Genomic DNA, 226545 nt, shown 5'->3' on the forward strand with positions numbered 1-226545 from the left:
CGACCTCGTCGCGCACCTCGTGCGCCACGAGCAGCGGCTGCTCGGCGCACCGCCCGACGTTCCGCCGGAGGAGCGCACGGCGGCCGCGGAGGCCATCGCGGCGACCGTGATCCTCGACGAGGAGCCCCACGACGGCTCGGCCCGGCCCGGCCGGCTCGGCCGCGGGCGGCGGGCCGACATCACCGCGAGCGCGATCGAACTGTTCGCCCGCGAGGGATTTCTCGGCACGAGCCTCCGCGAACTCGCCGAGCACGCGGGCATGTCGAAGGCGAACCTCATCCACCACATCGGCTCGAAGGACGAACTCCTCATCGCGGTGCTGCGACTGCGCGACGAGCGCACGCTCATCCCTGAACCGCCGAACGCCGGGACGGCGGTCGATCGCCTGTTCTCCCTCGCTGACACCGCCGATCGGACCGCCCGTGAGACACCCGGACTCATTGAGCTCTACGCGGTGCTCGCGAGCGAGGGGGCGACCCCGGGGCATCCCGCGCACGAGTACTTCGCACGCAGGTTCCGGGAGAGTCGCCGGTACTTCCTCAGCCTCATGCGCCGTCTCCGCGACGAAGGCGCCCTCCGGGCCGATCGCGACCCTCGTCACGAGTCGGCCTGGCTGCCCGCGCTCTGGGACGGGCTGCAGATCCAGTGGCTCTACGACCCGGCGATCGACGTCGGCGCCCACCTGCGCGCGTACTTCTCCGCGCTCGTCGGCGCCGGGTCGGTTCAGCCCGCTGCGACCGCAGCGCCCGTCGCGAGGGCTCAGCCCGCTGCGACCACCGAGAGCAGTGCCTCGCCGTAGGCCTCGAGCTTCTTCGCACCGATGCCGGTGATGCCGTCCAGCTCGCCGAGGCTCGCGGGCTTCGCCACCGCGACCGCCCGCAGGGTGGCGTCGCCGAACACGATGTACGCCGGGACCCCCTGCTCGCGCGCCTCCCCCGCGCGCCACGCGCGGAGCTGCTCGAAGAGCTCGACCTGGGCCGGCTCGAGGTCGGCTGCGGCTGCGGCCGCCTTGGCGCCGCCGCGCGAGCGCGCGGGGCGTTCGGCCTCGGTGCGGAGCATCACCTTGCGGTTGCCCTGCAACACCTCGCCCGCGGCGTCGGTGATCGTGAGGGTGCCGTACTCGCCGTGCGTGGCGAGCAGCCCCTGGGCGAGCAACTGGCGGACCACGCCGCGCCACTGCTGGTCGCTGAGGTCGGCGCCGAGCCCCCAGGTCGAGAGGCTGTCGTGGCCGTACTGCCGCACGCGAGCCGTCTCTTTGCCGCGGAGGATGTCGACGAGGTGCCCCGCTCCGAACTTCTGCCGACGCTCGCGCTGCAGCCGGACGATCGTCGACATGAGCTTCTGCGCGGGCACCGTGCCGTCCCATGAGGCGGGCGGCTCGAGGCAGGTGTCGCAGTTGCCGCACGGCTCGCTCGCCTGACCGAAGTAGGCGAGCAGGTTCTGCCGTCGGCACTGCACCGTCTCGCAGAGCGCGAGCATGGCGTCGAGATGCGCCGACAGGCGCCGACGGTGCGCGAGATCGCCGGGGCTGTCGTCGATCATGCGTCGCTGCTGCACCACGTCTTGCAGGCCGTATGCGAGCCAGGCCGTCGCGGGCGCACCGTCGCGGCCGGCGCGGCCGGTCTCCTGGTAGTAGCCCTCGACCGACTTCGGCAGATCGACGTGGGCGACGAAGCGCACGTCGGGCTTGTCGATGCCCATGCCGAACGCGATCGTCGCGACCACGACGATCCCGTCTTCGCGGAGGAAGCGGTCCTGCGTCGAGCGGCGCAGCTCGGGGTCGAGACCGGCGTGGTACGGCAGCGCGTTGACGCCGTTCGCGGCGAGGTAGGCGGCGATCTTCTCGGTGCTCGCCCGCGACAGCGCGTACACGATGCCCGGCACGGCCTTGCCGTCGGCGTCGACGCCCTCGCTGCGCACGAAGTCGAGGAGCTGCTTGCGCACCTCGAGCTTCGGCGCGATGCGGTACTGGATGTTTGGTCGGTCGAAGCTCGACACGAAGTGCTTCGCCCGCCCGAGCGAGAGCCGCTCGGTGATCTCACGGTGCGTGGCCTCGGTCGCCGTCGCGGTCAGCGCGATGCGCGGCACCTCTGGCCAGCGTTCGGCGAGCTCGGCCAGGGCGAGGTAGTCGGGCCGGAAGTCGTGGCCCCACTGCGCCACGCAGTGGGCCTCGTCGATCGCGAAGAGCGACACGGTGCCCCGGGCGAGCAGCTGCTTGGCCCCCTCGGTGTTGAGCCGCTCGGGCGCGATGTAGAGCAGATCGAGCTCGCCGTCGAGGTAGGCGCGCTCGACGGCCGCACGCTCACCGGCCTGCTGGCTCGAGTTGAGGTACGCGGCGCGCACGCCGTTGCGCACGAGCGCGTCGACCTGGTCGTGCATGAGCGCGATGAGCGGTGAGACGACGACTCCGGTGCCCTCGCGGAGGAGCGCCGGGATCTGATAGCAGAGGCTCTTGCCGCCGCCGGTCGGCATGAGCACGACCGCGTCGCCGCCGGAGGCCACCTGCTCGATGATCGCGGCCTGCTCGCCGCGGAAGGCGTCGTACCCGAAGACCGTGTGCAGCGCCTCCTGCGCGCTCGCGAAGCGAGCGGGTGCGGCCACGGCCGGCCGCTGCAGACCGGATGCCGCGGAGCGCGCCTGCTGCGGCGCGCCGACGTGCGCTCGTGGGGCCGCTGGAGCGGTCGCAGTGCCCGCGCCGGCCGGCGCCCACTCGACCGCGCCGCCGCGGTACTCGTCGGGCGGGGGCGGCGGCGCCCACTCGTCGTCGGGCGGCGGAGCGAGCTCGTCGGGGTTCCACGAGGCCTCATCGGCCCAATCGGGTTCGGTGCTCCAGCTCACCCGACGAGTCTACTGAGCACCTCGGACGCCGAGCCCGGACGCCGATGGGGCGGGCGGAGAATCTCCGCCCGCCCCACTGTCAGGGAGAACTGCTCGCCCGACGGGCGGTGATCACCAGATGAGGATCGGCACCGGGATCGCCGACGAGTCGGCGAACGGCGTCGCCCCGTCGAAGCTCGCGTTCAGCACGTGCACGCCGCGCGAGAGCTTCGGCAGCTTGACGCTGAAGCGGCCCTTGTCCTGCTCGGTCACCTCGACCGTGGCGATCACGGTCGATCCGTCCGAGACGGTCAGCGTGCCGACCGGCTTCGAACCGTCGAGCGCGAAGACCTGGCCCTTGTACTGCACCGCCGAGTTCGCCTTCGCGATCAGCTTGTTCGGCAGGCCGATCACGAAGGTGCCGGTCTCCTCGACCACCGGGGGCTCCTCGATCGTGATCGGAACCTCGACCGAGGTACCGGTCGAGGCCACCGAGATCGCGAGCGACTGCGCGCCGCCGACGCCCTCGGGGATCGTGATCGTGAGGTTCGCGCGACCGCCCTCGTCGGTGGTGGCGACGACGGTGCGGTCGACCGCTGCGGTGCCCACGGCGATGCCGCCGACCGACACCGCGACCTCGCCGGCGGCGACCTCGTTGGTGCTGAAGTCGAGCGAGCTCAGCGCGAGCTCGACCGTCTCGCCGGGCACGTAGGCGGTGCCGTTGGCCGGAGCCGGCAGCACGAGACCCACCGAACGCTGCGCCTGGTCGGGCGTCGCGGTCTTGTTCGCCGTGAACCAGTCGACCATCGCCTGGAGGTCGACCTTGCCGGTGTCGGCGCGCGCGGTGCCCTTGCCGAGGGTGAAGAAGTTGTCTCCGCCCGCAGCGAGGAACGAGTTCGCCACGACCTTGTACTCCGCCGCGGGATCGAGCGCTTCGCCGTTCAGCGACACGCTGGTCACGTGCGACCCCGCCGCCGCGGTCGGGTCGTAGACGACCTCGAGTCCGGCGCTGACGCCGAGCTTCAGGAACGGTCGCGCTGCCCCGGCGGGCTGCCACTGCTCCTCGAGCACCTGCCTGATCTGGGCACCCGTGAGCGTCTGCACGAACAGCGTGTTCGCGAAGGGCTGCACGTTGGCCGCTTCGCGGTACGTGACGTTGCCGTCGGGGTCGGTCGCGTTCGAGCTCGCGAACTTCAGGTCGGTGCGCATGCCGCCCGGGTTCATGAACGCGATGTCGGCCGCGCCGTCCTGCTGTGCGGCCCAGAGCTGCACGTCGGCGACGAAGTTGCCGAGCGTCGACTCGGCACCGCGTGCCTCGACGGTGCTGTTCGCGGTGTTGCCGGGCATCTGGCCGCGGTTGAAGTCGGCGGTGATGTCGCCGACCTTGACCTTGCCGAGCTCGTTGGCGGCGTTCGCGGCCGCAGTGACGATCGCGGTGACCTCGGGGTCGGCCGGGTAGAGCGGCTTGGCGGGGACCGGCGGGGGCCCGACCACGGGCGCCGACATGAGCGGCTTCAGCTCGTTGCTGATCGAGAGGAGCTCCTTCGTCTTGCCGTCGACCTCGATCTTCATGAGGCCGAAGCGCTCGCCGTACTGGCCGGCCGAGACGACCGGGCGGCCGTCGACGACGTGGTTGTACGGCAGGTGGGTGTGCGCCGAGACGATGGCGTTGACCGAGGGGTCGACACCGGCGACGAGCTTGCCGAAGACGGAGGCGTCGGTCGAGCTCGCGAGGTCGGCCGTCGCCGCACCCTCGTGCACGAGCAGGATCAGCACGTCGGCCTCGCCGTTGGCGGGGTCGCCGTCGGTGAGGTTCGCCGCCTGGGCGTTGACCGAGGCGACGATCGGACGGACGTCGAGCTCGGCGATGCCCGCCGGGCTGACGAGCGAGGTCAGCTCCTCGGTGACGGCTCCGATGAAGCCCACCGTGACGCCCTCGAAGGACTTCGTGTAGTACGGCGCGAGCGCCGTCTCGTCGGTGCCCTTGAGGAAGACGTTCGAGCTGATGTACTCGAAGGCCGCCTCGTTCTGCACGCGGTCGCGCAGATCGGCCCACCCCTGGTCGAACTCGTGGTTGCCGGCGGCGCTCACGTCGAGTCCGGCCGCGTTGAGCGCGGCGATCGTCGGCGAGTCCTTCTGGATGAAGGAGGTGAACGTCGAGGCGCCGATGAGGTCGCCCGCGGCGGCGAAGACCGTGTTCGGGTTCTCGGCGCGAACGGCGTCGGCGGCACCCGCGAGCACCGCGGCGCCGGCGGCCGGGGCCGCCTGCTCGAGGCGACCGTGGAAGTCGTTGATCGTCATCACGCTGATGTCGACGACGTCGGTGAGCTTCGAGCTGTCGAGGCCGATGACCTGCGGGTCGTGGTCGCTCGAGCGGAACACCGAGCCGTCGTCGGGCGAGCCGTTCTCGTACTGGCGGTCGCTCCACTCGGGCGAGTTGATCGCCCAGCGGCCGATGCCCGTGACGCCCTGCACGGCTGCGGCGTTGCCGAGCGCGTGATCGAGCGAGCCGAGTTCACCGTCGAAGGTGTAGGTGTACTGGTCGTCGGTGCGGTCGGGCAGCAGGTCGCTGTACCCGGCGTCGGTGAGCACCTGGATCGGGTCTTCCTCGGAGTACGAGTTGAAGTCGCCGAGGAGGAAGACCTCGCCCGCTTCGGCCGCGAGCGAGTCCGCGAGCGTCAGCAGCGAGTTCGCCTGCGCGACGCGGTCGGCGTTGAAGAAGCCCTGGCCGTCGGCCGGCTGCGTGCCCGTGCCGCTCTTCGACTTGAAGTGGTTCGCGACCACCGAGAAGTCGTTGCCGTTCGGCAGCTCGAAGACCTGCGCGATCGGCTCGCGCGCGTTGCCCCACACGTTCTCGTCGACCACGGTCTGCGCGTCGCCCTTCGGGGTGACGGCGGCCTTCTGGTAGATGATCGCGCTCTGGATGACATCGGTCGTCGCCGCCGTCAGTGCGGCGGGCGTCGGGATGTACGCCCAGACGTCGGAGCCCTCGGCCTCGTTGAGCGCCGCGACGAGCGACGCGGTCGCCTCGTCGCGGGCCTCGCCGAGCTTGAAGGAGTTCTCGATCTCCTGGAGGGCGACGACCTCGGCGTCGAGCGAGGTGATCGCGTTGACGATCTTCTTCTCCTGGAGGGCGAACTCCGCGGGCGTGGCAGCGCCGCGCGCGGCGGCGTTCTCGCTCTGGAGCGTCGTGAAGTAGTTCAGCACGTTGAAGACGCCGACCTGGAGGTCGCCGCCGACGACCGGCGCCGTCTCGGGGCGCGGGTTGAGCGTCTCGAAGGTCGGCTTGACCGAGGCCGGGCTCGCGCTGTCGATCGGAGTCGAGGGCTGCAGGCGCCAGGCGTTGAACCCGTAGCTCAGCACGTACGGCGTCTTGGGCAGGATGACCCGATCGCCGTTGCGGACGATCACGTCCTTCGTGAGGTACGGCTGCTCGGCAGGGTGACCGGCGGAGGTGACCGCACTGCCCCAGCCGTCGTCGAGGATCAGCAGGCGGTCGCGGTTGGCGGCGGCCTGCGCGTTCGCGCTGTCGCCGGCGTCGAGCTGCTCGGTGCTCTTGACCGGAAGGGCGTCGCCCGCGGCCATCCACAGCGAACCGAAGTTGTACGCCTCGTGCGTGCTCGAGAGCAGGTACGAGCCGGTCGGTGCGACGAGCATGCTCTCGAGCGGTTCGCGGGCCGAGCCGACGGTCGAGGCGGGGAGCTCGGCCGCGTCGGGGACCCCGACCGCTGCCGTCACGACCTCGGCGCCGCCGGCGCTCGTCGTGATCTGCGTGAGGCCGAAGTACTCGCTCACGGTGCCGGTGACGCGCACGAGGTCGCCGATCGCACCGACCGCGGGCATCTGGAAGACGAAGAGCCCGTCGGAGACGCCGGGCGTGGTGTCGGCGCCGGGGGTCTGGATCGTCACGCCGTTGTAGCCGCCCGTGCGGTGATCGGCGGTGATGACGCCCTCGACCGTGACGGTCTTGCCGACGAGCGGGCTCGCCGCGCCGTCGCCCTGGACCTCGGCGATCGTCGCAGTGTCGGGGTCGGGCTCGGGGTCGACCGGCCCGGCGCCCGAGTTCGTCGGGGTCGGGGTCGAGCTGAAGCTGAAGTCCTTCGAGTTGTCGTCGGTGTCGGCGCCGTTGCTCCGAGCGATGGCTCCGGGGACCTCGTTGCCGGGAGTTGTGACCCCGTCGCCGTACAGTGCGGCCTTCGTCTCGAAGTTCAGCGAGGTGCCGAACCCGACGTAGTCGGCGACCTGCGGATTGTTCACGACCGAGCCGTTGCCGGGGTTGATCGCCGACGCCGTCTTCGCGAGGAAGAGCGACCCATTCGTGCCGCTCGGGTTGAGGGAGACTGACGCGTCGACCGTCGGAAGCGCGGCACCGACGTTGCCGTTGTTGTTGCCGGGCATCCCGATGAGGAAGTACCCGCCGGCCTTGATCGTGCCGCTCAGCGCACCGACCCCGCTGGCTGCACCGGTGCTCGTCGCCGAACGGTACTGGAGCGACCAGCCCGACAGCGAGACGTCGGCGCCGGTCGGGTTGAACAGTTCGACGAACTTGCCCGAGTACGGCTGGAAGTTGCTGCCCCCGCGGGTGTACACCTCGTTGATCACGACCCCGGTGCCGTCGACCGCGGCGAACGCGGGCGCGGCGCCGAGCGTGCCGGCGACGAGCGCGCCCGCGGCGGCGGCGGCCACCCCGAGCAGGCTGCTTCTTGTGCGACGTTGCATGACTCTCCTCATCGAACGACCACTTGCCGCCTCGCGATCGCGCCGAGCGCGCGCCCGTGCGGCAGGACGAATGTTCCGTAGCCTATGGCCGCGCTGTGACACTGCCAAGGGGTTTCCATCGCCCGCTCGCCCTGATTTCACGCGGAATTCACGCGTCCCGCTCAGATGAGCACGCACCCCCTTCTGGCCCGCGCGAATGAGCGTGATCCGCCCTCCGCCCGCACCCGATACGCTGTTCCGACCATGCTGACCGCCGTGCTCTCGCTCACCGGGGCGTTCGTGTTCGGTGCGGCCGACTTCCTCGGCGGGCTCGCGGCCAAACGCATCGGCGCCGTCCTCTCGACCGCCGTCGCCGCACTCGCGGGCGTCGCCGCCCTCGCCGTGCTCACCCCGCTCGTCGGCGGCGTCTGGAGCCCGGCCGATCTTTGGTGGGGCGCCGCCGCCGGTGCGGTCGGCGCGGTCGCCATCGGACTGCTCTACGCGTGCCTCGCGATCGGCCCGATGTCGATCCTCTCGCCGCTCACCGCCGTCGTCTCGGCGATCGTGCCGATGGTGTGGGGCCTCGCGACGGGCGAGGTGCTCGGCCCGCTCGCGCCGTGGGCGCTCGGACTCGCCCTCGTCGCCGTCGTGCTCGTCGGGTTCGTGCCCGAGAAGGGCGCGGTCCGCCCGAGCCTCGCGGGCATCGTGATGGGCGTCGGCTCGGGCACCGCGATCGGCGCGTTCTTCATCATCATCGACCAGACCTCCGACGAGAGCGGGCTCGCGCCGCTGCTCGTGAACAGCATCGTCACCGCGGTGGTCATGTTCGCGGTCGCCGGCGGGCTCGCGCTGCGTGCCCGTTCGCTGCGCGAGCGGATGCCGCGTGCCGACGCCGAACCGGTCGACGCCGCCGCACGGGGCCGCGCCCGTGGCATCCGACTCGCCCTCGCCGGCGGCGTCGTGAACGCGGCGGCGAACACGCTGCTCCTCCTCGGCATCCGCGCCGGCGACCTCGCCGTCGCGGCCGTGCTCGGGGCGATGTACCCGGCCGGCACGATCCTGCTCGCGGCGATCGTGCTGAAGGAGCGGATCGCGCCCGTGCAGTGGGCCGGGCTGGTGCTCGCCCTCGCTGCGGCGGCGATGCTCGCACTCTCCTGACCTCGAGCCGCACCCGACACCACGACGGCCCCGGGCTCGCGCCCGGGGCCGTCGTGGTCGGGGTCAGCCGATGTTCAGCGTGAACGAGCTCGTCGTGCCCGTGCTCGGAACGACGACGGCGAACCGCTGCACGCCCGAGAGCCCCGCGGGAACCTGGAACTCGACCGTCGCCTTGCCGATCTCGTCGACCGTCGGCGTGTAAGCCCGGTCGACCGGCGAGGTGTCGAGCACGGTGGCGCCGTGCCGGACCTCGACGGTGCCCGCGGCCGGCTCGGTGCGGCTGAAGTCGAGCGACGACAGGTTCACCGTCACCGTCTCGCCGGGCGCGTAGGTGCCGTCGCCGACGACCGCCACGCCGACCGCACGCTGCGCCGGGTCGGGCGTGATCGTCTTGGCCGGGGCCGCGGCGAAGTAGTCGACCATCGCGGCGAGGTCGACCTTGCCGCTGTCGGCCTTCTCCGTGCCCAGCGTGAGGGCGGTGAAGTTGTCGCCGCCCGCCGCCAGGAACGCGTTCGCCCCGATCGTGTAGGTCGCGCCCAGGTCGATCGGCTGCCCGCCGAGGAACATCTCGGTGATGCGGTTGCCCGGCGTTCCCAGCGGGTTGTAGGTGTAGGTGAACTCCTTGTTGACGCCGAGTTTCAGGAACGGACGCGAGGCGCCCGCGGGCTGCCACTGCTGCTCGAGCACCTGCTTCACCTCGGAGCCCTTGAGCTTGAGGGTCACCAGGGTGTTCGCGAAGGGCTGCACGTCGGCGGCCTCGCGGTAGGTCACCGATCCGCTCGCCAGGTCGGCCCGCAGGCCGCCCGGGTTCATGAACGCGATCTGCACCCCGCGCGGCTGGTCGGAGTTGAGCGACCAGAGCTGCACGTCGGCCACGAGGTTGCCGAGCGTCGACTCGCCGCCACGGTTCTCGGGGAACGACGGCGCACCGACGGGGTTCGCCGCCACAGCACGACCGAAGTCGGCGGTCGCGGTGCCGAGCTCGACGCTGCCGAGCACGTTGGCCACGGCCACGGCCTCGTCGACGATCGGCTTGACGGCCGGGTCGTCGGCGTAGAGCGCCGTGGTGCCGTCCATGAGGGTGCGGATCTCGTTCTTCATCGTGAACGACTTCGACTTCTTGTCGTACGTGATGTCCATGACCGAGAAGCGCTCGCCGTACTGCCCGCTCGAGATCACCGGTCGCCCGTCGATCACGTGGTTGTAGGCGAGGTGGGTGTGACCCGAGACGATCGCGTCGACGTTGTCGTTCGCGCCGAGCACGATCTTGCCGAAGCGCGAGGCGGGGTCGGTCGCGGACGCGAGCGACGTGGTCGCGGCGCCCTCGTGCACGAGCAGCACCACGATGTCGGCCTCGCCGTTCTCCTGCTTGCCGTCGCTGAGCTGGTCGGCGACGCGATTGACCGCGATGGTCGGCTCCTCGATGACGAGGCCCTCGATGCCCGCGGGGCTCACGAGCGACGGGAGCTCGTCCGTCACCGCGCCGATGAAGCCGATCGTCACACCCTGGTAGGTCTGGGTGTAGTACTCGGGCAGCGCGGCGGAGCCGTCGGCGTTGCGCACGTTGGCGCCCAGGTACTCCCAGAGCGCGAGCGGCATCACCCGGTCGGTGAGGTCGGCGAAGCCCTGGTCGAACTCGTGGTTGCCGACGGCGCTCACGTCGAGGCCGGCGGCGTTCAGCGCCTCGATCGTCGGCGTGTCCTGCTGGATGAAGGACGTGAACGTCGACGCGCCGATCATGTCGCCTGCGGCGGCGAAGATCGTGTTCGGGTTGCCCGCTCGGATCTGCTTGACCGCGGTCGAGAGTGCGGCGATGCCGCCGGACGGCGTGGCCTGCTCGATGCGCCCGTGGAAGTCGTTCACCGTGACGAGGTCGATGTCGACCGTGCCGGGCAGCTGCTGGGTTCCGACGCCCACGACGATCGGGTCGTGGTCGCTCGATCGGTAGGGCGTGCCCGCCTCGGCGGCCGTGCCCCAGTACTCGCGCTGCGACCACTCGGGCGAGTTGATCGTCCAGACGCCGGCGCCGGTGACCCGGTCGGCGGCCGCGGGCGACGCGATCACGTGGTCGAGCGAGCCGAGCTCGCCGTCGAACGTGTACGTGTACTGCCCGCGCGCGGAGGTGAAGAGCAGGTCGCTCCAGCCGGCGTCGGTGAAGACCTTGATCGGGGCCTCCTTGGCGTACGAGTTGAAGTCGCCGACGAGGTACACCGCGTTCTTGCGGCCCTCTGAGAGCGTGTTCGCGAACGCCAGGAGCGACTGCGCCTGCTCGACGCGCTCGCCGTTGTACGGGTCCTGTCCGGTCTCGGGCGTCGGGTCGGCCGGGTTGTTCGACTTCGACTTGAAGTGGTTCGCGACGACCGTCACGAACGACTTGCCGTACTTGAACGTCTGCGCGATCGGCTCGCGCGCGATGTCCCACACGGTCTCGTCGATGACCGTCTTGGCCTCGCCCGACGGCTTCACGACGTCGCGCTTGTAGATGATCGCGTTCGTGATCACGTCGGTGATCGCCGCGTCCTTCAGCGCGTCGGGGGTGCGCACGTAGTCCCACACCCGCGAGCCCGCGGCGGTGTTCAGGCCGGCCACCAGGTCGGCGAGCGCCTCGTCGGCCTTCTCGCCGAGCTTGACCGAGTTCTCGATCTCCTGGAGGGCGACGACGTCGGCGTCGAGGCCGTTGATGGCCGTGACGATCTTCGACTTCTGGATCGCGAACTCCGCAGCCGTCGTGGCGCCGCGCGCCTCTGGGTTCTGCGTCGTGAGGGTCGTGAAGTAGTTGAGCACGTTGAACGCCGCGACCGTGATGTCGCCGCCGACGGCGGGCGCCGTGGCGGGGCGCGGGTTGCCCGCGGTGAATGTCGGCTTGGACGCCGCAGGGCTCGCGTCGTTCAGCGGTGTGGGCGGTTGCACGCGCCACTGGTTGAACTCGAAGCTCAGCACGCCGCCGCCGGCGGGGAAGTTCACGGTGTCGCCGTTGCGCACGACCGTGTTCTTCGTGAGGTACGGCTGGTCCCCGGGGTGCGCCGCGTTGTCGACGCGGATGCTGTAGCCGTCGTCGAGGAGGAGCCGCGCGTTGTTGTTCGCCGTGGTGACGCCGTTCGCGGTCGTCGAGCCCGGCGCGCCGGTCTCGAACGCCTCGACGGGCATGGCGCTGCCGGCGCTCGTCCAGATCTCGCCGAAGTTCTGCGCGTTGTGCGTGGAGACGAGCCGGTACGTGCCCGTCGGTCGCACGAGCATGCCCTCGAACGCCTCGCGCGCACTGCCGAGCACGGTCGCGGCGAGTGCGGTCGGGGCCGGCGAGCCGACTCCGAGCTGCACGACCTCGACAGACGCCCCCGCGCCCGAGGCGTTGATCCGAGTGACCGTGCCCTGTTCCTGCACCAGCCCGCTCACGCGCACCAGGTCGCCGATCGCGAAGGCGGGCGTGGACGCGGCGCCGACCGACACGAAGATGCCGTCGGATGCGCCCGGCGTGGTGTCGGGACCGGGGGTCTGGAGGTAGAAGCCCGCGTAGCCGCCGACGCGGTGGTCCGCGGTCACGACGCCCTCGACGGTCACGGGCGTGTTGACGACCGGCGAGGCCGAGCCGGTGCCCTGCACCTGGGCGATGGTGTGGGTCACGGGTACGGCGTGCGCCGGCGCGGCGCCCAGGAGCGACAGGCCGACGGCCGACGCCGTGGCGAGTGCGGCGACCGCGACGACGCGACGGGGCGCCCTCCGGACGGCATCGGCGCGAGCGGGTTCTGCGCCGGGGGAACGTTGCTTCATTGCATGATCTCCTCTGCATGACGATGCCGGAGTTCGCGATGCTCGCTTCGGCGTTCGCGTTCGCCGCCGTCGGGTATCGGGCAGACGATGAGAGCAGCATAGGCTCGCGTCACCGGGAGCGGAAGGGGCTGGCGCCGACTCCGCGCCCGCCTGAGGGTCTCGATACGCTTCGCTCCTCGACCGCCGGAGAGGACTACAGCCGCACGACCTCCGTCACGCGCACGACCGCCGCGCCCTCCTCGGCCGAGGCCTCGAGGTCGACCTCGGCGCGGATGCGCCAGTCGTGATCCCCGGCGGGGTCGTCGATCGTCTGCTCGACCCGCCAGATCCCGCTCGCGGCATCCGACTCGTCGATGGCGACGAGCCGCGGCGAGCGCGCCGCCGGCCCCGTGCCGATCTCGTCGTGCTCGTCGTAGTAGCGGTCGAGCACGCCGGGCCAGCCGACCTCGGGGTCGAGCTCGGCGAGCTCCTCGTCGCGTTCGAGCGCGGCGAGCTGGACCCGTCGGAACAGCTCGTTGCGCACGAGCACCGTGAACGCGCGGCGGTTCGTGACGACCGAGGGCGGCGCGGGCGGCACGACCGGCTGCCCGTCCTCGGGGAGGTGCTTCGACGGGTCGATGAGTTCAGCCCACTCGTCGACGAGGCTCGAGTCGACCTGCCGCACGAGCTCGCCGAGCCACTCGATCACATCGAGCAGCTCCTCGTCCTTCGCATCGTCGGGCACCGTCTGCCGGATCGCGCGGAACGCGTCGGAGAGGTAGCGCAGCACGAGCCCTTCGCTGCGGGCGAGCTGGTACTGCGAGACGTATTCTCCGAACGACATGCTGCGCTCGAACATGTCGCGCACGACCGACTTCGGCGAGAGCGCGAAGTCGCGCACCCACGGCTGGCTCGACGCGAAGGTCTCGAACGCCTGGTGCAGCAGTTCGTCGAGCGGCTTCGGCCAGGTGACCTCCTCGAGCAGTTCCATGCGCTGCTCGTACTCGATCCCCTCCTGCTTCATCGCGGCGACCGCCTCGCCGCGGGCCTTGAACTGCTGCTGCGAGAGGATCGGACGCGGGTCGTCGAGGGTCGACTCGATGATCGAGACGACGTCGAGGGCGTAGTGCCCCGTCGCGATCCCGGTGCCGGGGGCGGCGTCGGGGTCGAGCAGGTCGATCGCGGCGAGCGCGAACGGCGAGAGCGGCTGGTTGAGGGCGAAGTTCGGCTGCAGGTCCACGGTGAGGTGCAGTTCGACGCCGAGGGGATGCCCCGTGGCATCCGCCGAGGGGGCGATGACGACGACCTCCGCGTCGCGCAAGGTGCGCAGGATCTCGAGCGCGCGCCGTGCGAGCTCGAACCGCCGCGACCGGCTCTCGTGGTTGTCGAAGACGAGGGCGCGGATGTCGCCGACGACGTCGCCGCCCCGCGCGATCACGTTGATGAGCATGGCCGCGGTGAGCTTCAGGTGCGGGGTGAGCGCCTCGGGCACCGCCACGATGAGCCGTTCGAAGCTCGTCTCGCTCCACGTCACGAAGCCGGCCGGCGCCTTCTTGCGCACCACCTTCTTGAGCTTCTTCGGGTCGTCGCCCGCCTTGCGCAGGGCCGTCTCGTTCTCGATCTCGTGCTCGGGCGCGAGCACGACGACGGTGCCGGCGGTGTCGTAGCCCGCGCGCCCCGCGCGCCCCGCGATCTGGTGGAACTCGCGGGCGCTGAGCTGGCGCATCCGCTGTCCGTCGAACTTCGAGAGCGCGGTGATCAGCACCGAGCGGATGGGCACGTTGATGCCGACGCCGAGGGTGTCGGTGCCGCAGATGACCCGGAGCAGACCCCGCTGGGCGAGGGTCTCGACGAGTCGGCGGTAGCGCGGGAGCATCCCGGCGTGGTGCACGCCGATCCCGGCACGCACGAGCCGCGACAGCGTCTTGCCGAACGCCGTCGTGAAGCGGAACCCGCCGATCGCCTCGGCGATCTCGTCGCGCTGCTCGCGCGTGACGACCCGGATCGAGGAGAGCGCCTGCGCCCGCTCCATCGCGGCCGCCTGCGAGAAGTGCACGATGTAGATCGGCGCCTGCCGGGTCTCGAGGAGCTCCTCGACCGTCTCCTGGACGGCGGTCTTCGCGTACGAGAAGTGCAGCGGGACCGGCCGCTCGACGCCCGTGACCTGCGCGGTCTGCCTGCCGGTGCGGCGCGAGAGGTCGGCGGCGATGTCGTCGACGTCGCCGAGCGTCGCCGACATGAGGATGAACTGCACCTTCGGCAGGGTGATGAGCGGCACCTGCCAGGCCCAGCCGCGGTCGGCGTCGCCGTAGAAGTGGAACTCGTCCATGACGACCTGGTCGACGTCGGAGTCGGCGCCGTGCCGCAGCGCGAGGTTCGCGAGGATCTCGGCAGTGCAGCAGATGATCGGCGCATCGGAGTTCACCGAGCTGTCGCCCGTCACCATGCCGACGTTCGACGCCCCGAAGATCTCGACGAGCTGGAAGAACTTCTCGCTCACGAGCGCCTTGATCGGCGCCGTGTAGTAGGTGCGCCCGCCGCGGGCGACGCACGTCGCGTGCGCGGCGACCGCGACGAGCGACTTGCCCGTGCCCGTCGGCGTCGACAGGATCACGTTCGCACCCGACACGATCTCGATGACCGCCTCGTCCTGCGCGGGGTAGAGCGAGAGGCCGCGGTCGCCCGCCCAGTCGACGAAGGCGTCGTACATCGCATCGGCGTCGTACGGACGGGGCACGCGGTCGAGCAGGGGCTGGGTCACCCGTCGAGTCTGTCACGGGCGCGCCGCCGAGCCGTCGCCGCCGCGGTCAGTCGTTCGGGGCGAACGCCGGCGTCAGCCGCCCGAGGCGTCGCTCGGTCGCGGGGTCGAGCGCGCCCGTCGCGGCTGCGGCGACGCCCGCCGCGTCGGATGCCCCATCGGATGCCTCGGCGCCGATGATCTCGACGCCCGCGCCGCCCGCCGACGACCAGACGATCCGGCCGTGCTCGAAGCGCGCCGACTGCACGCCGTCGTCGTCGATCGTCGTGTCGTCGACCGGCATGCCGAGCGCCCCGCGTTCCCAGCCGAGCAGAGCCCAGATGTCGCGCACCATGCCGCGCACGACGATCGAGCCGAGCTCAGGGGTCCAGTAGAGCGAACCGCCCTCGAAGTGCGCGTGACCGCCCGGGCGTTCTGTTCCGTCGGGCCGGCGGACGGGACCGGAGTCGGTCGTCGGAAACCCGAGCACCGAGGCTTCGGCGCCGAGCGACGCCCAACGCGCTGCGACGGGGCCGTGCACCTCGTGCGCGCCGGTGCGGCTCGACCAGCACACGTCCCCGGCGGTGAAGCGACGACGGTACTGCTGGCCGTCGCCGAGCCGGTCATGGCGGCCCAGTGCGTCGCCGAGCCAGTCGTGCTCGATCCGCTTCGCCCCGATCGCCGCGACGGCGACGAGGAAGAGATCGGCTGGTGGCGGCGCATCGCTCGGCGCACGTTCGGCCCGCAGCGGCGCGCTCATCCATTCGGCCATGGCCGATCCTCTCGTTCGCTCGGGCTTCGTGCGCGAACCGGGATCGTGCCCGGTGGAACAGGGAAGCCGGCCGCGCCTCGTATTCGGGTACGAGACGCTGGCCGGCCTGGGATCACCGGGAGTCCGCGCTGACAGTTCCCCCTGCGGTGCGCGGCGGTGATCGTTGACCACGATACGGAGAGCCGGGTGCCTGGTAGGGATCAGGGTTAACCCTGAACTTCGCCGCCGCTCTCCCGCCGCGGCCGAACCGTCGGCCGCCACACCTCCCCCGGTCGACCGCCGGTGACGAGCTCGACGGCCGCCTCGGCGAGCCGGAACGGCACGAGCGCCGCGAGCTGCAGCAGCACGAGCGGACCGAACAGGGCGAGCGAGAAGGTGAGCGTCGCGACGAGTCCGGCGAGCCGCCCGTGCACGAGCGAGAGCACGGCGACCGCCGGCCAGACGAGCAGCCACAACGGGTTCGCGAACGCGGCGACCACGGCCGCGAGCAGCACGAGCGCACCGAGCACCGACTGCACGACGAGGGCCCACCCCCGCGCTCCCCCGAACTCGCGCTCGCGGTCGGCCGACACCCAGGCCCACATCAACTGCGCACGCAGCAGCGGCACCCCCTGCTCGCGGAGCGCGGTGCGGAACACCCGGTCGTCGTCGCGCCGCTGCGCGAGCGCCGCCCGTCGGTCGCCGAGCGCCGCCGCCGCCCGCGATCGGGCGTCGTGCAGCACGGCCGGCGCCGACTGGCGCCCGTAGCTCGCGATCATGCCCCAGAGCGGCGTCGGCACCGAGGCGAGATCGGTCGCGGCCCCGGCGAACGGGTCGGATGCCTCGCCGCGGGCCGGGACCCGGAAGCGTCGGCCCGTCTCGGGGTCGAGGTACACGAGCGCCGCGGTCAGCTCGAAGCTCGCGGCATCCGTCGGGCGCTGCGCGAGGCCGAGCTCGGCGAGCGGTTCGCCCTCGTCGGTGAGGAAGGGCACATCGACCTCCTTGGCTCGCGACCATCATGCCGCGAGCCGGCGACGTCAGCCGAGCAGCAACGCCAGGCCGAGCAGGACCGGCAGGCAGCCGACGGTCGTGATGAACACGGTGTCGCGCGCGACGATCTCCGCCGTCTCGTAGCGCTGGGCGTAGTTGAAGACGTTCTGCGCCGTCGGCAGGGCGGCGAGCACCGTGACGGCGTAGAGGGCGGTCTCGTCGAGCCCGAACACGAAGCGGCCGAGCAGGTACGCCGTCGCCGGCATCACGACGAGCTTCAGCAGCGAGGCGAGCAGCACGTCGCGGCGGCCGGTGCCCGCGGCGAGCAGCCGCTGCCCTGTCAGCGAGAGCCCGAACGAGATGAGCATGAGCGGGACGGCCGCGTGCCCGAGCAGTTCGATCGGCTCGAGCACGACGGGCGGCAGCTCGACGCCCGACACCGCGACCGCGACGCCCAGGAGCGAGCCGACGATGATCGGGTTCGTGAGGGTGCCCCGCACGATCTGCCAGACGGAGGTGCGCCCCTCCACCCGGGCGCCGAGGATCGCGAGGGCGACCGGGGCGAACAGCAGCAGTTGCAGGAGCACGATCGGCGCCGAGTAGGCGGCGTCGCCGAGCATGTACACGGCGATCGGGATGCCGAAGTTGTTGCCGTTGACGTAGCCCGAGGCGAGCGAGCCGACGACGGTGCGGGCGAGGTCGCGGCGCCAGACGAGCATCGAGACGAGCGCGAACACGAGCATCATCGCGACCGCGGCGAGCGCGGAGACCGGCAGCAGGGCCGAGAACAGCGCACCGACGTCGGCAGTCGCGAGCACGGAGAAGAGGAGGAACGGGGCGAGCACGCTGAAGTTCAGCCGGGCGAGGATGGGGCGCGCCTCAGGCCCCACGACACCGGTGCGGCCGGCGAGCCAGCCGACGAACACGGCGAGCGCGATCACCGCGAATCCCGTGAGCACCGATTCCATCGCCCCGAGCCTAGCCGCGACGCGACGGCGGGCCCGGCGCGCCGAGGCGGCCGAGGCTGGCCACGCGCCGTGCGCCCGACCTAGGCTCGGGGTGGCGGGACGATCGAACGGGGTGGGGACGATGGCCGGAGCTGACGGACGAGCGGTGCGAGGATCGGGCGACGACCAGGAGCCGTCCGCCCACGGGGCTCGGGGCTCGGTGCCGCTCGAACTCGTGGACCGCTGGTGGCGGGCCGCGAACTACCTGAGCGTCGGGCAGATCTACCTGAAGCGCAACCCGCTGCTCGACGAGCCGCTCGACCGCGACGACATCAAGCCGCGACTGCTCGGGCACTGGGGCACCTCCCCCGGGCTCAACCTCGTCTACGCGCACCTCAACCGGGCGATCGTCGAGCGGGGCACCCCGACGCTCTACGTGTGCGGCCCCGGCCACGGCGGCCCCGCGATGGTCGCGAACACCTGGCTCGACGGCACCTACTCCGAGCTGTTCCCGCAGGTCACGACCGACCGCGAGGGCATGGCCGGGCTCTTCCGGCAGTTCTCGTTCCCGGGCGGCATCCCCTCGCACGCGGCGCCCGAGACGCCCGGCTCGATCAACGAGGGCGGTGAGCTCGGGTACTCGCTCATGCACGCCTACGGCGCGGCGCTCGACAACCCCGGCCTCGTCGTCGCCTGCGTCATCGGCGACGGCGAAGCCGAGACGGGGCCGCTCGCCGCGAGCTGGCGCGGCCATGCGTTCCTCGATCCCGAGACCGACGGCGCGGTGCTGCCGATCCTGCACCTGAACGGCTACAAGATCGCGAACCCGACCCTGCTCGCCCGCATCCCCGAGTCCGAGCTCGTCGAGTTCCTGCGCGGCCACGGCTACGAGCCGCTGCTCGTCACGGGCGGCTTCGACGGCGAGGACCCGATGGCGGTGCACGCGCGCATGGCCGACGCGATCGACGTCGCATACGACCGCATCGCCGCGATCAGGGCGGATGCCTCGGCCGGCGCCTTCGCCGATCGTGCGGCCCGGTGGCCCGCGATCGTGCTGCGCACCCCGAAGGGCTGGACGGGGCCGCGCGTCGTCGACGGCGTGCAGGTGGAGGGCACGTTCCACGCCCACCAGGTTCCGCTCGCGGGTGTGCGCGAGAACCCCGAGCACCTCGCGATGCTCGACGACTGGCTGCGCTCCTACCGGCCCGAGGAGCTCTTCGACGATGGCGGGCGCCCCGTGGCCGAGCTCGACGCGCTGCGACCGTCCGGCGAGCTGCGGATGAGCGCGAGCCCGCACGCGAACGGCGGCATCGTGCGCCCGATCGGGCTGCCGCCGACCCGGCCCCACGCGCTCGACGTGCCGGCGGGCGGGCGCGGCTCGACCGGCGAGGCGACGCGCGTGTTCGGCGCGTGGCTCGCCGACGTCATGCGCGAGAACCCCGACTCGTTCCGGCTGTTCGGCCCCGACGAGGTGCTGTCGAACCGGCTCGGCGCGGTGTTCGAAATGACCGATCGTGTGTGGGCCGAGGCGCTGCATCCGCTCGACGAGCACCTCGCCCGGCGCGGCCGGGTCATCGAGGCGCTCAGTGAGCATCTCATGCAGGGCATGCTCGAGGGGTACCTGCTCACGGGCCGGCACGGACTGATCACGAGCTACGAGGCCTTCGTCCACATCGTCGACTCGATGTTCAACCAGCACGCCAAGTGGCTCGAATCGGCCCGCGAGGTGCCGTGGCGCGAAGACGTCGCGAGCCTCACGTACCTGCTCTCGTCGCACGTGTGGCGGCAGGACCACAACGGCTTCTCGCACCAGGACCCGGGCTTCCTGAACGTCGTCGTCAACAAGCAGGCCGAGATCGTGCGGGTGTCGCTGCCGCCCGACGCGAACACCCTCCTCGCGACGATGCGGCACGCGTTCGGCACGCGCAACCGCGTCAACGTCGTCGTCGCGGGCAAGCAGCCGCAGCAGCAGTGGCTCTCCCCCGACGAGGCCGACGCCCACGTCGCCGCAGGGCTCGGGGTGTGGTCCTGGGCGGGCAACGAGCCCGGGTTCGACCCGGCCGACCCCGAGGCATCCGAACCCGATGTGGTGCTCGCGTGCGCGGGCGACGTGCCGACCGTCGAGGCGATCGCCGCGGCGCAGCTGCTGCGCGAGCGGCTGCCCGATCTGCGCGTGCGCCTCGTCAACGTCGTCGACCTGATGCGGCTGCAGGACCGCTCGCGGCACCCGCACGGGCTGACCGACGAGCAGTTCGACCGGGTGTTCACCCGATCGAGGCCGGTGATCTTCGCGTTCCACGGCTACCCGTCGCTCATCCACCAGCTCACCTACCGTCGCACCAACCACGCGAACCTGCACGTGCGCGGCTTCGCCGAGCGCGGCACGACGACGACGCCGTTCGACATGTTGCACCTCAACGAGCTCGACCGGTACCGCCTCGCACTCGACGTCGTGCGCCGGGTGCCCGGCCTCGCGGAGCGCCCGGGATCGGAATCGCTCGCAGAGGAGTGGCAGGCCGCCCGCGACTCGGCGCGCGCGTACGCCTACGAGCACGGCGAGGACCCCGCGTGGATCACCGACTGGCGGTTCGAGGCGCGGCGCGACGCCTGAGGGTCGCCCGGCGCGGGACGGCACATCGGCAGGATGTCCTGCCTCGATGACCGGATTCCGCCATGGGTAAGGATTCCTTACTGCTACTTTCGACAGATGCCGACCGTCTCCTCCGCCCGCTGGGCGCTCATGGCCCAGTTCGCCCTGTTCGGCCTCATCCAGGTCTCGTGGATGAGTCGGATGCCGTCGATCCGCGACGCCCTCGAGCTCACCTCGCTGCAGCTCGGCTCACTGCTCATCATCGGCGGTCTCGGCTCGCTCATCGGCGCGCTCACGGTCGGTGCGATCATCGCTCGATTCGGCAGCCGCAACGTGCTCATCGCGGGCATCGTGGGCAACGTCGTCGGCTTCGGCCTGGATGCCACGGGGCTGCTCGGCTTCGGACTCGGATTCTTCATCGCCGGCATGGCGGTCAACGGCGTGTGCGGCGCGCTCGTGAACGTGCCGATCAACATCAACGCGGCCGCCGTCGAGCAGCGCCTCGGCAAGGCCGTGCTGCCGCAGTTCCACGCGGCCTTCTCGATCGGCGCCGCGCTCGGAGCGCTCGTCGCGGCGGGCTTCGCGTTCGCCGGGGCCCACGTCGCGATGCAGATCCTCGTCGTCACCGCGGTCGTGACCCTGCTGCGCGCACTGCTCGTCGCGCCGGCGACGACGCTCACCTCGCAGGCACCGGTCACCACGGCCACGGGATCGGTCGACGCGCTCTCGACGCGCGAGCGCAACCGGAGCGCCGTGCGCTCGGCGCTGGGCGCGTGGCTCGAACCCCGTACGCTGCTGCTCGGCGTGGTGCTGCTCGCCGCCTCGCTCGCGGAAGGAGCGGCAACCACGTGGATCTCGCTCGCGGTCGTCGACGGCTTCGCCGCCGCGGAGGCGACGGGAGCGATGGCGTACGGCACCTTCGTCGGAGCGATGACGGTGTTCCGATTCATCGGCACCGGGCTCATCGACCGATTCGGGCGCGTCACGGTGCTGCGCGCCTCCGGCCTCTCCTCGCTCGCCGGCCTCCTGCTCTTCGTCTTCGGCCCCGACCTCGCTGTGGCCTGGATCGGCCTCGTGCTCTGGGGCTGCGGCACCGCGCTCGGCAACCCGATCGCGATCTCCGCGGCCTCCGACGACCCCGCACGCGCCGGCCAGCGCGTCTCGGTCGTGACCTCGTTCTCGACGATCTCCTCCCTCGCCGCGCCGCCGCTGTTCGGGCTGCTCGCCGACGAGGTCGGGGCCCGCTCGGCGCTGCTCGTGGTGGGCGCCGTCATCATCCTGAGCCTCGCCGTCGCCGGGCAGGCGCGGCGGCGGCCGACCCCCGGCGAGACGACGCCGGCGACGCCGACCGCGCCGACCGCCGTCGTCGACGCCTGACGCGCAGGCCGCCGACCCTGGCGCCCGGCGGGTGCGCACTGGATCGACACCCGACCCGGTCCCGATGTCGGTGTCGGTGGTGCCCGGGAGGATGGCCGGATGGCGACGACGAAGTTCGATCCGAAACGTGAGATCCCGAGCTACACCGCCGCGCACGGCCGCTTCGACCTCGTCGAGGTGCCGCCGTTGCGCTACGCGATGGTCGACGGCGAGGGCGATCCCAACACGGTGCCCGAGTACGCCGCTGCGGTCGAGGCGCTCTACGCGGTCTCGTATGCGGCGAAGTTCCAGAGCAAGCGGGAGCTCGAGCTCGACTACGTCGTCGGCCCGCTCGAGGGGCTGTGGAGCGCGGACGACCCGTCGACCTTCGTGACCCGCGAGAAGTCGGCCTGGAGCTGGACGATGATGATCTGGCAACCCGACTGGCTGACTCCCGAGGTGCAGGAGGCCGCGATCGCCAAGGCGCTCGCGAAGGCCCCGGCCGTCGCGCGGCTGCGATTCGAGACGCTCGACGAGGGGCTCTGCGTGCAGACCCTGCACCGCGGCGCCTACGACGACGAGGGCCCGACGCTCGCGCGCCTGCACGACGAGTTCATGCCCGCCGAAGGCCTGCGCTTCGACGGACGGCACCACGAGGTCTACTTCGGCGACCCGCGGCGCTCTGCGCCTGAGAAGCTCCGGACGATCCTGCGGCAGCCGGTCGCGCGGGTCTGAACGCGACTTCACGCCCGCAGCTCGCTCGCTCAGTACTCCTGTTCGGCGCCGAATCGCTGTCGCGCCTCGACCGGGATGAGCGGCCGCTCGGCGCGGGCCTTGATCTGCTGCACCGACCAGGTGTTGCCGTCTGGGTCGGCGAAGCCGAAGAAGGTGCCGCCGTCGCGCGGGTCGATCACCTGGATCGGGCTCGCGTCGACGCCGCGCTCGACGAGCTCGGCACGAGCAGCCTCGGCGTCGGCGACGACGAGCTGCACGCCCTTCAGCGAGCCGGGCGCCATCTCCTGCTGCGAGGGCAGCGAGCCGATCACGATCGAGCAGCCCGAACCGCGCGGGGTCAGCTGCGCGATCTCCAGGTGCTCGGTCACGGTGTGATGGTCGAGGTCGAACCCGACGCGATCGCGGTAGAACTCGATCGACCGCTCGATGTCGCTGACGGGCAGGATGACCACTTCCAGGGTCCAGTCCATGATGCGCTCCGTTTCTTGTCGGTGCTTCGGTCGGTCCGGGTCGCCCACGAGCGGACGCAGGCGGCCCGGAGGTGGTGAAGTCAGCCGACGAGGCCGTCGAGCCGGGCGTAGCCCTCGGTCAGGCCGGTCTCCATGCCGCTCGCGACCATGCCGTCGCGGGCTTCGACCGTCGGGTAGACCGAGTGGATGCGCAACTTCGAGCGGCCGTCGCCGAGGTCTTCGAAGGTCATCGACTCGATGGCCACCACGTCGGGGTAGCCCTCGAACTCGAAGGTCTGGATCGCGAGCTCGTTCTCGCGCACCGAGTGGAACGTGCCGTTGAACGCCCAGGCGTCGCCCTTCTCGTCGGTGTGCACGTAGCGGTAGCCGCCCTGCGAGACGAAGTCCCAGCGCTCGATGTCCATCTCGTAGCCGTTCGGCCCGAGCCACTGCTTGACGAGCGCGGGGTCGCGATGCGCGTTGAACAGCGCCTCGACGGGGGCTGCGAACTCGCGCTCGATCTCGATGAAGGGAAGCCCCTCGGGGGCGGTGATGGTGACGGGGTTCGTCATTGTCCTGTCTCTTTCCTGTGCGGCGCGGCCAGCCGGCCGCGCTCGGAGAGGTCGCCGACCTGGTCGGCAGTGGATGCCGCGGCGTTGGCGCCGCGGTCATCGGCGAGCAGCGCGTCGAGTGAACGGAACTGCTGCTCGTGGATCAGCCGGTAGCGGTCGATCCACGCGGTGAGTGCTTCGAGTGCGGCCGGGTCGAGGTGCACGGGTCGGCGCTGCGCGTCGCGCGTTCGCGTGACGAGCCCCGCCTGCTCGAGCACCTGGATGTGCTTCGAGACGGCCTGCTTGCTGATCTCGAACGGTTCGGCGAGTTCGTTGACCGTGGCCGACCCACGGCTGAGCCGGGCGATGATGCGACGGCGAACGGGGTCGGCGAGTGCCATGAAGGCGCGATCGAGCCGGTCGTCCGCATCGGGGTTCACGATCATCACGCCTCCTCAACCAACTCATTGATCAACTGAATGATTGATTAAAGATACCGCCGCGAACCGACCTCGTCAAGGGGTCTTGCGGCGCGGGCCGCGAGCGAGAATCATCGGCCATGACCGCACCAGGCGAAAGGAACGCATCATGGCTCGGCTGAACCCGTACATCAACTTCCTCGACAACGCCCGCGCGGCGCTGGAGTTCTACCAATCGGTGTTCGGCGGCGAGCTGACCGTCAGCACCTTCGCCGAGTACGGGCAGGCCGACGATCCCGCCGACGCCGACAAGGTCATGCACGGGCAGCTCGAGGGCGACGGCGGCATCCTGCTGATGGCGGCCGACACCCCGAGCCACATGCAGCCCGCCGCGGAGACGAGCAACATCTCGATCTCGCTCTCCGGGCCGTTCGCCGATGACGCGACCCTCCGCGGCTACTGGGAGAAGCTCTCGACGAGCGGCGCGGTGACGGTGCCGCTCGAGGTCGCGCCGTGGGGCGACGCATTCGGCATGTGCGTCGACGGATTCGGCGTCAACTGGCTCGTGAACATCGGCGGCCCCGCGCAGGGCTGATCACTCCCGCACGACGGTCGCGGAGCGGGTTCAGCCGGCGACGGGCGCCGCGATGTGCAGCGCGTCGACGACCGGCGCGAGCTCGGGCTGCGCGGCCGCCTCGGCAAGCACGCGCTCGAGCGTCTCGTCATGGATCGGGCGGGCCTGCTCGTAGAGCGCCAGGCCTGCCGGAGTGAGCTCGGTGTAGATGCCACGCCGGTCGTCGGCGCAGAGGATGCGCGTGAGCAGCGCCCGGTCCTCGAGGCGATTGACGAGCCGGGTCGTCGCGCTCGGACTGAGTGCCGCCGCGCGGGCGAGCTGCTGCATGCGCATGTGCCAGCCGTCCTGCCGGTTCAGCGCGTCGAGCACGGTGTACTCGACGACCGAGAGATCGACGGATGCCCCGAGCGCGCGCTCGAGCTCGGACTCGATCAGGCCGTGCAATGCGGCGAGCGTGCGCCACCCCTGTGCGCGCACTTCGACGGCGTCGTCGGCGATCCCCATGCTGCCTCCTCGAATTTAGTTGCTTGCGCTTTGTATTTGCGTATGCAAGTATTAACGTCGCTTGCGCAATAGAGCGCGCTTGCAACTAATTCCCTCCACTCTAGCAGGAGCTTCGCCATGCCACTCGGACTCATCGCACTCGCCATCGGCGGATTCGGCATCGGACTCACCGAGTTCGTCATCATGGGACTGCTGCCCGAGGTCGCGACCGACTTCGGCGTGAGCGAGGCGACCGCCGGCTGGCTGATCTCGGGCTACGCCCTCGCGGTGGTCGTCGGCGCGCTCGGGCTCACGGCCGCCACCATCCGTCTCCCCCGCAAGCCCGTGCTCATGGGCCTGCTCGTGCTGTTCATCGCCGGCAACGCCGTCTCGGCGCTCGCGCCGAGCTACGAACTCATGATGACCGGCCGCGTCATCGCCGCACTCTGCCACGGCGCCTTCTTCGGCATCGGCTCGGTGGTCGCGGCGAACCTCGTCGCCCCCGAGAAGGCCGCGGCCGCCATCGCGATCATGTTCACCGGGCTGACGGCCGCGAACGTGCTCGGCGTGCCGTTCGGCACCTTCATCGGCCAGCAGTTCGGCTGGCGTGCGACCTTCTGGGCGATCACCGCGATCGGCGTCGTCGCCCTGGCGGGCATCGCCGGACTCGTGCCGAGCCTGAGGTCCGCCGGACCCGCGCCGAGCCTGCGCCGCGAACTCGGAGCGTTCCGCTCAGGGCAGGTGTGGCTCTCCCTCGCCGTCACCGTGCTCGGCTTCGGCGGCATGTTCGGCGCCTTCACCTACATCGCCTTCACCCTCACCGAGGTCAGCGGCTTCGCCGCCGGCGCCGTGCCCTGGCTGCTCGTGCTGTTCGGCGCCGGGCTCGTGGTCGGCAACTGGGCCGGCGGTCGCCTCGCCGATCGCTCCATCGACGGCACCCTGCTCGCCTTCATCGCCGCCCTCGTCGTCGTGCTCGCCCTCTTCGGCTGGCTCGCCGCCGGCCCGGTCGCGACGGTCGTGCTGCTCGTGCTCATGGGTGCGTTCGGCTTCGGCACGGTGCCGGGCCTGCAGAGCCGGGTGATGCGCTTCGCCGCCGGGGCGCCGACGCTCGCCTCGGGCGCGAACATCGCGGCGTTCAACCTCGGCAATGCGCTCGGCGCGTGGGCCGGCGGCCTCACGATCGCCGCCGGCCTCGGCTTCACCTCGCCCATCTGGGTGGGCGCCGGGATCACACTCGCAGCGCTCGTCGTCATGACGATCGCCGCCGCGACCGCCCGACGAGCAACGCGAGCGGATGCCTCCGCGCCGAGCTTCCCCGCGACCTCCCCGACCCCCGTGCCCACCGCATGACCTCGGCGCACCGCGCCGCCTCCCTCCCCCGCTCGATCGACCAGGAAAGCGAATCCATGACCACCACCACCCTGCCCACCGTCACCCTCAACAACGGCGTGCAGATGCCGCAGCTCGGCTTCGGCGTCTTCCAGGTGCCCGACGCCGAGACGACCGAAGCGGTCGCCGCCGCCCTCGACGCGGGCTACCGGAGCATCGACACCGCCGCGATCTACGGCAACGAGGCGGGCGTCGGCCGCGCCCTCGCCGAGTCGGGGATCGCGCGCGACGAGCTGTTCGTCACGACGAAGGTGTGGAACTCCGAGCAGGGCTTCGACACGACCCTCCGGGCGTTCGACGCGAGCCTCGGTGAGCTCGGGCTCGACCGCCTCGACCTCTACCTGATCCACTGGCCGACGCCCGAGCGCGACCGCTTCGTCGACACCTGGCGGGCGCTCGAGCGCCTGCTCGACGAGGGGAGGGTGCGGGCCGTCGGCGTCTCGAACTTCGAGCCGGCCCACCTCGAGCGGCTCATCTCCGAGACCGGCACCGTGCCGGCCGTGAACCAGATCGAACTGCACCCCGCCCTGCAGAATCGCGCGACGGTCGCGGCGAACGCCCGCCACGGGATCGTCACCGAGGCGTGGAGCCCGCTCGCGCAGGGCGCCGTGCTCGGCGAGGCATCCGTCACCGCGATCGCCGCGCGACTCGGCGTGACGCCCGCGCAGGTCGTGCTCCGCTGGCACCTGCAGCAGGGCCGGGTCGTGATCCCGAAGTCGGTGACGCCGGCGCGGATCGCCGCGAACTTCGACGTGTTCGGCTTCGAGCTCACCGATGACGACCTCGCCGCGATCGACGCCCTCGAGCGCGACGGCCGCACGGGCCCCCACCCGGCGGAGTTCAACGCGGCCTGATCCGCCGCACGAACGACGAATGCCGCGCCGACCGCCCGAGTGGCGGCCGACGCGGCATCCGCGTGTTCGGTGGTTCAGTCGAAGAGATCGGAGAGCCAGCTCTCCTTCTTCTTCTTGCGGGCGTAGCCCTGGTCGCCGTAGCCGCGGTTGTCGTACCCACGGTTGTCGTACCCGCGGTTGTCGTACGGCTGCTGGTACTGCTGCTGCCCGTACGCGGCCTGCTGCGGCTGCGCCGGAGCCGCCGGAGCCACGGGAGCCGCCTGCGCGCCACCGAACTCGCGGCCGGCGCGCTCGACGATCTTGTCGAGTTCGCCGCGGTCGAGCCACACACCGCGACAGGTCGGGCAGTAGTCGATCTCGATGCCGCTGCGCTCGCTCATCACGAGCACGGTTCCGTCACTGGGGCACTGCATGGGGGCTCCTCCTTCGGGGCCGACCGGGGCCGGGCGGTCGATATGGTCCGATCGTAGGGAGCGAACCTTTGAAGACCCTCAGGGCAGGGAGCGCGAAAACGACGGATGCCCCGGCGCAGCCCCCGTGGAACGGGAGTGCGCCGAGGCATCCGGAGCGAAACTCTGGAGAGAACTCAGCCGATGACGGTGATGTTCTCCGCCTGCAGGCCCTTGGGGCCGCGGGCGGTCTCGAACTCGACCTTCTGGTTCTCCTCGAGCGAGCGGTAGCCGCCCGATGCGATCGCGCTGAAGTGCGCGAAGACATCGGCGCTGCCGTCGTCGGGAGCGATGAAGCCGAAGCCCTTGTCGGCGTTGAACCACTTGACGGTTCCGGTTGCCATATTCATTTCCTTCTGTAGAGCCGCACCGCCTGGGCGATGCGACGTGCACGACCGTGAGGACGTGCGAGTTCCCGTCGACGACGTCCGCCGCCGGGAGCGCAGGCCGTTCGTGCAGAGCACGAGGGCCGGCACGCCCGACGTTACCCGGTGAAACTGTGACCTCGCCCGGATACGACGAACGCCGCCGCAGCACGAGGCTGCGACGGCGTTCAAACGCCGACGACCTTAGAGGCCGCGGATGTTCTCCGCCTGGAGACCCTTCGGGCCCTGAGCGACGTCGAATTCGACCTTCTGGCCCTCTTCGAGCGAGCGGTAGCCGTTGCCCGAGATCGCGCTGAAGTGCGCGAAGACGTCGGCCGAGCCGTCGTCGGGAGCGATGAAGCCGAAGCCCTTTTCGGCGTTGAACCACTTGACGGTTCCGGTTGCCATACTGCTGTCCTTCTGTCCTGATGGGCCGCTGGTGCAAGCCCGATGCGATCGACGGTCGATCGCTGCCCCGCGCGGCGGGTTGCCGACGGAGCGGGGGCGAGGGGCGGTGTGCACTCAGGCATCCGCCGTCTCGTATCGGGTCATGCCACGCGGATCGGTCCGCCTCCGGGCAATCAGATGGAGGCGCGGGCAAGCGCCCGCTTGATGGAGGAATCAGTGAGGATACTGTATCGGCTTCCGCGCCCAAAAACACGGGTCGCGACCGGATTGTGACGTTCGGATCGGACACCCTGTGGATAACCAGCCCGTTCGAAGGTTCGCTGGTGGAGAATCGGGGCATGGATCGCCGCCCCCTCGGTCTCGTCGCTGTCGCGTATGCGGCGCTCGTGCTGTGGGCGACCGTCGGCCCTGCGCCGTGGAGCACCACCGGCAATCAGGTCGACGGCGGCATCCTCAACGTCGACGCCTGGACGGCGCAGGTGACCTGGGGCACCGGCTACCTCAGCGAGATCGCGTTCAACGTGGCCCTCTTCATCCCGGTCGGCGCGCTCGCAGCCCTGCTCCTCCCCCGCCGGGCGTGGCCGTTCGCGTTCCTCGTCGGTCTCGCATTCACGACGGTCATCGAGCTCATCCAGCTGCCCGAGCCCGACCGCATCTCCGACCCGCGCGACCTCGTCATGAACACGGCGGGTGCGGTGCTCGGCGTGCTGATCGTGCAGGCGGCGCGCATGGTGCGCCGGGCGGGCGCGGTCGCCGCGTCCGCGGTGGTCGCGCCGTCGGCGACGCTCGGCCTCGAACCCACTGGCGAGCCCGTGCCCGCCGACTCGGCGCACGACCACGAACCGGTGCTCGCCACCATGGGGAGTTCTGCCGATCGCATCGCGTGACGGGTGGCGATACTCTCGTCGAATGACCCTTCCCGACGCCGCGGCCGCGAATGGCTGAGCGCTCGGCCGGCTGGTACGACGACGAGGCGGACGCCACCTGGTTGCGGTACTGGGACGGCCGCAGCTGGACCCCGCACACGGCCCCCCGGTCCGACTCCCCCGAACCGTCGCCGACGCCGTCGATGACCGAGTCCGCACCGTCGCTCGCGCCCGACGAGACCTCCACGCCCCTCCTCGCCACCGACGAAGACCTCGCCCGACTCGTCACGCAGACGCTCCGACTGGTGCCCGAGCACACGACGGTGCCGATGCCGCACGGTCAGCCCGTGGCATCCGCATCGCTGCTCTCGACGCGGGCGATGGGTTCGGCCGCCGGTCTCTCCCGCGCCCACGTGACGCTGCTCACCGTCGTGGCGCTCGTCGCCGGCTCGCTCGTGATCACGCTCACCTCGAGCGCCGCGCTGCTGCTGCTCGCCTGACGCCGTCGGGCGGCGCTCGGCCCTTGACGCGCACGCCTCCGGTGAGGAGAGTGAGCATCGGGCAGGAGCCGAGATGACCACCTTCGGCATCGAGGAGGAGTTCGTCTTCCTCGATCGGGACACGATGCGGCCGGCGGACGTCGCCGAAGACGCCTTCGCGCACCTCGCCGCCGATCCGCGATGGCGGCCGCTGGCGCATCGCGAGTTCCTCGCCGCGCAGGTCGAGCACGCCTCGGCCGTCTTCACCAGAACGTCCGAGGCGCAGGAGGCCCTCGTCGGGTTCCGCCGCGAGGTCGCCGCGGAGGCCGCACTCGCGGGCGTCGTGGCGGCGAGCGTCGGCTGCCCGCCCGATGCGCTGCCGTTCCCGACGATCACGGCGACGCCGCGCTACCTGCGCATCGTGCACGACATGGCCGGCGTGATCGCCGACCACCAGATCCAGGGGCTGCACGTGCACGTCGGCATCGACGACCGCGAGCAGGGGGTGCGTGCGCTCAACGCGATCCGCACGTGGTTGCCCCTCATCTCTGCGCTCACGGGCAACTCGCCCGTGTGGCGCGGGCACGACACCGGATTCGAGAGCTGGCGCAACGTCGGCCAGCGGCGGTGGACGACGACGGGCTGCCCGCCCGAGTTCCGCGACGCGGCCGACTACGAGCGGCGGCTCGAACGGCTCGTCGGAATCGGCGGAATGAAGGACCACGCGATCATCATGTGGAGCGCGCGGCTCTCAGAGCACGTGCCGACGGTCGAGGTCAGGGTCGCCGACGCGCAGCTCGAGGCGTGGTCGGCCGTGCTCGTCGCCGTGCTCTGCCGGGCGCTCGTCGACAGCGTCGTCGACGCGTCGCTCGGCGCCGCCGCGTCCGTCGTTCCGGCCGGGGCGGCGGCTCCCGGCCCCGAACTGCTGGATGCCGCGTTGCTGCACTCGGCCCGCACGGGCGTCACCGCGCTCGTGCTCGACCCGGTGCTCGGCGAGCTGCGCCAGGCCGACGAGGTGCTCGACCGGGCGCAGTCGCTGCTTGCGCCCGCCCTGGAGGCGAACGGGGATGCCGAGCTCGTGGCGCAGGGCTTCGCACGTGTTCAGCGTGAGGGGACGGGCGCGACGCGGCAGCGCGCGGCGTTCGGTGCGGGCGGGCTGCCCGCGTTGCGGGAGCTCTACGCGGAGACGTTCGCGGCCGAGCGCTGAACCGCGTGCACGCGGGCGCGCACCGCGCACCGCGCACTGCCCACCGCCGACGCGCTCAGCTCGTACGGCGGCGCGGCGCGACCCGATGGCGCGCGGTGACCTCGAAGGTCCGCTGCAGCGGGGTCGAGACCGAGTCGCCGAGCCGCTGCGCGACGCGCACGAACAGGAAGTCGACGACGGCGAGCTGCGCGATCCTGCTCGACATCGCCCCGACCCGGTAGTTCGACTCGCGCGCGTGCGTCATCAGCACGAACTCGGCGAGCTCGGCGAGCGGCGAGTCGGGCGAGTTCGTCACGGCGACCGTCGTCGTCCCGCCCTCGCGGGCGACCTCGAGCGCGTGGTTCGTCTCGGCGGTGAGTCCCGAGTGCGAGATGCCGATCGCGACATCCCCTGGCTTGCGAAGCGCCGCCGAGACGAGCGCGAGGTGCACGTCGACCGAGCAGAACGCGGAGATCCCGATGCGCGAGAGCTTCTGCTGGAGATCCTGCGCGGTGAGTCCGCTCGATCCGAAGCCGTAGATGTCGACGTGGGCGCCGGCGACGATCGCGTCGACGACCCCGTCCAGTGCGGTGGTGTCGAGCGCCTCGACCGTCTGCTCGATGGCGAGCACCTCGTGGAATGCGATCTTCGCGATCACGTCGGCGGCGGTGTCGGCGGGGTCGATGTCGGCGTTCGCCAACCCGAAACGGTCGCGCTCGGCGGCCTCGCGGCTGACGGCGCTCGCGACCTCCATGCGGAACTCGCGGTACCCCGAGTACCCGAGCGTCTGGCAGAACCGGGCCACCGTCGACAGCGAAGTGCCGCAGACGCGGGCGAGGTCGGTGATCGTGAGGTCGACGACGAGCGTGGGGTCGGCGATGATCGTCTCGGCGACGCGCGCCTCCGAGGAGCTGAGGCGCGGCAGCGCGTCCCGCACATTCGACAGCACGTTCGCCGACATCTCCTGCCTCCCGTTCCTTCTCCTGGTGATCGCGGCCGCCCTACTCGACGGTCAGCTCGTGCGCACTGGAGAGAGCATCGCGCAGCACTCCATCTTCGGCGGCGAGGCGCGCCAGCGCGAGTTGGGGATCCACCCCAGTCATGGTGACGAGGATCGCGGCCTTCACGTGCCCGTCGACGGAGGCGAGTGCGGCGGACGCCGCGGCGGCGTCCACTCCGGTCGCCTGCATGACGATGCGCTCGGCGCGCGCACGGAGCTTCGCGTTGGTGGCCTGCACGTCGACCATGAGGTTGCCGTGCACCTTCCCGAGGCGAACCATCGCGATCGTCGAGATCGTGTTGAGCACGAGCTTCTGCGCGGTGCCGCCCTTGAGCCGGGTCGAGCCCGCCACGATCTCGGGGCCGACGACGGTCTCGATCGCGAGGTCGGCGGCCGCACCGATCGCCGAGCCCGCGTTGCAGGCGAAGCCGATGCTGAGCGCGCCGACGCCCTTCGCGTACTCGATGGCACCGAGCACGTAGGGCGTGCGACCCGACGCCGAGATGCCGATGAACGCGTCGGCGGGGCCGAGTCCGATCGCCTCGAGGTCGGCGGCGCCGCGCGCCGCGTCATCCTCGGCGTTCTCGACGGCCGAGCGCAGCGCGCCGTCACCGCCTGCGATGAGGCCGACCACGAGCGAGGGGTCGGTGCCGAAGGTCGGCGGGATCTCGCTCGCGTCGAGCACGCCCATGCGCCCGGCGGTGCCCGCGCCCGAGTACACGAGGCGTCCGCCGCCGCGCAGGCGCGCGACGATGGCGTCGACGGCGGCGGCGATCTGCGGAGTCGCCCGCGACACGGCCGCGACGGCCTGGGCGCTCTCGGCCTGCATGGCCTCGATCTGCGCCTCGGTCGAGAGCAGGTCGAACCCGGCGTGGGCGTCGTTGACCTGCTCGGTCGAGAGTTCGCCGAGCAGCTCTCGCAGTGCGCGATGCTCGGCCGACTGCGGTGCGTGACCGCTCATGGTGTTGCTCCCCCGTTGGTGCGGTGTGCGTTGGTGCGGTGTTCGATGGTGACGGATGCCACGGCGCCGTCGTGCGGCGTCGGGAGTTCGAGCGGGCCGCGGCCCGGCGAGAACCGGCCGAGCACGCGCCCGCCTGCAGGCAATGGGCCGAGTTCGATCGGCGCGCCGTGCAGGCTGCAGTAGCCGAGGAGCGCGAACATGAGCGACTCCTTGAACGCGGGGTCGAGGCCGCGCGCAGCGCTCGACTCGACCTCGATGCCGCGAGCGGCCGCGTGGTGGACGATTCGGGCGAGCAGCACCGGGTTCTGCGCACCGCCGCCCGAGCAGATGAGCGTCGCGGGTGCCGACTCGGCCGACGCACCGGTGAGCGCGTCGACGACGGTGCGCGCGGTGAGCTCGGTGAGCGTCGCGGCGAGGTCCTCGACGGTCGGGACCGGGTCGCCCGCGCCTGCGCCCGCAGCGATCGCCGCGTCGACGACCGCGAGGTCGAAGGTCTCGCGCCCGGTCGACTTCGGCGCGGGCGCCGCGAGGTAGGGGTGCGCGAGGAGGGCCGTGAGGAGCTCTTCGTGCACGTGCCCCGCGGCGGCGAGCCGTCCGCCGTCGTCGTAGCGCTGCGCACCGCCCGTCGCCCGGTCGACGACCGCGTCGATGAGGCAGTTGCCGGGGCCCGTGTCGAAGGCCGCGACCGAGCCGTCGGCGGCGACGAGCTGCACGTTCGCGATGCCGCCGAGGTTGACGGTCGCGATCGGCCGGGCCGTCGCCCGCGCCTCCTCGCCGAGCCAGAGCCGGTCGAAGAACGCCATGAGGGGCGCCCCTTCGCCGCCGGCGGCGATGTCGGCCATGCGCAGGTCCGAGAGGACGGGCGCGCCCGTGCGCTCGGCGATCCAGGCGGGCTCGCCGAGCTGCAGGGTGCCGCGGGCGTGCCCGCCCTCGACCCAGTGGTAGACGGTCTGGCCGTGCGAGACGACGAGGTCGGGCTGCACGCCGACGGCGCGGATGCCGCGTGCCGCCGCCTCGGCGAAGGCCTGTCCGAGCTCCGTGGTGAGGCGCGTCCACGCCCCGGCGTCGAGCGCCTCCCCGGCCGCGACCGCGAGGATCTGCGCGCGGAGCGCGGGATCCCAGTCGACGGTCTCGGTATGCAGCGGCGTCAGCCGAAGCATCTCAGCCCCAGCCCCAGCCCCAGCCCCAGCCCCAGATCGAGTGGGCAGAGATGTACCCATGGAGCGCTGGGAAGGTTCATTTCTGCCCACTCGATCTGCTGGCGGCGCAGAATCGAGCGCGAACTCGACCACGGCGACGTCGATGCCGTCGGCCGAGGTGCCCGATTGCAGGGAGAGCACGATCACGCGCCGGCTCCCCGTTCGAGCAGTTCGGCGGCGGCCTCGGCCGCGAGGCGGCTCGCCGCACGCGTGTGCAGCGTCGGCAACGGCAGCGGCTCGCCGGGCAGGCCCGTGTCGACGACGACCGCATCGGGCCGCGTCTCGGCAACCGCTGCGACGCGATCGCGCTGCACCCCGGGGGCGCCGACGGCGTCGACGATCACGACGAGCGGTCCGTCGGCCGGCACCGCGGCGTCGCCCCGCAGCACCGAGCCGCCGTTCGCGAGCGCCTGCTCGACGTAGTCCGCGTCGCTGTCGACGGCGAGCGTCGAGCGGCCCCGCACGTCGAGCACGGTGCGCGGCCCCGGTGCCGGGGCGAACGCGCCGTCCACGGTGATCGCCTCGCGTGCGAGACGGGGTGCGTCCAGCGGCATCCGCTCGCCCGACGCGGCCGCCCGCGACGCCTGCAGCGACTCGGCCAGGCGGCGCACCCGCTCGGCCGCGCGCTCGACCGTCTCGACGGCGAGCGAGCCGTCGTCGATCGCGGCGAAGATCGCGTGCTGCACCTCGAAGAAGTCGCGCACGTCCTGGTCGGCGGTGGCCGCCGCGCCCAGGTTGGTCGGGTTCGAGATGCAGAGCAGGTCGGCCCCGGCGCGGAGCGCCTGCACGGCCCCCGGCCCCGCCCCGACCGACTCGCGCACCGCGGCCATGTCGAGCGCATCGGTGATGATGACGCCCTCGAAGCCGAGCTCGCGCAGACGCCCGAGCGCGATCGGGTTGAGCGTCGCGGGAGCGGTGCCCCACTCGGGCACGATGATGTGCGCGGTCATGACGGCCGCGACGCCCGCCGCGATCGCCGCGCGGAACGGCGGCAGATGCCACCGTTCGAGCTCGTCGAGCGAGATCGAGAGCTCGGGCATCGCATGGTGCGAATCGAGGTGGGTGTCGCCGTGCCCCGGGAAGTGCTTCACGCACGCGGCGGCACCGGCGCGCTGGATGCCACGGAGCTGCGCCACGGCGTGCCGCGAGACCAGCTCGGGGTCGTCGCCGAAGGAGCGCACGCCGATGACCGGGTTGCGCGGGTCGGTGTTCACGTCGGCGACGGGGCCGAGCACCACGTTCGCGCCGACGGCGCGCGAACGGTCGGCGAGGTGATCGCCCACCGCCTCGCTCGCCGCGAGGTCGTCGACGAAGCCGAGCTGCGCGGCACCCGGCAGGGTCGAGCCGAGCAGGGCGTCGACGCGGGTGACGTTGCCGCCCTCCTCGTCGATGCCGACGAGGAGCGGGCGCGTCTGCGCGGAGTACGAGTCGAGCTCCTCGGCGAGGGGTCTCGAGACGCGTCCTCCTGCGTCGGGCGCTCCTCGACCACCGGCGTCGTTCAGGTTGTGCGCGAAGAGCACCGCGCCCGCGAGGCCCGCGTCGAGCTCGCGACGAAGCCAGTCCGGGATGCTCCGGCCGAGGAATCCCGGCCAGAGCACCCCGCCCACCAGCCCCCTGACGGTGGGATCGCCCGCGGCGGTCACCCCTTCACCGCGCCGGCCACGAGGCCGCTCGACAAGCGACGCTGGACGATGACGAAGAAGATCATGACCGGGATCGTGATGATCGTGGACGCGGCCATGATGTAGCCCCACTCGTTCGAGTGCTCGCCGAAGAACTGCTTGAGGCCGATCGCGACCGTGTAGTTCTCGCTCGCCCCGCCGAGCAGGGTCATGGCGAAGATGAACTCGTTCCACGCGGTGATGAACGAGAAGACGCTCGTCGCGACGAGTCCGGGCATGACGAGGGGCAGCAGCACCGAACGGAACATCCGCCCCCAGCTCGCGCCGTCGATGTACGCGGCCTCTTCGAGCTCGACGGGCACCGCGGCGACGAAGCCGCGCAGCATCCAGATGCCGAACGGCAGCGACAGCGCGACGTAGACGACCATGATGCCGAGCAGCGTGTTCAGCAGCTGCAGGTCGCGCACCTGCACGAACAGCGGGATCACGAGCGCCTCGAGCGGCACCATCTGCACGATGAGGATCATGAGGAGCATCGCAGTGCGGAACTTGAAGCGGAATCGCGCCACCGCGACCGAGGCGAGGAGCGCGAGCAGCGCGCTCGCGAGCACCGTCACGACCGCGACGATCGCCGAGTTGCGGAGGAACACGTCGAACCCGCCCTCGGTGAGCACGTACTCGAAGTTCGAGAGGCTCCACTCGCGGGGCAGCAGCTGCTGCCCGCCGGCGCCGGCCTGCGCGTCGAACGCGCTCGACAGCATCCAGAACGCGGGGAACAGGGTGAAGCCGAGCAGCAGCACGACGAGCACGGCCTTGCCGCCCGCGATGCGCGCCTTGCGCGCCGACTTGCGGCTCTTGCGCAGCTTCGCGACCTCGGTGGATGCCTCGGAGCGGGTGCCGCGCGAGGCATCCGACCGTTCGTTCGTGATGACGGTGCTCACAGCTCCTCCTCCTTCAGCATGGTGCGCACGTACACGACGGTGATGCCGAGCAGTACGAGGGTGAGCAGCACGGCGATCGCCGAGCCGAAGCCGTAGCGGTTCTGACCGAACGACTCGACGTACGACCAGACGCCGAGGTTCAACGCCTCGCGGTTCGACCCCGAACCGCCCGGCATGAGGTAGACCTGCGCGAAGACCTTGAAGTCCCAGATCGTCGACAGGATGATGACGACCGCGAAGACCTGCTTGAGGTTCGGCACGATGATGCGCCAGAAGCGGCGCCAGGGGCCGGCGCCGTCCATCTCGGCGGCTTCGAGCATCTCCTTCGGCACGCCGAGGAGGCCCGCGAGGATCGTGATCGCGACGAACGGGAAGCCGTGGTGGATGACGTTGAGGAGGACGATGCCGTAGAAGGTGTACCGGTTCGTGAACCAGTTGACGGGCTCGTCCTGGAGCCCGAGGGCCTGGAGGGTCTCGTTGACGATGCCGCGGTCGGCGTCGAAGATCCAGATCCAGACGTAGGTGCCGGTGACCGCGGGCATCGCCCAGGCGATCATGATGGCGCTGCCGACGACGGTGCGCCAGAAGCCGCCGAGGCTCGCCATGAGCACCGCGACCGCGGTGCCGAGGGCGACGGTGCCGACGACGGCGAGCACCGCGAAACCGACCGTGTTCGGCAGCACGACGGTGTAGAGCTCTGGGCTCGTGAAGATCTCGCCGTAGTTGGCGAGGCCGATCCAGTTCGGCTCGCCCGAGACGATCTCGCGGAGGCCGTAGTCCTGGAGGGAGAAGAGGACCACGCGTACGAGCGGCCACAGCAGCAGCACGGCGAGCACCGCGAGCGCGGGGGCGAGGAGGAGCCAGGGGCGGCTCCGGGTGATGAAGCTCTTGCGGGCGGGCCCGCCGGCCGCGCGGGGAGCCGAAGCTCCCGGCGCGGCCGTCGGAACCTGAAGGGTGTTCGACACGAGGTCAGCCGTTCATGATCTCGTTCATCTCCGCGGCCGCGTCGCTGAGCGCCTGCTCGACCGACTTCTGCCCGGAGAGGATCGCCTGGATGGCGGTGTTGGTGGTCTTCTTCGCCTGCACGGCACCGAACTTCGGGGTGACCGGCGGGGTGGCGCCACCCTCGACCATCTGCTGCGCGAAGGGCTGCACCAGCGGGTCGTCCGAGGCGATCGCCTCGTCGAGGAGCGAGGTCTGGCCGGGGAAGTAGCCCGACTGCTCGCCCCACTTCGCGGCGAACTCGCCCGTGGTCATGAGCTCGATGAACTCCCACGCGAGGTCCTTGTTCTTCGCCGTCTCGAACATCGAGAGGTGCGAGCCGCCGAGGACCGACGGCGAGATGCCGCCGTCCTTGCCGGGGATCGGGGTGGCGGCGAACTTGCCCTCGAGCTCGGCGTTCTTCTCGACGATCGCGGACGGCGTCCACGAGCCCATGAGGGCCATGGCGATGTTGCCCTGCGAGAAGTTGTCGAGCACGTCGGTCTCGCGCCAGGTGGTGGCGCCGGCCGACGAGAAGCCGTGCTCGGTGGCGAGGCCGGTGTAGAAGCCGATGCCCTCCTGCGACTCGGCGCTGTCGAGGCCCGAGACCCACTCGTCGCCCTCGAGCGTCGAGACCTCGCCGCCCGCGCCCCAGACCCACGGGTACACGGCGAACTCGGCGTCGCCCGGCACGGCGAACGGCATCATCTCGGGGTGCGCGGCCTTGATGGCCTCGCCTGCGGTGACGATCTCGTCCCACGTGGTCGGGGCTTCGAGCCCGAGCTCCTCGAAGATGTCGGCGCGGTAGACGAGCGAGCGGACGCCGGCGTACCAGGGCATGCCGTAGAGCTCGTCGTCGTAGGTGCCGGCTGCGACGAGGCCCTCGACGAGGTCGCCCTCGAGGCCGGCATCGGCGACGAAGTCGCCGATCGGCGCGAGCGCGCCGGCGTCGGCGAACTCGGCCGTCCAGGTGGTGCCCGTCTCGGCGACGTCGGGCGTGGTGCCGCCCGCGATCGACGTGACGAAGCGGTCGTGGGCGTCGGCCCACTGCACGAATTCGACGTCGAGCTCGGCGCCGGTCTTCTCGGTGAAGGCCTCGGACACCTCGTCGAAGTACGCCTCGGAGTCGGGGTTCGTGCCTTCCATGATCCAGACGGTGAGCGTCTGGCCTTCGGCGTTCGAGCCGCCGTCGGCGCTGTCGCCGGAGGCGCCCGAGCAGGCGGTCAGGCCGAGCGCGGCGGCGACGCCGAGCGCGGCGATCGGGAGGAAGCGCTTGTTCATCAGGATGGTCTCCTCATTGAAACTGGTCGTGGGCGCATGGCCCTGGCTGTGGTTCTCTGGACAGACGTGATCCGCGGACAGATCTCACTCTCTGGAAGTAGTATTCGGGAATGTCGTCAGAATTGCAAGAAACTTCCGAACGCTCGGAAGTCGTGCTCGGCATCGACGTCGGCGGAACCGGCGCCCGCGCCGCGATCGAACCGCTCGCCGGCGCGTTCGGCACCTCTCGCGACGTCGTCAGCGGCCCCGCCGTGAAGATCACCGCGGGCGGCAGCACGGCCCCCGCCGTGATGGCCGCGCTCATCGCACAGGCGCGCGACGAGCTCGAGGAGCACCGCCCCGGCGCACGCATCGCCGCCGTCGCGATCGGCGCGACCGGCATCGCCTCGCTCGTCACGAATCCCGCAGCCTCGCTCGCCGCGCTCTCCGCGGCGGCCGGCGGCGCCCCCGTCGCGCTCGCGATCGACGCCGTCACCGCGCACCTCGGGGCCCTCGGCGGCGAGGCGGGCGCCGTCGTCGCCGTCGGCACCGGCACGATCGCGCTCGGCACCGACCTGCACGGGGTGTGGCGCCGGGTCGGCGGGTGGGGTCACCTCTACGACGACCGCGGTTCGGGCGCATGGATCGGGATCGAGGGGCTCAAGGCCGCGATCCAGCACCACGACGGCATCAGGGCGGATGCCTCGGCGCTGCTCTCGGCGGCCGAATCGCGCTTCGGCGCGGCGCCCACCTGGCCCGCGCAGCTCTACACGCGCGACGATCGCGGGTCGGTGCTCGCGGGTTTCGCGGCGGATGTCGCGGGGCTCGCCGCCCTCGACGACCCCGCCGCCGCACGCATCATGACGGACGCCGGCGCACTCGTCGCGCAGACCCTCGCCGCAGCCCTCGACCCCGCATTGCCGCGGCGCGCAGCCGGCGTCGGCGGGGTGTTCGCCGCGGGCGGGGCGTTCACCGCGGCCTTCACCTCGGAGTTCGCGCGACTCGCCCCCGACGCCTCGCTCACCGTCGGCGCGGCGACGCCGCTCGACGGGGCGGTGCGGCTGGCGCGGCTCCTCGCGGCAGGGCAGGTGCCCACCGGGCACCCGCCGTTCCTCTGGCGCTGACGACCCGCCGGCTGAGGAGGGCCGACCCTCCGCTGGTTGAGGAGCGCCGGCGCGAAGCGGCGACGCGTCTCGAAACCACGCACCCCGTCTCGAGACCGCCCCACCGGGTTTCGAGACGCGTGCTCCTTCGTCGCTCGCTCCTCAACCACCGAGCCCACCCGCGCGTCTCGAGACCCGCGCGAGCAGCCCCAGATGAACCCCGATTTCGCCCTCGGTGAACGCCGCGTGACGGATGCCCCCGGGCGCTTGCAACGCGAATCGTAAAGTGTTTTGCTGTAACGCTGCAATGTCGGACGGGGGTGCGACGATGCAGCCAGGGTGGAGGGGTCACGAGCCCCGTCATGGTCGCGCGCGTACGAATTCGCCGAGCCCGTGGCATCCGCCTTCTCGCCGCTACCTGGAGATCACATGCTCGGAAGACTCCTGCTCAAATATCTCAAGCCCTACTGGTTGCTGCTCGTCGGGGTGCTGGTGTTCCAGTTCGCCTCGGCCATCGCGACCTTCAACCTGCCCAGCCTGAACGCCGACATCATCGACAACGGCGTCTCGAAGGGCGACACCGAGTACATCTGGTCGACCGGCCTGTTGATGCTCGCCATCTCGCTCGGGCAGATCACCGCCTCGATCATCGCCACCTACTTCGCGGCCAAGGCCGCGATGCAGGCCGGCCGCGACATCCGCGACGACGTGTTCGAGCGCGTCTCGAGCTTCTCCGAGCGCGAGGTGTCGAAGTTCGGGCCCGGTTCGCTGATCACCCGCAACACCAACGACGTGCAGCAGGTGCAGATGCTCGCGATGATGGGCGCGACGTTCCTCGTGACGGCGCCGATCCTCGCGGTCGGCGGCATCATCATGGCGCTCCGCCAGAACGTCGAGCTGTCGTGGCTCATCGCGGTCGCGGTGCCGGTGCTCCTCATCATCGCCATCGTCATCATCAGCCGCATGGTGCCGCTGTTCCGCAGCTACCAGCACAAGCTCGACAACGTGAACCGCATCATGCGCGAGCAGCTCACCGGCATCCGGGTCGTGCGCGCGTTCGTGCGCGAACCCATCGAGGAGGAGCGGTTCAGCGAGGCGAACGCCGACATCATGGTGATCGGCCGCAAGGTCGGATCGCTGTTCGTGCTGCTGTTCCCGCTGTTCATGCTCGTGCTCAACGTCACCGTCGTCGGCGTCGTCTGGTTCGGCGCGATCGAGGTCGACGCGGGCACCGTGCAGATCGGCACCCTGTTCGCCTTCATGCAGTACGTGATGCTCATCCTCACGGGTGTGCTCATGGCGAGCTTCATGACGATCATGATCCCCCGCGCCGCGGTCTCGGCCGAGCGCATCAGCGAGGTGCTCGACGCCGACACGTCCCTCGCCCGGCCCGAGAACCCGATCACCGAGTTCCCGACGCCCGGCACGGTCGAGTTCACCGACGCGGAGTTCACCTACCCGGGCGCCGAGCACCCGGTGCTCTCGGGCATCACCTTCGGCGCCGCCCAAGGTGAGACGGTCGCGATCGTCGGGTCGACGGGTGCGGGCAAGACGACCCTCGTCTCGCTCATCCCGCGCCTGTTCGACGTCACCGGCGGCAGCGTGAAGGTCGGCGGCGTCGATGTGCGCGAGGTCGACCTCGAGCACCTCTGGTCGACGATCGGGCTCGTGCCGCAGCGGCCGTTCCTGTTCACCGGCACCGTGGCATCCAACCTGCGCTTCGGTCGCGAGGAGGCCACCGACGACGAACTCTGGCACGCGCTCGAGATCGCCCAGGGTCGCGACTTCGTCGAGGAGATGGAGGGCGGGCTCAACGCGAAGATCTCGCAGGGCGGCACCAACGTGTCGGGCGGTCAGCGCCAGCGTCTGGCGATCGCCCGCGCGATCGTGCACAACCCCGGCATCCTCGTCTTCGACGACTCGTTCTCGGCGCTCGACCTCACGACCGACGCCCGACTCAGACAAGCACTCTGGAGGGAGCTGCCCCACGTGACGAAGATCGTCGTCGCGCAGCGCGTCTCGACCATCACCGACGCCGACCGCATCGTCGTGCTCGACGACGGCGGCATCGTCGGCCTCGGCACGCACGACGAACTGCTCGCCTCGAGCGAGACGTACCGCGAGATCGTGCAGTCCCAGCTCGGAGTGGAGGCCGGCGCATGAGCCGCGACACCGCAGAAGCCAAGGCCTCGAAGAAGGCCAGGCCCGAGCCCGAGCTGACCGAGGAGGAGCGCCTCGAGATCGAGCTCGGCGAGCAGGCGCGCATCAACGCCGACGACTGGTCGGGCGCCGTCGCGCCGGGCAAGGCGAAGAACTTCGGCCAGAGCTTCGGCCGACTGGTGGGCCTCCTGAAGCCGCACGCCTTCGCGTTCGTCTTCGTGTCCATCCTCGGCGCGCTCGGCGTCGTGCTCACCGTCGCAGCGCCCAAGGTGCTCGGCGAGGCGACGAACATCCTCTTCGAGGGCGTCGCGTCGACGGCGCTCGGCCAGCAGTTCCCGGCCGGCACCTCGCAGGAGCAGGTCGTCGAGGCGCTGCGCGCCGCCGGCCAGACCGACTTCGCGAACATGGTCGCGGCGATGGACAACTTCCAGGTCGGCGCGGGCGTCGACTTCGTCGCGCTCAGCCAGGTCGTCGTCATCGTGCTCGGCCTGTACTTCCTGGCCTCGGTGCTCACCTGGCTGCAGGGCTACGTCATCAACATCATCATGGTGAAGACGATGTACCGCCTCCGCGAATCGGTCGAGGCGAAGATCAACCGTCTGCCGCTCAGCTACTTCGACAAGGTGCAGCGCGGCGAACTGATCTCGCGCGTCACGAACGACATCGACAACATCACCCAGACGATGCAGCAGTCGCTCTCGACCGTGATCACCTCGGTGCTCACCGTCGTCGGCGTGCTCGTCATGATGTTCTCGATCTCGTGGCAGCTCTCGCTCGTCGCGCTCGTGTCGCTGCCGCTCATGGGCGTCATCTTCGGCGTCATCGGGCCCAAGTCGCAGAAGGCCTTCGGCATCCAGTGGCGCAAGGTCGGCCGCCTCAACGCCCGCGTCGAAGAGTCGTTCTCGGGCCACGCGCTCGTCAAGGTGTTCGGCCGCGAGCAGACCTCGCGCGAGGCCTTCAAGGCCGAGAACCAGGAGCTCTACGAGGCGAGCTTCAAGGCGCAGTTCCTCTCGGGCATCATCATGCCCGGCATGATGTTCATCGGAAACCTGACCTACGTGGGCATCGCCGTGCTCGGCGGGCTCATGGTCGCGAGCGGCCAGCTGCGACTCGGTGACGTGCAGGCGTTCATCCAGTACTCGCAGCAGTTCACGCAGCCCCTCTCCGAGCTCGGCGGCATGGCTGCGGTCGTGCAGTCGGGTACCGCCTCGGCCGAGCGCGTCTTCGAACTGCTCGACGAGGACGAGCAGGAGCCCGACGCGAAGGACGCCCCGACCCCGGTCGACGGTGACGGCACGATCGTGTTCGAGAACGTCGCGTTCTCCTACGCGCCCGAGCACCCGCTCATCACCGACCTGTCGTTCCGGGTCGAGCCCGGGCAGACGGTCGCGATCGTGGGCCCGACGGGCGCCGGCAAGACGACGCTCGTGAACCTCATCATGCGGTTCTACGAGCTCGACGGCGGGCGCATCCTGCTGAACGGCCAGAACATCGCCGACCTCACCCGTCACGACGTGCGGGCGAAGACCGGCATGGTGCTGCAGGACCCGTGGCTGTTCGCCGGCACGATCCGCGAGAACATCCGCTACGGCCGCCAGTCGGCGACCGACGACGAGGTGCTCGCCGCGGCGAAGGCGACGTACGTCGACCGCTTCGTGCACTCGCTGCCCGACGGCTACGACACGAAGCTCGACGAGGAGGCCTCGAACGTCTCCGCGGGCGAGAAGCAGCTCATCACGATCGCGCGCGCGTTCGTGGCGCAGCCGAGCGTGCTCATCCTCGATGAGGCGACGAGCTCGGTCGACACCCGCACCGAGCTGCTCCTGCAGCACGCGATGGCGGCGCTCCGCGAGGGGCGCACGTCCTTCGTGATCGCGCACCGCCTCTCGACGATCCGCGACGCCGACCTCATCCTCGTGATGGAGCACGGCGACATCGTCGAGCAGGGCACGCACGACGAGCTCATCACTGCGAAGGGCGCGTACTACCGCCTCTACAACTCGCAGTTCGAGCAGGCCGCGACCGACCTCGACGCCGAGCAGGTGCTCGGTGACGCGACGGTCGTCACGGCGTCCGACGCGGAGCCGCAGGCGGGTCTCCTGAAGGGCATCGAAGCGGAGATGGCCGAAGAGATCGAGTAGCCGACCACACGGCACGCAGAGCTGAGGCCCGGACGACATCCGTCGTCCGGGCCTCAGTTCGTCTCACGACGCCTCAGTGGCGTCCGGCCTCAGCGACCGCCCTTCTTCACCGGAGCGACCTCGAACGCCCGCTTGATCTCCTGGCTGAAGCTGCCGCCGGCCTCGTCGGTCGACGTCACCCGCAGGTCGACCCAGCCTCCGGCGTCGGGAACCGTGATGTCGGCGTCGTAGCTCACGAGGTACGAGCGCCCGGCCGGGAACCCGTTGTCAGGAACCTCACCCGGACCCGAGTCATCCGTCGAGACGACCTCGAGGTCGACCGGCTGCCACTCACCGCCGGCGATGCGCACCTCGAGGGTCGTGCCCGACACCGCAGCCGAGCCGACGGCCCCGCTGATGTGGCCGATCTCGAGCCCGAGCTCGACGGGCTTGCCCTTCTTGCGATCGGCACCCACGCGCCCGCGCTCGTCGAGGTCGACGTCGTAGTACGCCTGCATCATCGGCAGGATCTGGCGGCTGTAGTCGCTCGAGTCCCAGGTCGACGAGAACGCCCACTCGGTGCGCGTCATCGTCGACGACGGCATGGCACCGCCGTCCTGGGTCGTCGTGTTCACCACGCGGACGTCGTGCTCGCCGTCGGTGATGCCGAAGCCGTTGAGGCTCTGATACTCCGACGTCTTCACGAGCTCACCGTCGAGGTGCAGCTCGATCGACTGGCTGATGCCGGGGGTGCCGGCGTACATGTCGATCCCGCCGGTGCGCTGCGCCGAGTCGCCGTCGGCCCACGAGGGCAGGTTGAGCTGGATCCAGTCACCCGTCCGCAGCGGCGCCCAGTAGCCCGGCCCCACGTAGGGGCGCACGACCGAACCGAAGTAGCCCGCCTCGGTGCGCTCACCCGGCTTGTACGCCCGGACCACGTCGCGGATGTCCCAGCCCCAGTCGACCGAGTTGACGTTCTGGTACCACTCGACCTGATCGGTGTTCACCCACTCGGTGCGCTCGATGCCGCGCGTGGTCCGCATCGCGTACCCGGTGCCGTACTCAGTGCTCGGCACGAAGTCGTAGCGGTACTCGCCGACCGTCGACCCCTTCTCGCCGTAGTAGGTGGTGTCGATGCGCGCGAGCTTCTTCGGGCGGTAGGCGAGCTTCTCGGGAACCGAGCCGTCGCTGTAGCGGACGATGTCGAAGACCTCGTCGGCGATCGGGATGCCCTCGCCGGTGACCGTCACCGGCTTCTTCGCGATGTCGTCGAGCACCTTCCGACCCTGCACGCCGCTGATCGCGGCGACCGGGATGGCGACGTCGGTCGTGTAGTCCTCGGAGCCGACCCATTCGCTGAGCTCGCCGTCGCCGTCGTTGACGACGATGAGCAGCTTCGCACCGGCCGCCGCCGCGTTCGCGGCACGGGCCGAGGCCGACACCGTGTCGGAGCGCGTCACGACCGCGACCTTGCCCTTCACGTCGACGGCCGCGAACTCCTCGGCGCTCCCGAGGCCTGCCGCGACCGCGCGGGCGCGGAGCTCGCCGTCGAGCAACGTCGAACCGGCCTGCGCGATGAGGTCGAGCTCCTCCTTGCCCGCCTTCAGTTCGAGCAGGGGGTTCTGCAGGCGCCACCGGGTGGTGAAGTCGAAGCTCTCCGCCTCGGGGGCGTCCATCGGCTGGGCGTAGAGCTCATCGATCCAGACGGGCGCGAGCGCGCTGCCGCTGAAGCCGTCGACCTTGAAGTCCATCCGGCGCACGACCGCCTCGACGTCGTCCTCGCCCACGTCGACCGTGACCGGCTTCGCGGCGCGGGCGTCGAACACGACGCTCTTCGCCCCGTCGAGCACGACGTCGGGGTCGCCGACGAGTGCGATCGCCGCGGTGTCGGCGTCGCGGTCGACGTTCATGAACGACATGACCGAGTAGAGACCGGCCGGCAGGCGCAGGGTGGTCTCGCCGGCGACGCCGAACGAGGCGTACCAGCCGGTCGCCGCGTTCCAGATCCATCCGGTGGTGTCGAGCGGCTCGCCGTCGAAACCGGTCGCCGTGACCGTGAGGTCGTACCGTTCGGCCTCGGCGATCACGCCGAGGGCGGTGCGGGTGACGGCCTCGCCGTCGAGCGAGGCGGTGAGCGCCCCCGACAGCTGCGCGCCCGCGGGCACCTTCGCCGGGTCGGCGGTCATGGTCACCGACCGGCTCTCGCCGGCGGGGATGGTCAGCTCGTCGGCGTCGAGCGCGAGCACGTCGGATGCCTCGCGCGCCGACATCGGCTCGATGCCGCCGCCCGAGCCGGGGGTGGTGTCGACGAGGGAGGCCTCGATCGCGAGCACGACCTCGGCGTCGCCGCGGTTGGTGTACTCGACGGTGCGCGCCACGGACTCCGCGGCCTCGCCCCACGACAGCATGCCGAAGTCGCCCGATCCCGAGGCGACGATCGTCGACTCGACCGCGTTCGCGACGTCGACCACGCCGGCGCCCACCTGGTAGGGCGTCAGCCCGACGTCGGTCGCGGTGCTCACGAGCGCCGCGCGCAGCTGCGCCGCGGTGTACTCGGGATGCTGCTGCTTGACGATCGCCGCGGCACCGGCCACGTGCGGAGTCGCCATCGAGGTGCCGCTCATGCCGATGTACGCGCCGGAGCCGGCGCTGTCGGCCGATCGGGCGGCGGTCACGTCGTTGCCCGGCCCGGCGAGGTCAGGCTTCAGCGCGCCGGAGCGGACGAGCGGCCCCTGGCTCGAGAACCACGAAAGCTCGCCGCTCGGGTCGTCGACCGAGCCGATCGTGAGCGCGCTCGCGGCAGCGCCGGGCGAGCCGATCGTCTCCGGCGACGTCGAGTTGCCGGCGGCGACGACGAAGAGGGCATCGGTCTCGGCCGAGATGGCGTTGAGCGCCTCGGACATCACGTCGAGGCCGTCGGAGCCCTGGCGCGTGCCGAGACTCATCGACACGATGTCGGCGCGCTCGGCGGCCCACTCCATCGCGGAGATGATCCACGAGTCCTGACCGAAGCCCCCGGCGTCGAGCACCTTGCCCACGAGCAGGTCGGCGCCGTCGGCGACGCCGCGGTGCGTGCCGTCGCTCGCGGCCCCGGTGCCGGCGATCGTCGAGGCGACGTGGGTGCCGTGGCCGTTCGGGTCCCACGCCACCTCTTCGCCGGGCACGAAGCTCGTCGACTCGGCCAGCACGCGGCCCGCGAGGTCGGGGTGGGTGTCGTCGTAGCCGCTGTCGAGCACGGCGACGGTGACACCGTCGCCGGTGTAGCCGGCGGCCCAGGCCTCGGGGGCACCGATGTAGGGCACGCTCGAGTCGAGGGTCGCCTCGACCTTGCCGTCGAGGTGGATCGCCTCGATGCCGCCGCCGAGCGTCGCCTCCGCCGGGTCGGTGCTGAAGGTGCGAGCGCCCGCGGCGGGCGCCCCCGTCAACGCGGCCCAGGTGTCGGCGGCGCTCGCGTGGTCGGCGGTCGCCGCGGCGCCGCCGATGCTCGCGAGCGGTGCGCCGAGCTCGACGCCGGGAACCGGCGCGGGTGCCGAACGGCGGTCGGCCGCGGCATCCTCGAGCTCGACGATGATCGGCGTCGCGTCGACCGAGGCGTCGTCGTAGCCGAACTCGATGAGCTGGGTCACGTTGAAGAGGTCGCGATCGAGCACGCCCGCCGTGAGGTAGGGCATGGCGGCGGCAGGCAGCACGTGCAGGTCTCCGTCGACCTCGATGGTCTGCACCCCGGCGCCCGGCTGGGCGGTCTCGACCTCGACGGCGTGCGTGCCGTCGGACAGGTCAGTGACCCGCACGCGGTCGCCGGTGATGAGGGTGACCGCGTGCTCGCCGGTGGGGGCGGCGGCGGACGCGTTCGGGGCGCCGCCGCCGCCGCCCGGGTCGCCGGGATCGGCCGCCGCCGGCAGGGCGGCGGCGCCGATGCCCGCGACGCCGATCGCGAGGCCGCCGATGGCGGCCGCGATCGATCGCGCGCGACGCGATGCTGGTGTTCTGTTGCTTCGTGGCATGTAAGGGATACCTCTCGCATGTCGGATCTGACTTGCTCAGCACGCTTCCACACGGCGCCGGTTAGTGTGGTGGCGGAGAGATGCCATGGCCTCGATCCGCCACGACGGGGTCGCAGTCGCCCCTGGTCGACACGAGGTCGGTCGCGTGCGGAACCTGGCCGCGGAGAACGGAAGGGATCGGGTGCTCGAGGCGATCGGACTGGACGACGAGCACACGTCGCTCTACCGGCTGATCCTGCAGCTGCCCTCCGCGAGCCTCGACGAGCTCGCCGTCGCCGCGGGGTCGAGCACGGGTCGGGTGCGGCGCATCCTCGCCGAACTCGAACGGCTGGGCCTCCTCGCCCGTCAGGCCTCCGCACCCGACCGCGTCGTGGCATCCCCGCCCTCGATCGCCCTTCGGCCCATGCTGCTCGAACGCGAGCGCGGCCTCGCCCAGGCGCACGAGACCCTGCTGCAGCTCAGCGAGATCTACCGCGAGGGCGCCGCGCAGCGCGTCGCGCCCGACGTCGTCGACGTCATCGTCGGCGCCGACGCGGTCCGGCAGCGCTTCGCGCAGCTGCAGGCCTCGGCGACCGAGCAGGTGAGCGTGTTCATGCTGAGCGAGATCGCGTTCCTCGGCGCGGAGGAGAACGAGGAGGAGGATCGGGCGCTCAACCGCGGGGTGCGTTATCGCGTGATCGTCGAGAAGGGCGTGCTCGAACGGCCCGGCTTCATCGAGTCGGCCCGTGAGGCCGCCCCGTACGGCGAGGAGGTGCGGGTGCTGCCGACGCTCCCGACCCGGCTCGCCATCGCCGACGACCAGATGGCGTTGCTGCCGATGCGCTCGCACGGCGATGCCCGCGCCTCCGGGGCGCTGCTCATCCACCCGAGCGGGCTGCTCGACCTCGTCCTCGCGATCTTCGAGGAGTTCTGGGCGACGTCGACCGAGTTCCTCACCGCCGGTGAGATTCCCGGCGCGCACGACGCGATCGACCGCGATCTGCTGAAGCTCCTGCTCCTGGGGCTGACCGACGCCGCCGCGGGTGCGCAGCTCGGCATCTCGGTGCGCACCGTGCAGCGCCGGATCGCCGAGCTCATGGAGACCGCGAAGGTGTCGACGCGCATCCAGCTCGGCGCGGAGGCGGTCCGACGCAGCTGGGTCTGAGGCATCCGGTCGCGATGACGCGACTACGCTGGAGAGCAATGGGCCATCCGCCCCGAACCCTCGAGGAGATTCCGCACTCGTGACCGGCACGCCGCAGCTCGCACCGACCTGGCGGCTGTGGCTGGTCTGGGGTGTGAGCGTCGCCGCGTACATCGTCTCGGTGACGAACCGCACCTCGCTCGCGGCGGTCGGCTCCGACGCGGCCGTCAGGTTCGACGCCGATGCCTCGACGCTGTCGATGTTCGCGGTGATCCAGCTGTTCGTCTACGGCGGCATGCAGATCCCGGTGGGGCTGCTGCTCGACCGGTTCGGCGCCCGACCGATCATGACGGCCGGCATGGTGCTCATGGCGTCGGGCCAACTCGTGATGGCGCTGTCGACGGACGTCGGCACGGCGATCATCGCGCGCGTGCTGCTCGGCGCGGGTGACGCCGCGATCTTCCCGAGCGCGCTGCGCGTCGTCGCGACGTGGTTCCCGCAGCAGAGGGCGCCGCTCATGGTGCAGATGACGGGCATCATCGGGCAGACGGGCCAGCTGCTCGCGCTGCTGCCGATGGCCGCGCTCCTGCACGCGACGAGCTGGACGGTCGCGTTCGGCAGCCTCGCCGGGCTCGGCGTCCTGTTCACGATCCTGACGTTCGCGATCGTGCGCAATCACCCGCCGTCGAGCGATGCGGATGTCTCGGTGAACACCGCGACCGGCGCGATCGCCGTGGTCCGCTCCTCGGCCGACCTGCGGCAGGGGTTCCGCGAGTCGTGGGGTCACCCGGGCACGCGACTCGCGTTCTGGTCGCACTTCACGACCCCGTTCGCGGGCACCGCGTTCGTGATGCTGTGGGGCTTCCCGTTCCTGACGGCGGGCGAGGGGCTGACGCCCGCGGTGGCGTCGCTCGTGATGAGCGCGTTCGTCGTGTTCAGCATGCTCGTCGGGCCCGTCATGGGGGCGCTCTCGAGCCGGCACCCGCTGCGCCGTTCGCGCATGCTCGTGCTGCCGACGATCGCGTTCCAGGCGCTCGTGTGGCTCGCGGTGATCGCATGGCCCGGGCCGGCGCCGCTGTGGCTGCTCTTCCTGCTCGCGTTCGCGCTCGCGACGGGCGGCCCCGCGTCGATGATCGCGTTCGACCACGCCCGCACCCACAATCCGAGCCACCGGCTCAGCACGGCGACCGGCATCGTCAACGGCGGCGGGTTCATCGCGGGCCTCATCGCGATCTTCCTCATCGGTCTCGCGATGGACCTGCAGGGCGCCGGCACGCCCGACACGTACACGCTCGAGGCGTTCCGCATCGCGTTCCTCACGCAGGTGCCGCTGTGGGTGCTCGGCGCGGCGTTCATCGTCGTCGAGCGCCACCGCACGCGGGTGCGCATGGGCATCGACCCGCCGCGGAAGCGTCGGAAGACCGGGTCGGCGGAGCCGACCGAGCCGTCGGACGGGTAGTCCGACGGCCCGGTCGAGTGCCTCAGCCCTCCTGCGGGTAGCGGTAGAAGCCCTCGCCGGTGGCGACGCCGAGCTTGCCCTGGTCGATGTAGCGCTCCTTGATGAGCGCGGCGAACTCCTGCTGCTTCGGGCCGCCCATCATCGAGATGTTGTACGCGGTCGTCAGCCCGACGATGTCGTAGATCTGGAACGGACCCATCGGCGCACCGGTGCCGATGCGCCAGGTCGCGTCGATCGCCTCGGGCTCGGCGACGCCGTCGACGAGCAACTGGCCGGCCGCCGACAGGAACGGCACGAGCAACGAGTTGAGCACGTAACCCGGCTGCTCCTTCTTGATCTCGATCGGCACCATGCCGATGGCCTCCGCGAACTCGACGACCGTGCGGTACACGGCGGGGTCGGTCGCGGGCGTGCCCATGATCTCGGCGGTGTTGTGCGCCCAGATGCGGTTCGCGAAGTGCAGGGCGAGGAACCGGTCGGGGCGGCCGGTGGCGTCGGCGATCGCGCTCGGCAGCAGCGTCGACGAGTTGGTGGCGAAGATCGTTCGCTCGGGTGCGACGGCGGCGAGCTTCTCGTACGTGGCGCGCTTGATGTCGACGCTCTCGGGCACGGCCTCGATGACGAGGTCGGCGTTCGCGACGGCGGCCGCGAGGTCGTGCGAGGTGGTGAGGCGTGCGAGGGCGGCGTGCGCGCCGCCGTCCGCAGCACCCGCGACGCCTTCGGCGACGTAGGTGTCGGCGAGCCCGGCGAAGCGGGCTTCGGCGGCAGCGGTCGCCTCGGCGCTGATGTCGTAGGCGACGACCTCGAACCCGCTGAACGCGGTCTGGAACGCGATCTGCGAGCCGAGCACTCCGGTGCCGAGCACGGTCACGTGCTGCACTGCGGTCATGGTGATTCCTTCTCTCCTGTGGGTGCCCTCGTGGGGCGTTCGTCGCCCGGGGTCAGGCGTCGTGGGTCTGGTGCGGATGCTTCGACGGGTCGTCGTTCGCTGCGGCGCCGTTGAAGCGGGTGAGGTCGTGGGCGAATCGGGCGACCTCGTCGTCGCCCCAGCCGTCGAGGTGGGCGTCGACGACTCGCTGCAGGATCTCGATCGCCTCCCGGTACGCCGCCCAGCCGGTCTCGGTGAGCTCGAGCGGACGACCGCGGCCCGTGGCATCCGTCACCTCGCGCACCACTCCGAGCCGGGTGAGGCCGCCGAGCTGGCGGGAGACGGTCGAGCGGTTGAGGCGGAACGCCTCGGCGATGTCAACGGAGCGGCAGCCGGGGTGGTCGACGATGAAGCCGAGAATCGACTGCTCGGTCATGTTGAGCGGCACCGGAGCGGTGCGCGCGTCGGCGACGCCTCGCCGCGAGACGACGATGAGCTCGCGCAGGATCGCGGCGGCGTGATCGTCACGAGCGGTGTGCTCCACCATGTCCGACTCCTTCTGTTGTTAGATGCAACGCTACGCTTCGGCGTTGCATTCCACAACAGAAAGGGTCGGACGTGGGCGAGGGTGCTCCTACTGCTCGGACCAGACGCCGAGCTCGTTGCCGCTCGGGTCGGCGAAGTGGAACCGCCGACCGCCGGGGAACTCGTACGGCCCGTTCGTCACCGTTCCGCCCGCCGAGACGATGGCGTCGAGGGTGCCGTCGAGGTCGTCGCTGTAGAGCAGCACGAACGGACCGCCGGGCGTGACCTCCTCGACGAGCGTGAGGCCGCCCGCCTCCTCGCCGTCGGCCTCGGCAGAGGTGCGGATGCCGGCGTACTCGTCGCCGTACGAGGTGAAGGACCAGCCGAACGCGGTGCCGTAGAAGGCCTGCGCGGCCGCGAGATCGGTGACGGAGATCTCGACGTAGTCGATGCTGAGCGGGATGCGGTGGTCATGAGTCGCCATGACGTCACGCTGCCACCACCCGCCGACATGCCGCAGGCGTCTAGAACAGGCGCGCCTGCGCGACGACCGCGGCCCCCTCGAGCTCGAGCAAGAACCGCTTGCGTTCGAGGCCGCCCGCGTAGCCGGTGAGCGAGCCGTCTGCGCCGACGACCCGGTGGCAGGGCACGACGATGCTGAGCGGGTTGCGGCCCACGGCGCCGCCGACTCGCCGGGCGAGGTTGCGGTCGCCGAGGCGGGCCGCGAGTTCGCCGTACGTGACGGTCTCACCGAGCGGGATGTCCCACAGCATGGCCCAGACCGCGTGCTGGAACTCGTCTCCGTCGGGGGCGGTCGGCAGGTCGAACGCGGTGCGCGTACCGGCGAGGTACTCGTCGAGCTCGACGCCGAGCCGGACGATGAGGGCGTCGTCGCGGGCGGCGACCTCGACGCCGATCGTGCCCGCGGCCGGCGGGTGCCAGTGCCCGGGGAAGTAGATGCCGGCGAGCGCATCGCCCTCCGCGACCACGAGCAGTCCGCCGAGCGGCGTCGAAAGGGTGGCGTGGCGGCGGGACATGACTCCATACTCTCCCCGTCGCCCCGGCAGATGGCCGGATTCGACAGCGGGAATCGGACCTCATGACAGCGGCCCGACCTAGGATGGCCGCATGCGTGATCCTCGCCAGGCCGACGGCATGCGGGTCGACTTCACCGCCGTGATCTACGAGTGGTCGTCCCGCCGCAACTGGTTCTTCGTCGACGTGCCGACCGAGCCGAGTGCCGACATCTCCGATCGCCCGCGTATGCCACGGGGCTTCGACTCGGTGCGCGTCACGGCGACGGTCGGCGGCACGACCTGGGACACCTCGATCTTCCCCGGCGGGGGCACGTACGCCCTCCCGTTGAAACGCGCCGTGTTGCAGGCCGAACAGATCGGCGAGGGCGACGAGATCGAGGTCTCGCTCGTCGTGCACGACGGCTGAATCGACTGGCTCCCGCGTCAGAGCGGGTAACACGGGCGAAGCGCACAGCCGGGTCGATCTAGCATTGCGGGATGCCCGAACTCCCCCGCGTCTCCGGTGCCCACCTCGTCGGATCGATCAACCAGCCGAGCGCCGAGGCGACCTTCCGCGTCGTCGCCGCAGAACTCGGCGCCGACCTCTCCCGCATCCCCGACGGCGAGGTCGGCGAGCGCTTCCACTGGATCCTCTTCCAGGGCGCGGCGTTCGACGCGGTCGACGGGCTCGCCCGGGTGCCGATCGACCCGATCGTGGTCGCCGGGTTCGACCTGCGTCCGACCGTGCTCGACGGCAAGGTCGAGCCCGGAGCCCTCGCGTTCGGCCCGCTCGGCTACGCCGACGCCGCGGCCGCGAGCTACGCCGACTTCCTGCGTCTGCGCGAAACGGGCGTCATCGCCGACGGCACTCGCTTCCAGGTGTGTCTGCCCTCGCCGCTCGCCCCGGTCACGACCTATGTCGCCCCCACCGATCGTGCCGCGGTGTACCCGGCATACGCCGCGGCCCTCGCCACCGAGCTCGACCGCATCGCCGAGCTCGTGCCCGCCGACGACCTCGCCGTGCAGATCGACCTCGCGACCGAGTTCGCCTACCTCGAGGGTGTGAGCCTCGGCGGCGGACCGCTCGAGGCGTTCTTCGCCGACGGCGGCGCGGATGCCCCGGCGCTCGTCGGAGCGATCGCCTCGCTGGCCGCCGAGCTCGCCGAGCGGGTGCCCGCCGGCGCGCAGCTCGGATTCCACCTCTGCTACGGGGACGTCGCCGAGAAGCACTTCGTCGAACCCGGTGATGCCGGTCGGCTCGTCGCCGTGGCGAACGCACTCGCCGCGCACATCGAACGGCCCATCGACTGGGTGCACCTGCCCGTTCCGATCGAACGCTCCGACGCCGACTACTTCGCGCCGCTCACCGAGTGGGCACTGCCGGCCTCGACGACGCCGTACCTCGGGCTCGTGCACCACGAAGACGGGGTCGACGGTGCACTCGCCCGCCTCGCACCCGCCCGCGCGGCGTTCGCGCAGGCCGGGGTCGCCTCGTTCGGCGTCGGCACCGAGTGCGGGTTCGGCCGCGGCCCCGCCGAGCGCACCGCCGGCCTCCTCGCCCTGCACCACGAGGTGATCGAGGCCGCCGCGCGCGCCTGAGCGGGCGCGATCATCGTGCCTGAGCACTACGTCACTGATATGCCTCAGGTATCAGCGAGCCACCCGCCGCGCAGGGCACTACGTCTCTGATACCACTGGCGTATCAGTGACGTAGGTGCGTGAAGCAGGTCGACTCTCGAGCCGTCTCGAGATCGATGGCCGAGGCCGCATCGACGTCCGAAGGCAGTCGGTCGCAGGCTCAGGCTGCCCCACCGAGGGCCCGGGCGTTCACTTCGTCGCGCCACGCCACGAGGTCGCGGATCGGCCCGAGATCCCATCCGGTCTCGGCCTCGAGCCCGACCGTGAAGAGGCGGGTACCCACGGCGTGCAGCGCGTCGGCGTGGCCCGGGTAGTCGTCGAGGTCCTCGGCGTAGCGACCGGGCTTCGGCGAGACGCCCGCGCTGCGCTCGATGTCGGCCGGGTCCCGGCCGATGCGCCGGCACCAGTCGTCGAGCACCGCATGCTTGTGCGCGATCGTGTCGGCGTCGCCGAACCCGTGCCAGATGTCGGCGTGCTCGGCGACGATGCGCAGGGTGACCTGCTCGCCGGCGCCGCCGATGAGCACGGGGATGTCCCGCGTCGGCGGCGGATTCAGCGCCGCCCACCGCTCGCGGATCAGCGGCAGGTCGCCGCGGAGCTTGCGCAAACGCTCGGGCGCGGTGCCGAACTCGTACCCGTACTCCGCGTAGTCCCGCTCGAACCAACCCGCGCCGATGCCGAGGACCACCCGGCCGACCCCGCCGTCGCGCGCGCTGATGTGGTCGACCGTGCGAGCCATGTCGGCGAGCAACTGGGGGTTGCGATAGCCGGTGGATGACACGAGCACGCCGAGCTCGACACGTCGGGTGACCTCGGCGAACGCCGCGAGCAGCGTCCACGCCTCGAAGTGCGCGCCGTCGGCGTCGCCGCTGAGCGGGAAGAAGTGATCCCACCCGAGCACGAGGTCGGCCCCTGCCTCCTCGGCCGCCACGGCGGCGGCCCGGAGCTCGGCGTAGCTCGCGTGCTGCGGCTTCACCTGCACCGCGATACGGGCGCGGCGGTCGGCTCGGGGAAGGTGAGGCGCGATGGGCACGTCGCGCGTGCCCGTCGCCGCGCTTCCGGCTTCGGTCATGGTTGCGAGCCTACGCCGGGGCGCGCGACGGTCGGACCGCCGCTGCCGCTCACCGCACCGCCGCGATTGCCCGAGCATCCCCGTCGTGCTACGGTCCCGTTGATCGTGTATCGACGGCAGGAGGTGAGTCCCATGAACGCAGTATCAGTGGGCGCTCCCCTGCAGTCCACGATCCGCGACTGAGTCAGTCGCCGCCGGGAGCGCCGAACAGGCAAGTTCGCGAAAGGCGATTCCCATGCACGACAACACTCCTTCTTCTCCCCTGCCCGCCACGTCGACGTCGGCCCCCGGCCGGGCGATGCCGGTCGACGCCACGAACAGGATCCCCGCTTCCGGTGAACGAGCACTCGTCCTCGGCGGCGGCGGCTCGACCGGGAACGCCTGGCTGATCGGCGTCGTCGCCGGACTGTCCGAGGCCGGCGTCGACGTGACCGCAGCCGACCTGACGATCGGCACCTCGGCCGGATCGACGGCCGCGGCCCAGCTCGCGGGCGCGACCCCCGCCGAGCTGTACGCGGCGATCGCCGACGCGGCACCCCTGCACCCGACGCGGCCGACCGGACAGGCCTGGGCTGGGGCGACCGCACCCGCCGCCGCTCGTCCGCCGGCCGGCCGGCCGATCGACCACCTCGCGCGGACCGGCGCGATCATCGCAGCGTCGAGCGGCCTCGACGACCTGCGCCGCAGGATGGGCGTCTCCGCCCGCGAGCTGGATGCCTCGTCGGACGACGGGCAGCAGGCGCGCTGGCGCGCGACCGTCGCCTCACGATTCGCGGGCTCCGCCTGGCCGGCGCGGTCGTTGCTCCTCACGGCGGTCGACGCCGAGACCGGCGATTCCGTCGTGTTCGATCGCGACAGCGGAGTCGACCTCGTCGACGCCGTCGCCGCGAGCTGTGCGGGTGGCTTCGCCTTCCGGATCGACGGTCATCCGTACATCGACGGCGGCTATCGCACCAACCCCGAGAACGCCGACCTCGCTGCCGGGTACGAGCGCGTGCTCGTGCTCTCACCGTTCGGCGGCCGCACCCGGCTGCCGCTCGCGTGGGGGCTCGACCTCGCGACGCAGGTCGAGGCGCTGCGCGCCGGCGGCAGCCGTGTCGAGACGATCGGCCCGCGGAGCGAGGACCGGCACCTGTTCGACGACGCGATGAACCTCGCACTACGCCCTGCCGCAGCCCGAGCCGGATACGAGCGCGGACGTGAGCTGGCCGAGCGCATCGGCGAGCTCTGGGGCTGAGCCGGGAGCGGTCGGCCCTCGCGCGGAGGGCCGACCGCCGTGGTCTCGAAACGGGCCTCCTCGCCCTGCACCGCGAGAGCATCGCGGCGGCGGGCTAGACGACGGTCGCGGCGGCCCGCCGCGGGCGACGCTCGAGGAACCGGGCGTGGTGCGCCTCGAGCGCACCGACCCGGTGCCGGATCGCGAGCAGCAGCGCCGCCACCCGGCGCCGATGGTGCGGTTCGAGCGCCTCGCCCTGCTCGAAGGCGCGGGCGCGCAGCGCGATCGAACGCATGCGGCCGAGCGTGTCGACGCGGAACGACTGGAACGCCTCGTCGGGCCGCGAGGCGAGCCGGTCGAAACGGTCGTCGATGATCGCGAGCCGCAGTTCGAGATCGTTGACGTCGGCGAAGAAGCGCGCCCGCTCGGGCGCGAGCGGCGCCGCAGGGAGGGCCGGAACGGCGGTGCGGCCGGGGTCGTCGGGGTGGGGCGCCATATCGGTGCTCCTCGGGTGACTCCGGTCGATGCCGAAGATCATGACGCTACGGGGTGCCGCCGACATCGCCGGGTCAGGGGGCCTCGATACGGCGCCGGCGCGCCTCCTCGACCGCCGGAGACCGGCACGACTAGGCGCCCGGCCGAACACGGCGCAACCTCAACGTCACGATCTGGAAGGGGCGCAGCGCGAACTCCCACGCGCGCGGCCCTGCGTCGTCGAGCACGACGCCCACCCCGCCCCCGGTCGGGTCGTCCCCGTCGCCCCCGCCGAACGCCCGCTCGAGCAGGTCGGTCGACTCCGCGGACGCGTCGAACGAGACCGACAGCCGCCCCCGCCCGCGGGCACCGTGCGGCTCGTACAACCGCACCACCACATCGCCGGAGCCGTCCTCGGCGAGCTTCACCGCCTCGACCACGGCGCCGGTGACGTTCACGAGCGGCTCGATCAACGTGGCATCCACCCCCTCGAAGCTGCGCAGCGGCAGGTTGAGCCGGTAGCCCTCGGCGATCGCCTCGGGGATGCCCGCGCCGGGCGCGATCGACACGCGCATGCGGTGCCGCCCCTGGTCGGCCTCGGGGTCGGGGTAGCGCGGAGCGCGGAGCAGCGAGAGCCGCGCGGTGGTCACGGTCGCGCCCGGGCGCGTGGCATCCGCGGCCCGTCTGATGTCGTGCCCGTACGTCGAGTCGTTCGCGATCGCGACGCCGTAGCCGGGCTCGCCGACGTGCACCCAGCGGTGGGCGACGGTCTCGAAACGGGCCGCGTCCCACGAGGTGTTCGCGTGCGTCGGCCGGTGCAGGTGCCCGAACTGGATCTCGCTCGTCGCCCGTTCGGCGTGCACGTCGAGCGGGAACGCGAGCTTCAGCAGCTTCTGGCGCTCGTGCCAGTCGATGTCGAAGTCGAACTCGAGCGCCGGGGCATCGGCGGCGAGCGACACGGTCTCGACGATCACGGATGCCCCGAACCGGCGCGTGATGCGCACGGCGACCCGCTCGTCCTCCGCTGGAGCATCGACCAGCTCGACCGACTCGGCCTCGCGCAGCTCGACGACGTTGCGGGCGTAGTGGGCGTCGATGTCCCACGCGTCCCACTGGTTGGGGGTGTCACGGAAGAGCTGCAGCAGGTTGCCCGCCTGCCCCGGCGCGATCGCCTCGCGGCCGAGCCGGCCGTCGGCGTCGCGGTGCCGGAGGGAGACGAGGAGCCCGTCGGCGTCGAGGACGGCCGCGAGATGGGCGTTCTCGAGGGTGATGCCTTCCGCTGGTCGAGGAGCGCCGGCGCGCAGCGACGACGCGTCTCGAGACCCGGTGAGCGGGCGCGACTCGGCTTGGTCTCGAGACGCGTCGCCTTCGGCGGCGCTCCTCGACCACCGGGTATCGCCTTCGGCGGCGCTCCTCGACCACCGGGCCCCGCCCAACCCCGGCACACCCGAGACCGCGTACGGCCCTGCGTTCACGCGGAGCATCCGATCGCCCTGCCCTGCGAGCGCGCGCACCGAGCGCTCGATGATCTGCTCGAGCACCTCGGCGACCTCGGCGTAGCGCCGCTCGGCCTCTCGATGCACCCACGCGATCGACGACCCGGGCAGGATGTCGTGGAACTGCTGCAGCAGCACCGTCTCCCAGGCCGCGGCGAGCTCTTCGACCGGGTACGCGGCGACCCCGCGCACGGCCGCCGTCGTCGCCCACAGCTCGGCCTCGCGCAGCAGGTGCTCGCTGCGCCGGTTGCCGCGCTTCGTGCGCGCCTGCGAGGTGTACGTGCCGCGGTGGAACTCGAGGTACAGCTCGCCCGACCACACCGGCGGCGCGGGGTACTCGGCCTCGGCGGCCTCGAAGAACCCGCGCGGCGACGACAGCTTCACCTGCGGCGACCCCTCGAGCGAGGCGGTGCGGTACGCGGACGCGAGCATCTCGCGCGTCGGCCCGCCGCCGCCGTCGCCGTAGCCGAACGGCACGAGCGAGGTGTTCGCCGCCCCCTTCTCGGCGTACTGGCGCTCGGCGCGGGCGAGCTCCTCCCCGGTGAGCTCGGCGTTGTACGTGTCGACGGGCGGGAAGTGCGTGAACACCTCGCTGCCGTCGAGCCCCTGCCAGCGGAAGGTGTGGTGCGGGAACCGGTTCGTCTCGTTCCACGAGATCTTCTGCGTGAGGAACCACTTCGACCCCGCCGCCCGCACGAGTTGCGGCAGCGCCGCCGAGTAGCCGAACGAGTCGGGCAGCCACACCTCGAGCGGTTCGACGCCGAGCTCCTCGATGAAGAAGCGCTTGCCCGCGACGAACTGGCGCGCGAGCGCCTCGCCGCCCGGCAGGTTCGTGTCGGACTCCACCCACATGCCGCCGACCGGCACGAACGAGCCCTCGCGCACCCGCGCGCGCACGCGCTCGAACAGTTCGGGGTAGTCGCGTTTCAGCCACGCGTACTGCTGCGCCGACGAGGCGGCGAACACGAAGTCGGGATGCTCCGCGATGAGCGCGTCGACGTTCGAGAAGGTGCGGGCGACCTTGCGCACGGTCTCGCGCACCGGCCACAGCCACGCGCTGTCGATGTGGGCGTGGCCGACGGCGTGCACGCGGTGCGAGCTCGCCCAGGCGGGTGCGGCGAGCACGGGCGCGAGGATGCTCCGGCCCTCCGCCGCGGTGCCGGCGACGTCGTCGGGGTCCATGAGGTCGACCATGCGTTCGAGCGCCCGCACGATCTGCGCCCGCCTCGTCGAGTCGGCGCGCAGCTGCGCGGCGAGCTCGCGGAGCACCCGCACGTCGTGCAGGAGCTCGTCGACGGTCACGTCGCGGAGCGCGAGCCCGATCTCGCCGAGCACGTAGAGGGGGTCGTCGCCCGCGGTCTCCCACTCGCCGCGGAGCGTCGGCGCGAAGGTCCAGTCCTGCATGACATCGGGGTTCGACGCCGCCTCGAGATACACGACCGCCGCCTCGCCCGCTGGTTGAGGAGCGCCCGACGAAGTCGGACGCGTCTCGAAACCACCCGCCGCCAGCAGCTCGATCGGCACCGCCCGGTTCCGCGGCTCGACCGCCTTCACGATCGTGCCGTCGGGCCGCCACACGAGCGCCTCGGCCTGGAACCCGGGCGTGACCGGCGAGAACCCGAGATCGACGACGAGTTCCCAGCGGCCCTCCGTTGGTCGAGGAGCGCGCGAAGCACGCGTCTCGAGACCTGGTGCGCCGGTCTCGAGACGCGTCGCCATCGGCGGCGCTCCTCGACCACCGGATGCCGGCACCGTCACTCTGAACCACGTCGTGCCCCACGCCCGCCCCCACGGCGTGCCGGGCACCACCGGCTCGAACACCTGACCGACGGCGTCGGCGAACGGCACGGGCTCCCCCGGGGCATCCCATCGTTCGATCGTCGCCGGCACCTGCTCGCGGTACCGCGCGGGCTCGAGCCGTTCGCGCACGAACCGCGCGATGCGCGTCTCGACCAGGGCGGAATCGTCGTGCATTTCAGGCTCCTATCCCTTGACCGCGCCCTGCAGCGCGAACGAACCGCCGATGCCGCGCGACACGAGCACGTACAGCGCGATGACCGGCAACGAGTACAGCAGCGAGAAGGCGGCGAGCTCGCCGTAGGCGACGGTGCCGTACTGCCCGAAGAAGCTGTAGATGCTCACCGCGGCGGGTTGCTTCGCGGGGCTCAGCAGCAGGATGAACGGCACGAAGAAGTTTCCCCAGGCCTGGATGAACACGAAGATGAACACCACTGCGATGCCGGGCCGCATGAGCGGCACGACGATGCGACGCAGCGTCCCCATCGCCGAGGCGCCGTCGACCCAGGCGGCCTCCTCGAGCGAGACGGGCACCGAGTCCATGAAGTTCTTCATCATCCAGATCGCCATCGGCAGGCTCGTCGCGGCCATGAAGAACGTCACCGCAGCGAGGTTGTCGAGGTAGCCGAGCCGCACGAACAGGCTGTACACCGGCACCATGATCGCGGTGATGGGCAGGCACGTGCCGAACAGGATGGCGTAGAGGTACGGCGTGTTGAACCGCGACTGGTACCGCGACAGCGGATACGCCGCGAGCACCGCGACGATCACGGTGATGACGGCCGAGCCGGTCGAGAGCAGCGTCGAGTTCCAGAGCGGCAACAGGGTGCCCTCGGGGGTGAGCACGGCCGCGTAGTGCTCGAGCGTGAAGCCCTCGGGCACTTCGGTGCGCTGGCTCGGGTCGGTGTCGATCGAGGCGAGCACGAGCCACGCGAGCGGCACGAGGAAGCAGACGCCGATGAGGGCGAGCGCGAGATTGCGGGCGGTGGATGCCACGGCACGGCGCGGCGACGCGAGGCTCATGTGCGGCGCTCCGGGCGAAGCATCCTGATGTACGCGATCGAGAAGATCGCACCGACGACGATCATCACGACCGCGATCGCCGAGCCGTAGCCGATCTGCTGGAACTTGAACGCCTCCTGGTACGCGAACACCGGCAGGGTCGAGCTCGCCATGCCGGGGCCGCCCTTCGTCATCACCCAGATGAGTGTGAACACGGCGAGCGTCTGAAGGGTGATGAGCATGAGGTTCGTCGCGATCGACGGGCGGATCATCGGCAGCGTCACCCACCAGAGGCGCTTCGCGCCGCCCGCCCCGTCGACGATCGCGGCCTCGGAGATCTCGGGCGGCACGTCGTTCAGCGCGGCCTCGTAGACGAGCATCGAGAACGCGGTGCCGCGCCACACGTTCGCGAGGATCACGGCGAGCATCGGGAAGTCGTAGAGCCAGTTCGCACCGTCGATGCCGACGGCGCCGAGCAGCTGGTTGAGGGTGCCGTCGTCGGCGAAGTACGCGTAGGCGGCGAAGGCGGCGACGATCTCGGGCAGCACCCATGCGGTGACGACCGTCGTGCCGACGACAGCGCGCACCCCGCGGTTGGCCTTCGCCATGAGGAGGGCGAGCCCCAGCCCGACGAGGTTCTGCCCGATCACGGCCGAGCCGAGCACGAACACGACCGTGAGCAGCAGCGACAGCGGGAAGTCGCGGTCAGTGATGAGATCGAGGTAGTTGTCGAGGCCGACCCACTGCGGCTCGCGCGCCGAGCGGCCGGTGAGCGCGGTGTCGGTGAACGAGACGACGACCGCCCAGACGACCGGCCCGACCATGAACAGCGCGAGCAGCACGATCGACGGCGCGATCGGCAGCAGGCGCACGAGCGAGCGTCGCCCCGCCCGAGGGGGTTGCCGGCCGGCGCGGGAGTTCGGGTTTTCCCGCGTCGGCCGGCCGCCTTCGATCGTGGGCGACGAGACCGCGACCATTCCCCTAGCCGGTCACGTTCTCTTCGCCGACGATCCCGACCACCGCCTCGTCATAGGCGGCGGCGGCCTCCTCCGGCGTCATCTGCCCCGTCATGACGGCCTCGGTGGCCGCCTGGATCTCGGCCGAGATCTCGGGGTAGTCGGCCGTGGCCGGCCGGAAGTGCGTGACGGTCACGAGGTCGGTGAAGAAGCCGATGAACGGGTTCGCCTCGAGGTACGAGGGGTCCTCCGCGACATCCGTGCGCACCGCGATCTGCGAGTTCGCGATGTTGTACTGCAGCGAGTTCTCCTGATTCAGCGCCATCGCGAGGAAGTCGAACGCGGCGTCGGGGTTGTCGCTGTTCGCGCCGACGGCGAGGGTCCACCCGCCCGAGAGGCTGACCGCGCCGTCGCCCTGCCCGTTCTGCGTCGGGAAGGCCGCGACCCCGATGTCGTCGACGTACTCGGGCCACTCGTACTGGCCGCCCGGCATCCAGAACGACGGCGACCACGAGCCCTCGATGGTTCCGGCGATCTGACCGCCGGGGAACCATTCGCCGAAGAGCTTCTGCCACATCGAGCCGTCGAGCGCGACGTCGGGTGCGGGGGCGAGCCCCTCGCCGTAGAGCGTCTCAATGAACGCGAGCGAGTCGATGAAGCCCTGCGAACCCGTCACCCACTTCTTCTCGTCGGCGTCGTACAGCACGTCGTCGGTGCCGTAGATCAGCATGCCGAACCCCTGCATGACCGAGCCCTCGCCCGCGGGCTTGCCCGAGTAGACGTTGAACGCGACCTTGTCGGGCTCGGCGGCGTGCACCTGGCGGGCGGTCTCGAGGATCTCGTCCCAGCTCTTCGGCTCCCACGGCAGCGCGACGCCGGCCGATTCGAGCACCGACTTCGAGTACCAGATGCCGCGGGTGTCGGTGCCGAGCGGCACGGCGTAGACGCTGCCGTCGTCGGCGCGCCCCGCCTCCTTCGCGCCCTCGTTGAACTTCGACCAGTCGTCCCAGTCGGCGAGGTACTCGTCGAGGTTCAGCAGGTAGCCGGCGTCGACGTCGCTGCGCACCTTGAAGGTGTCTTCGTAGAAGACGTCGGGCGCGGTGTCGGGGCTCTGCTGCATGAGCGCGAGCTTCGTGGCGTAGTCGCCCTCGTCGGCGACGATGGGTTCGAGTTCGACGGTGATGCCCGGGTTCGCCTCTTCGAAGGCCGGCTTGACCTGCTTGAAGAGGTCGTCGAGCGCGACGAACGCGTCGGTCTTCTGGTAGACGATGCGGATCGTGTTCTCATCAGCGCCGGAGTCGGCACTGCAGCCGATGAGCGAGACGGATGCTGCGGCGATCACCGCGAGAGACAGGGTGGCGCGGGTTCGTTGCATGGTGCTCGTGCTCCTTCGCTCGAGTACTGCAGTGCGGGATGCTCCGGTTCGGGCGGAAGACGCGATACGCCCCGGGAGCAAGCCGGCTCCCCCGAACCGTGCTCCACGGGGCGATCGCAATCCCCACGATCCACATAGTAAATCGAATGGAGTTACTCTGCAAGACCCAGTTTCCTACGCTGGTCGAGGAGCGCGCGACGAAGGAGCACGCGTCTCGAGACCCCGCAACCGACTCTCGAGACCGGCCCACCGGGTTTCGAGACGCGTCGCCGCTGCGCGTCGGCGCTCCTCAACCACCGAGTACCCCTGCTGGTCGAGATCTACCCCAGCAGCAGCCGGTTCGCGGTCGGCGCGAAGGTGCGCTCGAGCACGAGGCTCGCGGCGCCGATCGCCGCGACATCCTCACCGACCCCGGTGCCGACGACCTCGAGCTCGCGCAGCGCCGCGGTCGCACTGTACTCGGCGAGCCGCGGGGTCACGCGGGCGAGGTACCGCGCCTCGAGGCGCGCCCAGAACGGGCCGCCGAAGACGACGCGGTCGACATCGAGGAGGTTCGTGATGACGGCGACGGCGTGCGCGGTGCGGTCGGCCGCGAGGTCGAGGATGCCGCCGGCGACCGCGTCACCGGCGTCCGCCGCCGCACACAGCCGGTCGAACTGCGCGTCGATCTCGGGGGCGCTCTCGTGGGCGGCATCGGCTCGCAGCACGCCGAGCCGCTCGGCCTCCTCGACCATCGCCTGCGGGGTGATGGTCACCGCGATGCAGCCGCGCAGGCCGCATGAGCAAGGCGGTCCGTCGGGGTCGGCGACGATGTGGCCGATCTCACCGGCATTGCCCGACACCCCGCGCACGAGTTCGTCACCGAGCACGAGCCCTGCGCCGATGCCGGTGCCGAGGTAGAGGAACACGAAGGAACCCGCACCGCTCGCCCCGCCCGCCCAGGTCTCGGCGACGGCGGCCGCGGTGACGTCTTTATCGACGAGCACGGGGAGGCCCGTGGCATCCTCGAGGGCTTCGCGCAGCGGAACGCGATGCCAGCCGTGCAGGTTCGGCGGGTCGACGATGGTGCCGCGCTCCTGGTCGATGGGGCCGGGGGCGGCGAGCCCGAGGCCGACGATCTTGTCGCGGGCGATGCCCGAGTCGGCGACGAGCCGTTCGACGAGGTCGCGGATCCGCTCCATGACGTGCGCCGGGTCGCTCGCGTCAGGGGTGCGGTGCCGCGCGTGCGCGACGACCTGCCCGGTGAGGTCGAGCAGCACGAAGGTCATGACGGCCGGGTCGACGTGCACGCCGGCGGCGTAGAGCCCGACCGGGTTCAGCCGCAGCATGGTGCGGGGCTTGCCGAGGCCGGCCGCGCTCGTCTTGCCGGCCTCGACGATGAGCTCGTCGTCGAGCAGGCGCCGCGCGATGTTCGACACCGTCTGCGTCGAGAGCCCGGTCATCTCGACGAGCTCGACCCGGCTGCGCCCCTCTGGGGCGCGCCGGATCGCGTCGAAGATGACCGAGCGGTTGAAGTCGCCCATGCGGGGCAGGTTGGTGCCGCGCCGCGCGGTGGTGATCGAACCGTTCATCCGCCGACCCCTCCCGTCGCGACACTGTGATCGCGCTCTCCCACGAGTTTGTCACATCGATGGAGAAAAGGGGAAGCCTCGATGCCGACTGGTCGTCGGGCCTGGCGGTCGGGCCTCGGCTACGCCTGCTCGCCGATGAGGATGCCGCGCTCGCTCGTCTGCGCCCGCACAGCTGCGACGAACTCCTCGAACGCCGACTTGCTCTTCGCGTAGCCGATCGCGCCGCCCTTGACCGCGCCGAGCCCGCCCTTCTCGTCGAAGCGCAGCCAGGTGTTGCCGTACTGGTCGACGCCGATCGCGAAGGTGAACGAGATGTGGAACCCGCTGCCCGCCATCGCCCCGAGCCACAGCGTCTTCTGCAGGCTGCCGCGCTCGAGCTTGATGCTGCCTTCGGCGGGGGTCGTCGCGGTGTAACCGAGCCCTTCGGCGATGGAGATGACGACGGGCACGGTCAGCTGGTCGTCGCCGGAGAGGATGAGCTGGGTCATTGCAGGGGTCCTGTTCGGGTCGTGGTCGCGCCGGAGTCGGCAAGACCACGACCCTACCGCGCCCCTGCGACGCGCCGATGGACTCAGGCGGGAGTCTCCCCGCTGGAGCGCTCTGCCTTCCCGAGGTTGGCGACGAGTTCTGCGCTGGTCTGCGCCCCGGCCGAGTACGCGGGCTGGTCGCGCTCGACGCGCCAGCTGTCGTCGAGCGGGCCGACGTTCACGGTGTCGAAGCCGAACTCGTCGTAGAGCGAGGTGACGAAGGCCGCGGCGTCATCGTGGTCGCTCGCCGTCGCGAGGGCACGGCGGGCCGGGTCGCCGGCCGGGCGGCCGTCGGTCGTGATGTCGGAGGCGACGATGTGGTTGAAGCCCTTCGCGACGTGGCTCATGGGCAGGTGCTTCTGCAGCATGCCCGTGACGGTGTCGCGGCCCTCGTCGAGGGCGGGCACGTGGCCGTCGCGCTCCCAGTAGTAGTTGTCGGTGTCGATCACGATCTTGCCGGCGAGCGGCTCGACCGGAACCGAGGCGTACGCCTTGAACGGCACGGTCACGACGGCGATGTCGGCGGCCGCCGCCGCCTCGGCCGCGGTCGCCGCGCGGGCCGACGGGCCGAGCTCGGCGATGAGGCCCTCAAGCGTCTCGGGGCCGCGCGAGTTCGCGATCACCACCTCGTATCCGCTCTTAACGGCCGCGCGAGCGACCTGGCTGCCGATATGTCCTGCACCGATGATTCCGAGAGTGGTCATGGTGATTCCAACGCGGTCGCCCGCGAGTTGTTCCCGCCTCCCGCCGGTTGAGGAGCGAGCGACGAAGGAGCACGCGTCTCGAAACCTGGCGAGACGCTCTCGAGAGTCGGTCACCGGGTTTCGAGACGCGTCGCCGCTTCGCGTCGGCGCTCCTCAACCTGCGGAGGCTCGACGCTGCTCAACCCGCGGCAGCGGTCGTCGGCCGACGGCGGCGCCCCGCACGCTCGGTACGAGCCGTGCGTGCGGCGCGCTCCGCGCGCTCGGCTTCGACAGCGCGACGCTCGTGCACTCGACGGCGCCGCTCGTTCGCGATGGCCGCTTCGCGCTCGTCGGCGGTCTGGAGGGTCTGTGCGATGTAGCCGACTGCGAGGTTCATGATCCGGTGTCCCTTCGGTGCGGCGGCGCGGTGGCCGCCTGACCTCAGACTCCTCGCTGAGGTGGGCCCGGCAGATCGGGCGAGTGCCCTATTTCCGTCGCCCGACCACCTCAGATCGCGTGCGGCGGGAGTTCCCCGCGGCGGTTCCGCATGTCCGACCTCGCCGCGGAGGAGACGCAGAATGCCCCGGGCTCGCGCCCGAGGCATCCTGCGGTGCAGTGCTCGATCTGTGCTCAGTCGCCCTGCGGCGGAGCAGCCGGCGGAACGGCCGGAGCAGCCGGAGCCGCGGAAGCGGCCGGCGCGTAAGCAGCGGGCACCTGCGGCGCCGGCGCGTATCCGTACGGGTACGCCGGCACCTCCCACGCCGCCGCACCGTGCCACGGCTCGGTGCGGCCGTAGCCGAGGTACGCCCCCCAGACGAGCGGCAGGAAGACGTAGAGCACCGTCCACCCGGCCGACTTGCCGAAGCCCGTGTTGATGCGGTGCACGGCCATGATCAAGTACACCGCGGCCACGATGTTCGCGAACGGCACGAACGCGAGGACCGCGACCCATCCCGGGTACCCGGCGATCTCGATGACGCGCCACGAGCTGTAGATCGGCACCCACGCCGGCCAGCCCTCGTTGCCCGTCTTCACGAACACCTTGGAGAGGAAGATCGCGAGCACCACGTACTGCACGATGAGCACGAGGAAGATGACCCCGTAGAAGGCGATGATCGGCAGCACGAGGTCGAGGGGGCTCGTTTCGGTGTGCAGCATGGCGGTCACTCCGCGAATTCGGTCGACACGAGGCCGACGGTCAGGTGGGCGGCGGCGTCGACGACGGCGCCGGGCAGCTGTTCGGGGGCGTCGCAGCCCACGAGCACGACGACGCCCTCGCCGAGGTCGGTGATGCTGCGCGAGATCACCGTGTAGTACCGGTCGATCTGCACGTCGATGGCGACCGCGTCGGCGGTGCCGGCCGAGACCCCGTCGCCCGAGATGAGCGCGACGTCGTAGGCGCTGGTGCGGTCGATGGTCGAGCCGAGGTCCTGCTCGATGCGCGAGAGGCTCGCGGTGCGGTCGTCTTCGCCGAGCGCGTCGGAGCCGTCGCTGCCGTTCGTGTACCAGACGGTGCAGCCCGTGACGGTGCTCGTGTACTCGCCCGAGTTGCCGCCGGTGGTCGTGGGCGTCCACGCGGGGTCGCCCGGGAACGTCGAGGAGAGGGAGATGTAGGCGTCACCGTCGATGTCGAGGTCCCACGGCAGGTCGATCGGCAGGTCGACGGCGGATGCCTCGTCGAGCGGGTCCTCCGCGTACGGGTCGTCGCCGAACTGCTCGACCGCCTCGAAGTACCCGTCGTTCGTGCTCGACGCGGCCGACGCGAACGCGAAGACCATCCACACCGTCATCGTCGGGATCAGGATGAGCGGCAGCGCCGAGACGATGATCGCCGCGGTCAGGGCGCCGGCGAACCCCTTCGGCTGCGCGGGCCGCGGCGCCGCCGCGGGCACCTGCGGCATCGGCGCCTGCGGCACCGATGGTTGGGGCGCGGGCGGCTGCGGCACCGGCGCGGACGGGTCGAACGTCACGGATCCTCCAAGGGTCGCGTGCCGGAGACGGCACGAGTCGAGATCGTATCGGTCGCGCGGCGTCCGCTTGTTCCCATCTCCCGCCGGTTGAGGAGCGAGCGACGAAGGAGCACGCGTCTCGAAACCCGGCGAGACGCTCTCGAGACTCGGTCACCGGGTTTCGAGACGCGTCGCCGCTTCGCGTCGGCGCTCCTCAACCTGCGGAGGCTCGGCACTACTCAACGGGCGGCGGCGGTCGTAGGCTGACCCCATGGCTGGGGCTCTGGGAGATCCGGTTCGTCATGCGCTCGAGTCGGTGCTCGACGCCGTTCGAGATCGCACCGACGGGGCGGTCGCGTCGTACATCCCCGAGCTCGCGAAGGTCGAGCCCGAGCAGCTCGGCGCGGCGCTCGCGAGCACGCACGGGGTCGTGCACGAGGCCGGCGACGTCGAGGCGGAGTTCACCATCCAATCGGTGTCGAAGCCGTTCGTGTTCGCGCTCGCGGTCGACGCGCTCGGACTCCACGAGGTGCGCAAGCACGTCGACCTCGAGCCGAGCGGCGAACCGTTCAACGCCATCAGTCTCGACGAGGCATCCGGCCGCCCTCGCAACCCCATGATCAACGCCGGCGCCATCGTGATGACGTCGCTCATGCACGGCGACACCGCCGAGGAGAAGTTCGCCGCCGTGCGCGCGGGCCTCGAGCGGTTCGCGGGCCGTGAACTGGAGGTCGACGAGGACGTCTACGTCTCGGAGTCGACCACCGGCGATCGCAACCGCGCGCTCGCCTACCTGACCCGCTCGGCGGGGGTGCTCGGGGCGAGCGCCCAGGTCGCGACGACGGCGTACTTCCGCCAGTGCTCGCTGACCGTGAACGCGCGCGACCTCGCGATCATGGCGGCGACGTTCGCGACCGGCGGCGTGAACCCCGTGACCGACGAACGCGTCATCAGCGAGGATGCCGCGCGCTGGACGACCGCGGTCATGACGAGCTGCGGCATGTACGACGAGTCGGGCGACTGGATGGTGCGGGTCGGCCTGCCCGCCAAGAGCGGCGTCGGCGGCGGCATCGCAGCCGTGCAGCCGGGGCAGTTCGGCATCGGCACGTTCAGCCCGCGCCTCGACGAGCGCGGCAACAGCGTGCGCGGCGTCGCGACGCTCGAGCTGCTGTCGCAACGGCACGGCCTGCACATGCTGCAGCACCACGGCTCGCCGCTCTCGCCGATCGCGTCGCTCACGCGCGAGGATGCCGGCGACACGATCGCCATGCTGCGCGGCGAGATCCTGTTCTCGGAGGCCGAGGAGGTGCTCACCCGCCTCTCGGCACTGGTGGGCGATCACGGATGCCTCGTACTCGACTTCACCGCGGTGACGCGGGTCGCGGCCGGGTCGAGGAAGATCTTCAGCGCGCTGCCCGAGACGTTGGGACGCCTCGACGACGGGCGGCCGCGGGTCGAGGTGCGCGACCCCGACGGGGTGCTCGCGGGTTGACGGCGGCGGACGACCGGTCGACGCTCGAGAGGCGGAGCAAGGCGATGGGGTGGTTCAAGCGCGGCTGGCTGACGTTCATCAAGCACACGCTCAACCCACTGACGCTCGCGATGGCCCGCCGCGGCCTCGGACCGTTCGCACTCATCCGCCACACCGGGCGCAAGAGCGGGCGCACCTTCGAGACGCCGCTCATCCTCGCGCGGGTGCCCGAGGGGTTCGTGGCCGAGCTCACCTACGGCCCCGAGGTGAACTGGTACCGCAACGTCGTCGCGGCGGATCGGGCGACCGTGGTGTGGCGGGGTCGCGAGTTCACGGTCGTCGGCATCGAGCCGATCGCGACGGCGATGGGCCTGAGAGCTTTCGGCCCGCCGGCGTCGTGGGTGCTGCAGCTGTTGCGGCGGCACGAGTTCCGGCTGCTGCGCGAGGCACCGCCGGCTGCCGTGGCATCCGGCCCATGATGGTGAGCCGGATGCCTCGGTGGTCAGTGCGCCGCGTGCAGGTGCAGGCGGTCGGCGAGGCGGTGCGCGCGGCCGACGCGCGCCGTGCGGTCGGCGCGCTCGACGGTGCGGCGCTCGCCCTCGGTGCGGCGGCGCTCGTTCGCCGCGGCGGCGAACTCGGCCTCGTTGCGGTGGAGGGTGGTGGCGATGAAGCCGGCTGCGAGGTCCATGGTTCCGATCCCTTTCGGATGCTTCGCGGCCGATGTTCCGGCCGCCTGAGAACAGACTCGTCGCTGAGGTACCGGGTGCGTATCGGGCGGGTGCCCTATCTTCGCGAGGCGGGGCGTAGGTACCCGGTCTGAGGTACCTCAGGGCTTGAGATGGCGTCCCCGAAACCTCGCCGCGCGAGCGGTGGGTCGGTACCCTGAAAGGTGGAACCGGACCGGAAGGTGGTGAGTTCCATGGATGCGACGAAGCAGTGGAGCGTCACCGTCGAAATCGACGAAGAAGAGAACTCCACGAGGGCTGAGGCCACCGTTCGCACGCCCGCGGGGCGTGAAGTGACCGGCGTCGGCAAGGCCGCGCGCAACCCGCTCGATCCGAACGTGCCCGCGATCGGCGACGAGCTCGCGGTCGCTCGGGCACTGCACGATCTCTCGGAGCGGCTGCGGCACACGACCGAGAAGGACATCTCGAGCATCACCGGGCAGCCGTCGCACGTGCACCGCTAGGGACACCGGCCGCGCGCGACGGCGCCGCTGCCCTCGGCAGCATCCACTGGCCGCGCTCCCCTGCACGCGCTAGCCTCGCGCCCATGACCTGGACGCACGGAACCACCACCGCGGGCGTGCCCTACTCGGCCCGCGCCGCGACTCGCCCCGAGGCGCCGATCGTCGTCGGCTGGCACCTGCTCGACCCGCCGTCGACGCCCGCCGCGATGGCCGCGGCGCTGCCGCTCGACGGCCTCGACGCGCACGTGATCTACCTCGGCCTGCCGCTCAGCGGCGAGCGCGCGCCCCACCCCGACTTCGAGGCGCTGCTCACGAGCGGCATCGACATGGTCACCGACTTCTTCGGCCCGATGCACGAGGAGGCGCTCGCCGAGTTCCCGGCGGCGCTCGCCGAAGTGCGGGCGCTCTTGGGGGCGTCGGATGCCTCGGCGCTCGCCGTGCTCGGCGGTTCGGCCGGGGCATCCGCGGCCACCGAGGTGTTCGCGACGCATGCCGGTTCGCACCGCATCGTCGCGTGCGTGCTCCTGAACCCGATGCTGCAACTGCGCCCGATGATCGACGCGATGGCCGAGTTCCTGCCGTCGCCGTATCAATGGACGTCGGCCGCCGATGCCGTGGCCGAGCGCATGGACTTCGTCGCGCGCGCACCCGAGCTCGCGGCGGCGGGTGGCCGCCTGCTCATCGTCGAGGGTTCCGACGACGAACCGCATTTCATCGCGGCAGTACGCGAGCTCGAGCGCCTCGGCGTCGGCGAGGTGCGCTACGTCGACGGCGTCGCTCACCCGCTCGCGGCGTTGCCCGAAGACCCGGCCGCCGAGCGCACCGAGGGCGCGAAGACCTACGACCGCATCGCCGCCGAATGGATCGCGGAGGCGACCGGGGCGTGATCGCCGGCGCCGCTCAGATCCACCCCTGCTGCCAGGCCTTCTCGGCGGCCTCGTGGCGCGAGGCGGCGTCGAGTTTCGTCATCGCCGCGGAGAGGTAGTTGCGCACGGTGCCCTGCGCGAGGTGCAGGCGGTCGGCGATCTGCTGCACGCTCATGGTTCCGCGGCTGTGGCGCAGCGCGTCGAGCTCGCGGTCGGTGAGGGGGCAGCGTTCGGCGGTGAGGGCGGCGGCGGCGATCTCGGGGTCGATGTAGCGGCGCCCCGCGGCGACATCGCGGATGACGTGCGCGAGCTCCTCGGCCGGCGTCGACTTCGGCACGAACCCCGACACCTTCGACGCGAGCGCCCGCCGCAGCACGCCCGGGCGCGCATGCCGGGTCACGATGATCACCCGCGTCGACACCGCCGCGAGGATGCGGGCGGCTGCCTCGATGCCGTCGGCCTCGGGCATCTCGAGGTCGAGCAGGCACACGTCGGGTCGCGCGGCGATCGCCTGCTCGACGGCCGCGACCCCGTTGTCGGCGTGCGCGACGACCTCGACGTCGGGTTCGAGGTTCAGCAGGGCGATGAGAGCGCCGCGAATGAGGTGTTCGTCGTCGGCGATCAACAGGCGGATGCCACGGGCCTCCCCCGCGGCATCGACACCCCCGCTCACGCGGTCACCTCGGCGTGCACGGGCACGGTGGCGGTGAGCTCGAAGGTGGCGGCCGTGGCATCCTCGTGGTGTTCGAGCGTGCCGCCGACCGCGGCGAGTCGTTCGCGGAGCCCTGCCAGCCCCGACCCCGGGGCGCGCGTGCTGCGCGCAGGCGTCGAGCCCGTGGCATCCGCCGGTGCGATGCCGTCGTTGACGATGCGCAGCTCGCAGCGACCGCCCGTCGTGGTGAGGGTGATCGCGACCGTCGTCGCCTCGCTGTGGCGCAGGATGTTCGTCGTCGCCTCGCGCACGACCGAGGCGAGCGCGCTCTGCGCGGCGGCATCCGCCGGGAGCGCACCGACCCGCAACTCGCATGCGGCGCCCGAGGCGGTGAGCACCTCGCGGGCGTTCTCGAGCTCGTCGTCGAAGGCGACCGTGCGGTAGCCGGCGACGAGCGAGCGGGTCTCCTCGAGGGCCTCCTTCGCGATCATGCGGGTCTCGTGCACGAGCTCGCGCGCGGCCGCGGGGTCGATCTCGAGGAGGCGCTCGGCGAGCTCGGACTTCAGCGAGATGACCTGCAGGTGGTGCCCCTGGATGTCGTGCAGGTCGCTGGCGAAGCGCAGCCGCTCCTGCGTGACGGCGAGCTCGGCGGCCGTGCGCCGGTTGCGGTCGAGCTGCACGACGACCTCCCACCACCAGAGGCTCGTGAGCAGCATGATCGGCAGCATCACGGCGAAGAGGCCGATCATGAAGGTGTTCGAGCTCTGCGGCCATTCTTGTTCTCCGTGCAGCGAAGCGAAGATCGCGACGTGCGCGATGGTCAGGATGAGGGCTGCGAGCAGCACGAGTCGCCGCGGCGTCTTCGGCAGCAGGGCGGCGACGAGGGATGCCGCGGCCCACAGCGGCACGGCCGCGGTGAGCGCCTCGCCGGGGGCTGCGAGGCCGAGGAGCCAGACGAGTGCGGCGGGGGCGATGAGTGCTGCCGTCCAGCCGGGGTGGGGCAGTCCGCCGCCGCGTCCGACCCGGAGGAACCAGCAGTAGCGCAGCTGGGTCGCCGTGGCGACGATCGTGGCCACGAGCACCGCAATGGCCAGCCCCGCTGGTCGAGGAGCGCCCGACGCAGTCGGACGCGTCTCGAGACCCATGACCGCCTCCCCCATCGCGAGCATCACGATCAAATCGAAGAACCCGAAGAAGAACACGATCGACGCGAGCGTGTACAGCCACGTCGTGTGCACGCTGCGGGCGGCGGGTTCGGCAGGCATGCGTTCGAGCCTATGCCCGTGACATTTGTCACGCCGGCGGCGTGGGTTTCTGCACCTCAATGCGTGACGCGACGGCACTGCCGCGTCCCTTTGTATTCGCCGAGGCTTGAAGCATCAGCTCGCCGCACCGCTTGCGGCTCAGGCTTCTCGCTTCGCCCTCTGAAAGGACTCGTCATGATCGACGCACTCCAGGACTTCGCCAGCTCCCTCCCCGACTTCATGCAGTGGTTCGGGGTGATGCTCATCTCGGCGATCCCGTTCGTCGACTCGTACTTCGGCTCGGTCGTCGGCGTGCTGATCGGGCTGCCGCCGGCAGTCGCGATCGGGGTCGCCGTGATCGGCAACGTGATCTCGATGCTCGGCTTCGTGTTCGCCGCGCACGGGGTGCGGTCGAAGGTCGTGGCGGGGAGGGCCGCTGCGGCTGGTGCCGGGGCTGGCGGTGCGGCTGGTTCGCTCGACGATTCGTCTTCGCCCCGCCGCGAGAAGGTGCGCCGCGCCTTCGACAAGTACGGCGTTGCCGGCGTGAGCCTGCTCGGCCCGTTCATCCTGCCCAGCCAGTTCACCTCGGCGGCAATGGTCTCGTTCGGCGCGAACCGGAATGCGGTGATCGCGTGGCAGATCGTGTCGATCGTGATCTGGGGCGTGGTGTTCGGGGTGGCGGCGTCACTCGGGGTGGCGTGGGTGCGGTGACGAGTAAGGCGGCCTGTCATCGCCGCCTCGGACGCGGGAGAGCCGCCATGCGAGTATTTCTCATGCTTTGCGCTCGCCAACTTACGACAGATATTGGGCCCGATGCACCTTCGCCCGGGCCGCAGTCGCTCGAACGATGCAGGGCTCCGCTGAAGCCAGCAGGGAAAGCCTCAATCCGGGTGCTCTACGCCGTCGCCGCTCGTCGACGGCGACGTACCCGCCCGGTGGGCATCATGGTTTAGGCGATGAGTAGCTAGCAACGTATGCGGCCAGCTTCGTCGTGACGAGATACTCCCAGTGTTCTGCGATCATCTCGTCGTAATGGTCCTCGATCCTCACCTTCGACTTGGCAATATCGAGCGGCGTTGGGAAGGCCGGCCGGACGAATGGCTCGATACTGTCTTCGCCGGAGACCTCCCGCCCGCGGTTGAGATGCGAGATCATCGGATTGAAAATGCCCTCAATCAAATAGTTGTGCAACTCAGGTGTGAGCCGCTGTTCGTTGCCCGGGAGGACTGAGGCTTCGGACTTCCCATTCGTGAGGAACGCCGGTATGGAGCCGTAGTCAACGTTGAGCTTCAAGTACTCGCTCACTGAGCGGGTTGCCCAGCCGGCACCTCCCTCGAAGAGACAGTACTGGCTACCCATGAAGTTCTTGCTCGTCAGATAGAAGATCAGAGTGTTTGCGTCGGTGATGCTCTCCTTGATGAGGTCCGACAACGCCCTATCGTCAAGCACCACGGTGGTGGAACCCGTGCGCGAGGTGTAGAAGATCTCCTCGTCGAATGCACCACGTGCTTTGAGTACCTCGTCGATGAAGGATGCGAAGAGTTCGTCCTTGCTCGAATGGGAGATGAACACCAGGAAGCGGTCCTTCAATTCGATGTCGCCCTGGACCTTGTTCGCGATGACCTGCTGGAGTGCATTGCTCGTGGCTTCAGGAACATCCGGGTGCTGTGCGAAATCGTTACGGACCTGCTCGACAAAGTTCCGCTTGCTTACCTCGCCCCGACGCACCTTCTCGGCCTTTTCCAGGCGCGCGATCTCAGTTGCGAGTGCCCTTCGCCGTTGGACTAGCGACCTCACGATCGGACGCACCAGACCACGCAACAGGGTGATTCGCCCATCTGTCTCATCGAAGTCCTGACGGTTCGACGTTGCAATATCTGGCAGATCATCATCATCGAGGAGATCGAACGTCAATTCCCCTTCGATGTAGTTCGCATAAGTATCGGCCAGGCCGAGTTGTGCCAAGAGGCGGTCGCTCGCCAACTTTCCGCGTACATAGACACGGATCTGTGCCGGGTTGTAGAACTTGTTTCGAACGAAGCGAGCGTCGTTCTCCTTCGCTGCGGACATCTCGATTGTGGCGTGGACGCCGATCCAACCGGTCAGCGAGTAAGGGGTGCCGTCATACGTCTGGTTCTCGAAGTTGACTCTGGCCTTGATCTCGTCCCAAGCCTCGTCATCAGGCTCGTCCTGAGGGAAGTCGTAGAGAGCAGGCTGATGCCTGTAGACGTCGTCAACCAGACCTTTCGCAGGGATCCCGACCATCGGAAGCGGGGCAACTAGCTCAGCGGGCACGACAGTTCTATCACCGAAACGTCGAGCAACGTCCGCGAAGTTGCGGAAGGCGATCGCTTTCTCGACCGGTAGATAACGGAGTCCGCCGTCTTTGGTGGAGTTTCGAACGTAGAGAAGAACCTCCGGGCCGGAATCGGTTGCGAGCAGGAACTGATTGGCAAGACGCGAGCCGAGTGCACTCATCGACTGCGCGCCGTACCCCGTCAGATCGACGTCCAACATCGTGATCCGCGTCCCGGAGCTCAACGACTCCCACAGCTCATCATTAGGAGTACTAGGCGACTCGGTGACGGCTCGGAGTTTCGGATGGTCCTCGTCGTTCACGGCACCCTCGCGAGCGTCGAGCTCCCAACTCGTCACGCCCTCGACGTGAGATGTGCGCAGGAAGAAGTGTTGTGACAAGAACAGGGCGGCCAGCTTACCGATGCCCTTGCGGCCCTTTGGATTCGGATCCTGGGACGCAACGGCATCCTTGCGCTTGTTATGACCGACCTTAACGTACGTTTCGATATCCGCCCGGCTCATCCCTGATCCGTCGTCGATGACCTCAACCGTCGCACTCGACTTGTCTTCCGCATCGATGAAGACATATACATGCTTCGCACCTGCATCGAGACCGTTAGCGACGAGTTCGGAAAGTGCGCTCCATGGGTTCGAGTAGAGCCCTCGCCCCAGGAGCTTCAACGCAAGCCAGCTGAAGGTGAACTCTGCGTCGTCGTGCTCGTCTACCACGTTCATCCGTTCAGCTCGAAGTTCAACTGTCAGGCGCTACCGTAGCGTGCGGACGGTCCCGATCGCCGCCTGCTCGTGTGGACGTGTCGCCCGATCACCGATGGAGTCGGGCAATCCGTGCCACGAGCCGGCCAATGCCAGACCACCAACAAGAAGTGCCCAGGACTTGGCGCCGATCATGTGCGGTTCCATGGCCATTGGGTAGATTCGAACGCGTGGATTCGCCAACAACAGACAACGTCTACCCGCTTCGCGAATCGACACGCCCAGCGTTCGATGTTGGCAACCGCAGGCTTCGGATCGTGGATCTCTTCGCTGGATGCGGCGGCATCACGCTCGGAATTGCGCAAGCAGCTCATTCTCTCGGACATGGCCTCGATATCGCCCTCGCGGTCGATTTCGCGGAGGAAGCGACATCCGCGTATCGACGCAACTTCCCGGAAGCACGAGCTGTTGTCACCGCGCCGGTTGAGAGCCACTTCGATGGAGATGTCGGGGCCCAGTTAACGCTGACCGAACATCGAACGGCTCGCGACGTCGGCAAGATCCATGTGCTGGTTGGCGGCCCACCGTGTCAAGGGCACAGCAATTTGAACAACCACACACGGCGGGTCGATTCGAAGAACGCCCTCTACCTCCGAATGATCCGTGCCGCGGAAGTACTGAACCCTGAAGTGGTGCTCATCGAGAATGTGCCGGCCGTCCTCCGGGATCGTCATGACGGGCGCGGGGTTGTCGAACGTGCACGCGACTCGTTGACCGCACTGGACTACCAAGTCGCGGACCAGGTAGTTCCTCTGGAGCGACTGGGCGTGGCCCAGACTCGTCGCCGTCACATTCTTCTGGCCACTCGAAAGGACGTCGTCTCCCCGGAGACAATCTTCGACACACTCGAGAACGCCTCGAGTCATCACGACCTGCGGTGGGCGATCGGCGACCTAGTGGGCATCGTCAGTGACGATCCCCGTGACCGTGCTCCCCAGCCGAGAGCCGACAATATTGCACGAATGCAATGGCTTCTCGACAATGACGAATACGACTTGCCGAACGAGCAACGTCCGGTCTGCCACCAGGGAACGCACAGCTACAAGTCGATGTACGGCCGACTGCGCTGGGATCGACCCGCGCAGACCATTACGAGCGGGTTCGGCAGCATCGGCCAGGGTCGCTTCATGCACCCCGACCTGCCTCGCGCGCTTACCGCGCACGAGGCGGCTCGCATCCAGGGCTTCCCCGACTATTTCGATTTCTCAAGCTGCACGACGCGCAGCGCGCTCGCGACGATGATCGGAAACGCCGTGCCCCCGCAATTGGGCACAGCGGTCCTTTCGGCCCTCTTCCATGCCGGTGCATTCGGCAGTATGGAGAGCGTTCAACCAACGTCGGCACTCGCATAGCCCCGTCGGTATCGAGCACCGCCACTCCACCGGCTGAGGAGCATCGCATGGAAGCGACCGTCGACACAACCTCGACCGCTTGCTTGAAGATCCCCGAAATCAAGAGCGACCCAGAGTTTGCATTCGGGCTCGGACAGCGATTCTGGGCGTCTTGCACAGAGGTAGACGTGTTCGCGCTCGATCCGCCGGCGACCTCGAATGGCTGAGGTCCGAGCATCCTGGGCGAGCTCAGATGGGACTCGGAAGTCGATGCTTGCCAACAGACGACGCGACACAAAGACCGAGCTCGCTGTGCGGCGATTGCTGCACGCTCGAGGTTTGCGATACCGGGTGGACCTCGCCCCCTTGCCGAGCCTGCGACGCCGTCGCGCGGACATTGTCTTCACCCGCGCGAAGGTCGCCGTGTTCATCGACGGATGTTTCTGGCACGGGTGCCCCGAACATGCGACCAATCCAAAGCAGAATGCGGACTACTGGGGTCCGAAACTCGCGGCGAACATAGCGCGCGACCGCAACACCGACACCCAATTGAGAGCCGCCGACTGGACAGTGCTGCGGTTCTGGGAGCATGAAGACGCTGAACGAGTTGCGGCGACTATCGAGGCAGCCGTCCGCCCCAAGTCGGAGCGGGCCGAGCAAGGGGGCGATCGGTGAGATCGAATGAAGAGCAGCGAGCCATCCGCGAGGATGTGTTTCGGTGGCTCGACGAACTCATGTTCGCGGGCACCTACGAGTTCAGCCGGGCCGAACTTGTCAACTATCGTTTCCAGGGTGAGCGGATCCCGCTGCTCGATCAAGCACGAGGCATCCGGAACCCCGCCGACTTCGACTCGACGCTGTCGATCATGACGAGCGCGAAGAACCACAGGTACGACGACGAAATCCGGCCTGATGGTCTGGTCCGCTACTCGTACCAGTCGAAGGACGGCGGCGACAATGTCAAGCTCCGCAACGCCTACGCCCAAGATGAGCCGCTCGTCTACTTCCACGGTGTACGGGACGGCTATTACGTGGCCTACTACCCCGTTTACATCGTGCACGACGACCCGGACGCGCGTCAGGTTCACATCGCCCTCGACGAAACGCTCCGTTTTTTTGGAGACCCGCTCGCTCCGACCGCCGACGAGCGCCGCTACGCGGAACGGGTCGTGCGTCAACGGCTGCATCAGCCGATGTTCCGTGCGCGCGTGCTCCGCGCATACGAGTCGACCTGTGCGGTCTGCTTACTGAAGCACGCGGAGCTGCTCGACGCCGCTCACATCGTCGCCGATGGCGAACTCTCAGGCCTGGCCCAGATCACCAACGGACTCGCCCTCTGCAAGATCCACCATGCCGCGTACGATCGCAACCTGCTCGGCATCACACCCGACTTCGAGATCCGCATCAATAGAGACCTTCTCGACGAGATCGACGGCCCGATGCTGCGACACGGGCTGCAGGACATGCACGGGCGTACCCTCGAATTGCCGAAGCGGAAGGCCGACTGGCCGTCGCGGGAACGCCTTGCAGGGCGATTCGAAGGGTTTGCGGCGTAGCGAACAATGGACGTCGGAGATCCCATCGACGGGTGATCGACGGCATCGTTGTGTGATCGTTGGTTGCATCTGCGCCCTCTCCCAGCTCTGGTACAAGGCACGACAGGGCCATCCCGTTCGAGTGTCCTACTCGCAGCGCGGGAGCCTGCAGGTGCCCTGGTTTGGGGTGAGAGCCGAGTACGGGAGTGGTTGGTTCCGCGATGTCCCATCGCAGCCCCTAACCCGCCGGGTCCGAGGGCACGACGTTCTGGTCACACGGAACGCGTTCGTGGGGTCGTAGCGATCCTTCACCGCAGTCGGTCACGCAAAGTGCTCGAGTCTGCAGCCTGAGGTACGTCATCGGAACGATCACCCGCTCGAACTGGGCGTGAACCTCGCCGAGACTCGTGGCAACCTCGGCGGCGGCGACCCTACTATCTACCGGGTCGCCGACCCAGACGAAGCCGAGCGACCGCGTTCCGTCGCCCGACAACACATCTCCGGCTCGGGGTGCAGCACCAGCCCGAATTCCGTCACGACGCCGAAGTTGCAGCCGCCATCGCGCAGCGCCCAAACAGGTCGAGGGATGGTCGAGGTAGACCCCAAGTACTCGGACGAACGCGGGACCTACCCTCGCCGCACCACCCCGCCGACGTGCTCCCTAAGCGCGGGATCACACACGTATAGGTAGGTCCCCTTCATCCCCCGAGTGAGCAGCACCGCGTAGATGTTGACGATGAACTGCAGAACGTCGTCGGCATCATACTTGAGCCCGAGCTTGGGGTTCGCCTCTTTGCCCTTCTTGTCGAAGTAGGAATCGAGGTCGGCGACGATGCGGCCGGTCGCCGGATCGAGACGAAGGTCGGGGCCGATGATCACACCTGCGTAGTTCAGGTCGTACCCCTGCAAGGTATGGATCGAGCCGACCTCTTCGAGAGCGCCCGGCGAGTTGACCCAATCAACCTGAGTGCCGTTCCACCGCAGCGAGACGCCGTCGAGTTCGATGTCGAAGGCTGTGTCATCCTTCTTGCTCTTCCACTCCCAGGCGAATCCGGCCGCCATCCGCGCGAGACCATGCTCTTCGTCGCGTGCGCGAATCGCCGCGTGCATCTCGCCGAGGTCGTCGAACATCCGCAAGTCGTAGCCGGTGAACTCGCGTGGTTCGCTGACTTCGGCACGAAGCATCCGCCTGATGAAGTCGATGTAGTCGGCGCCGCCGGCTACGCGCATCTGGGAGGCGAGCGGGTAGAAGCGGCCCTGTTCCTTCGCCTGCGTCACGAGCGGGCCGACGACCCGGCTGGGCAGGTCGGCCGGGCGTACGCTTTGCGCCTGATCGAGCAGCAACACCTGGTGGCGGCTCTTCGCGCGGATCCAGTCGAGTTGCGTCTTCGTGAGGTCGTCGGCGCCGAACAACTTCTCATTGATCTCGCGGAACTTCTTGTTGAGCCCGCCCGATGGTTGGTTCGCGCGATGGTTGAGCCGGTGCGCCTCGTCGACGACGAGCAGATCGAACTGCTCATCGCTCTCACCGACCTGAAACGGCGTCAGCACCATGGCCTTCTCGAGCTGCGGCGTCTTCGCGAAGACCTTCTGCACTGACTTGCGTAGTGACTGCTGCGGAATGACGATGCCGATCTTGAAGTCCTTCAGCATCTCGACGTAGCCGGCGGTGAAGAAGTCGGAGAAGAGCGAGTCGTTCTCGGTGCGGTCGTCGAGATCGGCGTGCTCGATGTCGCGGAGCAACTTCATGAGGAAGATGCCCACGATCGTCTTGCCCGTGCCGGGGTCGCCCTGCACGACGATCGTGCCGCGCCTGCCGTTGTCAAGGTCGTCGAACAGGCCCTCGAGGATCCCCTCCATCACGACAGCTTGCTCGGGGTTCAGTGCCTTGAACGGCGACAACTTGAACAGGTCGTTGTTCTCGATATCGGGGATGTCGCGAGTGAACATACCCGCGGCGCGGAGCTGCTCGAAGATCTCGTCGAAAGTCGCCCGGTATCGCACTCGATCGAAGTAGTCGGCGTTCGTGATGCCCTCGTTGCGGTTCACGACCGTGTACTTGCCGTCGCCCGCGAACAGCCGGATCAGATACGACTCGAGGTCGAGGCACACCGACTTGTTGAACGTCTCGTCGATGACGATGCGTGCCGCCTCGAGATGCTGCTTCGCGTCGGAGTCGATGTGCTGGCGAAGCCGGCCGATCGCATTCAGAGTCTCACCGACGTAGATTTCGCGGTTGCTGCTGAGCGTGTACACGACCGGCCAGTTCGCGTGCCTGCCGTCGGGCTCGGCCCACGACTTGATCGCGGGCCGAGTGAATGGGAAGTGCTCGATCCTAAAGCTGGTCATACTTCGTGCTCCGCCCGCGGGACCGGTCGGTCGGGTACTTGCGCCGCGTCTGCTCGAGCTTGTCGAGCACGATCTGGTCGGCATCGACGCCGAGCTTGTCGGCGAGCAACAAGCAGTACGTCAGCACGTCGGCGAGTTCTTCGGTAACACGCTCGGCCGAGGGGTCCGACCCCCATTGGAAGCACTCAAGGAGTTCGGCCGCCTCGATGCTGATGCTCTTCGCGAGGTTCTCTGGCGAGTGGAACTGCGCCCAGTCTCGTTCTTCGACGAACGCCTTCAGCCCGCGCATCACCCGTTGATCAGCCACTGTCGGAGCGTACACCGAGACATAGTCAGCAGCTTGGAGCGGCCCTCTGCTGTTTCGGAGCCCGCAAACGGCACCCCTCAAACCGAGGGCGCGATGTTTTGGTTCAGGTGGAACACGTTCTCAGGGTCGTACGAATCCTTCACCGCGGTCAGCTGCGCGAGATGCGCGGGCGCGTACGCCCGCCGAACTCCCGCTGAGCCCTCGTCGCTCAGCGCGTTGACATACGCGCCACTCGCGAACGGCTCGAGCGCCGTGGCGTACCGGCGTGCGCCCGCGACGCGCGCCTCATCGTCGGCCGAGTCAACCCACTTCGACGCACACACGAACTCGAACGCCGTGTCCCGACGCGAGAAGGCGGTCTCACCCGGCGCGACATCGGCGATCGCTCCCCGATACGCCTGCACGCTCACATTCGACAGGTCGTCGCCATCACGGGCGAGCACCGCGTCGATGACGTCGTCGCGCAGCTCGCTGAAGTAGTGACCCTTCCAGTACCGGCGCCACTCGTGCGCCTCGACGTCGTCTTCGCGGGTCTGCAGCTCGAGGTACGTCATCGGCACGATCACCCGCTCGAAGCCGGCGTCGACCTCGGCGAGGCTGGTCACGAGGGCGGCGGCCGCGGCCTCGCCGTCGACCGGGTCGCCGACCCAGACGAATCCGAGCGACAGCGTCCCGTCGGAGATGGTCGCGTTGTAGGTCGCGCGCCGGTCGGCACCCGCGCTCTCGTCGCGCCAGCGACGCATCGCCGCAGCGCCGGATGCCACGGGGTAGAGAAACTCGACCGAGAGCACGTCGCCGGGCTCGGGGTGCAGCACCAACTCGAACTCGGTCACGACGCCGAAGTTGCCGCCGCCACCGCGCAGCGCCCAGAACAGGTCGGGGTGATGGTCGCGGTCGACGCGCAGGATCTCGCCCTCGGCGGTCACGACCTCGAAGGAGACGACGTTGTCGCAGGTGAGTCCGTGCTGCCGGGCGAGCCAGCCCATGCCGCCGCCGAGTGCGAGCCCGCCGATGCCGGTGTGCGACACGTTTCCCGCAGTGGTCGCGAGGCCGTGCGCTTGGGCGGCCCGGTCGAGTGCACCGAGCAGTGCACCGCCCTGCACGCGGGCTCGTCGAGTCGTGGCATCCACCTCGACAGAGCCCATCGGACGCAGGTCGATCATCAACCCGCCGTCGGGCACGGCATGCCCGACGATGCTGTGCCCGCCGCAGCGCACGCCGATCTCGAGGTCGTTCGCCCGCGCGAAGCGGATCGCCTCGGCGACCTCCTCGGCGCTCGAGCAGGCGACGATGTACCTCGGCCTGCGGTCGATCATCGCGTTCCAGACGCGCCGCGCGTCGTCGTAGCCGTCGTCACCTGGTTCGAGCGTCTGCATGCGATCTCCCCCGCCTGTCTCGCGCCCGAGGATGCACCGGTCCGGCGCCGGCGTCAAGGGCTGCGGGCGACGGGCGGCGGTCTCGATACGGCGCTTCGCGCCTACTCGACCGGCTCAAGGGGGTGCGATGTCGGTCGTCTCCGCCATGATGGCGATGAGCCATCCGCTCCTCCTTGATACCGAGCCGCGTCCCGCGGCCGGTCAGCGACGCCGAAAGGCGAGAAGGAGTGAGAGATGACCGACAAGCAGGTGGCCGTGGCCCGCGTGGAAGAGTTCCTGAACCTCAACTACCCGTGCAAGTGCACCGATCCCGAGTGCCCGGGCAACGAGGATGAGGCGTTCGTGCTCGTCGATATCGTCGTCGAGACGCTGCTGCCCGACGTGCACGCGCACATCCGATCGCTGCAGCGACGGCTCGCTGAGGCGCTCGGGCTCTGAGCGATGACCAGCCGCCGCGCGACGCGCGCGCGACGCGCGGCGGCCGGTCGTGGCATCCGCTCAGCTCTCGGTGACCGGATCTTCGCCGAACTGGAAGATTCCGCCGCGCGGCCAGGAACGCATGTCGCCGTCGACGAGGAGGTCGAGGGCGCGCTTCGGCGTCACCCCGGCTCGACGGAGCGTCAACCAGTCGGCCCAGTCCTCGGCGATGAGCGTGATCGTTCGATACTCGAACCTGGTGGTGTCGATGACGAAGCGGCCATCCTCGCGGGAGAGCAGGTCGTCGAGGCGGCGATCGACGCAGAGCCGAAGCAGGTACCAGTCATCGGCGGTGAATCCGACGCGGTGGAAGTCGTCGGCCTGCCACGCCCACTGGAAGACGGCGTCGGAGACCTTGTCTGCCCGGATGGTTCGCGCAGAGATGCTCATCCACATCGCACCGGGGAAGAAGGTCGGGAAATCCAGCAGCGCGCGGCACCAGTCGAGCCGGAGGTGCTGCGGAACCTCGCCCCACGGACGGCGCTCACGCTTGCGCGAGTAGCCGGGCGAACGTTCGAGCGCCTCCCGGGCGGTCTCGAACCGGGGCTGGTCAGGTACGGCCTCGAAAGACTCGTCTACGGGCATGGCGAAACCCCTCTCGTTCGGAGGCGCGTCACCTCCGTCGACTTGCCCGAGACGGATGCCACGGGCCAGTTCTTCCCCTGGGGCACCCCGCTCGACGGAGGGGGTTGCCGGGCAGCCGGCCAGGTACCGGAAGCTGCCACTCGTGAACCTGAGATGAGACTAGGGGATGCCGGTGACATCCGGCCATGTTCGGACCTGCACAGCCGGCCCGCGCGTGGAGCGACTCGCGAGGCGGAATCACCCCCATTCTGGGGTCAACCAGCCACGCGATTGACGAGTCTCGACAGGCCAGACTGACGGTGGTCGTGCGCCACGGCCGTCAATCAGCGTCATTGGTGAGGGAGAACATGAGCAGCTTTCCGGGGTACGAGACCACGGTGACTCATCAGTCGGCACCGGTGAGCGGGTCCAGGGAGGCTGCCCAGCCTCAGCGCATCCCCACTCCTCCGGCGCTGGTGGCGCTGTATATCCTCAGCGCCGTCCCCGGTCTCGTCGGCGCCGCGCTCGCCATCGTCGGATTGATCAACGGCAGCGATGTCACGCTGCTCCTGACCGGTGTGTACCTCGTGCTCGCGACGTTTGGGCTGTACTTCTTCCTGGTGCTTCCGCTCGTCGCGATCATCCAGGCCATCCACCAGACGATTCGGCTTCGCCGAAACTAGTCCAGTCAGGACTACGAGCGGCGCCCTGCAGCGGCATCCGACGACGCCTCTGACCCATTGATCACCGTGGGTGGCGCCGCTACCCCACGTACCTTCTTCGTCACGAGATACGACCCGGCCAGCACGAGCACGAATCCGACGACCGTCCACACTGTGACCCGCTCCCCCAGCACGACGACGCCGGCGATGATCGCGACGGCCGGGTTGACGTAGGTGATCGTGGTCGCCTTGACCGGGCCGATCTCGGCGATGAGCCCGACCATGAGCAGGAACGCGAGCGCGCTGCAGATCACGGCGAGCACGATCACCGAGACGATGACGGGCGTGGACGGCCAGGCCGTCGGCACGCCTTCGGTCACCAGCACGAACGGCAGGTACGCGATGGCGGCGCCCGCGAGCGAGACGGCGACGATGCCGATGCCGGGCAGGTCGGGCATCCAGCGGGCGAGGATCGCCGGGCCGAGCGCGTATCCGACGACGACCACGCTCATCTGGGCGACGGCGAAGAGGTCCGACCCCGCGACATCCAGGCCGACGAGCGCGGCGACACCGAGCATGCCGACCGCGATGCCGAGCCAGTTCGTGCCCGAGAGACGCTCGGGGCGCCCCATGAGGAAGGCAATGCCGACACCGGCGAGCGGCACCGCGGCGAGCAGCAGGCCGGCGGTCGAGCTCGGCAGAGTCTGCTCGGCCGAGCTCAAGAAGTACCAGGGAAGCACGATCTCGACGAGGGTGTACGCGAGCATCGGCTTCCAGCGGCGCAGCACCGGGCCGACCTCATGGCGGAACAGCGCGAGCGGCAGCAGCAGGATCGCCGCGAGGCCGGAGCGGGCGAGCACTACCATGCCCGGGTCGAGCTCCGACACGGCGACCTTGATGAAGAGATATGGGATGCCCCACGCGATTCCAAGCGCGATGAAGAGGAACAGTCCGCGGCGAGTCACTTGATCATTCTGGCGCTCTGCGAGCGGCACCGACCCCGGCGAGACCGACGATGTGGCGCGAATTCCCGCCAAACGAACGACATCGCTGGTGCGGCACGCGCGGGTGGTCTCGATACGCTCCTTCGTCGCTACTCGACCGACGGGATGCTCCTGCGTCGCTACTCGACCGACGGAGTCCTTCGTCGCTACTCGACCGACGGAGTCAGGAGGCGGACGCCGTGGTGTCGGGAGGCGTCGATGTCGCGCCGCGCCAGGAAGAGGGCCTCGCTCGCGAGGAACGCGGCACGCCGGGCCATCGCCACCACCTGCGCCTGGTGATCCTGGTCGGTCACCGATACCGCCACTGCGGGGCTGCCGAGGTAGTGGCCGAGGTCGATGCGGATGCGCTCGGACTCGGCCAGCGCCTTCATGGCCTCGGCGCCGATTCGGCCCGGATTGCGGGCGATGGCGTCTCGGGCGACCTCGAGCTTTCGGTCGGCGGCCTCGATCGCCGGGCTCACGCGGTCGACGGGCGAGATGGGGATCATCGCTCGCTCGAGCGCCGCCGCCATCGCCGATTCCAAAGCCGCATGAGCCGTGCTGACTCGACGCAGGTGGGCGAAGGGGTCGGTGTTGACCTCAGGCGGGAGGCCCGCGAGGGCTGCCTGCAATTCGTCGATCGCGGTTGAGATCCCACGCGAAGGGGGCGTCTCGAGCGCCACGGCGATGTGCCGACGAGACTCCTCGACGATCGCAGCCAAGGCGGATTCGGCGCGCAGCGCCTCGACCTCGAAGGTCTCCACCGCGTCGAGCATCGCGGCTGCGCGGTGCACCGATTCGGCGGATGCCTCGAGCGCGAGCTGCGCCTGATCACGCACCCCCGCATCGCGACGTCGCTCGGCGACACGCAGACTGTGCTCCGCGAAGGCGAGAAGTCGCTCGGCCTCTGCAGCGTCGGCCTCGACCGTGACGAGCGCCTCCCGTGCATAGCGGGCCGCGAGGCATCCGATCGTCTCGTGAACGAGCGGCACGCGAGCGCGCAGCCGCTCGATCTCCGCGCGGAGACCGGCGACGAACTCGGGTTCGCGTCGCGCCCGCGCGATCCGCTCGGTGATCGCGGCGATCTGCTCATCGAGCACGCCTGCGGCCGATTCGCACAGCTGCACGATGCGCTCGTATCGAGCGCGCACCTCGTCGACCGTGCCGGGCATCGCCTCGTGGTTGAGCCGGTTCAGGAGGAAGGCGGTGTTCAGGTCGCCGCGCACGGCGACGAGTGCTTCGCTCGACCGTTGGATCGCGCCGGCGCCCAGCTCGGCCTCGGCGAAGGCGAGCTCGTCGGCGGCGACGCGGATGCGCTCGTCGGCCGCGAACAGCGCCGCTCCGGCCCGCTTCGCCAGATCGGCGTCGTGTGCCTCGAGTCTGTGTGCGCCAAGTCGGCGCCTGACCCGGAACCCGGTCATGCTGCGATTTTACGATCGGCACGCAGAACCCGCTACGGCCCGCCGAGCTTCACTCTTCGGGCACGAACTCTTCCGCGTGTTCGCGGAACCACTCGAGCGATGCGGCAAGGAACGCCTCGCCGTCGGGTGCGAGCAACGAGATCTGGTCGGGGTCGTGCACGTAGGCGATCACCTGGCCGATCTCGCCCCCGGGTGCCGGGTCGCAATCGGCGAACAGCACGATCGTGCTCCCGCCGAAGGCCCCGAATGGAACCCACGAGTCGGGGAACCATCCCGGGCGGATCCGGCCGTCGCGAGGGGTCGGCTCCTGCCATCCCGTGAAGTTTCCGGCGAGGTCACGAAGGCGGTTGCGCAGCGCGACGGCCTGCGACAGCGACAGGAAGTCGACACCGGTGAAGAAGCCCGGCCGCGCGAACGCCGGGCTGTAGCTCGGCCCGCCGTCGGCGACCTGCCACAGCTCGACGAGCCAGCGCGGTACCCGGCCGCCTAGCGGCGCGAGCAGTTCGTCTCGCTCCTCGTCGGCCAGCGGGGCTCGCAACTCCAGCGACGCGTCGAGCTCGCGGTAGGTGTCCGCGACCGCGGTGAGGTAGGCGCGGGCGGTGGTCATGCATTCGTTCGCTTCGCTCAAGGGGTCTCGATACGCTTCGCTACTCGACCGGCTGGGGCCGGCAGCGGTCAGTCGAAGAACCCGTCGAGCACGCTGCCGATGACGAGGCCGCCGAGGATTCCGCCGAGCACGTCGGAGCTGCCGCTGCGACGGCCGCCACCCCAGTCGCCCGGGCCGCCCCACTGGCCGGGGCCGCCCTGCGGGCGCGACGAGTCGATGTCGCGCTGCGCGAGCTGCAGGGCCTCGGCGGCGAGGGTCGCGGCGCGGCGCGCCATGAGCATGGCCTGCTCGCGGTGCTCCTCGTCGATGCCGGCGACCGTCGCGGCGGCGGTGCCGAGGAACTGGTCGAGGTCGAAGCGCACGCGCTCGGCCTCGGCGAGGCGGGTACGAGCGTCGGCGCCGATCCAGCCGCGGTGGCCGGTGATCACGTTGCGGGCGACGGCGAGCTGACGGTCGGCGTCGTCGATGGCGTGGTGCACGTGCTCGAGCAGCGGGATGGGGCGCCCGGCGCGGGCGCGGGCCGTCGCGATCGCCGCGTCGAGGGCGGTGTTCGCCGTGCGCAGCGAGGTGAGGTGCGTGAAGGGGTCGGTGTTGACTCCGGCGGCGGGCAGGGCGGCGAGCGCCGCCTTCAGTTCGGATGCTGCGGCGACGACCTCACGGGTCTGCGGCGCATCGCTCGCGGCCACGAGGTCGCCGCGCGAGTCTTCGATGATCGCGGCGAGGGTCGATTCGGCCTTCAACGCCTCGACCTCGAAGCTCTCGACCGCGTCGAGGAGCGCGGTGGCGCGGCGCACCGACTCGGTCGCGGCCTCGAGCGCGAGATTCGCCTGCTCGCGCTGCCCCGCATCGCGGCGACGCTCGGCCACGCCGACGCCGTGTTCGGCGAAGCCGAGCAGCTGTTCGGCCTCCCCCGCGTTCGCCGCGACCTGGGCGAGCGCGTCGGACGAGTAGCGGGCGGCGAGACGCCCGACGGTGTCGCGCGCCTGCGGCACGCGTGCGCGGAGGCGCGTGACATCCGCTTGCACGCCGGCGATGATCTCGGGGGCGCGACGCGCCCGCGCGATCTGGTCGGCGAGCGCGGCCGTGCGCTCGTCGAGCACGTCCTCGGCCCACTCGCACAGCTGCACGATGCGGGCGTTGCGGGTGCGCAGCTCCTCGGCGGTGTCGGGCACGTGATCGAAGTTCAGCTGGTTCAGCCGGAACGCCTCACCGAGGTGCTCGCGCACCGAACCGAGGGCGACGCGCAGCTCGGCCGTCGCTCCCTGCCCGAGCTCGGCCTCGGCGAAGGCGAGCTCGTCGGCGGTGACGCGCACCCGCTCATCGGCGGCGACCAGGGCGCTGCCGGCCCGCTTCGCGAGATCGGCGTCCTGCGCCGCGAGTTCCTGCTCTTCGCGTTTGCGCTTGCCCCAGAATCCGGCCATGGGAATGATCCTACGAGCACCCGCTGCGGGCGAGGCTCAGTGCTGCAGCACCGCCCACGCGAGCAGGCTGTCGATGCGGCGGATGTCGGCGCCCTTCGTGAGCTTGACCTTGATGTGGCCGGCGCGGGTCCAGAGCTCGACCTCGGCGTCGCGGTCGAGCAGGCCGCCGGCGTTCTCGGTCGACCACATGTTGATCGAGCTGTACGGCAGCGAGGTGATCTCGACCTTCTTGCCGGTGATGCCCTGCGAGTCGCGCACGATGAGACGCTTCGTCGTGAACGTCGCCGAGTCGCGGAACGTCTGGAACGACGCGACCGCCTGCTCGCCCTCGACCAGCAGCGGAGTGATGTCGGCAGGGATCGGGATCTCGTTACGCAGGGTCCACGCGAGCATCGGGGCAGTCTCCACCGTCAAAGGCCTCTCTTCAGCTGAATCGTGATCGCGCCGACGCGGCGCGCACGGTTCGCAGCCTACTGGCCGAGACCAGCAACAACTGTCGTGGCGGCTCCCCCGACCCGGGAGGAGAATGGGACGAGTCGGTCGCGCCCGCGCGCCTCGCCGCGGCCTGCGACCTCGCCCCGATCACGGAGGCCGAGATGTCGACCACACCACCCGAGCACGGCGCGCCCGTGCCGAACCGAGAACCCGCCGAGCAGGCCGCGCCGACGATGCCACCGCCGCTGGCCCGGCCGAACATCCACGTCTCGGCGCTCATCGTGTGGCTCACGATCTTTCCGCTCGTCGCCATCGTCGGCATGGTGTCGGAACCGCTCGTGACGGGCTGGCATCCCGTGCTGCGGGCCCTCGTACTCACGCTCATCGTCGTCCCGATCGCCGCGTACTGGGTCATGCCGCTGATGTTCAAGGGGTACGCGGCGCTCGAACGGCGCCGGGCGACGCGACGGGCGGAGAAGCGCGGGGCGTAGGGGGGTTTCGAGACGCGTCGCCGCTTCGCGGCGGCGCTCCTCAACCAGCGGTGACGAGTTGCGCGAACGCCGGCTCCTCTGCGACATCCAGCGGGTGCTCGAGCTCGTCGCGGCGCATGCGGGCCGCGACGATCGCGACGACGCCGATGATCAGCGGTGCGATGCCGGCGATGAGGAAGACGACGGGCAGTCCGACGAGCGCGCCCGCGGGCCCGGCGATCGCCATCGACACGGGCATGAACGCGAGCGAGACGAAGAAGTCGAGGCTCGAGACGCGTCCGAGCATCTCCGGCGGAACCCGGCGCTGCAGCAGCGTTCCCCAGATCACGACGCCGCCGTTGAACGCGGCGCCGACGGCGAACGCGGCGAGCGCCATCACCCACAGCTGGTCGGTCAGTCCGAAGACGGCGAGCGGGAGGCATCCGAGGCCCCACAGCAGCACGATCGCGGTCAGGTACCGGCGCGGCAGCTGCAGGGATGCGACGACCATCGACCCGACCGCACCGCCGACGCCGAACGCGGCGAGCACGAGCGCGTGACCCTCGGGGCCGGCGCCCGCGACGTCCTTGATGACGAACGGCACCAGCACCTCGAACGGCCCCATGATGAGCAGGATGAGCAGCGACGCGAACGACAGCGTGCCGAGCAGCCACGGCGTGCGCATCATGTAGGCGAATCCGTCGCGCACGTCGACGAGCAGGGCCACGGCCGGATGCCCCGTTCCGCTCGCCGGTTCGCGGCGCAGGGGCTGTTCGGGCACCCGTCGCAGGCACACCGCCGCGACCACTCCGGTGAGCGCGGCGACGGCGAGCGCCGCTCCGGGCGACGAGATCGCGATGAGCGCGCTCGCGAGTGCCGGACCGCCGGCCTGCATGAGCACCGGGCGGGCCATGCCCTCGAAGCCGTTGGCGGCGAGCAGCTCGTCCTCGGGCACGACGCTCGGCAGCAGCGCCGAGTACGCCGGGTAGTAGAGGCCGGCCATCACACCGCCGACGAAGGCGACGACGGCGAGGTGCCAGGCGTCGAGGGATCCGGCGAGCGCGAGCAGGGCGACCGCCCCGACGCTCGCGGCCCGCACGACCTCGACCGTGATGAGGATGCGCCGTTGCGGAATGCGATCGGCGAGTGCGCCGCCGAGCAGCGTCGTGAGGAGCATCCCGACCGCGCTCGCGCCGGCGACGAGCGACAGCTCGGCCGCTCCCCCGCCGATCGCGACGATCTGCCAGACGAGGGCGACCATCCAGATGCCCGCGCCGACCATCGACGCGACGAGCGCGGCGGCGAGCCAGCGGTAGGCGGGGTGGCGCAGGGGGCGGAGGGCCCGAGGTGCGGTCATGATCGTGCTCCTTGCCGAGTTCGGATGCTTCGTGAAGCAGGTGCTTCTACTCATGCGTCGAACGGGGTCGGGCGAGATCGACACGTCCGTCGGTCGCGTCGGCGCGCAGCGCCGTATCGAGACCACGCCGACGGGCGCACGCGAAGAACGGATGCCACGTGGCATCCGTTCTTCGCGTGAATCGGCGTTCAGTTGGTTCGCCCGTGGAGCCGCTGCCGCTGGTACCAGCCGAAGCTGAGCTCGTCGTCGACCGGGTCGACGGTCGGTGTGCCGCAGAGCCCCTCGGGCAGGTTCTTGCGCACGTACGGCGGAACGTTGCACCCTTCGGTCGAGATCTCCGGAACGGTGAGCTTCGCCGTACCGGCATCTCGTGGGGCGGTCAGTCCGCACCCCGAGAGGAGGAGTGCCACGGCCACGACGGGAACCGCGTACCGCATCGCTCGCGTGTTCATGATGACTCCCTTTCCAGTCCGGTGCGCCGTTGCGACCGGCTGAGGCCGACGCTACGGACGCGGCATCCGCCCCGCATGACGCGGATCGGTCATCTTCACGCGGCGCCGGCATAGGCAATTCGGACCATCGACCCCGCCCGTGCTCGGGGCTATCGTGAGGGGCATGCGGTACTGGACCGCACCGGCGCTGCCGACGAGTTGGACGAACACCGGCGCCCCGCCATTCGTGGCACGGCGCGAGGAACTCCGCGCGCTGCATTCCGCGTACACGGCGGCCGAGGCGGGTGCGGGCCGCACGGTCTTCCTGCGGGGCGAACCCGGCACCGGCAAGTCACGGCTGCTCACCACGATCGGCAGCGCACTCCACACCCTGGGCGCGGCGGTGCTCTACGGCGACTGCATCCAGGAGCTCGGGCGCCCGCTCGAGCCGTTCGGCCAGGCGCTCGGGCCGCTCCTGGCGGCGCTCGAGGCCGGCCAGGCCGGTCGGGCCGCCGGCCGGATCGGCGAGGCCGCGCAGAACGAACTCGCGGCCGACGCGGACCCCGTGCTCTCGGCCGTCCGCGACACCTTCGGCGCCCTCGACCGTGCGGCGGCGCCGGCCATCGGCCAGGACCGCCTGTTCGACTCCGTCGTCGAACTGCTCGTCGCAGCATCCGAGACGAGGCCCATCGTGCTGGCGCTCGACGACCTGCACTGGGCGGGCGACGACGCCGTCAGGCTGCTCAATCGCCTCATCGTCGGCACGGCCGACGCGCGCATCCTCGTGATCGCGGCGCTGCGGCCCGACCCGCCCGATCGGTCCGAGCCGCTGGCCGAGGTGATCCAGCGTGTGGCCCATCTGCCCTCGGTCGAGGTCGTGCACGTCCGCCCGTTCAGCGTCGCCGACCTCACCGAGTACCTGGAGGTCGGCGGTGTGCCGGCCGACGAGGCGAGCGCGGGAGCGGCGACCGTGGCCGAGGTGACGGGCGGCAACGCCTATCTCGTGCGGACCACCTGGCGGCACGTGCTCGACGCCCTCGCGACGCGCGAGCGACGCGTCGAGCTGCCGGAGTCGGCGTTCGAGCTGCTGCTCCCGCACATCGCGCTGCTCACCGACGACGAGCTCGACGTCCTTCGCATCGGGGCGCTGCTCGGTCACGAGTTCGACCTGGTCGAGCTCCTCGCCACGAGCGGCGCCCCGCAGGCCGACACGCTCGCGGCGATCGACGCGAGCGTTCGGGCCGGCCTGCTCGAGCCGCCTCCCCGCCCCGGCGACCCGTACGCCTTTCCGCACTCGATCGCTCGGCAGGCGGTGCTCGAAGGGCTGACCTCCTCCGACGCCATGCGAATCCACGCCCGCATCGCCCAGACACTCGAGGCGGAGTTCCCCGCGGCCCCTCGCCGGGTGCAGCGGCTCGCGCACCACTACCTCTCGGCGCGGGCGCTCGGCTTCGGCGAGCGCGCCGTCGAGTACCTCGAACGCGCCGCGGAGACGGCCGCACTCGGACTCGCGCACGAGGAGTCGGGCCGCCTGCTCGAGCGGGCGGCGGAGATCGCCCCGCGGCCCGACGAACGCTTCGACCTGCTGTTCCGGTCAGCGCAGAGCTGGTCGGATGCCTCGGACTTCGCGCATGCCCGCAGGCAGTACGAGCGCGCGATGGAGACCTCGGACCCGCGCATCCGGTTGCGTGCGGCCATCGGCTACGAAGACGCCTCGTGGCGGCCGGGCCTCAACGGGCGGCGAAGCCGCGAGCTGCTGACCTCGGCGATGGCGGCGATACCCGACGACCGTCGCGACCCGCTCGTCATCGAGGGCATCGCGAGGCTCGGCCGGGCGATCGCCTTCACCGGCGACATCTCGACCGGCGCAGAGAAGGGAGACCTCGCGATCGCCCTCGCGCGTTCCCTCGGCGACGACCTGACCCTCGCCGCCGCGCTGCGCGCGCGGATCTGGCACTCGCAGCGGCCCGAGGGCGTTCGAGACCGACTCGCCGAATCCGACGAGCTCGCCGTCCTCTGCGCGGGCACGTACGACAACGACTGGGAGGGCCTCGCGGGCGTCGTCACGCACTGGGGTTCGTATGTGATCGGCGACCCGGTCGGGATGGATCGCGGCGAACGGATGCTCGACTCGATCGTGGGCCGGTGGGGGTCGTACTGGCGCTACTGGGCGGAATGCGCACGGTTCGGGCGGGCCTTCGCCGACGGACGCCTGACCGATGCGAAGGCGGGCCTGCAACGGATCGGCGTGATCGAGGACGGCTTCCTGTCCGACACGAAGACGAGCGCGAGCGCGATCCAGGGCTTCATGATCCGCCGCGAGACCGGCAGGCTCGGCATCGCGTCCGCGACCATCCGTGGCGACGAGCAACCGACGCATGCCTGGGCACCGGCGTTGCTGGCCCTGTACACCGAGCTCGGCATGCGCGAGCCGTGCCGACGGCTCCTGCACTGGATGCTCGAGCACGACGACGCGTCGGCGCACGTCTCGAGCGACTGGCCGGCACGGTTGACGTTCATGTGCGAGGCCGCCCTCGCGCTCGGCGACACGGATGCCGCGGCGACGCTTCGGCCGTTGCTCGCGGACTACTCGGGCCTCAACCTCGTCTCGGAGTTCTTCCTCGCCCAGTTCGGCCCGGCGGACCGGTACCTGGGCGAGATCGACGCCCTATGCGGAACCGGCGATCCGATCGAGCACCTCACGCGCGCGATGCACCTGGCCGAGCAGCTCGAAGCGCCGCTGCACATCGCCTACACGGCGGCGGCCACCGCCGCGTACCTCCGGCGTTCGGGCGAGAGCGCCGCCTCGGATGCCTCGGCCGGTCGCGCCCGCGCCATCGCCGAGCCGCTCGGGCTCGTCCGAGTGCTCCGCATGCTGCCCGAGGCATCCACGATGCCCGGGATCTGGCTCACCGCCCGGGAGACCGAAGTGCTCCGCCTGATCGCCGACGGGCTCAGCAACCGCGAGATCGCGAACGAGCTCGTGATCAGCGAGCACACCGCGGCGAACCATGTGCGCAGCATCCTGATGAAGATCGACGTGCCGAACCGCACCCGCGCCGCGCGCTTCGCGCGCGAGCAGGGGATCGTCTGACGGGCGCCTCGGTGCAGGCCGTCACTCGACCGCGGGTCGTCACTCGACCGCAGCGAACAGGCCGCTCGGCAGCACCCGACCGTCGACCTCGGTGATGACGTCGGCGGGCAGCCCCGCACGCATCGCCGCGGAGAGGATCGCCTCGGCCGATTCCGCCTCGTACACGCAGTAGCTCTTGCGGCGATCGATCGAGAGGAAGGAGTAGAGCCAGCGGACCTCCTCCTCATCGTTGATGAGGTTGAGTTCGTCGAAGACCCCCTCGCCGAAGACGGCGCGCTCGGCGTAATTGCGTTCGATGATGAAGTAGGGCATCGCACCCCCTGCTGAACTCGTGTGGTGACGAGGGTACTCCTCCGATCGTCGGGCCGCACCGCCCGGCGCGGCGGCCGTAGACTCGCCCGGGTGAGCACCCGTCACGAGCGCAAGAAGAAGCTGCGACCGCGGTATCGCCGCGAGAGCACGCATCCCGTCGTGGTCATCCTGTGCACGCTCATCATGCTCGTCTGCCTCGCGACCGCGGTCGGCTGCGCCTGGATGCTGACCTCGTCGGTCGTCGAGCAGATCGGCCCCTTCGAGACCGTGGGTCGCGCCCGGCCGATGCCCGCCTGGCTTGCGTGGATCGGACTCGCGCTCGGAGCCGCGGTCGCCGGGCAGATCGCCTTCGAGAACGCGGCATACCTCGTGCGGGTCATCCGCAAGAAGCCGAAGCGCATGCTGGTGCCGCGCGACTGGTAGCGCTGCAGCGACGCGAGCGGGTCTCGATACGCTCCTTCGTCGCGACTCGACCGGCCGAACCCGGCCGGCGCCACGGCCCGCGCAAGTTCCCCCTGTGCGCGGGCCGCAGCCCCGAGGCATCCCTCAGACGCCCTTGACGTTCACGATCTGCCGCAGCGTGTGCCGCACCTTCACGAGCGGGGCCGCGTCGGCGATCACCCGGTCGATCGGCTTGTACGCCTGCGGGATCTCGTCGATGAACGCGTCGGTGTCGCGGAACTCGATGCCGACCATCGCCTCACGCAGCTGCTCGTGCGTGAAGGTCTTCCGGGCCTTCGACCGTGAGTACTCCCGGCCGGCGCCGTGCGGCGACGAGTTCAGCGACATCGCGTCGCCGAGCCCCTCGACCACGTACGACGCGGTGCCCATCGAACCCGGGATCAGCCCGAGCCGACCGACGTCGGCCTGGATCGCGCCCTTCCGCGACACCCACACCCGCTTGCCGAAGTGCTCCTCGCTCTCGGTGAAGTTGTGGTGGCAGTTGATGCGCTGCCGCTCCTCCACCGGTGTGCCCACCCACTCGGAGACCTGCCGGATGACCCGATCCATCATCTCCTCGCGGTTGAGCAGTGCGAAGTGCTGCGCCCACCTGAGCTCGGCGATGTACCGCGTGAACTCGGGCGAGCCCTCGACGAGGTAGGCCAGGTCGGGGTTCGGCAGCTCGATCCACCACTGCTTCGCGAGCCGCTGGGCGACCTTGATGTGATGCTGCGCGATCTTGTTGCCCACGCCCCGGCTGCCCGAGTGAAGGAACAGCCACACCCGGTCGGCCTCGTCGAGCGACACCTCGATGAAGTGGTTGCCGCTGCCGAGCGTGCCGAGCTGCTCGCGCCAGTTGCCCGCGTACCGTGCCGGGTCGAAGCCCTTCGCCTCGGCGAGGGCCTCGAGCTCGGCGACGCGCGGCACGGCGGTGGCGACGATCTTGCGGTTGTACTTGCCCGCCGAGAGCGGGATGGCGCGCTCGATCTGCTCCCTGACCGCCCGCCGGTCGGCGGGCAGCTCGGATGCCTCGAACTGCGTCTGCACCGCGATCATGCCGCAGCCGATGTCGACGCCGACGGCCGCCGGGATGATCGCGCCGAGCGTCGGGATGACCGAGCCCACCGTGGCCCCGAGGCCGAGGTGCGCGTCGGGCATGAGCGCGAGGTGCGGGTAGATGAACGGCATCGTCGATGAGACGCGGGCCTGCTCGATCGTCTGCTCGTCGAGCAGGCTCGCCCACGAGACGAGCCGAGTGGAGATCTTCTCCATGATCCTTTCCTGTCTGGTTGCTGTTGCGGAGTTCCTCGGGCCCGAGGGTCTCGTCGCGCGCAGACAGAGAAACACCCCGGGCCTCGAGCGGCACGGGGTGACGGATTCGCGAGTGGTCGCGGGCGTCAGGGTGCCTGATCGAGAAGCTGGTCGAGTTCACGATTGAACCCGCGCTGATCGCGCAGGTTCATGGGCTCGACGAAGGTCGGCTTGTTCGTGCGCTGCAGATGCACGTTCACGGCCGCCTCCATTCCAGATTCCGGGGATGCTGCGCGGTCGGCGCAGCCTTCGAACACTAGCGGCGTTTCGGGGCGGGGGTCAAGAGTGATGTCGGCGGCGTGGTCTCGATACGGCGCTTCGCGCCTACTCGACCGACGAGAGCCCCGAAGGTCACAACTGGGTCACTTGTCCCACTCTCCTCTTGACGTGCCCGTACCCAGTACGGATGCTTGGCTGACCCGACCCCCGAAGTCACGATGGAGTGCAATGCGCCAGGTTCGCCGTCCGATCGTCGCCGTCTCAGCGACCGCCGCCCTCCTGCTGATCCAGTCGGTGATCGACCCGACCGGCCTGCTCGCCCTCGTCGGCTGGCCCGGCGGCACGCCGCGGTTCGACCTGTGGTGGCCCGTCGCGCGCTACGTCGTGTTCGTGCCGGTGATGCTCGCCGTCGTGTGGTGGGCCGCGGTGCGCGCGGGCGAACGATACTGGACGCTGACCGCCGGAGTCGTGCTCGCCGCCCTGCTCGCACAGTTCGCGGCCTGCCTCGCGATGACCGGGGATGTCCCGCTGTCGGCGTGGGCCGCCGGGTACATCGCGGCGAAGGCGGTGCCGTCGGCGCTGATCGTGGCGGGGGTCGTTCGGGTGGTCGAGCGGGTCGTGGCGCGACGCGCGGCGCGCGCGGGTCTCGATACGGCGCTGCGCGCCTACTCGACCGACGGAACCTGGGCGGGGGCGGTCGCGTTCGGCGCGGCGGCGCCGCTGCTCGCAGGTTCGTGGTGGACGGGCGCCACCTACGCCCCCGGCATCCCGACCCCGCGGCCCGGGAGCGACGTGCTCGGCTTCGTCGGCATGCTCGTCGCGATCGCGTTGCTCATCGGCGCCGGCTGGCTCGGCATCCGGTGGATGCGCCGGCGCGTGACCGGGTTCCTCGGCACCTGGCTCGGCGCACTCGTCGCGGGCGGCCTCTTCGGCCTCGCGCAGGGCGTCATCGGCCTCATCGTCGACGACGGGTTCCGCGGCGACCTCTGGCCGCTCATGGCCACCTACGTCCACGTCGCCGACGGCCTGGCCTTCGGCGCCTGCACGGGCTGGATCGCAGCCGTCGTCGTGCTCGTCGCCGACCGCGTGGTCGCGCGGCGGGCGGCGGGCAAGGGTTTCGAGACGCGTCCTCCTGCGTCGGGCGCTCTTCAACCGACGGAGGGTTCACGCGTCGCGGCGGGCATCGGCGTCGGCGTGGCCGTCGTCGCGGTGACCGCGATCGCCGCCTCGCTCATCGCACCGGCGGCACGCGCGGTCGCGACCGACCGGAACGAGGCATCCGTGCCCGCGGGCTTCCTGCGGGTCGAAGACGGACGGTTCGCCGACGGCGAGGGCCACCAGGTGCTCCTGCGCGGTGTCAACGTGAACCAGCTCGTCGACTTCTACCAGGCGACCCCCGACCTGCCGGTGACCCGCGAGCTCACCGAGCAGGACTTCGCCGACATGGCCACGTACGGCTTCAACGTCGTGCGGCTCGGCATGTCGTGGTCGGCGCTCGAGCCGACGCAGGGCGAGCTCGACCCCGAGTACCTCGCGCAGGTGAAGCAGGCCGTCGCGTGGGGCGAGGAGCACGGCATCCGCACCGTGCTCGACATGCACCAGGACGGCTGGTCGAACCTGCCGACCGCCGAGGGCACCGCCTGCCGGCCCGGCACCGACCCGATGTGGGGCTACGACGGCGCCCCCGAGTGGGCGACGCACTGGGACGGCGCCCCGCGCTGCTCGTTCACGGGCCGCGACATCTCGCCCGCCGGAGACCGCGCGTTCGAGCACTTCTGGTTCGACACCGACGGAATCCAGACCGCGCTCGCCCGGACCTGGGGCGAACTGGCCGGCGAGTTCGCCGACGAGAAGGCGGTCGCGGGCTTCGACCTGCTCAACGAGCCCGGCTTCGGCGAGACCGCCCCGCTCACGACCTCGAAGAAGAACGGCGAGTTCTCGGCGAAGGCGATCGCCGCGATCCGCGAGGCCGGCGCTCCGCAGATCGTGTTCGTCGAGCCGAGCATCCTCTGGTCGGGCCTCGGCTTCGACAGCGGCCCGTCGATCGGCTTCACCGACGACCTCAACGTCGCGTTCTCCCCGCACCTCTACGCCGAGTCGATCACGATGGATGCCTCGCTGGGACTTCCGACGATCGTCAGCACCGAGCGTCAGTTCGAACTCGGTCAGCGGGTCGCCGACGAGCTCGGCATGCCGATGTGGTCGGGCGAGTACGGGTACTGGGGCGACGAGGCGTCGACCGCGGCGCACCTCTCCCGGTACGCCACGGAGGAGGATGCACGCATCCTGGGCAGCGCCTACTGGGTGTGGAAGCAGGCGTGCGGCGACCCGCAGAACGGCATCCAGGAGCTCGGCAACGCGCTCCTCTCCGAGGACTGCGCGACCGGTGACGACGCGCCGCGCAAGGAGCACCTGCTGAGCATCCTGTCGCGGGCGTACCCGCAGGAGGCGCCGGGCGTGATCACGAGCCTGAAGGCCGGGGTCGCGGGCGACGACGGCGCCGAGCTCGCCCTCACGGGCGTCGTCGGCGAACCGCTCTGCGGGCTCCAGGTGTGGATCCCCGGTGAGGCGGAGCCGCAGTTCTTGGAGGAGCGCGGTCTGAGCAAGCTCGAACTCGAGCAGGTCGACGGAGGATGGATCGTCACCGCCTGCGCCGACGGCGAGTACGCGCTCTCGACCAAGTAGTGAATGGGATGCCCCCGCGCCGGGCGGCGCGAATAGGGTTGGGCGGGTGCCCCTGATCACCCGACTCGACCCTGCCGACCCGGCCGCGGTGGCGATCCTCCGTCGCTACCTCGACGACATCATCACCCGCTACTACGGGCGGGCCGCCGCCGACGCCGAGATCGACGAGGAGCTCGCGCAGGGCGGCGACGATGGGCTGCGCGGCGATCGGGGCGACTTCTTCGTCGCATCCGAGGCCGGTGTGGCGGTCGGGTGCGCCGGCGCCCGATACCTCGATGACGATGCGGCAGAGCTCACCCGGGTGTTCGTCGCACCCGAGGCCCGCGGTCAGGGCCTGGGCGCCTCGCTCGTCGGAGCGGTCGAGGATGCGGTGAGGGGCAGCGGACGCACGACTCTCCGCCTCGACACCCGCAACGACCTGGTGGAGGCCCGCGCGCTCTACGCGAAGCTCGGCTACGCCGAGGTCGCGCCGTTCAATGACAGTCCGTACGCCGAGCACTGGTTCGCCAAGGACCTGACGACGCGCTGACCGCCGGGGGCGATCGCGCGGGGAGTGCAGGGCCGAGGGCGCCCGGTCCGTTCGGAGAGTGTTCCCCTCACCCGAAGGCGGTACTTCGGTACTTCGGTACTTCGGTACCGTCACAGCGGGAGCAGCCCTCGCCGCGCAGCAATAGGGCCTCCGCGGCGGGCGGTGCGCTCTCCGGCAGAAGGTGCGCCGGGCCGACTACCCGAGCGCCTCGCGGGCGTTGCGGTACTTCGCCGCGAGACGCTGCTGGGCGTCGTAGTCGAGCTTGCGCACGCGCCACGCCGCGGAGTTGTCGGCGACGTCGGCGAGCTTCACGCGACGCGCGAGCGGGCTGCGGCGGATACGCGCGAAGTACTCGTCGTCGCTCATCTCGGGCGTGCGGGTGAGCAGCACCACGACCTCGACGATGTCGGGGCGCACGCCCGCTTCGAAGAGATCCTGCTCGGTGACCGCGCTGCGCTCGATCACGTCGTGCAGCCACGCCGCCGCCGTCGCGACCGGCTCGGTCGCCGCGTCGAAGTGCTCGGCCACACGGCCCGGGTGATCGATGTAGTCGGCGCCGACCTGGTCGACCTGGCCGCGGTGCGCCACGAAGGCGATGCCCTTCGCGAGCGCGACCTGCGCGGCCGCGTCGGCATCGACGGCGGGCGCGGTCTGCGGGGCCGAGTGCAGGCCAGCAGGGGCCGCGATGGGGGTCACGGATGCCGCGGGCGCCAGTGCGCCCGTCGGGTTGGTCATCATCGCCACAGGGTTCGTCTCCTTGTTCGAGTCGGGGTCGAGGGTCGGCGTCGCGTGCGCGACCGGCGCGACCTCGGGGAGGTCGGTCGCGACCGGCACGGGCGCCGGCGCGATGGCAGAGGGTTCGGGGGTCACCGGAGGCACGAGCGACAGTCGCGGGGTCGGTTCGGGCACGAGCGTCAGCTTCGGCGGAGTGAGCGGCGCCACCGACGGCTCGGGCTCGGGCTCGGGCTCGGGCTCGGGCTCGGGCTCGGGCTCGGGCTCGGGCTCACGGTCGATCGTCTCGGCCCATTGCATGAGCACGGGCTCCGACATGAGCGTCTCGGGGTGCGCCGCGGCATGATCGGTCGCCGGCGCGGGCTCGGGGGCCACGAGCGGGTCGACGTCGGAGGTCACACGGTCCTCGTCGAAGAGCTCGACGGGCTGCACGGGCTGCACGGGCTCGGCCGCGGTCGCAGGCTCGTCGAGGCTCAGTTCGGGTGCCTCGAACCCGGCGCGCCGCAGGAGGTCGGCCCACGCTTCGGCGTCGGTCTCGGGGGACTCGATCTCGGCGGCCTCCGCGACCGGCTCGGGCTGGGGCTCTTCGACCGCAACGGGCTCGGCCGTCACCTCGAGCGGCATCGTGTCCCCGGCATCCGTCGGCGGAACCCACGCGGGAACCGACGCCTCGGCCGCGAGCTCGGCGAGCGGATCGCGGCCGCGCAGCGGGCGCACGAAGTTCAGCTCGGCCTCGAGCTCGGCCATCTCGCGGGCGTCGAGCTCGAGCATCGAGCGGGCGTCGCCGAGGCTGCGGCGCACGAAGTAGTACTCGTCGACCTCGGCGAGGCGGTCGCCGTCGCTCGTCGTGAAGTAGCGGCGGCGCGAACCGTCGGTGACCGCGAGGATGACCTCGACGAAGTCGCCGCTCGGCACCTCGCAGCAGAGGTAGTAGCGCTCGATCTCGCCCGACGTCGGCTGCGCGGCGGAGGCCGTCGGCACCGGCGACGACGGCCCGGAATCACCGCCGACCTCGGGCGCGGGCGGCGCCCACACGCTCGCACGCTCGGGCATGCGGCGGGGACGCAAGGTGCCGCCGGCTTCGGCGCTGCGACGCGCTGCACGCGACTCGGGCTCGGCCGCCGGCGCAGGGAACCCGGGCGTGGACTGATCGTCTGCGGGGATCATCGGGTCAGGCTCCTGGGGGTGAGCGCCGGGGCGGGCGGGCAATCAGCGCACGCCGGGGGTGCGCACGCCTCTCCGATGCTAAGCGCTCCACCCGTCGGATTCGAGGAAGAAGTCGAGGGATCTGCGAATCGGGCGTGCGCCGCTCACTCGTCGCCCGGCTCCTGGAACACCGTCAGCTGCAACCCGGCGGGCCCAGCGAGCCTCGAGTTGATCGAGCGCCACGGCGTCTCGCGCGGGGTCGCGAGCAGCTCGGCACCCGCCTCGACGAGCTCGTCGGTCACGGCCGGCGTGTCGTCGACCTCGAACGCGACCCGCAGGTGCGGGCTCCGCACCCCGTCGGTCTCGACGCGATCGATCAGCCGCACCTGCGCGGGGTTCGACAGCTCGAGCGTCGCCCTGCCCGCATCGAGGATCATCACGCGGGCATCGTCCTCGCCCTCGTACGACTCCTCCTCCACGAGGCCGAGCACGTCGCGGTAGAACGCGACCGCCGCCTCCCAGTCCTCGGCCTCCACGACGAGACGAAGCTGGCGGACTCGGCGCGGGGCGCCACCCGGTGCACTGCTCATGACCGCACCCTACGCCGCCCCGGTCGGCTTGGCGGCGTTCGACAACGCATTCGCGCGTGGCATCCTGATTCGCACAGAATCGGGGCATGCGCATCACCCCTCGACGACTCGCCATCGGCATGAGCCTGTGGGCTCCGAACCTGTGGAGCGGCATCCGCGTGCGGCGCTTCGCCGACGACTGGACGAGCGCCACCGTCGAACTGCACGTGAACGTGATCACGCGCAACTACGTGAAGACCGCGTTCGGCGGCTCGCTCTCGGCGATGACCGACCCCTACTACTTCATGCTGATCATGCACCAGCTCGGGCGCGACTACGTCGTCTGGGACACCCGCGGCGAGATCGAGCTGCTGAAGCCCGGTCGCGGCGTGCTCACCGCCCATTTCGAGGTGCCGAAGCTCCAGGCGGACGAGCTCCGCGAGCGCGCCCGCGGCGGCGCAAAGGTGCTCGAGTGGTTCGAGACCGAGATCACCGATCGCGACGGCGACGTCGTCGCCCGCGTTCGCCGCGAGGTCTACGTGCGCGAGAAGCGGCGGGTCACCGAGTCGACGCCCACCTGATTAGATGGGTGGCACGTGCCCTTCGATGAAGATGAGGTCTATGGATGTCGGTGATGCCACGGTGTCTCGGAGCCGGAACGCTGCTCGTGCTCGCACTCGGACTGACCGCCTGCACAGGCACCCCCGACTCCCCCGAGCCCACGAGCCCCGTCGTGCAGCTCGGCGCCCCCGGTGAACCGAACCGCACCCTCTCCCCCGACGAGGCCGACGCGATCGAGGCGCCCGGGCACACCGAACTCGACGTCGCGTTCATGCGCGACATGATCCACCACCACGACCAGGCGATCGAGATGACCGCCCTCGTCGAGGAGCGCACCGACAGCCGTGACATCCGGCTGCTCGCCGAGCGCATGTCGGTGAGCCAGCAGGACGAGCGCGTCCAGATGGTCACCTGGATGCAAGACCGTGGCGTGCCCGTGAACGATGCCGGCCACGACGGGCACCGCACCGACGGCTCCGCCATGCCGGGCATGCTGAGCGACGAGCAGATGGCCGAGCTCGAGGCCGCGACGGGCGCCGACTTCGACCGGCTCTTCCTCGTGAGCATGATCCAGCACCACGAGGGCGCGAAACAGATGGTCGAAGAGCTCTACGCCGCAGGCGGCGGGCAGGAGTCGGCGACCGACACCTTCGCACGGCACGTCGAATCCGACCAGGGCGTCGAGATCGCCCGCATGCAGCAGATGCTCGCCGAACGGGGCTGAGCGCGGCTTCGCCGAATCCAGAGACGACCGAGGGCCCGGCGGTCGAACCGCCGGGCCCTCGGTGTCGGTGGGGAGGCCGAGGCCTCCCCACCGGTGGATCAACCGAACGTCGCAGAGAGGGCCGTGAGCCCCTGCACGACGTTCGAGTCGACGGCCGCCCCCGACTTGCGGACGGCGTTGTCGAGCTGGGCGACGACCGCACGGCCCGCGGCCGCACCATCTGCCAGCTGCTCGGCCTTGTCGACGTGCTTGCGCACCTCGGTGAGCGCCTTGCCGCTCAGGCTGCCGTCGCGCTCGGCCTGGTCGATGTACGACCTGGCCACCGCGAAGCTCGGCTCGTGCACGATGGCCGTCTGCATCTGCGCGTTGAACTGGCCGAGCTGCACCTCACCGGCCGCCTCGATCTCGTTCGCCGACATCTGCTCGCTCACGGCGAGACCCATCGTGTCGAATCCGCGCGCGATCTCGTTGCCGACCACGCTCCCGTTGTACCAGTAGGTCGACCAGTAGCCGCCGAGCGACAGCGACGCAGCGCTGATCGGGCCGCGGTCGAGATAGGCGATCTCGGTCGGGTTTGCGGTGTCGGTGAAGTCGATGATCGACACACCGCCCTGGTACCAGGCCTGCACCATGATGTCGCGGCCAGGAACCGGCACGATCGAGCCGTTGTGCGCCACGCAGTTCTCCTGGACGGTCTGCGGCACCGGCAGCTTGTAGTAGCTGGCGAACTGCAGCTTGCCGTCGACGATGTCGAACAACGCGTTCGCACCCCACTCGGGCGCGTCGGTCGAGCGGCAGCGCGGCGAGGACCCGCCGCCCCACTCGTCGGTGAAGATGACCTTCGTGCCGTCGTTGTTGAACGTCGCCGAGTGCCAGTACGAGAAGTTCGGGTCGGCGACCGCGTCGACGCGCACCGGGTTGACCGGGTCGCTGATGTCGAGCAGGATGCCGTTGCCCTGGCACGCGCCCGCCGCGAGCCCGATCTCGGGGTACGCGGTGATGTCGTGGCACGTGTTCGTGTTCGGCGTCGGGCTGTAGACCGTGCCGCTCGGGTGGATCTGCCCGCCCAAGGTGTTCTGCAGACCGTTGTACGCGCCCGTGTCGGGGTTGGTGAAGATCCTCGGCTGGCTGACGACCGCGGCCGTCTCGGGGGCGTCGAGCGGCACCTTGATGACGTCGATGCGCCACTGCGTCGGGTCACCCGTGGTCACCGGCGCGGTGGTCAGTGCGGCGTTCTGGCAGCCCGGGAGCTCCAACGGCGAGCGGACGCTCGACGTGCCCGAGTTGTAGATGTACACGTTCTCGGTGTCATCGGGATCGGTGACGAGCGTGTGCGTGTGCGAACCGCGACAGGTCTGCACGCCGGGCAGCTGCACCGGGTTGGCGATGTCGCTGATGTCGAAGATGCGCACCCCGCGGAACCGCTCGGGGTTCACCGAGCCTGAAGCGCCCTGCGTGCCGCAGTCGATGCGGCCGCTGGTCTGCTCCACCGACATGAACAGGAGGTCGCCGTACACCGAGACGTCGCCCTGCCCGCCCGGGCAGACGAACGACTTCGCGAGCACGGGGGCCACCGGATCGGAGACGTCGAACACCTGGAACCCCTGGTAGCTGCCGGCGATCGCGTAGTCGCCGGTGAAGGCCAGGTCGGAGTTGATGGATCCTGCGGCGAACACCCCGGTGCCGGGCGAGCTCGACAGCAGGTCGATGCCGCTCGCCGCCATTCCGGCGTCGAAGAGACCTGCGGGCAGGTCGACGCGGGGGTCGTCGTCGGCGACGGCCGCGGTGGCCGTCATCAGGGAGGCGCCGAGCAGCAGCGCTCCGGCGGCGGCGAGTGCGCGTCTGCGCCCTCGCGGGGGTCGGTGGTCGAGTCTCATCGGCGTGGCCCTCATCTCTCGTTGCGACAGCACTGTCTCGTTGCGATGAACGATCGAGCCCTCCGATGGACGAGCGCCCACGCCCCCGTGCGCGCCCGCGGCCCCGGAAGGCCGACCAATTCCTCCAACGTATCGAGAAGGGGCGGTCGGCGCACCAGAAATCTCGAGAAGCGACGGGGTGGTGGTCTCGATACGCTCGCTTCGCTCGCTACTCGACCGACCGAGGGCTCAGCGGACCACGTCGTAGACGGCCTTCACGATGCCGTTCGAGTAGGCCTCGTGCTCGACGAGGTCGAGCTTCGTCGTGGGGCCGGGGTCGCCCGGGCCGTCGCCGAAGAGCCGCTTGCCCGCGCCGAGCAGCACGGGGAACACGAGCAGGTGGTACCGGTCGACGAGCCCCGCCGCGGCGAGCCCCCGCGCGAGGGTCGCGCTGCCGTGCACGATGATCGGCCCGCCCTCGCCCTCCTTGAGTGCCGCCACCTCGTCGAGGCCGCCGAGCACGTGGCAGTTCTCCCACTCGGGCAGGAGCGCCTCGTCGGTGAGCGTCGTCGAGACGACGTACTTCGGCATCGCGTTGTACTCGGCGAAGTCGTCGACCATGCTCGGCCAGACGGGCGCGAACTCGTCGTAGCTGACACGCCCGAGCAGCATCGCCGTGGCCTCGAGCTGCTCGGAGCCCTTGATCGCGTAGGCCTCCTCGACGAACGGGACCTCCTTGAAGGTCCAGCCGGCGCGGGGGTGCGAGCCGCCCCCGGGCGAGTCGACGACGCCGTCGAGGCTGATGAATTCGCTGACGATGAGGGTGCGCATGACGTGTCCTTTCGTGGCGACCGGAGATCGGTCTCATTCTGACGTCGAACGGGCGGGCGCGCGATCGACATCGCAGGCGGAATCGCGTGACATCGCGAGCAACCTCCGCCACGTGGCATCCGGACTCTGCACTAGGCTCGCTCGCAGTGACACGGGGTGCCGCACTCGCGCGGCTGAGATCACACCCGTCGAACCTGATCTAGTTCGGACTAGCGAAGGGATGTCGCCATGAGCGCGCGCCTGCACGACCCTGCCCACACTGCCCGTTCGAGCACCGCCCGCACGAGCGCGCTGCTGCTCGACCGCCTGCGCGAACGCCCGCCGCTCGTGCAGTGCATCACCAACACGGTGGTGACGAACTTCACCGCGAACGCGCTCCTCGCCACAGGCGCGGCGCCCGCGATGGTCGACATCGTCGGCGAGGCGGGCGCGTTCGCGCGCGTCGCGAACGCCCTGCTCGTGAATCTCGGCACCCCGAACCCCGAGCAGCGGGATGCCACCCGCGAAGCGGTCTCCGCCGCACGCGACGCGGGCACGCCGTGGGTGCTCGACCCGGTGGCGATCGGCGCCCTGCCGCTGCGCACCGCCCTCGCGCACGAGCTCGTCGCGTTCGGGCCCGCGGTGATCCGCGGCAACGCGAGCGAGATCATGGCGCTCGCGGGCGTGGGTGCGGGCGGGCGCGGCGTCGACGCGGCCGACGGGGTGGAGGCCGCCGCGGGCGCCGCAGCCCTCCTCGCCGAACGGTTCGGTTCGGTCGTCGCGGTCTCGGGGCCGGTCGACCTCGTCACCGACGGGGTCCGCACGGCGCGCCTCGCGAACGGCGACGCCCTGCTCACCCGCGTGACCGGCGGCGGTTGCGCGCTCGGCGCGGTGATCGCGGCGTTCGTCGCCGCCGGCGACGACGTGTTCGACTCGACCGTCGCGGCGAACCTCGTGTACACGGTCGCGGCCGAGCTCGCCGCAGAGGACGCGAGCGGGCCGGGAAGCTTCGCACCTCGGTTCCTCGACGCGCTCGCCGCGGTCGACGCGGTCGCGCTCGTCGAACGGGCCCGCGTCACCGGTTCGGTCGACGACCTCGTGGATGCCACGGCCGGAGCCCGCGCATGAGCGCCCGCGCCGCCCTCGACCTCTCCGTCTACCTCGTCACCGACCCGGCACTCTGCGGTGCGCGCGGGGTGGTCGACGTCGTCGCCCGCGCCGTCGACGGCGGCGTGCGGGTCGTGCAGCTGCGCGACAAGCACGCCGAGGCATCCGCCCTGCTCGACCAGCTCGACGCCGTCGCCCGCGTCATCGACGGGCGCGCGACCCTGCTCGTGAACGACCGGCTCGACGTCGCCCTCGCGGCGCGCGCGGAGGGGCTTCGGGTCGACGGGGTGCACCTCGGGCAGGGCGACGCCGCGGTCGTGGTCGCCCGCGACCGGCTCGGCGCCGACGCCGTCGTCGGACTCACCGCGAACAGCGAGGCCCACCTCGCGACCGTCGCGCGGATGCCGCGCGGCACCGTCGACTACCTCGGGGTGGGGGTGATCCGGCCGACGGCGACGAAACCCGACCATCCGCCGGCCCTCGGCGTCGACGGCTTCGCCCGTTTCGCCGCGCAGGCTGAGCTCCCGTGCGTCGCGATCGGCGGCATCGGGCTCGCCGACCTCGCTCCGCTCCGCGAGGCGGGCGCGGCGGGCGTCGCCGTGGTCTCGGCGATCTGCGCCGCCGACGACCCGCGGGAAGCGGCCGAGACGTTCGCCGTCGAATGGGCGGCCCGCGAGACGGAGGCCGCCCGATGACCGCGCGCGTCCTCAGCATCGCCGGCAGCGACCCCTCGGGCGGCGCCGGGATCCAGGCCGACCTCAAGTCGATCGCCGCGGTCGGCGGCTACGGCATGGCCGCGATCACCGCCCTCACCGCGCAGAACACGCGCGGGGTGCGGTCGGTGCACGTGCCGCCCGCATCGTTCCTCGCGTCGCAGCTGGGGGCGATCTCCGACGACATCGCGGTCGACGCCGTGAAGCTCGGCATGCTCGCGAACGCCGAGGTGATCGGCGTCGTCGCCGAGTGGCTCGGCCGGGTGCGCCCGCCCGTCGTCGTGCTCGACCCCGTCATGGTCGCGACGAGCGGCGACCGGCTGCTCGACGCCTCCGCCGAACAGGCGATCCGCGCACTGCTCCCCCTCGCCGACCTCGTCACCCCGAACCTCGCCGAACTCGCCGTGCTCGCGCGCGCCGAGGTCGCGACGAGCTGGGCCGAGGCGATCGCGCAGGCCGAGACCGTCTCGGCCGAGTACGGCGTGCGGGTGCTCGCGAAGGGCGGGCACCTCGCCGGCTCCACCGCGCCGGACGCCCTCGTCGACGCGGCGAGCGCGAGCGTCGTCGAGTTCGCCGGTGACCGCATCGAGACCACGGCGACGCACGGCACCGGATGCTCGCTGTCGTCCGCGATCGCGACGCTCGCGGCGAGCGCGGGCCCGGGCGCCGACGCCGGTTCCGGTTCCGGTTCCGGTTCCGATTCCATCGACGGCGCCGACCCCTGGCCCGCCGCCGTCGCCGAGGCGCGACGCTGGCTGCGCGAGTCGCTGCGGCACGGCGAAGCCCTCGAGGTCGGCTCGGGCCACGGCCCGATCAGCCACTTCGCCGGGCTCTGGTCGCGCGGCGGCACCCGCACCGCGCCGACCCCGGCCGAGGTGGAGTCCGAATGGTGGGCGTCGATCCGCGGCATCCGCGACGACATCGACGCGCTGCCCTTCATCCGAGGTCTCGCCGACGGATCGCTCGCCCGCGAACCGTTCCTCGGGTACCTCACCCAGGACGCCCACTACCTGCGCGACTACGCTCGCGTGCTCGCCGAGGCGTCACGTCTCGCACCGGATGCCGCGGGGCAGGCCTTCTGGGCGAACTCCGCCCACGGCTCGATCATGGGCGAGCTCGAACTGCACACGGGCTGGCTCGGCCGCGAGGCCGGCACCGAGGCATCCGCACCGCCGGATGCGACGACGACCGCCTACCTCGACCACCTGCTCGCGACAGCGCAACGCGGCGACCACGCCGTGCTCATCGCGGCGCTGCTGCCGTGCTTCTGGATCTACACCGACCTCGGCGAACGCCTCGCAGCGGGTTCCTTCGGGCCGGAGGCGCTCGACCCGGCGCACCCGTACGCCTCGTGGCTCGCGACGTACGGCGACCCCGGCTTCGCGGTCGCGACGCGCGAGGCGATCGGGTTCGTGACCCGGGCTGCGGCGAGCGCGACGCCCGAGCTGCGCGAGCGGATGCACCGGGCGTTCGTCGCCTCGTCGCGGCACGAGCTGGCGTTCTTCGCGGCGCCGCTCGCGGCGTGGAAGGCCGGCGCGACCGTCCACGGCGTCGCCGCGGGTGCGACGCAGGCGGTCGACGCGTGAGCGGCGGCGCCTCGACGATCGCCGAGCCCGCGTTCGGCCCGGTCGCCCCCGGCCCGACCGACGACCCCGTGCGCTCGCGGCGCGCCGTCACCGCTGCCGTGTTCGGCACGGTGCTCGAGTGGTACGACTTCTTCCTCTACGGCACGGCGGCGGCGCTCGTGTTCCCGGCCCTGTTCTTCCCGGCTGACGACCCGATGACGAGCCTGCTCCTCTCCTTCGCGGTGTTCGCCACGGGATTCATCGCCCGCCCCCTCGGCGGCATCGTGTCGGGGGCGCTCGGCGACCGCTTCGGCCGGCGCCGGGTGCTCCTCGCGACGCTGCTCGTGATGGGCGTCGCGACCGCCCTCATCGGGCTGCTGCCGACGCACGCGCAGATCGGGGCGGCGGCGCCCGTGCTGCTCGTCGCGCTGCGGCTCGTGCAGGGCCTCGCGACCGGCGGCGAATGGAGCGGCGCCGTGCTGCTCGCGCTCGAGCAGTCGCCCGTCCGGCGGGGGTTCCGCGGGGCGTTCATCTCGAGCGCCGTGTACCTCGGGCTCATCCTCGGCAACCTCGCGTTCGTGGTGCTCGTCGCCGTGCTCGACGAGCAGGCGCTCCTCGACTGGGGCTGGCGGGTGCCGTTCCTCGCGAGCCTCCTGCTCGTCGCGATCGGGTGGCGGCTGCGCCGCCGCGTCGACGAGTCGCCCGAGTTCACCGCACTGCTCGACGCCCGACGGGCCGCGAGGCGGCCGCTCGTGGAGGTGCTGCGGCGACCCCGTGGCATCCTCGCCGTGTTCCTCGTGCGCGTCGGCGTGAACACGACGTTCTACGTCGTCTCGGTGTTCTGCCTGAGCTATGCGGCGCAGGTCGTCGGGCTGCCGCGCGAGGTCACCCTCACGGCGCTCCTCGTCGGGGCCGCGGTCGCGGCCGTGCTGTGCCCGCTGTGGGGTGCGCTCGGCGACCGCGTCGGGCCGCGTCGCCTCGTCGTCGGCAGCCTCGTGGCGTTCGCCGCGCTCGCGGCGCCCCTCTTCCTCGTGCTCGACACGGGGTCGGCGGCGCTCATCGTCGGCGTGGTCGTCGTCGCGATCGGGGTCGTGAACTCGGCCTCCGACGGGGTGCAGCCCGCCTACTTCACCGCGATGTTCGACACGCGCGTGCGGTACTCGGGCATCTCGATCGGCCGGGAGGCGGGCGCCGTCGTCGGCGGCGGGCTCGCACCCCTCGCGGCGACCGCGCTGCTCGCCGAGGCCGGGCACTGGTGGCCGATCGCGGTGATGATGGTCGTCGCTGCGGCGCTCGGAGTGGTGGGCACCCTCATCGCGCCGCGCGAGTAGATCGACGGCGCGGCCCGCGCGGGCAATGACGAAGCCCCCGGCCATTGCGACCGGGGGCTTCGTCGTCTCACCGCGAGGCGGGTGCGATCACGACGCGGGGCACGCCCAATACCCCTCGCCCTGGTAGACGTACCAGACGAGCGTCGCGCCCGGGCAGGGCCCGCAGCCGTCGTCGTCGCGGGGACCCTCGGTCGGCTGCGGCACGGGCGCCTCGGCCACGGGTTCCGCGGCAGGCGCCGACTCCGCGACGGGCTCGTCCTCGACCCACGCCTCGGCGTCGGCCTCGGTCTCGGCCAGGGCGACCGCCGCAGCGGCGGCGGCGTCGGCCGCGGCCTGCTCGGCAGCCAGACGCGCCGCCTCGGCCTCGGCGGCGAGGCGCGCGGCTTCCGCGGCGGCCGCGGCTTCGCGCGCGTCGCGGTCGGCGGCGGCCGCGGCCAGGAAGGCCGCGGTGTCGTGCTCGGGGTTCGCGCTCGGCGAGGCCGCGTACTCCGCCCCGGCCGTCGCCGGGCTCGGTGCGTCGACGGCGGCTGAGGCGGCGGTCGGCACGAGCGCCGCGCCCAGTGCGATCGCGGCGATGATGGCGAGTGATCTCATATGACGGTCCAATCGTGAGAGGGATGATCGTGCTGTCGTGCGGTGTTGCCTGCGGGCGCGCTGCGGTTCTGCACCCGAGGAGCCGGCGATGAGATCGGGTTGCGCGGCTCTCGTGCGCTGCGGCGGGCCCGCGTGGGTCGGCGATCGGGGTCGCCGGTCGGGGCTCTCGGGGTCAGGTCGGATCGCGACCCGAGTGCGCGGACGTGCGCCTGACGGCCCGGTCGGCCTGCGGGGTTCCCGAGACCCCGTTCCTCGCAGAGGAGAACACATCCACCTCACCCGCTCAGGCGATCAGTCCCCCTGATCGCGCTGCCCCCGAAGACCTCGTCGGTCTTGCGTGCTTGCGACCATCGTGGCGTGAAGGGGCCCCGACTCGTGCGCGAATCGCTGGGAGCCGGGTATTCGGCCTCCGGCGTAATACGGTCGTGCCGGGCGAGCGGACGATCGCGGCCGCGCGCGGACGGACGTGCCGCGCGGGTCAGCCTGCGCTGCGGGTGACGATCGCGTCGGCCTCGCGGGCGACCCACCCGACGAGGGGCAGCATGTGCTCCATGAGGTCGCGGCCGAGGGCCGTCAGCGCGTAGTCGACGCGCGGCGGCACCTCGGGGTGGGCGGTGCGCACGACGAGCCCGTCGGCCTCGAGGGTGCGCAGCGTCGACGCGAGCATCTTCTCGCTGATGCCCTCGACCTCGCGGCGCAGCTCGCCCCAGCGGTGGGTGCCGTCGGTGAGCGCGAGCAGCACGAGCACGCCCCACTTGCTCATGATGTGGTCGAGCACGACCCGGGTCGGGCAACCGTCGGTGAAGACTTCGCCGGAACTCTCCCTGATCTCCGCAAGACTTACCGTCATGTGGGTACCTTACTCGAAAGTGGGTACCGATTGGAGGGAAGGTATCCCCGTGGCATCCGGTTCTCTCTCGGTGAATCCCACCGGAACACCTCAGTAAGGAACCGCACATGACCATCCTCGTCACCGCCGCCTCAGGACAGCTCGGCCGCCTCGTCGTCGACGCCCTCCTCGCCCGCGGCGTCGCTCCCGCCGAGCTCGTCGCGACCGCCCGCGACACCGCCAAGCTCGCGGATGCCTCGTCGCGAGGCGTGCGCACCGCCGAACTCGACTACGACCGCCCCGAGACCATCGCCGCGGCGCTCGACGGCGTCGACGCCGTGCTGCTCATCTCGGGCGACGCCCCCGGGTCGCGTGCGCAGGGCCACCGCAACGTCATCGACGCGGCCAAGGCGGCCGGCGTCGCGAAGCTCGTCTACACGAGCGTGCCGCAGGCGACCACCGCCGAGTTCGTGCTCGCCCCCGACCACAAGGCCACCGAGGAGGCGATCGCCGCGTCCGGTGTGCCCGCGGTCATCGCCCGCCACAACTGGTACACCGAGAACTACGGCACCGCTGTCGCGCGCGCCGCCGAGACGGGCGTCATCGCCGGGAGCGCCGGCGACGGGCTCGTCGCGAGCGCCACCCGTGCCGACCTCGCCGCCGGCCTCGCCGCACTGCTCACTGAGGACGGCCACCTCGGCGAGGTCTACGACTTCACCGGCGATCAGGCCTGGTCGTTCGAGGAGCTCGCGGCCGCGGCATCCGAGATCACCGGCCGCGAGGTCGTGTACACGCCGCTCACCGCCGACGAGCACGTCGCCGCGCTCGAGTCGGCCGGCCTCGACGCCGGCACGGCGGGCTTCGTCGCGGGCATCGACGACGGCATCCGCCGCGGGGTGCTGGCCGGGGCATCCGACACCCTCGCGCGCCTCATCGGCCGCCCGACGACCTCGCTCGTCGACGGGCTCCGCGCGGCGGTCTGAACTCGACTCGTTCGCTGCGCGAACCGGGCGCCGTCACCTGCTCAGCCGGGTGACGGCGCCCGTTCTGCTCGGGGCGGCCGCGTCGGTGCCGGGGATCGAGTCGGCGCGGTCCTACGCTCTCCCTGACCGACGCGAAGGAGGCGCAGATGGCCCAGCCCGTGTACCCGCCGCCACCGAACGACGTGCTCAACACGATCGAGCACATGCGCGATGCGGTGTTCTTCGACGAGCCGGGTCGCGTACAGCGCATGCGACGGTTCTGGATCCTGCTCGTGCTCTCGTCGGCCATCGCCGCGAGCGGCGTCATCGGCGACTCGACCGCCACGGTGATCGGCGCGATGATCGTCGCGCCGATGATGCTGCCGATCCAGGGCACGATGCTCGCGACGGTGCTCGGCGAACGCGTCAACTTCGGGCGCTCGCTCTTCACGATGGTCGCGGGTGCGGTAGCGGCGATCGCGATCGGCTACCTCGTGGGTCTCCTCGTCGTCGTTCCCCAGACCGCGGCGACGAATCCGCAGATCGGGGAGCGGGCGACGCCCGACCTCATGAGCCTGTTCGGCGCGCTCGCGACCGGCGCCGTCGCCTCGATCGCGCTCGTCCGCAAGGACATCTCGGACACCCTGCCGGGCGTCGCGATCGCGATCTCGCTCGTGCCGCCGCTCGTCGTCGTCGGCGTCGCCGCGGAGTCGGGCGACTACGCCGCATCGATCGGCTCGCTGCTGCTCTTCGTCGCGAACGTCGCGGCGATCCTCGGCACCGGGGTCGTCGTGATGGCCTTCTACCGGGTGCAGCGATGGGGGTCGTTCCCCGTCGGCGGCATGGCCTCGGGGACGACGGCCACCGGAACGCCCCAACCGCTCGCGACGGTCGACCGACGCCGCTCGCACATCACGATCGCCGTACTGCTCGTGCTCATCGCGATTCCGCTGACCATCTCGACGTACCGCACGGTCACGATGAGCATGGCGTCGTCCGACGTCGACGCCGCCGCGAGGTCGTGGGCCGACGACGAGGACCTCGAGGTCCTCGAGGTCGCGAACGAGACGCCCGGCTACGTCGTGCGTGTGACGGGCGGCGACGCGATGCCCGATGTCGCCCCGCTGCGGAAGGCCCTCGAGGCGGAGGACGTCGACCCCTCGACGGTCGACGTCGAGTGGGTGCCGACGACGCGCGTCAGCGTCGCGGGCTGACCCGACCTGCGACTCCGACACTGAGTCGCCTGGCGGGTCAGTGTCAGAGTGCCGCGCGTAGGGCGGCCCGGGCGACGGCATCCCGGCTCGAGCGACCCCTGACGCGCGCCCGGAACGCGAACGGGCCCGGGCGGCCTCGTCGAAGGACGAGACGGCCCGGGCCCGATTCGGACGGTGCGCGGTGCTTACTTGCCGAGCAGCGTCAGCGAGTCGATGACGCGGTTCGAGAAGCCCCACTCGTTGTCGTACCAGGCGACGACCTTGATGTGCTTGCCGTCGACGCGGGTGAGCTCCGAGTCGAAGATCGACGAGTGCGGGTTGCCGACGATGTCGCTCGAGACGAGCGCCTCGTCGGAGTACTCGAGCACGCCCGCGAGGGGGCCCTCGGCCGCTGCCTGGTAGGCGGCGAGCACCTCGTCGCGCGTGACGTCCTTCGAGACGGTCGCGTTGAGCTCGACGATCGAGCCGACGGGGATCGGCACGCGCATGGCGTCGCCGTTGAGCTTGCCGTCGAGGTTCGGGAGCACGAGGCCGATGGCCTTCGCGGCGCCGGTCGACGACGGGACGATGTTCTCGGCGGCGGCGCGGGCGCGGCGCGGGTCGGAGTGGGGGGCGTCCTGCAGGTTCTGGTCCTGCGTGTACGCGTGGATCGTGGTCATGAAGCCGTGCTCGATGCCGGCGAGGTCGTCGAGGACCTTCGCGAGCGGGGCGAGCGCGTTCGTGGTGCACGAGGCGTTCGAGACGATGACGTCGGTCTCGGCGTTGTAGGCCTCGGTGTTCACGCCGTAGACGAGGGTCGCGTCGGCGCCCTTGGCGGGAGCCGAGACGAGGACCTTCTTGGCGCCGGCGGCGATGTGCGCCTTCGCGGCCTCGGCGTCGGTGAAGCGGCCGGTCGACTCGAGCACGACGTCGACGCCGAGCTCGCCCCAGGGCAGCTTCGCGGGCTCGCGCTCGGCGAGGACCTTGACGCGACGGCCGTCGATGACGAGGACGTCGCCGTCGACCTCGACGGTGCCGCGGAAGCGGCCACCCGCGGTGTCGTACTTGAGCAGACGGGCGAGCTCGGCCGGGGACGTCAGGTCGTTGACGGCGACCAGTTCGAGGTCGGCGCCGCGCTCGACGAGTGCGCGCACGACGTTGCGTCCGATGCGTCCGAAACCGTTGATGGCGATGCGGGTGGTCATGGCGGGGGTGAGTCCTTTCAGTCCGCGATGCTTCCACTCTCGACCTCGGATGCCTCGCGCGCGAGTGGCACGCAAGCCAATGCTCGAAAGGATCTCGCCAAGCGCGGCCGCACGCGCCGATAGCGTGATCCCATGCCCTACCTCCCGCTGCCGTTCGAGCTCGAGACCGAGCGCCTCTCCCTCCGACTCTGGGAGGAGGCGGACGCCGAGGGCTACCGGCGGCTCGTCACCGAGCGCGAGGGCGACCACGCCTCACGCCAGAGCGGCCGCCCCGAGCCCGACGGCGAGCCGATGAGCCTCGACGACGCGCTCACCGACATCCGGGGCGCGCGGGAGAGCGCGCCTGCGCGTGGCATCCATCTGCTCGCCCTGCACCCGCGCGGCAGCGAGGAGTTCCTCGGCTACTGCGGACTCGTCGTCGGCCGCTCGACCATCGACGAACCCGAGCTCGCCTACGAGCTCCTGCGCAGCGCGCACGGGCACGGCTACGCGACCGAGGCCGCTGCAGCCGTCGTCGAGGCCGCGCGGGCGACCGGCCGCGAACGGCTGTGGGCGACGGTCGGCAGCTGGAACGCCCCGTCGTTCCGGGTGCTCGACAAGCTCGGGTTCCGGCGCGAGCGCACCGCGATCGACGAACGCGCCGGCGAGATCGTCTGGACGACGCTCGAGCTGTAGCGCGCGCCTACTCGCCGCGCGCGAAGGTGTGCCGGTACTCGCTCGGCGAGACCCCCAGGATCCGCTGGAAGTGCAACCGCAGGTTCGCCCCCGTGCCGAGCCCCGCCCGTGCCGCGATCTGGTCGATCCCGAGCTCCGAGCGTTCGAGGAGCTCCCGCGCCATGTCGACCCGGGCGCGCAGCACCCACTGCATGGGCGTGTACCCGGTGTCGTCGACGAAGCGTCGCGAGAACGTGCGTGCCGAGACGTTCGCGTTGCGCGCGAGGTCGACGAGCGTCAGCGGCTCGTCGAGCCTGCGCAGCGCCCACTCGCGGGTGTCGGCGAACACGGCGCCGAGCTCGGGCGGCAGGCTGCGAGGCACGTACTGCGCCTGACCGCCCGAACGGTACGGCGCCGCGACGAGCCGGCGGGCCGCATGGTTCGCGACGGCGACGCCGTGGTCGCGGCGCACGAGGTGCAGGCACAGGTCGATGCCCGAGGCGGCGCCCGCGCTCGTGAGCACGGTCCCCTCGTCGACGAACAGCACGTTCGCGTCGATGTTCACGAGCGGATGCCGCGTGGCGAGCGCCCGCGTGTAGTGCCAGTGCGTCGTGGCGCGGCGCCCGTCGAGCAGGCCCGTCGCGGCGAGCGCGAACGCCCCCGTCGAGATCGCGGCGAGCCGGGCGCCACGATCGTGCGCGAGGCGCAGCGCGTCGACGACGGCGGCGGGCGGGTCGTCTCGGTCGGGGGTCCGGTACCCGGGGATGAAGATCGTCTCGGCCCACTCGAGCGCGTCGAGCCCGTCGGCCACGTGGTACGAGAGGCCGTCGCCGCCGGTCACGAGGCCCGGCGCCGCACCGCACACGCGCACCTCGTACGGCATGCTCGCGCGCGTCGAGAACACCTGGGCGGGAATGCCGACGTCGAGGGGCTTCGCCCCGGGCAGCACGAGCACGGCGACGTGATGATGGCGACGAGTCATCCGGCCAGAATGCCATGCGACGTAAGGATTCAGCCACTCCATGAGCCGTCCCCCAATGCGGGGGACATTGCCTGTTTCGCCGGGCGCGTCGCGCATCGCCACACCTAGACTCGCTCGAAACCCGCTCCGGCCCGTCGCCGCGAACCCGAATTCCGCCGCGCCGCCCGCCTCTCCGCCGACCCGATCGGCCCGTCGAAGGACCCTGCCATGAAACGACCGTTGTCCGTGCTCGCCATCGCCGTGCTCGGCGCCGGACTCGCCGTCGCCGGCGTCGCCGCGCCCGCCTCAGCGACCCCGACCGCGACGCCCTCCATCATCGCGAACTGCGTCTCGCTCGACGTCGACCTCAGCGGCTACGCGACCGACCCCGGTGCGCCCGCCGTCACCGAGGAGCGCATCGTGACGCCCGCCATCGAAGAGGTGAGCCACACCGACTACGAGTACAAGACCACCCGCATGAGACTCGACGGTTGGAAGCCGGTGTTCTACGACGTGTACCGCTGGGCGCACAAGGACGGCGGCCACCACCAGATCTACGACTGGGAGACCTGGTGGTCGACCGGCAACACCCAGAAGCACATCGACGTCGCGGCGCAGGACGCCGTGACCGAGACGGTCGAGATCACCCCCGCGGTGCCCGCGAACCCGACCCCGAACACGGTCACGGTCGAGATCGACGGCGAGACCGTCGTCGACGGCGCCGCGTTCGGTGAGACCTTCACCCAGGGCTTCAGCCTCGACAAGTACACCGAGCAGTCGTACACCGTCACCGTCGAGTCCTTCGACGGCGCCGGTGAGGGCGTCTTCACCGGCACCTCGCCGGCGTGCGCACTCGGCGCGGCCAACCCCGCCGCCGTGATCGAGACCTCCTGCGGCGTCGCCGACGTCGACATCGCCAACGCGGCGCTCGCCGCCGACGCGATCAACGCGACCGTGTCGGTCGTCGTGTACGTCGACGGCAAGGCCGTCGACTTCTTCGCCCCCGCGGAGAACGCCACCCCGTCGAAGCAGTACACCTTCGCCGAGGACTCGGGCGACCACACGATCGTGGTGCGCACCGGCCCGGCACACGGCGACCTCGTGCTCGACTCCGCGACCGTGTCGACCGACTGCATCGAGAACCCGGTCGGGCCGGCCGACGGCACTCTCGCGATCACCGGCGACTTCGTCGCCGGCGGCGACATCACCGTCACGGGCGACGGATTCGCACCGAACACCGAGTACGACGTCGAACTGCACTCCGACCCGCAGTCGCTCGGCACCGTGACCACCGACGCCGAGGGCGACTTCCGCCTCGACGCGACCATCGCCCCGTCGACCCCGGCCGGCGAGCACGACGTCGTCCTCCTGGAGGACGGCGAGGAGGTCGCGAGCACCGGCATCACGATCGCGGCCGCGTCGGGCGAGACCCCGGGCGCCGAAACTCCGGCGACTGCGACTCCGACCCCGTCCGCGGCTCCCGCCGGCGCTGCCTCGAAGTCGACCGGCCTCGCCGCGACCGGCGTCGACGCGAACGGCGCACTGCTCGCCGCCTTCGCGCTGCTCGCCTTCGGCGCGGTGGCGTACGGCGCGACGCGACGGGCGGCCCGCTCGCGCGGCTGACGCGAACGCTCGGAGAACGGGCCCGTGGCATCGCCACGGGCCCGTTCTGTTTCTCCTACTGCGAGCGTCCGTCATCGGACGGATTCGACCGGCGCGTAGGGTGGGCCGGGTCGGCCACCGCAGGTCGGCCCGATCGAACGACGAGGTGCCGATGCAACCGTCCACGAATTCGACTCCGACGCTCCCGACTGCCGGTGACACCACGAGCAACGACCGGCCCGACGTTCAGCGGGCCCCGCTCCCCCGCTGGCCGTTCATCCTCATCGGCGTCGCCGCAGCCGTCGTCGGCCTGCTGCCCTGGCTCCTCACCGGCATGCGGCTGCCGCTGCAGAATCTCTGGGCCGCCGACACGATGCCCGACGACATGCCGCTCGTGCTCCTGCCGCTCAGCCAGTACGAGCTGTCCACGATCGCCTCGCTGCTCGTCATCGGGGGCGCCGTCGCCGGCATCGCCGCTCGCGCGCTGCGCCCGCGCACTCCGCGCGGCGGCTTCGCCCTGCTCGGCTTCGGTCTGCTGCTCGTCCAGGTGGTCGCCGTCGCGCAGCCGGCGATCGTCGTCGGCGCCGGGCTTCGCGACGACCTCTGGTCGGGCGTCTATCTCGCGGCGGTGCTCGCCGTCGCGGTCCTCGCCCTCCTCGTCGCGACGCTGGTCTTCTGGCTCGTCGCACGAGCGCCGCGCGCCGGAGCGGTGATCGGGCTCTCGATCGCCGCAGTGCTCGCCGCCGGCTGGCTGCACCTGCTGCTCGCCCCCGATCCCGTCTTCACCGGCGAGCCGACGTGGCTCTGGGCCGCCGTGCGCTGGGTGCCCGCCGTCCTCGTCGGCACCGCGATCGCGTGGGGCGGGGTCGGTACCGCGGGTCGGGTGGTCGCCGCGGTCGCGAGCCTCGCGATCCTCTGGGTCGGTCCGGCGCTCATCACCGCCGTCTCCGCCGCCGCGGGCTCGCGGGTGCTCGCGCGCGAGCCGGTCGAGATGCTCGACTACGCCGCGCGGGTCTTCGGGATGGCCCTGACCGACCCCGCGCTCGTCGTGCCACCGCTCGTGGTCGCGGTCTGCGTCGCGGGCGTCGGCCTGGTCGTCAGGGCACTCGTCGGGCGCTCGGAGCAACGAGCCACCCCTACGATCGGAGCATGAGCGACCCGACGCAGCCGTGGTGGAACAACGACGACGACCTCGGCGGCCTCGGCTTCGCGCGCATGTTCGCGTACACCGGGCTCCTGCTCGGCGCAGGGGCGCTCCTCATCGCCCTCCTCGCACCGCTCGAGGGCGACGCGTTGCGCACCGTCTGGATCGCGGGCTTCGGCTGCGCCGCGATCTGGGTCGCGGCGATGGCGATCCCGCGCTACCGCAGTGCGGGCATGAAGCCCTCGTGGGCCGTACGCACCGCGTGGGTGCTCGGCGGGCTCGCCGTGCTCGTCGCCGCGTACGCCTTCGTCGTCATCTGGCTCGCCTCGAGCGGGGTCGAGCTGCCCGCCCCGTCGTACTGGTTCGCGCCCGAGCGGGCGCCCGTCGGCGTCACGGCGACCGCCCTCCCGCCGGTCGAGTAGCGCAGCGTATCGAGACCTCGTGAGCGGGTCCGAGGCCGACTCGCGGGGTCTCGATACGCTCCTTCGTCGCTACTCGACCGACCGGGGGGCCGCGTCGAGCGCCGCGAGCACGCGGGCGACCGAGCCGCCGAGGTTCCACTCCTCGACGAGGCCCTCGAGGGCGTCGCGTCGCGCCCCCGTCACGGGCCGCAGCGTCGCGTCGAACTCGGGGAGATCGAGGTCCCGCACCACCTCGACGACGCGCGGCGCGACCGCGAGGTAGTCGGCGGCGGCCGCGAGCTTGGCGCGCACTCCGGCCGACATCGGCGCAGAGGCATCCGTCGAGGCCGCGATGATGCCGTCGAGGTCGACGAAGCTCTGGATCAACCCGGCCGCCGTCTTCTCGCCGACGCCGGCGACGCCCGGCAGCCCGTCGGAGGAGTCGCCGCGCAGCGCGGCGAAGTCGGCGTACTGCGCGGGCAGCACCCCGTACTTGCCGACGACGACCGCGTCGGTGACGAGTTCGAGCTTCGACATGCCGCGGGCGGTGTAGATCACGCGAACGGATGCCTCGTCGTCGACGAGCTGGAAGAGGTCGCGGTCGCCCGTGACGACGTCGACGGGCCGCCCCGTGCCAGTCGCGAGGGTGCCGATGACGTCGTCGGCCTCGTGCTCGGCTGCACCCACGATCGGGATGCCGAGGAGGCCGAGCGCCTCGCGGATGAGCGGGATCTGCGCGACGAGCCCTGGCGGCGTCTCCTCGACGTCGACCCCGCCGGGAACGGCCCGTTCGACCCGGTGGCCCTTGTAGCTCGGGATGAGCTCGACCCGCCAGCCGGGCCGCCAGTCGTCGTCCCAGCAGGCGACGAGCTCGGTGGGCTCGAAGTCGGTGACGAGCTTGGCGATCATGTCGAGGAGCCCCCGCACCGCGTTGACCGGGGTGCCGTCGGCCCGCTTCAACGAGTCGGGCACACCGTAGAAGGCGCGGAAGTAGAGGGAGGCGGTGTCGAGGAGCATCAGTCGGTCGGCCACACCGCGATCTTGGCACGGCGCCGCGGCATCCTCGATAGCGTGGACGGATGAACGGCGAATCGAACGACCGTCCGAGCAGCAATTCTGCACCACCCCCCGAACCCTCGCCCGCCTCCCGGAGGTCGCTCCCGGCCGTCCAGCGCTGGGTGTTCTGGCCGGCGGCGATCGTCATCCTCGCCTTCGTCGCCTTCGCGCTCATCGCGCCGAAGGCCGCCGAGACGATGTTCGGGGCCATCCAGGCGGGCATCGTCAACGCCTTCAACTGGTACTACGTGCTGATCGCCGCCTTCTTCGTCGCGTTCAGCCTGTTCGTCGGCTTCAGCCGTTTCGGCGACATCCGTCTCGGTCGCGACGACGACGAACCCGAGTTCTCCCTGCTCTCGTGGTTCTCGCTGCTCTTCGCCGCCGGCATGGGCATCGGTCTCGTCTTCTACGGCGTCAGCGAACCGCTCAGCCATTTCACGTCGCCGCGGCCCGGGGTCGAGGGCACTCCCCCGCAGCTCGCGCAGGCGGCGCTCAGCCAGACCTACCTGCACTGGGGCGTGCACGCCTGGTCGATCTACGTCGTCATCGGCCTCGCACTCGCGTACGCGATCCACCGCAGGCGCCGCCCGATCTCCATCCGCTGGACCCTCGAGCCCATCCTCGGCAAGCGCGTCGAGGGCGGCTGGGGCCACGCGATCGACGTGATCGCGCTCGTCGGCACCCTCTTCGGCGTCGCGACCTCGCTCGGCCTCGGCGTGCTGCAGATCAGCGCGGGCCTCGACGCGGCGGGCATCGTCGAGCCGAACGAGACCACCGAGGTCATTCTCATCCTCGTCATCTCGGTGTTCGTGCTGATGTCGGTGCTCTCGGGCGTGACGAAGGGCATGAAGTGGCTCTCCACGGCGAACCTCGTGCTCGCCGGCCTGCTCGTGCTCTACCTGCTCGTCTTCGGCTCGACCGAGTTCCTGCTGCGCGAGTTCGTGCAGTCGATCGGCAACTACATGCAGGGCTTCATCGGGATGTCCTTCAACGTGAGCGCGTTCCAGGGCGAGGCCGGCGAGGAGTGGCAGGCGAGCTGGACGTCCTTCTACTGGGGCTGGTGGATCTCGTGGGCCCCCTTCGTCGGCATCTTCATCGCGCGCGTCTCGAAGGGGCGCACCGTGCGCCAGTTCGTGACGGGCGTGATCCTCGTGCCGACCCTGCTCGGAATCCTGTGGTTCTCGGTGCTCGGCGGCTCGGCGCTCGCGATCGAGATGGCCGACCCGGGCGCCCTCACACAGCCCGACGGCTCGGTCGACGTCGAGGGCGCGCTGTTCGAGCTGGTGCAGCACTTCCCCGGCGCCCAGGCGCTCACCGTCGGCGTCATCATCCTCATCGGCATCTTCTTCGTCACCTCGGCCGATTCGGGCGCGCTCGTCATGGGCATGATCGCGACCGGCGGCCAGCTCAACCCGAAGCGCTGGATCCGCACCTTCTTCACCGCGATCACCGCCGCCCTCGCGATCGCCCTGCTGCTCTCGGGCGGGCTGAAGGCGCTGCAGACCGCGGCGATCATCATCGCGCTGCCGTTCAGCGTCGTCATGCTGCTCATCTGCTGGTCGACGATCATCGCGTTCACCCGTGAACGGCGGGCGTACGCGAAGGCCGAGCGGGCCCAGTTCATCGACCACATCGGCGAGTACTACGGACTCGAGGTCGAGGAACCCCTCGAACGCGGCCTCGTCGCGTCGACACCGGCCTGGGTGCGCGGTCTCCGCCGCAGGCTCGGGTTGCATTCGGATGCCACGGGGCTGACGAGGCCCGCCTCGCCGCGCGCCCTCGCGGCCGAGAACGCCCGCCCCGACAACGTGCCGACCGCCGACGTCGACGAGATCGTCGCCCACGACCCGCTCTCGGGCGGCGACGACCCCGACGTGCCCGAGCACGGGGAGGACGACCCGCGGTCGCTGCCGCGGTAGCCCACCCGCTGGTCGAGGAGCGCCGGCGCGAAGCGACGACGCGTCTCGAGACCTCGTCACCTGGTCTCGAGACGCGTCCGACTGCGTCGGGCGCTCCTCGACCGGCGGAAGACCGACTGCGTCGGGCGCTCCTCGACCACCGGGGGCGACGGTCGAGGAGAATGGGCGCATGGGGATCACCTCGACCTTCCGCAGCTCGAAGCGCGTCGCGCTGCTGCAGGTCGCGAAGGCGGCGGTCGCGACGATCGCCGCCTGGCTCATCGCCGGCTGGCTGATCCCGGCGCAGCTGCCCGTGTTCGCGGCGATCGCCGCGCTCCTCGTCGTGCAGCCGAGCGTGAACCAGTCGTTCGGCAAGGCCATCGAGCGGTCGATCGGCGTGATCCTCGGGGTGCTCATCGCCTCGGGCATCTCCCTCGTGTTCGGGCAGAACACGTGGATCATCCTCGTCGCGATCGTCGTCGCCATGCTCGTCGCGTGGTCGTTGAAGATGACCCCCGGCACCTCGAACCAGGTCGCGATCAGCGCGATGCTCGTCCTCGCGCTCGGCTCCTCGTCGCCCGCCTACGCGTTCGACCGCATCATCGAGACGCTCATCGGTGCGGCGATCGGCATCGTCGTCAACACCCTCATCGTTCCGCCCGTCGCCGTGGCTCCCGCCCGCAGGGATCTCACCCTGCTCGCGGGTGAGCTCGCGGCATCCCTCGACCGTCTCGCGAGCGCCCTCGAGAAGCCGCAGTCGCCCGCGCAGCTGCAGCAGCTCATGCTCGAGGCGCGTCTCATGCGGCCGATGCGGGATGCCGCGGACGCGGCCATCTCGACCGGCGAGGAGTCGCTCACGCTGAACCCGCGCCGCTCGGCGCACCGCACCGACCTCGGCGAGATGCGCGCCCTCCTCGACCGGCTGAGCCCGATCGTGACGCAGGTCATCGGGATGACGCGCGCCTTCTTCGACCACTACGACGACGCCCTCGCCGCGGAGCCGACCGTGCGGGCCATCGCCGAGCAACTGCGACGGGCCGCGCACGACGTGCGCCTCGCGGTGCATCTCGCCGACTACGAGCCCGAACCCGAACCGCTGACGTCCGCGGTGCCCGCGCTCACCGCGCCGCTCGTCATCGCGCCGCCGCAGTCGGGGCACTGGATCCTCGTGGGCTCGCTCATGGAGGACCTCCGACGCATCCGCGGCGAGCTGATCGACGAGGAGTGAACCGCCACGATCGCGCCCGGGCCCGCGCCCCCCGGACTGGGGCTCACCGCCCGGGGCGGTGAGGTGAAGAATGACCCCCGAGCACCGTGACCGGCCGGCTCCCCGTACCCCGTCGCCCCGACGGTCGTGCCTGGCCACGGAACGCCGCGTCCGATGAGGAGGCCAAATTGCGGCTGCTTCTCCCACCCCGGCCCGTGGACGACGATTTCGACTGGATCGACGCCCGGGTTCCCGATCTCGCCGCACTCAGCGCCGGCGAGACGACCGTGCTCCGCGCCCTCGCAACCGGCGCATCGAACACGGCGATCGCGACGATGCTGTGCGTCTCAGAACGCACCGTCGAATCGCACGTCCGTTCGATCTTCGTGAAGCTCGGTCTCCTGCAATGCGCCGATGAGAATCGTCGCGTCATCGCCGCCGTGATCTGGACCAGGTCGGCGGCATAACACTGTCTCGCCCAGCTGACGGCGACTGTGAGCGCCGTCGGCCGGGCGAGACGCGTACGCTTCCGAGCATGAGTGCCCACGCGCCCGGATTCGACTTCTTCGCGGTCGGCGAACTGCCCGCCCCCGCCCTGCCCGCGGCCGAGGTCGCCGCGATCGTCGCCGCCGAATGGGGGCTCGACGTCGAGCTCGAGTCGCTCGGCAGTCAGCAGGATCAGAACTTCCTCGCGCGGGGCGCGCGCGTCTCACCGCCGGATGCCCCGGGCGCCGCCTCCGACGGCGCCGCCTCGCCGCTCGGGGTCGTGAAGATCACGAACCCGGCGTTCACCGCGAGCGAGCTCGCGGCGCAGGACGCAGCCGCCGCCCGGATCGCCGAGGCGTGGCCCGAGGTGCGCGTCGCGACGACGACGCTCGGGGCCGCAGGTCCTCGCTCGGTCGTCGCCGAGACCAGTGCGGGGCCGCTCGCGGTGCGCCTGCTCGAGTTCCTCGGCGGCGGCACGCTGAGCGGAGGCAGCCACCTCGCGCCGGCGGTCGTCGCCCGCCTCGGCGAGCTCGCGGCGAAGTCGAGCCTCGCCCTCGCGGAGCTCGAGCACCCGGGCCTCGACCGGGTGCTGCAGTGGGATCCGCGCTTCGCCGACCGCGTCGTCGCGCTGCTCGCCCCGCACCACCCCGACCCAGCGCGGCGCGAACTCGTCGTCGCGGCCGCCGCCGAGGCGTGGCGCACCGTGGCGACGCTCGACCCCGAGCTGCCGCGCCAGGCCGTGCACCTCGACCTCACCGACGACAACGTCGTCTGCCGCGTCGAGGCGGGTCGGCGCCTGCCCGACGGCATGATCGACTTCGGCGACGTCACCCGCAGCTGGGCCGTCGCCGAGCTCGCGATCACGATCTCCTCGGTGCTGCACCACGCGGGCGCCGAACCGGCGTCGGTGCTGCCCGCAGTGCGGGCGTTCCACGCGCTGCGCCCCCTCGCGCCCGCCGAGATCGCCGCGCTGTGGCCGCTCGTCGTGCTGCGCGGCGCCGTGCTCGTCGTGAGCGGCGAGCACCAGGTGCAGCTCGACGGCGGCGACAACGCCTACGCCGAATCGGCGCTCGACCGTGAGTGGCGCATCTTCGAGCAGGCCGTCTCGGTGCCCGCCGACGTCATGACCGCGCTCATCGCCGACGCGCTCGCACCTCCCGGGGCCCACCCGCCGGTCGAGGAGCGAGCGACGAAGGAGCACGCGTCTCGAGACCAGTCCACGAGGTCTCGAGACGCGTCCGGCTCCGTCGGGCGCTCTTCGACCGGCGAACCCCCCGCCGGTCGAGGAGCGCCGGCGCGAAGCGACGACGCGTCTCGAGACCATCGCACCGTGCAGCTCGACGTCTCCGTGTTCGGCGACGACGTCGACGGCGGGGCATGGCTCGCCGGCGAGGCTCTCGAAGAACGGCTCGCCCTCGCCGCGATCGACGGCGGCGCGCCCGCCGCCTGGCTGCCGCGTGGCATCCCCCGCCTGACGGCGAGCCGCACGCTCGCGCCCGAGTCGCCCGCGACCGTGCCCCTCGGCATCGACGTCTGGTACGCCGAGCCGCAGCGGCTCGAGGCATCCGAGCACCTCAGCATCGACGGCGCCGCGCAGGACCCCGACGGCGACTGGGTCGTGCCGGCGCGCTCGCGCATCCGAGTGCGGTTGGGCCGGGCCGACGCGCCGCACCTCGTACGGCCCGAATACGCGAACGGATGGCTCGCGGTGACCCTCGACCCCGCGCCGATGCTGGGATTCGAGACGCGCCCGACTGCGCCGGGCGCTCCTCGGCCCGCGAGCACGCTCATCGAGCGCCGCAACGCCGCCTACGCCGAGGTGCAGGAGCACTACTACGACGCTCCCCCGCAGATCGAACGCGGTTGGCGCGAGCACCTCGCCGACACCGGTGCCCGCGTGTACCTCGACATGGTGAACAACGTGACGCCCCTCGGTCACGGCCACCTCGGCGTCGCCGACGCGGTCGACCGGCAGTTGCGACGCCTCAACACGAACTCGCGCTTCAACTACGAGGCGGTCGTCGAGTTCTCCGAGCGGCTCGCCGCCCTCCTCCCCGACCCGCTCGACACGGTGTTCCTCGTGAACTCGGGTTCGGAGGCCACCGACCTCGCGCTCCGCGTCGCGCTCGCCGCGACCGGCCGGCGCGACGTGGTCAGCGTGCTCGAGGCGTACCACGGGTGGACGTACGCCTCCGACGCCGTCTCGACCTCGACGGCCGACAACCCCAATGCGCTCGAGACCCGCCCCGACTGGGTGCACGCGGTCGAGGCGCCGAACCCGTTCCGCGGCCGGTATCGAGGGGCGGATGCCACGCGCTACGCGCCCGAAGCCGCGGCGCGGATCCGCGATCTCGCAGGTTCGGGGCGACCGCCCGCCGCATTCATCGCCGAGACGTTCACCGGGAACGCCGGAGGCATCCCGCTGCCCGACGGCTACCTCGCCGAGCTGTACGCCGCCGTGCGCGGGACCGGCGGACTCGCGATCGCCGACGAGGTGCAGGCCGGATACGGGCGCCTCGGCGACTGGTTCTGGGGCTTCGAGCAGCAGGGCGTCGTGCCCGACGTCGTCGCCGTCGCGAAGGCCATGGGCAACGGATACCCGCTCGGGGCGGTCATCACGACGCGCGAGATCGCGGCGCGGTTCCGCACGCAGGGGTACTTCTTCTCGTCAACGGGCGGCAGCCCGGCGTCGTCGGTCGCGGGAATGGCGGTGCTCGACGCGTACGCCGCCGACGGCCTGCAGGCGCACGCCGCGGCACTCGGACGGCAGCTCAAGCAGGACCTCGAGGAGCTCGCGACCCGTCACCCGCTCATCGGCACGGTGCACGGGCTCGGCCTCTACCTCGGCGTCGAGTTCGTGCGCGACCACGACACCCTCGAACCCGCGACGGAAGAGACGCGCGCGATCTGCGACCGGCTGCTCGAGCTCGGCGTCATCATGCAGCCGACGGGCGACCACCAGAACGTGCTGAAGACGAAGCCGCCGCTGTGCATCGAGCCCGGCTCGGCCGACTACTTCGTGGAGATGCTCGACCGGGTGCTCACCGAGGGGTGGTGAGCCGCCTTCCGGTGGTCTCGAGACGCGTCGTCGCTGCGCGCCGGCGCTCCTCGACCGGCGGTGTGTGCGTACTCGGTGGTCGAGGAGCGCCCGACGCAGTCGGACGCGTCTCGAGACCTCGTGCGGTGGTCTCGAGACGCGTGCTCCTTCGTCGCTCGCTCCTCGACCGGCGGAACCGCCTCTCGACCGCCGGGAGGAGCTCAGGCGAGCAGGTCGCGGACGGCGAGCCCCCACTCGAAGCCGCAGTCGCGGCAGTCGAAGATCGGCGCCTCGTCGAGGAGGAGCGTCTCGATCGCGTCGGCCTCGACCGCGAGGTCGAGCGGGCCGTAGACGATCGCGCGCACGGCGCCCGAACCGCACCGGGGGCACGGCTCGTCGAGCGCCTCGACCGGGGCTTCTCGCTGCAGCTGCTTCGTCATGCGGGCCAAGCTACGCCGCCCCTCCGACATCGGAGGTCACGGCCGCGGCGAGTCCGGCACGGCACCCCGCGGCATCCCTAGACTGGGCGCGTGCTCACCGCCGTGATCCTGCTCGCGATCGTGCCCGCCGTCATCGTCCTGGTGCTCGGCGTCGTCGCGCGCGCCGCCGCGACGCAGCGGGTGACGGCACCCGTCGTGCAGTACCTGCCCGAGCGCTCGTCGACGGTGCTCCGCGACGCCCTGCTCGTCGATGCCGACCGGCGCGCACCCTCGGCGGCGCTCATCGACCTCGCGGTGAAGCGCAAGATCCGCATCATCGCGGGCGCGAACGCGGGCACGGGCGCGGGCACCGGCACCTCGCGCACGCGCGAACCGATCGGGGTCGAGCTCGCGCCGGGCGTCGCGCTCACCTCCGAGGAGACGGCCCTCCTCGAAGCCCTCTTCGGACCCGAGCACACGAGCACCCGCCTTCGGCGGTTCTCCGCCGACCGGCGTGCGCTCGCGGGGCGCCTCAAGACGCTCCTGCTGAACGTCGAGCACGGGCTCGCCCGCGACGGACTCATCGCCGAACGGCACGTCACCGGCCCCGGCGCCGCCGTCACGGTGCTCGCGTACCTCGGACTGCTCGTCGAGGGCCTGCTCGTGCTCATCGCGTTCGTCGGCGGCGAGTGGACCGCACTCCTCGCGGCACTCGTCGCCCTCGCGGCGACGATCGTGACGCTCGTCGTCACGCCCGCCCGCTGGCGCCGGTTCCTGCCCGCGGCGAAGCCGCACCGCGAACACCTCGCAGGCCTCCGCCAGTACCTCGAACTCGCCGAGGCCGAGCGGCTGCGCGTGCTGCAGTCGCCGAGCGGCGCCGAGCTGCGGGCGGATGCCACGGGGGCGCCGTCGGCCGGCGGCGACGCCGAGGCATCCGAACCGCTCGCCCGCTTCGTGCTCAACGAGTGCCTGCTGCCGTACGCGGTGCTCTTCGGCGTCGAGAAGGAGTGGATGAAGAAGTTGAAGCTCGACGCCGACGAGCTCGCGGCGGCGGACATCGGAGCGCTCGAGCTGCTCTCGACGACGGCCGATCTCGCGTACGTGCTCGACGCGGTGGGCGGCGTCGTCGAACTCACCGCCGCGGTCGGCGACCTCGTCGACAGCACGGGGTCGGTCGTCGACGGCATCGGCGGCGTCTTCGAGATGTTCGGATCATGAGCGGACTCACCGCGCTCGAAGCGCTCATCACCGTCGAACTCGAGAGCGGGCCGGTCTCGGCGATCGCCGGGCGAGCGGCGGGCGAACAGCCCGCCGAAGCCACGATCGTCGTCGCGCACGGGGCGGGGGCGGGCATGGAGCATCCGTTCATGGCCGGCTACACGCGTGCGCTCAACGACGCCGGATTCGCGACCCTGCGCTTCAACTTCGCCTACCGGGAGGCCGGTCGGAAGTTCCCCGACCGCCCGCCCGCGGCGATCGCCGCGTGGCGCGAGGTCGTCGCGGTCGCCGCCGCGCGCGCCGCGTCGGAAGGCCACGCGGGCACCCCCGTCTGGGCTGCCGGAAAGTCGTTCGGCGGGCGCATGGCCTCGATGGCCGTCGCCGAGGGCATGGAGGTCGCGGGCCTCGTGTTCCTCGGGTATCCGCTGCACGCACCGGGCAAGCCCGAGAAGCCCCGCGACGAGCACCTGCCCGCGGTCACCGTGCCGATGCTGTTCCTGCAGGGGCGCAACGACCCCTTCGCGATCCCGAACGAGCAGCTCGACGAGGTCGCGCAGCGCGTCGGGCCGAACGCGGTCGTCGAGTGGATCGAGGGCGGCAACCACTCCTTCGAGGTGAAGGGCGCGAAGCGCCCCGCGGCCGAGATCGGTGCGGGGCTCGCGGCGCCGACCGCGGCGTTCGTGCGCGCGCACTGAACCCTCCGGTGGTCGAGGAGCGACGCCGCACGCCGGTGGTCGAGGAGCGACGCCGCACGCCGGTGGTCGAGGAGCGCCGCCGCAGGCGACGCGTCTCGAGACCCCGCCCGTCGGTCGAGGAGTGAGCGCCGGCGAACGTATCGAGACCCGCACGCGCGACGTACGCTGAGGGCATGGCCGGGTCGAAGGGATCTGCCGCAGTCGCGGGCGCCGCGGCGGCGGTGTTCGGCGTGGGGCTCGGCGAGCTCACCGCGGCGATCGTCGCTCCCGAGTCGGGGCCGTTCGTCGTGGTCGGCGCCGCGCTCATCGACCTGGCGCCACCGTGGGCGAAGGACACCGCGATCGCCCTGTTCGGCACGGGCGACAAGCCGGCGCTGCTCATCGGCATCGGCATCGTGCTCCTCGTCGCCGCCGGCGCTGCCGGGGTGCTCGAGTCGCGGCGCCCGCCCTGGGGGCAGGTGCTGCTCGGGGCGTTCGGGGTCGTCGGGGCGGTCGCCGCGGCGACCCGGGCGAACGCCCCCATGCTCGCCGTGGTGCCGTCGCTCGTCGCGGGCGCCGCCGCAGTGCTCGCGCTGCGGGTGCTCCTCGGGCGGGTGCGGGCGGAGCACGCCACCGAGGACGAGACCGCTGGTCCGACCCGCCGCGGCTTCCTCGTGTGGGCGGGCGGCGCCGCCGCGATCGGCGTGCTCGCCACGCTCGGGGCGAACGCGATGCGCGCGGGTTCGCGCGCGATCTCCGCCGTGCGCGACGCGATCAGGCTCCCGGCGCCGACGACCACGGCCTCGATCCCCGCTGGGGCCGAGCTCGACCTCGACGGGCTCACGCCCCTGATCACCCCGAACGCCGAGTTCTACCGCATCGACACGGCACTCATCGTGCCGACCGTCGACCCGGCCGAGTGGCGACTGCGCATCCACGGCATGGTCGAGCGCGAGGTCGAACTCTCCTGGGAGGAGCTGCTCGCCCTGCCCCTCGCCGAGAGCGTGACGACGCTCGCGTGCGTGTCGAACGAGGTCGGCGGCGACCTCATCGGCAACGCGGTGTGGCTGGGACATCCGATTCGCGAACTGCTCGCCCGAGCCCGCCCCCTGGCCGACGCCGACATGGTGCTCTCGCGCAGCATCGACGGGTTCACCGCGTCGACCCCGCTCGAGGTGCTGCAGGACGAGCGCGACGCGATCCTCGCGGTCGGCATGAACGGCGAACCGCTGCCGGTCGAGCACGGGTTCCCGGTGCGGATGGTCGTGCCGGGCCTCTACGGCTACGTGTCGGCGACGAAATGGGTGGTCGAGCTCGAGGTGACGCGGTTCGACGCGGTGAACGCGTACTGGACCGACCGCGGCTGGAGCGCCCGCGGCCCGATCAAGCTGTCGTCGCGCATCGACGTGCCGCGCGCGGGGCAGCAGGTGTCGGCCGGGCCCGTCGTGATCGCGGGCGTCGCCTGGCACCAGCACGTCGGCGTCGCCGGGGTCGAGGTGCAGCTCGACGACGGCCCCTGGCGGGAGGCGACGCTCGCGACGGCGATCTCGCGCGACACGTGGGTGCAATGGTTCATCGACTGGCCGGATGCCACGCCCGGAAGTCACACCGCACGCGTGCGCGCGATCGGGGCCGACGGTGAGGTGCAGACCGCCGACGAGCAGGGCGTCGTCCCCGACGGCGCGACGGGCCTGCACGAGCTCACCTTCGACGTCGCCTGAGCACTCCGTCGGCCGAGGAGCGTCCGACTCCGTCGGCGCTCCTCGACCACCGGGGTGCGGCTGCTCAGAGGCGCGGGGTGCGGCCGGGCTCGGTGCGGCGCGAGCCGGTCGCCTCGAAGGCGGCGGCGAGCGTCAGCAGTGCGGTGTCGTCGTAGGCGCGACCGGCGAAGGTGAGGCCGACGGGCATGCCGATGTCGGCCATCGTGCCCATCGGCACGGTCACCGTCGGGATCCCGAGGTGGCGCGGCACGAGGTTGCCGTTCGACACCCACACGCCGTTGCGCCAACCGAGGTCGGCCGAGGCCTCGTTCACATCCATGTCGGCGGGGCCGACGTCGGCCGCCGCGGGGAACACGACGGCGTCGAGGCCGAGCCCGTCCATCCACTGCTCGAGGTCGACGCGGCGGGTCTCCTCGAGTCCGCGCAGTCCCTCCTCGAGCTCGGGGATCTCGGCGACGGAGGCGTACGGGTGCTCGCGCACCTGCGCCGGGTACTTCACGATGTCGTCGTCGAAGCCGGTGTAGCGGTCAGGCAGGGCGCCCTCGGGGTGCGGGAAGATCGAGGCCCCGTCGACGCCGGCGAGCGTCGAGAGCGCGGGGTCGCCGTTCGCCGCGAGGAAGTCGTCCCACGCCCACGCCGAGAGGTCGATGATCTCGCGGTGCAGGTACTCGGGCGAGACGAGCCCGCGGGTGTCGATGGTGGGGGCGCCGGGGCGGTCGCCCTCGTAGTTCGACACCACCGGGAAGTCGACCACGACGACCTCGGCGCCGGCCGCTTCGAGGTCGCGGCGCGCGGCCTCCCACAGCTCGATGACCGAGGCGCGCGTCTCGATGCGCTGCCCGGTCGGGCCGCCGATGCCGACGGTGCCGCCGGGCTCGGTCGTGCCCGCGAGCGGGTCGGCGTTGATGTACATCGCGGGCACTCCGACGCGCTTGCCGGCGAGCGCCGCACGCGCGACCGTGGCATCCGCCGCCCGGAGCGCCGGGTACGACGCGGGTCGCACCTCGGACGCCGCCGGAAGCGTCACCCAGGGCTGCGCACGCCAGAAGTCGCCGCGGGTCTCGGCATCGTCGGCGACGATGACGTCGAGCACCTCGAGCAGGTCGGCCATGCTGCGGGTGTGCGGCACGACGACGTCCATCGTGGGCACGAGGGGCCAGTTGCCGCGCGTCGAGATGACGCCGCGCGAGGGGGTGTACGCGCAGAGCGCGTTGTTCGATGCGGGGGCGCGCCCGCTCGACCAGGTCTCCTCGCCGAGGCCGAACGCGCCGAACGACGCGGCGGTCGCGGTGCCCGAGCCGTTCGACGAGCCCGATCCGAACGCGGCCGTCAGGAACTCGGCGTTGTACGGGCTCTCGGCCCGGCCGTAGACGCCGCGCTGCATGCCGCCGTTCGCCATCGGGGGCATGTTCGTGAGGCCGATGAGCACGGCGCCGCCGGCGCGCAGGCGTTCGATCGTGAACGCGTCGCGCTGCGCGACGAGGTCCTTGAACGCGGGCGACCCCGACGCGGCGGTGAGGCCGCGCGCGAGATAGCTGTCCTTGGCGGTGTACGGGATGCCGTCGAGCGGCCCGAGCACCTCGCCGCGAGCGCGGCGCTCGTCGGAGGCACGCGCGTCGTCGAGCGCCGACGGGTTCATGACGACGAGCGCGTTGAGCGCCGTCGCCGTGCCCGGCGCGTCGTACGCCGCGATGCGGTCGAGGTAGGCGTCGAGCAACTGCACGGAGGTCGTCTCGCCGCGCTCGAGCGCGGCGCGCAGCGACGCGATCGAGGCCTCGACGACGTCGAAGGGGGCCCCGCTCATCGGGCGACCGCCGGCTGCTGCTGCGTGATGCAGTGGATGCCGCCGCCGCCGGCGAAGATCTGGCGGGCATCCACCGTCACGGCACGCCGGCCCGGGTAGACCGCCTCGAGGATCTCGCGCGCCGTGGCATCCGCCTCGTCGTCGCCGAAACCGCACGCGATGACGCCGCCGTTCACGACCAGGTGGTTGACGTAGCTGTAGTCGACGAACTCGTCGTCGGCGCGGATCACCGACGGCGCGGGGATCTCGGTGACCTCGAGGGTGCGACCCGCTGCGTCCGTCGCCGACGAGAGCAGCGCGATGATCTCGCGGCTGACCTCGAAGTCGGGGTGCTCGGGGTTCCGCTGCGAGTGCACGAGCACCTTGCCGGGCGCCGTCAGCGTCGCGACGATGTCGACGTGCCCGTTCGTGCCGAAGTCGTCGTAGTCGCGTGTGAGCCCGCGGGGCAGCCAGATCGCCTTCGTCGCACCGATCGTGCGGGCCATCTCGGCCTCGACGCGGCGCCGGTCGGCGTATGGGTTGCGGCGCGGGTCGAGCTGCACCGTCTCGGTGAGGAGCACCGTGCCCTCGCCGTCGACGTGGATGCCGCCGCCCTCGTTCACGAGCGCGCTCGAGACGAGCTCGGCGCCGACGCGTTCGGCGACGAAGCGGGCGTGCTCGGCCGACTTCTCGAAGTTCGCCCAGCCGCGGTCGCCCCAGCCGTTGAAGGTCCAGTCGACGGCGCCGAGCACACCGGGCCGCTCGTCGTCGACGACGAAGGTGGGGCCCTGGTCGCGCATCCAGAACTCGTCGACGGGGCACTCGACGACCTCGACCCGCGGGTCGAGCAGGTCGCGTGCCGCGTCGAGTGCGCTCGGGTCGACGAGGATCGTCACCGGCTCGAACTCGACCACCGCGTTCGCCACCGCGGCCCACGCCGCGAAGGTCGCCGCGGTCTCCTCGGGCGAGTCGTCGACGACGTTGTCGGCCACCGGGAACGCCATCCAGGTGCGCTCGTGGGGTGCGGTCTCGCTCGGCATGCGCCAGCTCATGCTGATACCTCCAGGTTGTTGCGTGCGGTGTGCTCCGAGGCGGATGCCACGGGGTCGGGGTCGTGGGTGCGGGCCGTCGTCGTGGCATCCACGAACTGGATATCACGCACCGCGCCCGGCCGCAGTGCCGGATCGCGGAACGGCCGCGTCGTGAGCCAGAGCAGCGCGTACACGCCGCCGCCGATCACGGGCGCGAGGAGCGCGGAGAGGTCGGCGCCGCCGAGCGCCTCGGCGATGGGGCCGACGTAGAGGGTCGTGTTCGCCATCAGGACGGCGACCGTGGTGCCGACCGACTGGGCGATCACGCCCGGCCAGAAGAAGCCGTTCGAGTACCAGAACGGGCTGCCGCGGCGTTCGTCGTTCAGGGCGACGCCGTCGTACTCGTTGCGGCGCAGCATGATGTCGACCGCGTAGATCGCGACGAGCGGGCCGAGCACGGTGACGCTGAGCTCGAGGGCGTACTCCATCGTCTCGAGGAACCCGGGCGAGAAGAACACGAGCCACGCCGCCGCGATCGTCGCGAGGAGTCCGGTGATGACGACCGTCGTGGCGCGGTGGATCGCGAAGCCGAGGCCCTGGGCGTAGAGGCCGGTCGAGTAGGCGACGAGCACGTTGTTGGAGATCGAGCCGAGGATGACGATGCCGAGGAAGACCGGGGTGAACCAGCTGGACACGATCTCGCCGATCGTGAGCTGCGGGTCGGTCATGTCGATCGCGGTGCCGGCGATGACGCCGAGCGAGCCGATGAGCACCGCCGGGATGAACCCGCCGAGCGCTGTGAACCAGATGATGCCCTGCTTCGACGCGGTCTTCGGCAGGTAGCGGGCGTAGTCGGCGCCGGTGCCCCACGACAGCGGGCCCGAGGAGACGATCGCGTAGCCGAGCAGTGCCATCGCCCAGTGCTCCCCGACGGGCAGTTCGGCGGGCGTGTACGAGAAGTCGGCGGCCTGCAGCACGAACACGGCGAGCACGACGAAGGCGACGGCGAGCGCGGCCGAGAAGTACGGGGCGAGCTTCATGATCGTCGCGTGGCCGTAGACGCCGAAGATGAAGCTCGCGACGGCGACGACGCCGAGCACGATCCATTCGGTGCCGGCGGGTGCGGGGATGCCGAGCACGTCGAGCAGCGCGAGCGAGGCGAAGGTCGCGACGGCGATGTTGATGATCTCGTAGAAGAGGCCGATGAGCACGCCGAGGCCGCCGCCGAAGATGCGGTTGCCGCGGATCCCGAACATGGCGCGCATGATCGTGACGCTCGGGGTGCCCGAGGCGGGGCCGCTGATCGCGAGCCAGCCGACGGCGATCCACCAGAGGTTGCCGATGACGGTGATCGCGAGCGCCTCCCAGAGGGGCAGGCCGAGCAGCACGAGGATGCCGCCGAACGCGAAGTAGAGGTAGTTGACGTTGGCGCTCGCCCACACCCAGAAGAGGGAGGAGGGGCGGCCGTGGCGTTCGGCGATCGGCACCACGTCGATGCCGCGGGTCTCGATATGACCGGCGCGGTCGGATGCCACGGGGTGGGTCAGCGGGCCGGCCGGTTGCGGCGGCGGGGTGGGGATGGCGTCGTTGCTCATCGTCGAGGCTCGTCTCTGGGGGCTTGGGGGAAGCTCTGGGGGACTTTGGGGGGACTCGTTATTGATCAGTAGATCAATAATGCAGCGAGACTACATAGGATGGGGGATCATGTCAACGCCGACCCGAGCCCGAGCCGCCCGCAAGTCGCCGGCCGAGCGCGCCGACGACATCGCCCGCGCCGCCAGGGACCTCGCGCTCGAGCAGGGCCTCGCCGCCGTCACCCTGCGCGCCGTCGCCGCCACCGCAGGCGTCGCCCCCGCGCTCGTCGCCCACTACGTGCCGAGCATGGAGACCCTGATCGCCCGCACCTTCTCGACCGTCGTCGCGGCCGAGATCGTCGAGATCGAGGCGCTCCTCGCGACGATCGACGGGCCGCGCGCGCAGCTCGGCGCCCTCATCCGCACCGTGCTCGACGGCACCCGCGACGACGTCACCGCGATCTGGGTCGAGGGCTGGGCCATGGGCCGCCGCAACGAGACCCTCGCACAGGCCGTGCGCGAGCAGATGGACGCGTGGCAGCGCGTCATCGAGGAGGTCGTCGAGGCGGGCGTGCGCTCGGGCGACTTCGAGACCTCGGATGCCGCGGGGGTGGCCTGGCAGCTGCTCGGCATGGTCGACGGGCTCAACGCCCAGGCCCTCGTGCGCTGGGGCGACGCGGCCCACCGCGGCTCGCTGACGCTGCACGCCGTCGAGGGCATGCTCGGGCTCCCGCGGGGGGCGCTCGCGTAGCTCGCCGCCGGTCCCCTCCGCTGGTCGAGGAGCGCGCGAAGCCCGCGTCTCGCGACCCTCGTTGGTCGAGGAGCGCGCGAAGCACGCGTCTCGCGACCCATCGTTGGTCGAGGAGCGCGCGAAGCACGCGTCTCGAGACCCCTCCGCTGGTCTCGAGACCCGGCATCCCCCGATGTCGGCGGCCCCCGCTACCGTGGAGGCATCCGAACGAAGGAGCCCGATGTACCTCTCCAACGGCTCCGTCGTGACCAGCGCGAGCGACCTCAAGAAGGCGAGCGACTGCGAGTTCGCGTTCCTGCGCGAGCTCGACGTGAAGCTCGGGCGCGACACCCTCTTCGCCCCGCTCGACGACCCGATGCTCCGCCGCGCGGGCGAGCTCGGCGACGCGCACGAGCTGCGCCTCCTCGACGAGTACCGCGAGCTGTTCGGCGAGGGCGTCGTCGAGGTCGAACGACCCGATGTCCGCGACCCCGAGGCGGTCGCCGCGGCCGTCGAGGCGACGATCGCCGCGTTCCGCTCGGGCGCAGAGGTGGTGTTCCAGGCCACGTTCGCCGACGAACCGGTGCCCGGGCAGGGCTTCATCGGCTTCGCCGACTTCATCGTGCGGCAGCCCGACGGCCGCTATCGCGTGCAAGACGCGAAGCTCGCGCGGCGCGCGCGGGTGACCGCGCTCCTGCAGCTCGCGGCCTACGCCGAGCAGTTGCGCCGGCTCGAGGTGCCGCTCGACGACACGGTCGAGCTCCTCCTCGGCGACGGCTCGGTGAGCCCGCACCGGCTCGACGACATCCTGCCCGTCTACCGCGAGCGCGTGGCCCGGTTGCAGCGGCTCGTCGCCGACCGCGTCGCCGACGACGGCCCGGTCGCCTGGGGCGACCCCCGCTACCACCACGACGGCCGCTGCCCGACGTGCGAGCTCGAGGTGCAGGCGACGCGCGACGTGCTCATGGTCGGCGGCATGCGCGTCACCCAGCGCGAGCCCCTCGCGGCCGCCGGCATCACGACGATCGACGGGCTCGCCGGCTCGAACGGCCCGGTGCCCCATGTGATGGAGGCGAGCCTCGACAACCTCCGCGCGCAGGCGCGCCTGCAGCTGCGCGCCGAGGCCGCGGCGAGCGCCGCCGTGGCCTCGGGCGTCTGGCGCGAGGGCGACCCGCCGCTGCCCCCGCCCGTCGAGGTGCGCGACGCCCGCGCCATCGCAGCGATCCCCGAGCCGAACCCGGGCGACCTGTTCTTCGACTTCGAGGGCGACCCGCTCTACACCGAGGGCAGCGGCACCTCGTGGAACCTCGACTACCTCTGGGGCATGGTCGACGACCGTGAGACGTACACGGCGTTCTGGGCGCACTCCTTCGCCGAGGAGCGCGAAGCCCTGCTCCGGTTCCTCGAGCTGGTGCGCCTGCGCCGGCAGACCCACCCCGGGCTGCACATCTTCCACTACGCGAGCTACGAGCGCACCCACCTCACCTCGATCGCCGCGCGCCACGGCGTCGGCGAGGCCGAGGTCGACCAACTGCTCGCCGACGGCGTGCTCGTCGACCTCTACCCCATCGTCAAGCGCGCGGTACGGGTCGGCAGCCGCTCGTACTCGATCAAGAAGCTCGAACCCCTCTACATGGGTGCCGAACTTCGCGAGGCCGAGGTGAAGTCGGGCGCCGACTCGATCACCGAGTACGTGCGCGCGGGCGAGCTGCAGGCGCTGGGCCGTGCGACGGGCGACCAGGCCGCGACGGCCGAGTCGGCGCGCATCCTCGCCGACCTCGCCGACTACAACCGCTACGACTGCGTCTCGACGCTGCGTCTGCGCGACTGGCTGCTCGCGCTCGGCGCGGGCGAGGGCATCCGCCCGGTCGCCGCGTCGATGCTGGCCGACCGCGCCGAAGGCAAGGTCTACGAGGCGTCTCCGCTCGCGCAGCAGCTCAGGGCGCTCGTGCTCGAGCGCGAAGAGCGCACCGCGGGCGCGGGCGCCTCGTCGACCGCGACGGGGGCCGGGCACCTCCTCGGCAGCCCGCGACGCGACGCCGACACCGAGGCGCTCGCCCTCGCCTCCGCGGCGATCGATTACCACGCCCGCGAGGCGAAGAGCTTCTGGTGGTCCCACTACCTGCGCTGCGACCAGCCGCTCGAGAGCTGGGAGGAGCACCGCGACGTGCTCGTCATCGACCCGGCGCGCTCGCGCGCGAAGGGCAACTGGTACGAGGAGCCCCGGTGGCAGAGCGCCCGCCGAGAGCTCGAGCTCGACGGCCGCATCGCCCCGGGTTCGCGGTTCGGCATCGGCGGCGACGTCTTCCTGCTGTACGACTGGCCGGCGCCGTTCCCCTCGCAGTCGACCCGACCCGGTCAGCGGGCGTGGTCGACCGCGACCGTCGTCGAGGTCACCGACGAGTACGTGCGCGTCGAGGAGCGCGGCCAGCCCGGCATCACCTGGGGCGAGCTGCCCCTCGCGATCGTGCCCGGCCCGCCGCCTCGCGCCGACGCCCTGCGCGACGCGATCACCGAATGGGCGGCGCCGATCCCCGGGCGTGCGCCCGAGCTGCCCCTGAACCCCGCGATGGACGTGCTGCGGCGCCGGCCCCCGCGCGCCGTCGGCGGGCTCGCCCCGCTCGGCGCCGACCACGACTACGTGCCGGCCGTCGTCGACTCGGTGCGCCGGCTCGAGCACTCCTACCTCGCGGTGCAGGGCCCGCCCGGCACCGGCAAGACCTACCTCGCGGCCCACGTCATCGCCGCACTCGTGCGTGACCACGGGTGGCGCATCGGCGTCGTCGCGCAGTCGCACTCGGTCGTCGAGAACGTGCTCGACGCCGTCGTCGACGCCGGCCTCGACCGCGGGCTCGTCGGCAAGCACCTGAAAGACGCGGCCACCGCCGCAGGGCACGGGTTCACCGCCCTCCCCCGCAAAGACGACATCGCCGCATTCGCGGCCGACCGCCCGGCCGGTTACGTCGTCGGCGGCACCGCGTGGGACTTCTGCAACGTGCGCCGCATCCCGCGCGCCTCGCTCGACCTGCTCGTGATCGACGAGGCGGGCCAGTTCTCCCTCGCCTCGACGATCGCCGTCTCGGTCTCGGCCAAGCGGCTGCTCCTGCTCGGCGACCCGCAGCAGCTGCCGCAGGTGAGTCAGGCGCTGCACCCCGAACCGGTCGACGCCTCGGCGCTCGGCTGGGTCGCCGACGGGCACGATGTGCTCCCCGCCGAGTACGGCTACTTCCTCGCCGAGAGCCGGCGCATGCATCCCGCCGTGGCCGCGCCGGTGTCCCGACTCTCGTACGAAGGCGAGCTGCGCTCGCACCTCGTGGCCGAGCGCCGCTCGCTCGCGGGCGTCGCGCCGGGCGTCACGCCGCTCCCCGTCGTGCACGAGGGCAACTCGACCTTCTCGCCCGAGGAGGGCGAGGCGGTCGTGCACCTCGTGCGCTCGCTCATCGGCCGCGAGTGGACGGACGCGAACGACTCGGCCGCCGGGCCGGTCGCCGCCGCGCCGCGGCCCCTCGAACAGCGCGACCTCATCGTCGTGACGCCCTACAACGCGCAACTCGGCACGGTGCGCGATGCACTCGACGGCGCAGGCTTCACCGAGGTTCCCGTCGGCACGGTCGACAAGTTCCAGGGTCAAGAGGCCGTCGTCGCGATCGTCTCGCTCGCGGCGTCGTCTGCGGCGTCGGCGCCGCGCGGGCTCGAGTTCCTCCTGCTGAAGAACCGTCTGAACGTCGCGATCTCACGGGCGAAATGGGCGGCGTACCTCGTGTACTCCCCCGGCCTGCTCGACGGGCTGCCGCACCGGGCCGAGGGCGTCGCGCAACTCAGCGCGTTCATGCGGCTCGTCGGAGCCGAGGCACCGCGCCCCGGCCACTCGCGCGAGTCGGCCGTCACCGAGACCGGCGAGGCGCGCCTCGCCGCATCGAGCCCGACGAGCTGAGCCCCGCGAACCCGGGCGACACCGCCGGCTCGGTCAGTCGCCGAAGTCGAGACGGGTTCCGCCGAGCCGCTCCGGACGCAGCCGGATCACCACACGGCCCTCCGCCACCGCTTCGGCGAAGAATGCGCTGGGGTCAGCGGGTCGAGCCGCCTCCGGAACCATCGACAGCAGCTCGATCCCGACCGCGTCGCCCGGCTCGACGGTCGGCGCAGAGACCTCCGCGAGGCCCTCGACCGCGGCGAACGACCAGTGGTCGTCGGCCGAGACATGCAGGGTCGCCCGCGGGTCGCGCTTCAGGTGCGTCGCCTTCAGCCGCGTGCTCGTCGTCGAGAATCGGGCGATGCGCTCCGACGGGTCCCAGCCGTAGAGCATGGTGGTCAGGTGGGGCTGCCCGTCGCGCTTCAGCGTGGCGAGCACCCCGAAGGTCTGGCCGGCGAGGAGGTCGGAGGCCTCGGCCTCGGTGAGCGGGACGGGCCCGGCGTTCTTCGTCATGTCAGGGCGAACCGGCGTCGACGCCGTCGCATTCCACGGGGTCGCAGGATGTCGGAAAGCCGCGACCCGCGCCGCCGGGCACAGCGTTCGGGAATACCCCAGACCGGTAGTGCGTACAGTATCGGTGTGACTTCCTCCTCTGCAGCGACCCCCGACCGCATCACCATGTACGGCGCCGCCTGGTGCGGCGACTGCCGTCGTTCGAAGCGACTGCTCGACACCCGCGGCGTCGACTACGAGTACGTCGACCTCGAGGTGAACATCGAGGCCGCCGACATCGCCAAGTCGATCTCGGGCCGCACGAACATCCCCGTCGTGGTGTTCCCCGACGGCACCCACTTCACCGAGCCCACCGACGCCGAACTCGGCGCGAAGCTCGACGAGTCGCTCGCCGCATAACCCGACCCCGCTTCGAGGGCCGCCCCGTGGCATCCCTCGACTTGGGGGTACAGCCGCACCCTGCACCACTCGACGCTCATCGCGCCGCATGGAACACTGGCGGCATGCCCCGCGATGCACTTCGCCTGCACGGGCGGGAGCACGAACTCTCCTCGATCTCGCACGAGCTCGAGGCCGCCGTCGAGGGCTCGACGCGGCTCGTCGTACTCCACGGCGAAGCCGGCATCGGCAAGACGGCCCTCATGGAGGCGGCGGCCCGGACGGCGGAGCGTCGCGCACACGTCCTCGCGGTGCGGAACCTGCCGCTGAGCACGCGCATGCCGAACCTCGCGGTGCGCACCCTGCTCGCGCGGGCCGAGGAGGCGCTCGCGGACACGAGCGGCGGGTCGGGCACCGACTCGGGCGACACCGCGGCGCCGAGCACCGTCGCCCGACCGCCGCTCCCCCTCCGCCTCGACGCCTCGATCGGGCGGCTCACCCGGTCGGGTCCGGTGGTCATCACCGTCGATGATCTGCAGTGGGCCGATGCCGACACCCTCGACGCGCTGATGTTCCTCGCCGGCGGCGCCGAGGAGCGCCCGCTCGCGATCGTCGTCACCGTCCGCTCGGGCACCGGGCGACCGGTCGACCGCTGGCGGGCCGACCTGCTCCGCCTTCCGGGGGTGCGCTCGATCGAGATCGGGCCGCTCGACCGCCTCGGCCTGCACGACCTCATCGCGGCGCGACTCGGGGCGCCGCCGCACGATGCACTCGTCCGGGACGTGCTCGCCCGCACCGGCGGCAACCCGTACCACGCCGCGCTCCTCATCGACGGCCTCGACCCCGACGCGCTCGCGGCACCGCCCGCAGGCACCGCGGCGGCCGTCTCGGGTGATCTCGGCACGGCCCTCCTGCAGACGTGGGCGACCCTGCCGGCCCGCACGCGCGAACTCACCGTGCTCCTCGCGATCCACGGCAAGCCGATCCGCGCGAGCATCCTCGCGGGGCTCGACCCCGCGTGGCGCGAAGCGGTCGACGAGCTCCGCCCGGCGCTCGCGACCCACGTGCTCGACCACGATGACACCGGCCGGGTGTGGTTCCACCACCCGTTGATCGCCGAACTCCTCGTCGCGTCGGTGCCCGACGACGAACGACGTCGACAGCACGCGACGCTCGCGCGCGGCGTGGAACGGCTCATCGAGGTCGACGGTGAGACCCCCGAGCGGCTCGTCGATCTCGCCGATCACCTCGCCGCAGCGGGTGATGCGGTCGGATCCTTCGCGTCGAGCCGCCGGGCGGTGCGGGCCCTTCGGGGGATGGAGCGGCCCGCAGAGGTCCTGCGTCTCCTTCGCCGCAGCGTCGAGCAGGAGCACGACGAGCCCGCGATCGTCGACGACCGCCGCGCGCTGCTCGCCGCGTGGGCCGATGCCGCCGCCGCGGCCGACGCCGACGAGGACGAGTTCGCGGCGGTGCGGGCACTGCTCGACGAGGTCGGCCCCGACGAACCGCTCGATCGTGCCGAGCTGCTGCTGCGCGAGCGTCGTCTCGAGTTCCGCCTCGGTGGCGAGCTCAGCACTTCGGCCGCGCTGCGCGAAGCGGTCGAACTGACCGCGGATGCACCGCACAGCCCGGTGTACGCGCGCACGTTGTGCGAGCTCGCGTATGCCGAGGTCATCGCGCGCGACCCGCGGAGCGTCGACCACGCCGTCGAAGCCCTCGACCTCGCGACCCGTCTCGGCGACCCGGAGGCGATGGCCTACGCGTTGGCGGTCACGGCGCAGCTCGCCGCGGCGAAGCGCGATGTCGCGGCCGCCTCCCGGCTCGCCGAGGAGACCTTCACGGTCGCATTGCCCGTGCGCCTCTTCGAACCCGTGACGCGCGCGATCCTCTGGGAGGCGTACTCGATGCCCGGCCACCGGCGGGCGGCAGGCCGCCTGCGGGACTGGCGCGAACGGCTCGCGTCGGCCGGGGCGCCGCGGCTCACCATCGCGGCGCTCGCCTGCATCGAGGCGGCCGCGTGGGTGGCGATCGGCGCGAGCCCGCAGGCGCGGGAGTCGTTGCGGATCGTGCGCGCCGACGGCGCCCCCGAGTACATCGAGCTCGGGGTGCGCTCGGTCGCGGCCCGCTTCGCCGCGCAGCACGGACGGGTCGACGAGGCCGAAGCGCACCTGCAACGGGCACGCGAGCGCTTTCCGAACCCGCCGGCGTACGCAGCCCTCGAACTGGTCGTCGCCCAGGGGCTCGCGAGCCTCGCCGACGGCGACCCCGAGGGTGCGCTCGACGCGCTGTGGCCGATGATCGAGGGCGGCCCCGGCGGGCGGAGCTCGGAGTGGCTCGTGCCGCTCGCCGCCCGTGCCCTCGCCGACCGGGCGACCGCGGCGCGCGATGACGGCGCCGACCACGGGCCGGCCCTCGCCGAGCTCGCCGGGCTCGAGGAGGCCCACCCGCATGTGCCGCCCCAGACGATGGGCATCTCCTACGCCACCGACCTCGCCGCGCTCGACGCGCTCTACGCCGCCGAACGTGCGCGGGCGCGCGAGCTGCCCGAGGCGTTCGACCGCTGGGTCGAGGCCGCCGACCTCGCCGCGGCCGGCGATCTCGCGTGGGAGGAGGGCTACGCCTGCCGTCGCGGCGCCGAGCAGGGGCTCGTCGACGGCGGCGAGCGACGGCGGGTCGCGATCGCGCTCCTGCGCCGCGGGGCGGCGATCGCACGCCGTACCGAGGCGGAGGGCCTGACCGCCGAGCTCGAGACCCTCGCACGATGGGCGCGCATCAGACTGCATCCCGAGCCGACGTCGTCGAACGGCTCCGGCAACGGCGCGCACCACGTCGCCGGGGCCTCGCTCACCGGTCGCGAACGCGAACTGCTGCCGTACCTCGTCGACGGCCGCACCTACGCCGAGATCGCCGAGCTGCTGACCATCAGCGAGAAGACCGTCAGCTCGCACGTCTCTAACCTGCTGCGCAAGACCGGCGCCGCGAACCGGGTCGACCTCGCCCGCATGGCGCGCGAGACGCACTCGGGCTGACACGCGAGTCGCGCGCGAACCGCACGCGATCTGAGGAATCCGCGCGCGCATCTGAGGGGTCGCACCGGATGCCGCGGGGCCGACCGATCCCTAGCGTGAGCACCGTTCACAGCAACGGGATGCCCACGACGGATGCCGTCGGCATCACCCGGAAGGGAGCACCACCATGATGTCCGTCACGAGAGGCGCAACCGTCGCCGCGAGCGCGATGCTCCTCGTCGCACTCGCCGGCTGCGCCGGCAACGCCGGTACGACCCAGGCCGAGGCCGAGCTGCACCAGGAGCGCACCTCCCGCGATTCGGCGCACGATGTCGCCGCCGCCGACGTGCAGGGCAAGCGTCTCGCCGAGCAGGCGCAGGCGAATGCCGCGGCCGCCGTCGGCACGACCGTCGGCACCGACGCGGCCGACGCGCAGGGCGCCCGGCTCGCCGGTTACGCCGCGAGCCTCGCCGAGTCGGGTCGCGCGTTCGTCGCCCCCGACCGGGCGACCTGGGCCGAGCACCGCGGCGTCGACGACTGACCCCACAGTTCCGACGAGCCGACCGTGTCCGACACCTCCGCCGCGTCCACCGTCCGCGCGGACGCCGACCTCCTGCTCGACGCGAGCGCCGCGGTCGCACTGCTCGTCCCCACGCATGCAGCGCATGCCGCGATCGCGGCGCGCGTCGGGCGGTCGCAGCTCGGCCTGGCCGGGCACGCCGCGATCGAGACGTACTCGTCGCTCACCCGGCTCCCCGCCGACCAGCGGTTCACCGCGGCCGATGCGGCCGAACGCATCGCGGGCGGCTTCCCGTCGGGGCATCCGATCGACGCCGCCGTGATGGCGACCGTGCTCGCGCGGCTCGCCGCCGCGGGGGTCACGGGCGGCGCGGTCCACGACGGGCTCGTCGCGCTCGCGGCCGTCGATCTGGGGGTGCCGCTCGTCACGTGCGAGCGTCGGGCGCTGTCGACGTACGCGGCGCTGGGCGCGGTCGTCGAGTTCGTGTGAGGATCGGCCCCGTCGCCGTTCGGATCGCGTAACAATCGGGCGGCCGCCCGCGATGCGGCGTAGAACGGAGTCATGCCCTCGACCGCTCGAAGCCTCGCATGACGCTCACCCGTCTGCTGCCGACGCTCCGGCGTTCGATCCCCGACCCGATCGTGCCGGGGAAGTGGCCGACGGGCACGCGGGTCACGACGACCGACGTCATCGTGGGCGGGTTCTCGATGTCCCGGCTCGCCGAGCGCGACGGCACGCCGCTCGTGCACCTCGATCCGACGCCGTCGGGTCGCACGGGCGATCCGTTGCGGCATCGCGGGGTCGCCCTCGCGACGGTGCGCACGATCGCCTCCGGAGACGGCGAACGCCGCCTCGAGCTCGATGCCGAGCTCGGCCCCCATCACCCCGACTGGGCGGAGGCACGACTCATCGGCCGCGTCTCGGTCGCGAAGGTCGCGCCGGTCGCGGTGCGTTTCAGGGCGGGCGGATGCCACGCGCGCGCGACGCTCGAACTGCCCGGCGATCTCGTGGTCGGCGACCTCATCGCCGTGCCGATCGAAGCGCCGCGCGTGACGATCAGCGTCGCCGGAGCCGTCTGGGCGGCTCAGCGCAGCGCCGGCGCGACCTCCGCGGCGAACAGCTCGAGCCCCGAGCGGTCGTACGCCGCCTCCGGCGTGTACAGGATGGCGTAGTCCATTCCGGCTGCGCGGCGCTCCTCGAGCTTCGCGACGACCTGCTCGGGCGTGCCGACGAGCGCGCCCGGCGCGGCGATGAAGTAGTTCTCGACGTACTTCGCCGCGCCCTCGGCGCCGAGGTGGGGCACGACGCGCGCCTCGATCCGCTCGAGTCGGGCGGCGACGTCGGCCGCCGAGGTGCCGATGACGGTGTTGAAGTTCGACGAACGGGTGATCTCCGAGGCATCCCGGCCGATCGTTTCGCAGTGACCGCGCAGGACCGCGCTCTTGTGCGCGAACTCCTCGAGGGTGCCGGTGAAATTCGTGTACGACGCGTAGTTCGCCGCGATCCTGAGGGTGACCTGCTCGCCGCCGCCCGCGATCCAGAAGGGGATGCCGCCGGGCTGCAGGGGCTGCGGCTGCACGATGGCGCCGTCGACCCGGTAGAAGCGGCCGTCGAGCGTCGCGCTGCCGGTCGTCCACGCCTGCCGCATGATCTCGACGCCCTCGCGGAGCATCCCGAGCCGTTCGGGGATGGACGGGAAGCCGTAGCCGTACGCCTCCCACTCGTGCTCGTACCAGCCGCCGCCGATGCCCATCTCGACGCGCCCGCCCGAGATGAGGTCGGCGGTCGCGGCGACCTTCGCGAGGTACGCGGGATTGCGGTAGCCCATGCACGTGCACATCTGGCCGAGGCGCACCCGCGAGGTCGACGCGGCGAACGCCGAGATGAGCGTCCATGCCTCGTGCGTGGCCTCGGTGGGCGACGGCACCGGGGTGGTGTGGAAGTGGTCGTACACCCAGATCGACTCGAACGGCGAGGCCTCCGAGTCGGCGAACTCGGCGAGGCCGCGCATCGCGGCCCACTGCTCGGCGGGATCGATGCCGACGAGGTCGTAACGCCAGCCCTGGGGAACGAACATTCCGAAACGCATGGGCTCAAGCCTACGAGCCGCGCGCGACCCCTCCGTGCGGCGCACCCCGGTTCAGCGTCAGCACTGAGGACGGCTCAACTGTGCGGGCGTAGCTTCAGCCCAATGAACGGTCAGCTCCACTGCGATTTCGCAGTCGCCGATTTCGACGCCACGGTCGTCGAGACGTGCGACACCCGCCTCATCCGCGTCACCGGTCACGGGCTGGCCCCGACGACCGGCTGGCGACTCGAGCTCGTCGCCGCCAACCCCGGCGTCGTGCCGCACCCCGAGAGCCTCTGGCTCGAGATCCGCGAGACCCCGCCCGCCGAGGCACGCCCGCGCGTGCTCGCCGAGGTGCCCGTCGAAGCCATCATCGAGGACTCGCACGCCCGCGAGATCGTCGTCCGGTTCCGCTGGCGCGAAGGCTTCCGCGTCCCGCTGCGCGAACGCGTCCCCTCTTTCCGCTGAGCACCACCGCTGCTTCTGCAGGAGATGTGCACTGGCAAGCCCGCTCAGGGCCTCCCAGTGCAATTCTCCTGCACAAGCAGCAGAAGCAGACGGGCGCACGCACAACGGCGGATGCCACGGGGTCGCCCCCGTGGCATCCGCCGTTGTGCGCCGTCGGCGCCGTGCTCGCTACGCGAGCGCGAAGCGCAACTCGGCCATCGCCGGGCCCGACCACACGGTGCCGTCGAGGTCGTCGCTGCGCACCGTGACGACCTTGCCGCCCTTCGAGATGACGAGCAGCGCCAGCTGCGGCAGCAGGTCGCCGGCGTGCGTGCCGTCGGCGAGGGTCTCGTCCGATCCGTCGCCGCGCGCGTACTCGATCGCACCAGACTCGCGGTCGAGGGTGCCGAACACCGAGGTCGTGAAGTCGAACCACAGCGTCTCGACGGCGCCGTCGGCGGCCTCCCGGCCGATCGCGGCGAGGTCGCGCTCGACCCGGCCGGCGGTGCCCTCGCCGAGCTGACGCAGCGCCTGCTCGGCCTCGTCGACGTTGAGCTTCGCGAGCTGCAGGCGCAGCGCCTCGTCGATCTCGGAGGCGCCGAGCCGATCGGGCGAACCCGGCACCGGGATCACGCGGCGCGAGTTGCGGGTGTTCGCGACGAAGAGACTGAGCAGCGGCTCGGCCGCGAACACGAACACCGGCACCCGACCCTCGGGGTCGAGGGCGAGCAGTTCGCGGCGGGCGACCTCGATGACCCGCTTCGAGTACTGGTCGAGCAGGGTCTTGCGGCCCTCGTCGCCCATCAGGCGGCTCGCGCCGCCCTGGCTCGAGGTTCCGCGGTTCGCGCCGCGCGGCTTGTCCTCGTTCGGCTCGCGGTTGGTGGCCTCGTCGAGGTTCGCCGTGCCGGTCTGGTCGACGTCGAGCTTCGCCGCCCTGGCGGTCGGGGTCGCATGCCACAACGCCCACTCGTGCGCCGAGAGGGTGAGGGCGAAGGCCTCCTGGTCTTGGCTGGGGGCGCGCAGCAGCTGCCCGAGGGTGAAGTGCGAGCCGACGTGCCAGGCGTCGTCGAGCCGGTTCGGCAGCACGAAGACGTGGCTGAAACCGGGGGCGACGAAGATCGCCATCGAGCGGGCGAGGGCTCCCCAGAGGCCCTGGTCGGTGACGATCGCGTCGCGCTCGGCGCGGAGCGCAGCGACCTCGGCCGACGACGCCCCTCCGGCGCGAACCCGCTCGATCGCCTCGTCGAAGGCGCTGCGCGCGGCGACCTCGGAGCGTTCGCGTTCGCTGACGACCGGCGAGGTCGAGAGGTAGATCGTGATCGCGGGGTGGTGCTCACCTGCAAGCGCCGCGAAGTCGGCCGTGGTGGGCAGTTCGTAGTGGACGGTCATTCGTATCCTCCCCCGAGCGTTCGAGCGACGACGATGTCGCTCGCCTCCAGCCTATGAAGGCCGGGGCGCGAGCGACAGTCCCCCACTGCTGCGGGATTCCGAGCGGACGCGTCTGGAGAGGTCGACGCGCCCGCCCGGCGGTCACCCCACGGGGTGGTTCGAGCGGATCACCCGGGTCGGGTCGACCGCCCGCTTGAGGGCGCGCAGCCGGGCGACACGTCCGCCGAAGAACTGCGCCGCGTCACGGCGGTGCTCGGCGAAGTTCAGGTACTCCTCGGGCGCGCGCCACGGTTCGATCTGCGAGAACAGCCGGCCGAGCGAACGGGCGATCGCCTCGTCGGCCCCCGGGAACACCATCGCGGTCGCGAACACGAGGTAGTTCGCCTCGAAACCGGCGGTCGCCCCGGGCACGGGCAGCCCGAGCTCGGCGGCGCGGGCGACCGCGGCGTCGGGTTCGACCGCGCCGCCGAGGTGGCGGATCTCGGTCGAGACGAGCACGGTGTCCGATCCTGCGCCGACGGCGGCGACGAAGGCGCGCATCGTCGCCGGGGATGCCTCGCGCAGCATCATCCCGTCGCCGCGCCCCGGCACGGGGCCGGGAGGGTCCATGTGCAGGGCGAGCAGTTCGGCGGGCGACTGCGGGTGCACGGTGTCGAGCTCGGGGTCGAGGGCGCGGAGCGGCGCGAGGACCTCGTCGGCGCGGGCCGGGGTGTCGAGCACGACGGCCTCGACGACCACGATCGAGCGCCCCGAGAGGAACGGCGGCAGCTCGGGCAGCGGGGGCAGGTGCAGGATTCGCACGACGCTCTGCACGGTGTCGGGCACGGTCGCCGTCCACTCGGCCCAGGCCTGCGCGACCTCGTCGGCCCGCTCGATCGGCCAGAGCAGCATGCCCGCGACGACCTGGTCGATCGCGAACAGGCCGAACTCGAGCGCCGTCACGACCCCGAAGTCGCCGCCGCCGCCGCGAACCGCCCAGAAGATCTCGGGATCGTTCGACTCGTCGACGCGGCGCAGGCGCCCGTCGGCGGTCACGATCTCGACGGCGAGCACCTGGTTCGAGGCGAGCCCGTGCGAGCGGGCGAGCCAGCTCACACCGCCGCCGAGCGTGTAGCCGACCACGCCGACGTCGTGCGAGGAACCGGCGAGCGCGGCGAGCCCGTGGGGCGCCGCTGCGGCGACCACGTCGCCCCAGAGCGCACCGGCCTCGACACGCGCCACACGGCGTTCGACGTCGATCTCGACGCCGCGCAGCTCGTGGGTGCGCAGCAGGATCGCGTCGGCGAGCCCGTTGTCGGCCGCGAGCGGGCCGGCGTTGTGACCGGTGCCCTGCGGGGCGACGGCGAGACCGTATCGGGCGGCGAACTCGACGGTGCGCACGAGGTCGGCGGTCGAGCGGGCGGTGACGACGAGCGCGGGGCGCTGGTCGACGTCGAGGTTCCACGCCTGACGGGCGGCATCCCAGTCGGGGTCGCCGGAGAGGTGCACGCGACCGTCGAGCCGCTCGTCGAGCTGCGCGATGGCTTCGCGGAGCGAGAGGGTGGCGAGGTCGGAAGCGAAGGCGGCGGGCGCCTCGGGCGCGGCCACGGGGGCCGCGGGCACAGGGGTGTTCACGGTTCATTCCTTTCAGGTTTCCGCCGCGGGTCGGGCGGCTCCTGCCAGAGGCGGTTCGGCCGCCGCGACGGTCGTGCGGATTCGCACGACGCTCACGACAAGACCCCATCCAAGGGCGGGCCGCCTGCCGCCGCGTCAGTGAGTCCCCTCCGAAGCGCTCAGGGATATCCCTTCGCTCGGGCGGATGCCGCGAACCGCTCCCGCCCCGGAATACCGAGCCCCGCACGGCGGTTGCCGCAAGGGATGAACTCCTCACCGCGCCTGTCCGTGCTCGACCTCGTTCCCGTGCGGAGCGGCCAGACGAGCCGGGGTGCCGTCGCGGCATCCGTTCGTCTCGCCCAGCTCGCCGACCGCCTCGGCTACACCAGGTACTGGTTCGCCGAGCACCACAACATGCCGGCCGTCGCGTCGACGACGCCGCCCGTGCTGATCGCCTCGATCGCGGCGCAGACCGAGCGCATCAGGGTCGGTTCGGGCGGCGTCATGCTGCCGAACCACGCACCCCTCGTCGTCGCCGAGCAGTTCGCGGCGCTCGAGGCGCTCGCGCCCGGACGCATCGACCTCGGCATCGGGCGCGCGCCCGGCAGCGATCCCGTCATCACCCAGCTGCTGCGCATCTCGGGGCCGACGGCCGACGTCGACCGGTTCCCCGATCACCTGGCCGACATCCTCTCGCTGCTCTCGCCCGACGGCGCGACGCTGCGCCTCACCAGCGGACGCGAGTACGCCATCACCGCGACGCCCGCCGCCGTCGAGGTGCCGCCGCTGTGGCTGCTCGGGTCGAGCGACTACTCGGCGAAGCTCGCCGCCGAACTCGGCCTGCCGTACGTCTTCGCGAACCACTTCTCGGGGCAGGGCCTCGAGCGCGCCCTCGAGCTCTACCGCACCGGTTACCGGCCGAGCGAGGCGCACCCGTCGCCCGAGACGTTCCTGACCGTGAACGCGTCCGTCGCGCCGACCGTCGAGGAGGCGCAGGCGCGCGCACTGCCGCAGCTGCGCTCGATGGCGCGCCTCCAGCTCGGGCGGCCGATGCGCGCGATCGAGACGGTCGACGAGGCGCAGGCGGCGCCCGCCGATTCGCAGGCCGACGAGCTCATCGCCGGCATGCGGCGGCGCTGGGTGATCGGGGATGCCACGGGCGCGGCCTCCGAGCTGCGCACCCTCGCCGCACGCCACGGCATCGACGAGATCATGGTCGCGCCCATCGCCGGGGCCTACGAGTCGGAGCCGCTCGACGCGACGCCCGGGCGCGAGCAGACGCTCGAGCTGCTCGCGGGGTAGCCCTCCGCCGGTCGAGGAGCGAGCGACGAAGGAGCACGCGTCTCGAGACCGGGTGACCCGGCCTCGAGAGGCGACTCAGGCCGCGAGGCCGAGCCGGCGCAGGTCGTCGCTCGAGGCGCGGAACTCCGCGCCGTCGGCGATGGTGGTCTCGCGCGGCACGCGCGCGCCGTTCTGCACCTTGGCTGCTGTGCCGACGGTCGCGTACGGGCCGATCACGGCGTTGCGGCCGATGACGGCGCGGCGGCCGATGTGCGCGTTCACGCCGACGACGGCGCGTTCGGCGACGATGGCGTCGCCCTCGACCCAGCCGCCCGGGCCGATCTGCGCGCCGCGCTGGACCTCGGCGCCCGGGTCGACGTAGGCCGTCGGGTCGACGAACGCGGTCGGGTCGACCTTCGCGGTCGTGGCCACGAGGCCTCGGCCGTTCACGTGCTTGCGGTAGCGACGCAGGATCCCGGCTTCGTCCTCGAACTCGACATAGCTGATGCCCACGCTCTCCTCCTCCCGGCGTGGAGGCTCCACGCCCGAACATAGACACAACATCCACGCTGACCGGGGTATTCCCGCAGGCCGCGGCCGCGAGGCGCACGACAGGAAGCCGAGCAAGGTTAGGCTTTCCTCAGCCCCATGGATGCCTCGTCGCGAGCCGTCCGCCGACCACGACCCAGGCCGACATGACCATTCAGCCCATCATCGAGCTCGACCGTGTGAGCATCCGCCACGACGACGCCGCTCGACCGACTCCGGCGGAGGTCTCGTTCGCGGTCGCCCCCGGCGAAGTGGTGCTGCTGCTCGGCCCGAGCGGCTGCGGCAAGTCGACCCTCGCGCTCGCGCTCGACGGGCTCGTGCCGCATGCCGTGCCCGCCGAGCTCGACGGCACCGTGCGGGTCGCCGGGCTCGACACCCGCGAACACCCGGTCGGCGTGCTGAGCTCGCACGTCGCGATGGTCTTCCAGGATCCCGACGCGCAGATCGTCACCGGCACCGTGCTCGACGAGGTGTGCTTCGCGCCCGAGAACCAGCTCGTCGAGGCATCCGAGGTGCTCGCCCGTGCCGAGCGCGCGCTCAAGCTCGTCGGCCTCTGGGACCGCCGCACCGAGAACCCCGACGCCCTCTCGGGCGGCGGCCGCCAGCGTCTCGCGATCGCCTGCGCCCTCGCGATGGCGGCGCCCGTGCTCGTGCTCGACGAACCGACCGCGAACCTCGACCCGGCCGGGATCGACGAGGTGTACGCCGTGCTCCGCGAACTCGCCGACGACGACGATCACGCGATCGTGCTCGTCGAGCACAACCTCGACGCGGCCGTCGACCTCGTCGACCGCGTCATCGTGCTCGACGGCGCGGGGCGGCTCGTGATCGACGGACCCGCCCGCGAGACCCTGCGCGACCGGGCCGACGAGCTCGCCGCGCTCGGCGTGTGGCTGCCGGTGTCGACGCTCGCGGCGATGCGCCTGCGCGACGCGGGGGTGCCGATCGGGCCGCTGCCGCTCACCCCGGCCGAGCTGGGCGCCGCCCTCGACGCGCTGCCGAGCCTGCCCGCGCCGCTCAGCGAGTCCTCCCCCGTGCGCTCGACGGCGCTGACCCCGCGGCCGACCCTCGCGACCATCGGCACCACCACGGGCTCCGTCCCCGCGCAGACCGCTCCCGTGATCCGCGCGCAGGGGCTGTCGGTGCGACGCGGCGGGCGACGCGGCGCGGTCGTCGTGCACGACGTCGACCTCGAGGTCGGGGCGGGCGAGTTCCTCGCGATCGTCGGCACGAACGGCGCAGGCAAGACCTCGCTGCTGCAGGCCCTCGCGGGCGTCATCGCCGCGCCGAAGGGCGCGGTCGACGTGCTCGGCATCGACCCGGCGCGCGCCGACGCGCGCGAGCGGGCGCAGCGCATCGGCTTCGTGTTCCAGAACCCCGAGCACCAGTTCATCGCGGGCTCGGCGCGCGAGGAGCTCGAGCAGGGGCTCCGGCTGCAGGGACTCGGCGACGCCGAGGTGCGCGAGGCGAGCGACCGGATGCTCCGCCGGTTCGGCCTCGACGAACTCGCGGAGCAGCACCCCTTCCTCCTCTCCGGCGGGCAGAAGCGACGCCTGTCGGTGGGCACGGCGCTCGTGGCGGGCGCCCCGGTGCTCGCCCTCGACGAACCCACGTTCGGGCAGGACCGCGCCCGCGCCGCCGAACTCCTCGACATGCTCCGCTCGCTCAACGACGAGGGCACGACCGTGCTCGTCGTCACCCACGACCTGCAGCTCGTCGCCGACTACGCCTCGCGCCTCGCCGTCATGCAGGGCGGGCGGCTGCTCGGCGTCGGCCCGACCACCGAGGTGCTCGCCGGCCCACTGATCGAGCAGGCGGGGCTCCGGCACCCGCCGCTCGCGCGCGCCACCCGTGGTCTCGAACGGCACCCCGCCTGGCACGGCGTCACGCGCATGTCGCAGCTGCCCGTCGCGAGCGGAGCAGCCCGATGAGCGGCCGCGGCCCGCTCGCCGCCCTCAACCCGCTCGCGAAGCTCGCCGCTCCCCTGCCCGCGATGCTCGTCGTCGTGTTCAGCCGCGATCTCCTCCTGCCGACCGCGTTCATCGTGTTCGCCCTGCTCGTGCTGCTGATCGGAGCGCGGCTGTCGGCCCGGGTCGTCGCCGCGCTCCTCGTCGGGCTCCCGATCGCGGCGCTCGTGCTCGGGTTCAGCTTCGGCGTGTGGGTCGACCCGTCGAGCGTTGCCGGCCCCGCGGCATCCGTCGTGCTCTTCTCGATCGGCGACTGGAGCTTCACGCTCGCCGCCTACCTCGTCGGATTCACGACGGGGCTGCGCATCCTCGCGATCCTGCTGCTCTCGCTCATCGCGGGCGTCACCTCGACGGGGCCCGAGTTCGTGCGCGCGATGGTGCAGAACCTGCGCGTGCCATATCGGATCGGCTACACGGCGCTCGCCGCGCTGCGCTTCGTGCCCCGGTTCGGGCACGAGCTCGAGATCATCCGGGCGGCGCACCGGGTGCGCGGCACCGTGCGCGGGCGCGGCCCGATCGCGGCGACCCGCCGGGCGTTCGGCACCGCGGTGCCCCTGCTCGCCTCCGCGATCCGGCACGCCGAACGCGTCGCCCTCGCGATGGATGCCCGCGCCTTCGGCGCCCACCCCACCCGCACCGAGCGCTTCGAGAGCCCGTGGCGGATGCGCGACACGCTGTTCATCGCGGGGTTCGTCGCCGCGAGCGCGATCATCGCCTGGGCGACCTGGGGCCGCTGACCCGCGCGGCGCGGCCCGCGCCCGCCCCGTGGCATCCGCCCCTCAGCTCGAGAATCGAGTGGGCGGAAATGAACCCATGCGCCGCTGGGAAGGTACATATTTGCCCACTCGATTGCGTGAGGGTCGGCGAGAACGACGAAGGGTCGGATGCCACCGGCATCCGACCCTTCGCAACGCGACGCGCTTATGCGGCGGGCGCAGTGTCCTCGATCTCGACGAGGAACACGAGCGTCTGCCCACCGAGGTCGTGGGCGGCGGGGTCGGTGCCGTACGCGTACTCGGGCGGGATCACGACGATGAGCTTCGTGCCGACCTTCTGGCCGACGAGCGCAGCGCCGAAGCCCTGGATGACGCCGTCGGTCGTGAACGTCGACGGCTCACCGCGGGTGTAGCTCTGGTCGAAGATCTCACCGGTGTTCCAGCTGATGCCCTGGTAGTGCACGGTGACGCTGTCGCCCTCGCCGACCGTGTCGCCGTCGCCCTCCTCGAGGACCTTCATCTGGAGCTCGGTCGGTGCGTCGACCTGCGGCAGCGTGACCGTGGGGGCCTCGCCGTCGGCGCCGAACTTCACCTCGGGGACGTTCTCGGTCCACTCGGCGGGCTTCAGGGGCTCCTGCACCTCGACGGCGTCGACCACGATGACGACGTCGGTGTCGGCCTCGAGGCCGATCGAGGCGTTGCCCGCACCGTCGTAGAGCGCCGACGCGGGCGCAACGACGACGGTGCGCGAACCGAGCGGCACGCAGTCGATGCCGGCGCGGAACGCGTCGAACACGGTCGGGTCGCCGGCCGTGATCTGGGCCGGCTGCGAGAAGAGCTGCTCGCCCGAGGTGCCCGAGTAGAGGCTCACGACGGCGTTGATGGTCTGGCCCGTCTCGGTCTCGTCGCCGTCGCCCTCGATGACGAGGGTGCGCTGGAGCTCCTCGGCCTCGAGCGGCGCGGTGAACGTCGCCGTCGATGCACCGGGGTAGTCGCCCTCGACCTTCACGGCGTCGCTCAGCGCGCCCGACTCGACGTCGATGCAGTCGGCCGCCGAGGGCGTCTTCGAGGCCTCGGGCTCGTCGGGGGTGCTCGAGCAACCGGCGAGGAGCAGGGCGGCTGCGGTGGCGAGCGCGATGGGCGCGCCGCGGCGCAGGGCACGATTCATGGGAGTGACTCGATTCGATCGAAGGGCGTGATGCGGTGCACCCAGTCTGCACCGTTCGGCTTTCGATTGCCTGAATCCCACGGATCGGGCCGATCAGGGGACAGAATGGGGCCATGGGGGAGACGACGAGCGAGCCCGATTTCGTCGGGGGGTTCACGGCGGCGGCAGCGTCCTACGCCGAATTGGACGAGGCGGTGTGGGGGCCGATCTCGACCGCGACGGTGGCACGGTCGAAACCGCGTTTCGACGAGCTGGTGCTCGACGCGTGCTCGGGAAGCGGGGCGTCGGCACTGCCGACAGCCGAGCTCGTCGGGCCCGGCGGGGTGGTCGACGCCGTCGACTTCACCGAGGCGCTCGTCGAGATCGCACGGGAGCGCGCGGGCGAACGCCTGCCGCAATTGCGGCTGCACGTCGCCGACGTGACCGAGTGGGAGCCGACGGGCTACGACCTCGTGCAGTGCGTGCTCGGGGTCCTGTTCTTCGACGACCTCGACGCGGGCACCCGCCACCTCGTCGAGCGCGCTCGCCCGGGCGGCCGCGTCGCCGTCACGGTGTGGGGGCGCGGCGCCCTCGAACCGGTGCCCGAAGTGCTCGCGACCGCACTGCCGGCCGATCTCGCGCTGCGACTGCAGGGCGGTTCGGCGTCGCCCACGATCAGCGACGTCGACACGCCGGGCACACTCGCGCAATGGCTCACCGGGCTCGGGCTCGTGCGGGTGCGGGCCGAGATCGTACGGCGGCACCTCGAACTCGACGACGCGCTCGCGTGGTCGCTCGTGACCGGCACGGGGCTGCGCGCGTTCCTCGTCGGGCTCGCCGACGAGGAGCTCGAGGCGGTCCGGACCCGGTACCTCGCGGGGCTCGCGTCGCGCGAGGTGCGCACGGTCGAGCTGACGACGCTCGTCGCGGTGGGGTTCCGCCCTTCGGCGGACGAGTAGCGCGGCCGGCCGTCAGGCGGGGCCGGTCGCGACGGGGCGAGCCTCGTCGCGCGACCACTGGCTCCACGAGCCGGGGTAGAGCGCGGCGTCGACGCCCGCGATCTCGAGGGCGGCGACGAGGTGGGCGCCCGTGACGCCCGACCCGCAGTACGCCGCGACGGCGACGCCGGGTTCGGCGCCGAGCGCGGCGAAGCGTTCGCGCAGCACCTCGGCGGGCAGGAACCGCCCCGCCTGGTCGAGGCTGGCCGCGCTCGGCGACGACTGCGCGCCGGGGATGTGCCCGGCGCGCGGGTCGATCGGTTCGACCTCGCCGCGGAAGCGTTCGCCGGCGCGGGCGTCCAGCAGCACTCCCCCGTCGGCCAGTTCGGCGGCCGCGTCGGCGTCGACCACGGGCATGCCGCCGAAGCGGGCGGTCGCGTCGCCCGGTTCGGGCGAGACCCACCCGGTGTCGAGCGGATGCCCCGCGGCGCGCCACGCGGCGAGCGCACCGTCGAGCATCCGCACGTCGGCGACGCCGGCGTGACGCAGCAGCCACCAGGCGCGGGCAGCCGACTGGTTCCCGAGGTCGTCGGTGACGACGACGGTGTCGCCCTCGCGGATGCCCCAACTCCGCATCGCCTCGGTGAACGCGGCCTCGCTCGGCAACGGGTGGCGCCCCTCGCCGGCGACGTCGTGATCGGCGAGCTGCCGGTCGAGGTCGACGTAGACCGCGCCGGGGATGTGGCCGTCCCAGTAGGCGGCGGTGCCGTCGGGCTCGGCGAGCGACCATCGCACGTCGAGGACGACGGTGCGGGTCGCGGCGGTGGTCCCGCGATCCGCGGCGAAGCGCTCGGCCGTGAGGCGGTCGAAGAGTTCGTCGTGCTGGATGAGGATCGGCATTCCTCCATCCTGCAGGATCGCGGCGTGGCATCCGCCGCCGTTCGCCCCTCAGTCGAGCAGGGCGACGATCTCCTCATAGCCGCTCGCGCGGGCGTGCTCGAGCGCGGTGACGCCGTCGCGGTCGGCGATCGACCGGTCGGCGCCGCCCTCGAGCAGCACCCGCACCGTCTCCTGGTGGCGCGGGCCGCCGTCGCCGAGGATGACGGCTTCGAGCAGTGCGGTCCAGCCGAGGTTGTTCACGTGGTCGACGTCGATGTCGGTCCGGAGCACGCGCTCGAGGTACTCGACATGACCGCGCTCGCCCGCGGGGATGATCGAGATGCCGCCGTAGCGGTTCACGATCGTGAAGTCGGGGTCGGCGGCGAGCAGCACCTCGGCCATCGCGACGCTGCCGGTCACACCGGTGACGAGCCACGGGGTGTCGCGCTGGTCGTCGAGCGCGTCGGGGTCGGCGCCCGCGGCGACGAGCACGCGTGCCGCCTCGACGTGGTCGGCCGCGGAGGCCAGCAGCAGTGCCGTGCGCTCGCGTCCGTCGCGCGCCTCGAGCGCGGCGCCCGCCTGGATGGCGAGGGAGACGGTCGCGGCATCGCCGGCGGCCGCGGCGCTGAGCAGGGTTCCGTCGGGGTCGGAGAGCACAGGTGCGGGGGCGGGGGTCTCGGTCATGGTGACATCCTCTCGTGACGAGGCGGGCGTTGTTGACGGGGGCGACGGGGTGGACGGGGCTGCGCAGCCGGTGAGCAGCAACGCCGCCGCGAGGATCGCGACGGCGCCGCTGCGGCCACCAGGGGTCATCCCCACGGCGATCCGACGATGTCGTACGGGCCCGAGGCGGCGGGCTGCTCGTCGAACTTGCTGTCGACGGCGAGGAGGCGGCCGTTCAGCATCTTGGCGGTCGTGTAGACGCGGTCGGGGTCGCTCGCGCGCTGCTCGATGCGGTGCACCGCGCCGCCGTCGGCCGAGATGCGCATGGTCGCAACCGTCTTCGAGAAGTTGCGGATCACGGTGAGCTGGTTGCCCTGGCGCACGAGGCCATCGGCGTTCACGAGGTCGGCGCCGTGCGTGTCGATCTCGGTCGCTGCCGCGGTCGTCGCGTCGAAGCGCCACAGCTGCCCTGTGTTGCCCTGCGCGACGACGAAGGCACTCCTGTCGGTCGAGAGCACGATGCCGCCGAGGTTGAACCCGGCCGCGCGCTCGACGGTGTCGGAGGCGTCGGCCCAGAGCTCGGCTCGCCATTCGCCGCCCTCCTGGGCGACGCGGAAGATCTGCGGGTCGTTCGAGTTCGTGAAGTACGCGGCGCCGTCGGCCCCGATCGCGACGTCGTTGAGGAACGCGTCGGGCGTGCCGGTGACGCGGAGCGCGGCGAGGAGCTCGCCGTCTTCGTCGTAGACCCACAGGTCGGGACGGTCGGGGTTGCCGATGCCGTTCGGGCCGCCCGCGACGTAGACGTTGCCGGCGCGATCGACGGTGACGCCGCGAGCGGTGTACCGCCCGTCGGTGCCATCGCCCGCGAGCCACTCCTCGGCCTGCGGGTTGCGCACGTCGCCGCGGTGGATCTCGCCGCCCGTGACCTCGCTGACGTAGAAGAGGCCGCGGCGCTCGTCGGCGCCGATGCCCTCGAAACGCGAGCCGGCGGCGTCGCCCGGCACGGTGTACCGGTCGGGGCGGCCGTTGTCGGCGGCCGAGGCCTCCTCGGGCGCGGCCGAGAGGCCCGCGGTGGTGATGCCGGCGGTGAGCCCCGCGGCGGCGAGTGCGATGGCGATGGTGCGCTTCATGGAATTCCCTCGTCTCTGGAACGCCGGTCTCGGCGTGCAGATCCAGCTTCGGCGCGTTTCCTGCGCCGGGCGTCGGGCGATCGGCTGCACTTGGATAGCCGATCGGATGATGCCCTCGCGCGGAACCGGTGCTTAGGCTGGGCCATCATGTCCGTCTCCGACCAGACCGGCCTCCGCGGCATCCTCGCGCCCGTCGCCAGCCTCGACCGCTGGCTGCAGATCGTGTTCCTCGCGCTGCTCGCAACCTCGGCCGTCCGCTACCTCGAGCGTCACGGATTCGGCCCCGACGGCGTGCTCGTGCTCGCGGGGGCGGCCCTCCTCGCGGTCGCGTACTCGGTGCGCCCCCTCCTGCCGACCCGCGGATGGTGGCCGACCGCGTGGGTGGTGACGGTCACGGTGCTGTGGGCCCTGCTCACCCTCGCGGCGCCGTCGTTCGCCTGGTGCGCCGTGCCGCTCGGCTTCGCGGTGCTGCAGGTGCTGCCGTTCCGCGGGGCGGTGGTCGTCGTGGTGCTCATGACGGGTCTCGTCACCGTGGCCGAGCTGCGCATCGCCGATGGCGTCGACCCGACCGTGATCGCCGGCCCCATCGGGATCGCGGTGGTCACGGTGCTCGTCTACCGGGCGCTGCAGCGGGAGTCGGCGGCCCGCCAGCTCCTCCTCGACGAACTCACCGACGCGCAGGACGAACTGCTACAGGCCCAGCACCGCGCCGGGGCGCTCGCGGAGCGCGGGCGGCTCTCGCGCGAGATCCACGACTCGGTCGGGCAGCAGCTCTCGAGCATCAACCTCCTCCTGCAGGCCGCCGAGCAGGACTGGTCGTCGCGGCCCGAGGCGGCTCGCGACCACGTGCGCACGGCCGCCGCGACCGCCCGCGAAGGACTCGACGAGGTGCGCCGGGTCGTGCGCGACCTGGCCCCTGCCGCGCTCGAGAGCGGCAGCACCGAGGCGCTGCCCGAGGCGCTCGAACGCCTCGTCGCGGATGCCGCGGCCACGGGCGACGGCGCCGCACTCGAGTTCCACCGCCACGGCGACACCCGGGCGGTGCCCGCCGCCGTCGCCGGCGCCCTGCTGCGCAGCGCCAGGGGCGCGCTCGCCAACGCCCTCGAGCACGCGCAGGCGCGACGGATCGTGGTGAGCCTGACCTTCCAGCCCGACGAGGTGCGCCTCGACGTGCGCGACGACGGCATCGGCTTCGAGCCGTCGGGGGCGAACCGACGCGCGACGTCCGAGCGCGGCGAGCGCGGCCCGGTCGACCGCGGCCATGGGCTTCGCGGGCTCCGCGATCGGGCCCAGGAGCTCGGCGGGCGCGCCGAGGTCGAGAGCTCGCCCGGCGACGGAACGACGGTCTCGGTCTCCTTCCCGCTGACGGGCGGCCCCGGTGAGCGGAGCGCGTCGTGACCGGGGCATCCCGGTCAGTGCCCGGCGAGGAGGTGCGCGTCGTGCTCGTCGACGACCACCCGGTCGTCCGCGCAGGGCTCGCCGCCCTGCTCGGCGGCAAGCCCGGGTTCGAGGTCGTCGCCGAGGCGGGCGACGCCGACGAGGCCGTCTCGAAGGCGCGCACCTACCGCCCCGACGTCGTGCTCATGGACCTCAACCTCGGCACGGGACCCGGCGGAGTCGAGGCGACCTCGAGGCTGCGGGCGCTCGACGAGGCCCCCGCGGTGCTCGTGCTGACGACCTACGACACCGAGGCCGACATCCTCCGCGCCCTCGAGGCGGGCGCCGGCGGCTACCTCTTGAAGGACGCCCCGCCGGAGGAGCTGTTCGCGGGCATTCGCGCGGTCGCCCGCGGCGAGACGGTGCTCGCCCCCTCGGTCGCGGCGACCCTCGTGCGCCGCGCGGCCGCGCCGGGGCCGGTCGTCACCGAGCGCGAGGTCGAGGTGCTGGAGCTCCTCGCCGACGGGCTCGGCAACCGGGAGCTCGCGCGCGAGCTGCTCGTCTCGGAGGCGACGGTGAAGTCGCACCTCTCGCACATCTACACGAAGCTCGGCGTCGACACCCGTGCGGGCGCCGTGGCCGCGGCGATCGAGCGGCGCATCATCAGGCGGTGAGCCGGCTCCGACCGATCCGATTCCGCTCTCGGCATATGACGCGCCGTCGTCGCAAACGCGACGCCAAGTAAACTGAGCGGACGGACGGTGCGAGCGCGAGGAGGGTGAATGATCTTCTGCCTCGCCCTCTTCGGCGCCCTGGCCCTCGTCACCCCGCTCCTCACGCGTCTGCTCGGCCGACGCGTCTTCGCCGTCATCATGCTGCTGCCCGCCGCGGCGTTCGTCTGGCTGCTCACCCTCCTGCCGGGCGTGCTCGCGGGCTCCCCCGTCGTCGAGTCCGTGCCGTGGATCCCGACGCTCGACATCGCCCTGAGCTTCCGGCTCGACGCGCTCGCCCTGCTGCTCGCCCTCATCGTGACGGGCGTCGGCGCGCTCGTGCTGCTGTACTGCATGAACTACTTCGCCGACGACGAGCCGGCGCTCGGCCGCTTCGCGGCCCTCCTCCTCGCCTTCGCAGGCGTCATGTTCGGGCTCGTCACCGCCGACGACGTCTTCGTGATGTTCACGTTCTGGGAGGCGACGAGCGTGCTCTCGTACCTCCTCATCGGTCACTACACGGGCCGCAAGGAGAGCCGTGGTGCAGCGCTGCAGGCGCTCACGGTGACGACCTTCGGCGGGCTCGCGATGCTCGTCGGCCTCGTGATCCTCGCCGTCGAGGGCGGCACGACGAGCCTCGCCGAGCTCGTCGCGAACCCCGTCACCGGCGCAGCGGGCGAGTGGGCGATCGCGCTCGTGCTGCTCGGCGCGATCTCGAAGAGCGCGCTCGTGCCGTTCCACTTCTGGCTCCCGGCCGCGATGGCGGCACCCACCCCCGTGTCGGCGTACCTGCACGCCGCGGCGATGGTGAAGGCCGGCGTCTATCTCGTCGCGCGCCTCGCACCCGGCTACGCCGAGCTCGAGGTCTGGCATCCCGTCGTCATCGGGCTCGGCGGGCTCACGATGCTCGTCGGCGGCTGGCGTGCGCTGCGCCAGTACGACCTCAAGCTCCTGCTCGCGTACGGCACGGTGAGCCAGCTCGGCTTCCTCATCATGGTGACGGGCTTCGGCACCCGTGACGCGGCGCTCGCCGGCGTCGCCCTGCTCCTCGCCCACGCCCTGTTCAAGGCGACCCTCTTCCTCGTCGTCGGCATCGTCGACCACGCGGCGGGCACCCGCGACTGGCGCAAGCTCTCGGGGCTCGGCCGCCGCATGCCCGTGATCGCGACGATCGCCTTCGTCGCCGCCGCCTCGATGGCGGGCCTGCCGCCCCTCCTCGGCTTCGTCGCGAAGGAGGCGGTCTTCACCGCCGAGCTCGAGTCGGCGCTCGCCGGCGACACCTGGGGATGGATCGCCCTCGTCGCCGCCTTCCTCGGCTCGGTGCTCACGGTCGCCTACACGGTGCGGTTCGTCTGGGGCGCGTTCTTCACCAAAGCCGAGGTCGCCCCCACCCCGCTGCACCGCGAGAGCCCCGCGATCGGCGTCGCGCCCGCGCTCCTCGCCGGGGCATCCGTCGTCTTCGCATTCGCGGTGCCGCTCATCGAACCGCTGCTCGCCGCGTACGCCGACGAGCTGCCGGGCGGGCACGAGTACCACCTCGCGCTCTGGCACGGCCTCGAGCCGGCGCTCGCACTGTCGGCGGCGGTGTTCGCCCTCGCCGCACTGCTCGTCTGGGGCCGCCAGCGGGTCGCCCGCATGCAGGCGGCCGTGCCGCCCGCCCTCGACTCGGCGCGCGGCTACCTCGGCATCGTGTCGTTCGTCGACCGGCTGGCGGCGCGAGTCACGACCGCGTTCCAGGTGCGCGGCCTCGCCGGGTACCTCGCGATCATCATGGCCGTGTTCATCGGCGGGCTCGGCGCCGCGGCGATCGCGAACCGCAGCTGGCCCGACGGGGTGCGCCTCTGGGACTACCCGGCGCAGCCGTTCATCGCGTTCATCATGGCCGTCGCCGCGATCGCCGCCGCGATCGTGCGCCGCCGGGTGACCTCGGTGCTGCTCGTGAGCGTCACCGGCTACGGGCTGGTGCTGCTGTTCGGCATGTCGGGCGCTCCCGACCTCGCGCTCACGCAGGCGCTCGTCGAGACGATCACGATCGTCGTGTTCGTGCTCGTGCTGCGTCGTCTCCCGAAGCAGAGCGCCGTGCACCCGACCGCCATGGGCCGGGTGACGCGCACCGTGATCGGCACCCTCGCCGGCCTCGTCATGGCCGTCATCGGACTCGTCGCGCTCGGCGCCCGCATCGAACCGACCATCGCCGAGGGGCTGCCCGCGCTCAGCCTCGAGGCGCACGGCAAGAACATCGTGAACGTCATGCTCGTCGACATCCGCGCGTGGGACACGCTCGGCGAGATCTCGGTCCTCGTCGCCGTCGCGACGGGCGTCGCGAGCCTCATCTTCGTGTCGGGCCGCACGGGTGGCGCGCCGCGCCTCGACGAGCAGCCCGACCGCAGGAACCGGCTGCAGCCCGTGCTGGAGCCGGCCTCGTCGATCCGGGCAGCGAAGCCGCGCCTCGCCGATGTCGACGACGAGCGCGACGACGCCGCCGAGGCGCACGAGTCGCGGCAGACGTGGCTCCTCGCGGGCCGCACCCTGTCGCCCCGCAACCGCTCGATCCTCATCGAGGTGCTCGTCCGGCTGCTGTTCCACCCCGCGATCATCGTCTCGGTGTACCTGCTGTTCGTCGGCCACAACGCCCCCGGCGGCGGCTTCGCGGGCGGACTCCTCGCCGGCCTCGCGCTCGTCGCCCGCTACCTCGCGGGCGGTCGCTACGAGCTCGGCGAGGCCGCCCCGATCGACGCCGGGCGTCTCCTCGGCACGGGCCTCCTGCTCGCCGCCGGCACCGCCGCCTCCTCGATGCTGTTCGGGCTCACCGTCTTCGAGTCGACCTGGTTCGAGGCCGACGTCCCCGTGCTCGGCCACCTCTCGATCGGGACGTCGACGCTCTTCGACATCGGCGTGTACCTCGTCGTCGTGGGGCTCGTGCTCGACATCCTCCGCTCGCTCGGCGCCGAGGTCGATCGGCACCAGGAGGAGGTCGAGGCCGACCCCGCGGCATCCGACCCGACCGCAGCCGACCGTGAGGGGGCCCCCGCATGACCGCCTCGCTCACCCTCGTCGTGCTCATGGCCGTGCTCTTCGGCGCCGGCATCTCGGTGATGCTCGAACGCAGCCTCACGCGCGTGCTCATCGGGTTCCTGCTCGTCGGCAACGCCGTGAACATCCTCATCTACCTCATGAGCGGCGCCCCCGGTCTCGCCCCCATCCTGAACGACGGCGTCGACCCCGAGGCGATCTCCGACCCGCTGCCGCAGGCGTTCGTGCTCACCGCGATCGTCATCAACCTCGGCATCACCGCGTTCATGCTCGCGCTCATCTACCGCTCCTGGTGGTTGGCGAAGCTCGGTGCGAAGGGCGACCTCGTCGACGACGAGGCCGAGCTCATCGAGGACGCCGAGGAGACGGCGGACCTCATCCGCTCGTCCGCGGCCGACGACGAGGCGATCCAGTCCCTCATCGAGGCGAGCGACGAGGAGTTCGAGGACGAGCTCGAGCGCGAGGCATCCGACCGCGACGACCTCGAGACCCGCCCGCCGAACGGAGGTGACCGCCGATGACCGCAGTGCTCGTGCCCCTCGTCGTGCTGCTGCCGATGCTCGGCGCCGCGACCGCGCTCATCCTCGGCCGCCACCGGCGAGCCCAGATGGCGGTCGGCACGGCCGTGCTCGCGGCCGTCGCGGTCATCGCGGCGGTGCTGCTCGTCGCGGTCGACACGACGGGCCCCGCCGTCGTCTACCTCGGCGGCTGGGATGCCCCGTGGGGCATCACGCTCGTCGTCGATCGCCTGTCGGCGATCATGCTGCTCATCTCGGCGATCATGCTGCTCGTCGTGCTCGTGTACTCGGTCGGGCAGGGCATCGCCGACCAGCATCGCGAGACTCCGGTGTCGATCTTCCACCCGAGCTACCTCATCCTGTCGGCGGGCGTCTTCAACGCGTTCATCGCGGGCGACCTGTTCAACCTCTACGTCGGCTTCGAGATCCTGCTGGCGGCGAGCTACGTGCTGCTCACCCTCGGCGGCACGGGCGAGCGCATCCGCTCGGGCGTGACGTACATCATCACGAGCCTCGTCTCCTCGTTGTTCTTCCTCTCGGCGATCGCGTTGACCTACGGGGCGACGGGCACGGCGAACATCGCGCAGCTCTCGGTGCGGCTCGCCGAGCTGCCGCAGGACGTGCAGCTCATCCTGCACCTGCTGCTGCTCATGGCGTTCGGCATCAAGGCGGCCGTGTTCCCGCTGTCGTTCTGGCTGCCCGATTCGTACCCGACGGCGCCCGCCCCGGTGACGGCGGTGTTCGCGGGCCTGCTCACGAAGGTCGGCGTCTACGCGATCATCCGCACCGAGACGGTGATCTTCACCGACAGCGACGTGTCGACCCTGCTCGTCGTCGTCGGCGGGCTCACGATGCTTATTGGCATCCTCGGTGCGCTCACGCAGGCCGACATCAAGCGACTCCTGTCGTTCACGCTCGTGAGCCATATCGGCTACATGATCTTCGGCATCGGCCTGTCGACGGTGCTCGGACTCACCGCGACGATCTACTACGTCGTGCACCACATCACCGTGCAGACGGCGCTGTTCCTCACGACCGGACTCATCGAACGCATCGGCGGGGCCACCTCGATCACCCGGCTCGCGGGCCTCCTCAAGGCCTCGCCGCTGCTCGGCGTGCTGTTCTTCATCCCGGCGATGAACCTGGGCGGCATCCCGCCGTTCTCTGGGTTCCTCGGCAAGGCGGGGCTGTTCCTCGCCGGCGCCGAGGCGACCGGCGCGGGGGCCACCCCCGTCGGGCCCGGCCCGTCGGCGCCCGAGTGGCTCATCTGGGTCGTCATCGCCGCCGGCGCGGCGACCTCGCTCATCACGCTCTACGCCCTCACCCGCTTCTGGAACATGGCGTTCTGGCGCGGCCGCGACGAGCTCGAGGGCTACGAGTCGGTGCTGCTCGGCTCGGTGCTCGAAGCTCCCGAAGGGGCGACCGTCACCGCGACCCGCACCGCCCCGGTGCTCATGATCACCGCGACCGCCGCGCTCGTCGCCGTGACGGTGTGCCTCACCGTGTTCGCAGGGCCCCTGTTCGACCTCGCCGGGCGCGCCGCGGAGGGTCTCGCGGACCCGTCGATCTACGTCTCGATCGTCTTCCCCGAGGGGGTGCGATGACCCACACCGACGAACCCGTCTCCCGCTGGCGCTCGGTCTGGCGGCAACTGCCGCTGCTCGTCGCGCTGCTCGTGCTGTGGCTCATGCTGTGGGACCACATCGACGCGCTCAGCCTCGTCACGGGCATCATCCTCGCGATCGCCGTGACCCGCACGCTGTACCTGCCGCCCGTGCTGCTCAGCGGCCGCTTCAACCCGTGGCGGGGGCTGCTGCTCGGCCTCCGCATGATGGTCGACGTCGTGTTCGCCTCGCTGCAGGTCGCCGCGTTCTCGATCTGGCCGTGGTGGAAGCCGATGAACTCGATCATCGTCGTGCAGCTGCACACCCGCTCCGACCTCGTCACGACCCTCACCGCCGAGGCGATCTCGGTCGTGCCCGGCACCGTCGTCGTCGACATCGACCGCGAACGCGGCCTGCTGTACCTGCACGCGCTCGGCACCCGCACCCAGGCCGACATCGACCGCACCCACCGGCAGGTGCTCGGCACCGAGGAGCGCATCGTGCTCGCGATGGGCACGCACGATCAGGCCGAGGTGGTGCGCGCAGAACGCCGGGCCCGTCGCGCGGGCGAACGGGTCGTGCATCACGCCGACATGCACCACGAGTCATCCGAGCAGAACGGAGACCGCCGATGAGCTTCCTCACCCTCGTCTCGGTCGCCGCCGGTGTCATGTTCGGCATCGGCGCGATCGCCGCCGTCATCCGCATCATCAAGGGGCCGTCGATCCTCGACCGCGCCCTCGCCGCCGACGTGCTGCTCGCGATCGCGATGTGCGCGCTCGGCGCCGAGATGGCGATCAACAAGCACACCGACACGCTCGTCGTGCTGCTCGTGCTCGCGATGTTCGCGGTCGTCGGCTCGATCTCCATCGCACGGTTCATGGCGAAGCAGGATGCCTCGTGAGCGCCGCCGAGATCGTGGTCGGAGTGCTCATCCTCGTGAGCGCGTTCCTGTCGATGGCCGCCGGCATCGGCATCCTGCGGTTCCCCGACGTGCTGACCCGGCTGCACGCCGCGACGAAGCCGCAGGTGTTCGGGCTCGCGTGCGTGCTGCTCGCGATCGTGCTGCAGGTGCCGACCTGGGGGGTCGTGTCGACGGTCGTCGTCATCATGACGTTCCAGCTGCTGACGCAGCCGATGACCGCGCACATGCTCGGCCGATCGGCCTACCGCACCGACCACGTGCGCCGCGACCTGCTCATCGAGGACGACCTCGCGCGCGACATCGCCGAGCACGAGGGCTGAACCGCCCCGGCGGATCGGCCGGCGGCCTGCACCGAACCCCGTTCCCGCGGCCGAACCCCGATCGTTCGGGCTTCAGTCGAGGAAACGGGGTTCGATCGCGACAGCTGGTCAGCCGAGCCCGGTGAACTCGGGCTTGCGCTTCTCCTGGAAGGCGGCGAAGCCCTCGCGGTAGTCGGCGGTGTCGCACAGGGCGGCCTGAGCGCGGTTCTCCTCGGCCATCGAGGCCCAGAGCCCGAGCCGTTCGTCGCGGAGCGACGCGACGAGCCGCTTCGAGGCGACGAACGCCTGGGTCGCGCCCATCGCCGCGGCGCGGGCCGCGGAGCGGGTGGCATCCAGCACCTCGTCGGCGGCGAACACCTGCGAGAACAGGCCCGCCGCGACCGCCTCGGCACCCGACATGAGCCGGCCGCTGACGATGAGGTCCATGGTGCGGTGCGCGCCGAGCCGCTCGACGAAGAGGGCGTGCCCGCCCGAGTCGAGGGTGGCGCCGAGGTTCGCGAACGGCGAGCCGATCTTCGCGGTGTCGGCGACGTAGACGATGTCGCTCGCGATGAGGAGGCCGAGCCCGACGCCGAGGCACGCACCGTGTGCGACGGCGAACGTCGGCACCGGGATGGCGGCCATGCGCTTCAGCAGCGGTTCGACGATGCCGCCGAGGTAGCCCTGCACGTCGTCCTCGCGAGGGTCGACGCCCGAGATGTCGCGGCCGGCGCAGAACGCGCGCCCCTCGCCGCGCAGCACGAGCGCCCGCACCTCGCCGGTCGCGGCGAGCCGTTCGGCCTCCGCGTACGCCGCCGAGAGGTCGGCGAGCGCGGCGGGGTCGAGCGAGTTGAGCTTCTCGGGGGCGTTCAGCACGACCTCGGCGACGCGCGCCTCGGCATCGACGATGAGTTCGATCATGTACGGAGTCTCTTCCACTCAGACGTCGTAGTCGACGACGACGCGCTCGGACTTGGGGTGCGACTGGCAGGTGAGCACGTAGCCGCGCTCGAGCTCGTCGGGTTCGAGCGCGTAGTTCTCGGTCATGTTCACGGTGCCCGACACCACCCGCGCACGGCAGGTGCCGCAGACGCCGCCCGCGCACGCGAAGGGCACGTCGGGGCGGACCCGCAGGGCCGCGTTCAGGATCGACTCGTTCGCCGACACCGGGCTCTCGACCGTCGACGACTGCCCGTCGAGGGTGAACTCGATCGCCACGGTGTCCTCGCCCTGCTTCACCTCGACGGGGCGGCCGTGCCGCGGTTCGACCCGGTCGGCGTCGGTCGTGAACAGTTCGTAGCGCACGTGCGCCGCGGGCACCCCGCGCGCCTCGAGGGTGTCGCGGGCGAGCTGCACGAGCTCGAACGGCCCGCAGAGGAACCACTCGTCGACCGTCTCGGGGCGGATGAGCACGTCGAGCATCGTCTCGAGCTTCGACGCGTCGATGCGCCCGGACAGGAGCGGCGCGGTGCGCTGCTCGCGCGAGAGCACGTGGTGCAGCGCGAGCCGCGAGGGGTAGCGGTCCTTCAGTTCGGCGAGCTCCTCGAGGAACATCACGTCGAGCGTCGACCGGTTCGTGTACACGATCTCGAACTCGGATGTCTCGGAGCGGGCCAGCACCGCGTGGGCGAGCGCCATGAGCGGGGTGATGCCCGAACCGGCCGCGATCGCGACGATGTGCTTGCCGTCGAGCGCGTCGAGCGTCGAGGTGAAGGTGCCCTGCGGGCTCATCACGTCGAGGGTGTCGCCGACTTCGAGCTCGCTGTTCGCCCACGTCGAGAAGATCCCGCCGAGGTCGCGCTTGATGCCGACCGAGATGCGGCCGGTGCCGTCGGCGCCGATGCTCGGGGGGCGGCAGATCGAGTAGCTGCGGCGCCGCTCATGGCCGTCGAGCTCCTTGCGGAGGGCGACGTACTGGCCGGGCAGATAGCTGTACTCGTCGGCGAGCTCGGCGGGCACCGCGAAGGTCACCTCGACGGCGTCGCTCGTGAGCGGCCGCACCTCGGCGACCTCGAGCGAGTGGAACCGCGCGCGGCGGCGCTTCGTCACGTGTTCTCCGCCGACGGTCGAGCTGAGGAACGTCTCAGCTGCCGTCTCGGTCGAGCCCAGGTTTCTCGCCGCCATCAGATCACCTTGAAGTAGTCGAAGGGTTCGAGGCAGGCGCGGCACTCGTAGAGGGCCTTGCACGAGGTCGAACCGAAGCGGGCGATCTCGCGGGTGTCGAGCGAGTCGCAGCGGGGGCATTTCACGGCGAGCTGCACGCGCACGGGCCCCTGCCCGCGCGCCGCGGCGAGGCCGGTGGGCGCCTGGATGCCGTAGCGGCGCAGCTTCTGCTTGCCGTCCTCGGTCATCCAGTCGGTGGTCCACGCGGGGGCGAGCACGAGGTCGACGGTGACGTCGTCGTAGCCGGCGTGGGTGAGGGCGAGCACGACGTCGTCGCGCATGGCGTCCATCGCGGGGCATCCGCTGTACGTGGGGGTGAGCTCGACGTGCACCGCACCGTCGTCGGCGACCTCGACCGTGCGCAGCACGCCGAGGTCTTCGATCGTGAGCACGGGGATCTCGGGGTCGGTCACGGTCGCCGCGACCTGCCAGGCGCTCTGGTCTCGAGACGCGTCGCCGCTGCGCGTCGGCGCTCCTCGACCAACGGGGATGGTCGCGGTCACCATGACGCTCCCGGGTGCTGGCGGGCGAGCACCTGCATCTCGGCGAGGAGCGGCCCGAGGTGCTCGGTGTGCGAGCCGTGGCGGCCGCCGCCCGAGGCGGTGTACGCCGTGCGGCCCGAGGGGCGTTCGAGCGCAGCCTCGGCGAAGACCGCGTCGACGGCGGCCTCGAACGCGGGGCGCAGCGTCGAGGGCAGCACGGCGACGCCCGAGGCGGCGAGGCGCTCGACGAGCTCGTCGTCGGCGAACAGCTCGTCGACGTAGGGCCACGTCACGTCGACGCCGCGGATCATGCGGCGGCGCGACTCCTCGGTGCCGCCCGCGAGGCGCAGCACCCACTGGGTGGCGTGGTCGCGGTGGTAGTCGACCTCCTTCACCGACTTCGCGGCGATCGCCGCGAGGGTCGGGTCGGTCGAGCCGGCGAGCGCCGAGTAGAGCTCGAAGAGGTAGAGGGATGCCGCGAGCTGACGCGCGATCGTGACCGCGAAGTCGCCGTTCGGCTGCTCGAAGAGCCAGGCGTTGCGCCACTCGGGCTCGTCGCGCCAGTAGGCGAACTCGTCTTCGCTGCGGCCCGTCGCGGTGCCCGCGTAGTGCAGCAGCGAACGGGCGTGGCCGATGAGGTCGAGCCCGATGTTGCCGAGCGCGACGTCCTCCTCGAGCTCGGGCGCGCGGGTGATCCACATGCCGAGCTGCTGGGCGAGCACGAGCGCGTCGTCGCCGAGCCGGAGGGCGTACTCCGCGGCATCCGCAGAGGCGACCGCACCCGCGCCCTCGCTCGCGCCGGCGAGCTCGTCGGCGAGCGCGAGGCGATCGACCGAGACGTCGCCGTGCGGGTCGCCGTGCGGATCTCCGTGGGCGTCTCGAGACGCGTCACCTTCGGCGGCGCTCCTCGACGAACGGACGTCGCTCACAGGTGCTTCACCCCTTCGCTCTTCGTGTAGTACACGGCGTGCCGGTAGTTCTTGCCGGCGGGGCTCTCGAAGAAGGCGCCCTTCGCATCGGGGTCGCTCGTCGTGACGGCGTCGGCGGGGACGACCCAGATCGAGACGCCCTCGTTGCGGCGGGTGTAGAGGTCGCGGGCGTTGCGCACGGCCATGTCGGCGTCGGGCGCGTGCAGCGAGCCGACGTGGACGTGGCTCAGGCCGCGGTTGGCGCGCACGAAGACCTCCCAGAGGGGCCAGGCTTCGGTTCCGATCTCACCGGGGGTCGACATCAGGCCACCTCCTTCTGCATCTGCGACTGCTTGCGGGCGTATTCGGCGGCGGCTTCGCGCACCCAGGCTCCTTCTTCGTGTGCTTCGCGACGGCGGCGCAGTCGTTCGGCGTTGGCGGGGCCGCGACCTGCGAGCACCTCGTTGAACTCGGTCCAGTCGATCTCGCTCATGTCGTACTCGCCGGTCTCCTCGTTGAAGCGCAGGTTCGGGTCGGGCAGCGTGACGCCCATGACCTCGGCCTGCGGCACGAGCATGCCGACGAAGCGCTGGCGCAGTTCGTCGTTCGAGAAGCGCTTGATGTTCCACGCCATCGACTGCGCCGAGTTCGGCGACTGGTCGTCGGGCGGGCCGAACATCTGGAGGCTCGGCCAGTACCAGCGGTTCACGGCGTCCTGCGCCATCTGCCGCTGCTCGGGCGTGCCCTGCATGAGCTCGAGGAGGATCTCGAAGCCCTGGCGCTGGTGGAACGACTCCTCCTTGCAGATGCGCACCATCGCTCGCCCGTAGGGGCCGTACGAGGCACGGCAGAGCGGCACCTGGTTGCAGATCGCGGCACCGTCGACGAGCCAGCCGATGGCGCCCATGTCGGCCCACGTCGGGGTCGTGTAGTTGAAGATCGAGGAGTAGCGGGCGCGCCCCTCGATGAGCTGGTTCATCATCTCCTCGCGCGTGATGCCGAGCGTCTGCGCGGCCGAGTAGAGGTAGAGGCCGTGGCCGGCTTCGTCCTGCACCTTGGCCATGAGGATGGCCTTGCGCTTGAGGCTGGGCGCGCGCGTGATCCAGTTCGACTCGGGCTGCATGCCGATGATCTCGGAGTGCGCGTGCTGGCTGATCTGGCGGATGAGGGTCTTGCGGTACGCCTCGGGCATCCAGTCGCGAGGCTCGATGCGCGAGTCCTTCGCGATGAGGTCGTCGAACAGGGCCTGCGCCTCTGCGTCGGGCGCCTCCTCGGCGGCCAGGCTGAGCTCGGCAGCTGCGGTCATCATCGACTCCTGTGTCTTCGTGGGGATCGGGGGCGCTTCGCGAGTGACGGCACCGCGGAGCATCCGACAATACCTACCGATCGTTCAGTTAGTATATAGTCAACCTCAGCGTCGCAGCAACGGCGCGCGAACTCGATGAGGAGTCGAACATGACGGAAGCCGCGACCGCCCCGAACCGTGCCATGATGCAGCGCGATCTCGCCTCCGCGGCGCTCGGCATGGTCGTCGAACGGGATGACCCGGGGCACGCCGTCGTCTCCATGCGCGTGCGCGACGACATGACGAACGGCTTCGGCATCACCCACGGCGGTCTCGTGTTCACCCTCGCCGACACCGCGTTCGCGATCGCCTGCAACGAGGACGAGACCGTCACCGTCGCCGCGGGCGCCGACATCACCTTCCTGAAGTCCACCGTCGCGGGGCAGACCCTCACCGCGACCGCCGTCCGCCGCACCCGGTCGGGCCGCACCGGACTCTACGACGTCTCGGTCGTCGACGAGCACGGCGACGCGGTCGCCGAGTTCCGCGGCCGTTCCCTCTCCACCAACCGTCCGCAGGTCGAGGAGCGCCGCGCGTAGCGCGACGCGTCTCGAGACCACCCCACCTCACGGAGCACCACGTGTCGACGACGACCACCTCCCCCACCGTCTCGGGCCTCGTGCCCCCTCGCCCCGACGAGCTCGACCCCGAGGAGCGGATGACCCGCGCCGAACTCGAGGCGCTGCAGCTCGAGCGGCTGCAGCAGACCGTCGCGCACGCCTACGCGAACGTGCCCCTCTACACGGCGAAGTTCGACGCCGCGGGGGTGCACCCCCGTGACATCCAGACCCTCGCCGACGTCTCGAAGCTGCCCTTCACGACCAAGGAGGACCTGCGGCAGACCTACCCCTTCGGCATGTTCGCCGTGCCGATGGCCGAGGTCGCGCGCATCCACGCGTCGAGCGGAACCACCGGTCGGCCCACCGTCGTCGGCTACACGAAGGGCGACCTCGACCGCTGGGCGACCCTCGTCGCCCGCTCGCTCCGCGCGAGCGGCGTGCGCCCCGGCATGAAGGTGCACAACGCCTACGGCTACGGGCTGTTCACCGGCGGCCTCGGGGCGCACGCCGGCATCGAGAAGCTCGGCGCGACCGTCATCCCGATGTCGGGCGGGCAGACCGCGCGCCAGGTGCAGCTCATCGTCGACTTCGAGCCCGACGCGATCCTCTGCACGCCGAGCTACCTGCTCACGATCGCCGACGCCATGGTCGCGGCGGGCATCGACCCGCGCTCGACCTCGCTCAAGACGGCGGTGCTCGGCGCCGAGCCGTGGACGAACGAGATGCGCCACGAGCTCGAGCAGCGGCTCGGCATCGACGCCCTCGACATCTACGGGCTCAGCGAGGTCATGGGCCCCGGGGTCGGCAACGAGTGCATCGAGACGAAGGACGGCCCCCACATCTGGGAGGACCACTTCCTCCCAGAGATCATCGACGGCGACTCGGGTGCGGTCCTCGCCGACGGCGAGATGGGCGAGCTCGTCTTCACCTCGCTCACGAAGGAGGCGTTCCCGGTCATCCGCTACCGCACGCGCGACCTCACCCGCCTGCTGCCCGGCACCGCCCGCCCCGCGATGCGCCGCATCGAGAAGATCACGGGCCGCAACGACGACATGATCATCCTGCGCGGGGTGAACCTCTTCCCGACGCAGATCGAGGAGATCGTGCTCGGCATCGAGCAGCTCACCCCGCACTTCATCCTCGAACTGACCCGCACCGGCCGCATGGACGCCATGACGGTGCGCATCGAGCGCCACCCCGACCTCTCGCGCGAGGTCTGCGAGGCCGCCGCGGTCGTGCTCGCGAAGAAGATCAAGGTGCTCATCGGCTCGACCGTCGAGGTCCGGCTCGAGGAGCCCGGCGCGCTGCCGCGCAGCGAGGGCAAGTACAAGCGGGTCTACGACCTGCGCAACGGGTGACATCCGCGGGTTGAGGAGCGCGCGACGAAGGAGCACGCGTCTCGAAACCCGAGATGCGAGGATTGGGGCGATGAGCGAGAACGGATCACTGCGGCGAGGCCGCCCCGGCTACGACCAGCAGGGCATCCTCGAGGTCGCCGTCGCCGCGTTCAACCAGTACGGCTACGACGCGACGTCCATGGGAGTGCTCGCCGAACGGCTCGGCCTCTCGAAGTCGGCGATCTACCACCACTTCGCGTCGAAGGACGAGATCCTCGAGCGGGCCCTCGACGACGCGCTCAGCGCGCTCGAGGGCGTCCTCGGCGAGGCGGATGCCTCGGGCGGACGCGCGGCGGAGCGCCTCGACTACGCCCTCCGCGGGGCGGTGCACGTGCTCGTCGCGAAGCTGCCGACCGTCACGCTACTGCTGCGCGTGCGCGGCAACACGGAGGTCGAGCGCAGCGCCCTCGCACGTCGCCGCGCCTTCGACCGGGCCATCACGGCACTCGTCGAAGAGGCCCAGGCCGAGGGCACCCTGCGCAGCGACCTCGACGCGAGCGTCGTCGCGAGGCTCGTCTTCGGCATGGTCAACTCGATCGTCGAGTGGTACCGCCCGGGCGGCCGCGAAGACGCCGACAAGCTCGCCGACGACGTCATCGCGATCGCGCTCGACGGGCTACGCATGCCGAGTTCGAATCGGGTGCAGGAGCTGCTCGGCTGAAGCCCGCCCATCTGCCCCCGCGTGGCGGGGCGGCCCACATCGACTGGGCTGTGGCGGACGGCGGGATAGCACAACACTCCGCGATGATGGATCTCATGACCGACGCTCGCCCAGCCATCGGTGTTCGACTTGCCCTCGCGACCAGCGAAGCCGGGGGACGGCACACTCCGTTGCTCGGCGGGAACTCGGCCGAGGTCCGGATGCAGTACCGTCCGAACTGGGGACTTCCCGGGTGGCCGCGTGGTGACCAGACAGCTGCGCCGGTTCTTGGCTTCAGCAGATCCAACATTCGCCCCGGCGACACGACCGACGCGGTCATCATTCCGCTGTTCGCCGACCACGTTCCTCAATGGTGGGACGTCGCGCCCGGCGACGAGTTGAGGATGTACGAGGGAATGCGCATCTGCGGACGCGCAGTCATCCTCTGGACCGACCGGACCACGCTTGCTCTCAGTGACGACGAGGCGGCGCGGCTGCTCAATCGTCTCGATGAATAGACGTCTGCGGGTCTCCTAGCTCGCGCCCATCGGTTCCAAGACCCCGCACGCCGACTTGCGGTTGCTTCCGCGTGCCCTATTTCATTCGCGCTTCTCACTGCCGCGCAACGGTCCCGCACGACAAGTAGTTCCGCCTCGCTCAGGCCGTAGCCCACCCGCCCTCGGCGGCGGTGCGACGCGCCCGACGGGTGCGGTGCCGCCGCGGCTCGGTAGGGGCCCGTTCGGCCAGTCGTTCGGCCGCGACCCGGCGCCGTTCGAGCTCGTGCGCGAGTCGCGCCTCCTCAGCGGCGCGGAGGTGGGGGAAGGTGCTCTCCGAGATCAACATGTCGAATCCTCCTGATCGGTCGATACCGAGCCTGCGCCCTGAGGTGGGGCCGCGGCATCCGGCGATCGCCTTAACTTCGCGGCCGTGCCCCTGAGCCGTAGACGCAACAGGCCGCGCACCCGGATGGATGCGCGGCCCGTTGCTCAGTGCGGTTACGCCCGGCGACGACGCGCCACGACGAACAGCACGGCGCCGGCGAGCATCGCCAGGGCGCCGGCGGCGAGCGCGGGCACGAGGCCCTCGACGCCGGTGGAGGCGATGCGATCGGCCGCGGGCAGCTCGAGCGTGTTCGTGAGCAGGACCTCGACGACGGTGCCGTCGCCGATCACGACCGTCGACTCGCTGAACTGCGCGTGCGTCCAGCTCGCGCCCTCGACCGCGGCCGGAGCGGCCTCGGTCAGCGTGACGACCGCGCCGTACGGGAGCGGGTCGCTCGAGACGGCCTTGCCGTCGGCCTTCACGGTGAGCACGCCTGAACCGCCCTCGAAGCCCGGCCCCGAGGGGTACTCGTAGCGCACCGTGAACTGCGCGCCGGCGGGCAGCGTCGCCGCGCCCGAGCCGACGACCTCCTTGCGCACCGAGAACGCGCCGCTGTTCAGCTCGAGCGTGTTGACGGCGACGACGTCGAGCCGCTCGTCCTTCGCGACGACGAAGGTGTTCGCCGCCTCGAAGCGGGGCGTCGCCCAGGTTCCCCCGGCGACCGCGTCGGGCGTCCGCTCGCGGAGGGTCACGACGGCGCCCGCGGGCAGGTCGTCGACCGTCACGACGGTGCCGTCGGCCGGGACGACGATCTCGGTCGGCTCGAGCGCCTCGTAGCTCGCCCCGGCGGGGTACTCGTAGGTGAACGTGTACTCCGCGTCGGAGGCGGCGAGGTGCGCCCCGGTGCCTTCGACCCGCTTCTGCAGGCTGAAGGCGCCGACGTCGCGCGTGATCGTGTTCGTGAGCGTGACGGCCACCGTGGTGCCGTCGCCGATCTTCACGGTCGCGGGCGAGAAGGCGCCCGTACCGGTCCAGGTGCCGCCGACCACCGGCTCGGGCGGCGCTTCGCTGAGGCGCAGCACGGCGCCGAACGGCAGCGGCCCGCTCGTCGCGACCGTGCCGTCGGCGGAGACGACGAGCTCGCCCTGCCCCGCCACGAATCCGATTCCCGCGTCGTAGGCGTAGCGGACGGTGAACGCGTCGCTCGCGGGCACGAGCTTCGCGCCGGTGCCCTCGAGCACCTTGACCGCCGAGAAGTACCCCGTGTCGAGCGCCAGCTCGTTGTCGAGGTCGACCGTGATGCGGTTGTCCTTCACGATCGTGAAGGTCTTCTCGCTGAAGACGGGTTCCTGCCAGGTGCCGCCCTCGACGTCGTCGAGCAGCTCATCGAGGGTCACGGTGGCGCCGGCCGGAAGTCCGTCGACGATCGCCGCGTCGCCGCCGGCGGTCACCCGGACGGTGCCCTCGGCGCCCGCGTACACGCCGGCGTCGGGGTCGGCCGGGTACGACCACTTCACGGTGAACGTGGGGTCGTCGACGAGGCCCGCGCCGTCGCCGTCGAGTCGCTTCACGATCTCGAAGGCGCCGAGATCGCGGGTGAGGGTGTTGGTGACCGACACCACGACGTCCGCGGTGTCGGCGTCGACCGTCAGCTGCGCCGGCTCGATGACCGGGGCCTGCCAGCTCGCACCGGGGATCGCGGCGGGGGCCGACTCGGCGAAGTGCACGACCGCACCGACGGGCAGCCCCGGGATCTCGACGCGATCGCCGTCGAGCGGCAGCTCGACCGAGCCGCCGCCCGCAGGGATCCCCTTGGCGGCGTCGGCGTCCCAGCGGTAGTTCAGGGTGAAGACCGTGTCGCTCGGGATGCGCATCGCGTCGTCGTTCACGACGGTCTTGCGCGCGCCGGCCGAGACCTTCTCGAGCGTCGCCCGGTTCTGCAGGCGGATCTGGGCCAGCTTGCCGAGGTTGCCGTTCGCCGAAGAGAACGTCAGCTCGAGCCGCTCGGACTCGGTGCCGTCGGGAAGCACGAACACCGGGTCGGCCCACGTGACGTTCGCCGGCTCGACCGGGATGATCTCGTCGAGGGTGATCGTGGTGCCCTTGAACAGTTCGGCACTCGTGAACGACTCGCCGGCGCGCAGTTCGATGGTGCGCTGCTCGGTGACCTCGCCGTCGAGCGTGGCCGTGTAGTTGACGGTGAACGTCGGCGTCAACGAGGTGTCGCCCGCGAGCTCCTTCGTGAGCTCGAACTTGCCGAAGTTGCGGCCGACGACGGTGCCGGAGCCCGAGTAGCGGGTCGCGGTGCCCGTCGAGGTGCCCGACTTCACGCCCTCGATCTCGTACTTCGCGGTGTTGTCGTAGCTCTTCGCCTTGCCCTCGTCGAGCACGCGCACCTTCCAGATGACCTGGTAGGCCGAGCCCGAGATGCCCTGTTCGCCCGCCGGCGCGGCCCCGCCGAGCCCGGCGACGGAGGTGAAGTCGACGCGCTCGCCCCCGTCGGAGACGCTCACCTCGGCGCTCGGCTTCTCGCGGAACACCGGGTTCTGCCGGCCGAGCGAGTCGTACGAGAGCGATCGGGCCTCCTCGACCCGCGGTCCCTCCACGATCTCGAACGCCGTCTCATCGAAGTCGTCGGTGACGGTGACGTGCCGCCCGGCGGGGATGCCGTCGGGGCCGGTGGGCAGGATGACCCACCACGTGATGGTGTCGTCGAGGTTGTGGTAGCTCCCGCTCTTCCATCCGTCCCAGCCGCCGAACTCGCAGTTCTCGAGACAACGACCCGGGTTCGGATGCACCGTGGCCGGCGCCTCGACGTCACCGAAGTCGAAGACGTGCTCCTCGGTCTCGAGGTTCTCGAGCCAGACCTGCACGCGGAAGGTGAATTCGCCGCTCATCTCGAGCTCGTGTCCGTCGATGTAGTCGGGGTCCACGGTGCAGGTGATCTTCGACGCGAGGACGACGCACTCGCCCGCCGGCTCGCCGTCGGGATCGAGCATCGGGAACCGGTCCTCGTACCCGGTGAGCCCCTGCGGCAGGTCCATGGTGACGCTGACGGGGTTCACGGCCTCGCCGGGGACGCTCCACTTCACGGTGAGCTCCTGGCTGCTGCCGTCGTCGAACTCGCTGTCCACGAACGAGACGCCGTCGATCGAGATCGGCGAGCCCGCTGCGGCCTGCGCGGCCGGCGCGAAGACGAACACGTTCGCGGCGATCGCGAGCATCGCCGCGACCGCCATCGCCATCGCGCGCCGCAGTCGCTGCGCCCGGCTCGGGGGCGTTCCACTCCTGAGGTTGGTCATCTGTGCGTTCCTTCCGTTGGGGCGTCCGGACGGAATTCATCGGCGGGCGACGATCCCGAAGCCCGAGCAGGCGCGACAGCGCGACCGACGGCGGGGTGACCGACGGGTACGGACCGGCGCGGGTACGCCGGAATGCACTGATCCTCTCGGGTGAGGACGGGCGGCCGACTTTGCCGCCACCTGAGTGACGCGCACGCGCCCGCGTCATGACGCGCGCAGAGCTGAGAATCCCCTGTGCACCCCGACCGCCGCGCGAGTCTCCGGCCGGATGCCACGTCGCCCCGCCACCCGGATGTCCGATGCATGCGCGAAGCTGGAGTGATGACGACCGACTCGAGCGACACCCGCACCGCCGCACTCGGAGCGCTGCGCGAGCTCGTCGGGCGCGACGACGCCGAGTTCCACGACGGGCAGTTCGAGGCGATCGAGGCGCTCGTCGACGGTCGGCGCCGTGCGCTCGTGGTGCAGCGCACCGGGTGGGGCAAGTCGGCGGTCTACTTCGTCGCCACCCTCCTGCTGCGCCGGCGCGGCGCCGGCCCGACGGTGCTCGTGTCGCCGCTGCTCGCGCTCATGCGCGACCAGATCGCCGCGGCCGAACGCGCCGGAGTCCGGGCGGTCGCGATCAACTCGACGAACGCGCACGAATGGGGCGACGTGCTCGCGCAGCTCGACCGCGACGAGGTCGACGTGCTGCTCGTCTCACCCGAGCGGCTCAACAACCCGTCCTTCCGCGACGAGCAGCTGCCCGCCCTCGTGCGCCGCATCGGCATGCTCGTCGTCGACGAGGCGCATTGCATCAGCGACTGGGGGCACGACTTCCGGCCCGACTACCGACGCCTCCGCGAGCTGATCGCGCAGATGCCCGCCGAGGTGCCCGTGCTCGCCACCACGGCGACGGCGAACAGCCGGGTCGTCGCCGACGTCGCCGAACAGCTCGGGGGCGAGGCATCCACGGGGCTCGGGTCTGCCGCCGAGGGCGGGGCCGGCGGGGACGCCGGAGTGCTCACCATTCGCGGGCCGCTCGCGCGCACCTCGCTGCGACTCGGCGTGCTGCGCCTGCCCGACTCGGCGAGCCGGCTCGCGTGGCTCGTCGCGCACCTCGACGACCTGCCCGGTTCGGGCATCATCTACACGCTCACGGTCGCCGCGGCGAACGACACCGCGCGGCTGCTGCGCGAACGCGGCCACGAGGTGCGCGCCTACACCGGGCAGACCGACCCCGACGAGCGCGCCGAGTCAGAGGGCATGCTGAAGCGCAACGAGGTCAAGGCGCTCGTCGCGACGAGTGCGCTCGGCATGGGGTTCGACAAGCCCGATCTCGGCTTCGTGCTGCACCTCGGGGCGCCGTCGTCGCCCGTCGCGTACTACCAGCAGGTCGGGCGCGCGGGCCGCGCGACCGAGTCGGCCGACGTGCTGCTGCTGCCCGGCGTCGAGGACCGTGAGATCTGGCACTACTTCGCGACGGCGTCGATGCCCGATCGCGAGCGGGCGGAGCGGGTCATCGGGGCGCTCTCGGGCTCCCCCGTGTCGACGCCCGCGCTCGAGGCGATGGTCGACCTCCGGCGGACGCCGCTCGAACTGCTGCTCAAGGTGCTCGACGTCGACGGCGCCGTACGGCGCGTGCAGGGCGGCTGGGTCGCGACGGGCGAGCCGTGGGTCTACGACGAGGAGCGATACCGGCGCATCGCCGCCGAACGCGTCGCCGAGCAGCAGCACATGATCGAGTACGAGACGACGAGCGGGTGCCGCATGGAGTTCCTGCAGCGCTCCCTCGACGATGCCACCGCGGCACCGTGCGGGCGCTGCGACAACTGCGCGGGCGTCTGGTTCCCGACGGAGATCGGGGCAGAGGCTTCGGCGACCGCGGCGAAGGCGCTCGACCGGGTCGGTGTGCCGATCGAACCGCGTCGCGCCTGGCCGACCGGGGCCGACCGGCTCGGGGTTCCGGTGAAGGGCCGTATCTCCCCCGCCGAACAGGCGGGCGAGGGTCGGGCGCTCGCCCGGCTCACCGACCTGGGCTGGGGCGGCACGCTGCGCGAGGTCTTCGCCGCCGGCGCACCCGATGCGCCGGTGTCGCCGCAGCTGCTCGCCGCGTGCGTGCGGGTGCTCGCCGACTGGGGCTGGGCCGAGCGGCCCGTCGCCGTCGTCGCGATGCCCTCGCGCTCGAAGCCGCTGCTCGTCGACTCGCTCGCCCGCGGACTCGCCGAGGTGGGTCGGCTCCCCTACCTGGGTGCGCTCGAGCCGGTCGACGGCGGGCCGAGCGGGCAGCCGGGCGGCAACAGCGCATTCCGCCTCGCCCGGGTGTGGGGGCGGTTCTCGGCCGCCGGGCTCGAGGTGCCGGCCGGGCCGCTGCTCCTCGTCGACGACCTCGCCGACAGCCGGTGGACCCTCACGATCGCCGCCCGCGAGCTGCGCCTCGCCGGTGCCGTCGAGGTGCTGCCGTTCGCGCTCGCCCTGCGCGGCTGAGGCCGGTCGGCCGCACTGCGGCCCGTCCGCTTCGCGCCGGCCGAATCCACCCTCGCGTTCGACGGTGGCGCGCCCCTACGATGGCGACGTGCCTGAACTCCGTCCGACCCGAACCCTCCTCGCGGTCTCCTCGCTCCTCGCCGCCGCCGCGCTCCTGACCGGCTGCACCTCGGCCGGTCCCGTCATCGCGGAGACGACGCCGCCCGCCGTGACCGCCTCCCCGACGCCGACGCCGACGTCGACGCCCGACTCCTCCAACGGCGGCACGCTCGCCGCGCCGGGGCTCACCGTCGTGCCGACCGTCGACGGCGATTGCCCCGCAGATCCGAGCGAGTTCGGCGTCGTCACCCTCGTCGTCACCTCGAACGACGACACGACGCCGATCGAGATCGAGTACACCGCCTTCCGGCCCGGCGCCGATCCCGTCGTGCGCACGACGCAGGCGGTCGGCCCCGTCGTCGTGCTGATGCAGTCGGACTGCGGCACGCAGACCGCCGGCGCGCCGTGGACCTTCACTGCGAGCGCCCCGGACTCGCTGTCGTGCACGCTGACCTACGGCAGCAAGCGGGTCGCCTCCGACGACTACTACGCCGAGGGCTCCACCGACGAAGCCACCGTCGACTGCAGCGGGCATCCCGGCATGTGACCGGCCGGCGAGCCGACCGCCGGCAGGCGGGGTCAGCTCGCCGCGGACGCCTGCTCCTTCGCCACGAGGGTCAGCACGTCGTACGACGCGACGAGCTCGTCGTTCTGGTTGCGCAGCACCGCGTCCCAGCGTACCTCGCCGTACTCGTCGGTCTCGCGGGGCGTGATCTGCTTGGCCGTGAGCTCGACGCGGATCGCGTCGCCGGGCGAGACGGGCGTCACGAAGCGCAGGTTCTCGAGGCCGTAGTTCGCGAGCACCGGGCCCGGGGCCGCGTCGACGAAGAGCCCGGCGGCCCACGAGACGAGCAGGTAGCCGTGCGCCACGCGCCCGGGGAAGAACGGGTTCGCGGCCGCGGCCTCCTCATCCATGTGGGCGTAGAAGGTGTCACCGGTGAAGTTCGCGAAGGTCTCGATGTCCTCGAGGGTCACCGTGCGCGAGCCGCTCACGACCTGGTCGCCCAGGCGCAGCTCGGCGAGCGACTTGCGGAAGGGGTGAACTCCGTCGGCCCGCGCGCTCGCGCCCGCGTGCCAGACCCCCGTGAGGGCGGTGAGCATCTCGGGCGAGCCCTGCACCGCGGTGCGCTGCATGTGGTGCAGCACCGCGCGGATGCCGCCGAGCTCTTCCCCGCCGCCCGCGCGGCCGGGTCCGCCGTGCACGAGGTTCGGCAGCGGCGAACCGTGCCCGGTCGAACTGCGCGCGTCGTCGCGGTCGAGGAACAGCACGCGCCCGTTGTACGCCGCGATGCCCGAGGCGAGCTCGACGGCGACCTCGGGGTCGTGCGTCGCGACGCTCGTGACGAGCGATCCGCCGCCGCGGGCGACGAGCGCCGAGGCCTCGGCGAGCGAGCCGTAGCCGACGATCGACGACACCGGTCCGAAGGCCTCGACCTCGTGCAGGGCCGGGCTCGCGGCATCCGCGAACCGCAGCAGCATGGGCGCGACGAAGGCGCCGTCGGGCGCGGTGCCGGTCGAACCGTCCGCGAGCGCGACCGAAGGGGCATCCGTCGAGCCGATCACGAGCTCGCCGCCCGCGGCGGTGAGCCGGCCCACCTGGCGCAGCACCTCGTCACGCTGCGCGGTCGAGGCGAGCGGCCCCATCGTGACCCCCTCGGCGCGCGGGTCGCCGACGACGACGCGCTCCGCGATGCGCGCACGCACCGCGTCGATGACGGCGTCGACGGATGCCTCGGGCACGATCGCTCGGCGGATCGCCGTGCACTTCTGCCCCGCCTTCGTCGTCATCTCGACGACGAGCTGCTTCACGTACGCGTCGAACTCGGGAGTGCCGGCGACCGCGTCGGTGCCGAGGATCGACGCATTGATCGAGTCGGTCTCGCTGGTGAACCGCACGCCGCCGGTCTGCACCGAATCGTGGGCGCGCAGGCGCTCGGCGGTCGACGCCGAACCGGTGAACGCGACGAGGTCGCCGAGCCGCAGGTGGTCGAAGAGGGTCGGCACGCTGCCCGAGACGAGCTGCAGCGAACCCTCGGGCAGCAGGCCCGACTCGACGAGGATGCGCACCATGTGCTCGGCGAGGTAGCCGGTCGGCGTCGCGGGCTTCACGACCGTCGGCATGCCGGCGAGGAAGGCGGGCGCGAACTTCTCGAGCGAACCCCACACCGGGAAATTGAAGGCGTTGATCTGCACGGCGACGCCGGGCAGACGAGTGTAGATATGCCGCCCGAGGAATGAGCCGTCCTTCGAGAGGTTCTCGACGGCGCCGTCGAGGTACACCTTGGCGTTCGGCATCTCGCGGCGACCCTTGCCCGAGAAGGTGAAGAGCACGCCGATGCCGCCGTCGATGTCGACCCACGAGTCCGACTTCGTCGCACCGGTGCGGCTCGACAGCGCGTACAGCTCGGCCTTGCGCTCGGTGAGCACGAGCGCCATCTGCTTGAGCAGCACAGCGCGCTGGTGGAAGGTGAGCGCCCCGAGCGAGGCCTGCCCCGCGGTGCGGGCGTACTCGAGCGCGGCGCCGAGGTCGAGGCCCTCGGTGGAGACGCGCGCGACGACCTCGCCGGTCGACGCGTCGCGCACCTCGGTCGCGGTCGCCCCCTCCGACGCGGCGGACGCGTCCGGCGTCCACCATGCTCCATTGACGTAGCTCGGAAGCATCTCGGTCATCTTGTGTTCCTCTCGAAAGTGTCCATGTCCGGTGATCGAGGAGCGGCCGGCGAAGCCGGACGCGTCTCGAGATCCCTCACGAGGCATCCCACTGGTAGAAGCCCTCGCCGCTCTTGCGTCCGAGCTTGCCCTCGGCGACCATGCGGCGCAGCAGGGCTGGCGGAGCGAAGCGGTCGCCGAGCGTCTGCGCGAGGTACTCGGCGATGCCGAGCCGCACGTCGAGCCCGACCAGGTCGGTCAGCTTCAACGGTCCGACGGGGTGCTTGTAGCCGAGCGTCATGGCCGCGTCGATGTCTTCAGCGGAGGCGACGCCCTCTTCGAGCATGCGGATGGCCTCGAGCCCGAGCATGACGCCGAGGCGCGACGAGGCGAAGCCCGGGGCATCCGCGACGACGATGGGCGTCTTGCCGATCGCGCGCACCCAGGCGCGCGCCTCGTCGACGAGGGCGGGGTCGGATGCCTCGCCGCGCACGATCTCGACGAGCGTCGACGCGGGCACGGGGTTGAAGAAGTGCATGCCGACGAAGCGCGCCGGCCGGTCGAGCAGGGCGGCGAGCTGGTCGATCGAGATCGACGAGGTGTTCGAGGCGAGCGCCGCGCCCGGGGGGAGCACTCGCTCGACCCGGGTGAGGGCGTCGATCTTGAGTTCGAGGTCCTCGGGCACGGCCTCGACGACGAGCCCGCAGCTCGCGAAGTCGGCGACCTCGGTGCTCGTGGCGAAGCGTGCGGCATACGTCTCGGCCGAGCCGTCGGCGGTGCCGCGTGCGACGGAGGCGGCGACCGAGTCGAGCACGCGCTCCGAGGCGGCCGCAGCGGCGGCGGCGTCGCGTTCGACGACGGTGACGCGCGAGCCCGCGAGCAGGAACGCGTGCGCGATGCCCGCGCCCATCCGTCCGCCGCCGAGCACGCCGACGGCGGCGGGGGCGCCGGCGGCCGTCGTCGAAGCCTGTTCGTGCACGTCGCTCACTTCTGCTTCCTCTCGAGGAACTCGGTCATGCGTCGGTACTTCTCGGGACTCTCGAACAGCACCGCCTGCTCCTCGAGGTCGACGGCGGGGTGCGCGTCGCGGGGCGCGCGGAACACGCGCTTCGTCGCGATCGTCGCGGCGCGGTCGTTGCGGGCGATCCGGTCGGCGATCGCGTGCGCGGCGGGCAGCAGCTCGTCGGCGGGGTGCACCTCGCTCACGAGCCCGATCTCGCGGGCCTCGTCGGCGCCGATGGCACGGCCCGTGAGCAGGAGTTCGATCGCGCGCGCGTCGCCGACGATCTCCTTGAGGCGCCAGCTCGCGCCCGCCGCGGCGATGATGCCGAGGCCCGTCTCGGGGTTGCCGATCTTCAGCGACGGCGTCGCGATGCGGATGTCGGCGGCGTACGCGAGTTCGGCCCCGCCCCCGAGCGCGTAGCCGTCGAGCGCGGCGATCACGGGCATCGGCAGCAGGGCGATGCGCACGAAGGCGTTCGCGTTGATGCCGGCACGGGCGTCGTCGGCGCGGCGCTCGCGGAGCTGGGCGATGTCGGCGCCCGAGGCGAACACGCCCCCGGCACCGGCGAGGATGAGGGTGCGCGGCATCGCCTCGAGCTCGGCGCACAGCAGGTGCAGGGCGTCGATCGTGGCCTGGTCGATGGCGTTCCGCTTCTCGGGCCGGTTGAGGGTGGCGACCACGCGGTCGTCGTGCCGCTCGACGAGCAGCGGCCCGCCGTCGCCGGTCGAGGAGCGCATCGACGTCTCGAGACCCGCCATCGTCACACCCGCTCCACGATGAGGGCGCTGCCCTGGCCGACGCCGACGCACATGGTCGCGAGGCCGTAGCGCGAGTCTTCGCGCTCCATGCGGCCGAGCAGCGTCACGACGAGTCGCGAGCCCGATGATCCGAGGGGATGCCCCAGGGCGATCGCGCCGCCGTCGACGTTCACCCGCTCGGGGTCGAGCCCGAGGCGGCGCATCGAGGCGAGCGACTGGGTGGCGAACGCCTCGTTGAGCTCGACGGAGCCGATCTCGTCGAGGTCGAGGCCCGAGCGCTCGAGCGCCTTCTCGGTCGCGGGAACGGGGCCGAGGCCCATGATCTCGGGGGCGAGGCCGGCCGAGGTGCCGACGACGATGCGGGCGCGGGGCGTGAGGCCGTAGCGTTCGACGGCGGCGGCGCTCGCGACGAAGATCGCCGAGGCGCCGTCGTTGAGCGCGCTCGAGTTGCCGGCGGTCACGACCGAGCCGCCGGGCACGACGGGGCGAAGCCCGGCGAGCACCTCGAGGGTGGTCTCGGGGCGCGGACCCTCGTCGACGAGCACCTCGCCGCGGTGGGTCGGCACACCGACGATCTCGGCCTCGAAACGGCCGGCGGCGATCGCGGCGGCGGCGCGCTGCTGCGATCGGAGGGCGAAGGCGTCGGCGTCGGCGCGGGTGATGCCGTCGACGCGGGCGACCTCCTCGGCGGTCTCGGGCATCGAGAAGGTGGCCTTGTCGCGTGCGAGGAGCGTCGGGTTCGGGAACCGCCAGCCGATCGAGGTGTCGTACTGGGCCCCCGGCTTGGCGAAGGCGCGTTCGGGCTTCTGCTGCACCCAGGGCGCGCGGGTCATCGACTCGACGCCGCCCGCGAGGATGAGGTCGGCGTCGCCTGCGCGCACGGCCTGCGCGGCCATGGTGATCGCCGACATGCCCGAAGCGCAGAGCCGGTTGACGGTAATGCCCGGCACCTCGTCGGGCAGGCCCGCGAGGAGCACGGCCATGCGGGCGACGTTGCGGTTGTCCTCGCCGGCCTGGTTGGCCGCCCCGAGGATGACCTCGTCGATCGCGCCGAGCTCGCCGGCGACGTCGAGGCCCGCGCGACGGACGGCCTCCCCGACGACGAGTGCCGCGAGGTCATCGGGTCGTACACCTGCGAGGGCGCCGCCGTAACGGCCGACCGGGGTGCGGACTCCGCCGACGAGATAGGCCTCTGCCATGGTTCACTCCTGACCGCATTGTCTGTGGTGGAACGCTGGACCCAGCGTACGGCGGGGGCTCGCGGCATCCGACGATCGGAATTCCTGACCGACCGTTCAGGTAGTAATTATGGCAAACGGATGGCCCGGGCGCCACTCGGCGCCACGAGGCACGCAGCTCACGGGTGCCCGTGGCCGCTCACGTGCAGCTCGCCATGCGGCACGGCGAGCTCGCCGGCGGCCGTGCCGGCGAGTGCGGGCGTCGCGAGCGCCGCGACGAGCGCCGCCCCGACGACGAGGCCGAGGACCGAACGGGCGGCGGGCGCGCCTGGGCTCCGGGCACGTCGCCGGTCCGCACGCGGTCCCCCACGCAGCGCGCCGGCAGCCCCGAGCGCGACCACCACGACGAAGACGTCGGCCGCCAGCAGCGGCATCACGGCGATGCCGAGCGCCGCGGCGGTCGAACCAGCCGCCGGCAACAGACCCGAGGCGGCGAGCGCCCCGAGGCTGGCCGCGAGTACGGTGCGCGGCGCAGGCACCCGCCCCGTGTGCAGTGCGAGTACAGCCCAGCCGAGTGCGGCGAGCCCGCACCCGGCCAGCGCAACCCCCGCCGCGCCACCGCCGACGCCGGTTCCCCCAGCGACGTCGGCGGCGCCGCTCGCGATCGCGCCCGCTGCCGTCGCGGTCAGCACGAGTCCGGCGCCGAGGGCGGCGAGCATCGGCCAGCCGCGCACGAGATCGGGCACCCACGATCGCGACGACATCGCGGGCCTATGCGGTCGCGGCGCGGGTCTCACCCGCCCGCTCGGTGCCGAGGCCCACGCCGAGCAGCACGAGCGCGCTCGCGAGGTGCAGGAAGTGGTCGGCCGTGTTCAGCGCGAGGATGTTCGCCGCCGTCCCCGCGAGGAAGAAGCCGACGATCCCGAGCAGCAGGTACGCCGCACCGACCACGGTGTTCGCGCCCTTCGCCGCCCGGGCGCTGACGAGCCCGGAAACGAGCAGGGCGCCGCCGATGAGCAGGTGGGCGACGTTGTGCAGCGGGTTGACCGCGAAGACGCCGAGCAGCAGACCACCCTGCGTGGCGATGAAGTCCATGCCCCCGGTGACGGCGAAGCCGAGCAGGCCGACGAGCAGATAGACCGCACCGAAGACGGTGGCGACGATGCGATTCGGTGAGTTGCGCATGATTCCTCCTGAGCAGTAGCGGCGGATGCCGCGTCGGATGGTGTTTCGGAGCCGACCGCCGCGCCGGATCGCCGCCCTTCGGGTCGGCATGCGGCCGATGCGGCGGCCGGGGTCTCACATCGCCGGCATGAGCACGGAGTCGATGAGGTAGACGGTCGCGTTCGCGGTGTGCACGCCGCCGCAGATCACGGCCGCGTCGTTCACCATGAGGGCATCGCCCGAGCCCGTGACCTCGACGGTGCCGCCCTGCACGGTGGCCTGAGTCCCAACCACCTCATCGGGCGAGAGCTGACCCGGCACGACGTGGTAGGTGAGGATCGACGTCAGCGTCGCCGCGTCGGTCTTCAGCGAGTCGATCGTGGCGGCGTCGATCTTCTCGAAGGCGTCGTCGACGGGCGCGAAGACGGTGAACTCGTCGCCGTTGAGCGTGTCGACGAGGTCGACCTCTGGGTTGAGCTGCCCCGACACCGCGGCGACCAGCGTCGTCAGCAGCGGGTTGTTCGATGCGGCGACGGCGACCGGGTCCTGCGACATGCCGACGACCGAGCCGGGCCCGTCGGGCACCGCCTCGGCGTAGCCGGCACAGCCGGGTCCGACGAGGTCGGCGGCCGGGTCGGCCTCCATGGGCGCCTCGCTCGGCGTCGTCCCCTCCGACATGGCGGGCTCCTCGGTCCCGGTGGCGGTTCCGCCCATGCTGCAGCCGGCGAGGCCGAGTGCGGCGACCGCCGTGATCGAGAACACGGCGAGAGCTGTCCGAGTGCTGCGGATGGATCGCATGGATCTCCTCCTTCGAATGCGCGGCCCCGAGCGGGCCGTCAGGAGGGATTCGGAGAGGGCACCGCGGCGGATTGGATCGACCGGCAACCGATCGCCGAACCCCGGGGCAATCGAATCGGGCGCCCGCTCCGAATCACCGTCAGACCCACGAAACGAGGAACCCGTGCTCGCTCTCGCTCTCATCGGCCTCGCCGGCGGCCTGATCACCGGCATCTCGCCGTGCATCCTGCCGGTGCTGCCCGTCATCCTGCTGTCGGGCGGTGCGCAGAGCGCACGCGGCGACGGTTCCGATGCGCCGAGCCGCTGGCGCCCGTACCTCGTGATCGCGGGCCTCGTCGTGAGCTTCACCCTCGTGACGCTCGCGGGGTCGCTCCTCCTCGGCCTCCTCGGCCTGCCGCAGGACGTGCTCCGCTGGGCGGGCCTCGTCGTGCTCGCCCTCATCGGAATCGGGCTCATCGTGCCGCGCTTCGAGGAGCTGCTCGAACGGCCCTTCTCCTGGATCCCCCGTCGCGTAGTCGGCACCGACCGCGGCGGCTTCGGGCTCGGCTTCGCCCTCGGCGCCGTGTACGTGCCGTGCGCGGGCCCGGTGCTCGCCGCGATCACGGTCGCGGGTTCGACGGGCCGCATCGGGCTCGAGACCATCGTGCTCACGATCTCGTTCGCGGTCGGTGCGGCAGCGCCGCTGCTGTTCTTCGCACTCGCGGGTCGCGGTCTGGCCGAGCGGCTCGCGAGCTTCCGTCGTCACCAGCGCGGCATCCGCATCACGGGCGGAATCGTGATGATCGCCCTCGCCGTCGGGCTGGCCTTCAATCTGCCGCAGCTCCTGCAGCGTCTCGTACCCGACTACACGTCGGAGCTCCAGCAGCAGCTCGCCGACTCCGAGGAGGTGACCGAGGCGCTCGACCTCGGCGGGCTCGTCACCGACGAGAACCGCGAGCTGTCGAAGTGCTCGAACGGTGCGGCCGAGCTCGAGTCCTGCGGTCGCGCACCGTCGATCCGCGGCATCCAGCAGTGGTTCAACACGGCGGACGGGGCGGGGATCGACCTCGACGAACTCCGCGGGAGTGTCGTGCTCATCGACTTCTGGGCGTACTCGTGCATCAACTGCCAGCGCTCGATCCCCCACGTCGTCGCCTGGGACGAGGCGTACCGAGATGCCGGGCTCACGGTCGTCGGCGTCCACTCGCCCGAGTACGCCTTCGAGAAGGAGCCGCGCAACGTCGCGGCCGGCATCGAGGCGTTCGGCATCGACTATCCCGTCGCGCTCGACAACTCCCTCTCGACGTGGACGAACTATCGCAACCGCTACTGGCCCGCTCACTACCTGATCGACGCGGACGGCACGGTGCGGCACGTCGCCTTCGGCGAGGGGCACTACGAGCGCACCGAGCGGCTCATCCGCGAGCTCCTCGTCAGCGCCGACGCCGAGGTCTCGCTGCCCGCGCCGACGGACCTCGTCGATGAGACGCCCACGGCCGGAACGACGACGCCCGAGACCTACCTCGGCACCACGAAGCAGGTGAACTTCGCCGGCGCAGAGCCCTACCGCCGCTCGACGAAGAGCTTCACTCTGCCGGCCTCGCAACCGGCCGACAGCTTCGCGCTCGCCGGCGAGTGGGCGCTCGACACCCAGTCGATCGCCCCAGTCGGGGACGCGGCATCCATTCGCCTCGAGTTCACCGCCCGCGAGGCGCGCCTCGTGCTCTCGGGCGCAGGCACCGTCGTCGTGCGCGAGGGGGGCCGCGAGACGCGCGTCGAGGTCGACGGGGTGCCCCGGTCGTACGCCGTGCACGAATCGGATGCCACGGAGACGGGCTCGCTCACCGTCGAGATCCCGGCCGGGGTCGCGGCCTACTCCTTCACGTTCGGATGATCGATGTGCACGATTCGCGCACGGCGCCGCCCGTCGAGGAGCGGCCGCCCGGCTCGGGCTCTGTCATGCTGGGTGCCGTGGTCGATGACGGGGAGGCTCCGGTGCGGGGCCCGATCACGCTCGACGAACTGCTCGTCGCGACCGCGACGGGCGACCGCGACGCCTTCAGCCGGCTCTACGACGAGGCCGCGCCCCGGGTCTACGGGCTCGTGCGCCGCATTCTCGTCGACGCCGCCCAGGCGGAGGAGGTGACGCAGGACGTGTTCCTCGAGGCATGGCAGACCGCCGCCAGGTTCGACCCCGCCCGCGGCGCCGCCGCCGCGTGGCTGCTGACCCTCGCCCACCGGCGCGCCGTCGACCGGGTCCGCTCTGCGCAGGCTGCGCACGACCGCGACCTGCGAACCGGGATCCGCGACCTCGCCGTCCCCGTCGACGAGGTTGCCGAGGCAGCGGAGATCGCCGTCGAGCACGAACGCGTGAGCGGCGCCCTCGCCGAACTCAGCGCAGTCCAACGCGAGTGCCTCGCGCTCGCCTACTACGGAGGCTGCACCCACTCGGAGATCGCCGAGCACCTCGGTCTGCCACTCGGTACGGTGAAGACCCGGTTGCGGGATGGGATGATCCGATTGCGCGAACTGCTGGGGGTGAGCACATGAACCGAGCCGACGACGCGTCCGCCGGGCGTGAGCCCGAGGATCTGCGCGAGCTGGCTGCCGCCTATGCGATCGGCGCGCTCGACGCGGCCGATCGCCTCCGGTTCGAACGCGCCCTCGCGGAATCCGCCGAGCTCCGCGCCGACGTCGAGCTGTTCCGCGCCGCGGCGGCCGGTTCGCTCGGCGCGGCGGTGCCGCCGCTCGCGCCGCCGCCGAGCCTCAAAGCCGGCCTCTTCGACCGTCTCGACGCGACCGCGCAGGAGCCGCCGGCCGCGCCCGCGCCCGAGGAGGCCGCATCGGCTCCATCCCCGTCGAACTTCGAGGAGCCTGCCGAGCCCCCCGCCCCGACCGACGAGCTCGCCGCCCGGCGCCGCCGCCGCCGACTCGCGACGGTGCTCTCAGCGGCCGCCGCGGCCGTGCTGCTCGTCGCGGGCGTCGTCATCGGCACCAACTGGCCCGGCCCGAACGGCTGGGGCGCGCAGCGCGAGATGTCGGCGCTCGCTGAGGCGCCGGATGCCGAGCAGACGACGGTCGAAGCCGCCGGAGGCGGCGAGGTGACGCTCGTCTGGTCGGCCGAACAGGGTCGCAGCGCCGTCGTCACCGAGGGACTGCCCGATGTCGGCGACGACCGGACCTACGAGCTCTGGTACATCGACGAGTCGGGCGCGGTGTCAGCGGGCACCTTCGACGTCGCCGGCGACGAGGCCTGGCGACTGCTCGAAGGCGAGTTCGCAGCGGGGGTGGCGGTCGGCCTCACCATCGAACCCGCCGGGGGTTCGGAGCAACCGACCACCGACCCGGTCGCGGTCATCGAGACCTGAGCCGGGCGGCCCGCCCCGAGCGGTCGGCGAGCGGGTCGCGGCCTGGTCTCGCACGAGCCCTGCAGAAACGACGGATGCCCCGGAGCGAGGTGGCTCCGAGGCATCCGCGAACGTCGTGCTCGCTCAGTCGAGCAGGTCGACGTCCTTCGTCTCTTTCACAAGCGAGACGCCGATGAGCGAGATGACGGCGGCGATCGCGATGTAGACGCCGATCGTCCACGAGGCGTGGAACTGGTTCATGAGCGCCTCGGCGATCATCGGGGCGAACGCACCGCCGAGGATCGCGCCGAGGGCGTAGCCGATCGAGACGCCCGAGTAGCGCACGTTGGCCGGGAACATCTCGGCGTAGAGCGCGGCCTGCGGGCCGTACGAGAGGCCGAGCCCGAACGTCATCACGAACAGGGCGACGAAGTACCAGAGGATCTCGCCGGTGTCGATGAGGAACCACATCGGCACGGCCCAGAGGGCGAGGAACACGTATCCGATCTGGAACGTGCGCACGCGGCCGAGACGGTCGGAGATGCGACCGCCCCAGAGGGTGAAGCCGAGCCACCCGAACGAGGCGAGCGTCGTGGCGAGCAGCACCGCCGGGCGCTCCATGCCGAGCGCGGTCGTCGCGTAGGTCGCGAAGTACGCGATGAGCAGGTAGCCGGCCGCGTTGTTCGCGATGAAGATGACCGCGGTGAGGATGACCTGCTTGGTGTTCTTGCGGAACAGCTGGCCGAGCGGAGCCGAGGCCTCCTTGCGGCGGCGCAGCAGCTCCTCGAAGACGGGGCTCTCCTCGACGGCCTTGCGGATGACGTAGCCGACGGCGATGAGCACGATCGAGAGCAGGAAGGGGATGCGCCAACCCCACTCCATGAACGCCTCCGGCGACATCGAGCTCGTGAGCACCCAGAGCGTGAACGTCGCGAGGATCATGCCGACCGGTACGCCGATCTGCGGGAAGGCGCCGAAGAAGCCGCGCTTCCCGTTGGGGGCGTGCTCGACCGCCATGAGGGCCGCGCCGCCCCACTCGCCGCCGGCGGAGAAGCCCTGCAGGATGCGGAGCAGGATCAGCAGGATCGGCGCGGCGATCCCGATCGCCGCGTACGTCGGCAGCACGCCGATGAGCGCGGTCGAGATGCCCATCATGACGAGCGTGAAGACGAGCATCTTCTTGCGGCCGATCTTGTCGCCGAGTCGCCCGGCGACGATGGCTCCCAGCGGGCGGAAGAGGAAGGAGATGCCGATGGTCGCGAAGGAGAGGACCTGGGCGAGGCCCGGGTTCGACTCGGCGACGGGAGCGAGGAAGAGCGGTGCGAGCACGAGGCCGGCGGCCTGCGCGTAGATGAAGAAGTCGTACCACTCGATGGAGGTGCCGACGAGGGTGCCGGCGAGTACTTTGCGTTCCTCGGCTGTGACGGCTCGGGGCGGGGCGGGGTCGGTGACAGCAGTCGACATGCGAACTCCGTTGTTCTCTGGGGGCGGGCGGGAAGACGGTCGGCGCGACCGGGACCCATCGCGCGACACGCGTATTTCCTGACCGATTGTTCGGTAGGGAAATCAGAGCGTATCGCATCCGGCGACCCGCACGGAAGCGGTCAGCCCGCGGCCGGTGCCTCCGTGTCGGCGGGCGCCTCGCCGTCCGTCGGCGCATCGCTCGCGGCGGGGGGCTCGGTCGGCGTCGACTCGCTCGGCGGGCCGAAGAGCCGCCACGAACCGGCGGCGCATTCGTAGAACTGCACGGTCGAGGTGTCGATGTAGACGTCGCCGTTCGCCGTGCAGGTGTCGTCCGCGGGTGCGCCGACGCCGAGGAGCACTTGAGTGCCCGGCGTTCCGGCCTCGCCCTGCTCGCCCTGTTCGCCCTGTTCGCCCGTGGCGCCCTGTTCGCCCGTGGCGCCCGTCGCGCCCGTCGCACCCGTCGCGCCCTGCTCACCGGTCAGGTTCGCGGCGGCGGACGCGCGGATGTTGCCGACCGGCGTCCACTCGCCGCCCTCGAAGAGATAGACGTCGGAGGTGGAGATGTCGATGTAGACGTCGCCGTCGTAGCCCTTGCCCGCCTCGGGCACCCCGCTGCCCGCGCGGACGGCCGAGCCTGCCGGCAGGATCTCCTCGAGGGCCTCCTCGTAGGCGGCCTCGTCGACCGTCGCGACGGGTGTCGGGGTGGGCTCCGCACTCTCGGCCGAGCCGGCGAGCCGGGCGCCGAGGAATGCCGCGACGAACGAGAGCAGCACCACCCCGATGGCGACCCAGATGAGCATCGTGCGGCTGACCGTCGCAGGTCGTGCGGCGGATGCGTCAGCTGGTGCGGACTCGCCAGCCGGCTCGGAAGCCCGCGAGGTGCCGGGATCAGTCATGCTCGACCTCCAGGTCTCACGCCGGAACCCGGTCGCCCACCCGACGACCCCCGCGTCGCGCTCATCGTATCGACGCGAGCCCGCGCGACGGAAGAGGTGCCGCGGGATGGCGAAGGGCCCGCATCCACCGGATGCGAGCCCCTCGTCTCAGTCGATCGCCGCTCAGACGGCGGCGGTCTCCTCGACCTCGTCGACCTCCACAGTCTCGATGACGGCGTCGACGGCCTCGACGGCGACCTCGGCGGCTGCAGCCGGCTCGATCTCGACCTCGCGAGCGAGCTCGCCGTGCAGGTCGTCACCGAGACGCACGTCGACGAAGTCGACGTCGATCTCGGCCCGGTCGAGCAGCTCGCTCAGGCGACGCTGGCGGTTGCGCGGGATGAGGGTCACGACGCGGCCCTGCTTGCCGGCGCGGCCGGTGCGGCCGGCGCGGTGCAGGTACGTCTTGTACTCGTCGGGCGCGTCGGCCTGGATCACCAGGTCGATGTCGTCGACGTGGATGCCACGTGCTGCGACGTCGGTCGCGACGAGCACGTCGACCCGGCCGCTCGTGAGCTGCTGCAGGTTGCGCGTGCGGCGCGACTGGTTGAGGTCGCCGTGCAGGGCGACGGCACGGATGCCGCGGTCCTCGAGGTGGTCGGTCAGGTCCTCGGCGAAGGCGCGGGTGCGGCTGAAGACGAGCGTCTTGCCCTCGCGGTTCGCGAGTTCGGCGACGATGTCGCGCTTGTCGCGGTTGTCGATGACGAAGACGCGGTGGTCGATCGTCGAGGAGGCCTGGTCTTCACCGGCGACCTCGTGCACGGCCGGGTCGACGAGGAACTCGTCGACGAGCGTCGCCACGCCCTTGTCGAGGGTCGCCGAGAAGAGCAGCTTCTGGCCGCCCTCCGAGGTGCGGCGGATGATGCGCTGCACCGGCTCGAGGAAGCCGAGGTCGCACATGTGGTCGGCCTCGTCGAGCACCGTGATGACGACCTCGGAGAGGTCGAGACGGCCCTGCTCGATGAGGTCTTCGATGCGGCCGGGGGTGCCGATCACGATGTCGACGCCGCGCTGCAGCGCGCCGACCTGGCGGCCCTGGGGCACACCGCCGTAGATCTGCGTGGTGAAGAGGCCGACGCTCTGCGCGATGGGCTGCACGGTGCGGTCGATCTGCAGGGCGAGCTCGCGGGTCGGCGCGAGGATCAGCGCGCGAGGCTTGCGGCCCATCTGGCGGCGTCCGCCGGCCTTGCCCGATGCGGACCAGAGCTGCATGAGCCGCTCGACGGCGGGCGCGCCGAAGGCGATCGTCTTGCCCGAGCCGGTCTTGCCGCGGCCGAGCACGTCGCGACCCTCGAGCACGACGGGGATCGTCGCGGCCTGGATCGGGAACGGCGCCACGGCACCGAGCTGCGAGAGCGCGGCGACGACGTTGCCGCCGAGGCCGAGGTCGGCGAAGCTCACGCCGTCGACGTCGCCGGCCTGGATGGCCTCGGCCTCGAGGCGCTCGAGCACCACGTCGTCGTTCTGCGAGAAGCGGGGCGCCTCGTCGCGGGCGGGGTAGAAGTTCGAGGGGCGACGGCCCGACTCCTGGAAGCCGGGGCGGTCGAACTCGCGGCGCGGGCCGCGGTCGTTGCGGTCGAACGAACGCGCGGGGCGCGCGTCGCGGTCGAACGAACGGGCGGGGCGGTCGTTGCGGTCGTTGCGGTCGTTGCGGTCGTACGAGCGGGCCGGACGGTCGTTGCGGTCGCCGCGGTCGAACGAACGCGGAGCGCGGTCGTCGCGGTCGTAGGAGCGGGCCGGGCGGTCGTTGCGGTCGAACGAGCGAGCCGGACGGTCGTTGCGGTCGTTGCGGTCGAACGAACGAGCCGGACGGTCGTTGCGGTCGCCGCGGTCGAACGAACGCGGAGCGCGGTCGTCGCGGTCGAACCGACGGGGCGCACGGTCGTCACGGTCGTAGGAACGAGCCGGACGGTCGTTGCGGTCGTTCCGGTCGAAGGAACGGGGTGCACGGTCGTCGCGGTCGTACGAGCGCGCCGGGCGATCGTTGCGGTCGTTCCGGTCGAACGAGCGGGGAGCGCGGTCGTCGCGGTCGCGGCGCGGCGCACGGTCGTCGCGGTCGAACGAACGGGCCGGGCGGTCCTCGCGGTAGTGCGGGCGCGCCGGGCGGTCGCCGTACTCGCGGCGGGGGCCGCGGTCGTCGCGCTGGGTCGGGCGGGCACCGCGGTCGTCACGGTCGTACGAGCGGGGCGCACGGTCGTCACGGTCGTACGAACGACCCTCGCGCTCGGCGCGGTGGGGAGTGCGACCCGAGGCGACGCGCTCGTCGCGCGACCAGCGCTCCTTGCGGGGCGCCTCCTCCTCGGGGCGGTAGCCGCGGTGGCCGGGGCTGCGCGAGCCGGCCTTCTGGCCGCCGCGGTTCTTGCCGCCCTTGGCGTACGAGGGATCGAAGTTCGCGGCGGGTCGGCCGCCCTTGGGCTTCTTGTTCTTGGGCATGGTGATGACTTCCTGGGTTGTACTCAAGTACATGGCAGCCGCTGCGAGCGCAGCACACTGAGAACCCGGAACATCGTCGACCGGGGCCGTTCACATACGGTGACTATTCGAGACCGAACGTCTCGAAACCGGCCCTACAGACTCACAAACCCATCCATGCTCACGCACGGTGTCCAGAACCGACCTCACCACGATACCGGATATCGGCTGAGAAACCCCCGTGCACGGCGAGAAAGTGCGTGTAACCGCCGCGAAACGCGCGCCCCGTACGCTCACCTCCATGTCGACGAGCAGCAGCACGAGCACCGCACGCACCGGCCCCGCAGCATCCGTGACCGTCGCCCTCGAACCGCCTCGCCAACCCGAGGTGGAGCGCCTGCTCGATGGCAGCACCGCGTACGCGCAGAGCCTGTACCCGCCCGAGAGCAACTTCCTCCTCGACGTCGCGACCCTGGAGGCGCCCGGCGTCGCGTTCTTCGTCGCGCGCCAGGGCGGCGCGGCCGTCGGCATCGCGGCGCTCGTCGTCGAAGCGGGCGAGCCGGATGCCACGGGCCCGACCCGCGGCGAGCTGAAGCGCATGTTCGTGGATCCGTCGGCGCGGGGCGCCGGAGTCGCCGGCGCCCTGCTCGGCTCGATCGAGGCCGCCGCCCGAGCTCGCGGCCTCGACGAGCTCGTGCTCGAGACCGGCCCGCTGCACCACGCCGCGATCGCGCTGTATCGCAGGCACGGGTTCCGCGACATCCCGCAGTTCGGGCAGTACGTGGGCGAGGAGTTCAGCGTGTGCATGGCGAAGGAACTGTCGCCGCTCGCGTGACCCGCGCCGCCCATGTTGGGCGAAACGGGCAGATGGGGTTAGCATCGCTCCACCCCTGAACCCGGAGCCCGCGTGAACCCGACCCGACGCACAGGCGGCCCAGGCACCCGCCGCAGGCGGGTCGCGGTGGCCGCGACGGCGCTCGCGGGCGCGCTCGCTGGGGTGCTCGCGCTCTCGGGCTTCAACCAGCAGCTGCGCGAGATCGACCCGCCCGGCTCCGGAACGACGAGCGAGGTGGCGGGCACCGACATCGTCGGCATCCGCACGTTCACGCCACCCGAAGGGCTCGTCGTCGACGCCGACCTCGAGTACGGGGTGCGCGACGACGGCACCCTGCTGACGCTCGACGTGTGCAGCCCGGCCGCTCCAGTCGCCGACGACGCGGTCGCCGACGGGGCGGCCGAACCCGATGCCCACGCCTCGACCTCCCTGCCCGCGGTCGTCTCGATCCACGGCGGCAGCTGGCAGCGGGGCGACAAGGCGAACGCCGACTGGCGCAACGTCTGCCTCTGGCTCGCGAGCGAGGGCTTCGTCGCCGTCTCGGTGAACTACCGGCTCGTTCCCGACGCGATCTTCCCCGCCGCGCTCGACGATGTCGCGCTCGCGGTCGAGTGGTTGCGCGACCCCGAGCAGCTCGAGCGCTTCGGCGTCGACCCTGCGCGCATCGGCGCGTTCGGCGGTTCGGCGGGCGGGCAGCTCGCGGCGCTCCTCGGCACGACGGGCGAGGGCCCGCTCGATGAGGGGTCGCGGGTCGCGGCGGTCGCCGAACTGTCGGGCCCCGTGGGGCTCGTCTCCGACGAACTGGCCGCCGACGCGGCATCCGTCTGGCTGCGGAGCATCGTGGGCGCGTACCTCGGCTGCGAACCCGACGCGAACGAGGCCGACTGCCCGCAGGCGGCGGAGGCCGCGCCGGCGACCCATGCCGACGCGAGCGATCCGCCGTTCTTCATCGGCCACGCCGAAGACGAGATCGTGCCGCTCGGGCAGTCGCAGCGGTTCGCCGACGGGCTCGCGGGTGCGGGCGTGCCCGTCGAGTTCGCGGTCGTGCCGGGCGGCGAGCACTCGATCGGCATCCTCGACGAGGCGCTGCGGGCCCGGGTCGCCGCGTTCCTCCACGCGCAGCTCGGCTGACGCCCCCCTACCGCGGTATCGCCCCGGAATGGCGCGCGAGGGTGATGCGCCCGCACCCGCCGCGTGACAGGCTGGCCGCATCATGGACGACTCCCAGCCCACGGCACCCGCGGCCGCGCCCACCGCCGCGCCCGCCGCGGCCGCTCCGCCCGCCGCGCCCGCCGCCCGGCAGTGGCCGACGCTGGCGATGCCACGGGCGGCCTCGACGCCCGGCGACCCCGAGCGTCTCTTCCGCGCCTGGACCTGGGTCGGCACGGTGCTGCTCGCGATCGCATTGTTCGCCGTCTCCGTGCCGCTCGCCGCGACGATCTACGGGGTGCACCTGCTCGCCGCGTTCGCCACGAGCCTCGCCCTCACCGTCCCGCTGCCGCTCGCGATCCGTCTCCCGAAGACGGCGGCCGTGCTCGCGACCGCCGGCCTGCTCGCGTTCGCCCTGCTCTCCCTCGGCTCCGAGGGCGCGCCGTGGCCATGGCCCGTGACGACGATCATCGGGCAGGCGGCACTCCTCTTCGTGCTCGGCGTGTTCGGCATGCCGTGGCGGGGCGTGTTCGTCGTGTGGCTCGCCGGCGTGCTCGTCACGATGCCGTTCGCCTTCGTCGACGCCGGCGCGACCGCCAACGAGATCGCCGCGGCCTCGCTCACCGCGATGGCGCTGCCGGTCGCGCTGATCCTCGTGCAGTGGCGGGTGATCGCGGGCGAGCTCTTCCGCGAGCGCGCGCTGTCGGCCGCCGAGCAGGAGCGCCGGGTGCTCGTCGAGGAGCGCAACCGCATCGCCCGTGAGCTCCACGACGTCGTCGCTCACGGCCTGTCGATCATCCACGTGCAGGCGACGAGCGCGCCCTACCGGGTCGAGGGCCTGAGCGACGCGGCCCGCACCGAGTTCGCCGAGATCGCCGACTCCGCCCGCACCGCGATGACCGAGATGCGGCAGCTGCTGAGCGTGCTGCGCAGCGCAGAAGCCGAGGCCGAGACCGCACCGCAGCCCGGGCTCCAGGAGCTGCCCGCGCTCGTCGCCTCGGTCGAGCGGGCGGGCGTGCCGGTGACGCTCGAGCTCGACGACGCGCTGCCCGCCGGCGGGCTCGCCGCGAGCGCGGCCTACCGCATCGTGCAGGAGGCGCTGAGCAACGTGGTGCGCCACGCGCCAGGTGCGGTGACCCACGTCGCGGTCGAGCAGCTCGGCGACGACCTCGTCGTCGCCGTCGAGAACGACGCGCCGCCCGCGCCCGCCGAGGGCGAACCGGCGCCGGCCGAGCCCGCCGAACGCACGGGCGGCGGCCACGGTCTCGTCGGCATCGACGAGCGCGCAGCACTCCTCGACGGGCGCGCCGAGCACGGGCCGCGGCCCGGCGGGGGCTACCGTGTACTCGCGACCCTGCCGCTCGGGTCGGACGGAGGCGAATGGTGACGATCTCGGTGCTCATCGCCGACGACCAGGCGATGGTCCGCGCGGGGTTCGCCGCCGTCCTCGGCGCGCAGCCCGGCATCGAGGTCGTCGGGCAGGCCGCCGACGGGCTCGAGGCGGTGTCGCTCGCGCACGAGCTGCGCCCCGATGTCGTGCTCATGGACGTGCGCATGCCGCAGCAGAACGGCATCGAGGCGACGCGCGCCCTGCAGACCCCGCCCCGCAGCTCCGACTACGTGCCGCGCGTGCTGATGCTCACGACCTTCGACATCGACGAGTACGTCTACGACGCGCTGCGCGCCGGCGCGAGCGGGTTCCTGCTGAAGGATGCCACGCCCGACGAGCTCGTCCACGCGGTGCGCGTCGTGGCCGGCGGCGACGCGCTGCTTGCCCCGAGCGTGACCCGACGGCTCATCGAGGACTTCGCCCGCTCGGGCCCGCCGCCGAAGCCGAGCGGCAACCGCCTCGCCGAGCTCACCGAGCGCGAGCTCGAGGTGCTCACGCTCGTGGGTCGCGGCATGTCGAACTCCGAGATCGCGGCGGCCCTCTTCATCGCCGAGCAGACGGTGAAGACGCACGTCTCGAAGATCCTGCAGAAGCTCGGGCTGCGCGACCGGGTGCACGCCGTCGTGCTCGCGTACGACACCGGACTCGTCACTCCCTCCGCGGGCTGAGGTACCCCCTCCGCCGGTTGAGGAGCGCCCGACGGAGTCGGACGCGTCTCGAAACCTCGCGACCTCTCGAGCACCGCTCAGGTGGTTTCGAGACGCGTCGCCGCTCCGCGTCGGCGCTCCTCAACCGACGGTGCTGTCGCGGTACCGCGGTAGGGGCTGCGAACCGCTCCCGGGGGTGATGTCGACGCCGCCGCCGCGTTCGTAGCCTCCCGGCATGACCGAGACACTCGAACGCCCGCGGCAGGCGGCCCGCCCCGCGGCATCCGTTCGCGAACGCACCCCTGTGCGTCGCGACCCGAGCATCGACGCGATCCGCGTGGTGCTGCTCGTCGTCGTGTTCGTGCTGCACGCCATGATGGTCGGCGTGAGCGTCGGCCCCGACGGACCCGTGCTCGAGAACGCCCTCGAGGGCCAGGCGTGGTTCGGCCCCGTGAGCTGGGTCGTGCAGATCATGCCGCTCTTCTTCATCGTCGGCGGGTTCGCCGGCCTCACGCACTGGCGTGCGATGCGCGCCCGCGGCGCGACCGCCGCCGAGTACGTGCGCGCGCGCATCGAACGCCTCGTGCGCCCGGCGATCGCGCTCGTCGCCGTCGTCGCGGCGGGTCTCGTCACGCTGTCGCTCGCGGGCGTGCCCGGTGACGTCGTCGCCGTCGCGGGGTTCCGCATCGGGCAGCCGCTCTGGTTCCTCGCCGTGTACCTCGGTGCCTCAGCGCTCGTGCCATTCCTCGTGGGGCTCCACGAACGGGCGCCCGTGCTCACCCCGCTCGCCCTGCTCGGCGGAGTCGTCGCCGTCGACCTGCTCCGACTCTCGACGGGCATCGAGCCGATCGGCTACGCCAACCTCGCACTCGTGTGGCTGCTCGTGCAGCAGCTCGGGTTCCACCTCGCCGACGGCGCCTTCGACGGGCTCTCGCGGCGCACGCTCGGCGGGCTCGCCGCGGCGTCGCTGCTGCTGCTCGCCGTGCTCACCGCCACGGGCCCCTACCCCGTCGACATGCTCGTGAACCTCAACCCGCCGACGTTCTGCCTCGTCGTGCTCGGCGTCGCGCAGCTCGCGCTGTTCCAGCTGGTGCGCCCGCGCATCGCCGCCTGGGTGCGCGAACGGGATGCCACGCGCGCGATCTCCTTCGTCGGCGAACGGGCCATGACGGTGTACCTCTGGCACATGCCCGTGCTCGTCGGGCTCGCGGGCCTGGCGCTCGCCGCGAACGCCGCGATCGGGCTGCCGCTGCCCGACCCGCTGAGCGCCGGTTGGTGGGCGAGCCGGCCGATCTGGCTCCTCGTGGCCGGCGTCGCCGTCGCCGGAGCGGTGCTCCTGTTCGCCCGGTTCGAGCGGGGGCGGCGTGCGCCTCGCGGGGAGGGTGCTGCGCGCGTCCGGCCCGTCTCGGGGCGCGCGGCGGCGTTCGACGCGGTGCTCGCGGTCACCGGCGTCGTGGTGCTGCTCGTCGCCGGCTTCGGCCCGCTGCCGTCGCTCATCGCGCTCGCGCTGCTCGGCTCGGCGTTGCTCGGCTCGACGGTGCTCGGCTCGGCGCTGTTCAGCGACCGGCGCCGTCGGCCCGTCGACGCAGCTCGCGGATCTTCAGTCGCACGGCGGAGTGCAGGTAGTACAGCCCGAGCAGTCCGTAGACGAGCTGGCGCACCACGAAGCCGATCACGTCGTCGGTCGGCAGGTACGCCGCGAGCGGCATGAAGTTCATCGTCGCGAAGGCGATGCCGAACGCGAAGTACGCGGTGATCGCGAAGCTCGCCGTCGGCCGGTACGTCGCCTGCCACCACGGCCGTGAGGGGTCGAGCTCCTCGTCCTCCGAGCGGAGGCAGCGGGCGAGCACGATCCACCACGCGGCCTCGAGCGCGACCTGCGTGATCGTGCCGGCGAGCCCCGCGCCCGAGAGCGAGGCGATGACGGCGAGCAGCAGCCCGCCGGTGACGAACACGAAGGCGACCTTGAGCGCGGCCCGCCGCACCCGCAGCGGGTTGAGCTGGTAGCCGGGGGGCCGGGCGGGGCGGGGAAGGTCGTACATCGGGGCGCTCCGGTCTGTCGTTCGGGTGCGAGTCGAGTGGGCGTCGTTCGCGGCGGTGGCCGTCGGCATATCTTCGCCCACGCGCGCCGCGGTGTCGAACCGCACAACCCCCTGTCGTGCGCACGCGGGGCGCCGTAGGCTCGGCATCGCCCGCGATCGGAGACCCGCATGTCCGCTCCCTCCTCCCCAATCAGGCTGTCGCGCGACGATTGGCGGGTCGTCCTCACCCGGACGGCGCACGAGTACCGCATCAACCAGGTGCAGGACATCGCCGCTGCACTCACCTTCTACGCGGTGCTCGCGAGCCTGCCGGCGCTGCTCGCGGTGCTCGCCGCGGTCGGCCTGTTCGGCAGCGCCGAACACGTGGTCGTCGTGTTCCTCGACGTCGTCGGCGATCTCGGCGGCGAGGAGACGGCGGTCGCGCTGCGCGCACCGCTCGAGCAGCTGCTGGATGCCTCGCATGCGGGTCTCGCGTTCGTGACGGGCCTGCTCGCCCTGCTGTGGGCGGCCTCGGGCTACGTGGGATCGCTCGGCCGCGGGCTGAACCGCATCTACGGCGTCGAGGAGGGGCGCCCGTTCTGGGCGATGCGCCCGGCGATGCTCGCGGTCTCGGCCGTCGTCGTGGTGCTCGCGACGATGGCGGGGCTCGGGCTCGTCGTCTCGGGTCCGGTCGCCGAAGCACTCGCCCGCGCGCTCGGGCTCGACGAGGGCGTCGCGTTCTGGTGGGACCTCGCGAAGGTCCCCGTGCTCGCGGCGATCGGCATCGCCCTCATCGCCCTCCTCTACTGGGCGGCGCCGAACGTGAAGCGACGGCACCTGCGGTGGTTCAGCGTCGGCGCCCTCGGCGCACTGTTCGCCTGGGTGGCCGTCACGGCGCTGTTCGCGCTCTACGTGTTCGGCGTCGGCACCTTCCAGCGCACGTACGGCGCACTCGGCGGAGTGATCGCCCTGCTGCTGTGGGTGTGGCTGTCGAACCTCGCGCTGCTCTTCGGCGGGGTGCTCGACACCGAGGTCGAGCGGGTGCGGCAGTTGCGGGCCGGCATCATCGCCGAGGAGCAGGTGCAGCTGCCGCTCCGCGACGACCGCGTGATCGCGAAGAACCGCGAGCAGCGCCAGCGCGATGTCCAGGCCTCGCGGCACCTCCGGCTCGACGAGTAGCCGCCGGGTTCCGCTCAGCCGACGAGGGCGACTCCGGCGAGCGCGATGCCGCCGACGACGACGGTCGACGCCCCGGCGAGCACGAACGGGCGCGCCCCGGCCCGGCGGAACATGCTGAACCGCACCCCGGTGCCGAGGGCGAACATCGCCGCGGCGAGCAGGATCGTCTGCGCGACGCCCGCCCCGGCGACGACGGCGGGCGGCACGAGGCCGAGCGAACGGATCGCGACCATCGCGATGAAGCCGAGCACGAAGAGCGGCACGAGCGGCGGCTGCTTCGACGCGCGGCGGGCGCCCGTGGCATCCGGTTCGCCCGAGAGCCCGCCCGAGCCCGACGCGGCCGCGCGGGCGAGCGCGCGACGCTGCTGCAGCCCGATGACCGCCATGACGGGCGCGAGCATGAGCACGCGCGCGAGCTTCACCACGACGGCGACGCCCAGCGCGGTGCCGCCGAGCGCCCCGCCGACGGCGACGACCTGCGCGACCTCGTGGATCGAACCGCCGGCCCACATGCCCGCCTGGCGCTCGTCGAGGCCGAGGAGTCCCGAGACGAACGGCACCAACGGGATCATGAGCGTGCCGAAGATCACCACGAGGGCGACGGCGGTGACGACCTCCTCCTCCTCTGCGTCGACGACCCCGTCGACGGCGGCGACCGCGGCCGCGCCGCAGATCGAGAATCCGCACGCGATGAGGAGGCGTTGGGTCGCGCCGATGCCGAGCCAGCGGCCGATGAGCAGGGTCGCACCGATGCCGCCGACCACGATCGCGACGACGACCGCGATCATGCCCGGGCCGAGCGCGAGGATGTCCCCGAGCACGAGTTGCAGGCCGAGCAGCACGATTCCGAGGCGCAGCAGCGGCTTCGCCGCGAACGCGAGCCCGGGTTCGAGGCGCGGCGAGAGGGGGGCGAAGTTGCGCACGAGCACGCCGAGCACGATCGCGGTGAGGAGTGCGCTCAGCGTGGGCACGACGAGGGTGGCCGCGAGCGCGAGCCCTGCGGCTGCGGCGGCGAGGGCGAGGCCGGGGGCGAGCAGGACGACCCGGGCGACGAGCCGCTCGGCGAGGGTGCGCTGCGCCCGGGGGGTGCGCGGCGCGCGTGGTGCGGGGTGGAACATGCCTCTACGTTCGCAGCGCGCGCTGCCCCGCAGTAGCCGTCGATCCGGCATCGAGGCATATCATGCAGATATGCCCACCCGTTGGCCCGAGCTCGCCGTGCTCGAACTGCTCGCCGCCGTCGGCGAGCACGGCAGCCTCGGCGCCGCCGCCCGCGCCGTCGGCATGGCCCAGCCCAACGCGAGCCGCTCGCTCGCGAACCTCGAACGCAATCTCGGGCTCTCCCTCGTCGAACGCCACCCCCGCGGCTCGCGGCTCACGGCTGACGGCATGGTCGTCGCCGAACTCGCGGGGCGGCTCGTCGAGGGCGCCGCCGAACTGCTCGCGACCGCGGGCGCGCTGCGCGAACGCCACTCGGCCCGGCTCGATCTCGCCGCGAGCCTCACCGTCGCCGAGTACCTGCTGCCCGCGTGGATCGCCGGGCTCCGGCACGCCCACCCCGAACTCGACGTGCGGGTGCGGGTCGAGAACTCGACCCAGGTGTTCGAACTCCTCGCCGCCCGCGAGATCGAGCTCGGCTTCGTCGAGTCGCCATCGGTGCCGCGGAGCCTCCGCAGTCGAACGGTCGCGCGCGACCGGCTCGTGGTCGTCGTCGCCCCCTCGCACCCGTGGACGCGCCGAACCCACGTCACCGCCGACGAGCTCGCGGCGACGCCGCTCGTCACCCGCGAGGCGGGCTCGGGCACGCGATCGACCCTCGCCGAGGCGCTCGCGGGGAGCGGAGCCGACAGCGCGGCCGGCACCGGCGCGACGGTCGGCGGCGCCCACGCGGCATCCGGCGTTCGCGAACTCGCCCCGCCGGCGATGGTGCTCTCGAGCAACGCCGCCGTGCTCATCTCGGCGGCCTCCGGCGCCGGGCCCGCGGTGCTCAGCGAGCTCGCGGTGCGCCCGTGGATCGCACGCGGCGACCTCGTCGAGGTGCCCGTCGAGGGGCTCGCGCTCGACCGGCGGCTGCGGGCGGTGTGGCGCTCGGGCGAGCCGCTGTCGGCACCGGCCGCGGCGCTGCTCGGGCAGCTGGGCGGCTGAGGCTCCCGGCCCGACCGCGAGCACGCTCGAGCCACCGCGCACCGCGTCACGAACGCGAAACATCCTCGAAGTACACTCGACAGTCGGCGCGCGCCACCCTGCTGCGCCCTCCCCCACCGACTTCCCCCGCCACAAGCGCCCGGAACCCGAGGAACACCAGCATGTCCGAACCCATCACCGTCTCCATCCGCAGAGAGGTCGACCCCGCGCACATCAACGAGGCGACCGCGTGGGTGCAGACCGGCGTGAACCTCGCGAACAAGTACCCGGGCTTCCTCGGCTCGGGCTGGGTGCGGGCGGGCGAGTCGTCGCAGGTGTGGCACATGCTCTACCGCTTCGCGAGCGAAGAGTCCCTCGAGGCCTGGGAGCGCTCGAGCGAGCGCACCTGGTGGCTGTCGATGGGCGAGGGATTCGTGCGCTCCGAGCGCAGCAAACGGCGCACCGGCATCGAGGGCTGGTTCGACGACCCGGCCACCGGGTCGATTCCTGCGGCGGATGCCACGGGCACGCCCCTCGACGAGGCATCCGCGCCGCCCGCGCCGCCGCGGTGGAAGCAGGCCGTCACCATCTGGCTCGGCTTCTTCCCCGTGAACCTCGCGTTCTCGTACCTCGTCTCACCGGTGCCCGGCTTCGGCGAGCTGCCGATCTGGCTGCGCGCACTCGTGACGACGCTCATCCTCACGCCGATCATGACGTACTGGGTGCTGCCGTGGGTCACCCGCCGACTGCACCGCTGGCTCACGACGCGCGCGTAGACGCCGTCGCGCGAAGGTCGGTCGAGCAGCGCGAAGCGCGTGTCGAGACCGCACGCGCCCGTGGTCGCGATACGCTCCGCTACTCGACCGACTCGGCCCAGGGCAACGGCCGCTCGGGCAGGCGCGCCGAGTCGTCGGGCAGGTGCGGCAGTTCGCTCCCGCCGGCCCTGATGCAGAGCCAGCGCAGCTGCTCGGTGCCGTCGGGCGCGCAGCGCCAGGTGCGCGCGACGTCCTGCCCGACCCGGACGACCGTGCCCGGGCCGACGTCGACGACCTCGTCGTCGAGACCCATCTGCCCGCGCCCCGAGATGAAGACGTAGAGCTCCTCGATGCGGGAGTGCGTGTGCCAGTAGCCGGCCTCCTCACCCGGTTCGAGCGCGTTCGCGGTGAGCCCGATGTACTGCATCGCGAGATCGTGGTCGACGACCCGCCGACCGTCGCGCGAGCTGTCGGGGCGGAACCCGCCGTGGTGTGCGCGCCACTCGTCGAGCGCGCCGATCTCGAGTACCTCGTATGCCGTCACGCCCGCCACGCTACCGCGCGGCGCCGGTTCGCGACTCGCTACAAAGTGTCGTCGAACGACGATTTCCCGACACTCTTCGCCGACTCGCGCGGGCGGGACAGGGCAGGCGGGTCAGCGCGCAGCGCCGATGCGACGGGAGAGTTCGGCGGCCGCGCTCCGCACGGCGGCGGCGATGTCGTCGGATCGCGACGCGGCATCCGAGTCCGCCCGGTAGGTGACCGCGATCGCCGCGGCGGGCCAGCCGACGTGGTCGAGCACGACGGCGCCGACGGAGGCGAGGCCCTCGGTGACCTCGCCGTCCTCGGCGGCCCAGCCCTGTTCGCGCACCCGCTGCAGCACCTGCTTGAGCCGGCCGTACCGCCACGCGGCCTCGTCGTCGTCGGACGGCGCACCGCGCCACGCGAACGCGGCCCGGTCGGGGTAGAGCGCCCGCAACTGCGCGGGCGGCAGCGCGGCGAGCATCGCCCGCCCGGTCGCGGTGAGGTGCGCGGGCAGGCGCACGCCGACGTCGCTCACGAGCGAGGGGCGGCGGGGGGCGCGCTCCTCGACGAGGTAGAGCACGTCGCGGCCGTGCAGCACGGCGAGGTGGCCGCTCTCGCCGAGGCGGTCGACGAGCCCGGCGACGAGGGGCCCGCCGAGGCGGGCGAGCGGCTGCTGCCTGCTGAACCCGCTCGAGAGCTCGAACGCGGCGATGCCGAGTCCGTAGCGGCGATCCTCGGGCAGGTGCACGACGAAGCCGCGCTCCTGCATGACGGCGAGCAGGTGGTAGACGGTGGAGCGCGGCAGTTCGAGCGCCTGCGCGATGGTCGTCGCGGGCACCGGGCCGCGCTGCGCGGCGAGGTGCGCGAGGATCGCGAGCGTCTGATCGGCGGCGGGCACCTTCGACCGCTCGCCACCCACCGGGCGATCGAGATGACGCAAGTGGTCGCTCTGCGGCGTGGATTGCGACATCTTGTGTCCTTTCGAGGGGCGTCGACGTGGTGAGGGGTGTGGGGCGGCTCCGGGGTTCCAGCTTAGGTGTCTGGGATTCCGGACGGACACCGGGCGCAGCCTCTTCACGCGCGTACAGCGAACGTGTGGAATCGAGAGCATGAGCAGCATCGCGCCTTCGACCTCCCCCGCCGTCACCGTCGGCATCGCCGGCCTCAGCATCGAGGACGTCGTCGCCGTGGCCCGCCACGGAGCATCCGTCGTGCTCGACCCCGCCGCCCTCGACGAGGTGGCCGCGAGCCGCGAGATCATCGACGCCCTCGCCGCCGACCCGAACCCGCACTACGGCATCTCGACCGGGTTCGGCGCGCTCGCGACGACCTTCATCGCCGAGGACCGCCGCGCGCAGCTCCAGGCGAGCCTCGTGCGCTCGCACGCCGCCGGCTCGGGCGCCGAGGTGGAGCGCGAGGTCGTCCGCGCGCTCATGCTGCTGCGCCTCTCGACGCTCATGACCGGCCGCACCGGCGTGCGCCGCGAGACCGCAGAGACCTACGCGGCGATCCTCAACGCCGGCATCACCCCCGTCGTGCGCGAGTACGGCTCGCTCGGCTGCTCGGGCGACCTCGCGCCCCTCGCGCACTGCGCGCTCGTCGCGATGGGCGAAGGCGAGGTGCGGGGCGCCGACGGCGCACTCGCGGATGCCTCGTCGGCGTTGTCTGCCGCCGGCATCGCGCCGCTCCACCTCGGCGAGAAGGAGGGCCTCGCCCTCATCAACGGCACCGACGGCATGCTCGGCATGCTCGCCCTCGCCATCACCGACCTCCGCATGCTGCTCACCACCGCCGACATCTCGGCCGCGATGAGCGTCGAGGGCCTCATGGGCACCGACGCGGTCTTCGCCGCCGACCTGCAGGCCCTCCGTCCGCAGCGCGGTCAGGCGATCTCCGCGTCGAACTTCCGCAAGCTCCTCGGCGACTCCCCCATCATCCACTCGCACAAGGGCCCCGAGGACGGCCGCGTGCAGGACGCGTACTCGCTGCGCTGCGCCCCGATCGTGCACGGCGCCGCACGCGACACCCTCGCGCACGCGATCTCGGTCGCCGAGGCCGAGCTCGCGAGCGCCGTCGACAACCCGGTGCTCACGAAGGACGGCAGGGTCGAGTCGAACGGCAACTTCCACGGCGCACCCGTCGCGTACGTGCTCGACTTCCTCGCCATCGCGGCGGCCGACGTCGCCTCGATGAGCGAGCGCCGCACCGACCGGTTCCTCGATCGCGCGCGCAACCAGGGCCTCCCCCCGTTCCTCGCGCACGAGGTCGGCGTCGACTCGGGCCTCATGATCGCCCAGTACACGGCCGCCGGCATCGTCTCCGAGATGAAGCGCCTCGCGGTGCCCGCCTCGGTCGACTCCATCCCGTCGTCCGCGATGCAGGAGGACCACGTCTCGATGGGCTGGGCCGCCGCACGCAAGCTCCGCCGGGCCGTCGACGGCCTCGCGCGCGTGCTCGCGATCGAGGTGCTGACCGCCGCACGCGGACTGGCGCTGCGCGCCCCCCTCGAGCCGGGCGCCCCGACCGGCGCCGTCGTCGCCCTCGCCGAGTCGCTCGGCGCCGGCCCCGGCCCCGACCGCTTCCTCTCCCCTGAGATCGAGGCGGTCACCGCCGCAGTGCTCGCGGGCGAGGTCGTCGCGCGCGCCGCAGCGCCCGTCGGCGAGCTCGCGTGAGCTGATTCGATACCCCGGGCGCAACGGCGCCGGGGTGGCGCGGAGGGCGGACTCGCGATGGCGGGCCGCCCTCCGTCGTTTCCGCCTTCCGACCGGCCCGAACCCCCGCACGACGATGCGACGGGGGCGTTCGCTCGCCACTTCGGGGACCCCAGCCGTTCACGAACCGGCCTCCTGCTCATCCCCCGAAGAGGGCACGATCGCACCCGGCCGAACTGTTGTGTGCCGCAGAGGCGGATGCAAGACTGAGGTACGTCGGCCAAAAGCCCGGCAACCCGAACGGAATCCAATGCCGCACCGCTTCAGCTTCGCCCCGCACGACCCCTTCCGAGCGCGACGCGCCCGGCCGAGTGGAACTGCGGTCGTGACCGCCGCCGTGGCCGTGCTCATCGGCATGAGCGTCGTACCCCCCGCGGTGGCCGAAGAGGTCGATTCGAGCGAGACGACGACCACCGACGCGACGACGACCGACAGCGGAACGGGCGAGAGCAGCGGCACCGGCGAGAGCAGCACGGGCGACAGCGGTTCGAGCGACGCGGGCGACGAGCCGACGACCGAGCCGACTCCGACGCCCGAGCCCACCCCGACGCCGACCCCGGAGCCCACTCCCGAGCCGACTCCGACTCCGACGCCAGAGCCCACGCCGACTCCCACGCCCGAGCCGACGCCCGAGCCGACGCCCACCCCCGAGCCCACGCCGGGCACGCCGATCCCGCCCGTGACGACGCCGACCACCCCGACCGCGCCCCGTGCGCCGGTCGTACTCATCGGTGACGGGCCGTTCGCCCGCATCTCGACCTCGACCGACTCGAACGTCGGCCCCCTGCTGCAGGCTCGGGCGCGGCTCGACCGCGCAGTCGCCGAGCTGCGCGACGCCGAGGCGGCGCTCGAGGGCGTGAAGTCGAAGCGCGAGGTCGCCCGCGGCATCGCCGAGCGCATGCAGACCCTCGCCGAGGAGGCCCGGCACGACGCCGATGTGGCGGCGGCCGGCTACCTCGCGGCGTCGAAGGGCGGCAACGCCTCCCTCAACTCGATGGACGCCGCATTCGGCTCGGGTCGCGACCTGCTCGCCGGGCTCGGCGGTGTGGCCCGCATCTCCGACATCGCGGGCGATGCCGATCGACTCCTCGAGGTCACCGCGAAGCGCGACGCCGAGGCCGACGCCGCCGAGGCCCGGGCCGACGAGGCGTGGGCCGCGGTCGACGCGATCGACGTCGAGTCCGCGGAAGACGAGGTCGCCGAGGCCGAGCGCGCCGTGACCGAAGCCCGTGCCGAGCTCTCGGGGCTCAAGACCAAGGTCGCGTCGACGAGCGTCGCCTTCCTCGAGACCCTCCCCGAAGACTCGGGTCAGCTGAGCGACCAGGGTTGGTCCGAGCCCGTCGAGGGTCGGCTCACCGACGGCTTCGGCCCGCGGCCGAACAAGCCGCTGCCGGGCGTCAACGACTTCCACCGCGGCACCGACCTCGCGGCGGGCTGCCGAGCACCCGTGTTCGCGGCGACCGGCGGCACCGTCGTCGAGGCCGGCGCGAACGGCTCGTACGGCAACTGGGTGCTGATCGACCACGGTGCGGGCGTCACGACCGGGTACGCGCACCTCATCGACGGCGGCATCCTGGTCGCCCCGGGCCAGCAGGTCGCGGCCGGCGAACTCATCGGCGCGGTCGGCTCGACCGGCGCGTCGACCGGGTGCCACCTGCACTACGAGGTGCGGCTCGGCGGCTCGGCGATCGACGCCATCCCGTTCATGGCCGCCCGCGGCATCGAACTCGGCTGAGGTGCGGGGCCTTCGGGCCACGCAGTGATTCACCCAGGTGAATTTCGCAACACAGCCCCGCGTCAGCGGCTCTCAGGCCTCCTCGATCCAATACGTTCGGATCATGACATCCCCGCAGCCGGCACCGGCTCTCCGCGTCCGTCCCCGAGTCTGGATCGGCCTTGCGGTCTTCCTCGGCTACGTCATCGTCGTCTTCATCGTCGGCAAGCTCTCGGGCGTTCCGTACACCGAGATGGGCCGCGACGGCGGCACGCTCTTCCTCGGCGCGGGGCTCATGCTCATCGTGGGCGCGATCCTGCTCGCGATCACCGCGAGCCTGCTCGGCTGGTGGCGCCCGGCCCTGTTCGACCGCAAGCACGGCGCCCGCTGGCCGATCTTCGTGCCCGCGATCATGGCGGTCGCGCTCGTGATCAACCTCGCCAGCACCGACTGGGGCTCGTACGACCTCGGCTTCTTCGCGGCGTCGATCGTGCTCATGCTCGTCGGCTTCACGGAGGAGATGGCGACCCGCGGCCTGCTGCTCGTGGGCCTGCGCAGCCGTCTCCACGAGGGCTGGGTGTGGTTCATCAGCTCGGCCGCGTTCGCCCTCATGCACCTCACGAACGCTCTCTCCGGGCAGGACATCGGCCTCACGATGACACAGGTCGGCATGGCGTTCCTCGGCGGCACGATCTTCTACATCCTGCGCCGCTCGACCGGCACCCTCATCTGGGCCATGGTGCTGCACGGGCTGTGGGACTTCTCGACCTTCGCCGTCGGCCACGGCACCCCGGGCCCGCTCGCCGCGCTCGCCTCCCCCGTCTTCATGCTCGCCGGCGCGCTCGGCCTCATCGTCGTCGCCTTCGTCATCCGCGGCGCCGACGAGCGCACCGACGCACCGCGCCCGGTTGCGAACGTCGCGAGCCTCGCATGACCGCCGCCGAGACCGCCGGGTCGCCGTGGCGACGGTTCTGGGAGCACGGAGGATGGTGGCGCTCGCTGCTGGTCGTCGTCGCGTACTACGCGGTGTACCAGGGCGTCCCGCTGCTGTTCGCGCCGCTGTTCCCGGCCGGCGAGACCGACGAGGCCGCGATCGTCTGGATCTTCACGGCGATCCCGGTCGCGTTCGGCGGCCTCGTCCTCGTCGTGCTCGCCTGGTCGCTGGGCTGGCTGCGTGAACTCTTCGGCCCGCAGCCGATCCGCGGGCGCGGGTGGATGTGGATCGCGGTCGTCGCGGTGCTGCTCTTCAACGTGCTGCGCTTCGCGACGATCGACTACGACGCGGCCGGTGCGAGCCTCGTGGTCGCTTGGCTGGTGGCGGGCCTCTTCATCGGATTCGCCGAGGAGACGCTGACCCGCGGCTTCGTGGTGAACCTGATGCGCAAGGGCGGGTACCGCGAGATCACGGTCGCCCTGGTCTCCGCGGCGCTCTTCGCGCTGCTGCACTCGGGCAACCTGCTCACGGGTCAGGCACTCGTCCCGACCCTGCTGCAGCTCGTGTACACCTTCGCCTTCGGCCTGTGCATGTACCTCGCGCTGCGCGTCACCGGCCACCTGATCTGGCCGATCCTGCTGCACGCGACGACCGACCCGTCGATCTTCCTGCAGTCGGCCTACCCGGCCGACGGCGCGCTCACCGCGTTCGCGGCGCTGGGCAACCCCGTGGTCATCGTCACCGGCCTCGTGCTGCTGATCTTCATCCGCGGCAAGGTCGGCGAGAACGCGGCAGGCACGGGGCTCGTCGAGCCGGGCACCGCGGTCCCCGGGCGATAGGCACCGGGGATGCCGCCGCTGCGGTCGCGGCATCCTGAACACCCGAACAGCCCCCGAGCCGACCAGGCCCGGGGGCTGTTCTCGCTTTCCACGCCGGGCCGCAGCGACGCCCGCCCCGGCCCGATTCTGGGATCCCAGACGGCCACCGCGTGGCATCCATTGCCGCATCGCATCGCGTGAGCGAGCATCGAACCATGACCGATGCACCCACCGCCGCCCCCGCAGGCCCCCGCACCGTTCGCGCCGCCCGCGGCACCGAACTCACCGCGAAGAGCTGGCAGACCGAGGCGCCGCTGCGCATGCTCATGAACAACCTCGACCCCGAGGTCGCCGAGCACCCCGAAGACCTCGTCGTGTACGGCGGCACCGGCAAGGCCGCCCGCAACTGGGAGGCGTTCGACGCCATCACGAAGACCCTCGAACGCCTCGAGCCCGACGAGACCCTCCTCGTGCAGTCGGGCAAGCCGGTGGGCGTCTTCCGCACGAACGTGTGGGCACCGCGCGTGCTCATCGCGAACTCGAACCTCGTGGGCGACTGGGCGACGTGGCCCGAGTTCCGCAAGCTCGAGGCCGAGGGCCTCATGATGTATGGCCAGATGACGGCCGGCTCGTGGATCTACATCGGCTCGCAGGGCATCCTGCAGGGGACGTACGAGACCTTCGCCGCGGTGGGCCGCAAGCTCATCGCCGAGGGTCGCGGCAGCGCGCTCGGCGCGGGCGCGGACTCCGCGAGCGAGAGCGAGGGCCCGCTCGCCGGCACCCTCACGCTCACGGGCGGCTGCGGCGGCATGGGCGGCGCACAGCCCCTCGCCGTCACCCTCAACGACGGCGCCTGCCTCATCGTCGACGTCGACGAGACCCGCCTCCGCCGCCGCGTCGGCAAGCGCTACCTCGTCGAGGTCGAGACCGACCTCGACACCGCGATCGCCAAGGTCCTCAAGGCCAAGGAGGAGCGGCGCGGCTGGTCGGTCGGCGTCGTCGGCAACGCGGCCGAGGTCTTCCCCGAGATCCTGCGCCGCCACCGCGCCGGCGAGCTGACCGTCGACGTCGTCACCGACCAGACGAGCGCGCACGACCCGCTGGCCTACCTGCCCGAGGGCGTCTCGGTCGCCGAGTGGAAGCAGGCCGCGGCCGCCGACCCCGAGGGCTTCACGAAGCAGGCCCAGCTGTCGATGGCGCACCACGTGCAGGCCATGGTCGAGTTCCAGGACGAGGGCGCCGAGGTCTTCGACTACGGCAACTCGATCCGCGACGAGGCCCGCAAGGGCGGCTACGACCGGGCGTTCGAGTTCCCGGGCTTCGTGCCCGCGTACATCCGCCCGCTCTTCTGCGAGGGCCTCGGGCCGTTCCGCTGGGTCGCGCTCTCGGGCGACCCCGAGGACATCCGCGTCACCGACGAGGCCATCAAGGAGCTCTTCCCCGAGAAGAAGCACCTGCACAAGTGGCTCGACGCCGCCGCCGAGCGCGTCGAGTTCGAGGGCCTGCCCGCCCGCATCTGCTGGCTCGGCTACGGCGAGCGGCACAAGGCCGGCCTCCGGTTCAACGAGCTGGTCGCCGAGGGCAAGCTGAAGGCGCCGATCGTGATCGGCCGCGACCACCTCGACTCGGGCTCGGTCGCGAGCCCGTACCGCGAGACCGAGGCCATGAAGGACGGCTCCGACGCGATCGCCGACTGGCCCCTGCTCAACGCGCTCACGGCGGCGTCGTCGGGTGCGACGTGGGTGTCGATCCACCACGGCGGCGGCGTCGGCATCGGCCGTTCCATCCACGCGGGCCAGGTCTCGGTCGCCGACGGCACCGAGCTCGCCGCGGCGAAGCTCACGGCGCTGCTCACGAACGACCCCGGCATGGGCGTCATCCGTCACGTCGACGCCGGCTACGAGCGGGCGATCGAAGTGGCGCGCGAGCGCGGCGTCGACGTGCCGATGCTCGACGAGGCGTGACCGTGAACACCCTCATCACGAACATCGGCGAACTCGTCACCAACGACGAGCAGCCCGGCCGCGAGGGCGGCCTGCTCGGCATCGTGCGCGACGCCGCCGTGCTCGTCGAACACGGCGTCGTCACGTGGGTCGGCCCGTCGGCCGACGCCGCCGCGCAGGTGCCCGCGAGCGGCGCCGAGATCGTCGATGTCGGCGGTCGCGCGGTGATCCCCGGGTTCGTCGACTCGCACACGCACCTCGTGTTCGGCGGCGACCGCGCCGAGGAGTTCGCCGCTCGCATGGCCGGGCGCCGCTACGAGGCGGGCGGGATCCGCTCGACCGTCGCCGCGACGCGCGCCGCCACCGACGACGAGCTGCGCGCCCGGCTCGCGGGCTTCGTCGCCGAGCTGCACGCGCAGGGCACCACGACGTTCGAGATCAAGTCGGGCTACGGCCTCAGCGTCGCCGACGAGGAGCGCCTCGTCCGCCTCGCCCGCGAGGTCACCCCCGAGGTCACCTTCCTCGGCGCGCACGTCGTGCCGTTCGAGTTCCGCGAGGACCCCCGCTTCGACGGCGACCCCGTCGCGGCGGGCGACGCCTACGTCGAGGTCGTCGTCGGCGAGATGCTCGACGCCTGCGCCCCGCACTCGCGCTGGGTCGACGCGTTCTGCGAGCGCGGAGCGTTCACGCCGGCGCAGTCGCGCCGCGTGCTCGAGGCCGGCCGCGCTGCGGGCCTCGGCGTGCGCGTGCACGGCAACCAGCTCGGCGAGGGCGAGGGCGTGCGCCTCGCGGTCGAGCTCGGTGCGGCCTCGGTCGACCACTGCACCTTCCTGAGCGACGCGGATGTCACGGCGCTGGCGTCGTCCGACACGGTCGCCACCCTGCTGCCGGGCGTCGAGTTCTCGACCCGCCAGCCCTACCCCGACGCGCGGCGCCTCATCGACGCCGGCGTCACCGTGGCGCTCGCGAGCGACTGCAACCCGGGTTCGAGCTTCACGAGCTCGATGCCGTTCTGCATCGCCGTCGCGGTGCGCGACATGGGCATGACCCCCGCCGAAGCCGTGTGGGCGTCGACCGCGGGCGGCGCGCTCGCGCTGCGGCGCGACGACGTCGGGGCGCTCCGTCCCGGGCTCCGCGGCGATCTCGCCGTGCTCGACGCCCCGAGTCACGTGCACCTGGCCTACCGGCCGGGCGTGCCGCTCATCGCCTCGACGTGGGCGGGCGGCGCGCGCGTCGCCTGAACGCCCGGCCCGCGGCATCCGATCGATGACCGAGTCGCCCGCTTCCGCTCGGAAGCGGGCGATTCGTCGTTCGGCGGAGTCGCGACGGTCAGTGCTTGGGCGTGTCGAGGTGCACGAGCTCGCCGGAGCCCTCGATGAGCTCGCACCAGGCGTCGACGTCGACCCGGCACTCGACGACGGCGCACGTCGGCAGTTCGACCCACTCGCCGGTGAGTTCGCCGACGGCGTCGCTCATGCCGGGGTTGTGCCCGACGAGCATGGCGATGCCGACGGCGTCGTCGAGGGTCGAGGCGAGGTGCAGGATGCTCCGCTCGGACGCCGCGTAGAGCTTCGCCTCCTCCACCACGTGGTCGTCGCCGATGCCGAGTGTGCGCGCCAGCAGGCGGGCGGTGCTCTTCGCGCGCACCGCGGTGCTCGTGACGATGCGGTCGGGGCGCACGCCCCGTTCGGCGAGTCGGTGCCCCATGGCGGGAGCGTCGCGCAGGCCCCGGTCGTTGAGGGGGCGGTCGTGGTCGTCGAGCATCGGATCGCCCCAGTCCGACTTCGCGTGCCGCACGAGGTAGAGCGTCTTCATCTCTTCAGGGTGGCACTCCGTCGCGCGCCCCACCAGTCCCCCGCGTCCCGCCCGGCGGGCGAGGCGTCGCAGGTGCGGGCCCGCTCAGCGGGCGGCGACCCCCGCGAGGAACTCGAGCACGCAGAGCGCGGCGAGGCGCACGGTGCGGCCGTCGGGCGCGTCGGCGCTCGCGTCGACCTCGGCGAGGTCGGCGCTCACGACCCGGATGTCACGGCCCGCGGCCCGCACGAGCGCGCGCAGCTCCCACGCGGCGAGGCCGCCGGGCATCGAGGCGGGGCAGCCGGGCACGACGGCGCGGTCGCACGCGTCGACGTCGATGTCGAGGTGCACGGGCCCGCCGGCGGCGCCCGCGATCTCGAGCGCCTCGGCCATGACGTCGGCGGGGCGGCGGCCGTGCAGCTCGTCGCGGTGGATCACCGTGATGCCGAGCTCGGCGGCGCGGCGGGCGTACTCGGCGGAGTTCGCGAAGTCGGCGATGCCGATCTGCACGATTCGGCGCGGGTCGAGCCCGGCCTCGACGAGGCGGCGCACGGGCGATCCGTTCGAGACGCCGTCGCGCAGGTCGTAGTGGGCGTCGATCGTGACGAGTCCGGCGGTGTCGAGCCGGTCGCCGTAGGCGCCGAGCGCGGTCGCGACGGTGAGCGAGTTGTCGCCGCCGAGCGCCATGACGGTCTCGGCGCGCCCCAGCAGCTCGGCGACGCGGGCGCGCGTGCGCGCCTCACCCTCGGGTCCGTCGGGCTCGACGATGTCGCCGGCGTCGACGACGCTCAGCGCGCCGAGGTCGACGGCGTCGCGGCCAGGCCGGTCGTCGCCCGCGCGCTCGGGCATGAGCGCTGGGCTGTAGCGACGCAGCGCCGCGCGGATCGCCGCGGGCGTCGTGTGCGCGTTCGTGGGCGAGAGCGAGGTGCGCCAGGCGGGCACGCCGAGCAGCGCGAGCGCGGCGGATGCCTCGGGGCCGAGCGTCTCGGGCGCGGGCCAGCCGCCTGCGCGGGGCCAGAGGGGATCATGCGAGAGTGCGACGTCGGCCATGCCCCCACGCTAGCGAGCGGGGCGGCGTGCCGCCGAGGCATCCCGGGCGACGCCTGTCTGCGATACCGGACTTCCCCTTTGGTTGAGGTGCGCACGACGAAGGAGCACGCGTCTCGAAACCCGGTGACCCGGTCTCGAGAGCGGCTCACCGGGTTTCGAGACGCGTCGCCGCTTCGCGTCGGCGCTCCTCAACCGGCGAGGTCGCTCCTCAACCGGCGGAGGCGGTCACGGCGCGGAGCGCAGCGAGCAGCTCGCGCTCGCGCTCGGGGCTGAGACCGGCGCCGCGCGGGCGGTCGAGGCCCTGCGCGCGCTCCCAGGCGAGGAGATCGACGAGCGTGTCGGCGAGTGGGCGCGGCGTGAACCCCTCGGCGCGCGCGGCGGCATTCGAGCGGTCCTGGAAGGCGCGCCAGCTCGGGTCGACGATCCAGAGGGGCAGCGAGTCGGGGCCCGACCACTCGGCGACGCCGTGCTCGACGAGCCATGCGGGGTCCGCGACGACGAGCTCGCCGTCGTGGCCCGCGACCTCGCGCGAGGCATCGAGGAACGCCTCGAACGTCGAGCGGTCGCCGACCGCGTTGAAGGCGCCGGCGAGCCCGCGTTCGACGGCGTCGAGGGTCCAGTCGACGAGGTCGCGCACGTCGACGAGCTGCGCGGCGGCGTCGGCGATGCCGGGAACGAGCATCGGCTCATCGTCGCGCGCCGCGCGGGCGGCCCAGTACCCGCTGCGCCCGGATGCGTCGCCGGGGCCCCCGATGAGCCCGGGGCGTACGACGAGGAGACGGTCGCCGACCGCCTCGCGATAGGCCTGCTCGATCGCCGACTTCGCCTCGCCGTAGGTCTCGGGGGTCGATTCGTCGGCCTCGAGGTGCGGCATGAGCTCGGCCGACTCGTCGGCTCCGGGCTCGTCGTGGCGCGCGTAGACGTTGCCCGAGGAGATGAAGGTCCAATGGCGGGCGAGCGGGGCGAGGGCCTCGGCGGCGCGCCGGGCGAAGCCGGGCTGGCGCGTCACGTCGATCACCGCATCCCAGTCCCGGTCGAGCACCGCGTCGTAGGCGTCCGGCTGCGAGCGGTCGCCGACCACGAGCCGCGAACCGGGCGCCACCTCGCCCGCCTCGCCTCTGGCGAGGCAGGTGACGTCGTGCCCGCGCCGCAGCGCCTCCCGGGCGAGTTCGCGTCCGAGCCATTGCGTGCCGCCGAGAATCAGGATGTCCATCCCGCCATCCCAGCAGATGCCGTCGGTGCACGGGAGAGGTGTTCGCCGAGCGCGGATCGCTCGCGTCGGGCAGCGGTTCGGAATACCGTCGAGGACATCGGAGTTCTCCCTTGCGAATACCCCACTGGGGTATTAACCTGAGGCCAGAGACGCAGGAGGGCGGCGCAATGAGCACCGGCAGGAACGAGACGCACACGGGGCACGACCACGCAGGCCACGCCGGGCACGACCACGCCGGGCACGACCACACCGGGCACGGCACGCAGCCCGAGCACGGGCCGCAGGCCCACGCCCACGCCGCCGCGACGCCGGCCGCGCACGCCCACCACGAGGCATCCGCCCACGAGGCCGCCGGACACGACCCGCACGCCGGACACGACCCGCACGCCGGACACGACATGAGCGGCCACGCAGGGCACGACCCCCACGCCGGACACGACATGAGCGGCCACGGCGGTCACGGCGACCACGTCGGCCAGTTCCGGCGCCTGTTCTGGATCATGCTCGTCATCGCGATCCCGACGATCGCGTTCAGCCCGATGTTCGCGTCGATCCTCGGCTACACGCTGCCCGACAACCCGATCATCCCGTGGATCTCGCCGGTGCTCGGAACCGTCATGTACTTCTGGGGCGGCAAGCCCTTCCTCACGGGCGCATGGTCGGAGCTCAAGGCCCGCAAGCCCGGCATGATGCTGCTCATCGGCCTGGCGATCACGGTCGCGTACTTCGCGAGCCTCGGCGCGAGCCTCATGCTGCTCAGCCACCACCTCGACTTCTGGTGGGAGCTCGCGCTGCTCATCGTGATCATGCTCCTCGGCCACTGGATCGAGATGCGGTCGATCATGCAGGCCTCGAGTGCGCTCGACGCACTCGCCGCACTCCTGCCCGACGAGGCCGAGCGCGTGACCGACGGCCCCGACGGCGCCCCGGTCACCGAGACCGTCTCCCCCTCCGAGCTCGCGGTCGGCGACCTGGTGGTCGTCCGCCCGGGCGGGCGCGTGCCGGCCGACGGCGAGGTCGTCGAGGGCACCGCCGCCATGGACGAGTCGATGATCACGGGCGAATCGGTCGCCGTCACCCGCGGCCCAGGCGACCACGTCGTCGCGGGCACCGTCGCGACCGACACGGCGATCCGCGTGCGCGTCGGCGCGGTGGGCGACGACACGGCCCTCGCGGGCATCCAGCGGCTCGTCGCGCAGGCGCAGGCCTCGAGCTCGCGCGCGCAGCGCCTCGCCGACCGTGCGGCGGGCTGGCTCTTCTGGTTCGCCCTCGCCGCGGCCGTCGTCACGGCGATCGCGTGGACCCTGCTCGGCAACCCCGACGACGCGGTCGTCCGCACCATCACGGTGCTCGTGATCGCCTGCCCCCACGCGCTCGGCCTCGCGATCCCGCTCGTCGTGTCGATCGCGACCGAGCGGGCCGCGAAGGGCGGCGTGCTCGTGACCGACCGCCTCGCCCTCGAGACGATGCGCACGGTCGAGGCCGTGCTGTTCGACAAGACGGGCACCCTCACGAAGGGCGAACCCGCGGTGGTGCAGATCACGGCCGCACCGGCGTTCGAACTCGCCGGCGTGATCCAGATCGCCGCGGCCGTCGAGCGCGACTCCGAGCACCCGCTCGCCCGAGCGATCGTCGCCGAGGCCGCAGCCCGCGGCCTCGAGCTCCCCGCCGTCGAGGGCTTCCAGGCGGTGCCGGGCCTCGGCGTCACGGCCGTCGTCGCCGGCGTCCCGGTGCATGTCGGCGGGCCCGCGCTGCTGGAGGGCCGCGGTGCCGAGCCGCTGCCCGGCACGCAAGCCTGGTCCGAGTCGGGTGCGACGGTGCTGCACGTCATCGTCGGCCACGAGGTCGCGGGCGCGATCGCACTGGCCGACGAGATCCGCCCCGAGTCGCGCGAAGCGGTCGACGCGCTGCACGCGCTCGGCGTGCAGGTCGTGATGATCACCGGCGACGCCGAACCCGTCGCGCGCACGGTCGCCGCCGAACTCGGCATCGACCGGGTCTACGCGGGCGTGCGCCCCGAAGACAAGGCGGCGAAGGTGCAGGAGCTGCAGCGCGAGGGCCTCCGCGTCGCGATGGTCGGCGACGGCGTGAACGACGCACCCGCGCTCGCCCAGGCCGACGTCGGCATCGCGATCGGCGCAGGCACCGATGTGGCGATCGCGTCGGCGGGGGTGATCCTCGCGTCGAGCGACCCGCGCTCGGTGCTGTCGGTCATCGAGCTCTCGCGGGCGAGCTACCGCAAGATGAGCCAGAACCTCTGGTGGGCGGCCGGGTACAACCTCGTCTCGGTGCCGCTCGCGGCGGGCATCCTCGCACCCATCGGCTTCGTGCTGCCGATGTCGGTCGGGGCGATCCTGATGAGCCTGTCGACGGTGATCGTCGCCGCGAACGCGCAACTGCTGCGTCGCCTCGACCTGCGCCCCGAGGCATCCGCCCGCGCGGTGCTCGGCCGGACGGCCGGCCAGGACGCAGGCCCGGTGCGCGAGCGGGTGGGCTGAGCCGCACCGACCATCCACGAAACGGGGGCGCTCCATCGCGGGGCGCCCCCGCCGACGTGCGACCTCGGGATGAAACGGTCGAATCGGCCGTACGCCGCAGGAGGGATCTTCGGCGATGCCTGCGAACGATGCGCAGGCTCAAACCGCTGATCAGCGGCAGTTTCGTCAGGATCCGTTCTCAGGTTCGACAGCTCGGTCAGCCGTAATCTCACTCACTCGCCCTCCAACGGCGAACGAGAGAACGGAATCAGATGACCACCAAGACCAACCTCACCACGACCCTGCTCGGCTCGGCCGTGCTCGTCACCGCCGTCGTCGGGCTCACCGGGTGCAGCGCGATCGACGAGGTCGACCGCTCACTCGACGAGCGCGGCGCCGGACACACCGTCGAGGTGCGCTACGAGACGGGCAG

200 protein-coding genes and 2 riboswitches (2 of these 202 running past the window's edge) are annotated in these 226545 nt (G+C 71.5%); of the genes, 99 read left to right on the forward strand and 101 right to left on the reverse strand.

What is annotated here, in order from left to right:
• Positions 1-799: the 3' portion of a TetR/AcrR family transcriptional regulator gene (locus tag ACFVTX_RS05335; protein ID WP_386898518.1), read on the forward strand. 539 nt of this gene lie to the left of the window's left edge; only the last 799 of its 1338 coding nucleotides appear in the window; the start codon falls outside the window, past its left edge; it ends in the stop codon at positions 797-799.
• Here the strand turns inward: ACFVTX_RS05335 and recQ are convergent.
• Positions 760-2838 (reverse strand): DNA helicase RecQ, encoded by a 2079-nt coding sequence (recQ, locus tag ACFVTX_RS05340; RefSeq protein ID WP_386898519.1) that lies wholly within the window; start codon positions 2836-2838, stop codon positions 760-762. The two genes, ACFVTX_RS05335 and recQ, sit on opposite strands and share 40 nt — an antisense overlap.
• 111 nt (positions 2839-2949) lie before the next feature.
• Positions 2950-7536 (reverse strand): ExeM/NucH family extracellular endonuclease, encoded by a 4587-nt coding sequence (locus ACFVTX_RS05345; protein ID WP_386898520.1) that lies wholly within the window; start codon positions 7534-7536, stop codon positions 2950-2952.
• 243 nt (positions 7537-7779) lie between these two features.
• On the opposite strand from ACFVTX_RS05345, the gene ACFVTX_RS05350 reads away from it, so the two are divergent.
• Entirely contained in the window at positions 7780-8673 is an 894-nt protein-coding gene (locus ACFVTX_RS05350; protein ID WP_386898521.1) for an EamA family transporter, read from the forward strand.
• A gap of 63 nt (positions 8674-8736) precedes the next feature.
• On the opposite strand, the gene ACFVTX_RS05355 is transcribed toward ACFVTX_RS05350, so the two are convergent.
• From ACFVTX_RS05355 to ACFVTX_RS05375, 5 genes are all read right to left on the reverse strand, one after another.
• Positions 8737-12441, reverse strand: coding sequence for an ExeM/NucH family extracellular endonuclease (locus ACFVTX_RS05355; RefSeq protein WP_386898522.1), 3705 nt, complete (start codon positions 12439-12441; stop codon positions 8737-8739).
• 193 nt (positions 12442-12634) lie between these two features.
• On the reverse strand, positions 12635-15130 hold the full coding sequence (locus ACFVTX_RS05360) for a DEAD/DEAH box helicase (protein ID WP_386898737.1): 2496 nt from the start codon (positions 15128-15130) through the stop codon (positions 12635-12637).
• A gap of 97 nt (positions 15131-15227) precedes the next feature.
• Complete coding sequence (locus ACFVTX_RS05365) at positions 15228-15929, reverse strand: LGFP repeat-containing protein (RefSeq protein ID WP_386898523.1); 702 nt, start codon at positions 15927-15929, stop codon at positions 15228-15230.
• Positions 15930-16135: 206 nt separating this feature from the next.
• Positions 16136-16900 carry a DUF1353 domain-containing protein gene (locus tag ACFVTX_RS05370; RefSeq protein ID WP_386898524.1) on the reverse strand — a complete coding sequence of 255 codons (765 nt, stop codon included), beginning with the start codon at positions 16898-16900 and terminating at the stop codon, positions 16136-16138.
• Between the two features lie 45 nt (positions 16901-16945).
• Positions 16946-17866 carry an AEC family transporter gene (locus tag ACFVTX_RS05375; protein ID WP_386898525.1) on the reverse strand — a complete coding sequence of 307 codons (921 nt, stop codon included), beginning with the start codon at positions 17864-17866 and terminating at the stop codon, positions 16946-16948.
• A gap of 121 nt (positions 17867-17987) precedes the next feature.
• Between ACFVTX_RS05375 and ACFVTX_RS05380 the strand changes: the two genes are divergently transcribed.
• The 3 genes from ACFVTX_RS05380 (at position 17988) to ACFVTX_RS05390 (ending at position 22526) form a co-directional block, all read left to right on the forward strand.
• Positions 17988-20456, forward strand: coding sequence for a phosphoketolase (locus ACFVTX_RS05380; protein ID WP_386898526.1), 2469 nt, complete (start codon positions 17988-17990; stop codon positions 20454-20456).
• A 96-nt stretch (positions 20457-20552) separates the two neighbouring features.
• A complete protein-coding gene (locus tag ACFVTX_RS05385; RefSeq protein ID WP_386898527.1) occupies positions 20553-21812 on the forward strand; it encodes an MFS transporter in 1260 nt (419 codons plus the stop codon).
• Positions 21813-21911: 99 nt separating this feature from the next.
• Positions 21912-22526, forward strand: a complete 615-nt coding sequence (locus tag ACFVTX_RS05390) for a GyrI-like domain-containing protein (protein WP_386898528.1) — start codon at positions 21912-21914, stop codon at positions 22524-22526.
• Positions 22527-22555: 29 nt separating this feature from the next.
• On the opposite strand, the gene ACFVTX_RS05395 is transcribed toward ACFVTX_RS05390, so the two are convergent.
• From ACFVTX_RS05395 to ACFVTX_RS05405, 3 genes are all read right to left on the reverse strand, one after another.
• A complete protein-coding gene (locus tag ACFVTX_RS05395) occupies positions 22556-22996 on the reverse strand; it encodes a VOC family protein (protein ID WP_386898529.1) in 441 nt (146 codons plus the stop codon).
• An 80-nt stretch (positions 22997-23076) separates the two neighbouring features.
• On the reverse strand, positions 23077-23547 hold the full coding sequence (locus ACFVTX_RS05400; protein ID WP_386898530.1) for an SRPBCC family protein: 471 nt from the start codon (positions 23545-23547) through the stop codon (positions 23077-23079).
• Positions 23544-23972 (reverse strand): ArsR/SmtB family transcription factor, encoded by a 429-nt coding sequence (locus tag ACFVTX_RS05405; protein ID WP_386898531.1) that lies wholly within the window; start codon positions 23970-23972, stop codon positions 23544-23546. Before ACFVTX_RS05405 ends, ACFVTX_RS05400 begins: the two co-directional genes overlap by 4 nt.
• A gap of 139 nt (positions 23973-24111) precedes the next feature.
• On the opposite strand from ACFVTX_RS05405, the gene ACFVTX_RS05410 reads away from it, so the two are divergent.
• The gene (locus ACFVTX_RS05410; RefSeq protein WP_386898738.1) at positions 24112-24540 is read left to right on the forward strand and encodes a VOC family protein; all 429 of its coding nucleotides are present in this window, start codon (positions 24112-24114) and stop codon (positions 24538-24540) included.
• A gap of 30 nt (positions 24541-24570) precedes the next feature.
• Here the strand turns inward: ACFVTX_RS05410 and ACFVTX_RS05415 are convergent, their stop codons facing one another.
• Positions 24571-25023: a MarR family winged helix-turn-helix transcriptional regulator gene (locus ACFVTX_RS05415; RefSeq protein WP_386898532.1), complete on the reverse strand. Its 453-nt coding sequence runs from the start codon at positions 25021-25023 to the stop codon at positions 24571-24573.
• 117 nt (positions 25024-25140) lie between these two features.
• Between ACFVTX_RS05415 and ACFVTX_RS05420 the strand changes: the two genes are divergently transcribed.
• Positions 25141-26352, forward strand: coding sequence for an MFS transporter (locus ACFVTX_RS05420; protein ID WP_386898533.1), 1212 nt, complete (start codon positions 25141-25143; stop codon positions 26350-26352).
• A 56-nt stretch (positions 26353-26408) separates the two neighbouring features.
• On the forward strand, positions 26409-27245 hold the full coding sequence (locus ACFVTX_RS05425) for an aldo/keto reductase (RefSeq protein ID WP_386898534.1): 837 nt from the start codon (positions 26409-26411) through the stop codon (positions 27243-27245).
• 74 nt (positions 27246-27319) lie between these two features.
• On the opposite strand, the gene ACFVTX_RS05430 is transcribed toward ACFVTX_RS05425, so the two are convergent.
• The 3 genes from ACFVTX_RS05430 to ACFVTX_RS05440 all read right to left on the reverse strand — a co-directional run bounded on the left by ACFVTX_RS05430 (position 27320) and on the right by ACFVTX_RS05440 (position 28467).
• Entirely contained in the window at positions 27320-27658 is a 339-nt protein-coding gene (locus ACFVTX_RS05430) for a zf-TFIIB domain-containing protein (RefSeq protein ID WP_386898535.1), read from the reverse strand.
• 173 nt (positions 27659-27831) lie between these two features.
• A complete protein-coding gene (locus tag ACFVTX_RS05435; RefSeq protein WP_159602901.1) occupies positions 27832-28038 on the reverse strand; it encodes a cold-shock protein in 207 nt (68 codons plus the stop codon).
• A 225-nt stretch (positions 28039-28263) separates the two neighbouring features.
• On the reverse strand, positions 28264-28467 hold the full coding sequence (locus ACFVTX_RS05440; protein WP_022888560.1) for a cold-shock protein: 204 nt from the start codon (positions 28465-28467) through the stop codon (positions 28264-28266).
• A 338-nt stretch (positions 28468-28805) separates the two neighbouring features.
• Here ACFVTX_RS05440 and ACFVTX_RS05445 point away from each other — a divergent pair, with 338 nt between their 5' ends.
• The 3 genes from ACFVTX_RS05445 (at position 28806) to ACFVTX_RS05455 (ending at position 31019) form a co-directional block, all read left to right on the forward strand.
• Positions 28806-29354, forward strand: a complete 549-nt coding sequence (locus ACFVTX_RS05445) for a VanZ family protein (protein ID WP_386898536.1) — start codon at positions 28806-28808, stop codon at positions 29352-29354.
• Positions 29355-29404: 50 nt separating this feature from the next.
• On the forward strand, positions 29405-29833 hold the full coding sequence (locus ACFVTX_RS05450; RefSeq protein ID WP_386898537.1) for a DUF2510 domain-containing protein: 429 nt from the start codon (positions 29405-29407) through the stop codon (positions 29831-29833).
• 73 nt (positions 29834-29906) lie between these two features.
• Positions 29907-31019: a YbdK family carboxylate-amine ligase gene (locus ACFVTX_RS05455; RefSeq protein WP_386898538.1), complete on the forward strand. Its 1113-nt coding sequence runs from the start codon at positions 29907-29909 to the stop codon at positions 31017-31019.
• A 55-nt stretch (positions 31020-31074) separates the two neighbouring features.
• Here ACFVTX_RS05455 and ACFVTX_RS05460 read toward each other — a convergent pair whose 3' ends face one another.
• From ACFVTX_RS05460 to ACFVTX_RS05490, 7 genes are all read right to left on the reverse strand, one after another.
• The gene (locus ACFVTX_RS05460) at positions 31075-31959 is read right to left on the reverse strand and encodes a MurR/RpiR family transcriptional regulator (RefSeq protein ID WP_386898539.1); all 885 of its coding nucleotides are present in this window, start codon (positions 31957-31959) and stop codon (positions 31075-31077) included.
• 40 nt (positions 31960-31999) lie between these two features.
• Positions 32000-32959, reverse strand: a complete 960-nt coding sequence (gene murQ, locus ACFVTX_RS05465) for an N-acetylmuramic acid 6-phosphate etherase (protein ID WP_386898540.1) — start codon at positions 32957-32959, stop codon at positions 32000-32002.
• On the reverse strand, positions 32956-34119 hold the full coding sequence (locus tag ACFVTX_RS05470; RefSeq protein WP_386898541.1) for an anhydro-N-acetylmuramic acid kinase: 1164 nt from the start codon (positions 34117-34119) through the stop codon (positions 32956-32958). The genes murQ and ACFVTX_RS05470 overlap by 4 nt, the downstream gene beginning before the upstream one ends.
• 182 nt (positions 34120-34301) lie before the next feature.
• Positions 34302-35801, reverse strand: coding sequence for a glycoside hydrolase family 3 protein (locus ACFVTX_RS05475; RefSeq protein ID WP_386898542.1), 1500 nt, complete (start codon positions 35799-35801; stop codon positions 34302-34304).
• Positions 35798-36643: a carbohydrate ABC transporter permease gene (locus tag ACFVTX_RS05480; RefSeq protein WP_386898739.1), complete on the reverse strand. Its 846-nt coding sequence runs from the start codon at positions 36641-36643 to the stop codon at positions 35798-35800. The genes ACFVTX_RS05475 and ACFVTX_RS05480 overlap by 4 nt, the downstream gene beginning before the upstream one ends.
• 74 nt (positions 36644-36717) lie before the next feature.
• On the reverse strand, positions 36718-37686 hold the full coding sequence (locus tag ACFVTX_RS05485) for a carbohydrate ABC transporter permease (protein ID WP_386898543.1): 969 nt from the start codon (positions 37684-37686) through the stop codon (positions 36718-36720).
• A gap of 4 nt (positions 37687-37690) precedes the next feature.
• Positions 37691-38983, reverse strand: coding sequence for a sugar ABC transporter substrate-binding protein (locus tag ACFVTX_RS05490; protein WP_386898544.1), 1293 nt, complete (start codon positions 38981-38983; stop codon positions 37691-37693).
• A 110-nt stretch (positions 38984-39093) separates the two neighbouring features.
• Here ACFVTX_RS05490 and ACFVTX_RS05495 point away from each other — a divergent pair, with 110 nt between their 5' ends.
• The 3 genes from ACFVTX_RS05495 (at position 39094) to ACFVTX_RS05505 (ending at position 44366) form a co-directional block, all read left to right on the forward strand.
• Positions 39094-40086, forward strand: a complete 993-nt coding sequence (locus ACFVTX_RS05495; RefSeq protein WP_386898545.1) for a BadF/BadG/BcrA/BcrD ATPase family protein — start codon at positions 39094-39096, stop codon at positions 40084-40086.
• Between the two features lie 408 nt (positions 40087-40494).
• Positions 40495-42228 (forward strand): ABC transporter ATP-binding protein, encoded by a 1734-nt coding sequence (locus ACFVTX_RS05500; protein ID WP_386898546.1) that lies wholly within the window; start codon positions 40495-40497, stop codon positions 42226-42228.
• On the forward strand, positions 42225-44366 hold the full coding sequence (locus ACFVTX_RS05505; protein ID WP_386898547.1) for an ABC transporter ATP-binding protein: 2142 nt from the start codon (positions 42225-42227) through the stop codon (positions 44364-44366). The genes ACFVTX_RS05500 and ACFVTX_RS05505 overlap by 4 nt, the downstream gene beginning before the upstream one ends.
• An 89-nt stretch (positions 44367-44455) precedes the next feature.
• On the opposite strand, the gene ACFVTX_RS05510 is transcribed toward ACFVTX_RS05505, so the two are convergent.
• On the reverse strand, positions 44456-48349 hold the full coding sequence (locus ACFVTX_RS05510; protein ID WP_386898548.1) for a S8 family serine peptidase: 3894 nt from the start codon (positions 48347-48349) through the stop codon (positions 44456-44458).
• 85 nt (positions 48350-48434) lie between these two features.
• Here ACFVTX_RS05510 and ACFVTX_RS05515 point away from each other — a divergent pair, with 85 nt between their 5' ends.
• A complete protein-coding gene (locus ACFVTX_RS05515) occupies positions 48435-49493 on the forward strand; it encodes a TrmB family transcriptional regulator (RefSeq protein WP_386898549.1) in 1059 nt (352 codons plus the stop codon).
• 79 nt (positions 49494-49572) lie between these two features.
• Entirely contained in the window at positions 49573-50931 is a 1359-nt protein-coding gene (locus tag ACFVTX_RS05520; protein WP_386898550.1) for a nitrate/nitrite transporter, read from the forward strand.
• A gap of 22 nt (positions 50932-50953) precedes the next feature.
• Here ACFVTX_RS05520 and ACFVTX_RS05525 read toward each other — a convergent pair whose 3' ends face one another.
• The 4 genes from ACFVTX_RS05525 to ACFVTX_RS05540 form a co-directional block, all read right to left on the reverse strand.
• A complete protein-coding gene (locus ACFVTX_RS05525) occupies positions 50954-51820 on the reverse strand; it encodes a 3-hydroxyacyl-CoA dehydrogenase (protein ID WP_386898551.1) in 867 nt (288 codons plus the stop codon).
• A 52-nt stretch (positions 51821-51872) separates the two neighbouring features.
• Positions 51873-52346: a MarR family winged helix-turn-helix transcriptional regulator gene (locus ACFVTX_RS05530; protein WP_386898552.1), complete on the reverse strand. Its 474-nt coding sequence runs from the start codon at positions 52344-52346 to the stop codon at positions 51873-51875.
• Between the two features lie 87 nt (positions 52347-52433).
• Complete coding sequence (locus ACFVTX_RS05535; RefSeq protein ID WP_386898553.1) at positions 52434-52808, reverse strand: VOC family protein; 375 nt, start codon at positions 52806-52808, stop codon at positions 52434-52436.
• 40 nt (positions 52809-52848) lie between these two features.
• On the reverse strand, positions 52849-53361 hold the full coding sequence (locus ACFVTX_RS05540; protein WP_386898554.1) for a methylated-DNA--[protein]-cysteine S-methyltransferase: 513 nt from the start codon (positions 53359-53361) through the stop codon (positions 52849-52851).
• Between the two features lie 91 nt (positions 53362-53452).
• Between ACFVTX_RS05540 and ACFVTX_RS05545 the strand changes: the two genes are divergently transcribed.
• Entirely contained in the window at positions 53453-53767 is a 315-nt protein-coding gene (locus ACFVTX_RS05545) for a DUF1905 domain-containing protein (RefSeq protein WP_386898555.1), read from the forward strand.
• A gap of 71 nt (positions 53768-53838) precedes the next feature.
• A complete protein-coding gene (locus tag ACFVTX_RS05550; RefSeq protein ID WP_386898556.1) occupies positions 53839-54939 on the forward strand; it encodes a hypothetical protein in 1101 nt (366 codons plus the stop codon).
• 199 nt (positions 54940-55138) lie between these two features.
• Here ACFVTX_RS05550 and ACFVTX_RS05555 read toward each other — a convergent pair whose 3' ends face one another.
• Entirely contained in the window at positions 55139-56050 is a 912-nt protein-coding gene (locus ACFVTX_RS05555) for an LLM class F420-dependent oxidoreductase (protein ID WP_386898557.1), read from the reverse strand.
• Between the two features lie 235 nt (positions 56051-56285).
• Here ACFVTX_RS05555 and ACFVTX_RS05560 point away from each other — a divergent pair, with 235 nt between their 5' ends.
• Complete coding sequence (locus ACFVTX_RS05560; protein ID WP_386898558.1) at positions 56286-57287, forward strand: patatin-like phospholipase family protein; 1002 nt, start codon at positions 56286-56288, stop codon at positions 57285-57287.
• Between the two features lie 94 nt (positions 57288-57381).
• Here the strand turns inward: ACFVTX_RS05560 and ACFVTX_RS05565 are convergent, their stop codons facing one another.
• The 11 genes from ACFVTX_RS05565 to ACFVTX_RS05615 all read right to left on the reverse strand — a co-directional run bounded on the left by ACFVTX_RS05565 (position 57382) and on the right by ACFVTX_RS05615 (position 69117).
• Positions 57382-57762: a hypothetical protein gene (locus tag ACFVTX_RS05565; protein ID WP_386898559.1), complete on the reverse strand. Its 381-nt coding sequence runs from the start codon at positions 57760-57762 to the stop codon at positions 57382-57384.
• Positions 57763-57892: 130 nt separating this feature from the next.
• Positions 57893-61210, reverse strand: coding sequence for an alpha-mannosidase (locus ACFVTX_RS05570; RefSeq protein WP_386898560.1), 3318 nt, complete (start codon positions 61208-61210; stop codon positions 57893-57895).
• A 9-nt stretch (positions 61211-61219) separates the two neighbouring features.
• A complete protein-coding gene (locus ACFVTX_RS05575; protein ID WP_386898561.1) occupies positions 61220-62056 on the reverse strand; it encodes a carbohydrate ABC transporter permease in 837 nt (278 codons plus the stop codon).
• Positions 62053-63012, reverse strand: coding sequence for a carbohydrate ABC transporter permease (locus ACFVTX_RS05580; RefSeq protein WP_386898562.1), 960 nt, complete (start codon positions 63010-63012; stop codon positions 62053-62055). Before ACFVTX_RS05580 ends, ACFVTX_RS05575 begins: the two co-directional genes overlap by 4 nt.
• Positions 63013-63016: 4 nt before the next feature.
• On the reverse strand, positions 63017-64366 hold the full coding sequence (locus ACFVTX_RS05585) for an extracellular solute-binding protein (RefSeq protein WP_386898563.1): 1350 nt from the start codon (positions 64364-64366) through the stop codon (positions 63017-63019).
• 320 nt (positions 64367-64686) lie between these two features.
• Positions 64687-65889: an ROK family protein gene (locus tag ACFVTX_RS05590; RefSeq protein WP_386898740.1), complete on the reverse strand. Its 1203-nt coding sequence runs from the start codon at positions 65887-65889 to the stop codon at positions 64687-64689.
• Positions 65890-66056: 167 nt separating this feature from the next.
• Positions 66057-66425, reverse strand: a complete 369-nt coding sequence (locus ACFVTX_RS05595) for a hypothetical protein (protein ID WP_386898564.1) — start codon at positions 66423-66425, stop codon at positions 66057-66059.
• An 83-nt stretch (positions 66426-66508) separates the two neighbouring features.
• Positions 66509-67282, reverse strand: a complete 774-nt coding sequence (locus ACFVTX_RS05600) for an NADPH-dependent F420 reductase (RefSeq protein ID WP_386898565.1) — start codon at positions 67280-67282, stop codon at positions 66509-66511.
• A 64-nt stretch (positions 67283-67346) separates the two neighbouring features.
• Positions 67347-67544: a hypothetical protein gene (locus ACFVTX_RS05605; RefSeq protein WP_386898566.1), complete on the reverse strand. Its 198-nt coding sequence runs from the start codon at positions 67542-67544 to the stop codon at positions 67347-67349.
• Positions 67545-67777: 233 nt separating this feature from the next.
• The gene (locus ACFVTX_RS05610) at positions 67778-68305 is read right to left on the reverse strand and encodes a DUF5684 domain-containing protein (protein ID WP_386898567.1); all 528 of its coding nucleotides are present in this window, start codon (positions 68303-68305) and stop codon (positions 67778-67780) included.
• Positions 68306-68310: 5 nt separating this feature from the next.
• Entirely contained in the window at positions 68311-69117 is an 807-nt protein-coding gene (locus ACFVTX_RS05615; RefSeq protein WP_386898568.1) for a hypothetical protein, read from the reverse strand.
• Between the two features lie 250 nt (positions 69118-69367).
• Between ACFVTX_RS05615 and glsA the strand changes: the two genes are divergently transcribed.
• On the forward strand, positions 69368-70588 hold the full coding sequence (gene glsA, locus ACFVTX_RS05620; protein WP_386898569.1) for a glutaminase A: 1221 nt from the start codon (positions 69368-69370) through the stop codon (positions 70586-70588).
• 44 nt (positions 70589-70632) lie between these two features.
• Entirely contained in the window at positions 70633-71046 is a 414-nt protein-coding gene (locus tag ACFVTX_RS05625; protein ID WP_386898570.1) for a nitroreductase/quinone reductase family protein, read from the forward strand.
• 23 nt (positions 71047-71069) lie between these two features.
• On the opposite strand, the gene ACFVTX_RS05630 is transcribed toward ACFVTX_RS05625, so the two are convergent.
• Positions 71070-71255 (reverse strand): hypothetical protein, encoded by a 186-nt coding sequence (locus ACFVTX_RS05630; protein WP_386898571.1) that lies wholly within the window; start codon positions 71253-71255, stop codon positions 71070-71072.
• 231 nt (positions 71256-71486) lie between these two features.
• On the opposite strand from ACFVTX_RS05630, the gene ACFVTX_RS05635 reads away from it, so the two are divergent.
• Positions 71487-71756: a DUF1876 domain-containing protein gene (locus ACFVTX_RS05635; RefSeq protein WP_386898572.1), complete on the forward strand. Its 270-nt coding sequence runs from the start codon at positions 71487-71489 to the stop codon at positions 71754-71756.
• A gap of 83 nt (positions 71757-71839) precedes the next feature.
• Complete coding sequence (locus ACFVTX_RS05640; protein ID WP_386898573.1) at positions 71840-72643, forward strand: alpha/beta fold hydrolase; 804 nt, start codon at positions 71840-71842, stop codon at positions 72641-72643.
• 13 nt (positions 72644-72656) lie between these two features.
• Here ACFVTX_RS05640 and ACFVTX_RS05645 read toward each other — a convergent pair whose 3' ends face one another.
• A complete protein-coding gene (locus ACFVTX_RS05645; protein WP_386898574.1) occupies positions 72657-73295 on the reverse strand; it encodes a DNA-binding response regulator in 639 nt (212 codons plus the stop codon).
• Positions 73292-74539, reverse strand: a complete 1248-nt coding sequence (locus tag ACFVTX_RS05650; protein WP_386898575.1) for a sensor histidine kinase — start codon at positions 74537-74539, stop codon at positions 73292-73294. The genes ACFVTX_RS05645 and ACFVTX_RS05650 overlap by 4 nt, the downstream gene beginning before the upstream one ends.
• A gap of 174 nt (positions 74540-74713) precedes the next feature.
• Here ACFVTX_RS05650 and ACFVTX_RS05655 point away from each other — a divergent pair, with 174 nt between their 5' ends.
• Positions 74714-75229 (forward strand): hypothetical protein, encoded by a 516-nt coding sequence (locus tag ACFVTX_RS05655; RefSeq protein ID WP_386898576.1) that lies wholly within the window; start codon positions 74714-74716, stop codon positions 75227-75229.
• 231 nt (positions 75230-75460) lie between these two features.
• Here the strand turns inward: ACFVTX_RS05655 and ACFVTX_RS05660 are convergent, their stop codons facing one another.
• Positions 75461-77551 (reverse strand): ATP-binding protein, encoded by a 2091-nt coding sequence (locus ACFVTX_RS05660; protein ID WP_386898577.1) that lies wholly within the window; start codon positions 77549-77551, stop codon positions 75461-75463.
• Between the two features lie 296 nt (positions 77552-77847).
• On the opposite strand from ACFVTX_RS05660, the gene ACFVTX_RS05665 reads away from it, so the two are divergent.
• Genes ACFVTX_RS05665 through ACFVTX_RS05680 form a run of 4 tightly spaced genes read left to right on the forward strand, consistent with a single transcriptional unit; the run spans position 77848 to position 80477 of the window.
• Entirely contained in the window at positions 77848-78942 is a 1095-nt protein-coding gene (locus tag ACFVTX_RS05665) for a DNA cytosine methyltransferase (RefSeq protein ID WP_386898578.1), read from the forward strand.
• Between the two features lie 47 nt (positions 78943-78989).
• Positions 78990-79148 (forward strand): hypothetical protein, encoded by a 159-nt coding sequence (locus ACFVTX_RS05670; RefSeq protein WP_386898579.1) that lies wholly within the window; start codon positions 78990-78992, stop codon positions 79146-79148.
• Positions 79141-79596 (forward strand): very short patch repair endonuclease, encoded by a 456-nt coding sequence (locus tag ACFVTX_RS05675; RefSeq protein WP_386898580.1) that lies wholly within the window; start codon positions 79141-79143, stop codon positions 79594-79596. Before ACFVTX_RS05670 ends, ACFVTX_RS05675 begins: the two co-directional genes overlap by 8 nt.
• Positions 79593-80477, forward strand: a complete 885-nt coding sequence (locus tag ACFVTX_RS05680; protein WP_386898581.1) for an HNH endonuclease — start codon at positions 79593-79595, stop codon at positions 80475-80477. The genes ACFVTX_RS05675 and ACFVTX_RS05680 overlap by 4 nt, the downstream gene beginning before the upstream one ends.
• 606 nt (positions 80478-81083) lie before the next feature.
• Here the strand turns inward: ACFVTX_RS05680 and ACFVTX_RS05685 are convergent.
• From ACFVTX_RS05685 to ACFVTX_RS05695, 3 genes are all read right to left on the reverse strand, one after another.
• On the reverse strand, positions 81084-82712 hold the full coding sequence (locus tag ACFVTX_RS05685; RefSeq protein WP_386898582.1) for a DNA/RNA helicase domain-containing protein: 1629 nt from the start codon (positions 82710-82712) through the stop codon (positions 81084-81086).
• Between the two features lie 79 nt (positions 82713-82791).
• Complete coding sequence (locus ACFVTX_RS05690; RefSeq protein ID WP_386898583.1) at positions 82792-83094, reverse strand: nucleotide pyrophosphohydrolase; 303 nt, start codon at positions 83092-83094, stop codon at positions 82792-82794.
• Positions 83095-83189: 95 nt separating this feature from the next.
• Entirely contained in the window at positions 83190-84488 is a 1299-nt protein-coding gene (locus ACFVTX_RS05695; RefSeq protein ID WP_386898584.1) for an FAD-binding oxidoreductase, read from the reverse strand.
• 234 nt (positions 84489-84722) lie between these two features.
• Here ACFVTX_RS05695 and ACFVTX_RS05700 point away from each other — a divergent pair, with 234 nt between their 5' ends.
• Positions 84723-84926 (forward strand): hypothetical protein, encoded by a 204-nt coding sequence (locus ACFVTX_RS05700; RefSeq protein ID WP_386898585.1) that lies wholly within the window; start codon positions 84723-84725, stop codon positions 84924-84926.
• Positions 84927-84986: 60 nt separating this feature from the next.
• Here the strand turns inward: ACFVTX_RS05700 and ACFVTX_RS05705 are convergent, their stop codons facing one another.
• Positions 84987-85550: a hypothetical protein gene (locus ACFVTX_RS05705; protein WP_386898586.1), complete on the reverse strand. Its 564-nt coding sequence runs from the start codon at positions 85548-85550 to the stop codon at positions 84987-84989.
• A 33-nt stretch (positions 85551-85583) separates the two neighbouring features.
• Positions 85584-85698, reverse strand: a riboswitch (SAM riboswitch).
• A gap of 199 nt (positions 85699-85897) precedes the next feature.
• Here ACFVTX_RS05705 and ACFVTX_RS05710 point away from each other — a divergent pair.
• Complete coding sequence (locus ACFVTX_RS05710; protein WP_386898587.1) at positions 85898-86212, forward strand: hypothetical protein; 315 nt, start codon at positions 85898-85900, stop codon at positions 86210-86212.
• An 11-nt stretch (positions 86213-86223) separates the two neighbouring features.
• Here the strand turns inward: ACFVTX_RS05710 and ACFVTX_RS05715 are convergent, their stop codons facing one another.
• The 5 genes from ACFVTX_RS05715 to ACFVTX_RS05735 all read right to left on the reverse strand — a co-directional run bounded on the left by ACFVTX_RS05715 (position 86224) and on the right by ACFVTX_RS05735 (position 91016).
• Positions 86224-87156: a DMT family transporter gene (locus tag ACFVTX_RS05715; protein ID WP_386898588.1), complete on the reverse strand. Its 933-nt coding sequence runs from the start codon at positions 87154-87156 to the stop codon at positions 86224-86226.
• 185 nt (positions 87157-87341) lie between these two features.
• Entirely contained in the window at positions 87342-88595 is a 1254-nt protein-coding gene (locus ACFVTX_RS05720; RefSeq protein ID WP_386898589.1) for a hypothetical protein, read from the reverse strand.
• A 49-nt stretch (positions 88596-88644) separates the two neighbouring features.
• Complete coding sequence (locus ACFVTX_RS05725) at positions 88645-89202, reverse strand: SMI1/KNR4 family protein (protein WP_386898590.1); 558 nt, start codon at positions 89200-89202, stop codon at positions 88645-88647.
• 68 nt (positions 89203-89270) lie between these two features.
• Positions 89271-90623: a hypothetical protein gene (locus ACFVTX_RS05730; RefSeq protein ID WP_386898591.1), complete on the reverse strand. Its 1353-nt coding sequence runs from the start codon at positions 90621-90623 to the stop codon at positions 89271-89273.
• A gap of 36 nt (positions 90624-90659) precedes the next feature.
• Positions 90660-91016, reverse strand: a complete 357-nt coding sequence (locus ACFVTX_RS05735) for a PH domain-containing protein (RefSeq protein WP_386898592.1) — start codon at positions 91014-91016, stop codon at positions 90660-90662.
• A 203-nt stretch (positions 91017-91219) separates the two neighbouring features.
• Here ACFVTX_RS05735 and ACFVTX_RS05740 point away from each other — a divergent pair, with 203 nt between their 5' ends.
• Complete coding sequence (locus ACFVTX_RS05740; RefSeq protein WP_386898593.1) at positions 91220-91549, forward strand: hypothetical protein; 330 nt, start codon at positions 91220-91222, stop codon at positions 91547-91549.
• Positions 91550-91589: 40 nt separating this feature from the next.
• On the opposite strand, the gene ACFVTX_RS05745 is transcribed toward ACFVTX_RS05740, so the two are convergent.
• The gene (locus ACFVTX_RS05745; protein WP_386898594.1) at positions 91590-92885 is read right to left on the reverse strand and encodes an MFS transporter; all 1296 of its coding nucleotides are present in this window, start codon (positions 92883-92885) and stop codon (positions 91590-91592) included.
• 188 nt (positions 92886-93073) lie between these two features.
• On the reverse strand, positions 93074-93337 hold the full coding sequence (locus ACFVTX_RS05750; RefSeq protein WP_386898595.1) for a hypothetical protein: 264 nt from the start codon (positions 93335-93337) through the stop codon (positions 93074-93076).
• A 163-nt stretch (positions 93338-93500) separates the two neighbouring features.
• Here ACFVTX_RS05750 and ACFVTX_RS05755 point away from each other — a divergent pair, with 163 nt between their 5' ends.
• The gene (locus ACFVTX_RS05755; protein ID WP_386898596.1) at positions 93501-96410 is read left to right on the forward strand and encodes an ATP-binding protein; all 2910 of its coding nucleotides are present in this window, start codon (positions 93501-93503) and stop codon (positions 96408-96410) included.
• A 39-nt stretch (positions 96411-96449) separates the two neighbouring features.
• Here ACFVTX_RS05755 and ACFVTX_RS05760 read toward each other — a convergent pair whose 3' ends face one another.
• Complete coding sequence (locus tag ACFVTX_RS05760; protein ID WP_386898597.1) at positions 96450-96722, reverse strand: DUF4242 domain-containing protein; 273 nt, start codon at positions 96720-96722, stop codon at positions 96450-96452.
• Positions 96723-96812: 90 nt separating this feature from the next.
• Here ACFVTX_RS05760 and ACFVTX_RS05765 point away from each other — a divergent pair, with 90 nt between their 5' ends.
• Complete coding sequence (locus ACFVTX_RS05765) at positions 96813-97145, forward strand: hypothetical protein (protein WP_386898598.1); 333 nt, start codon at positions 96813-96815, stop codon at positions 97143-97145.
• Between the two features lie 123 nt (positions 97146-97268).
• Here ACFVTX_RS05765 and ACFVTX_RS05770 read toward each other — a convergent pair whose 3' ends face one another.
• Positions 97269-98435, reverse strand: coding sequence for an RtcB family protein (locus ACFVTX_RS05770; RefSeq protein ID WP_386898599.1), 1167 nt, complete (start codon positions 98433-98435; stop codon positions 97269-97271).
• Between the two features lie 486 nt (positions 98436-98921).
• Here ACFVTX_RS05770 and ACFVTX_RS05775 point away from each other — a divergent pair, with 486 nt between their 5' ends.
• Both ACFVTX_RS05775 and ACFVTX_RS05780 read left to right on the forward strand, forming a co-directional pair.
• The gene (locus ACFVTX_RS05775; RefSeq protein WP_386898600.1) at positions 98922-101378 is read left to right on the forward strand and encodes a glycoside hydrolase family 5 protein; all 2457 of its coding nucleotides are present in this window, start codon (positions 98922-98924) and stop codon (positions 101376-101378) included.
• A gap of 46 nt (positions 101379-101424) precedes the next feature.
• On the forward strand, positions 101425-101907 hold the full coding sequence (locus tag ACFVTX_RS05780) for a GNAT family N-acetyltransferase (RefSeq protein WP_386898601.1): 483 nt from the start codon (positions 101425-101427) through the stop codon (positions 101905-101907).
• A 195-nt stretch (positions 101908-102102) separates the two neighbouring features.
• On the opposite strand, the gene ACFVTX_RS05785 is transcribed toward ACFVTX_RS05780, so the two are convergent.
• Positions 102103-103806 (reverse strand): hypothetical protein, encoded by a 1704-nt coding sequence (locus tag ACFVTX_RS05785; RefSeq protein WP_386898602.1) that lies wholly within the window; start codon positions 103804-103806, stop codon positions 102103-102105.
• Between the two features lie 143 nt (positions 103807-103949).
• Positions 103950-104375, reverse strand: a complete 426-nt coding sequence (locus ACFVTX_RS05790) for a VOC family protein (RefSeq protein WP_386898603.1) — start codon at positions 104373-104375, stop codon at positions 103950-103952.
• An 86-nt stretch (positions 104376-104461) separates the two neighbouring features.
• Here ACFVTX_RS05790 and ACFVTX_RS05795 point away from each other — a divergent pair, with 86 nt between their 5' ends.
• Entirely contained in the window at positions 104462-104935 is a 474-nt protein-coding gene (locus ACFVTX_RS05795) for a DUF4442 domain-containing protein (RefSeq protein ID WP_386898604.1), read from the forward strand.
• Between the two features lie 53 nt (positions 104936-104988).
• On the forward strand, positions 104989-105639 hold the full coding sequence (locus tag ACFVTX_RS05800) for a DUF305 domain-containing protein (RefSeq protein WP_386898605.1): 651 nt from the start codon (positions 104989-104991) through the stop codon (positions 105637-105639).
• A 98-nt stretch (positions 105640-105737) separates the two neighbouring features.
• Here the strand turns inward: ACFVTX_RS05800 and ACFVTX_RS05805 are convergent, their stop codons facing one another.
• On the reverse strand, positions 105738-107435 hold the full coding sequence (locus ACFVTX_RS05805; RefSeq protein WP_386898606.1) for an LVIVD repeat-containing protein: 1698 nt from the start codon (positions 107433-107435) through the stop codon (positions 105738-105740).
• Positions 107436-107744: 309 nt separating this feature from the next.
• On the reverse strand, positions 107745-108326 hold the full coding sequence (locus tag ACFVTX_RS05810; protein WP_386898607.1) for a dihydrofolate reductase family protein: 582 nt from the start codon (positions 108324-108326) through the stop codon (positions 107745-107747).
• Positions 108327-108468: 142 nt separating this feature from the next.
• Positions 108469-108564: riboswitch (TPP riboswitch) on the forward strand.
• Here ACFVTX_RS05810 and thiM point away from each other — a divergent pair.
• From thiM to ACFVTX_RS05830, 4 genes are all read left to right on the forward strand, one after another.
• On the forward strand, positions 108555-109433 hold the full coding sequence (thiM, locus tag ACFVTX_RS05815) for a hydroxyethylthiazole kinase (protein WP_386898608.1): 879 nt from the start codon (positions 108555-108557) through the stop codon (positions 109431-109433). It overlaps the preceding riboswitch by 10 nt.
• Entirely contained in the window at positions 109430-110107 is a 678-nt protein-coding gene (gene thiE / locus ACFVTX_RS05820; protein WP_386898609.1) for a thiamine phosphate synthase, read from the forward strand. The genes thiM and thiE overlap by 4 nt, the downstream gene beginning before the upstream one ends.
• Positions 110104-111711 carry a bifunctional hydroxymethylpyrimidine kinase/phosphomethylpyrimidine kinase gene (locus ACFVTX_RS05825; RefSeq protein WP_386898610.1) on the forward strand — a complete coding sequence of 536 codons (1608 nt, stop codon included), beginning with the start codon at positions 110104-110106 and terminating at the stop codon, positions 111709-111711. The genes thiE and ACFVTX_RS05825 overlap by 4 nt, the downstream gene beginning before the upstream one ends.
• The gene (locus ACFVTX_RS05830) at positions 111708-113021 is read left to right on the forward strand and encodes an MFS transporter (RefSeq protein ID WP_386898611.1); all 1314 of its coding nucleotides are present in this window, start codon (positions 111708-111710) and stop codon (positions 113019-113021) included. The genes ACFVTX_RS05825 and ACFVTX_RS05830 overlap by 4 nt, the downstream gene beginning before the upstream one ends.
• A gap of 87 nt (positions 113022-113108) precedes the next feature.
• Here the strand turns inward: ACFVTX_RS05830 and ACFVTX_RS05835 are convergent, their stop codons facing one another.
• Both ACFVTX_RS05835 and ACFVTX_RS05840 read right to left on the reverse strand, forming a co-directional pair.
• Positions 113109-113615 carry a hypothetical protein gene (locus tag ACFVTX_RS05835; protein WP_386898612.1) on the reverse strand — a complete coding sequence of 169 codons (507 nt, stop codon included), beginning with the start codon at positions 113613-113615 and terminating at the stop codon, positions 113109-113111.
• 478 nt (positions 113616-114093) lie between these two features.
• Positions 114094-114465 carry a winged helix-turn-helix transcriptional regulator gene (locus ACFVTX_RS05840; RefSeq protein ID WP_386898613.1) on the reverse strand — a complete coding sequence of 124 codons (372 nt, stop codon included), beginning with the start codon at positions 114463-114465 and terminating at the stop codon, positions 114094-114096.
• A 107-nt stretch (positions 114466-114572) separates the two neighbouring features.
• Between ACFVTX_RS05840 and ACFVTX_RS05845 the strand changes: the two genes are divergently transcribed.
• Together ACFVTX_RS05845 and ACFVTX_RS05850 are read left to right on the forward strand one after the other, a co-directional pair.
• Positions 114573-115427: an SDR family oxidoreductase gene (locus ACFVTX_RS05845; protein WP_386898614.1), complete on the forward strand. Its 855-nt coding sequence runs from the start codon at positions 114573-114575 to the stop codon at positions 115425-115427.
• Positions 115428-115573: 146 nt separating this feature from the next.
• Positions 115574-116620 carry a DUF389 domain-containing protein gene (locus ACFVTX_RS05850; RefSeq protein WP_386898615.1) on the forward strand — a complete coding sequence of 349 codons (1047 nt, stop codon included), beginning with the start codon at positions 115574-115576 and terminating at the stop codon, positions 116618-116620.
• Positions 116621-116805: 185 nt separating this feature from the next.
• On the opposite strand, the gene gap is transcribed toward ACFVTX_RS05850, so the two are convergent.
• Positions 116806-117804: a type I glyceraldehyde-3-phosphate dehydrogenase gene (gene gap, locus ACFVTX_RS05855; protein ID WP_386898616.1), complete on the reverse strand. Its 999-nt coding sequence runs from the start codon at positions 117802-117804 to the stop codon at positions 116806-116808.
• Between the two features lie 132 nt (positions 117805-117936).
• On the opposite strand from gap, the gene ACFVTX_RS05860 reads away from it, so the two are divergent.
• The gene (locus ACFVTX_RS05860) at positions 117937-118479 is read left to right on the forward strand and encodes a GNAT family N-acetyltransferase (protein ID WP_386898617.1); all 543 of its coding nucleotides are present in this window, start codon (positions 117937-117939) and stop codon (positions 118477-118479) included.
• Between the two features lie 7 nt (positions 118480-118486).
• Here ACFVTX_RS05860 and ACFVTX_RS05865 read toward each other — a convergent pair whose 3' ends face one another.
• Complete coding sequence (locus ACFVTX_RS05865; RefSeq protein ID WP_386898618.1) at positions 118487-119440, reverse strand: GlxA family transcriptional regulator; 954 nt, start codon at positions 119438-119440, stop codon at positions 118487-118489.
• 207 nt (positions 119441-119647) lie between these two features.
• Here ACFVTX_RS05865 and ACFVTX_RS05870 point away from each other — a divergent pair, with 207 nt between their 5' ends.
• The 3 genes from ACFVTX_RS05870 to ACFVTX_RS05880 all read left to right on the forward strand — a co-directional run bounded on the left by ACFVTX_RS05870 (position 119648) and on the right by ACFVTX_RS05880 (position 122587).
• On the forward strand, positions 119648-121042 hold the full coding sequence (locus ACFVTX_RS05870; protein WP_386898619.1) for a hypothetical protein: 1395 nt from the start codon (positions 119648-119650) through the stop codon (positions 121040-121042).
• 151 nt (positions 121043-121193) lie between these two features.
• Positions 121194-122174 (forward strand): hypothetical protein, encoded by a 981-nt coding sequence (locus ACFVTX_RS05875; protein WP_386898620.1) that lies wholly within the window; start codon positions 121194-121196, stop codon positions 122172-122174.
• The gene (locus tag ACFVTX_RS05880; RefSeq protein ID WP_386898621.1) at positions 122171-122587 is read left to right on the forward strand and encodes a hypothetical protein; all 417 of its coding nucleotides are present in this window, start codon (positions 122171-122173) and stop codon (positions 122585-122587) included. Before ACFVTX_RS05875 ends, ACFVTX_RS05880 begins: the two co-directional genes overlap by 4 nt.
• 69 nt (positions 122588-122656) lie before the next feature.
• Here ACFVTX_RS05880 and ACFVTX_RS05885 read toward each other — a convergent pair whose 3' ends face one another.
• Positions 122657-123583, reverse strand: a complete 927-nt coding sequence (locus ACFVTX_RS05885) for a 5'-3' exonuclease H3TH domain-containing protein (RefSeq protein ID WP_386898741.1) — start codon at positions 123581-123583, stop codon at positions 122657-122659.
• A gap of 62 nt (positions 123584-123645) precedes the next feature.
• On the opposite strand from ACFVTX_RS05885, the gene ACFVTX_RS05890 reads away from it, so the two are divergent.
• The 4 genes from ACFVTX_RS05890 (at position 123646) to ACFVTX_RS05905 (ending at position 130271) form a co-directional block, all read left to right on the forward strand.
• A complete protein-coding gene (locus ACFVTX_RS05890) occupies positions 123646-125541 on the forward strand; it encodes a BCCT family transporter (protein WP_386898622.1) in 1896 nt (631 codons plus the stop codon).
• A 169-nt stretch (positions 125542-125710) separates the two neighbouring features.
• Positions 125711-126748 (forward strand): aromatic acid exporter family protein, encoded by a 1038-nt coding sequence (locus ACFVTX_RS05895; protein WP_386898623.1) that lies wholly within the window; start codon positions 125711-125713, stop codon positions 126746-126748.
• Positions 126749-126942: 194 nt separating this feature from the next.
• The gene (locus tag ACFVTX_RS05900) at positions 126943-127194 is read left to right on the forward strand and encodes a helix-turn-helix transcriptional regulator (protein WP_386898624.1); all 252 of its coding nucleotides are present in this window, start codon (positions 126943-126945) and stop codon (positions 127192-127194) included.
• A 68-nt stretch (positions 127195-127262) separates the two neighbouring features.
• Complete coding sequence (locus ACFVTX_RS05905) at positions 127263-130271, forward strand: aminotransferase class III-fold pyridoxal phosphate-dependent enzyme (RefSeq protein WP_386898625.1); 3009 nt, start codon at positions 127263-127265, stop codon at positions 130269-130271.
• Between the two features lie 200 nt (positions 130272-130471).
• Here the strand turns inward: ACFVTX_RS05905 and ACFVTX_RS05910 are convergent, their stop codons facing one another.
• On the reverse strand, positions 130472-130690 hold the full coding sequence (locus ACFVTX_RS05910; protein ID WP_386898626.1) for a hypothetical protein: 219 nt from the start codon (positions 130688-130690) through the stop codon (positions 130472-130474).
• Positions 130691-130780: 90 nt separating this feature from the next.
• Here ACFVTX_RS05910 and ACFVTX_RS05915 point away from each other — a divergent pair, with 90 nt between their 5' ends.
• The 3 genes from ACFVTX_RS05915 (at position 130781) to ACFVTX_RS05925 (ending at position 134282) form a co-directional block, all read left to right on the forward strand.
• Complete coding sequence (locus ACFVTX_RS05915; protein ID WP_386898627.1) at positions 130781-131887, forward strand: DUF2207 family protein; 1107 nt, start codon at positions 130781-130783, stop codon at positions 131885-131887.
• Positions 131884-132582, forward strand: coding sequence for an alpha/beta family hydrolase (locus tag ACFVTX_RS05920; RefSeq protein WP_386898628.1), 699 nt, complete (start codon positions 131884-131886; stop codon positions 132580-132582). Before ACFVTX_RS05915 ends, ACFVTX_RS05920 begins: the two co-directional genes overlap by 4 nt.
• 173 nt (positions 132583-132755) lie before the next feature.
• On the forward strand, positions 132756-134282 hold the full coding sequence (locus ACFVTX_RS05925; RefSeq protein ID WP_386898629.1) for a molybdopterin-dependent oxidoreductase: 1527 nt from the start codon (positions 132756-132758) through the stop codon (positions 134280-134282).
• A 64-nt stretch (positions 134283-134346) separates the two neighbouring features.
• Here the strand turns inward: ACFVTX_RS05925 and ACFVTX_RS05930 are convergent, their stop codons facing one another.
• Genes ACFVTX_RS05930 through ACFVTX_RS05940 form a run of 3 tightly spaced genes read right to left on the reverse strand, consistent with a single transcriptional unit; the run spans position 134347 to position 138691 of the window.
• Complete coding sequence (locus ACFVTX_RS05930) at positions 134347-136086, reverse strand: amidase (protein WP_386898630.1); 1740 nt, start codon at positions 136084-136086, stop codon at positions 134347-134349.
• On the reverse strand, positions 136083-137117 hold the full coding sequence (locus ACFVTX_RS05935) for an agmatine/peptidylarginine deiminase (RefSeq protein ID WP_386898631.1): 1035 nt from the start codon (positions 137115-137117) through the stop codon (positions 136083-136085). The genes ACFVTX_RS05930 and ACFVTX_RS05935 overlap by 4 nt, the downstream gene beginning before the upstream one ends.
• Positions 137114-138691: a purine-cytosine permease family protein gene (locus ACFVTX_RS05940; protein WP_386898632.1), complete on the reverse strand. Its 1578-nt coding sequence runs from the start codon at positions 138689-138691 to the stop codon at positions 137114-137116. Before ACFVTX_RS05940 ends, ACFVTX_RS05935 begins: the two co-directional genes overlap by 4 nt.
• Before the next feature lie 109 nt (positions 138692-138800).
• Here ACFVTX_RS05940 and ACFVTX_RS05945 point away from each other — a divergent pair, with 109 nt between their 5' ends.
• Both ACFVTX_RS05945 and ACFVTX_RS05950 read left to right on the forward strand, forming a co-directional pair.
• A complete protein-coding gene (locus ACFVTX_RS05945) occupies positions 138801-139421 on the forward strand; it encodes a TetR/AcrR family transcriptional regulator (RefSeq protein ID WP_386898633.1) in 621 nt (206 codons plus the stop codon).
• Between the two features lie 220 nt (positions 139422-139641).
• Positions 139642-143334, forward strand: coding sequence for a TM0106 family RecB-like putative nuclease (locus tag ACFVTX_RS05950; protein WP_386898634.1), 3693 nt, complete (start codon positions 139642-139644; stop codon positions 143332-143334).
• Positions 143335-143367: 33 nt separating this feature from the next.
• Here the strand turns inward: ACFVTX_RS05950 and ACFVTX_RS05955 are convergent, their stop codons facing one another.
• Positions 143368-143826 carry a PPOX class F420-dependent oxidoreductase gene (locus ACFVTX_RS05955; protein ID WP_386898635.1) on the reverse strand — a complete coding sequence of 153 codons (459 nt, stop codon included), beginning with the start codon at positions 143824-143826 and terminating at the stop codon, positions 143368-143370.
• Positions 143827-143991: 165 nt separating this feature from the next.
• Here ACFVTX_RS05955 and ACFVTX_RS05960 point away from each other — a divergent pair, with 165 nt between their 5' ends.
• From ACFVTX_RS05960 to ACFVTX_RS05980, 5 genes are all read left to right on the forward strand, one after another.
• On the forward strand, positions 143992-144225 hold the full coding sequence (locus tag ACFVTX_RS05960; RefSeq protein ID WP_386898742.1) for a glutaredoxin family protein: 234 nt from the start codon (positions 143992-143994) through the stop codon (positions 144223-144225).
• 104 nt (positions 144226-144329) lie between these two features.
• On the forward strand, positions 144330-147233 hold the full coding sequence (locus ACFVTX_RS05965) for an AAA family ATPase (RefSeq protein ID WP_386898636.1): 2904 nt from the start codon (positions 144330-144332) through the stop codon (positions 147231-147233).
• 169 nt (positions 147234-147402) lie between these two features.
• Entirely contained in the window at positions 147403-147753 is a 351-nt protein-coding gene (locus tag ACFVTX_RS05970) for a hypothetical protein (RefSeq protein ID WP_386898637.1), read from the forward strand.
• A gap of 24 nt (positions 147754-147777) precedes the next feature.
• Positions 147778-148221 (forward strand): VapC toxin family PIN domain ribonuclease, encoded by a 444-nt coding sequence (locus ACFVTX_RS05975; protein WP_386898638.1) that lies wholly within the window; start codon positions 147778-147780, stop codon positions 148219-148221.
• A gap of 98 nt (positions 148222-148319) precedes the next feature.
• Positions 148320-148904, forward strand: coding sequence for a hypothetical protein (locus ACFVTX_RS05980; RefSeq protein WP_386898639.1), 585 nt, complete (start codon positions 148320-148322; stop codon positions 148902-148904).
• Here ACFVTX_RS05980 and ACFVTX_RS05985 read toward each other — a convergent pair.
• Positions 148817-149821 (reverse strand): LLM class F420-dependent oxidoreductase, encoded by a 1005-nt coding sequence (locus tag ACFVTX_RS05985; protein WP_386898640.1) that lies wholly within the window; start codon positions 149819-149821, stop codon positions 148817-148819. The genes ACFVTX_RS05980 and ACFVTX_RS05985 overlap by 88 nt on opposite strands.
• Positions 149822-149923: 102 nt before the next feature.
• On the opposite strand from ACFVTX_RS05985, the gene ACFVTX_RS05990 reads away from it, so the two are divergent.
• Entirely contained in the window at positions 149924-150268 is a 345-nt protein-coding gene (locus tag ACFVTX_RS05990) for a hypothetical protein (protein WP_386898641.1), read from the forward strand.
• Positions 150269-150436: 168 nt separating this feature from the next.
• Here the strand turns inward: ACFVTX_RS05990 and ACFVTX_RS05995 are convergent, their stop codons facing one another.
• Both ACFVTX_RS05995 and ACFVTX_RS06000 read right to left on the reverse strand, forming a co-directional pair.
• Positions 150437-151636, reverse strand: a complete 1200-nt coding sequence (locus ACFVTX_RS05995) for a hypothetical protein (protein ID WP_386898642.1) — start codon at positions 151634-151636, stop codon at positions 150437-150439.
• A gap of 141 nt (positions 151637-151777) precedes the next feature.
• Positions 151778-153250 (reverse strand): FAD-binding oxidoreductase, encoded by a 1473-nt coding sequence (locus ACFVTX_RS06000; protein ID WP_386898643.1) that lies wholly within the window; start codon positions 153248-153250, stop codon positions 151778-151780.
• A gap of 243 nt (positions 153251-153493) precedes the next feature.
• On the opposite strand from ACFVTX_RS06000, the gene ACFVTX_RS06005 reads away from it, so the two are divergent.
• Positions 153494-154531, forward strand: a complete 1038-nt coding sequence (locus ACFVTX_RS06005) for an LLM class flavin-dependent oxidoreductase (RefSeq protein WP_386898644.1) — start codon at positions 153494-153496, stop codon at positions 154529-154531.
• 75 nt (positions 154532-154606) lie between these two features.
• Here ACFVTX_RS06005 and ACFVTX_RS06010 read toward each other — a convergent pair whose 3' ends face one another.
• On the reverse strand, positions 154607-155023 hold the full coding sequence (locus tag ACFVTX_RS06010) for a transferase (RefSeq protein WP_386898645.1): 417 nt from the start codon (positions 155021-155023) through the stop codon (positions 154607-154609).
• A 182-nt stretch (positions 155024-155205) separates the two neighbouring features.
• On the opposite strand from ACFVTX_RS06010, the gene ACFVTX_RS06015 reads away from it, so the two are divergent.
• On the forward strand, positions 155206-156990 hold the full coding sequence (locus ACFVTX_RS06015) for an ABC transporter ATP-binding protein (protein ID WP_386898646.1): 1785 nt from the start codon (positions 155206-155208) through the stop codon (positions 156988-156990).
• Positions 156987-157763, forward strand: coding sequence for an energy-coupling factor transporter transmembrane component T family protein (locus tag ACFVTX_RS06020; RefSeq protein WP_386898647.1), 777 nt, complete (start codon positions 156987-156989; stop codon positions 157761-157763). The genes ACFVTX_RS06015 and ACFVTX_RS06020 overlap by 4 nt, the downstream gene beginning before the upstream one ends.
• Before the next feature lie 184 nt (positions 157764-157947).
• Here the strand turns inward: ACFVTX_RS06020 and ACFVTX_RS06025 are convergent, their stop codons facing one another.
• A complete protein-coding gene (locus tag ACFVTX_RS06025; RefSeq protein ID WP_386898648.1) occupies positions 157948-158910 on the reverse strand; it encodes an FKBP-type peptidyl-prolyl cis-trans isomerase in 963 nt (320 codons plus the stop codon).
• A gap of 113 nt (positions 158911-159023) precedes the next feature.
• Here ACFVTX_RS06025 and ACFVTX_RS06030 point away from each other — a divergent pair, with 113 nt between their 5' ends.
• Positions 159024-159848: a class I SAM-dependent methyltransferase gene (locus ACFVTX_RS06030; protein WP_386898649.1), complete on the forward strand. Its 825-nt coding sequence runs from the start codon at positions 159024-159026 to the stop codon at positions 159846-159848.
• Positions 159849-159860: 12 nt separating this feature from the next.
• Here ACFVTX_RS06030 and ACFVTX_RS06035 read toward each other — a convergent pair whose 3' ends face one another.
• The 3 genes from ACFVTX_RS06035 to ACFVTX_RS06045 form a co-directional block, all read right to left on the reverse strand.
• Positions 159861-160727, reverse strand: coding sequence for a sulfurtransferase (locus ACFVTX_RS06035; RefSeq protein ID WP_386898650.1), 867 nt, complete (start codon positions 160725-160727; stop codon positions 159861-159863).
• A 48-nt stretch (positions 160728-160775) separates the two neighbouring features.
• The gene (locus tag ACFVTX_RS06040) at positions 160776-161390 is read right to left on the reverse strand and encodes an ankyrin repeat domain-containing protein (RefSeq protein ID WP_386898651.1); all 615 of its coding nucleotides are present in this window, start codon (positions 161388-161390) and stop codon (positions 160776-160778) included.
• A 125-nt stretch (positions 161391-161515) separates the two neighbouring features.
• Positions 161516-162499, reverse strand: a complete 984-nt coding sequence (locus ACFVTX_RS06045) for an SMP-30/gluconolactonase/LRE family protein (RefSeq protein WP_386898652.1) — start codon at positions 162497-162499, stop codon at positions 161516-161518.
• 147 nt (positions 162500-162646) lie between these two features.
• Between ACFVTX_RS06045 and ACFVTX_RS06050 the strand changes: the two genes are divergently transcribed.
• The 8 genes from ACFVTX_RS06050 to mnhG all read left to right on the forward strand — a co-directional run bounded on the left by ACFVTX_RS06050 (position 162647) and on the right by mnhG (position 170986).
• Positions 162647-163897: a sensor histidine kinase gene (locus ACFVTX_RS06050; RefSeq protein WP_386898653.1), complete on the forward strand. Its 1251-nt coding sequence runs from the start codon at positions 162647-162649 to the stop codon at positions 163895-163897.
• Positions 163894-164550: a response regulator gene (locus tag ACFVTX_RS06055; RefSeq protein WP_386898654.1), complete on the forward strand. Its 657-nt coding sequence runs from the start codon at positions 163894-163896 to the stop codon at positions 164548-164550. Before ACFVTX_RS06050 ends, ACFVTX_RS06055 begins: the two co-directional genes overlap by 4 nt.
• Positions 164551-164658: 108 nt before the next feature.
• On the forward strand, positions 164659-167622 hold the full coding sequence (locus tag ACFVTX_RS06060; RefSeq protein WP_386898655.1) for a Na+/H+ antiporter subunit A: 2964 nt from the start codon (positions 164659-164661) through the stop codon (positions 167620-167622).
• Complete coding sequence (locus ACFVTX_RS06065; protein WP_386898656.1) at positions 167619-168140, forward strand: sodium:proton antiporter; 522 nt, start codon at positions 167619-167621, stop codon at positions 168138-168140. Before ACFVTX_RS06060 ends, ACFVTX_RS06065 begins: the two co-directional genes overlap by 4 nt.
• The gene (locus tag ACFVTX_RS06070; protein WP_386898657.1) at positions 168137-169741 is read left to right on the forward strand and encodes a Na+/H+ antiporter subunit D; all 1605 of its coding nucleotides are present in this window, start codon (positions 168137-168139) and stop codon (positions 169739-169741) included. Before ACFVTX_RS06065 ends, ACFVTX_RS06070 begins: the two co-directional genes overlap by 4 nt.
• Positions 169738-170376: a Na+/H+ antiporter subunit E gene (locus ACFVTX_RS06075; protein ID WP_386898658.1), complete on the forward strand. Its 639-nt coding sequence runs from the start codon at positions 169738-169740 to the stop codon at positions 170374-170376. The genes ACFVTX_RS06070 and ACFVTX_RS06075 overlap by 4 nt, the downstream gene beginning before the upstream one ends.
• Entirely contained in the window at positions 170373-170645 is a 273-nt protein-coding gene (locus ACFVTX_RS06080; protein WP_386898659.1) for a monovalent cation/H+ antiporter complex subunit F, read from the forward strand. The genes ACFVTX_RS06075 and ACFVTX_RS06080 overlap by 4 nt, the downstream gene beginning before the upstream one ends.
• Positions 170642-170986, forward strand: coding sequence for a monovalent cation/H(+) antiporter subunit G (gene mnhG / locus ACFVTX_RS06085; protein ID WP_386898660.1), 345 nt, complete (start codon positions 170642-170644; stop codon positions 170984-170986). Before ACFVTX_RS06080 ends, mnhG begins: the two co-directional genes overlap by 4 nt.
• Positions 170987-171094: 108 nt before the next feature.
• Here mnhG and ACFVTX_RS06090 read toward each other — a convergent pair whose 3' ends face one another.
• From ACFVTX_RS06090 to paaA, 6 genes are read right to left on the reverse strand one after another with little or no spacing between them, the layout of a single operon-like run.
• Positions 171095-171886: an enoyl-CoA hydratase/isomerase family protein gene (locus tag ACFVTX_RS06090; protein WP_386898661.1), complete on the reverse strand. Its 792-nt coding sequence runs from the start codon at positions 171884-171886 to the stop codon at positions 171095-171097.
• 18 nt (positions 171887-171904) lie between these two features.
• The gene (gene paaE, locus ACFVTX_RS06095) at positions 171905-173089 is read right to left on the reverse strand and encodes a 1,2-phenylacetyl-CoA epoxidase subunit PaaE (RefSeq protein ID WP_386898662.1); all 1185 of its coding nucleotides are present in this window, start codon (positions 173087-173089) and stop codon (positions 171905-171907) included.
• On the reverse strand, positions 173089-173634 hold the full coding sequence (gene paaD, locus ACFVTX_RS06100) for a 1,2-phenylacetyl-CoA epoxidase subunit PaaD (protein WP_386898663.1): 546 nt from the start codon (positions 173632-173634) through the stop codon (positions 173089-173091). The genes paaE and paaD overlap by 1 nt, the downstream gene beginning before the upstream one ends.
• On the reverse strand, positions 173628-174539 hold the full coding sequence (gene paaC / locus ACFVTX_RS06105; RefSeq protein WP_386898664.1) for a 1,2-phenylacetyl-CoA epoxidase subunit PaaC: 912 nt from the start codon (positions 174537-174539) through the stop codon (positions 173628-173630). The genes paaD and paaC overlap by 7 nt, the downstream gene beginning before the upstream one ends.
• Positions 174536-174841 carry a 1,2-phenylacetyl-CoA epoxidase subunit PaaB gene (gene paaB, locus ACFVTX_RS06110; protein ID WP_056653907.1) on the reverse strand — a complete coding sequence of 102 codons (306 nt, stop codon included), beginning with the start codon at positions 174839-174841 and terminating at the stop codon, positions 174536-174538. Before paaB ends, paaC begins: the two co-directional genes overlap by 4 nt.
• On the reverse strand, positions 174841-175827 hold the full coding sequence (gene paaA / locus ACFVTX_RS06115; protein WP_386898665.1) for a 1,2-phenylacetyl-CoA epoxidase subunit PaaA: 987 nt from the start codon (positions 175825-175827) through the stop codon (positions 174841-174843). The genes paaB and paaA overlap by 1 nt, the downstream gene beginning before the upstream one ends.
• A 146-nt stretch (positions 175828-175973) precedes the next feature.
• Between paaA and paaI the strand changes: the two genes are divergently transcribed.
• The 4 genes from paaI (at position 175974) to ACFVTX_RS06135 (ending at position 178978) form a co-directional block, all read left to right on the forward strand.
• Positions 175974-176402, forward strand: coding sequence for a hydroxyphenylacetyl-CoA thioesterase PaaI (gene paaI, locus ACFVTX_RS06120; protein ID WP_386898666.1), 429 nt, complete (start codon positions 175974-175976; stop codon positions 176400-176402).
• Between the two features lie 119 nt (positions 176403-176521).
• Positions 176522-177781 (forward strand): phenylacetate--CoA ligase PaaK, encoded by a 1260-nt coding sequence (gene paaK, locus ACFVTX_RS06125; RefSeq protein ID WP_386898743.1) that lies wholly within the window; start codon positions 176522-176524, stop codon positions 177779-177781.
• A 70-nt stretch (positions 177782-177851) separates the two neighbouring features.
• On the forward strand, positions 177852-178481 hold the full coding sequence (locus tag ACFVTX_RS06130; protein WP_386898667.1) for a TetR/AcrR family transcriptional regulator: 630 nt from the start codon (positions 177852-177854) through the stop codon (positions 178479-178481).
• Positions 178482-178576: 95 nt separating this feature from the next.
• Positions 178577-178978, forward strand: coding sequence for a hypothetical protein (locus ACFVTX_RS06135; RefSeq protein WP_386898668.1), 402 nt, complete (start codon positions 178577-178579; stop codon positions 178976-178978).
• A 139-nt stretch (positions 178979-179117) separates the two neighbouring features.
• Here ACFVTX_RS06135 and ACFVTX_RS06140 read toward each other — a convergent pair whose 3' ends face one another.
• Positions 179118-179303: a hypothetical protein gene (locus ACFVTX_RS06140; RefSeq protein WP_386898669.1), complete on the reverse strand. Its 186-nt coding sequence runs from the start codon at positions 179301-179303 to the stop codon at positions 179118-179120.
• A gap of 152 nt (positions 179304-179455) precedes the next feature.
• Positions 179456-182584 carry a DUF5979 domain-containing protein gene (locus tag ACFVTX_RS06145; RefSeq protein ID WP_386898670.1) on the reverse strand — a complete coding sequence of 1043 codons (3129 nt, stop codon included), beginning with the start codon at positions 182582-182584 and terminating at the stop codon, positions 179456-179458.
• A 321-nt stretch (positions 182585-182905) separates the two neighbouring features.
• Here ACFVTX_RS06145 and ACFVTX_RS06150 point away from each other — a divergent pair, with 321 nt between their 5' ends.
• Together ACFVTX_RS06150 and ACFVTX_RS06155 are read left to right on the forward strand one after the other, a co-directional pair.
• Positions 182906-185050: a DEAD/DEAH box helicase gene (locus tag ACFVTX_RS06150; RefSeq protein WP_386898671.1), complete on the forward strand. Its 2145-nt coding sequence runs from the start codon at positions 182906-182908 to the stop codon at positions 185048-185050.
• 88 nt (positions 185051-185138) lie between these two features.
• Entirely contained in the window at positions 185139-185696 is a 558-nt protein-coding gene (locus ACFVTX_RS06155; protein ID WP_386898672.1) for a hypothetical protein, read from the forward strand.
• Between the two features lie 32 nt (positions 185697-185728).
• Here ACFVTX_RS06155 and paaZ read toward each other — a convergent pair whose 3' ends face one another.
• The 7 genes from paaZ to ACFVTX_RS06190 all read right to left on the reverse strand — a co-directional run bounded on the left by paaZ (position 185729) and on the right by ACFVTX_RS06190 (position 192699).
• Positions 185729-187819 (reverse strand): phenylacetic acid degradation bifunctional protein PaaZ, encoded by a 2091-nt coding sequence (gene paaZ / locus ACFVTX_RS06160; RefSeq protein ID WP_386898673.1) that lies wholly within the window; start codon positions 187817-187819, stop codon positions 185729-185731.
• Positions 187820-187895: 76 nt separating this feature from the next.
• Positions 187896-188786, reverse strand: coding sequence for a 3-hydroxyacyl-CoA dehydrogenase family protein (locus ACFVTX_RS06165; RefSeq protein ID WP_386898674.1), 891 nt, complete (start codon positions 188784-188786; stop codon positions 187896-187898).
• On the reverse strand, positions 188783-189559 hold the full coding sequence (locus ACFVTX_RS06170; protein ID WP_386898675.1) for an enoyl-CoA hydratase/isomerase family protein: 777 nt from the start codon (positions 189557-189559) through the stop codon (positions 188783-188785). Before ACFVTX_RS06170 ends, ACFVTX_RS06165 begins: the two co-directional genes overlap by 4 nt.
• A gap of 2 nt (positions 189560-189561) precedes the next feature.
• On the reverse strand, positions 189562-190758 hold the full coding sequence (locus tag ACFVTX_RS06175) for an acetyl-CoA C-acyltransferase (RefSeq protein WP_386898676.1): 1197 nt from the start codon (positions 190756-190758) through the stop codon (positions 189562-189564).
• Positions 190759-190916: 158 nt separating this feature from the next.
• A complete protein-coding gene (locus ACFVTX_RS06180) occupies positions 190917-191501 on the reverse strand; it encodes a hypothetical protein (RefSeq protein WP_386898677.1) in 585 nt (194 codons plus the stop codon).
• A gap of 7 nt (positions 191502-191508) precedes the next feature.
• The gene (locus ACFVTX_RS06185) at positions 191509-191922 is read right to left on the reverse strand and encodes a DUF4383 domain-containing protein (protein ID WP_386898678.1); all 414 of its coding nucleotides are present in this window, start codon (positions 191920-191922) and stop codon (positions 191509-191511) included.
• A 114-nt stretch (positions 191923-192036) separates the two neighbouring features.
• Positions 192037-192699, reverse strand: a complete 663-nt coding sequence (locus ACFVTX_RS06190) for a fasciclin domain-containing protein (RefSeq protein WP_386898679.1) — start codon at positions 192697-192699, stop codon at positions 192037-192039.
• Positions 192700-192862: 163 nt separating this feature from the next.
• Here ACFVTX_RS06190 and ACFVTX_RS06195 point away from each other — a divergent pair, with 163 nt between their 5' ends.
• The 3 genes from ACFVTX_RS06195 to ACFVTX_RS06205 all read left to right on the forward strand — a co-directional run bounded on the left by ACFVTX_RS06195 (position 192863) and on the right by ACFVTX_RS06205 (position 196046).
• Positions 192863-194572, forward strand: a complete 1710-nt coding sequence (locus ACFVTX_RS06195) for a cytochrome c biogenesis protein CcdA (protein ID WP_386898680.1) — start codon at positions 192863-192865, stop codon at positions 194570-194572.
• A 65-nt stretch (positions 194573-194637) separates the two neighbouring features.
• A complete protein-coding gene (gene sigK, locus ACFVTX_RS06200; protein WP_386898744.1) occupies positions 194638-195228 on the forward strand; it encodes an ECF RNA polymerase sigma factor SigK in 591 nt (196 codons plus the stop codon).
• Complete coding sequence (locus tag ACFVTX_RS06205) at positions 195225-196046, forward strand: anti-sigma factor domain-containing protein (protein ID WP_386898681.1); 822 nt, start codon at positions 195225-195227, stop codon at positions 196044-196046. Before sigK ends, ACFVTX_RS06205 begins: the two co-directional genes overlap by 4 nt.
• Before the next feature lie 123 nt (positions 196047-196169).
• Here the strand turns inward: ACFVTX_RS06205 and ACFVTX_RS06210 are convergent, their stop codons facing one another.
• From ACFVTX_RS06210 to ACFVTX_RS06220, 3 genes are all read right to left on the reverse strand, one after another.
• A complete protein-coding gene (locus ACFVTX_RS06210) occupies positions 196170-197489 on the reverse strand; it encodes an MFS transporter (RefSeq protein ID WP_386898682.1) in 1320 nt (439 codons plus the stop codon).
• Between the two features lie 140 nt (positions 197490-197629).
• On the reverse strand, positions 197630-198385 hold the full coding sequence (locus tag ACFVTX_RS06215; RefSeq protein ID WP_386898683.1) for a hypothetical protein: 756 nt from the start codon (positions 198383-198385) through the stop codon (positions 197630-197632).
• A gap of 162 nt (positions 198386-198547) precedes the next feature.
• Positions 198548-200857, reverse strand: coding sequence for a DEAD/DEAH box helicase (locus ACFVTX_RS06220; protein WP_386898684.1), 2310 nt, complete (start codon positions 200855-200857; stop codon positions 198548-198550).
• 280 nt (positions 200858-201137) lie between these two features.
• Between ACFVTX_RS06220 and ACFVTX_RS06225 the strand changes: the two genes are divergently transcribed.
• The 6 genes from ACFVTX_RS06225 (at position 201138) to ACFVTX_RS06250 (ending at position 208057) form a co-directional block, all read left to right on the forward strand.
• Positions 201138-201671, forward strand: a complete 534-nt coding sequence (locus ACFVTX_RS06225; protein ID WP_386898685.1) for a GNAT family N-acetyltransferase — start codon at positions 201138-201140, stop codon at positions 201669-201671.
• Positions 201672-201743: 72 nt separating this feature from the next.
• Positions 201744-202802, forward strand: coding sequence for an alpha/beta hydrolase (locus tag ACFVTX_RS06230; protein WP_386898686.1), 1059 nt, complete (start codon positions 201744-201746; stop codon positions 202800-202802).
• Between the two features lie 82 nt (positions 202803-202884).
• Positions 202885-204207 (forward strand): sensor histidine kinase, encoded by a 1323-nt coding sequence (locus ACFVTX_RS06235; protein WP_386898687.1) that lies wholly within the window; start codon positions 202885-202887, stop codon positions 204205-204207.
• Positions 204204-204878 (forward strand): response regulator, encoded by a 675-nt coding sequence (locus tag ACFVTX_RS06240; protein WP_386898688.1) that lies wholly within the window; start codon positions 204204-204206, stop codon positions 204876-204878. The genes ACFVTX_RS06235 and ACFVTX_RS06240 overlap by 4 nt, the downstream gene beginning before the upstream one ends.
• Positions 204879-205092: 214 nt before the next feature.
• Positions 205093-206568, forward strand: a complete 1476-nt coding sequence (locus tag ACFVTX_RS06245; protein ID WP_386898689.1) for an acyltransferase — start codon at positions 205093-205095, stop codon at positions 206566-206568.
• 499 nt (positions 206569-207067) lie between these two features.
• Positions 207068-208057, forward strand: a complete 990-nt coding sequence (locus ACFVTX_RS06250; protein WP_386898690.1) for a YihY/virulence factor BrkB family protein — start codon at positions 207068-207070, stop codon at positions 208055-208057.
• 14 nt (positions 208058-208071) lie between these two features.
• Here ACFVTX_RS06250 and ACFVTX_RS06255 read toward each other — a convergent pair whose 3' ends face one another.
• Positions 208072-209175: a YeiH family protein gene (locus tag ACFVTX_RS06255; RefSeq protein WP_386898691.1), complete on the reverse strand. Its 1104-nt coding sequence runs from the start codon at positions 209173-209175 to the stop codon at positions 208072-208074.
• A gap of 70 nt (positions 209176-209245) precedes the next feature.
• Here ACFVTX_RS06255 and ACFVTX_RS06260 point away from each other — a divergent pair, with 70 nt between their 5' ends.
• Together ACFVTX_RS06260 and ACFVTX_RS06265 are read left to right on the forward strand one after the other, a co-directional pair.
• Positions 209246-210199, forward strand: a complete 954-nt coding sequence (locus ACFVTX_RS06260; protein ID WP_386898692.1) for a LysR family transcriptional regulator — start codon at positions 209246-209248, stop codon at positions 210197-210199.
• 161 nt (positions 210200-210360) lie between these two features.
• The gene (locus ACFVTX_RS06265) at positions 210361-210954 is read left to right on the forward strand and encodes an antibiotic biosynthesis monooxygenase (RefSeq protein ID WP_386898693.1); all 594 of its coding nucleotides are present in this window, start codon (positions 210361-210363) and stop codon (positions 210952-210954) included.
• A 79-nt stretch (positions 210955-211033) separates the two neighbouring features.
• On the opposite strand, the gene ACFVTX_RS06270 is transcribed toward ACFVTX_RS06265, so the two are convergent.
• Entirely contained in the window at positions 211034-211477 is a 444-nt protein-coding gene (locus tag ACFVTX_RS06270) for a cupin domain-containing protein (RefSeq protein ID WP_386898694.1), read from the reverse strand.
• A gap of 111 nt (positions 211478-211588) precedes the next feature.
• On the reverse strand, positions 211589-212428 hold the full coding sequence (locus ACFVTX_RS06275) for an IclR family transcriptional regulator (protein ID WP_386898695.1): 840 nt from the start codon (positions 212426-212428) through the stop codon (positions 211589-211591).
• Positions 212429-212567: 139 nt separating this feature from the next.
• Between ACFVTX_RS06275 and hutH the strand changes: the two genes are divergently transcribed.
• The 6 genes from hutH to hutI all read left to right on the forward strand — a co-directional run bounded on the left by hutH (position 212568) and on the right by hutI (position 220819).
• Complete coding sequence (gene hutH / locus ACFVTX_RS06280; protein ID WP_386898696.1) at positions 212568-214130, forward strand: histidine ammonia-lyase; 1563 nt, start codon at positions 212568-212570, stop codon at positions 214128-214130.
• Between the two features lie 364 nt (positions 214131-214494).
• Positions 214495-215904 (forward strand): M23 family metallopeptidase, encoded by a 1410-nt coding sequence (locus ACFVTX_RS06285; protein WP_386898697.1) that lies wholly within the window; start codon positions 214495-214497, stop codon positions 215902-215904.
• A 103-nt stretch (positions 215905-216007) separates the two neighbouring features.
• Complete coding sequence (locus ACFVTX_RS06290) at positions 216008-216817, forward strand: CPBP family intramembrane glutamic endopeptidase (RefSeq protein WP_386898698.1); 810 nt, start codon at positions 216008-216010, stop codon at positions 216815-216817.
• The gene (locus ACFVTX_RS06295; protein ID WP_386898699.1) at positions 216814-217656 is read left to right on the forward strand and encodes a CPBP family intramembrane glutamic endopeptidase; all 843 of its coding nucleotides are present in this window, start codon (positions 216814-216816) and stop codon (positions 217654-217656) included. Before ACFVTX_RS06290 ends, ACFVTX_RS06295 begins: the two co-directional genes overlap by 4 nt.
• Before the next feature lie 194 nt (positions 217657-217850).
• Positions 217851-219599 (forward strand): urocanate hydratase, encoded by a 1749-nt coding sequence (locus ACFVTX_RS06300; protein WP_386898700.1) that lies wholly within the window; start codon positions 217851-217853, stop codon positions 219597-219599.
• Between the two features lie 2 nt (positions 219600-219601).
• Positions 219602-220819, forward strand: a complete 1218-nt coding sequence (gene hutI / locus ACFVTX_RS06305) for an imidazolonepropionase (RefSeq protein ID WP_386898701.1) — start codon at positions 219602-219604, stop codon at positions 220817-220819.
• Between the two features lie 88 nt (positions 220820-220907).
• On the opposite strand, the gene ACFVTX_RS06310 is transcribed toward hutI, so the two are convergent.
• From ACFVTX_RS06310 to ACFVTX_RS06320, 3 genes are all read right to left on the reverse strand, one after another.
• On the reverse strand, positions 220908-221393 hold the full coding sequence (locus tag ACFVTX_RS06310; protein ID WP_386898702.1) for a SixA phosphatase family protein: 486 nt from the start codon (positions 221391-221393) through the stop codon (positions 220908-220910).
• A gap of 84 nt (positions 221394-221477) precedes the next feature.
• Entirely contained in the window at positions 221478-222422 is a 945-nt protein-coding gene (locus ACFVTX_RS06315; protein ID WP_386898703.1) for an arginase family protein, read from the reverse strand.
• 208 nt (positions 222423-222630) lie between these two features.
• A complete protein-coding gene (locus ACFVTX_RS06320) occupies positions 222631-223635 on the reverse strand; it encodes an NAD-dependent epimerase/dehydratase family protein (RefSeq protein ID WP_386898704.1) in 1005 nt (334 codons plus the stop codon).
• Between the two features lie 167 nt (positions 223636-223802).
• Between ACFVTX_RS06320 and ACFVTX_RS06325 the strand changes: the two genes are divergently transcribed.
• The gene (locus ACFVTX_RS06325; protein WP_386898705.1) at positions 223803-226133 is read left to right on the forward strand and encodes a heavy metal translocating P-type ATPase; all 2331 of its coding nucleotides are present in this window, start codon (positions 223803-223805) and stop codon (positions 226131-226133) included.
• 251 nt (positions 226134-226384) lie between these two features.
• Positions 226385-226545 carry the start of a hypothetical protein gene (locus tag ACFVTX_RS06330; RefSeq protein WP_386898706.1) on the forward strand. 382 nt of this gene lie beyond the right edge of the window, so the window shows 161 of its 543 coding nt (coding positions 1-161); its start codon is at positions 226385-226387; its stop codon lies beyond the right edge, outside the window.

It is taken from the genome of Agromyces sp. NPDC058136, assembly GCF_042884375.1.
Lineage (GTDB): Bacteria > Actinomycetota > Actinomycetes > Actinomycetales > Microbacteriaceae > Agromyces.

Bases quoted from the DNA above. Each gene is read 5' to 3' on its own strand.
- ACFVTX_RS05345 (WP_386898520.1), bottom strand. From the start codon at position 7,536: ATGCAACGTCGCACAAGAAGCAGCCTGCTCGGGGTGGCCGCCGCCGCC.
- ACFVTX_RS05350 (WP_386898521.1), top strand. From the start codon at position 7,780: ATGCTGACCGCCGTGCTCTCGCTCACCGGGGCGTTCGTGTTCGGTGCG.
- ACFVTX_RS05355 (WP_386898522.1), bottom strand. From the start codon at position 12,441: ATGAAGCAACGTTCCCCCGGCGCAGAACCCGCTCGCGCCGATGCCGTC.
- ACFVTX_RS05360 (WP_386898737.1), bottom strand. From the start codon at position 15,130: ATGTACGACGCCTTCGTCGACTGGGCGGGCGACCGCGGCCTCTCGCTC.
- ACFVTX_RS05365 (WP_386898523.1), bottom strand. From the start codon at position 15,929: ATGGCCGAATGGATGAGCGCGCCGCTGCGGGCCGAACGTGCGCCGAGC.
- ACFVTX_RS05375 (WP_386898525.1), bottom strand. From the start codon at position 17,866: ATGGAATCGGTGCTCACGGGATTCGCGGTGATCGCGCTCGCCGTGTTC.
- ACFVTX_RS05380 (WP_386898526.1), top strand. From the start codon at position 17,988: ATGGCCGGAGCTGACGGACGAGCGGTGCGAGGATCGGGCGACGACCAG.
- ACFVTX_RS05385 (WP_386898527.1), top strand. From the start codon at position 20,553: ATGCCGACCGTCTCCTCCGCCCGCTGGGCGCTCATGGCCCAGTTCGCC.
- ACFVTX_RS05390 (WP_386898528.1), top strand. From the start codon at position 21,912: ATGGCGACGACGAAGTTCGATCCGAAACGTGAGATCCCGAGCTACACC.
- ACFVTX_RS05395 (WP_386898529.1), bottom strand. From the start codon at position 22,996: ATGGACTGGACCCTGGAAGTGGTCATCCTGCCCGTCAGCGACATCGAG.
- ACFVTX_RS05400 (WP_386898530.1), bottom strand. From the start codon at position 23,547: ATGACGAACCCCGTCACCATCACCGCCCCCGAGGGGCTTCCCTTCATC.
- ACFVTX_RS05405 (WP_386898531.1), bottom strand. From the start codon at position 23,972: ATGATCGTGAACCCCGATGCGGACGACCGGCTCGATCGCGCCTTCATG.
- ACFVTX_RS05415 (WP_386898532.1), bottom strand. From the start codon at position 25,023: ATGGGGATCGCCGACGACGCCGTCGAAGTGCGCGCACAGGGGTGGCGC.
- ACFVTX_RS05420 (WP_386898533.1), top strand. From the start codon at position 25,141: ATGCCACTCGGACTCATCGCACTCGCCATCGGCGGATTCGGCATCGGA.
- ACFVTX_RS05425 (WP_386898534.1), top strand. From the start codon at position 26,409: ATGACCACCACCACCCTGCCCACCGTCACCCTCAACAACGGCGTGCAG.
- ACFVTX_RS05430 (WP_386898535.1), bottom strand. From the start codon at position 27,658: ATGCAGTGCCCCAGTGACGGAACCGTGCTCGTGATGAGCGAGCGCAGC.
- ACFVTX_RS05435 (WP_159602901.1), bottom strand. From the start codon at position 28,038: ATGGCAACCGGAACCGTCAAGTGGTTCAACGCCGACAAGGGCTTCGGC.
- ACFVTX_RS05440 (WP_022888560.1), bottom strand. From the start codon at position 28,467: ATGGCAACCGGAACCGTCAAGTGGTTCAACGCCGAAAAGGGCTTCGGC.
- ACFVTX_RS05445 (WP_386898536.1), top strand. From the start codon at position 28,806: ATGGATCGCCGCCCCCTCGGTCTCGTCGCTGTCGCGTATGCGGCGCTC.
- ACFVTX_RS05450 (WP_386898537.1), top strand. From the start codon at position 29,405: ATGGCTGAGCGCTCGGCCGGCTGGTACGACGACGAGGCGGACGCCACC.
- ACFVTX_RS05455 (WP_386898538.1), top strand. From the start codon at position 29,907: ATGACCACCTTCGGCATCGAGGAGGAGTTCGTCTTCCTCGATCGGGAC.
- ACFVTX_RS05460 (WP_386898539.1), bottom strand. From the start codon at position 31,959: ATGTCGGCGAACGTGCTGTCGAATGTGCGGGACGCGCTGCCGCGCCTC.
- murQ (WP_386898540.1), bottom strand. From the start codon at position 32,959: ATGAGCGGTCACGCACCGCAGTCGGCCGAGCATCGCGCACTGCGAGAG.
- ACFVTX_RS05470 (WP_386898541.1), bottom strand. From the start codon at position 34,119: ATGCTTCGGCTGACGCCGCTGCATACCGAGACCGTCGACTGGGATCCC.
- ACFVTX_RS05490 (WP_386898544.1), bottom strand. From the start codon at position 38,983: ATGAACAAGCGCTTCCTCCCGATCGCCGCGCTCGGCGTCGCCGCCGCG.
- ACFVTX_RS05495 (WP_386898545.1), top strand. From the start codon at position 39,094: ATGTCGTCAGAATTGCAAGAAACTTCCGAACGCTCGGAAGTCGTGCTC.
- ACFVTX_RS05500 (WP_386898546.1), top strand. From the start codon at position 40,495: ATGCTCGGAAGACTCCTGCTCAAATATCTCAAGCCCTACTGGTTGCTG.
- ACFVTX_RS05505 (WP_386898547.1), top strand. From the start codon at position 42,225: ATGAGCCGCGACACCGCAGAAGCCAAGGCCTCGAAGAAGGCCAGGCCC.
- ACFVTX_RS05510 (WP_386898548.1), bottom strand. From the start codon at position 48,349: ATGCCACGAAGCAACAGAACACCAGCATCGCGTCGCGCGCGATCGATC.
- ACFVTX_RS05515 (WP_386898549.1), top strand. From the start codon at position 48,435: ATGGCCTCGATCCGCCACGACGGGGTCGCAGTCGCCCCTGGTCGACAC.
- ACFVTX_RS05525 (WP_386898551.1), bottom strand. From the start codon at position 51,820: ATGACCGCAGTGCAGCACGTGACCGTGCTCGGCACCGGAGTGCTCGGC.
- ACFVTX_RS05530 (WP_386898552.1), bottom strand. From the start codon at position 52,346: ATGGTGGAGCACACCGCTCGTGACGATCACGCCGCCGCGATCCTGCGC.
- ACFVTX_RS05535 (WP_386898553.1), bottom strand. From the start codon at position 52,808: ATGGCGACTCATGACCACCGCATCCCGCTCAGCATCGACTACGTCGAG.
- ACFVTX_RS05540 (WP_386898554.1), bottom strand. From the start codon at position 53,361: ATGTCCCGCCGCCACGCCACCCTTTCGACGCCGCTCGGCGGACTGCTC.
- ACFVTX_RS05545 (WP_386898555.1), top strand. From the start codon at position 53,453: ATGCGTGATCCTCGCCAGGCCGACGGCATGCGGGTCGACTTCACCGCC.
- ACFVTX_RS05550 (WP_386898556.1), top strand. From the start codon at position 53,839: ATGCCCGAACTCCCCCGCGTCTCCGGTGCCCACCTCGTCGGATCGATC.
- ACFVTX_RS05555 (WP_386898557.1), bottom strand. From the start codon at position 56,050: ATGACCGAAGCCGGAAGCGCGGCGACGGGCACGCGCGACGTGCCCATC.
- ACFVTX_RS05560 (WP_386898558.1), top strand. From the start codon at position 56,286: ATGCACGACAACACTCCTTCTTCTCCCCTGCCCGCCACGTCGACGTCG.
- ACFVTX_RS05565 (WP_386898559.1), bottom strand. From the start codon at position 57,762: ATGGCGCCCCACCCCGACGACCCCGGCCGCACCGCCGTTCCGGCCCTC.
- ACFVTX_RS05570 (WP_386898560.1), bottom strand. From the start codon at position 61,210: ATGCACGACGATTCCGCCCTGGTCGAGACGCGCATCGCGCGGTTCGTG.
- ACFVTX_RS05575 (WP_386898561.1), bottom strand. From the start codon at position 62,056: ATGAGCCTCGCGTCGCCGCGCCGTGCCGTGGCATCCACCGCCCGCAAT.
- ACFVTX_RS05580 (WP_386898562.1), bottom strand. From the start codon at position 63,012: ATGGTCGCGGTCTCGTCGCCCACGATCGAAGGCGGCCGGCCGACGCGG.
- ACFVTX_RS05585 (WP_386898563.1), bottom strand. From the start codon at position 64,366: ATGCAACGAACCCGCGCCACCCTGTCTCTCGCGGTGATCGCCGCAGCA.
- ACFVTX_RS05590 (WP_386898740.1), bottom strand. From the start codon at position 65,889: ATGGGCGACTTCAACCGCTCGGTCATCTTCGACGCGATCCGGCGCGCC.
- ACFVTX_RS05595 (WP_386898564.1), bottom strand. From the start codon at position 66,425: ATGACCCAGCTCATCCTCTCCGGCGACGACCAGCTGACCGTGCCCGTC.
- ACFVTX_RS05605 (WP_386898566.1), bottom strand. From the start codon at position 67,544: ATGAACCTCGCAGTCGGCTACATCGCACAGACCCTCCAGACCGCCGAC.
- ACFVTX_RS05610 (WP_386898567.1), bottom strand. From the start codon at position 68,305: ATGCTGCACACCGAAACGAGCCCCCTCGACCTCGTGCTGCCGATCATC.
- glsA (WP_386898569.1), top strand. From the start codon at position 69,368: ATGGCTGGGGCTCTGGGAGATCCGGTTCGTCATGCGCTCGAGTCGGTG.
- ACFVTX_RS05625 (WP_386898570.1), top strand. From the start codon at position 70,633: ATGGGGTGGTTCAAGCGCGGCTGGCTGACGTTCATCAAGCACACGCTC.
- ACFVTX_RS05630 (WP_386898571.1), bottom strand. From the start codon at position 71,255: ATGGACCTCGCAGCCGGCTTCATCGCCACCACCCTCCACCGCAACGAG.
- ACFVTX_RS05635 (WP_386898572.1), top strand. From the start codon at position 71,487: ATGGATGCGACGAAGCAGTGGAGCGTCACCGTCGAAATCGACGAAGAA.
- ACFVTX_RS05640 (WP_386898573.1), top strand. From the start codon at position 71,840: ATGACCTGGACGCACGGAACCACCACCGCGGGCGTGCCCTACTCGGCC.
- ACFVTX_RS05650 (WP_386898575.1), bottom strand. From the start codon at position 74,539: ATGCCTGCCGAACCCGCCGCCCGCAGCGTGCACACGACGTGGCTGTAC.
- ACFVTX_RS05655 (WP_386898576.1), top strand. From the start codon at position 74,714: ATGATCGACGCACTCCAGGACTTCGCCAGCTCCCTCCCCGACTTCATG.
- ACFVTX_RS05660 (WP_386898577.1), bottom strand. From the start codon at position 77,551: ATGAACGTGGTAGACGAGCACGACGACGCAGAGTTCACCTTCAGCTGG.
- ACFVTX_RS05670 (WP_386898579.1), top strand. From the start codon at position 78,990: ATGGAAGCGACCGTCGACACAACCTCGACCGCTTGCTTGAAGATCCCC.
- ACFVTX_RS05675 (WP_386898580.1), top strand. From the start codon at position 79,141: ATGGCTGAGGTCCGAGCATCCTGGGCGAGCTCAGATGGGACTCGGAAG.
- ACFVTX_RS05690 (WP_386898583.1), bottom strand. From the start codon at position 83,094: ATGCGCGGGCTGAAGGCGTTCGTCGAAGAACGAGACTGGGCGCAGTTC.
- ACFVTX_RS05695 (WP_386898584.1), bottom strand. From the start codon at position 84,488: ATGCAGACGCTCGAACCAGGTGACGACGGCTACGACGACGCGCGGCGC.
- ACFVTX_RS05700 (WP_386898585.1), top strand. From the start codon at position 84,723: ATGACCGACAAGCAGGTGGCCGTGGCCCGCGTGGAAGAGTTCCTGAAC.
- ACFVTX_RS05705 (WP_386898586.1), bottom strand. From the start codon at position 85,550: ATGCCCGTAGACGAGTCTTTCGAGGCCGTACCTGACCAGCCCCGGTTC.
- ACFVTX_RS05710 (WP_386898587.1), top strand. From the start codon at position 85,898: ATGAGCAGCTTTCCGGGGTACGAGACCACGGTGACTCATCAGTCGGCA.
- ACFVTX_RS05720 (WP_386898589.1), bottom strand. From the start codon at position 88,595: ATGACCGGGTTCCGGGTCAGGCGCCGACTTGGCGCACACAGACTCGAG.
- ACFVTX_RS05725 (WP_386898590.1), bottom strand. From the start codon at position 89,202: ATGACCACCGCCCGCGCCTACCTCACCGCGGTCGCGGACACCTACCGC.
- ACFVTX_RS05730 (WP_386898591.1), bottom strand. From the start codon at position 90,623: ATGGCCGGATTCTGGGGCAAGCGCAAACGCGAAGAGCAGGAACTCGCG.
- ACFVTX_RS05735 (WP_386898592.1), bottom strand. From the start codon at position 91,016: ATGCTCGCGTGGACCCTGCGTAACGAGATCCCGATCCCTGCCGACATC.
- ACFVTX_RS05740 (WP_386898593.1), top strand. From the start codon at position 91,220: ATGTCGACCACACCACCCGAGCACGGCGCGCCCGTGCCGAACCGAGAA.
- ACFVTX_RS05745 (WP_386898594.1), bottom strand. From the start codon at position 92,885: ATGACCGCACCTCGGGCCCTCCGCCCCCTGCGCCACCCCGCCTACCGC.
- ACFVTX_RS05750 (WP_386898595.1), bottom strand. From the start codon at position 93,337: ATGAACACGCGAGCGATGCGGTACGCGGTTCCCGTCGTGGCCGTGGCA.
- ACFVTX_RS05755 (WP_386898596.1), top strand. From the start codon at position 93,501: ATGCGGTACTGGACCGCACCGGCGCTGCCGACGAGTTGGACGAACACC.
- ACFVTX_RS05760 (WP_386898597.1), bottom strand. From the start codon at position 96,722: ATGCCCTACTTCATCATCGAACGCAATTACGCCGAGCGCGCCGTCTTC.
- ACFVTX_RS05770 (WP_386898599.1), bottom strand. From the start codon at position 98,435: ATGGAGAAGATCTCCACTCGGCTCGTCTCGTGGGCGAGCCTGCTCGAC.
- ACFVTX_RS05775 (WP_386898600.1), top strand. From the start codon at position 98,922: ATGCGCCAGGTTCGCCGTCCGATCGTCGCCGTCTCAGCGACCGCCGCC.
- ACFVTX_RS05785 (WP_386898602.1), bottom strand. From the start codon at position 103,806: ATGATCCCCGCAGACGATCAGTCCACGCCCGGGTTCCCTGCGCCGGCG.
- ACFVTX_RS05790 (WP_386898603.1), bottom strand. From the start codon at position 104,375: ATGAGCAGTGCACCGGGTGGCGCCCCGCGCCGAGTCCGCCAGCTTCGT.
- ACFVTX_RS05795 (WP_386898604.1), top strand. From the start codon at position 104,462: ATGCGCATCACCCCTCGACGACTCGCCATCGGCATGAGCCTGTGGGCT.
- ACFVTX_RS05800 (WP_386898605.1), top strand. From the start codon at position 104,989: ATGCCACGGTGTCTCGGAGCCGGAACGCTGCTCGTGCTCGCACTCGGA.
- ACFVTX_RS05805 (WP_386898606.1), bottom strand. From the start codon at position 107,435: ATGACGGCCACCGCGGCCGTCGCCGACGACGACCCCCGCGTCGACCTG.
- ACFVTX_RS05810 (WP_386898607.1), bottom strand. From the start codon at position 108,326: ATGCGCACCCTCATCGTCAGCGAATTCATCAGCCTCGACGGCGTCGTC.
- thiM (WP_386898608.1), top strand. From the start codon at position 108,555: ATGAGCGCGCGCCTGCACGACCCTGCCCACACTGCCCGTTCGAGCACC.
- thiE (WP_386898609.1), top strand. From the start codon at position 109,430: ATGAGCGCCCGCGCCGCCCTCGACCTCTCCGTCTACCTCGTCACCGAC.
- ACFVTX_RS05825 (WP_386898610.1), top strand. From the start codon at position 110,104: ATGACCGCGCGCGTCCTCAGCATCGCCGGCAGCGACCCCTCGGGCGGC.
- ACFVTX_RS05835 (WP_386898612.1), bottom strand. From the start codon at position 113,615: ATGAGATCACTCGCCATCATCGCCGCGATCGCACTGGGCGCGGCGCTC.
- ACFVTX_RS05840 (WP_386898613.1), bottom strand. From the start codon at position 114,465: ATGACGGTAAGTCTTGCGGAGATCAGGGAGAGTTCCGGCGAAGTCTTC.
- ACFVTX_RS05845 (WP_386898614.1), top strand. From the start codon at position 114,573: ATGACCATCCTCGTCACCGCCGCCTCAGGACAGCTCGGCCGCCTCGTC.
- ACFVTX_RS05850 (WP_386898615.1), top strand. From the start codon at position 115,574: ATGGCCCAGCCCGTGTACCCGCCGCCACCGAACGACGTGCTCAACACG.
- gap (WP_386898616.1), bottom strand. From the start codon at position 117,804: ATGACCACCCGCATCGCCATCAACGGTTTCGGACGCATCGGACGCAAC.
- ACFVTX_RS05860 (WP_386898617.1), top strand. From the start codon at position 117,937: ATGCCCTACCTCCCGCTGCCGTTCGAGCTCGAGACCGAGCGCCTCTCC.
- ACFVTX_RS05865 (WP_386898618.1), bottom strand. From the start codon at position 119,440: ATGACTCGTCGCCATCATCACGTCGCCGTGCTCGTGCTGCCCGGGGCG.
- ACFVTX_RS05870 (WP_386898619.1), top strand. From the start codon at position 119,648: ATGAAACGACCGTTGTCCGTGCTCGCCATCGCCGTGCTCGGCGCCGGA.
- ACFVTX_RS05875 (WP_386898620.1), top strand. From the start codon at position 121,194: ATGCAACCGTCCACGAATTCGACTCCGACGCTCCCGACTGCCGGTGAC.
- ACFVTX_RS05880 (WP_386898621.1), top strand. From the start codon at position 122,171: ATGAGCGACCCGACGCAGCCGTGGTGGAACAACGACGACGACCTCGGC.
- ACFVTX_RS05885 (WP_386898741.1), bottom strand. From the start codon at position 123,583: ATGCTCCTCGACACCGCCTCCCTCTACTTCCGCGCCTTCTACGGTGTG.
- ACFVTX_RS05890 (WP_386898622.1), top strand. From the start codon at position 123,646: ATGAACGGCGAATCGAACGACCGTCCGAGCAGCAATTCTGCACCACCC.
- ACFVTX_RS05895 (WP_386898623.1), top strand. From the start codon at position 125,711: ATGGGGATCACCTCGACCTTCCGCAGCTCGAAGCGCGTCGCGCTGCTG.
- ACFVTX_RS05905 (WP_386898625.1), top strand. From the start codon at position 127,263: ATGAGTGCCCACGCGCCCGGATTCGACTTCTTCGCGGTCGGCGAACTG.
- ACFVTX_RS05910 (WP_386898626.1), bottom strand. From the start codon at position 130,690: ATGACGAAGCAGCTGCAGCGAGAAGCCCCGGTCGAGGCGCTCGACGAG.
- ACFVTX_RS05920 (WP_386898628.1), top strand. From the start codon at position 131,884: ATGAGCGGACTCACCGCGCTCGAAGCGCTCATCACCGTCGAACTCGAG.
- ACFVTX_RS05925 (WP_386898629.1), top strand. From the start codon at position 132,756: ATGGCCGGGTCGAAGGGATCTGCCGCAGTCGCGGGCGCCGCGGCGGCG.
- ACFVTX_RS05930 (WP_386898630.1), bottom strand. From the start codon at position 136,086: ATGAGCGGGGCCCCCTTCGACGTCGTCGAGGCCTCGATCGCGTCGCTG.
- ACFVTX_RS05935 (WP_386898631.1), bottom strand. From the start codon at position 137,117: ATGAGCTGGCGCATGCCGAGCGAGACCGCACCCCACGAGCGCACCTGG.
- ACFVTX_RS05940 (WP_386898632.1), bottom strand. From the start codon at position 138,691: ATGAGCAACGACGCCATCCCCACCCCGCCGCCGCAACCGGCCGGCCCG.
- ACFVTX_RS05945 (WP_386898633.1), top strand. From the start codon at position 138,801: ATGTCAACGCCGACCCGAGCCCGAGCCGCCCGCAAGTCGCCGGCCGAG.
- ACFVTX_RS05950 (WP_386898634.1), top strand. From the start codon at position 139,642: ATGTACCTCTCCAACGGCTCCGTCGTGACCAGCGCGAGCGACCTCAAG.
- ACFVTX_RS05955 (WP_386898635.1), bottom strand. From the start codon at position 143,826: ATGACGAAGAACGCCGGGCCCGTCCCGCTCACCGAGGCCGAGGCCTCC.
- ACFVTX_RS05960 (WP_386898742.1), top strand. From the start codon at position 143,992: ATGTACGGCGCCGCCTGGTGCGGCGACTGCCGTCGTTCGAAGCGACTG.
- ACFVTX_RS05965 (WP_386898636.1), top strand. From the start codon at position 144,330: ATGCCCCGCGATGCACTTCGCCTGCACGGGCGGGAGCACGAACTCTCC.
- ACFVTX_RS05970 (WP_386898637.1), top strand. From the start codon at position 147,403: ATGTCCGTCACGAGAGGCGCAACCGTCGCCGCGAGCGCGATGCTCCTC.
- ACFVTX_RS05980 (WP_386898639.1), top strand. From the start codon at position 148,320: ATGACGCTCACCCGTCTGCTGCCGACGCTCCGGCGTTCGATCCCCGAC.
- ACFVTX_RS05985 (WP_386898640.1), bottom strand. From the start codon at position 149,821: ATGCGTTTCGGAATGTTCGTTCCCCAGGGCTGGCGTTACGACCTCGTC.
- ACFVTX_RS05990 (WP_386898641.1), top strand. From the start codon at position 149,924: ATGAACGGTCAGCTCCACTGCGATTTCGCAGTCGCCGATTTCGACGCC.
- ACFVTX_RS05995 (WP_386898642.1), bottom strand. From the start codon at position 151,636: ATGACCGTCCACTACGAACTGCCCACCACGGCCGACTTCGCGGCGCTT.
- ACFVTX_RS06005 (WP_386898644.1), top strand. From the start codon at position 153,494: ATGAACTCCTCACCGCGCCTGTCCGTGCTCGACCTCGTTCCCGTGCGG.
- ACFVTX_RS06015 (WP_386898646.1), top strand. From the start codon at position 155,206: ATGACCATTCAGCCCATCATCGAGCTCGACCGTGTGAGCATCCGCCAC.
- ACFVTX_RS06020 (WP_386898647.1), top strand. From the start codon at position 156,987: ATGAGCGGCCGCGGCCCGCTCGCCGCCCTCAACCCGCTCGCGAAGCTC.
- ACFVTX_RS06025 (WP_386898648.1), bottom strand. From the start codon at position 158,910: ATGAATCGTGCCCTGCGCCGCGGCGCGCCCATCGCGCTCGCCACCGCA.
- ACFVTX_RS06030 (WP_386898649.1), top strand. From the start codon at position 159,024: ATGGGGGAGACGACGAGCGAGCCCGATTTCGTCGGGGGGTTCACGGCG.
- ACFVTX_RS06035 (WP_386898650.1), bottom strand. From the start codon at position 160,727: ATGCCGATCCTCATCCAGCACGACGAACTCTTCGACCGCCTCACGGCC.
- ACFVTX_RS06040 (WP_386898651.1), bottom strand. From the start codon at position 161,390: ATGACCGAGACCCCCGCCCCCGCACCTGTGCTCTCCGACCCCGACGGA.
- ACFVTX_RS06045 (WP_386898652.1), bottom strand. From the start codon at position 162,499: ATGAAGCGCACCATCGCCATCGCACTCGCCGCCGCGGGGCTCACCGCC.
- ACFVTX_RS06050 (WP_386898653.1), top strand. From the start codon at position 162,647: ATGTCCGTCTCCGACCAGACCGGCCTCCGCGGCATCCTCGCGCCCGTC.
- ACFVTX_RS06060 (WP_386898655.1), top strand. From the start codon at position 164,659: ATGATCTTCTGCCTCGCCCTCTTCGGCGCCCTGGCCCTCGTCACCCCG.
- ACFVTX_RS06065 (WP_386898656.1), top strand. From the start codon at position 167,619: ATGACCGCCTCGCTCACCCTCGTCGTGCTCATGGCCGTGCTCTTCGGC.
- ACFVTX_RS06070 (WP_386898657.1), top strand. From the start codon at position 168,137: ATGACCGCAGTGCTCGTGCCCCTCGTCGTGCTGCTGCCGATGCTCGGC.
- ACFVTX_RS06075 (WP_386898658.1), top strand. From the start codon at position 169,738: ATGACCCACACCGACGAACCCGTCTCCCGCTGGCGCTCGGTCTGGCGG.
- ACFVTX_RS06080 (WP_386898659.1), top strand. From the start codon at position 170,373: ATGAGCTTCCTCACCCTCGTCTCGGTCGCCGCCGGTGTCATGTTCGGC.
- ACFVTX_RS06090 (WP_386898661.1), bottom strand. From the start codon at position 171,886: ATGATCGAACTCATCGTCGATGCCGAGGCGCGCGTCGCCGAGGTCGTG.
- paaE (WP_386898662.1), bottom strand. From the start codon at position 173,089: ATGGCGGCGAGAAACCTGGGCTCGACCGAGACGGCAGCTGAGACGTTC.
- paaD (WP_386898663.1), bottom strand. From the start codon at position 173,634: ATGGTGACCGCGACCATCCCCGTTGGTCGAGGAGCGCCGACGCGCAGC.
- paaB (WP_056653907.1), bottom strand. From the start codon at position 174,841: ATGTCGACCCCCGGTGAGATCGGAACCGAAGCCTGGCCCCTCTGGGAG.
- paaA (WP_386898665.1), bottom strand. From the start codon at position 175,827: ATGATGACCGCAGCTGCCGAGCTCAGCCTGGCCGCCGAGGAGGCGCCC.
- paaI (WP_386898666.1), top strand. From the start codon at position 175,974: ATGACGGAAGCCGCGACCGCCCCGAACCGTGCCATGATGCAGCGCGAT.
- paaK (WP_386898743.1), top strand. From the start codon at position 176,522: ATGACCCGCGCCGAACTCGAGGCGCTGCAGCTCGAGCGGCTGCAGCAG.
- ACFVTX_RS06130 (WP_386898667.1), top strand. From the start codon at position 177,852: ATGAGCGAGAACGGATCACTGCGGCGAGGCCGCCCCGGCTACGACCAG.
- ACFVTX_RS06135 (WP_386898668.1), top strand. From the start codon at position 178,577: ATGACCGACGCTCGCCCAGCCATCGGTGTTCGACTTGCCCTCGCGACC.
- ACFVTX_RS06140 (WP_386898669.1), bottom strand. From the start codon at position 179,303: ATGTTGATCTCGGAGAGCACCTTCCCCCACCTCCGCGCCGCTGAGGAG.
- ACFVTX_RS06145 (WP_386898670.1), bottom strand. From the start codon at position 182,584: ATGACCAACCTCAGGAGTGGAACGCCCCCGAGCCGGGCGCAGCGACTG.
- ACFVTX_RS06150 (WP_386898671.1), top strand. From the start codon at position 182,906: ATGACGACCGACTCGAGCGACACCCGCACCGCCGCACTCGGAGCGCTG.
- paaZ (WP_386898673.1), bottom strand. From the start codon at position 187,819: ATGACCGAGATGCTTCCGAGCTACGTCAATGGAGCATGGTGGACGCCG.
- ACFVTX_RS06170 (WP_386898675.1), bottom strand. From the start codon at position 189,559: ATGGCGGGTCTCGAGACGTCGATGCGCTCCTCGACCGGCGACGGCGGG.
- ACFVTX_RS06175 (WP_386898676.1), bottom strand. From the start codon at position 190,758: ATGGCAGAGGCCTATCTCGTCGGCGGAGTCCGCACCCCGGTCGGCCGT.
- ACFVTX_RS06180 (WP_386898677.1), bottom strand. From the start codon at position 191,501: ATGTCGTCGCGATCGTGGGTGCCCGATCTCGTGCGCGGCTGGCCGATG.
- ACFVTX_RS06185 (WP_386898678.1), bottom strand. From the start codon at position 191,922: ATGCGCAACTCACCGAATCGCATCGTCGCCACCGTCTTCGGTGCGGTC.
- ACFVTX_RS06190 (WP_386898679.1), bottom strand. From the start codon at position 192,699: ATGCGATCCATCCGCAGCACTCGGACAGCTCTCGCCGTGTTCTCGATC.
- sigK (WP_386898744.1), top strand. From the start codon at position 194,638: ATGCTGGGTGCCGTGGTCGATGACGGGGAGGCTCCGGTGCGGGGCCCG.
- ACFVTX_RS06205 (WP_386898681.1), top strand. From the start codon at position 195,225: ATGAACCGAGCCGACGACGCGTCCGCCGGGCGTGAGCCCGAGGATCTG.
- ACFVTX_RS06210 (WP_386898682.1), bottom strand. From the start codon at position 197,489: ATGTCGACTGCTGTCACCGACCCCGCCCCGCCCCGAGCCGTCACAGCC.
- ACFVTX_RS06215 (WP_386898683.1), bottom strand. From the start codon at position 198,385: ATGACTGATCCCGGCACCTCGCGGGCTTCCGAGCCGGCTGGCGAGTCC.
- ACFVTX_RS06220 (WP_386898684.1), bottom strand. From the start codon at position 200,857: ATGCCCAAGAACAAGAAGCCCAAGGGCGGCCGACCCGCCGCGAACTTC.
- ACFVTX_RS06225 (WP_386898685.1), top strand. From the start codon at position 201,138: ATGTCGACGAGCAGCAGCACGAGCACCGCACGCACCGGCCCCGCAGCA.
- ACFVTX_RS06235 (WP_386898687.1), top strand. From the start codon at position 202,885: ATGGACGACTCCCAGCCCACGGCACCCGCGGCCGCGCCCACCGCCGCG.
- ACFVTX_RS06245 (WP_386898689.1), top strand. From the start codon at position 205,093: ATGACCGAGACACTCGAACGCCCGCGGCAGGCGGCCCGCCCCGCGGCA.
- ACFVTX_RS06250 (WP_386898690.1), top strand. From the start codon at position 207,068: ATGTCCGCTCCCTCCTCCCCAATCAGGCTGTCGCGCGACGATTGGCGG.
- ACFVTX_RS06255 (WP_386898691.1), bottom strand. From the start codon at position 209,175: ATGTTCCACCCCGCACCACGCGCGCCGCGCACCCCCCGGGCGCAGCGC.
- ACFVTX_RS06260 (WP_386898692.1), top strand. From the start codon at position 209,246: ATGCCCACCCGTTGGCCCGAGCTCGCCGTGCTCGAACTGCTCGCCGCC.
- ACFVTX_RS06265 (WP_386898693.1), top strand. From the start codon at position 210,361: ATGTCCGAACCCATCACCGTCTCCATCCGCAGAGAGGTCGACCCCGCG.
- ACFVTX_RS06275 (WP_386898695.1), bottom strand. From the start codon at position 212,428: ATGTCGCAATCCACGCCGCAGAGCGACCACTTGCGTCATCTCGATCGC.
- hutH (WP_386898696.1), top strand. From the start codon at position 212,568: ATGAGCAGCATCGCGCCTTCGACCTCCCCCGCCGTCACCGTCGGCATC.
- ACFVTX_RS06290 (WP_386898698.1), top strand. From the start codon at position 216,008: ATGACATCCCCGCAGCCGGCACCGGCTCTCCGCGTCCGTCCCCGAGTC.
- ACFVTX_RS06295 (WP_386898699.1), top strand. From the start codon at position 216,814: ATGACCGCCGCCGAGACCGCCGGGTCGCCGTGGCGACGGTTCTGGGAG.
- ACFVTX_RS06300 (WP_386898700.1), top strand. From the start codon at position 217,851: ATGACCGATGCACCCACCGCCGCCCCCGCAGGCCCCCGCACCGTTCGC.
- ACFVTX_RS06310 (WP_386898702.1), bottom strand. From the start codon at position 221,393: ATGAAGACGCTCTACCTCGTGCGGCACGCGAAGTCGGACTGGGGCGAT.
- ACFVTX_RS06315 (WP_386898703.1), bottom strand. From the start codon at position 222,422: ATGGCCGACGTCGCACTCTCGCATGATCCCCTCTGGCCCCGCGCAGGC.
- ACFVTX_RS06320 (WP_386898704.1), bottom strand. From the start codon at position 223,635: ATGGACATCCTGATTCTCGGCGGCACGCAATGGCTCGGACGCGAACTC.
- ACFVTX_RS06325 (WP_386898705.1), top strand. From the start codon at position 223,803: ATGAGCACCGGCAGGAACGAGACGCACACGGGGCACGACCACGCAGGC.